Here is a 230,686-nt window from a genome sequence, read left to right as displayed (position 1 = left end):
CACGGTGGAGACTCTGCGGGTACCCGCTGACCGGCGCCCCATGAGGAGCGGGCAGGCGGGACACGTCCGCGTGGCCCAGGTGCCCCCCAGCGGCAACGACCGCGGCGGCAGGGCTTCTTCGCTGGTCAAGCGGCTGTCGTGACCGTCCGTCGGCGCGCACTCGTCGGCGGCAATACGCCCGAAACCACCCGGAGACGGTCATCGAGCTTGCGTTCGAGGGTGGTTCGCATGGTGGGATGCTGCGATGCGACCCCCCACACGCATGACCGCTCACCCCGACCGTCCCCATGACCGCACCACCACCGGCCTCCCCCGCAACCCCTACGAGGAGCTGGCCCGCCTCGCTCCTCCCGAGCCGGATTACGCGGCCCACGAGCCCGACGAGCGCCTGCTCGGCCTCGGTCTGCCGTCGGACGACGACGAGGACGACGACCCGTGGAAGCCGCCCAACCACCGGGGCCGCAGCCGCTTCGGCGCGATACCCGTGGTGTTCAAGGTGGCGGTCGCGCTGGTGGTGGTGTGCGCGTTCCTGCTGCTCGGCGACCGGTTCGCGGTGATGTACGCCCAGGACAGGGCCGAGGAGAAGCTGAAGGAAGCGATGCACCTGGCGTCGGCGCCGGAGGTGAACATCCACGGCTTCCCCTTCCTCACCCAGGTCTTCGACAAGCGCCTGGAGAAGGTGGACGTCGCGGTCCCCGACGTGGCCGCCGACCGGGTGTCGATCGCCCAGGTGCGCGCCACCGCGCACGACATCGACATCGTGGGCTCGCTGCCCTCCGCCGTCCAGGGTGCGGTCATCGGCAGCGTGGACGGCGACGTCCTGCTGTCCTTCGACGACCTCAACCGTGAACTCGGCTCGTCCCAGGCCAGGTTCAGGAAGGACGGCGAGAACCGCATCAAGGTCAGCGGCGAGCTCCCGGTCGCCGGGACCAAGGTCCTGCTCGGCGCGGAGGCGCACATCCAGCGCGACGGCGACCGGGCGGTGTCGACCACCATCAGCGACATGCGGGTCGACATTCCGGGCCTGCTCACCTACCGCCCGGGCAAGGACCGCGCCACCTCGGGGCTGCGGCTGCACCCGCAGGCCGCGGCACGGCTCGCCAAGGAGGGCGCGAAGATCAAGTCGCTGCTCGCGGTGCCCGCCGTGGTGCACCGGCTGGGCGTGCCGCAGGAGTGGGTCAGCAAGGCACTGCGCAGCGAGGAGGAGCTGCACCGGCTGACCGGTTCGCCCACCTTCGTACGGCAGTTGATGAAGCTGAACCTGGTGGACCTGGTGGTCGACCACCCGTGGCTGCTGAAGAAGGTGGGGATCGACCCGAAGACGATCTCCTCGCTGCTGGCGATGCGCCCGCCGGAGCTGTCGGAGAAGCTGTCGCTGTCGTTCCGGCTGCCGAAGACGCCGGGCGAGCTGCGGCTGCGGGACATCAAGGTCGAGCCGGAGGGCATCCGGGCGGACCTGAACGGGACGGGGCTGACGTTCGGGGACGTGGCGGTCAAGTAGCCGACCCCGTACGGGGCCGGGCGCGCACGGCGTCCGGCCCCGCGTGCGTTCCTGGCGCACCCGGAGCCTGCCCCGGCAGGGGCCCTCGCAGCCCACAGCCCACTCCGGGTGCGGCAGGCACCGGCACCCCGCGGCGACCGCCGGCGCTCGCAGCACCGCAGCACCGCAGCACCGCAGCACGCAGTGCAATTTCACATATCACTCCTTGACCTCCGCACCCCGCGCCGGAGACGATCTCCCCATGCCCCTGGACCCCCTGAGCGACCCCTTCCTCACCCTCTCCGCCCGCACCGGACGCTTCTCCTACGGCGCCCCGCGCGCCGCCTCCTTCGCCGAAGGAGGCGGGCGGCTCTTCTTCCTGCGTTCCGCCGGACCCACCGATCCGTACGACGACCTCTGGGTCCTGGACACCGCCACCGGCGAGGAACGGCAGCTCACCGACTGCCGCGCACTCGCCCCCAAGGGAGGCGAACCCCCGCTCGTGGAGCGGCAGTTGCGGGAACGCGTCCGTCTCGTCGCGGCCGGGATCGGCTCGTACGCCCTCTCCGGTGACGGCCGCTTCGCCGTCTTCGCCCTGTACGGCCGCCTGTTCCGCGTCGCCACCTCGCCGGACGGCACGCCGCAGCCGCAGGAAATCCCCGCCCCCGGACCGGTCTTCGACCCGCGCCCCAATGCCGACGGCTCGCGGATCGCGTACGTCAGCGAGGACCGGCTGTACGTCATGGACTGCGACCGGGGCGTCACCGCGCAGGTCTCCCCCGAGGACGGCGCCCGCTGGGGCGTCGCGGAGTTCGCGGCGGCCGAGGAACTGGGCCGCTCGCGCGGGCACTGGTGGGCGCCGGACGGCCGGACCCTGCTGGCCGCCCGGGTGGACGAGTCGGCGCTGCCCCGGCACGACTACGGCGGCGGGTTCGCCTATCCGCAGGCCGGCGGCCCGAACGCGGACGTGCGGCTGTGGGTGCTGGGCGAGGGCGGCCACGTACGTCTGGAGTGGGACACGGCGGCGCATCCGTACGTCACGGACGCCGCCTGGGAGTCGGACACCGAGATCCGGTTCGCGGTGCAGGACCGGCTCCAGCGCGAGCTGCTGTGGCTGGCGGCGGACCCGGCGTCGGGGATCACCCGGGTGCTGTCCCGGACGGCGCACGCCCTGTGGGTCGAGCAAGTCCCCGGCACACCAGCCCAGTTGGCGGACGGCCAGATTCTGTCATCGGGTGAGACCGTGGACGGCGCTACGCAGACGCTGCTGGTGGACGGGCGGCCTTTCACCGCGCCCGAACTCAACGTGCGGTCCTTCGCAGGAGAGTTCGAGGGGTCGCTCGTGGTCGAGGCGGCCTTCGACGAGCCGGCCGACCAGCACGTGGTGCTGGTGGACCCGGCGAGTGGCACGGCGCGTCCGCTGACCGAGGGGCCGGGGGTGCATGCCGCCGTGGCCTCGGCCGGGGCGCTGCTGATCGTGTCCGCCGTGCCGGGTGCGCAGGTGCGGCGCACCGTGCGCGTCCCGGGCGGGCGGGAGCGGGAGCTGCGCAGCCTCGCCGAGCCGCTGCCGTACGCGGTCGCGCCGCGCTTCGCCCGCGTCATCGAGCACCGTCTTCCGGCCCAGGTGGTGCTGCCGCGCGGACACGCCGCCGGGGAGCGGCTGCCCGTGCTCCTGGACGTGTACGGCGGTCCGGGCGCGCAGGCGGTGACCAGCGACCCGCGGGCGCAACAGCACCGGCAGTGGTGGGCCGACCAGGGATTCGCCGTGGTGACGGTCGACAACCGGGGCACCGCGAACGTATCGCCCGCGTTCGCCCACGCCATGTACCGGGACTTCTCCCGCGTCACTCTGGACGACCAGGTCGCGGCCCTGCGCGAACTGGGTTCGCTGCACCCGGAGCTGGACCTGTCCCGCGTCGCGGTGCGCGGGTGGTCGTACGGCGGCTACCTGGCGGCGCTCGCGGTGCTGCGGCGGCCTGACGTGTTCCACGCGGCGGTGGCGGGGGCGCCGCCCACCGACTTCCGGGAGTACGACACGGCGTACACGGAACGCTATCTGGGCCTGCCCGAGGAGAACCCGGAGGTCTACGACGCGGACTCGTTGCGCGGTGACGCCGCCGGGTTGAGCCGCCCCCTGCTGCTGGTGCACGGACTCGCCGACGACAACGTGCACCCGACGCACACTTTCCGGCTCTCGGAGGCGCTGACCGAGGCAGGCCGGCAGCACGAGCTGCTGACGCTCCCCGGTGTCTCGCACATGACGCCGGGCGGAGTGCGGGAGCAGTTGATGGCGCACGACCTCGGTTTCCTGAAGCGGGTGCTGTAGGGCGGGCAGGAAGCCCCGGGGCCGTGGAGGTCCCGGGGCTTCCTCAGCCCGTCGCCCGTGCAAGGGGCGGGGCGGGGGGTGCTAGCGGCGCAGCGGGCCCTCGCAGACGTAGTCGGCGCTGCCGGCCTGGCCGTTGCTCCAGATGTCGACCTTGCCGAAGGAGCAGTTCATGTCGGCGAAGTTGTTCGCGGCGGGCTCGGAGCGGTCGAGGAGGTAGTAGTCGACGGTCTCGGAGACGTCCTTGAAGACCTTGCCGGGGTCGGTGGACTGGGAGAGGTTGGCGGTGATGCGGCCGGTGCAGGTGAACCGGCCGAGTTCCTTGCCGCCGTCGTCCTTGCAGGAGGCCGGGTCCAGGTACGTGGCGGCCTTGAAGGCGACCTTCACGTCGGCGGCGGAGGCGAACTTCAGCGTGGCCGGGGGCGTGTACTGGGTGTTGGGCACGAAGAGCCGGTCGACGACGGCGATCTGCTGGTCGAGGAAGGCGTCGTAGCCGCGCTGGAGTGCGGCGTCGGCGCCCTGCCGCTTGCGCCAGGCGTCGAAGGCGGCGACGTCGTTGGCGCGCAGGTGCCTGTACATCTCCTGGAGCCTGCCGGGGTGGTCGCGCCACAGGTACTCGAAGAAGGTTCCGGCGTACGAGTAGAAGCGGAAGCCGTCGCCGTCGTAGGTGGCGTGCAGGAGCTGCTGGACCGTCATCCGCGGCCCGCCGCCCGCCGTGTCGCTGATGATGCTCTTGACCAGGGACTTGCGGACCGCGATGCCGTCGTCGCGGGTGGCGCCGTCGAAGAACTCGCCGGTGCCCTCGTCCATCGCGGTGGTGCGGTCGCCCTGGTACCAGGGGCCCTCGCCGAAGGAACCGTGCACGGCGAAGCGGCCGTTGAGGTAGTGGACGTATTCGTGCCGGAAGAGCTCCTCGAGGGTGAGTGAGGAGTCCTGCGGGACGCGCCGCTGGTAGGTGTAGAAGGTGGCGCCGCGCTCGATGTAGACGCCGCCGTTGTCGGTGTCCATGCCGGTGAGCAGCGGGTGGTAGTTCTCGTAGTCGGCCCGCGAGCCGTACAGGACGATGTTGAGGGTGGTGTTGGTGTCGCCCGCGAGCGGCTCCGTGCTGCCGACCACCCGGTGGAACTGCGCCTTGACCTGCTTGGACGCGTAGTAGAGCTGGTTGACGGTGGCGCGGTCGAGGCCGGTGCGGACCTTGATGGCGCCGTTGTCGTAGACGTAGGTGTACGGGAAGATCTTCTTCTCGATGTCGTCCTTGCAGACCCCGTACGGTGCGCACGCGTCGTACGCGTTCAGCCAGGAGGCGATCTTGGCCCAGGGCTGGCTGCCCTCGCCGAAGTTCTGCGCGACGGTGGTCAGGAGGGTGCCGAGGTCGGCGGTGATCTGGTCCTTGAGCCCGTCGATCTGGCCGAAGCGGCCGTACTCGCTGAGCGCGTCGCGCACCACCCACTCGTTGGGCGTGCCCTTGAGGTGGGTGTAGCCGGCGAACTTCTTGAACGACTCGCGGTAGGCGGCGTTCTGCTTGACCACGGTGTGGAAGGCGGTGTCCCGGTTGCCGGGGTAGACGCCGAGGTAGTTCGTGGAGAGCGCGGCGAGCGCGGCGCCGCCCCAGGCGGGGTCCGCGTACTGGGTGTTGTGGTACGGGTCCATGGTCGCCAGCACCTTGCGGATCAGGCCCAGTTGGGACTGGCGCAGGCCGGGCCCCGCGGCGTAGAGCGCTTCGCGCAGGGTGTTGGCGTTGGTCTTCGTGACGTCGAAGGTGCGGGCCGCGGTGCCGAAGTCGTTGATGGCGCGGCGCACGGTCTCCACCGTGGGGATGTCGGTGGTGTCGATCTCGTCGCGCGAGAAGTCGTGGTAGGCCACCGCGTGCAGGTACGTGAACATCTCGTACAGGTGGGTGGAGTTCTTGCCGTCGTGACCGGCGGCGAGGCTCGATATGCGGCGGGCGACGGCCTGCACGTGGGCGTCGGACATGACGGGGGCGAGCCGGGCGTCCCAGGTCCAGATGAGGTCGCGCAGGCAGCCGTCGGCGGTGACGGCCGGGTCCGCGAGGAAGTCCGCGAACTGTTCGGGGCCGAGGCCCGTGACGCCGTCGAGGGTGCAGGGGACGCCCGCCGCTCTCAGGGATCTCTGCGCGGCGGACCGCTCGGCGGCCGGCCGGGCCGGGGTCTGCGCGCCGGGGGTGCGGCCCTCCCTGGTGACGGCGCGGGGTGCGGGGACGGCGTTCTTCGGCTTCGGCGCCGTGGCGAGGCGTTCGACCTCGTCGAAGGGGTTGGCACCCGGCTCGGCCGCACGGGGCTGCGGCTGGCGGGCGGCGTCCGAGGAGGCGTTCGGCGCGGGCGGCGGGGGCGCGGCCTGGGCGGACTGGACGACCGGGAGGACGAGGGCGGCGGAGAGAGTCGCGGCCAGCAGGGTCCTGCGCGGCATACGCGGGTGTGACACCTGGATCTCCGGATCTGTGTGGGGAGTTGAGGGGGCGGTCCGGACGGTCGCCGTGGGCTTCCGTCGGCTTCCGCACCCCGAGGTGTGACCCGTAACATAGTAATGTGAAATTGCACTGACAAGGCTTCGGTCGACTCTCCTGCCCCTGGAGGCGAAAAACGTGACCTTGCTCCCCGAGCGGACCGCCCAACTCCGCACCGTCAGCCACGATTTGCCCGTCTCGCCCGCGCTGGACGCGTACATGGGAGAGCGGTGGGCGCCTTCGCCGCTGCCCCCGGAGACGCGAGTACCGGGCTTCGAGCACTTCGCGGGGCGAAGGGCACGGCTGGCCGCGCTCTTCCCCGGGGAACAACTGGTGTTCCCGGCAGGCGAGTTGCAGGTCCGATCCAACGACTGCGACTACCGCTTCCGCCCGTACAGCGCGTACGTGTGGCTGACCGGGCTGACGACCGAGGACCAGCCCGGCCACGCCCTGGTGATCCAGCCGGACGGGGAGGCGGTGCTGTACGTACGGCCGCGCTCGCCGCGTGCGGACGGGCGGGGCGAGTTCTACCGCGACCGCAGGTACGGGGAGTTCTGGGTGGGGCGGCGACCCGACCTGGACGAGGCGGAGCACCTGACGGGCGTCCGGTGCGCGCACCTGGACGGCCTGAAGGCCGGCCCGCGAGCGCGGGTCGCGGGCGTCGACCCCGAACTGACGTCCGTGCTGGCCGAGTTGCGGCTCGTCAAGGACGCCTGGGAGGTGGGCGAGATCCAGCGGGCGGTCGACCACACGGTGGCCGGCTTCGAGGACGTCGTACGGTCACTGCCGACGGCCCTGGCGCACCCGCGCGGCGAGCGGTGGATCGAGGGCGTCTTCAACCTGCGGGCCCGCGCGGACGGCAACGGGACCGGGTACGACACCATCGCCGCGTCCGGCGCGCACGCCTGCGTCCTGCACTGGATACGCAACGACGGCGCCCTGAACCGGGACGAACTGCTGCTGCTGGACGCGGGGGTGGAGGTCGACAGCCTCTACACCTCCGACATCACGCGCACGTTCCCCCTGTCCGGGCGCTTCTCACCGGTGCAGCGGCAGGTGTACGAGCTGGTGCTGGCCGCGCAGAACGCGGGGATCGCGGCGCTGAAGCCGGGGGCGGGCTTCCGGGACTTCCACCGGGCGTGCTCGCGGGTGCTGGCGGAGGGGCTGCACGAGTGGGGCGTGCTGCGGGTCCCGCCGGAGGAGTCGCTGCGGGCCGACAGCGGGCTGCACCGGAGGTACTCGCTGTGTAGTTCGGGGCACATGCTGGGACTCGACGTGCACGACTGCGCGCATGCGAGGGCCACGCGGTACCTGGACGGGGTCCTGGAGGAGGGACAGGTCCTCACGGTGGAGCCCGGGCTCTACCTCCAGCCGGACGACGAGACGTTGCCGGTGGAGCTGAGGGGGGTCGGCGTGCGGATCGAGGACGATGTGGTCATCACGGCGGAGGGGGCGCGGGTGATGTCGTCGGCTCTGCCGCGGGAGCCGGACGCGGTGGAGGAATGGATGTCCTCGCTCCTGCCCTGACGCTTCCTTGTTCGGGGGGGGGAACGGGGGCGCCCCCTTTTCCCCCACCCCCTCTTCTCCCGGTGGGCGCAGCCCCCCCCACCCCGTCGGCTAGCGCTCCCCGAGTGGGGACGGGGCCTCCTGGACGACCCACCCGTTCCCGTCCGGGTCGCGGAAGTAGGCCCAGGAGTTCCACGTCTCCCCCTTCCCCTCCTCCCATCCCCTCTCCCCGTAGTGCATCACCGGGCTGATGTCCACGCCCCGCCCCGCCAGCTCCTCCCGCCCCGCCTCCACATCCGCCACGCACAACTGCATCCCCTGGAGCGAACCGGGCTCCGCCTCCGTCGCCCACTCCGCCGGCGGCGCCATTCCCTCCGTCAGGACGATCGAACACCGCGACCCCGCCGGTGTGAGCTGCACGACCCGTGCCGTCTCACTGAACTTCATGTCGAGGTCGACCTTGAATCCGCACCTGTCGGCGTAGAAGTCCTTCGCCCGGTCGACGTCCGTCACCGGAACCATGACCACTTCGAGGGTCCACTCCACGGGAATCTCCTCCGCTGCGCGGGCCGCCGCCCGCCACGGACGGGGCGGCGTACCAGGATGGACCTCCCATCCTGGTACGCCGCCCCTCCCCCCGCCACCAGAACCGCGCTAGCGCACCCCGAGCTTCCGCGCCGCCGGCTGCCTCGGCTCCACGGGTTCGTCCCTGGCCTGCGCCCACAGCGACCGCACGTGCCCCAGGTGCCTCGCCATGCACGCCTCCGCGGCCTCGGCGTCGCCGGTCAGCATCAGGTCCAGCAGCTCCACGTGCTCCTCGGCCGAGGGCAGCAGTTCATTGCGCTCGTCGAGCCGGGTCAGGCCGTACAGACGCGACCGCTTCCGCAGGTCCCCCACTGTCTCCACCAGCCTCTCGTTCCCCGCGAGCCCCAGAAGCGTCAGGTGGAAGCGCCGGTCGGCCTCCAGGTAGCCGATCAGGTCGTGCTTGCGGGCCGAGGCCACGATCTCCTCGGCGACCGGACGCAGCGCCTCCAGTTCCTCCCGGGCGGCGGTCCTGGTGACCTTGCCGACCACCGGCACCTCGATCAGCGCGCGGATCTCGGTGTACTGGTCGAGGTCGCGCTCGCTCACCTCGGTGATCCGGAAGCCCTTGTTGCGCACGGGCTCCACCAGCCCCTCGCGCGCCAGGTCGAGCATGGCCTCGCGCACCGGCGTTGCGGAGACGCCGAAGTCGGCGGCGAGACCCGGCGCCGAGTACACGGAGCCCGGCCGCAGTTCGCCCGCTATCAGGGCTGCGCGCAGGGCGTTCGCCACCTGGTCGCGGAGTCGTTCCTGTGCGGTGATCAGGTGGCGCTGCTGCTTGAGTTCACCCATGGCGGTCCTCCGTGTTGCTGCGGACCGCCAGCGTACAATGTCACGTTGCGCGGTCGGCGGTCCGGTCGACGGGGTGCGCCGGGTGGTGGGAGTCGGCGCACGAGTGGCCGAGGGCGCCCGTCACAGGAGGAACCCGCCGGGGAACGGGTCCGTCGGGTCGAGGAAGTACTGCGCGGTGCCGGTGATCCAGGCCCGTCCGGTGACGGTGGGCACGACCGCGGGCAGGCCGCCGACGGTGGCCGTTCCGATGAGGCGGCCGGTGAACTCCGTACCGATGAAGGACTCGTTGACGAAGTCGCGGCCGACCGGGAGTTCGCCGCGGGCGTGGAGCTGGGCCATGCGGGCGGAGGTGCCGGTGCCGCAGGGCGAGCGGTCGAACCAGCCCGGGTGGATGGCCATCGCGTGCCGGGAGCGGGTGGCGTCGGAGCCGGGGGCGGCGAAGTAGACGTGCTTGAGGCCGGCGATGCGGTCGTCCTCCGGATGGACGGGGCGGTGGTCCGCGTCGGCGTTGACGGCGTCCATCAGGGCGAGGCCCGCGGCGAGGATGTCGTCCTTGCGGGCCCGGTCGAAGGGGAGGCCGACCGCGTCGAGCTGGACGAAGGCGTAGAAGTTCCCGCCGTACGCCATGTCGTAGGTGACGGTGCCCAGTCGGGGGACCTCGATCTTGCGGTCGAGGGCGACGCAGAAGGCGGGGACGTTGGTGAGGGTGACGCCTTTCGCCGCCCCGTCCTCGACCTGGACGTCGACGGTGACGAGGCCCGCCGGGGTGTCGAGGCGGACCGTGGTGACGGGCTCCCGGACCTCGATCATGCCGGTCTCGACGAGGACGGTGGCCACGCCGATGGTGCCGTGGCCGCACATCGGGAGGTAGCCGGAGACCTCGATGAACAGGACGCCGAAGTCCGCGTCGGGGCGGGTCGGCGGCTGGAGGACGGCGCCGCTCATGGAGGCGTGGCCGCGCGGCTCGTACATCAGGAGCGTGCGGACGGCGTCGCGGTGCTCGGCGAAGTACAGCCGGCGCTCGGCCATGGTGGCGCCGGGGAGGGTGCCGACGCCGCCGGTGATGACGCGGGTGGGCATGCCCTCGGTGTGGGAGTCGACGGCGTGGAAGACGTGGCGGGTGCGCAACTGGGCCTCCTGGTCGGCGTGTTGTGGGACGCGGGCTCAGCGGTGGCCGTCGGCGAGGAGCTTCTCGGTGACGGAGCGCACGACCGACGCCTGCTCCTCGGGGAGCGCGAAGCGCGGCGGGCGGGTGGGGCCGCCGCGCTCGCCCGCGAGGTCCATGGAGAGCTTGATGGACTGGACGAACTCGGTCTTGGAGTCGAGCCGCAGCAGTGGGTGCAGGGCGCGGTAGAGGGGCAGCGCGGTCTCCAGGTCCTGGGCGACGGCGGCCCGGTAGAGGGCGACGGAGGCGTCGGGGAGGGCGTTGGGGTAGCCGGCGATCCAGCCGACGGCGCCGGCCAGGGCGAGTTCCAGCAGCACGTCGTCCGCACCGACCAACAGGTCCAGTTCGGGGGCTAGTTCGGCTGTCTCGTAGGCACGGCGCACGTCGCCGCTGAACTCCTTGACGGCGACGATGCTGCCGTCGGCGTGCAGGTCGGCCAGGAGCTGCGGGGTCAGGTCGACCTTGGTGTCGTACGGGTTGTTGTACGCGACGACGGGCACGCCCGCGCGGGCGACCTCGGCGTAGTGGGCGCGTACGGCGCTCTCCTCGGCGCGGAAGGCGTTGGGCGGCAGGAGGAGGACGGAGCCGCAGCCCAGTCCGGCGGCCTGCTCGGCCCAGCGCAGGGCTTCGGCGCTGCCGTACGCGGCGACGCCGGGCATGACGCGGTCGCCGCCCGCGACCTCGACGGCGGTCTTGACGACGCGGGCGCGCTCCTCGTCGGTGAGGGTCTGGTACTCGCCGAGGGAGCCGTTGGGCACCACGCCGTCGCAGCCGGCCGCCAGGAGGCGGGCGACCTGGGCGGCGTAGGTGTCGTAGTCGACGGTGAGGTCGTCGTGGAAGGGGAGGGTGGTGGCGACCATGATGCCGCGCCAGGGGCGGCGGGCCTCAGCGGTCTCGTTCGTGTCGCTCATGCGGGGTCTCCCTAGTGCGAGGTGTGACATTTTATTGAGATGCGGATGGATCCGGCAAGAGGGCCCGGGCGCGAACTGGCCCGCGACGATGCCGCGTTGCCCCGGTCAGCCTTCCGCCAGTCGTTCCAGCGTGACGGGGCAGGCGAGCGGGCGGCGCGGGGCGGCGCCGCCCGCGCCGCCCGTCAGGCAGTCGACGGCGGGGCCGCACATCCGGCCCTGGCACCAGCCCATTCCGGCGCGGGTGAGGAGTTTGACGGTACGGGCGTCCCGTGCCCCGAGTTCCCCGACGGCCTCCCGCACCTCGCCCGCGGTGACTTCCTCGCAGCGGCAGACGTCGGTGTCGTCGCCGAGCCAGGCGGTCCAGCCGGGGCGGGGGGCGTGCGCCACGGCCATGGCGTCGGCGAAGCGGCGCAGCCGGTCGCGGCGCCGGGCGCGGGACTCCCGTCCGGGTCCCTGCCTGCCGGCGATGTCGAGGGCGGCCAACTCACCTTCCAAAATCGCCAGTTCGGCCCCGCCGACTCCTCCGGTCTCACCCGCCGTCCAGATGCCGGGGACGGTGGTGCGCTGCCGCTCGTCGACGACCAGGGCGTGGGTGCCGTCGGGCGTCAGGCGGGTGGCGCAGCCGATTCCGGTGGCGGGTTCGAGCTGCGGGACGAGGCCGTGCCCGACGGCGAGGGCGTCGCAGGCAATCTGCTTCCCGGTGCCGGGGACGGGCCGCCAGTCGCGGTCGAGGCGCATGACGGTGACGGCCTCGACGCGGTCCTTGCCGTGCACTTCGGTGACGGCGGCACGTGTGCGCACGGGGATGCGGTGCCGGAGGAGTCCGATGCCGTGCACCGCCCCTTCGGCGAGCTTGCCGGGGTTGGCGGCGAGGGCTCCGGGACGGCGGGCGTACCCGACGTAACCGCTCGCCTCGACGACCGCCGGCACCTCCGCCCCGGCGGCGGCGAGCGAACCGGCCACGGCGAGCAGCAGCGGCCCGCTCCCGGCGACGACGATCCGGCGTCCGGGCAGGACGAGCCCGGCCTTGAGCACGGCCTGCGCGCCACCGGCTCCGACGACGCCGGGCAGGGTCCAGCCGGGGAAGGGGAGCTGGCGTTCGTGGGCCCCGGTGGCGAGCAGGAGTTTGGCGGCCCGTACGGTACGGCGTTCCCCTGCCCCGTCGGGGCCGAGGGCGGTGTGCACCGACCACTCCCCCACCGCGCCGGTGACGGCCCAGACGTGGTGTTCGGCGAGGTGGGCGACGCGTCCTGCGGCGATGAGCGCCGCCAGCCGCCGTGCCCGGCCGGCGTACGCCTGCCAGGCGTGGTGCAGGGCCTGGGGGCGGCGGGCGTTCAGGCCGGGGGCGGGATGCCGGTAGAACTGGCCGCCGGTGCGGGCGGCGGAGTCCAGCAGGGCCACCCGCAGGCCGAGCCGCCCCGCGGCGACGGCGGCCGCCAGCCCGGCGGGGCCGGCCCCGACGACGGCGAGATCGTACGGGGTACCGGTGTACGGGGAGCTGTCGCGCGAAGCGCTGTCGTACGGGGCGCCGCTGTGCGGAGCACCGGCGGACGGGTCGTCGGCGCGCGGGGCGGCTGGGACGGCGTCGTCAGACGGCGAGGTCGGCACGTCCGGTTCCTTCCTGGGTGGTGACGGCGTCTCCCGGGCGGGCCGGGACGAGACAAGCGCGTTGGTTGGGGCGGGAGTTGACGGTGGCGAGGCAGTCGTAGCAGGAGCCGATTCCGCAGAAGGCCCCGCGGGGCCGCCCGTCGCGGCGGGTGGTGCGCCAGGACAGGATCCCGGCGGCCCAGAGGGCTGCGGCGACGCTCTGCCCGGGGAGGGCGGGAAGGGGGCGGCCGTCGAGGGTGATCTCGAAGGCGGGCCCGGGGGCCGCGTCGGCGAGGCCGAGAGGGGTGCGGTGCGTGCTGCGGGGGCGGTGGTCGCGGGTGGTCATGTCCAGCCTTTCGGTCGGCGGGGGACGGCGGGCGAAGCGCCGGGGGCGGGGCGGTGAGGGCGGGACGCGGTGGGTGCAGCGGGGCATCCGGAGCGGCGCGGACCCTGACCGCCGGCCGCCCACCCCCGCCGTCGCCCCACCCGCGACCGTCACCCCACACCCGCCGTCACTCCGCCCCCGCGTTCGCGCCCGCACCGGCCCCCGCTCCCACCCCGAACCTCTCCGGCCGGAAGGCCCGCGCCAGTTCCGGTGTCTCGCCCGCGAGCGCCCGCGCCACGAACAGCCCGGTCGCGGGCGCCAGCCCGACCCCCGCGCCCTCGTGCCCGCACGCCTGGAAGAGGCCGGGTACGCGCGCGTCCGCGCCGATCGCCGGGAGGTGGTCCGGCAGGTACGGCCGGAACCCGTGATACGTCCGCATCACCCGCACCCCCTTCAGCACCGGGAACAGCTCCCCCGCCTGCCGCGCCAGCCTGCGCAGCACTTCCACCGACAGCGAGCGGTCGAACCCGACCCGCTCCCGGCTCGCCCCGATGAGCACGGGACCGGCGGCGGTGCCCTCCACCACGGCCGAGGTCTGGAGCGCGGCGGACCCGCTGGCCACGTCGGCGACGTAGTCGGCCGCGTACACCTTGCGCCGTACGACACGTGGCAGCGGCTCGGTGACCAGGACGAAGCCCCGCCGGGGCAGCACCGGCAGCTCGGCCCCGGCGAGGGCGGCGATCCGGCCGCCCCAGGTCCCGGCGGCGTTGACGACGGCCGGGGCGAGGATCTCCCCGCGCGGGGTGCGCACACCGCGTACCGCACCGTCGGGGCCGCGCAGGACGGCCGTGACCTCCTCGCCCAGCCTGAGCTGTGCCCCGGAGGCCCTGAGCAGGTGGGCGGCGGCGAGCGCGGGCTGGACCTGGGCGTCCTGCGGGTAGTGCGCGCCACCGGCGAGGCCGGGGGCGAGATGGGGTTCGAGGTCGTGCAGGGAGCCGACGTCCTCGCAGGTCACACCGCTTTCGCGCTGGGCGGTGGCGAAGGTGCGCAGGGCGGCGAGCCCCGGTTGTGTGACGGCGACGACGAGGCCGCCCTTGGGCTCGTACTCGATCCGCCCGGGGAATTCCTCGGCCAGCTCGCGCCACAGTCTTGTGGACAGCAGCGCGAGGTCGAGTTCGGGTCCCGGCTCCTTGTCGGAGACGAGCAGGTTGCCCTCGCCCGCGCCGGTCGTGCCGCCCGCGACGGGGCCGCTGTCGACGACGACGACGCTCAGGCCGGAGCGGGCGGCGTAGAAGGCGCAGGCCGCGCCGACCACTCCGGCTCCGACGACGACAACATCAAAGGGGCGTCTCGTGAACACGTCAGTAATATGTCACACAACACCGAGGGTGCCAAGGGCCCTTGTGCCCCCTGGCGCCCGACTCCCCCTCAGACCGCGCGGGTTCCCTCGGCCCCCTCGGCGCCGGGCAGCACGGCGATGCCGTCCAGCTCCACGAGCGCTTGTGCGTCCCACAGCCGCACCGCGCCGATCACGGCCATGGCGGGATAGTCGCGTCCGGCCAACCGCCGCCAGACGCGCCCGAGTTCGGGGGCGTGCTCCCGGTAGTCGGCGACATCGGTGGCGTAGACGGTCACCCGGACCAGGTCGGCGGGGGCGCCCCCGGCGTCGGCGAGGGCGGTCAGCAGATTGGTGAGGGCCGTCTCGAACTGGTCGACCAGTGTCTCGCCGACCACCGTGCCCGCCCCGTCGAGGGCGGTCTGCCCGGCGAGGAACACCAGCCGGGAACCGGTGGCGGCGACGCTGACGGCGTGCGAGAAGCCGTGGGGCGGGGAGAGTTCGGCGGGGTTGTGTCGCCTGAGATGCCCGGCGGAGGGGCCGGAGGGGTGCGTCATGCGTACAGCTCCTTCGCGATGATGGTGCGCTGAACCTCGGTGGCGCCCTCGTAGATGCGGGGTGCGCGCACCTCCCGGTAGAGGTGTTCCAGCAGGTGGCCGCGCTGGAGGGCGCGCGCGCCGTGCAGTTGGACGGCGGCGTCCACGACGTACTGGGCGGTCTCGGTGGCGAAGAGTTTCGCCATGGCGGAACTCCTGGGCACGCCCGGTTCGTTCCTGTCGTACGCGGCGGCGGCCGCGTAGACGAGCAGCCGGGCGGCCTCGGTGCGGGTGGCCATCTCGGCGACCTGGTGGGCGACGGACTGGAGGTGCTTCAGGGGCCCGCCGAAGGCGGTGCGGGTGGCGGTGTGCGCGAGCGTGGCGTCGAGCGCGGCCTGCGCCATGCCGACCGCGAACGCGCCCACGCTGGGGCGGAAGAGGTTCAGGGTGTCCATGGCGACCCGGAATCCCTTGTCCGGCACGCCGATGACGTCCTCGGGCGTCACGTGCACGCGATCGAGGGCGAGCGCGCCGATGGGGTGCGGGGAGAGCATGTCGAGCGCGGTGCCGGTGAGTCCGGGGCGGTCGGCGGGCACCAGGAACGCGGTGATGCCGCGCGCGCCCGCACCCGGTGTCGTACGGGCGAAGACGGTGTAGAAGTCGGCGTGGGGGGCGTTGGAGATCCAGCACTTCTCGCCGGTCAGGAGCCAGCCGCCGCCCTTCCCCTCGGCACCGGCCGCCGGCTCGGCCCGCAGGTCCAGGGCCGCCGCGTCCGAGCCGGCGCCCGGCTCGCTCAGCGCGAATCCGGCGACGATGCGGCCCTCCCGCACCCCCGGCAGCCAGCGTTCGCGCTGTGCGTCGGTGCCCGCGCGGGCGACCGGGGAGGCGCCGAGCCCCTGGAGCGCGAGGGCCGTCTCCGCCTCCGTGCAGCCGTGGGCGAGGGACTCCCGCATGAGGCAGAGGTCGAGCGCGCCGGCGGAGAACAGTCGCTCCAGCAGGCCGAGTTCGCCGAGGGCGGCGATCAGCGGGCGGTTCAGGCGGCCCGGCTCGCCCTTCTCGGCGAGCGGGCGCAGGCGGTCCGTGGCGAGCGCGCGCAGTTCCTCGCACCACTCGTACTGCTGCGGTTCCAGGGCGAATCCGGGCATCTGCGGCCCCTCTCAGCTCGCGCACACCGCGTTTATCGCGGACCGTTGACTGTCGTCACGGTCACGATACGCTCGGGAGGGCCCGTACCACAGGCGACCGCCCGCACCCGTGCGCCACCGGCACGCTCACCCCGCACCGCGCCACCGGCATTCCGTCTCCCGCACTCCGCACCGTGCCACCGGCATTCCGCCACTCCGCCTCTCGCACCGCGCCACCGGCATTCCGCACCGAGCGCCTCGCACCCCGCCTCGTTCCACCCGGCGAAACACCGCCCCACCGCATCCGTACCACCGCACGGCAGGACCACCCACCCGTCAGACCGTCAGCCGCAACCCGGACTGCTCGCTGCAAGGGGGCCAACCCGTCATGGCCATGGAGCTGCACCCCTCGGCCCACACCGACACCTTTCCGCGCGACCATCTGCCGCCCGTCGAGCAGTGGCCGGAGCTCCTCTTCGAGCTGCCGGAACTCCAGTACCCCGCACGGCTCAACTGCGGCGCCGAGCTGGTCGACCGCCCGCTGGAGGAGTTCCGGTCGGACCGGCCCGCCCTGCGCACCCTCGACGGCGAGGTCTGGTCGTACGGCGAACTGCGCGAGCACACCGACCAGATCGCGCACGTGCTCACCGACGACCTGGGGATCGTGCCGGGCAACCGTGTCCTGCTGCGCGGCCCGAGCACGCCCTGGCTGGTGGCCTGCTGGCTCGCCGTGATGAAGGCGGGTGCGGTGGCGGTCACCGTACTGGCACAGCAGCGGGCCCCCGAGCTGGCCACGATCTGCGAGATGGTGCAGGTCAGCCATGCCCTGTGCGACGTACGGGCGATGGACGACCTGACGAAGGCACAGGTGCCGGGGCTGCGGATCACGGCGTTCGCCGGGGACGCGCCGGACGATCTGGTGCGGCAGGCGGCGATCAAACCGGCACGGTACGAGGCGGTCGCCACGTCGGCGGACGACGTGGCGCTGATCGCGTTCACCTCGGGAACGACGGGCCGCCCCAAGGGGTGCATGCACTTCCACCGCGACGTGCTGGCGATCGCGGACACCTTCGCGCGGTACGTACTGCGCCCGGAGCCGGACGACGTGTTCGCGGGGAGCCCGCCGCTCGGCTTCACCTTCGGGCTCGGCGGTCTGGTGGTCTTCCCCCTGCGGGTGGGCGCCTCCACTCTGCTGCTGGAACAGGCCGGGCCGCGCGAGCTGCTGCCGGCGCTGGCCGAGCACCGGGTGTCGGTGCTGTTCACCGCGCCGACCGCGTACCGGATCATGCTGGACGCGCTGGCGGACCCGAAGGCCAAGCACGATCTGAGCGCGCTGCGCCGGTGCGTGTCGGCGGGCGAGAACCTTCCGTCGGCGACCTGGCAGGGCTGGTACGAGCGGACGGGCGTGCGCATCATCAACGGCATCGGCGCGACCGAACTCCTGCACATCTTCATCTCCGCGGCGGACGACGACATCCGTCCCGGCACCACCGGGAAGCCGGTGCCGGGCTGGCAGGCACGCGTGCTGGACGCGGACGGGCACGAGGTGCCGGACGGCGAACCCGGGCTGCTCGCGGTGCGCGGCCCGGTGGGCTGCCGCTATCTCGCGGACGAGCGCCAGCGGGTGTACGTACGGCACGGCTGGAACCTCACCGGCGACACCTACGTGCGCGACGCGGAGGGCTACTTCCGCTATGTGGCACGCGCGGACGACATGATCGTCTCCGCCGGGTGCAACATCGCGGGCCCCGAGGTCGAGGACGCGCTGCTGCGCCACCCCGACGTCCTGGAGGCGGCGGTGGTCGGCCGGGCCGACGAACTGCGCGGGCAGGTGGTCGTCGCGTACGCGGTGCTGCGGGCGGGAACGGCGCGCGGCGAGGAGACGGCGGCGCGGCTGCGGGACTTCGTGCAGGGGGAGCTGGTGCCGTACAAGTGCCCGCGCGAGTTCGTCTTCCTGGACGTGCTGCCGCGCACCCCCACGGGCAAGCTCCAGCGCTTCCGGCTGCGGGACGCGGTCGGGGCCGCACCCGTCGCCGCCGTGCCGTGGGCCGGACCTCCGGAGGACCCGGGCGCCGGGCTTCCGGGCGACCCCGGGACCGTACAGTGATCGCGTGGCTGACCCGCACGCTCCTCGCTCACTGATCATCACGCTGTACGGCGCCTACGGGCGTGACGGCGCCGGGCCCGGCTCCGGTGACGGGCCGCTGCCCGTCGCGGCGCTGATCCGGCTGCTCGCGGCGGTGGGGGTGGACGCGCCGTCCGTGCGGTCGGCGGTCTCGCGCCTGAAGAGGCGCGGGCTGCTGGAGGCGGCGCGCACGCCCGAGGGCGCGGCTGGATACGCGCTGTCCGGCGACGCCCGCCAACTGCTGGACGACGGGGACCGCCGCATTTACGCCGGTACGCGGCCCCGCCTGGCGGACGGGTGGGTGCTGGCGGTGTTCTCCGTGCCGGAGGCCGAGCGCGCCAAGCGGCACGTACTGCGTTCGCGGCTGGCACGGCTGGGTTTCGGGACGGCGGCGCCGGGGGTGTGGATCGCGCCCGGCGGCCTGTACGAGGAGACGCGGCACACGCTGCGGCGGCTGCAGCTCGCCGAGTACGTGGAGCTGTTCCGGGGCGATCACCTGGGGTTCGCGGCGACGCGGGACTCGGTGGCGCGGTGGTGGGACCTGCCGGAGATCGCCGGCCTGCACCATGCGTTCCTGGAGCGGCACGAGCCGGTGCTGCGCAGGTGGGAGGCGGGGGCGGCCTCGGACGTGCCCGAACCGGAGCGGGCCTACCGGGACTACCTGTTGGCGCTCGACTCCTGGCGGCGGCTGCCCTACACGGACCCCGGTCTGCCGGCCGAACTGCTGCCGCAGGACTGGCCCGGGGGACGGTCGGCGCAGGTGTTCGCGGAGCTGCATGCCCGGTTGCGGGACACCGGGGCGCGGTTCGTGCGGGGAGTGCGGGACCCCACGGAACCGAAAGCCCCCTTTGTATGACAAACGTCGACGCCTGTGGACATCCACGCGCACGCTTCTCGACGGCCTGCGCATGATGAGGCATGACCTGGACTTTCACGGAAGACCTCAAGGAGTTCCTCGACGCGGCGCATGAGTCGCTGGCGTCCCGGCCGGTGCGTGACACGCTGCTGCTGACGGTGTCGGCGACGCTGGTCCGGCGGGGAATGGACGCCTACGGCGAGGAGCCGCCGCTCTTCGGCTGGTGGCGGCGTCCGGCCGACGGAGTCGTGGACGGGGCGCTGATATGGACCCCGCCGGAGCCGGTGCTGCTGAGTGCCGTGCCCCGGGACGCGGTCCGCCCGCTGGTACGGGCGCTGGGCGACGGCGCGGCCCCGGGCGGCCGCGATGTCACCGGCCTGCACGTGGAGAGCGAGGCTGCGGCGGAAGCGGCCGCGGCCTGGACGGAGTCGGCCGGTGCGGGGTCCGGTGGCCTGCGGCGCGGGGTCGAGCACCGGCTGTACCGGCTGGCCGAGTTGGTGCCGCCGCCCCGGCTGCCCGCGGGGCGGGCCCGGCGCGCGACCCGGGAGGACCGCGAGGTCCTGGTGGAGTGGGTGCGGGCGTTCGCCGCGGACACGGGGCAGCCCGGGAACCGCGCGGAGGCCGTCGTCGACGAGCGGGTGCGGCACGGGGGCCTGCGCGTGTGGGAGGACCCCGGGGGCACACCGGTGTCGATGGCCGGCGTCACGCTCCCCGCCGAGGGCACGGTGCGGCTGTCCCTGGTCTACACCCCGCCCGCGCTGCGCGGGAACGGCTACGCGGCGGCAGTCACGGCGGACCTGAGCGCGGCCGCCGTGGCGGCCGGGGCCGAGGAGGTGCTGCTGTTCGCGGACACGGCGAACCCCGTCAGCAACCGGATGTATCAGCGGCTCGGCTTCGAGGAGGTGTCGACGCGGGTGGTCCTCACGGTGCCGGACGGGCCCGCCGCGGACTGGGCGGCCCCGGGGGTGCGTGCAGGCTGAGGCGGGGTTTGGGGCCGTCGGTGCGGCCGGTCGGCGGCTTGCGGCTGCCGGCCCGGTAGGGCGGGGGCCAGGGGGCGCCGGGGCCGGAGTAGTCCTGTTCGGCGGCGGCGTGCAGGGTCCAGTGGGGGTCGTAGAGGTGGGGCCGGGCGAGGGCGCAGAGGTCGGCGCGGCCCGCGAGGAGGAGGGAGTTGACGTCGTCCCAGGAGGAGATCGCGCCGACGGCGATCACCGGTACACCGAGGGCGTTGCGGATGCGGTCGGCGTAGGGCGTCTGGTAGGAGCGGCCGAACTCGGGGGCCTCGTCGGGGACGACCTGGCCGGTGGAGACGTCGATGGCGTCGGCGCCGTGCTCGGCGAAGGCGCGGGCGATCTCGACGGCCTCCTCCTCGGTGGTGCCGCCCTCGGCCCAGTCGGTGGCGGAGATGCGGACGGTCATGGGTTTGCCGTCGGGCCAGACGCCCCGGACGGCGTCGAAGACTTCGAGGGGGAAGCGGAGGCGGCGGGCGAGGCTTCCGCCGTAGGCATCGGTGCGCCGGTTGGTGAGAGGGGAGAGGAAACCGGAGAGCAGGTAGCCGTGGGCGCAGTGGAGTTCGAGGAGGTCGAAGCCGCAACGGACGGCGCGCCGGGCGGAGGCGGCGAACTGTTCGCGGATGTCGATGAGGCCGGAGCGGTCGAGCTGGGCCGGGACCTGGTTGACGCCGGGCCGGTAGGGCAGCGGGGAGGGCGCGACCAGGGGCCAGTTGGTCTCGGTGTCGGTGGCGTCGAGCGGCTGGTCGATGCCGTCCCACATCAGCTTGGTGGAGCCCTTGCGCCCGGAGTGGCCGAGCTGGACGCCGATGGCGGTGCCGGGGCTCTGCCGGTGCACGAAGTCGGTGATCCGCCGCCAGGCGGTGGCCTGTTCGGGGGTGTAGAGCCCGGTGCAGCCGGGGGTGATGCGGCCCTCGGGGCTGACGCAGACCATCTCGGTCATGACGAGTCCGGCGCCGCCGAGGGCGCGGGAGCCGAGGTGGACGAGGTGGAAGTCGCCGGGGACGCCGTTCTCGGCGGAGTACATGTCCATGGGTGAGACGACGACACGGTTGCGCAGGGTCAGTTCGCGGAGCCGGAAGGGGGTGAACATCGGTGGGGTACCGGGCGAGGGACAGCCGAAGTCCGCCGCGACGGCCTCGGTGAAGGCGCTGTCGCGCAGACGCAGGTTGTCGTGGGTGACCCGACGGCTGCGGGTGAGGAGGTTGAACGCGAACTGCCGGGGCGGCTGGTGGACGTATCCGGACAGGTCCTCGAACCAGCGCAGGCTGGCGGCCGCCGCCCGCTGCGTCGAGGTGACGACGGGCCGGCGCTCGGCCTCGTAGGCGGCGAGCGCGGTCGGCAGGTCGGGCTGTTCCTCGATGCAGGCGGCGAGGGCGAGGGCGTCCTCGACGGCGAGCTTGGTGCCGGAGCCGATGGAGAAGTGGGCGGTGTGGGCGGCGTCGCCGAGCAGAACGGTGTTGCCGTACGACCACCGGTCGTTGACGACCGTGCGGAAAGCGATCCAGGAGGAGTTGTTGCCCCTGAGGGGACGGCCGCCGAGGGCGTCGGCGAAAAGCTTGGCGCAGCGTTCGACGGACGCGGCCTCGTCACAGGTGTCGAGCCCGGCGGCCCGCCAGACCTCCTCGCGCATCTCGACGATGACGGTCGAGGCGTCCTTCGCATAGGGGTAGCCGTGCAGTTGCATCACCCCGTGCTCGGTCTCCGCGATCTCGAAACGGAACGCGTCGAAGGCGAAGTCGGCGGCGAGCCAGATGTACCGGCAGCGGTGGGAGGTGATGCGGGGTCCGAACACGTCGGCGTGGGCCTGCCGGGTGAGGCTGTGCACCCCGTCGGCGGCGATCACCAGGTCGTACGCGGTGGCCAGTTCGGCGGCGGGCGGGGCCTCGGTACGGATGCGGAGCTCGACGCCGAGCGAACGGCAGCGGGCGTGCAGGACCTCCAGCAGCCTGCGCCGGCCGAGAGCGGCGAAGCCGTGCCCGCCGGAGGTGAGGCGGCGGCCGCGGTGCACGACGTCGATGTCGTCCCACCGGACGAACTCGGCGGTGAGCGCCCGGTACACCTCGGGGTCGGCGTGCTCGATGCCGCCGAGCGTCTCGTCGGACAGGACGACGCCGAACCCGAAGGTGTCGTCGGGAGCGCCCCGCTCCCAGACGGTGACCGCACGGGCCGGATCGAGCCGCTTGAGCAGCGCGGCGGCGTAGAGCCCGCCGGGCCCGCCGCCGATGACGGCGACACGGAGCGGGGGGTGGGGGGTGGGGGCGGGGGCTGGGGTGGGTGGGAGGGCGGAGGGGGTGGGGGGGCGGGGGGAGGGGGGGAGGGGGCCCCCGGAGGAAGTGGTCACCGTCAGCGCCCCCGCCACTTCGGCGCCCGCTTCTCCGTGAACGCGGCGTGGAACTCGGCGTAGTCCTCCCCGTTCATCAGCAGCGCCTGGGTGGCGGCGTCCAGCTCGACGGCGGCGGCGAGCGGCATGTCGAGTTCGGCGGTGAGCAGGGCCTTGGTCTGGGCGTGCGCGAGGGCGGGACCGTCGGCGAGCCGCCTGGCCAGTGCGGCGGCGCGGCGGTCGGCCTGTCCCTCCTCGGTCAGCTCGCTGAGCAGCCCGATCCGCTCGGCCTCCGGCGCACGCACCGGTTCACCGAGCATCAGCAGCCGGGTGGCGTGGCCGAGTCCGACGACCCGCGGCAGCAGATAGGCGGCGCCCATGTCGCCGCCGGACAGCCCGACCTTGGTGAAGAGGAAGGCGAACTTGGCCGTCGGGTCGGCGATCCGGAAGTCCGCCGCGAGCGCGAGGACCGCTCCCGCGCCGGCCGCCACCCCGTGCACGGCGGCGATCACCGGGAATGGGCATTCCCGCAGGGCCCGTACGACCTGCCCCGTCATCCGGTTGAAGTCGAGGAGCTGCCCGGTGTCCATGGACAGCGTCGCCCCGATGATCTCGTCCACGTCACCGCCCGAGCAGAACCCGCGCCCCTCCCCCGCCAGCACCAGTGCGCGCACGGAACGTTCCCGGGCGAGTTCGGCGAGGAGGTCGCGCAGGTCGGCGTACGCGCCGAAGGTCAGCGCGTTCAGCTTGTCCGGGCGGGCGAGGGTGACGGTCGCGACTCCTTCGTCGAGGGCCAGCCGCAGGTGGCGCCACTTCTCGGTGCGCTGGGCGGAGCTGAGGAACGGGCTCATGGGCGCAGCCTCCCGGTGCCGGTGCCAGTTCTTCGAAGCTATCACCGGCCTGTGACTCCCGTCACGAGTACGCGATAAAGCCGTACTGGGCAGCACTCCCGAACACCTGCGAGACGGTTGCATAGACCGGCTCACCCCCATGGTCCCGAAGGACTGTGGCGCAGGTCCCAACCATTGACGGCGAGCGGCCCTACTGGAACAGCCTTTCGCTTCGTACCGTTGAACGCAGGAAATCTGCTTCCCGAACGGACGACGCCTTGCCCCCTGCCTCTGGTCCTCCCTCCGGCTCCGCGCCCGGCCGCCCCACCTCCTGGCGCATCGAGCTGCCGCACTCACCGGCCGCGGTGCCGATGGCCCGTGCCCTGATCCGTACGGCGTTGGCGGAATTGGAGGCTCCGGCCGCGGACAGCGACACGGCCGAGCTGCTGACCGCCGAACTCGTGGCGAACGCCGTCGAGCACACCAGCGGCTCCGCCCCGATCGAGCTGGTGGTGGAGCTGCTGCCGACGGGGTGCCAGGTCGAGGTGCACGACGGCGACCCGGGGCCGCCGGGCAACCTGGAGTCCTCCGAGGCCGATCAGTGCCCCGACCCCTGGCAGGAGCACGGTCGCGGTCTGCTGTTGATCCGTACGCTCAGCTCGGACTGCGGACACCGGCGTACGGATTCGGGCAAGGCGGTCTGGTTCCGTCTCCCCGCGCCGCACTGACCCCCGAAGCCCGCCCCGTGAACGCCCCCGCTAGGTCCGCTCCCCCACCGCGCCCCGGTCCTGCGCCGCCCCGAGCCGCGAGTGCCGGCGCCCGTAGAGGGCGTACACCAGCGACCCGACGAGCAGGAACGCGCCGAACTGGAGCCATGTCCGCCAGCCCGTTCCGTAGATCAGGTAGAGGCAGAACAGCACGCCCAGCACAGGCAGGGCGGGGAAGAGCGGCACCCGGAAGGATCGCTGGAGGTCCGGGTTGCGGCGGCGCAGTGCGATGACCGCGATGTTGACGACGGCCATGACGGCGAGGGTGCCGATGGTCGTGAGGTTCATGACGACGTCGAGCGGGACGACCGCCGCCGGGACGGCGAACACGGCGGTGGCGATCCAGGTGTTGGCGACCGGTGTCGAGGTCTTCGGCGAGATGCGTTCGAAAATCCGCGGAATGAGGCCGTCGCGGGACATCGACATCAGGATGCGGGTCTGGCCGTACAGCACGGCGAGCACGACGGAGGCGATGGCGACGACCGCGCCGAAGGCGATGATGCCGCCGCCGAGGGTGGAGCCGGTGACGTTGTCGACGATCAGGGAGAGCGCGGCGGGCCGGGAGGCGACGTCGGCGGCGGACATGGCGCCGATGGCGGCGATCGCGACCAGGCAGTAGAGCAGGGTGGCCACGCCGATGCAGATCATGATCGCGAGCGGGATGTTCCGGCGCGGGTTCTTGACCTCTTCACCGGCCGTGGTGATCGCGTCGAAGCCGATGTACGAGAAGAACGCGACGGAGGCTCCGGAGGTGACGCCCATCAGTCCGTGCGCGGCGAACGGCGAGAGGTTCTCGGAGCTGAACGCGGTGAAGGCGATCGCGCAGAACAGGATGAGCACGGCGATCTTCACGACGGCCATCACGGCGGTGGCGCGGGCGCTCTCGCGGACACCGCGCACCAGCAGCAGTGCGGCGAGCAGCATGACGACGACGGCGGGGATGTTGACGACGCCGCCGTCGCCGGGCGGGTTGGAGAGCGCGGCGGGGAGCTGCCGGCCGATGAGGCCGTCGAGGAGTTCGTTGAGGTACTGGCCCCAGCCGACGGCGACGGCCGAGACGGAGATGCCGTACTCCAGCAGCAGGCACCAGCCGGTCAGGAAGGCGATGCGCTCGCCGAGGGTGGCGTACGCGAAGGAGTAGGAGCTGCCGGAGACGGGGATCGCGCTGCCGAGTTCGGCGAACGAGAACGCGGTGAAGACGCAGGTGATCGCGGCGAGCACGAAGGAGACGACGACGGCGGGGCCGGCTTCGGCGACGCTGTCGGAGAGGCCGACGAAGATGCCGGTGCCGACGATGGCGCCGACGCCGAAGCACACGAGCTGGAAGAGTCCCATGGTGCGCCTCAGGCCGTGGCCCTCCAGGTCGGCGCCGGATTCGGCGACGAGGAGGTCGGGTGACTTGATGCGTCGCATGGGGTGGTTCTTCTTTCTGGTGCCCGGGTGACAGAGCAGATGGGGTCCGGGCAGGTGCGCCCGAACCCCATCAAGCAATGCAATGGTAGTCATTGCATCGCATATTCACCCAATCGGGCGTATCGCTATTCAGTTGTGGCGTCGGCCATGGTCGCGACCAGCACTGCCTTGATGGTGTGCAGGCGGTTCTCGGCCTCGTCGAAGACGACGGAGTGCGCGGATTCGAAGACCTCGTCGGTGACTTCGAGTGAGGTCAGGCCGTACTGCTCGTGGATCTCGCGGCCGACCTTGGTGCCGAGGTCGTGGAAGGCCGGCAGGCAGTGCAGGAACTTCACGTCCGGGTTGCCGGTGGCGCGCAGGACGTCCATGGTCACGGCGTACGGGGCGAGGGCTTCGATGCGCTCGGCCCAGACCTCCTTGGGCTCGCCCATGGACACCCAGACGTCGGTGACGACGAAGTCGGAGCCGTGCACGCCCTCGTCGATCTCCTCGGTGAGGGTGATGCGGGCGCCGGATTCCTCGGCGAGCTTGCGGGCCTGCGCGACGATCTCCTCGGCGGGCCAGTAGGCGCGCGGGGCGACGATGCGCACGTCCATGCCGAGGAGGGCGCCGGTGACGAGGTAGGAGTTGCCCATGTTGAAGCGGGCGTCGCCGAGGTAGGCGAAGGCGATGCGCTCCAGGGGCTTGTCGCTGTGCTCGGTCATGGTGAGCACGTCGGCGAGCATCTGGGTGGGGTGCCAGTCGTCGGTGAGGCCGTTGAAGACCGGCACCCCGGCGTGCGCGGCCAGTTCCTCGACGGTCGCCTGGGCGTCGCCCCGGTACTCGATGCCGTCGAACATCCGGCCCAGTACGCGTGCGGTGTCCTTCGCCGACTCCTTGTGCCCGAGCTGCGAGCCCGCGGGGTCGAGGTAGGTGGTCGACGCGCCCTGGTCGGCGGCGGCGACCTCGAAGGCGCAGCGGGTGCGGGTGGACGTCTTCTCGAAGATCAGCGCGATGTTGCGGCCGCGCAGCCACTGCACTTCGGTGCCGTTCTTCCGGGCCGCCTTGAGTTCGGCGGCGAGGTCGACCAGTCCGCGGAACTCCGCGGCGCTGAAATCGGCCTCCTTGAGGAAGTGACGGCCCTTCAGGGAGTGGCGGCCTTCGAGAAATGACGTCATGGGGACGCTCCAGGGGGCGACGGGCGGACTGTACGAGCACGAGGAGTCGCGCGAACAGTGAAACCATATACGAGGAAGCGCATCACTATACGGCCTCACGTTCGATCGGGCAGCTCATGCACCGCGGTCCGCCACGCCCCCTGCCCAGCTCGCTGCCCCGGATCTCGATCACCTCGATGCCTTGTTTCCGCAGGTGGGTGTTGGTGGTCACATTCCTTTCGTATGCCACGACCACGCCCGGCTCCACCGCGAGGACGTTGCAGCCGTCGTCCCACTGTTCCCGCTCGGCCGCATGCACATCCTGTGTGGCGGTCAGGACGCGGACGGAGTCCAGGCCGAGGGCGGCGGCGATCGCGCGGTGCATGTGCTCCGCCGGGTGGTCGGTGACCTTGAGCTCGTGTTCGCCGACACCGGGTTCGATGGTGTACGAGCGGAGCATGCCGAGCCCCGCGTACTGGGTGAAGGTGTCGCCGTCGACCATCGTCATGACGGTGTCGAGGTGCATGAAGGCCCGGCGCTTGGGCATGTCGAGGGCCACGATCGTCTGCGCCGACCCGGCGGCGAACAGTCCTCGGGCCAGCATCTCCACGGCCTGCGGGGTGGTCCGCTCGCTCATCCCGATGAGTACGGCGCCGTTGCCGATGACCAGGACGTCGCCGCCCTCGATGGTGGAGGGGTAGTCGCTCTGCCCCTGCGACCAGGTGTGGAAGGCGCCCGCGGCCGGTCCGGTGAACAGGGGGTGGTGCTTGTAGATCGCCTCGAAGTGCACGGTCTCGCGCTGCCGGGCGGGCCAGCGCATCGCGTTGATGGACACCCCGTCGTAGATCCAGGCGGAGGTGTCGCGGGTGAAGAGGTGGTTGGGCAGCGGGCGCAGGAGGAAGTCGTCCAGGTCCATGACGTGGAAGCGCACCGACGTCGGTTCCGGGTGCCGCTCCAGGTACTCCCGCTTGGTCATTCCGCCGACGAGTGCCTCGCAGAGCTCGGTGTCGGGCAGTTCGTCGAACGCGGCCCGCAGGTGGTCGGTGGCGAGCGGCCCGTACTCCTTCTCGTCGAAGACCCGGTCCAGCACGAGCCGTCTCGCCTCGGGCAGCTCCAGCGCCTCGGTGAGGAGGTCGCCGAAGAGGTGCACCTCCACTCCCCGGTCGCGCAGCACGTCCGCGAACCCGTCGTGCTCCTGCCGGGCCCGACGCACCCAGAGCACGTCGTCGAAGAGGAGTGCGTCCTTGTTGCTGGGGGTCAGGCGCTTCAGTTCGAGGTCGGGGCGGTGGAGGATGACGCGGCGCAGCCGCCCGGTCTCGGAGTCGACGTGGAATCCCATGGCTCAATCCTGACCGTCCGAACCCCGCTTCACCCGTCGAACACCGCTCCGGCCTCGAACATGTTCCTCCCCGTACCTCACCCCACCAGGTCCCGGGCCGGTGTGCGCAGGCTCCGCTGCCACACCTCGCAGGCGACCACCGAGGTCAGCGCCCCGGCGAACCGCTGACGGCACCACGGGTCGGCCAGTCCCGGAAGGTGCTGCGCGATCAACGCCTCCAGCAGCTCCTGGAGGCGCGGCTGGTCGAGTTTGAGGTAGCGGCCGGTACGCCCCGCGGGCGCCTTGTCGAAGTCCGCCGCGCACAGTGCCCGCAGTTCCTCCCCGACCGAGGCCAGCAGTCCGCCGGCCCGCTCGGTGGTCAAGCCGCCCACCGGGCAGGGGCCGGCGGGGCTCTCGTCGCCTCCCGCCGGGTGCGCGGTGTTCGCGCACCGGGTGGCGAGGGTCTGGGCCAGCACCCGTGCCGGGTCGGTGTCGAGTGCGGTGCGCACCGCCACCGCGAACGGCTCCCCCACGCCCGCGTGGACGAACGGCTCGACGTGCTGGAGCAGTTCCTGGAACGCGAGCAGCATGTCCCCGGCGCCTTCCGCGAGCCGCCGCACCTGCTCGGCCAGCAGTGCCGTGGCCCATTCCCGCAGCGGCGCGCACGCGGCCAGCCGCACGGCCGCCTCGGGAAAGAGCACCAGTTCGTGCCGTGCGCCGGCGAAGTGGAGGTCCTCGCGGGCCCGCAGCGTCAGCTCGTTCAGGATCCGCTCGCGGAGGACGGGGGCGTCGAGGAGGGCGACCACCTCGTCCGTGCCGTGGGCGGCCATCCACTCCACGAGGTGCATGCGGCGCCACCCGGTCCCGGGCGGCTCGGCCAGCGGCATGCCCGCCCTGACCATCAGCACCGCCAGGTCCAGCCGCAGCCCGACACGGCCGACGGCCGAGCCGCGCCGCCGGGCCCCCTCCCAGGGGTCGCGCGTGCGGCCCGCGTCGCGGGTCCGTCCGGCGATCGCGGCGAGGACTGCGTCCAGTCCGGCCACCGGCAGCTCCATGCCCGCGTACCGGTGCAGGAACAGGGTCAGCCATCGGTGGGCGTCGTCGAGCGGCAGGGACTCATCGCCCACTCCGGTGAGCCGGTGCAGGACGCCCACGTCCTCCAGGTACGTCAGCCAGGACGCGGCCGTCCGGGACACCGCGGCGGCGGTCTTGCCGCGCGGTGCGGACACGGTCTTCAGCAGGGCGGGCACCGCGGTCTCCGGGTCCTCGGCCAGCAGCCTGCGCAGCACGGGCCGCCACGCGTCCCAGACGGCGGGGGCGCACGTGTCCATGGCCCCGCCGCGCAGCAGGGCGGCGAGGATCTCCGTGTGCTCGTCGTCGGCGGGCAGTGTCCGGCCGGCGCCCCGGGCCAGCTCGGCGGCGAAGGTGTCGGAGAGGTCCCGGCCGGTCCGGCACCAGGTGCGCACCAGGCTGCGGTACCCGGCGACGGCCCGCTCGGCGGACGTGCGGGCGGCGACTTCCCGGCGGTGGGCGGTCAGCTCCTTGACGGTGACGGCGCCCAGCGACACGAACTCCGCCAGCAGGGCCTGCCGGGCTTCCTCGTCCACGGGTGCGCCCAGTTTCCGCTCGGCCGCCCGCGCCGCCGTGAACAGGGGCCGGGCCGTCGTCGCGCTGCCCGCGCCCGCGACGATCCGGGCGGCCTCGTCCAGGGCGTGGGGCAGGAGAGCGGGGCAGTGCGCGGTGGCCTTCACGGCCGTTCTGGCGAACTGGTCGCCGGCCCGGCCCGGTTTGGCGGGTGCCAGTGCGGCGCACGCGCGCAGCGGGGTGAGCAGTGCCATCGCGTCGCGGGCCAGGGCGGGGTGGGCGACGCAGACGCGGGCGAGGAAGCCGAGGGGCTCCTTGCGCACCCGGCCCACCGGCGTGCCCTCGCCGCCTTCGGGGGTCAGCCCGAGGGCGCGTGCGACCACGTCCTCGGCGTGCCCCGCGCGGGCGGGGACGAGCCGCACGAGCCGGTGTCCTTCGTCGAACGGTTCGCCGTCGTGACAGCGCGCCGTCAACGGCTCCTGGCCGTCGTCGGGGGCGTCCTTCGCGGGCAGGACGGCGCCCTGGCGGAGCAGGGCTTCGTCGGGCGCGGGCCCGACGGGCCGGGCGGCCGGTTCGGCGGGTTCCGGCCCGGTCGCCGCGTAGGCGGCGCAGGCCACCAGGAACTCCTGATAGGCGGCCGTGGCGTCGGCGGGCAGCGGGGTGCGGGCGTGCGGACCGTTGTAGGGGTCGTCGTGCTGGTCGTAGACGTCGGCGAGCATCCGGATGCCTTCGGACCAGGCCACCCTGGGCACCGTGTCGTACGCGCCGAGGCCGGTGCGCTCGCGGGCGTCGTCCCAGAAGCAGTGGTTGACGGAGACGGGGGACTCGGGCCCCTGGTAGCGCAGGTCGAGCCGCATGTCGTAGGTGTGTCCGGCGACGGGGACGCGGAAGTGGGCGGTCTCGCCGCTGATGCGCCCGCCGTGCGGGGTGATGACGCGTTCGAAGCGGGCGCCGTTGGAGTAGTCGCCGTTGCGGAAGGCGGCGATGCCGTGGCGCCGGGGCTCGCGGTGCCCCGGGGTGGCGTCGGGACGGACCCACACCGTGCGGTGGAGCTGTTCGATGTGCTGCTCGCCGCCGAAGGTGTCGAGCAGGTCGAGCCACCGGTCGAGCCGTCCGGTGCCGCGCGGGTCCAGCAGTACCGGGTGCGGGAAGGTCAGGACCGTGTCGGTGAGGGTGAACTCGCCCTCCGGGGAGGCCACGCACAGAGTGTGGTCGGGTCCGATGCCGGTGAGCAGGCCCGCGCGGCTCACCTCGCCCGCGCGGTACGGGGCCACGACCGCGTACCGCAGGGCACGTTGCCAGTACGGGTCGCTCCACACGGCGCGGATCAGCGCGGCGGGCACGGGCAGGGAACGGACCATCCAGGTCTCGACCCGGGTGCGGGCGTCGGCCGCGTGGTCGGCCAGCCAGTCGCCGAGCGCGGCCAGTTCGAGGACCGCGGCCTGCTTCTTCAGGGCGGGCGGCAGTTCCTTCAGTTCGCGCCCCGCCGCGTTGCGGCAGCGGATCCGCGGGACGGGTTCCGCGTACACGTCGAGCGTGACCTCGTAACCGCCGACCGGTGTCCAGCTCCTCTGGTCCCCCATGACCTGCGCCCCCGTGCGTCGTCGTGCTTCCCCGAGCGGTCCCGCACGGAACCACAGGAGGTGTGACCACCCGCCCGGTTCGAGCGAGTGATCACACCTTACGAGGCAGCACTGACAACGCCCCGACCACGGCCTGTTTCCGCAGGTGGGAGCCCTTCGAGGGGGAGCCCTTCACGGGCGCGGCGGTCCCGGCTCAGAGCCTCGGGTCGACCGGCTCCGACTCCAGCGCCAGCACCGCGAACACCGCCTCGTGGACCCGCCGGAGCGGCTCGCCGTCGGCCAGCCTCGCCAGCGCTTCGAGGCCGAGCGCGTACTCGCGCAGCACCAGCGACCGCTTGTGCCCGAGGAACCGTTCCCGCAGCTTGGCGAGCTGTTCGGGCCGCGTGTACTCGGGACCGTAGATGATCCGCAGGTACTCGCGTCCGCGCACCTTGACGCCCGGCTGCACGAGCCGTCCCTTGCCGTCCCTCACCAGTGCGTCGAGCGGCTTGACGACCATGCCCTCGCCGCCGCGCCCGGTCATCTCCAGCCACCAGTCGGTGCCGGCCTGCACGGACGCCTCGTCGCCGGTCTCGACGACCAGGCGCCGGGTGGTGTGCAGCAGCCCGGACGGGTCGTGCTCCACCAGCCGGTCCAGCCAGGCCAGCTGGCGATCGTGCGGCTCCCCCGCCAGGGACCGCCCCTGCACGGCGAGCACCTGGAACGGAGCGAGCCGTACCCCCTCCAGCCCCTGCGTCGGCCAGCAGTACCGCCGGTAGGCCTCGGTGAACAGGCTCGCGTCGGCGGCCCGTTCCCGCTGCTTGACCAGCAGTTCGTCCGCCCCCTCGACACCGCGCGCCGCCGCGGCCTCCAGGGCGGCGACCGCCCCGGGGAACACCGCGCCGGCCGCCGCGCCGACGGCGGCGTACTGCTGGCGCAGCAGCCCGGACGCCTTCAGCGACCACGGCATCAGCTCGGCGTCGAGCAGCAGCCAGTCGGTGTCGAGTTCCTCCCACAGGCCCGCTTCCCCCACGGCGGTCCGCAGCCGGGCGAGCACGAGTTCACCCACGGACTCGTCGTCGAAGAACGGCCGGCCGGTCCGGGTGTGCACGACTCCCGTGGGGCCGTCCACGCCGAACCGGGCCCGCGCCACGTCCGCGTCGCGGCACACCAGGACCACGGCCCGCGACCCCATGTGCTTCTCCTCGCACACGACCTTCGCGACGCCGTCCGCCCGGTACTGCGCGAACGCCTCGGCGGGGTGCTCCAGGTAACCGTCCACCCGGGACGTGCCGGTGGGGGCCATCGTCGGCGGCAGGTAGAGCAGCAGTTGCGGGTCGACGGCGAAGCGGCTCATGACTTCGAGCGCCGCCGCCGCGTTCTCCTCACGGACCGCGACCCGGGCGAGCTCGCGGGTCTCCACGACCCGCCGTCCGGCGACGTCGGCGAGGTCGAGCGGGCGCCCGCCGTGTCCGCCGGGCGCCTCGGTGAGCAGCGGCTTGACCGGCTCGTACCAGACCTTCTCGGCGGGTACGTCGACGAGTTCGCGCTCGGGCCAGCGCAGCGCGGTCATCCTGCCGCCGAACACCGCGCCGGTGTCCAGGCAGATGGTGTTGTTGATCCAGGAGGTGTGGGGGACGGGCGTGTGCCCGTACACGACGGCGGCACGGCCCCGGTAGTCCTCGGCCCACGGGTAGCGCACCGGCAGCCCGAACTCGTCGGTCTCGCCGGTGGTGTCCCCGTACAGCGCGTGGGAGCGCACCCGTCCGGAGGTGCGCCCGTGGTACTTCTCGGGCAGTCCGGCGTGGCAGACGACGAGGTCGCCACCGTCGAGGACGTAGTGGCTGACGAGGCCGTCGATGAAGGCCCTGACCTCTTCCTTGAAGCTGTCGTCCTCCTTCTCCAGCTGTTCGACGGTTTCGGCGAGTCCGTGGGTGTGCTGGACCTTCCTTCCCCTGAGCCAACGGCCGAGCTTGTTCTCGTGGTTCCCGGGAACGCACAGGGCGTTTCCGGAAGCCACCATCCCCATGACGCGGCGCAGTACGCCGGGGCTGTCCGGGCCCCGGTCGACGAGGTCGCCGACGAAGACGGCGGTGCGCCCTTCGGGGTGCGTTCCGTCCTCGTACCCCAGCTTCGCCAGCAGGGTCTCCAGTTCGGAGCGGCAGCCGTGGATGTCACCGATGATGTCGAAGGGGCCGGTGAGGTGCGTGAGGTCGTTGTAGCGCTTCTCCAGGACGATCTCGGCGGCGTCGACCTCCGCGACGCCGCGCAGGACGTGCACCTTGCGGAAGCCCTCGCGCTCCAGCCCGCGCAGCGAGCGGCGCAGTTCGCGCTGGTGGCGCCGGATGACGTGGCGGGGCATGCCGGCCCGGTCGGGGCGTTCGGCGTTGCGGGCGGCGCAGATCTCTTCGGGCAGGTCGAGGACGATGGCGATCGGCAGGACGTCGTGCTGCCGGGCGAGCTGCACGAGCTGCTTGCGGCTCTCGGACTGCACGCTGGTGGCGTCGACGACGGTCAGCCGTCCGGCCGCCAGGCGCTTGCCCGCGATGTAGTGCAGCACGTCGAAGGCGTCGCGGCTGGCGCTCTGGTCGTTCTCGTCGTCGGCGACCAGGCCGCGGCAGAAGTCCGAGGAGATGACCTCGGTGGGTTTGAAGTGCTTGCGCGCGAAGGTCGACTTCCCGGAACCGGTGGCTCCGATCAGTACGACGAGGGACAGGTCGGTGACCGGGAGCCTGCGCGGTGCGGTGCCCGGTGCTGCTTCGGCGGTGGTGCTCATGCGGCCTTCGCCTCCTTCGCGTTCTCCACGCTGCTCCTGTCCTTGCCGTCCGGTGCGACCGTCGTGAAGACGGCCATCTGCGTGGGCGGCCCCACCTCCGGGTCGTCCGGCCCGACGGGCAGGAACGCGACTTCGTACCCGTGCCGCTCGGCGACCCGGTGCGCCCAGGCGCGGAACTGCTCCCGCGTCCACTCGAAGCGGTGGTCGCCGTGCCGCACCTGTCCGGCCGGCAGGGTCTCCCAGCGGACGTTGTACTCCACGTTCGGCGTCGTCACGACGACGGTGCGCGGGCGTGCGGACCCGAACACCGCGTACTCCAGCGCGGGCAGCCGCGGCAGGTCGAGGTGCTCGACGACCTCACTGAGCACGGCGGCGTCGTACCCGGCCAGCCGCTTGTCGGTGTACGTCAGCGAGCCCTGCAGCAGCGAGACGCGCTGGGCCTGCCGCTCGCCCATCCGGTCCAGCTTGAGCCGCCGGGAGGCGATGGCGAGCGCGCGCACCGACACGTCGACGCCGACGATCTCGGTGAACCGCACGTCCTTGAGCAGCGCCTGCACCAACTGGCCCTGCCCGCACCCGAGATCGAGCACCCGCCCGGCTCCGGCCGCCCGCAGTGCGCCGAGGATCGCCTCGCGGCGCTGCTCGGCGAGCGGTGCCGGGCGTTCGTCGGCCTCGGCGGGCCCGGTCTCCTCCGCCACCGCGTTGTCGATCTCCTCGACCGCGATGTCGTCGGCGTCCGCGAGCCTCGCCAGTTCCAGCCGCCGCGTGGCCTGCTGGGTGAGTCCCCAACGCCGCGACAGGTAGCGGGTGGTGATCAGCTTCTGCTCGGGGTGCGCCGCCAGCCAGCCCTCACCGGCCCGCAGCAGCTTGTCGACCTCGTCGGGCGAGACCCAGTAGTGCTTGGAGTCGTCGAGCACCGGCAGCAGTACGTACAGGTGCCGCAGCGCGTCGGCGAGCCGCAGCTCCCCCTCCAGCGTCAGCCGTACGTAGCGGGAGTCGCCCCATTCCGGGAACTGTGCGTCCAGCGGCACGGGCACCGCATCGACAGTGCTCCAGCCCAGCGGCGCGAACAGCTTGCGCACCAGTTCCGCACCGCCGCGCGCGGGCAGCGCGGGCACCTCGACGCGCAGCGGCATCGGCTGCTCGGCACGCTCGGGGCGGGCGGTGCACACCCCGTGCAGGGCGCTCTTGAAGACGCCGCTCAATGCCACCGCGAGCAGCGACGACGCGGCGTAGGGGCGGTCGTTGACGTACTGCGCGAGCGCCAGGTCCGGTGAGCCGCCGCGGCCCCTGCCCTTGCCGCGCCGGACCAGCGCCACCGGATCGACCTCCAGGAGCAGCGCGGCCGTGCAGCGCTCGGCGCTCGCCTCGGGGTAGAGGACGTGCGCCGTACCGTGAGCGGTGCGGAACGACTGCTTCCGGTCGGGATGCTTGTGCAGCAGAAAACCGAGGTCGGTCGCGGGGCGTTCCGGGGTTCCGGTGGTGCTGATCGTCATGAACACACGCTCGAGTATTGCCCGGTCCACCCGCTTCGACCACGGGTTTTACGCGTCCGCGGCACAGCTCCACGAACCCGCTCCCGCAGGGTCCGGCCCTGCTCTCCCGCTCGGTCTCCCCCGCTCAGTCCCGCGTGCCCACCCCCGCCGCCAGCCCGGCGATCTGCTGCGGTCCGACCCGGCAGCACCCGCCGACCAGACGCGCCCCGGCGTCCTGCCAGCTCCGTACCCGGCCGGGGTCGAAGGTGCCGTCGCCCCGCCAGCCGCGCCCGGCCGCGTCCCACCGCTCACCGCTGTTGGGGTAGGCCACGACCGGCTTGCCGGTCTCCCGGGCGGCGCTCCGCACCGCCCGCTCCACGTCGCCCGGCTCGCAGCAGTTCACGCCGACCGCGACCACCTGGTCGTTCCCCGCCGCCAGGGCGAAGGCCTCCCCCAGCGGCTGCCCGGCGTGTGTCCGGTCCCCTGCGATGCTGTACGTCAGCCAGACCGGCACTCCGCACCCTTCCGCCGCGCGCAGCAGGGCCTCCGCCTCGTCGGCGTCCGGCACGGTCTCCAGGGCCAGGACGTCGGGCCCCGCCTGGGCCAGCGCCTCGATCCGCGGCCGGTGGAACCGCTCCAGCTCCCCCACGGACAGCCCGTACCGCCCCCGGTACTCGCTGCCGTCGGCGAGCATCGCCCCGTACGGCCCGACCGACGCCGCCACCCATACCGGGTGCTCCGCGCCCTGCGCCGCCGCACGGGCCAGTGCCACGCTGCGCCGCAGCAGCCCCGACGCCTCGTCCCGGCCGACGTTCCGCCGGGCGAAGCCCTCGTAGGTCGCCTGGTAGCTGGAGGTGATCAGCACCCGAGCCCCCGCCCGCACGTACGCCGCGTGCGCCGCCTCGATCTGCTCGGGGGCGTCCGCGAGCAGCCGGGCCGACCAGAGCGCGTCGGAGAGGTCGCAGCCCTGCGCCTCCAACTGGTTGGAGAGCCCGCCGTCGAGGACGAGGGTCTCGTCGGCGAGCGCGGCGGCGAGCGTGCGGGTGGGCTTCACGGTGACTCCTGGACGGGGAACGGCGGACTGGGGCGGTGCCTGCCGGGCCGGGCGGGCCGGTGCCTGCCGGGCCGGGCGGGCCGGTGCCCGTCAGTTCAACTGGGACAGCACCTGCGAGGAGATCAGATCCAGGTGGTCGAGGTCGTCCAGGTCCAGCATCTGGAGGTACACCCGTGACGAGCCGACCTCCGCGAACCGGCCGATCCGGTCCACCACCTCGGCGGGCGAGCCCGCGAGTCCGTTGGCCTTGAGTTCCTCCACCTCCCGTCCGATGGCCGCCGCCCGGCGTGCCACCTGCGCGTCGTCCCTGCCCACGCACGCCACCAGCGCGTTGGAGTACACCAGGTCGCCCGACTTCCGTCCGGCCTCCTCCGCCGCCGCCCTGACCCGGCCGAACTGCCGGGCGGTGTCGTCGAGCGAGGCGAACGGGATGTTGAACTCGTCGGCGTACTGCGCGGCCAGCCGCGGCGTCCGCACCGCCCCGTGCCCCCCGATCAGCACCGGCACCTTGGCCTGGGCCGGCTTGGGAAGCGCGGGCGAGTCGGTGAGCCGGTAGTACGTGCCGTCATAGGTGAACGTCCTGCCGGGCTCCGTCTGCCACAGCCCCGTCACGATGGCCAGTTGCTCCTCCAGCCTGCCGAACTTCTCCTTGGGGAAGGGAATGCCGTACGCCTTGTGCTCCTCCTCGAACCACCCGGCGCCCAGGCCCAGTTCGACGCGTCCGCCCGACATCTGGTCGACCTGCGCGACCTGGATCGCCAGCACTCCCGGGAGCCGGAACGTGCCTGCGGTCATGAGCGTCCCGAGCCGGATCCGGCTGGTCTCGCGGGCCAGCCCGGCCAGGGTGATCCAGGCGTCCGTGGGTCCGGGGAGGCCGTCGGCGGAACCCATGGCCAGATAGTGGTCGGAGCGGAAGAAGGCGTCGAACCCGAGGTCCTCGGTGGCCTTGGCGACCGTCAGCAGTTTCTCGTAGCTCGCCCCCTGCTGGGGCTCGGTGAAGATGCGGAGATCCATGACTTCATCCTGCACCTTCGAACTGACGTCAACCCCGTCGGCCCCGGGTGTCCCCCATCTGCCCGGTCGGGTGAAAACTCGTCCTCGTGCGGGTCCCCGCGCCGTCGTGTCAGTGACCGGCGGTCCCAGCACTCGTTTGCCGGGGCGGAGCCGGACAGCCCGGCCCGCGCGCCGACGACCGCTGCCGGGGCGTTGACAGCGACACCGCCCTCCCCCGGCGGGAGGGCCTGGGCCGAGGAGGCCGCCATGTCCCAGGAAGCCGTGCCCGAACGGGCCGCGTCCGCGCATCCGGTACCGCAGTCCGTACCGGGCCGACAAGCCGCCCCGAAGGGCCTGTTGCAGCAGATGGAGGAACTGATGGCGGCGCTCACCGCCGATCTCTCGCAGCTCGACGCCGATCTGCAGGGCACCGGGGACCGCCCGCCGGCCGGCGCAGCCACCGCGTCGTCCGTGGACAGCCGCCGGGAGGAGCACGAATCCGGCCGCCACCGCACGAGCCGCCGTGACGAGGGCCGCCACCACGAGGACCCCCACGGCGAGTCCCGCTCCGGCGGCCCCGGCCGGTCCCGCTGACCGGACCGGGGTCATGACGGTCCCGCCGCCGAGTCATGGGCCGCGCCCTGCAGCCTGCCGTGCTCCCACACTGTGAGCCGGCGGAGCAGTCCGCGCACCCGGTCGTTCGACTCGTCGGCGGCGTCGATCGCTTCTATCGTCTGCCAGTAGAACCCGCCCTCGTCGGCGGCGCAGGCGACCCCGACCAACGCGATTCCCACCTCGCCCAGCAGGCCGCCCAGTTCCTCCAACGCGCCCCGCGCATCGGGCACTTCCGTCAGACGCGCGGCCCGGGGCCCGGGATCGGGAGGTTGTCCGCCGGTCGAGCCGGACCGCTCCGCCGCAGCGGCGCTCAACGCCGGCCAGTTGATCGGCCCGCAGCCCCGCCCGCCCGCCTCGCTGAGACCCCGCGCCTCACCCCGGAGCTCCCACGGCCCCTTCACGGCCAGCATCCCGCCGATCGCCTGAGTCAGCGCCTGTGTCTGCCACGCCTCCGTCAGGATCTCCAGCGCCGTCCGGCTCTGCGCCAGTGCGTGTCTGCTGACCCTGACGAGTCTCACCGCGTCCATCAGCCACCCCCGTTACCGTCCCGCTGCTCCGCCACCCGCTCCTCTGTTCACTACCCAGCGTGAGGGGAAAGAGCCCGGAACGCCAGAGCTATGCGGAAATCTGTGGACACTCCGAGGATTGTGGACATCATCATCACTCCGAAGAGTGACGAACATCGGTTTCCGGAGCGGGAAATCGTGCCTCGTTGCGCTCGATCTTGGCGGCGAGCGCCGCCAGCGGGTCGATCCCCAGCACCTCGCAGAACTGCAGCAGATAGGCCAGCACGTCCGCGACCTCGTCGGCGACGCGGTGCGCGGATTCCGGCTGCTCCATCACGCGGGCGGACTGCTCGGGCGTCAACCACTGGAAGATCTCGACGAGTTCCGACGCCTCGACGCTCAGCGCGGCGGCCAGGTTCTTGGGCGTGTGGTAGGGCCCCCAGTCCCGGGCCGCGGCGAACGCGACGAGCCGCCGCTGCAACGCGGCCACATCGAGCACCGCCCCGTCGGCGCCGCCGCCCGTCCCCGTACCGCTCACATCCGCCCCGCTCTCCTCGGCCGCCGCGCCGTCCACACCCGCCACCGTCCGCACCTCGTCGTTCACGCCCCCAGGTCTACCACCACCGCCCCGTCCACCCCGCGTACCACCCCACCGTCGGCCACCGTGCCGACGAGTCCGATGTGCCCCCGCGCGCACATCCGCCCGGCCAGCTCCCCCAGCGCCCGCGCCTGCCGCGCGTCCAGCCCCCGGTCGAAGCCGTCGGCCAGCACCGCGAGCGCCTGGAACGCGTCCGGCACCTCGACCACCTGCGCCATGTCCAGCACCTGGGGCCCGGTCAGCAGCACGAGGGCGAACGCCAGGTACCGCAGCTCGCCGTCGCCGAGCCTGCCGACGGGCGTCACCCCGCGCTCGCCCCGGTCGAGCACCGCGCGCACCGTCCGCCCCGCCAGTTCCTCCGTCGTCAGCCCCACCACCGGGCCCGCGCACCCCTCCCTGGCCGCCGCGACGAGCGCCCCGTACCGGATCGCGCACTCCTGGCCGGTACGGCGCAGCACGGCCGCCAGGTTGTCGCAGCCGCGGCGCAGCAGAGCCTCCTCCACCGGTACCGGCGCCCGCATCCGCCGGGGCTGCGGATCGCACACGTACACCGAGCGCAGTGCCACGAGCACCTGCTCGGCGGCGGCCAGCACCTGCCGCTCGCCCTCGGTGCGTCCGGCCACCCGCAGCGGCAGCAGTGCCGTCGCCAGCCGGTCGTCGGGCAGCGGTGCCCGCGTCACCGACACCGCGCCCCCCGTGTACCAGCCCGCCTGGACCGTGCGCCGGCGCGGATCGCGCAGCACGGTCGCCAGGAGGTCCCGTCCGTCGCACGTCAGACGTTCGCTGACGATGCGCAGTTCCGGCTCCGCCTGGACGGCGAGATCGAGCCGTACGGGTCCGGCCGGGCCGTCGACGGTGCAGCCGATCCGGAAGCCACGCCTCCCCTGTCCGTCGGCCACGGCGCTCTCCGGTACGCGGTGGGACGGGTCGGGGAAGACCTCGTCGAGGACGTCGCCCGCGCCCAGCCGGGCCAGCGCGTCGTACATGTCCAGGACGGTCGTCTTGCCGCTGCCGCTCGGTCCCGCGAAGAAGGTCAGCGGGCCGAGCGGGAAGACCGCGCCGCGGTGCGGGCCGAAGGCGGAGAGCCTGAGTTCGGTGACCGTGGGGCGGTGCGGGCGGACGGGGGCGGGGGCGGGTGGGCGTAAGGGCGAAGGCGCAGTCATGATGCGGACGCTATGCATCCGCATCGGTGACGAACCGTTACGCCTGTCCGGTCTTCCTACGAACGGGGGACAGCGGCCGCCTCGACGCCCTCGACCTCCATGCCGACGGGGGCGAGCAGGAAGACGTTGCGGTCCACCCGGTGCATGCCGCTGCCGAGCCCGAAGACCACGCCGCTGCTGAAGTCCAGGATCCGCTTGGCCACGTCGCTCTCCGCGCTGGTCAGGTCGAGGAGCACCGGAATCTGGGCGATCAGGTACTCGGCGACCTCCCGGGCGTCCGAGAACACCTGCACCCGCAGCACGACCATGCGCCGCTGCTCGGCCTCGTACCCCTGCGGCACCGCGCGGTGGTCGGTTCTGGACGGCCATTCGTTGCGGCTGCGCAGCGGCACGACCTGGGCGAGCCCTTCCCACTGCTCGTCGGTGACGTCATACCTGCTCACCGGACCACCCCACCCGCGCGCTGAATCTGCATCCGGCAATTCTGACCCCCCTCACCCGTACGGCCTACCAGCGACACGGCACGGAACGGGATCGGTCGCACATTTCCGGGGGAGCACGACAGCACAGTGGTCCGGCACCGTGACGCTCGGTGCCGGACCACTGGTCTCACGCCTCTGTACGTCTACGCGTCCGCGCGTCTACGTGGGCGAGGCGGTCATGCCCGCTCCCACAGGGCCGGCGCGTTCGGGGGCTCCCATCCCGACTGCGCCTGGTGCCCCTGGAGGCAGCGGTAGGTGGCTCCGCCGTACGTCACCTGGGCGCCGGTGGCGTAGACGGTGCCCGCGGCCCAGGTCCCGCCCGGAGGCTCACCCGGGCCGGGGCCGGGACCCGGACCGGGGTCCGTGGTGGTCTTGAGGGTCAGGCCGTACCCCTGGAGCAGCGGGTTGATCGGCTGGTAGAAGGTGGTACCGCCGCTGCGGCAGTTGCCGGAGCCGCCGGAGGTGACGCCCTGCGCCTGGCTGCCGGAGATGAAGGAGCCGCCGGAGTCGCCGGGCTCGGCGCACACCGACGTGCGCGTCACCCCGGTGATGGTGCCCTCGGGGTAGGTGACGCTGGTGTTGTGCTGCTGGATGGTGCCGCAGTGCCAGCCGGTGGTGGAGCCCGAGCGGCAGACGGAGGCCCCCACGGCGGCCTGCGTGGAGCCGGCCACCTGCACGCTGCTGCCCGCGACGTTGGGCGTCGCGGTCCAGTTGGCGTTGGTGGCGACCCACGCGGTGTCGCGGCCGGGGAAGGTGGATGCCTGGAAGGAGCCCTGGGCGACCCGGTTGAAGCCGGTGGTGGTGGTTCCGGCGCGGCCGCAGTGGCCGGCCGTGGCGAAGCCCTGCTGCGTGCCCCGGGTGATGGCGAAACCGACGGAGCAGCGGCCGCTGCCGTTCATGTAGTACGCGTCGCCGCCGCGTATGTCGTACAGCGGGCGCGGCTGTTGTGCGGACTTCTCGATCCGTACGGCGGACGCGTCCACGCCCGCGGCGGCCACCAGGGCCTTCGCGTCGCTCTGCCGCACCGCCTGGAGCGTCACCTTGTTCGCCCGGACGTCGACGAAGCGTACGGGCACGGCCGTCGCGGCCTTCCCGGCAGCAGCTTTGTCGATCTTCGCGAGGGCGGCGTCGAGCTGCTTCAGGGTGTGCGGTACGACGAGGGCGCGGGCGCCCTGGGCCCTGATGGCGGTGACGTCGGCGGCGTCGGCGGTAGCGACGGTCAGCGTCCGGGAGTCGGCGCCCTGCACCCAGGCGCCGGCGAAGTCCCGGCCGAGCGCGTTCTGCAGCCGGCCCGCGACGGCGCCGGCCTCGGCCTCGTTGGCGAGCCGCGCCGTGGCCTGTCCGGCGGTGACGCCGAGGTCGCGCTGCATGGCACGCAGCAGCTCGGGGGACGCCTGGCCGATGCCCGCGGTGTCCGCCGCCGTGGGGGGAGCGGCGTTCGCGGAACCCGGCAGTCCGGCCAGTACGAGCGCACCGACCGCGGCGAAGGCGGCACAGGCCGCCTTGGCGTGTCTGTGGAGCATGGGGGGGTCTCCTCGGTCTCAGGTGGGTACGGAGACCATAGGTCTGGACAACTGGCGGGCGGGAGCTGCCAGTTACCCCCTCGGTCGATGTTATGGGGCGGGAACGCGCCATGTGCCGGTCCCCGGGCCCGCCGGCGTGCGTCAGAGCCGTCGGACGTACGCAGCCCCCGCACGCCGTCGGGCGTGCGGGGGCTGCGGAGCCGACTGCCGGTACTTGTCCGGCCTCAGACGGGAACGGGGGTGCCGAGCATCGCGGAAGCCCGCTCGAAGGACTGGACCGGGCCGAGGGCGCGTTCGGGCACGGCCACCGGAGCGGTGCGGCAGGTGAAGCCGAGATGGGCCATGGCCCGCAGGACTTCGGCGGCGGTGAAGTCGCGGCGGTCCTGACGGGTGACGACCTGGCCGACCTGCTTGGCCGGGTAGTGGCGGCGGCCGATGATCACCGATTCGCCGGTGGCCGGTTCGGGCTTGACGCCCTTCATCGTCTCCAGCACGCCGCTCTTGGTGAGCTCGAAGGGGAAACGGGCGATGACGCAGCGCATGGGACCTCACAGGGAGAGGGGAGCGAGCGGGTCCGGTCCGGGAGTGCCGGGCCGGGATCTGCGGGGCGGGGCCGGCGGGCCGGGATCCGCAGGGGGTACTAGGCCGCCGCGCCGGACACGGGGCGGCTCTCGGGTGCGCGCCGTGTCGTCGACGTGGGCCGGCGGCGGCCCCGCGCCGCGGTGCCGCGCCGCGGCCGCTCGGCCTCCGGGGCGGTGATGACGACCGGCACGCCGGACGGTGCCTGGGCCCCGGTGATCCGGTTCAGTGCCGCGTCGCCCGAGCGGACCTGGGTGGTCTGCGGCCGGATTCCGGCGTCCGCCATGAGGCGGTCCATGCCGCGGCGCTGCCCCGGGGTGACGAGGGTGACGACACGGCCGGACTCTCCCGCGCGGGCGGTGCGGCCGCCGCGGTGCAGGTAGTCCTTGTGGTCGGTGGGCGGGTCGACGTTGACGACGAGGTCGAGGTTGTCGACGTGGATGCCGCGCGCCGCGACGTTGGTCGCCACCAGCACGCTGATGTGCCCCGTCTTGAACTGGGCGAGGGTGCGGGTGCGTTGCGGCTGCGACTTGCCGCCGTGCAGGGCCGCCGCGCGCACCCCGCTGTCGAGCAGGTTCTGGGTGAGCCGGTCGACCGCGTGCTTGGTGTCCAGGAACATGAGCACCCGGCCGTCGCGGGCCGCGATCTCGGTCGTGGCGGCGTGCTTGTCGGCGCCGTGGACGTGCAGCACGTGGTGCTCCATCGTCGTGACGGCCCCGGCCGACGGGTCGACCGAGTGCACGACGGGATCGGTCAGGTAGCGGCGCACCAGCAGGTCGACGTTGCGGTCGAGCGTGGCGGAGAACAGCATCCGCTGCCCCTCCGGACGCACCTGGTCGAGCAGGGCGGTGACCTGCGGCATGAAGCCCATGTCGGCCATCTGGTCGGCCTCGTCCAGTACGCAGACGTCCACCTGGTTCAGCCGGCAGTCGCCCCGGTCGATGAGGTCCTTCAGCCGGCCCGGGGTCGCGACGACGATCTCGGCGCCGCCGCGCAGCGCCCCGGCCTGCTTGCCGATCGACATGCCGCCCACCACCGTGGCGAGGCGCAGCTTCACGGCCCTGGCGTACGGCACGAGCGCGTCGGTGACCTGCTGTGCCAGCTCCCGCGTGGGTACGAGGATCAGCCCCAGCGGTTGGCGGGGCTCGGCCCGCCGTCCGGCGGTGCGGGCGAGCAGGGCGAGCCCGAAGGCGAGGGTCTTGCCGGAACCGGTGCGCCCGCGGCCCAGGACGTCCCGGCCCGCCAGGGAGTTCGGCAGCGTCGCGCCCTGGATCGGGAACGGCACCGCCACCCCCTGCCTGCCGAGCTCGGCCAGCAGTTGCTCGGGCATGTCGAGCGCGGCGAAGCTCTCGACGGCGGGCAGCGCGGGGGTGATCGTCTCCGGGAGCGCGAACTCCCCCTGCACCGCGGCGGGCCGACGCCCGTACCCGCCGGAACGGGCCGGTCCTGCGGAGCGGCGCGGGGCCTGCGCGCCGAAGCGGTTGCCGCCGCTGCGCCCGGTGTCGCCACCGCTGCGCCCGGCCGGGGCGAATCGGTCGTTGGTGCGGGCACGGCTCGTACGTGTGCGGTTCATGCGGAACCTTCCTTGATGCGGCGCATATCAAGGAATTCCCGCAGCAGAGTGCCGCTCGGGGAATTACAAGTATGGACCGTGGGAAAAACGTGAATCCGGCCGGTGTCGTTCCACCCGGCCACGGACACGGAAAAATAGGGGACGCCGGCGGTGCGCAGTCCTGAAACCCGGACGCGGCACGGCGGAGATGCTCCGGATACGCATACAGCTGGGGCCCGCACCCCGAAGGATGCGGGCCCCAGCTGGGAAAAACGCGTCAGCGTCAGGCGGGAACGATGTTCTCGGCCGTCGGGCCCTTCTGGCCCTGCGCGATGTCGAAGGTGACCTTCTGGCCCTCCTGGAGCTCGCGGAAGCCCTGGGCGGCGATGTTCGAGTAGTGGGCGAAGACGTCGGGGCCGCCGCCGTCCTGCTCGATGAAGCCGAAGCCCTTTTCCGCGTTGAACCACTTCACGGTACCAGCAGCCATGTCAATCTCCTTTGGGGCAGTACGACGGAATGCGCACCGTGCGCATTCCGTGTCGCCGCGATGATGCCCCGCCCGGAAATGACCGGAAGTACAGCAAGTCCGCATCCGGCCGGAACCGGCCGGAGGGAACTTGACGTTTTGGGAACCACAACTGCAACTGAGAATGACAGTAGCACGGCATGGCACCCGGTGTCGGGCCGCGCAATTCGCCGCGCGTTTTCCGGTGGAAATTCTCCCCGGACGGTTCGCCAAACTCTCTCGCGGCGGGAACAGAAAATAATTACCGGGCACGTCAGGTGTGGCGGCGCACCCCGCCGCACGCCCGGAACCCGGGCGCCCCGGGCGCGGTCGGGTGCCCGGACCCGACCCCTCCCGAGTTGCGTCAGCACCTCGGCGAGTCGGTGTACGCCCTCCTCGGTCTCCGCCTTCCGGCGCCCGCCGAAGGACATCCGCAAAGCGGCCGGGTCGGGGGCTCCGGCGAAGAACGGCGCGGCCGAGTCCGGAGGAAGGCCCTGCTCAGCGACGGGGTGACCGTAACCGCGCGGTTCCCCCGGCGGTGCGTCGAGGAGCGGGCAGGCCCTCCGGGAGCGGGGCGGCCGTCCGGGCGGGGGTGAGCAGCTCCGTCAGTTTCCGGGCCGACGCGTCCCAGGACCAGGCCTTCTCCACCCACCGCCGTCCGGCGGCGCCCATCGCCGCCCGGTCGGGTGAGCGCAGGATCAGGGCGACGGCCTCGGCGACCTCGCGCACGTCGCGGCCGTCGACCACCGCGCCGCACTCGCCGTCGAGCACGGCGTCGGGTGCGCCGCCGGAGTTCCCGGCGACCACCGGCAGTCGGCTGGCCGCCGCTTCCAGGAAGACGATGCCGAGCCCTTCCGCCTCCAGGCCGGCCCTGCGGGTGCGGCACGGCATCGCGAAGACGTCGGCCGCGGCGTAGTACCGCGCGGTCCCGGCATGGGTGAGTCCGCCTGCGAAGGCCACGGCATCCGGGGCGTGCTTGCGGGCCAGTGCGCGCAGCCGCTTCTCGGCGGGCCCTCTGCCCACGATCAGCAGGGCCGCGTCGGGGACCGCCCGTCGGATCAGCGGCAGGGCCCGGATCAGGGTGTCCTGTCCCTTGCGGGTCACCAGCCGGGAGACGCACACGATGACCTTCTTCCCGCCCAGTCCGTGCCGGTCGAGGACGTCGCGGTCACCGCTGTCGACGGCGTCGGGGCGGAAGACCTCGGTGTCCACGCCCGGCACCAGCCGGCTCAGCTCGGCCCGGGGGCCCAGGGCCGGGGCGATCCGTGCGCGGGTGTAGTCGCCGAGGTACGTCACCACGTCGACGCTTTCGCCGATTCTGCGCAGGACCTGACGGGCTCCGGGCAGCCGGGCCCACCAGATCTCGTGGCCGTGGGTGGTGGCGACGATGCACCGTATTCCGCCGCGCCGCAACGCGGGCGCCATGGCGGCGAGCGGCGCGGCGGCACCGAACCAGACCCGGTCGCAGCCGTGTTCGCGCGCGATGCGGACGGCCCGCCGGGTGACCCGGGCGGTGGGGAGCAGGGTGTGGCGCGGGTCGCGGATCACCGGGAAGGGGAGGGTCGCGTCGTACGCGGCATCGCCCTGTTCGGACGACGTGTAGACGACGACGTCGTTGCCCGGCACCCGGGTCGCCATGGCGTGCACGAAGGTCTCGATCCCGCCCTGCCGGGGCGGGAAGTCATTGGTGATGATCAGTGTGGTGCTCATGGTGATGACGTCGCTGCTTTCGTCGGAAGACGGTCCGGGAGGCCGGGCGGGACGACGTCTCCCGTGGGGTGTCTCAGGGGGCGCTTCTGGGGTTTCTCAGGCGGTGAAGAGATGGTTGCGGCAGTCGTCGACGACGTCCGGCACCCTGCTCCAGCCGTGCAAGTGGTATGCGTGGCAGGCGAGTTGGCGTATGACGTTCGAGGGACTGCTGCCGTACTTCTCCAGGCCCGCTCGGGCGACCAGTTGGTCCGGGGTGCGCACGGTGGTGCGGACCGGCCTCGACGTACGGGACTCGGCGTTGGGTCCGGGGCCCGCCGCGCCTTCGGTGAGGTGGGCGCGCCCGCGCACGGGGGTGCCGTGGCGCCGGGGCGGGCTCGGCGCGCCATGTCCTGTCCGGGAGCTGAGCGAGGTGCGGTGCACCGCCACGGCGGCGCGGCCCAGGGCGCGGGCGGTGTGCCGGAGCCGGCGTGCGGGCCCGGGCAGCGGCTCGACACCGCATCCCTGCTCGTACGGCCCGGCCAGGGCGGACAACGCCCAGGTGTGCAGGCCGTGTTCGGCACCGATGTCCGAACATACGTCGCCGGGTCCGACGAACCCCGCGAGCCCGGCCACCTCGTCCTCCACGAAGTCCAGGCGTGGTGCGGCCCACTGCGGTGCGGCGGCCACGCCGAGGGCGCGCCGGGTCGTCCGCGGGTTGCTCCGCTTCATCGGACCCCCTCGGGGCCCGGCACCGCGGAGGGGCGTCGCGGGGCGGTGGTCGGGTGGGGAACGCGGCGTCGAACGCCCGTCGTACGGGGTTCGGGTCGGGGTCCGGCGGGTGCCGGGGCCGCTGCGGGGCCGCTCCGGTTCCCGTCGGCGAGCCGCACCCAGAGCACCAGGACGAGCGGCAGGGCGAAGTAGCCGAACCTGCCCGCGGGAGCGAGCAGGAGGGCCAGCGAGAGGCCGAGGGCGAGCCGGTCAACGGCGGCCACCAGGGTGATGGGCGGGCGCACCACCAGCGAGACCGCGACCGCGAGTCCCCCGCAGAGCAACAGGCCGACCGCCGTGTACCAGCCCCACGGACCCAGCTCGGCCAGGAGGTGCCCCGGCAACGGGCTGGCGGCCGGGGTGGCCACCGCGCCCCTTCCGGCCGGGAAGGCCAGCACCTGTTCGGCCATCGGGCCCGGTGCCAGGAGCGCGCTCGGCAGTACCAGGGCGAGTGTGGCGACCAGGGCGGCCCCCGCGCAGCGCAAGGCCGGGCGGGCGCCGTGGACGCCCGCCACCAGTGCCGCCGCGACCACGGCGGCGGGCCACGCGGTCCACTTCATGGCGCACGCCGCGGCCAGCACCAGACCCGCCGCCACGGGCCTGTCGCGGGTGGCCAGCGCGAAACCGAGACCGCACAGTCCGATCAGCGGCAGGTCCACCCCGCTCACGCAGAGCGGCAGCGCAACGAGCGGCGAGGCGAGGAGCACCGCCGGGCCGGTGCCGGGTGCCTGGCGCCGGGCGACGGCAGACGCATGGGCGGCAGACACGTGGGCGGCACCGGTGGGACGGCGCAGCACCCGGCTGCCGGCCCACAGGCAGAGCAGCGCGACCGCCGCACACCAGATCCGGGCGTCGCCGAACAGGCGCAGGGCCCAGCCCCCGTCGCCCAGCAGCGCCCGGGGCAGCCCCAGCAACGCCATGGCGGGCAGATAAGGGGTGTAGTCGGTGACCGCCCGGGGGTCTGTCAGGTACGGGCTTGCCTGCTGGACGAGGAGGGCTCCCGACCGCTCGATGACGTCGACCTCGCTCTGTGCCCAGCCCGCCAGGACCAGCAGCAGCAGGGGCACGAGAACCGCCCCGGCCAGGGCTGACATCACCGGGAACAGGCGACCGCGGCGACCGTCCGCGACGGCCGCGACGAGTGCGGCGACCAGGTATCCGGCCGCCGCGCTCGTCCCCCAGACATGGTGGGTATGCAGGGTCGAGAACAGCGGGAACGACACCGCCCAGAGCGCCGCCGCCAGCCACAGCGCGGAGCGCACCCACCGCTGGTCCGCCCGGCGCAGCAGCCGCTGCGCCCGGGGCAGGTCATGCGGTGATCCGGCCGCCGGTCGGGAGGTCGGGGCCGGTCGGGAGGCCGGGGCCGGTCGGGAGGTCGGGGCCGGTCGGGAGGCCGGGGCCGGTCGGGAGAGGGAGGTCGAGGCCGGTCGCGCGGTCCGGGTCGCTTCGGGCCGGGAGGGTCGAGAGGCTGTCGGGGAAAAGGGCTGGGTCGCTGCTCGTCGCATCAGCACACGGTCGATTCCACCCTCCGCAGAGGGGCGCGGTCATGACAGGCAGGTCGAGACTTGCCGGTCGGGTTTCCCCCACCAACGCCTCCCCGCGCGGCCGTCCGACGGCCCGCTGCCGTTCGCCGGCGCCCGGACCGGCCGGTCGTCCGAGGTCCGTGTTGACGTGCAGGTCGGACATGGCGACGAGGACGCACCGGTCCCCGTGGAAGGCGTTGCGGGGCACCCCTTCGGGTCCGTACTCGCCGATCAACCCGGACTCGGCGTGCCGGGCGGGCAGTAGGTCTGAGGGGAGTCTCATGGGTGGGTTTTCCCTACCGACGGGCACGGATCGCGCCACTAGGGTTGGGCGCGGACCGCACCGTTGAGGCACCGGGAAGCAGGCCGTTCCCGGCCCCGAGGAGGAACGAAACATGTCAGCGCAGCCGGACGGGGAAGACAGGGCGCCCGGACGGCACGGACCGCCGGGCACCATCGCGGACATGCCGTCCACGGCCTCGGAGCGGCCCGCTCCCCCGGAGCCGTCCGCGGCTCCCCTTACGCCCGCTGCCCCGACTCCGGTCCCGCCTCCGGAGAAACCGGGCGGGGCCGTGGGGGCGGCCCGGGTGCCGGTGCCCGCCGACGACCGGAGCGGGCCCGCCGTCGCCGTGTGGGAGATGATGCGGCAGCATCCGCTGGGATTCCTCATATCCGTTTGGCCGCTGCGCAGTTGGGCCTACCTGCTGAGCGGCGCCCTGTTCGGGCTGGCCGTCACGGTGAGTCTGGCCGTACTGGTCGCGCTGGGGGTGGTGCTCTCGGTGGTCGGGGTGGGGCTCGTGCTGCTGACCGCGGTGGTACTGATCGGGCTTCCAGTGGCCGCCGTGGAGCGGCGACGGCTGCGCGTGATCGAGCCCGCACCGCTGCCCGACCCGCACGGCCCGCCGACCGGGGCCGGACTCAAGAGCCGGCTGCGGGGCCGGCTGCGGGAGCGGGCCACCTGGCGCGAACTGGGATACACCGCGCTGCTCTCGCTGGTCTTCACCGGTGCCGGCCTGGGCGCGATCGTCCTGCTGATGTTCTCCGGCATCGTGACGGCGACCCCCTTCATCGTGTGGGCCAACGGGAACGAAACGGTCATGATCATCCCGGGGCGGGCGATCGCCGATCCGCTGTCGGCGCTGCCGTTCAGCCTGCTGGGCGTCCTCGGGCTCGCTCTCTCCGCGTACCTGGCGGGGCTGCTGGCCGGCGCCCAGGTGAAGACCGCGTGGTTCCTGCTGGCACCGCGCGACGACCAGGCCACCGACCGGGTCATCGAGCTCACCCGCTCCCGGGTGCGGCTCGCCGACGCCTTCGAGGCCGAGCGGCGCCGTATCGAACGCGATCTGCACGACGGCGCCCAGCAGCAACTGGTCGCGCTCACCATGACCTTGGGCCTCGCCGAGATGGAACTCAACAACGGCACCCCCGGCGCGGCCGAATTGGTGACCCGGGGGCGGGGAGAGGCCCGCCGCGCGCTCGACCAACTGCGCGACCTGGTGCGCGGCATCCACCCCCAGGTCCTGACCGACCACGGGCTGGCCGCCGCGGTCGCGGAGGTCGCCCTGCGCAATCCGGTCCCGGTCACCGTCGACATCGACCTGCCCGGCCGGCTGCCGGGGCCGGTGGAGACGATGGCGTACTTCACCGTCACCGAGGCCCTCACCAACGTGAACAAGCACAGTGGCGCCACCGAGGTCTCCATCGTGGGAAGGTTCCGGAACGACCGCCTTATTCTGGTGATCACCGACAACGGCCGTGGCGGGGCCGATCCTTCCGGCGGAACCGGTCTGTCCGGGCTCGCGGACCGCATGGCCGTCCTCAAGGGCCGACTGATGGTGTCCAGCCCCGCCGGCGGCCCGACCCGACTCAGAGTGGAGGTCCCGTGCTCCGCGTAGTCCTTGCCGAGGACGCCGTACTGCTCCGTGCAGGACTCGTCGAACTGCTCTCCCGCGGCGGCCACGAAGTGGCCGCCGCGGTCGGTGACGCGCAGGAACTGGCCCGTGCGGTGGCCGAGGAGCGCCCGGACATCGTGATCACCGATGTCCGGATGCCGCCCGGCTTCCGGGACGAGGGCCTCAAGGCGGCTCTCGAACTCCGGGCCACCGAGCCGCAGTTGCCCGTCCTGGTCCTCTCCCAGTACGTCGCCACCGCCTACGCCACCCAACTGCTGAGCGGTGGCGGTCCGGGCACGGCGGGACTCGGCTATCTGCTCAAGGACCGGGTCGGGGAGGTCTCGGAGTTCCTGAACACCCTGAGCCGCGTGGCCGGAGGGCAGACCGTGATCGACCCCGAGGTGGTGCGGGTGCTGCTGGTCCAGCAGACCGCGGACAAGCCGCTGCGCCGGCTCACCCCCCGGGAGCGGGAGGTGCTGGGACTGATGGCGGAGGGCCTCAACAACCAGTCCATCGCCGGCCGCCTCTCCGTCACCGAGGCCTCGGTGGTCAAGCACTCCAGCAACATCTTCATGAAACTGGACCTCGACCCGACGGAGGGCAACCGCCGGGTGCTCGCCGTGCTCGCGCACCTGCGGGGGGAGTCCGCCTGATCCGCGCCCGGTGTCGGTGGGTCCGGGATCGGACGACTAGGCACTGTCCGGCGGATCATGGGCAGTGCTCTCCAGGAACCGACTTTCGGTCGTGGCATGATCGCGCCATGGAGCACTTCATACGTCCCAACGGTTCACCGCCTGTCAACGGATACAGCCACGCGGTCGCGTTCACCGGAGCGATGGTCGCCGTCTCGGGTCAGGTTCCTGTGGACGGCGACGGGAATCTGGTTGGTAAAGAGGACGCAGAGGCGCAGGTCCGGCAGGTCTACGCGAATCTGACCACTGCCTTGAAGGCAGCGGGCTCCGGCCTGGAACACATAGTCAAACTGACGGTCTATCTCACCGATCTGAACGATCTGGGCGCGTTCCGCAAAGTACGCGACGAGTATCAGGACGCAGAGAACCCGCCCGCGTGCTCCTTGGTGAGGGTTGCTGGGCTTGTTCACCCAGACTTCCGGGTCGAGGTGGACGCGTTGGCCGCGGCACCGAGCGCGGAGTATTGATGAGGCGCTGCCCAGCAGATCATGGTCGGAGCCACAAGCGGATCGCCGCTGCGGTGACCGTGCCATAGAAGACGTAGGCCCGCTTGTCGTAACGGGTGGCGACCGCCCGAGAGTTCTTGAGCCGGTTGATGGTCCGCTCGACCTCGTTGCGGCGCCGGTAATGCTCCTGATCGAACCCGGCGGGCCTGCCGCCCGCACTGCCTCTGCGCCGGCGGTTGGCTTGTTGGTCCCTCGGCTCCGGGATCGTGTGCTTGATCTGGCGTCGTCGCAGGTAGCGCCGGTTGCGGCGAGAACTGTAGGCCTTGTCACCACTGACGTGACCGGGCCGGGTCCGGGGCCGCCCGCCCAGCGGGCGGGGCACGCGGATCCGGTCCAGGACCTTGACCATCTGCGGTGCGTCGCCCCACTGGCCCGGCGTAACCAGAAAGGCCAGAGGGCGACAGCCGCCCTCACCGGCAAGGTGGATTTTGCAGGTCAGTCCACCTCGGGACCGTCCGAGTCCTTCATCGGGTCGGTGGCGCCAGGGCGTAATTCCTTTTTTCGGGACCCGCGGCCTGGCCTTGCGGGCGCCTGCCGCGTGCTGGTGGGCACGGCAGGACGTCGAGTCGACCCCGACCATCGACCAGTCGACGCGGCCGGCGAGATCGGCGTCAGCCTGGACCGCCTGCAGGATCCGGTCCCAGGTCCCGTCCGCCGACCAGCGGCGATGCCGCTCATAGACGGTCTTCCAGGACCCGTAGCGTTCTGGCAGATCACGCCACGGCACCCCGGTCCGGACCCGGAACAGGATCCCGTTCACCACCATGCGGTGATCACTCCACCGGCCACCGCGACGACCCCGCGGCGGGAGATGCGGCTCCAGAAGCGGCCACTCGTGATTCGTGAGATCCCCCCGACCCATACCCGAACCAACGAGCGACCCATCGGAAAATCACATGATTCGCCGGATAGTGCCTAGTCGCGGAGGTATTACCTGACGGGCCATCACCGAGCGCCGCACTTCGGCGGCCGTGCCTACGGTGGTGGCGTGAGCAGTGGTCGCCGCAGGGTCTCGGACTATCACGCACCCGGCGCCAGCACCGCGTGTGGAGCGTCAGGAATTCACGGCCGACGTCAGGTCAAGTCGTAGACCGTGTTGGGCACCCCGCGCCGGGTCAACTGCTCCATGATGAGCGGCTCGGCCCGTTCCCATCAGTCACCGGCAAGACCGCAACCGATTCGCGGCATGCGCACCGAGGCCTGAAGGTGCAGCGCACGGTCGGCGACCGCAGCAAGTCGGCGGCGCGACGGGTGTCCGCCCAACAGAGCGAAGTCGATCCGAGGATCTGTCCGAGTGGACGCTGACCCAGATAGCTGATGCGGCTCGCGTGTTCGCCAGTCGGAGCGAACGGGAGTAGGCGCGGCTTCCGGGTCATCATGAGGTGTCGAGCCCTTGATCGCCGCAATGGAAGACCTCACCTGCCAGATCAACATCGTGGACCCCGACCGGCCTGAACCAGCTCGCCGCCGTGTCACCACCCGCTCCCGGCAAGCATCCGGGCCTGCTTCGGCACTTGGCCGCAGCCCCCACCTCCGCCGGTCTGCCAGCTCTCGCCATCCCTCAGCCTTCGTCTGACATGGACCGTGTGTGCCGTTGCGCTTCATGCCCGTCAGGAGGGTTGCACCGGGGCACGATTCGGCGGGAACGCCTCGTTCGTGACGGCGACCTGCTCCACGCCAGTGGTAAATCTCCCCGCACACGCGGGGCATTGGCGTGAACCGTTCACCCGTCAATTATGGATTGCGAAATCCAGAACCTGATAGTGTCCCCACATGGCCAGACCACGCGCCTTTGACGAGAAGACGGTCCTTGAGGCGGCGGCGGCTCAGTTCCGCGTCCACGGCTACGCCGACACGTCGACCGAGCAGCTGTGTGAGGCTGCCGGCCTTCGCCGCAGCAGCCTGTACAACGCCTTCACGTCCAAGGACGAGCTGTTCGTACAGGCCCTGGAGCACTACGCGGACACCATGTACGGCCATCAGGCGGCGATCCTGACGGACACTTCCCTCACCGGCGCCGAACGGATCAAGAAGCTGATCGGTGCCATCGTCGATGAGGAGCGAGTGGCTCGCAGCGAAGGGCATGCCGCTGGTTGCATGGGCGTGCACGCTCTGATGAATCCCGACTTGAGGGCGCGCGACGAACGTATCGCGCGCATCCTCGATCGAGACCTGCGGAAGCGCCTCGACCTGCTGGAAGACGCCATCCGGGCCGGCCGTATCGACGGGAGCGTCCCCGAGGGGACTGACGCCGCCGAGGGCGCGCTCCTCGTCAACACCCTCATTGCGGGCCTCCGTGTGACGGCGCAGAGCGGAGTCACTCCTGAGACGCTGCACCGGATCGCGCTCGACGGGATTCGTTCACTGCTGGCCTGAGTGAACATGCGGGGTGCTTGCGTGGTTTCGCTTGCCCAAATTTTGTATTCCAAAGTACAGAAAGAGCTTCTCCCATGAACAGACGACCTATCTACTGGCTCATGCTGACCCTGCTCCTCGTCGCGATGAGCGAGCTGCAGACGATGGGCATGCTGCCCGACATGGCCCGCAGCCTCGGTGCTTCGACCGCCGCCATCGGCGCCTTCATCTCGATCTACTCCTTCGGCATGGCTCTCGGCGGCCCGCTCATCGCCTGGGCCCTGCGCAAGGTCCCGCCGAAAACCGCGCTCCTGGGCGTCGGCACCGCCTACGTGGTACTGGAAGCCGCCGTGCCGCTGATCCACAACTACTGGTGGGTCGCAGCCCTCCGACTGCTGACCGGAACCCTCGGCGGTGCCGTGTTCGGTCTCACCCTCACCATGGCCGCAAGGCTCGCCCCCACCCCCGACCGCATCGCGTCCTCGATCTCCATCGTGCTCAACGGACTCATGCTCGGCGCCGTCCTGGGCCTGCCCATCAGCCACGCCATCGCGACCGCGTGGAATTGGCAGACCAGCTTCGTCATCCTCGGTGCCGCGGGTCTGCTCATCGTCCTGCTCGACGTTCGCACCCTCCCCGTCCTGCCTGCGGCCTCCGCGCAGACGACCGCCGACGAACTCCAGCAACTTCGCTCGCCCCGCCTGTGGAGCCGCTTCCTCGTCAGCCTGCTCACCATCGGCGCGACCTACGGCGCCTTCTCCTACTTCACTCCTCTGCTGGAACAGGACGCGGGCTTCTCCTCCAACGCGACCACCGCGATCCTCTTCGGTTACGGCCTGTGCACCGTCATCGGCAACAACCTGGTGGGCCGCCACGCGGACCGCCACGCGGTCACCCTGCTGCGCATCGGCCACCTCGTCCTGGCCGCTTCGCTGGTGCTTCTCGCGGTCTTCGCCCATCTGCCGTGGGCCGCTCTGCCCGGTGTGCTCCTGGTGGGCCTCGTCGGCGTCACGATGAACCCCGCACTCGTCGTCCGGGTCGTGGAAGTGTCCGGAGCCGGAAACCTGGTCAACACCGTGCACACATCCGTCATCACCCTGGGTGTCGTAGCCGGCAGCGCCATCGGCGGAGCTGCCATCAGCGGGACGGGCGACAGCAGCTCAGCTCCCGCCATGTGGACCGGCGCCGTCCTCGCCGTCCTCGCAACCGGTGCCCTGGGCGCGCAGACCCTCGGAGCCAAGCGACGCCACACGATCCTGCAGCCCGCGCAGAACTGACGCGGCATTCCGCCTCGCCGGCGCCGCCCCCTGCCGCAGAAGCACGCGGCACGTGCGGGAAGGACTGCCCCACCACGTCAGCAGTACGACGGGGAGGGGCCGCCGTCCCTCCCCGTCCTCCGTCCCTGGCAACGGCCGACCAGCGCGCCTGCGCCCTATGCCTTCAACCCCGGCGCCCCCCTTCTCAGCTGAGAGAGGGGCAACGCCGGGGTCGGGGAAGCATCCTGACGCTCAGTCGGGACGAGTGCCACATCAGCGTCAAGATGCTTCTCCGAGCGTCGTTCGAGCATCACAAATATGCCCGTGGCGTGCACATCATGCACTGGAAAAACCGCAGGTCATGCACCCTTCGCCGCAGGCTCCAGAATCGCCACGCACTCCACGTGATGCGTCATCGGAAACAGATCGAACACCCGCAGCGTCCGCACCTTGTAACCGCCCTCGGCGAAGTACGCCAGGTCGCGGGCCAGGGCGGCCGGGTCGCAGGCGACGTAGGCGATCCTCCTCGCCCCCAGCGTCGAGAGGTGCTTCACCGTCTGCTTGCCGGCGCCCGCGCGGGGCGGGTCCAGGACGATCAGGTCGGTTTCGGTGATGCCCGTGCGCGGGAGGACCGATTCGACCTTGCCCTGTTCGATGCGGACGTTCGGCATCGAGGCGAGGTTGTGGCGGGCGTCCTCCACCGCGCGCTTGCCCGATTCGATGCCCAGGACCGCGCCCTGGTCGCCGACGCGTTCGGCGACCGAGCCCGCGAAGAGGCCCACGCCGCAGTAGAGGTCGAGGGCGGTCTCGCCCTTGCGGGGCATCAGGCCCTGCATGACCGCGCGCATCAGGGTGTCGGCGGCCTGCGGGTGGATCTGCCAGAAGCCGCCCATGCCGACGCGGTAGGTGCGGCCGTCGGCGCGCTCGCGGACGAAGGCGCGGCCGTGGACCTTGTGGACGCTGCCGTCCTTCTCGTGGACGCGGAGCACCGAGACCGGCTTGTCGAGTTCGACGAGGGGGAGGCGGCCGCCGGGGGCGGGGGTGAGGATCACCTGGCGGTCGTTCGAGCCGGTGGCGGCGACGGCCTCGACGGAGGCCATGCCGGGCCACTGCCGCTTCTCGATGCCGAGTTCGGAGACCCCGGCGGAAGCGATCATGCAGTGGTCCACCGGCTGGATGTCATGGGAGCGGTGCTTGCGCAGGCCGACCGTTCCCTCGGCGTCGATCGCGTACTGGACGCGGGTGCGCCACTGCGGGACCTCGCCGGCCGGCAGCTTGTCGCCCTCGGCGGGCATGACCGTGCCGTCCCAGCCCGCGTCCTCGGGGGTGAGGCCCGCGAGGCGCAGGAGCTGCTCGGCGACGACGTCGCCCTTCAGGCGGCGCTGGGCGCCCGGCTTGGCGTGCTGCCAGTCGCAGCCGCCGCACTTGCCGGGGCCGGAGAAGGGGCAGGGGGCCTCGATGCGGTCCTTGGACGGGTCGAGGACCGTCACGGCGTCGGCGCGCAGGAAGCGGGCGCCCTCCTCGCCGTCGGTGACGCGGGCGATCACCTTCTCGCCGGGGAGGGTGTGGCGTACGAAGAGGACCTGGCCCTCCGCGGTACGGGCGATGCAGTGGCCGCCGTGCGCGACGGGGCCGATCTCGACCTCGTACTCCGTACCGACGAGGGAGGCGCGGGGAGTCTGCGTCGGGGCATCGGCGCCCTTTGATGCCTTGGATTCGGACTGCATGGCGGGGTGGCTCCAGAGGATCAAAGGGGTGGGACGCGGGCCGGTTACGGAAAGCGGCCGGACAACAGCCCACCAGTCTACGTGGGTGTCGTCCGGCCGCACGACCAAGGCGGACCTCAGTACGGGGAGCGGGTTCAGCTCTTGCTGGATTCCCTGGGGCGCCGGTCCACCGGCCCGCGGCGCACCGCGCCCGGCGCGTTCCAGTTCGCCCGCTTCTTGGCGCGCCGCTTGGCCGCCTCGGAGGATTCGAGCTGGTAGGGGACGGAGGTCACCATGACGCCGGGGGTGAAGAGCAGGCGGCCCTTCAGGCGCAGGGCGGACTGGTTGTGGAGCAGGTGCTCGTACCAGTGGCCGACGACGTACTCCGGGATGTAGACGGAGACCACGTCGCGCGGGCTCTCCCGGCGCAGGCCCTTCACGTACTCGATGATCGGACGCGTGATCTCGCGGTACGGGGAGTCGAGGATCTTGAGCGGGACGTTGATGTTGCGGCGTTCCCACTCCTCGCGCAGGGCCTTCGTCTCCGCCGGGTCCACGCTGATGGACAGGGCTTCCAGGCGGTCGCTGCGCATGAGCTTGGCGTAGGCGAGGGCGCGCAGGGTCGGCTTGTGGACCTTGGAGACCAGGACGATGGAGTGGACGCGGGAGGGGCGCAGGCTGTCGTCGGAGGGGCCGTCGGCGGCGGCGATCTCCTCGGCGACCCGGTCGTAGTGCTTGCGGATCGCGGTCATCGTTCCGTAGAAGATCACCATGCCGAGCAGGGCGACCCAGGCGCCGTGGGTGAACTTGGTGGCGAGGACGACGACCAGGACAAGGCCCGTGAAGGACGCGCCGAAGGCGTTGATCGCGCGGGAGCGGATCATGCGGCGGCGCTCGGCGGGCTTGCGCTCCGTCTTCAGGTGGCGGTTCCAGTGCCGGACCATGCCGATCTGGCTCAGCGTGAAGGAGACGAAGACGCCGACGATGTAGAGCTGGATCAGCTTGGTGGAGTCCGCGCCGTAGATCACGACCAGGAGGATCGCCGCGCCCGCGAGGAGCACGATGCCGTTGGAGAACGCGAGGCGGTCGCCGCGGGTGTGGAGCTGGCGGGGCAGCCAGCGGTCCTGGGCGAGGATCGAGCCGAGGAGCGGGAAGCCGTTGTACGCCGTGTTGGCGGCCAGGAAGAGGACCAGCGCGGTGGCGGCGGCCAGCAGGACGAAGAAGAAGGTGCCCTGCCCGAAGACCGCGGCGGCGACCTGGGAGATCACCGGGTTCTGGACATAGGAGTCGCCGACCGGAACGCCGTCGCGCACCAGGTCCACGGCCGGGTTCTCGGCCATGCGGACGCCGGATTCCATGGCGAGCGCGATGATGCCACAGAACATGACGACGGCCAGGCCGCCCATCAGGGCGAGCGTGGTGGCGGCGTTCTTCGACTTGGGCTTGCGAAAGGCGGGGACGCCGTTGGAGATCGCCTCGACGCCGGTGAGGGCGGCGCAGCCGGAGGAGAAGGCGCGCAGGAGGAGGAAGACCAGGGCGAAGCCGGCCAGGCCCGGGTGTTCGGGCTTGATCTGGAGGTCGGCGGTGGGGGCGTTCAGGTCGTCGCCGGTGACGGCGCGGTAGGCGCCCCAGGCCAGCATGATGAAGACGCCGACCACGAAGACGTACGTCGGGATCGCGAAGAGCTTCCCGGACTCCTTCATTCCGCGCAGGTTGAGCACGGTCAGCAGGACGATGACCGCGACCGCGCAGAGCACCTTGTGCTCGACGACGAACGGGACGGCCGAGCCGAGGTTCTCGATGCCCGAGGAGATCGACACCGCGACGGTCAGCACGTAGTCGACCAGCAGCGCGCTGGCGACGGTCAGGCCGGCCTTGGGGCCGAGGTTGGTGTTGGCGACCTCGTAGTCGCCGCCGCCGCTCGGGTACGCGTGCACGTTCTGCCGGTAGGAGGCGACGACCGTGAACATCAGGACGACGACCGCGAGTGCGATCCACGGGCTGAAGTGGTACGCCGAGACACCCGCGATGGAGAGCACGAGCAGGACTTCCCCGGGCGCGTAGGCCACGGAGGAGAGGGGGTCTGAGGCGAAGACGGGAAGTGCGATGCGCTTGGGGAGGAGCGTTTCTCCCAGCTTGTCGCTGCGCAGGGCCCGGCCGATCAGGATCCGTTTGGGCACGTCGGTCAGTTTGGACACGTCGAGGATCGTAAGGGGTCGAACGGACGTGGCCCACCCGCCATCGCCGGGCCCCCCGGAATCTCCCAAAGCTCCTTTACCGGACCTTGAACATCGGCGACCCGGCTCTGACCGGGGGTCCCCGCGGCACACCGCGCGTGTGTAGCTTTGGCGGCTGTCTGCGACTCTTGTGAGCCGGACGAAAAACACACGAAACAATTGATGGACTCTTAACGGGCGGAAGGACGGACGTGCACGTCGTCATCATGGGCTGCGGGCGAGTGGGAGCCGCTCTCGCGCAGACTCTGGAGCAGCAGGGGCACACGGTCGCCGTGATCGACCAGGACCCCACGGCCTTCCGCCGTCTGGGTTCCGGGTTCGGCGGCCGCCGGGTCACCGGGGTCGGTTTCGACCAGGACACCCTCCGCGAGGCGGGCATCGAGGACGCCGGCGCGTTCGCGGCCGTCAGCAGCGGCGACAACTCGAACATCATCGCGGCGCGGGTCGCCCGCGAGATGTTCGCCATCGAGAACGTCGCGGCCCGCATCTACGACCCGCGCCGGGCCGAGGTCTACCAGCGGCTGGGCATCCCGACGGTCGCCACGGTCCGGTGGACCGCCGACCAGATGCTGCGCAGGCTGCTGCCCTCGGGCGCGGAGCCGCTGTGGCGGGACCCGAGCGGCGGTGTGCAGCTCGCCGAGGTGCACACCTCCCCCGCCTGGATCGGGCACAAGATCAGCAAGTTGCAGGAGGAGACCGGCGTGCGCGTCGCGTTCCTCACCCGGCTGGGCGAAGCGGTGCTGCCCACTTCCCAGACGGTGTTGCAGGAGGGCGACCTCGTGCACGTGATGATGCGCACGGACGAGATCGAGAAGGTCGAGGCGGCCTGCTCGCTCGGCCCCGAGGAAGGTCACTGATGAGGGTCGCGATTGCCGGGGCCGGCGCGGTGGGGCGTTCCATCGCGGGCGAGCTGCTGGAGAACGGGCACGAGGTGCTGCTCGTCGACAAGGCGCCCACCGCCATCTCGGTGGAGCGGGTGCCGATGGCGGAGTGGCTGCTGGCCGACGCCTGTGAGATCACCTCACTGGACGAGGCGGCGCTCCAGCGCTGCAACGTCGTCATCGCGGCGACCGGCGACGACAAGGTCAACCTGGTCGTCTCCCTGCTCGCCAAGACCGAGTACGGGGTGCCGCGGGTGGTGGCCCGGGTGAACAACCCGAAGAACGAGTGGCTGTTCAACGAGTCCTGGGGCGTGGACGTGGCCGTGTCCACGCCCCGTCTGATGTCGGCCCTGGTCGAGGAGGCGGTGAGCGTCGGCGATCTCGTACGGCTGATGCGCTTCAGCCACGGCGACGCCAACCTGGTCGAGCTGACGCTGCCGCCGGAGTCGGCGCTGGCGGGCACCCAGATCTCCGAGGTGGAGTGGCCGGTGGACACCTCGCTGGTGACGATCATCCGCGGCACGCGGGTGCTCACGCCGACGCCGGAGGAGACCCTGGAGCCGGGTGACGAGCTGCTCTTCGTGGCGGCCCAGGCACGCGAGGAGCAGTTGGAGGACCTGCTCTCGGTGCGCCGGGAGGGCGCGCCGAAGGGCTGAGGGCCGGTCGTACCCCGCGCTCTTCGCGTCCAGGGCGCGACCGAGGGGCCGGGGGCCGGTCCCGTACGTCGCGTTCTCGGCGTACGCCGAAGGGGGCGCCCCGCACCCACCGGTGCGCGGCGCCCCCTTCGGGGTGTCCCGGGGCCTCAGGCCTCGCGGCGCTGGGCCGTGGCGGCCGCCTTCCGGGCCTCCTCGGCCTTCTCCTCGGCCTCCATCTCCGCGAACACGTCGATGGGCGCCGGGGCCTTCGCCAGGAAGATCCAGGTCAGCCAGACCGCCAGCAGGAACGGCGGGATCTTCAGCGCGATGGCCACCCAGCCGAACTTGGTGGTGTCGGCCCACCAGTACAGCGGGAAGAGGATCGCGCACTTGGTGAGCAGGATGACGCCCCAGGCGTAACTGGCCTTGGTGTACGCCTTCTTGCGACCGGGGTTGCGGGTGCGCCAGGAGAGGTTCTCCTTGAAGACCGGGCCCAGCATCAGGCCGATCAGGGGGAAGCCCGCCGCGGCCGAGATCAGGTACGCCAGCGAGAGGCCCAGCGTGTAGAGCATGCCGGGCAGCATGAAGTCCTTGGCGTTGCCCGTGATCAGCGCGAAGGCGATGCCGAAGGCGACTCCGAAGACGCCGCTGAAGGCGTGCTTCACGGTGTCCTTGCGGACCAGCCGGACGACGACCAGCAGCAGCGAGACCGCGGCGGCCGCGATCGCCGAGACCTGGAGGTTCTTGTTGATCGTGAAGATGGTCACGAACAACAGGCCGGGCAGGACCGTCTCCACCATGCCGCGCACGCCGCCGAAGGCGTCGAAGAGGGCCGCCTCGGTGACGGCCCGGTCCGCGGGCTCCTGCCGGGGCGCGTCCTCGGGGACCACGTACGGCTGTGCGGCGGGGTCGGGATGGCGGGGTGCGGTCGGCTTGTCGAAGGACGTCACCGGCTACTCCTGTCCGAGCGGTCGGAGTTCGTATTTGGGGTTGAAGAGCACGCGGCGGCCATGGCTCATGGAGATCCGGCCGGAGGCGATGAGCTTGCGGCCGGGCTCTATGCCCGCGATGGAGCGGCGGCCCAGCCAGACCACGTCCAGGGGCGCGGTGCCGTCGAACAGCTCCGCCTCCAGGGCGGGCACACCGGCGCGCGGACGCAGGGTGACCGTGCGCAGCGTACCGGTCACCTTGACGACCTGCCGGTCGTCGCAGGCCGATATGGGGGTGCAGCCGACGGCGTGGGTGTCCTCCTGGAGCTCCGTGCAGTGCAGGTCCTCCTGGGAGCTGGACAGCCGGTCGAGCATCCTGCGGAACCGCCCGGTCTGCTTCTCGGGACGAGGTACGGCACTCATACCGGAAGCGTACCGGGGTCGGGGCCCGCGGGGTCACCCGCCGTAGTCACGATCTTCCCCGGGCCGCCGGTCCCGGTCGCGCCGGGCACGAGGTCCCGTGGCTACCGCTCGAAGCGGTACCCCATCCCCGGTTCGGTGATGAAGTGCCGCGGATGCGCCGGGTCCGCCTCCAGCTTGCGGCGGAGCTGGGCCATGTAGACCCGCAGGTAGTTGGTCTCGGTGCCGTACGAGGGACCCCAGACCTCCTGGAGGAGCTGCTTCTGGCTGACCAGCCGGCCGGTGTTGCGCACCAGTACTTCCAGGAGGTGCCACTCGGTGGGCGTGAGGCGTACGTCGCGGCCCTCCCGGTGCACCTTCTTCGCGGCGAGGTCGACGGTGAAGCCCTCCGTCTCGATGATGACGTCGCCCTCCTCGGCGGCGCCGACGGGTTCCGCCCTGCGGACGGCGGCGCGCAGGCGGGCCAGCAGCTCGTCCATGCCGAAGGGCTTGGTGACGTAGTCGTCGGCGCCCGCGTCGAGGGCCTCGACCTTCTCGTCGGAGGTGTGCCGGGCGGAGAGCACCAGGATCGGCACCCGGGTCCAGCCGCGCAGCCCCTTGATGACGTCGACGCCGTCCATGTCGGGCAGGCCGAGGTCGAGCACCACCACGTCGGGGTGGCGGGCGGCGGCGAGCTGGAGGGCGGCGGCCCCGTCGGCGGCCGCGTCGACCTCGTACTTGCGCGCCTTCAGGTTGATCACGAGCGCGCGGACGATCTGCGGCTCGTCGTCGACCACGAGCACCCGGGTCATGGGTTCTTCCTCACTGCTGTCGGGTCATTCGGGGAGTGGTGCGGGGTTGCGGTCATGACAGGACCTGCGCCGGGAAGTCCGGGCGGACCGGGGCCTGGCCGGGCGCGACCTTGAGGGTGAGCACCATGGTCATGCCGCCGCCGGGGGTGTCCTCGGCGGTGAGGGTGCCGCCCATGGCCTCGACGAAGCCCCGGGCGACCGCGAGGCCGAGGCCGACTCCGGCGCCGCGGGGGGCGTCCCCGTACCGCTGGAAGGGTTCGAAGATGCGGCCCTTGCTGTCGTCGGGGACGCCGGGGCCGCGGTCGGTGACGCGGACCTCGACGCGGTCGCCGAGCGCGCTGGCGGCGACGGCGACGGGGACGCCCGGCGGGCTGTACTTGACGGCGTTCTCGACGATGTTCGCGGCGGCCCGCTCCAGGAGGCCCCGGTCGACGGCGACCATCGGGAGGGTTTCGGGGATGTCGAGCTGGACGCTGTCGTCGGGGACGCCGACCAGCGCCATGGGGATGACCTCGTCCAGGTCGGTGACGCGGATGAGCGGGGTGACGGTGCCGGTCTGGAGGCGGGACATGTCCAGGAGGTTGCCGACGAGGTGGTCGAGCCGGTCGGCGCCCTCCTCGATGCCGGCGAGGAGTTCCGCCTCGTCGTCGTCGGACCAGGACACGTCGTCGCTGCGCAGGGAGGTGACGGCGGCCTTGATGGAGGCGAGGGGGGTACGCAGGTCGTGGCTGACGGCGGCGAGGAGGGCGGTGCGTATCCGGTTGCCCTCGGCCAGCCGGCGGGCCTCCTCGGCCTCGCCGACCAGGCGCTGGCGGTCCAGTACGACGGCGGCCTGGGCGGCGAACGCGGCGAGAACGCGGCGGTCCTCGGCGGGCAGCGGGCGCCCCGACAGGGCGAGCGCCATGTGGTCGCCGACCGGCATGTCCACGTCGGCGTCCTCGGGGCGTTCGGCCGGATTCGGGCCCAGGCTGCCCGCGCAGGTCCACGGCTCGACGTCGCCGGCCCGCTCCAGCAGGGCCACGGACTCCATCGCGAAGGTCTCCCGGACCCGCTCCAGGAGGGCGTCGAGGGTGGTCTCGCCGCGCAGGACGCTGCCCGCGAGGAAGGACAGGATCTCCGACTCGGCGCGCAGCCGGGCGGCCTGGTGGGTGCGGCGCGCCGCCAGGTCGACGACGGAGGCCACGGAGACGCCGACCGCGAAGAAGATGATGATGGCGACGATGTTCTTGGGGTCGTCGATGGTGAGGGTGCGGGTGGGCGGGGTGAAGAAGTAGTTCAGGAGCAGGGAGCCGGCGGCGGCCGCGGCGAGGGCGGGCAGCAGGCCGCCGAGGAGGGCGGCGACGACGGTGAGGAAGAGGTAGAGCAGGACGTCGTTGGCGAGGCCGGGGGCGTTGCTGATGCTGTTGAGCAGGAAGGTCATCAGGACCGGGCCGATCACGCCGACCAGCCAGCCTGCGAGGATGCGGGTGCCGCCGAGCCGGGCGCCGCGGGCGACGGGCAGGCCGCGGCCCTTGGCGGCCTCCTCGTGGGTGACGATGTGGACGTCGAGGTCGGGGCCGGACTCGCGGGCGACGGTCTGGCCGACGCCGGGGCCCAGGATGTACTGCCAGGTCTTGCGGCGGGAGGAGCCGAGCACGATCTGGGTGGCGTTGACGCCCCGGGCGAACTCCAGCAGGGAGCTGGGTATGTCGTCGCCTATGACGTGGTGGAAGCTGCCGCCCAGGTCCTCGACGAGGGTGCGCTGGACGGCCAGCTCCTTGGGGGAGGCGGCGGTGAGGCCGTCGCTGCGGGCGACGTAGACGGCGAGGATCTCGCTGCCGGAGCCCTTGGCGGCCATCCGGGACGCCCGGCGTATGAGGGTGCGGCCCTCGGGGCCGCCGGTGAGGCCGACGACGATGCGTTCGCGGGCCTGCCAGGTGGAGCGGATGTTGTGCTCGCCCCGGTACTGCTGGAGGTACTCGTCGACCCGGTCGGCGACCCACAGGAGGGCCAGCTCGCGCAGGGCGGTGAGGTTGCCGGGGCGGAAGTAGTTGGAGAGGGAGGCGTCGATCTTGTCGGACTGGTAGATGTTGCCGTGCGCCATGCGGCGGCGCAGGGCCTGCGGCGACATGTCGACCAGTTCGATCTGGTCGGCCCGGCGGACCACCTCGTCGGGGACGGTCTCGCGCTGGCGCACGCCGGTTATCGACTCCACGACGTCGCCCAGCGACTCCAGATGCTGGATGTTGACGGTCGATATGACGTCGATGCCGGCCTGCAGGAGGACTTCGACGTCCTGCCAGCGCTTGGCGTGGCGGGAGCCGGGGACGTTGGTGTGCGGCAGTTCGTCGACGAGGGCGACGGCGGGGTCGCGTGCCAGGACGGCGTCGACGTCCATCTCGGTGAAGCGGGCGCCGCGGTACTCGATCGTGCGGCGGGGCACCTCTTCGAGGCCGTGCAGCATGACCTCGGTGCGGGGGCGGCCGTGGTGCTCGACGAAGGCGACGACGCAGTCGGTGCCGCGCTCCACGCGTCGGTGGGCCTCGGAGAGCATGGCGTAGGTCTTGCCGACGCCCGGTGCCGCACCGAGGTAGATCCGGAGTGTCCCGCGTCCCATGGCCTCATTGTCTTCCGAAAGCAGCGGTGCGCGCTGGGGCGAGCGGCTCGGTGAACCCCGTCGCGGCTGCGTGCGCTGCTGTCGACCTTAAGGCCAGCGAAGGGGGCGTTTCGGACAGGGTGCAGGCGGGAGGGGTGCTTTGACGGGATTCTGATGCGGGGGCGCTGGGGGGCGGGGTGGGAGGGTGCGGGGGCGCGGGCGGGGGCTGGGAGCCGACCCGGCCGACCCGGCCGACCCGGGAGGCGGGACGACGACTACGGGAGCGGGCCCGCCGAAGGCCGGATCAGGGGCCCGGCGGCCAGCAGGGGAAAACCCGGTGCACACCGAGGGGCGGGACCGGCGGACGCGTAAGTCCGGGACCGGCGGCCATCCGGGGGGGAAGCGGGACCGGTGGCCGTCAAGCCCCGGGGCCGGCTGCCATCGAGGAACCGGTGGCCGTCAAGACCCAGGACCGGCTGCCGCCGAGGGGGCGGGGCCCGGAACGCCGAAGCCTGGGACCGGCGACCGCCGAAGAGGCGGGACCGGCGGCTGCCAGGGCCCGGGACCGGCGGCCACCGGAAGGAGCATGACCGGCCGCCACCGGGGGGCGGCACCGGGGACGTCAAAGCCCGGGCCGGTGGTTGCCCGGACACGGGGGCCGGTGGTGCGCTCGGGGTCCACCGTGAGCGCGGGCCCGCGACACGGCGAAGCAGCCGCGGGGACCGTCCCTGAGAGCGCCCGTGACGTGGCGGAAGTGCCTCGGGGCCCGCCGTGAAGAGGGCCCGCGACGCGGCACAGCCCGTTCCGTTCAGTTCCGTTCAGTCGGTCTCGATCATGCGGCCGTCACGCAGCTCCAGCACCCGGTCCGCGAAGCCGAGCAGCTGGGCGTCGTGGGTGGCCACCAGCGCCGTCACCCTCTCGCTGCGGACCACCGCCCGCAGGAGCTCCATGACCGCGAGGCCGGTCTCCGCGTCGAGCTGGCCGGTGGGCTCGTCGGCGATCAGCAGGGCGGGCCGGTTGGCGAGCGCGCGGGCGATGGCGACGCGCTGCTGCTGGCCGCCGGAGAGCTCGGTGGGGCGCTGCGCGGCGTGGTCGGCGAGCCCGACCAGGGAGAGCAGCAGCGCCACCCGCTCCTCGCGCTCCTTGGGGTCGGTCTTGCGCAGCCGCAGCGGCACCCCGACGTTCTCGGCGGCGCTGAGGATGGGGATCAGGCCGAAGGACTGGAAGACGAAGCCGACGCGGTCGCGGCGCATCTCCAGGAGGCCGTTCTCGCCGAGGGAGCCGATGTCGGTGCCGTCGACGACGATGCTGCCGCCGTCCGCCTTGTCGAGGCCGCCGACGAGGTTGAGCAGGGTGGTCTTGCCGGAGCCCGACCGGCCCTTGAGCGCGACCAGTTCACCGCGCGGGACGTCGAAGGAGACGCCGCGCAGGGCGTGCACGGCGGCGGCTCCGGAGCCGAAGGACCGGTGCAGGTCCCGCACGCGGACCATGGGGTCCTCCGCCAGTGCCGTGCCCGCCCCCGTACCGGTCGTGGTCTGTGTGCTGTCGGTCATCGTCCGCGTCCCCCGCTCGTACCTACCGCTGACACTCGTACTGCTGTCCGTGCGCCCATTGTCGCCCATGGGTCCGACAGCGGCCCCGCCGCCGCTCAACCTCCTTGATCGGAAGGTGGTTTCGTGCGGCCCGCCCACACCCCGACGTGGTCGGTCTCGGAGCTCAGGCGCACCCGGCCGCGCAGCCCGTACCGCTCGATGTGCTCGCGCGGCAGTTGCAGGCGCCCCACCCGGTCGAGCACGGCGAACAGCTCACCGGGCGTACCGGTCACGTCTGTTCTCCCAGTCGCAGTACGGCACCCAGCTTGCGGCGTCCGGCGAGCGCGGTCTCCACGGCCACGGCCGCCGCCACCAGCAGCAGGAACCCGCCGCCCAGGACGGCGGTGGCCGCGTGGTCGATGCGCGGTACGGGGTCGAGCAGGCCGCCGGTGAAGCCCCGCAGGTCCAGGGCGTCGCCGAGCAGCCGGGGCAGCAGGAGCCCGGGCGCGCCGCCGCCGATCATGGCGGCTGAACGGCCGGTGGCCCGCACCCCTTGCGGGAATGCGGGCCACCGGCCGTACGGACGAAAGGAAGGCTCAGCGCACCTCGGTGATCTCCGGCCCCCGCTGCAACTGCCCCATGCCGCCGGAGAAGCGGGACTCCGCCTGCTCCTCCTGCTGGACGCCCTCGGCGACCATCTGCGCGTCGTCGGGCAGCTTCAGGACGATCGGGTCGCGGGGAGCCATCGGCCCCTCGCCCCGGACGACCACGGTGTCCAGGAAGATCTGCTCCAGCACGCCCGCGGCCTCGGGCTGCACCGCGCCCTGCCCGGAGATCACTCCGCGCAGGAACCAGCGGGGCCCGTCGACGCCGACGAAACGCACCAACTGCACACCGCTGTTGCCGTCCGGGAGCTGGACGGGGACCTGCGCGCGCAGCTCCCAGCCGAGCGGGCCCTCGACCTCGTCGATGTGGCCGCCCTGGGAGGTGATGCCGGTGGCGATCTCCTCGCGGACCTCGCCCCAGATGCCCTCCTTCTTGGGCGCGGCGAAGGCCTGCAACTGCACGGCGCTGTCGCGCAGGACGACGGTCGCGGCCACGATCGCGTCGCCCGCGACCTCGACGCGCAGTTCCATGCCCTCGACGCCGGGCACGAAGATGCCGCCCAGGTCGACCCGGCCCTCGCCGGGCGAGGAGACCTCGGAGACGTCCCAGGGGCCGTCGGGACGGGGGGCCGGCGGCAGGTTGACGCGCCGCCCCTCGCCCGCCCCGTCCTCTTCGGCCTCGACCTCTTCGGCGACCTGCTCGGTCACGCCCGCCTCGTCCTCGGCGGATTCGCTCTTCTTGCGACGTCCGAACACGTCACTGTCCTTCCCGGTCGGCAACGACCGAAGCGTAGGAGTTCCCGTCCATGGAGGCACCCGTGTCACCCGTGCCGCTCGCCGGGCCGCCCGTCCGGGCGCCCACCGCGGCGTGACCGCCGGTGGACCCGAAGCCCCCTTCGGCCCGCGCCGAGCCGGGGAGTTCCGCGACCTCGTGGAAGCGGACCTTCTCGACCTGCTGGACGACCAGTTGGGCGATCCGGTCGAAACGCTCGAACCGCACGCTCTCGCGCGGGTCCAGGTTGACCACGATCACCTTGATCTCCCCACGGTACCCGGCGTCCACCGTCCCCGGGGCATTCACGAGCGCCAGACCGCAGCGGGCGGCGAGCCCGGAGCGGGGGTGCACGAACGCGGCGTACCCGTCGGGCAGCGCGACGGAGACACCGGTGGGCAGCACGGCCCGCTCGCCGGGGGCCAGGTCACAGGCCTCGGTGGTGACCAGGTCGGCCCCGGCGTCGCCGGGGTGTCCGTATTCCGGAAGGGGAACTTCCGGGTCCACGCGCCGGATCAGCACGTCCACGGGGTTACGGCTCACGGGTTCACCTCGAAGGCGCGGGCGCGCCTGATCTGATCGGGGTCGGCCATGGCCGCCCGGATCTCCTCCGGACGGCCGTTGTCGATGAAGTGGTCGACCTTGACTTCGATGAAGAGGGCGTCCGCGCGGACCGCGACGGGCCCGTCCGGGCCGCCGATCCGTCCGGTCGCCGTGGAGTAGATCTTGCGGCCGTGCACGGCGGTCACCTCGGCGTCCAGGTGCAGGACCGTGCCGACCGGTACGGGACGTACGAAATCGGTCTCCAGCCGTCCCGTCACCGCGATGACCCGCAGCAGCCACTGCAACGACCCGAGCGTCTCGTCCAGCGCGGTGGCCAGTACGCCGCCGTGCGCGAGGCCGGGGGCGCCCTGGTGGGCGGGCTTGACGGTGAATTCCGCGCTGACCCGCACGCCGGGACCCTCGCCCGCGCGCGCCGCCAGGTGCAGCCCGTGCGGCTGGCCCTCGCCGCACCCGAAGCAGTGCCCGTAGTGCGCGCCGAGCAGCTCGCCGGGGGCCGGGGCGTCGGGGTGGCGGAGGGGGGCCGTGGCGTCGGCCGGGGGCGTCAGGGCCGGGGAGGCGGCCGGGCGTCCGGGAGCGGCCTCCCGGGGGTTGTCAGTACTCACAGGCGCAGACCTTACCCGCGTACGGATACGCAGGTCGCGCCGTGCCAAGCTAAGCGGTATGCAGTCCTACGAAGAACGCCTGACCGCGCCCCGCTCCTGGTGGTTCATCACCGTGCTGGTGGGCATCGCGTGCGGGCTGATGCTGCTGCCGCTGGGCACGTTGCCGATGCTGGGCGCGGTGGTCGCCGGCATCCTGCTGACGGGCGCCCTGGTCAGCAGTTACGGATCGGTGCGGATCAGGGTGGTGGCGGGCTCGCTGGTGGCGGGCGACGCCCGGATCCCGGTGTCCGCGCTGGGCGACGCCGAGGTCCTGGACGCCGAGGAGGCGCGCGCCTGGCGCACGCACAAGGCGGACCTGCGCGCCTTCATGCTGCTGCGCAGCTACATTCCGACGGCGGTACGGATTCCGGTCACCGATCCGGACGATCCGACTCCGTACGCCTACCTCTCCACCCGTCACCCGCAGGCCCTGGCGGACGTGCTGGCGGCCGCCCGCACCGCGGGCTAGTCCTCCGGCTCCTTGCGGTCCGCCTCCAGCTCCCGCAGCTCGCGCGCGTGGTCCAGGGGCGGCAGCTCGGGCAGCGCGTCCCAGGGGACCTGGCGGGTGCGCAGGTCCTTGCGGATGTGCTCGGCGAGCTTCTTGGTGTCGCGGCGGTTCATGACCGCTCCGACGGCGGCGCCGACCATGAACGGCATCAGGTTCGGCAGGTTGCGCACCATGCGCTTCATGATCTGCTGGCGCAGCTCGCGCTTCATCTGTCCGCCGAGCGCCGCGTTCAGCGTGGTGGGCTTGGTGACGTCGACGCCGCGCTCCTCGGCCCAGGAGCCCAGGTAGGCGATGGTGCGCTGCTTGAGGTTGCCGGGCGGGCGCTGTCCGTAGACCTCGTGGAGTTCCGCGATGAGCTTGAGCTCGATCGCGGCGACGCCGGTGATCTCGGCGGCCAGCTCCGCCGGCATGGCGGGCGGCACGGGCATCATGGCGGCCGCGCCGACGCCCGCGCCCACGGTGGAGGTGCCGTTGGCGGCGCCCGCGACGAGCTTGTCGGCGAGCTGCTCGGGGGTGAGCCCCGGGAACTGCTTGCGCAGGGTCGCGAGGTCGCGCACGGGCACGCGCGGGGCGCTGTCGATGACGCGGTCGGTGAGGTGGGCGAGGGCGGCCTTCGCGCCTTCGCCGCCCTTGCGGACGCCCTGCCGGAGGGCGGGGACGCCCTTCTTGAGCGTGGGAACGCCCTTTTTGAGAGCCGCCAGGCGCCGGGTCCCGGTCACGGACCCCTTCGAACCGCCGGGCGGGACCGCGAGGTCCTGCCCGCCGCTCTGTACGCCGGCGGCTTCTCCGGGTGCGCCGTCCGCGTCGGGGGATTCCCCGGCGGAGGACGGCACGAGGGCGGAGGACTCGGCGGACGCCTGCGTGGCGTCCGTCGGGCCGGTGCCGCCCGGTTGTGCCTCCGACGCCTTCTTGCGCCGGAAAGGCCGCTTCCTGAACGGTGTCGCGCCAGTCACGGCCGGCCCCGTCCTAGTCGCAGTCGCGGCAGATCGGCTGGCCGTTCTTCTCGCGGGCCAGCTGACTGCGGTGGTGGACCAGGAAGCAGCTCATGCAGGTGAACTCGTCGGCCTGACGGGGCAGCACGCGGACGGACAGTTCCTCGTTGGAAAGGTCCGCGCCGGGCAGCTCCAGGCCTTCAGCCTGCTCGAACTCGTCGACGTCGACGGTCGTGTTCGACTTGTCGTTCCGCCGCGCCTTGAGTTCTTCGATGCTGTCCTCGTTGAGGTCGTCATCGGTCTTACGTGGGGTGTCGTAATCCGTTGCCATGTCGCTCTCCCCCTCTGGGTGGTTGCGGTGTCTCCAGCGCGGTAACGCGTGAGAGGCCGGACTTGTGCCCGACCTGAGGCGGAGATTTTGCCTCACATCAAGGTCTGTTACTCAATCGACACCTCTGACGCACTCCGTGGAGTGATCGTCCGGGATGGCGATCGGGACCGTACACGGTCCGCATGTCGCACCGCCCGTGTGCCATCTCGTGTACTTCCCGTGATCCCACCCCCCGGAAACCCGGGCTTTTCCCGGTTTACGAAGGGGCTGTTGATCACGGAGAGTGAGTGGCGGGAAAGTGCGACCTGTGATCGATCACACACGGAACCCCCGGGTTTCCATCCCGAAAATTCCGCTTAAAGCGAACACATTGACGGCTTCACCAGACGTCGCGTCCCCCGTGCCCGAAGGAACTCAGACCGGAAGTGTCACGCGCATGACGAGGCCGCCGCCCTCGCGAGGCTCCGCGATGATACGGCCTCCGTGGGCCCTCGCGACGCTGCGCGCGATGGACAGCCCCAGGCCTACGCCCTTGTCGCTGCCCGTGCGCTCCGTGCGCAGCCTCCTGAACGGCTCGAAGAGGTTGTCGATCTCGTACGCGGGAACCACTGGACCCGTGTTCGACACCACCAGCACCGCCTGTCCGTGCTGGACATCCGTCGTCACCTCGACCCAGCCATTGTCGGCCACGTTGTAGCGCACCGCGTTCTGGACGAGGTTCAGCGCGATCCGCTCCAGCAGCACACCGTTGCCCTGGACCACCGCGGGCATGCGCTCCCCGCGCAGTTCCACGCCCTTGTCCTGGGCCTCGCCGCGGGCCTGGTCGAGGGCCCGGGCGGCGACCTCGGCGATGTCGACGGGCTTGCGCTCGACGATCTGGTTGTCGCTGCGGGCCAGCAGCAGCAGGCCCTCCACCAACTGCTCGCTGCGCTCGTTGGTGGCCAGCAGGGTCTTGCCGAGCTGCTGGAGCTCCACCGGGGCCCCGGGGTCCGAGAGGTGGACCTCCAGGAGGGTCCGGTTGATCGCGAGGGGCGTGCGCAGCTCGTGGGAGGCGTTGGCGACGAAGCGCTGCTGGGCGGTGAAGGCGCGCTCCAGCCGGTCCAGCATCTCGTCGAAGGTGTCCGCCAGCTCCTTCAGCTCGTCGTCCGGGCCGTCCATCTCGATCCGCCGGGTCAGGTCCGTACCGGCCACACGGCGGGCGGTGCGGGTGATGCGGCCCAGCGGCGACAGCACGCGGCCGGCCATCGCGTACCCGAAGGCGAAGGCGATGACGCTGAGGCCGACCAGGGCGAGCAGGGAGCGGTTGAGGAGGTCGTTGAGCGCGTTCTGCCGCTGGTTGCTCATGCAGTCCCGCAGCAGCGTGTTCAGTTGGTCGTTGTTCTGCGCCCGCTCGATGGACGGGCACTGGTGGCTGGTGAGGTCGGCCGGACCCGAGATCTGGAAGTCGGGGTAGGCCGTGCCGTCCCGCAGCGCCTGCGCGGTCAGCAGGTAGATGATCGACAGCAGCAGGATGCCCGCGATCAGGAACATGCCGCCGTAGAGCAGCGTGAGCCGTATGCGGATCGTGGAGCGGATCCACGGGAAGGCGGGTTCGGGCTGGCGGGGGTCCCAGGAGGGTTTGGGCGGTGCTGCTGGTGGGGCGGGCGTGGTCTTCACCGCCGCCTCAGATCCGGTAGCCCGAGCCGGGCACCGTGACGATGACGGGGGGCTCGCCGAGCTTGCGGCGCAGGGTCATGACGGTGACCCGTACGACGTTGGTGAAGGGGTCGGTGTTCTCGTCCCACGCCTTCTCCAGGAGCTGCTCCGCGGAGACCACCGCGCCCTCGCTGCGCATCAGCACCTCGAGGACCGCGAACTCCTTGGGCGCGAGCTGGATCTCCCGGCCGTCGCGGAAGACCTCGCGCCGGTTGGGGTCGAGCTTGATGCCGGAGCGCTCCAGCACGGGCGGCAGCGCGACGGTGGTACGACGCCCCAGGGCGCGCACGCGGGCGGTCAGCTCGGTGAACGCGAAGGGCTTGGGCAGGTAGTCGTCGGCGCCGATCTCCAGGCCCTCCACGCGGTCGCTGACGTCGCCGGAGGCGGTGAGCATCAGGACGCGGGTGGGCATGCCCAGTTCGACGATCTTGCGGCAGACGTCGTCGCCGTGCACGAGCGGGAGGTCGCGGTCCAGGACCACGACGTCGTAGTCGTTGACGCCGATCCGCTCCAGGGCGGCGGCGCCGTCGTACACGACGTCGACGGCCATGGCCTCCCGGCGCAGTCCGGTGGCCACCGCATCGGCGAGCAGCTGCTCGTCCTCGACGACGAGTACGCGCACGTCGGGTCCTTCCTGTGGTGCCCGCGGATACGTCCCGCGGGCAGGGGTGTGTGGACCCCCATCCTGCCCGTTTCGGCCGTAAACCGGCTGTAAGACGGCTTGCGGGGGACTCCCGGCACGGTGGCGGACGCCCCGGCGCGGCCGCGATGTCCATGATTCCCGGGGAAGTTGAGGTTTCTCCTCCACCGGCTCTGGGGAGGACGTCTAAACACCCGCGATCACGCCCCGTATGTGGCGCGCCACAGCCCGCTCAGTCCCCCGGGACGGTCCAGAGGGGATGCGCCGATGCCGACGGGGGTGCGTGTGATCGAACCACCCTCGGCACACCCCCGTGCCACCGACCCATGACGAGGGGGCGCACCCATGGACGCTTTCACCACCAGTCTTCTGAAGCGGATAAAGGACACCGAGTCGGACCTCTTCCGGGCCCGGGAGGCCGGCGACGACTTCCTCGTGGACGTCGAGCAGGAAGAGCTCAACGACCTGCACCAGCTCGCCGCCGAACACGGCGTGGAGATCGACATGGCCGCGTAGGCGGTACGCCCATGGACGGAGGGGCCCGTTCCGGTACGTCACCGGGACGGGCCCCTCCGTCATGCCGGGCGGCGCGTCAGTCGTGCCAGGCGCCCAGGTCCTCCAGCAGGGCCCGGAGCGGGGCGAAGACGCCCGGGGACGCGGCGACCGTCAGTTCCGGGGAGGCCGGGACGCCGGGGCGGCCGCCGGTCAGGGCGCCCGCCTCCCGGGCGATCAGGTCACCGGCCGCGTAGTCCCAGGGGTTGAGCCCGCGCTCGTAGTAGCCGTCGAGGCGTCCGGCGGCGACGTCGCACAGGTCGACGGCCGCGGACCCGCCGCGCCGGATGTCCCGGAAGCCCGGGATCAGCCGCCCGGCGATCTCCGCCTGCCGCTTGCGGCGCTCGGCGAGGTAGCCGAAGCCGGTGCCGATCAGCGCCTGACCGAGGGCGGGGGAAGGGCGGACGGAGAGCTTCCGCTCCGCTCCGGCGGGCCCGTCGCAGTACGCGCCGCCGCCGAGCACCGCCCGGTACGTCTCCCGGCGCATCGGCGCCTCGACGACGCCGACCAGGGTCTCGCCCCGGTACTCGGCGGCGACGGAGACGGCCCAGGTGGGCAGCCCGTACAGGTAGTTGACGGTGCCGTCGAGCGGGTCGACGACCCACCGCACCCCGCTGCTGCCCTCGGTCGCGGCGCCCTCCTCCCCCAGCACGCCGTCCTCGGGCCGCCGCTCGGCGAGCAGCCCGGTGATCAGTTTCTCGGCGGCGAGGTCCATCTCGGTGACGACGTCCACGGAGCTGGACTTGGTCGCCGCCACCCCGAGGTCGTCCGGCCGCCCGTCGCGCAGCAGCTCCCCGGCCCGCCGGGCCACCTCCAGGGCGACCCCGAGAAGTTCGGTCTTCAAGGTCTCGTCGTTCACGTCTCTCCCAGGGGACGGTCCGCGCCCCGTCAGGGGCGCGGGGCTGTGTCGATGTGCGGCTCCGCCGCGTGGGCGCGGCCGGCCGCCGCGAACCCGCACGGAACCGGCGGCCGCGCGGCGAGCGCCTGCGGGAGGGGCCGGGGCGGGGAGGGGACCCCGCCCCGGCCCCCGTCACGCGAAGGGGCTGTCCGCCCCGGCAGCCGCGGGCTTCGGCGACCGTGCCGGGCAGCATCCGACCGGGCACAGGTCATGGCTCGGCCCCAGCGCGCCGAGCGCGCAGGGCCGGACGGCGGCCCCCCGCTCGGCGGCCGCCCGCTCCAGCAGGAGCTCCCGCACCGCCGCCGCGAACCGCGGGTCCGCACCGACCGTCGCCGACCTGGCGACCGGCAGCCCCAGCTCCGCCGCCTTCGCCGTCGCCTCCGTGTCCAGGTCGTACAGGACCTCCATGTGGTCCGAGACGAACCCGATCGGCACCATCACCACCGCGGGCGCCCCCGCCCCGTGCAGCGCCTCCAGGTGGTCGCAGATGTCCGGCTCCAGCCACGGGATGTGCGGGGCGCCGGACCGCGACTGGTAGACCAGCTCCCAGGGCCGGTCGTCCACCCCGGTCGCCTCCCGCACCGCGTCCGCGATCAGCCGCGCCACGTCCAGGTGCTGGGCGACGTACGCGCCGCCCTCCCCGTGCGCCTCCACCGGGCCGGAGGTGTCGGCCGCCGCGGTCGGGATGGAGTGCGTGGTGAAGGCCAGGTGGGCGCCCCGGCGCAGCTCCTGCGGCAGCTCGGCCAGGGACTTCAGCACGCCGTCGACCATCGGCCGTACGAAACCGGGGTGGTTGAAGTAGTGCCGGAGCTTGTCGACCCGGGGCGGCTCCAGGCCCTCCGCCCGCAGCGCCTCGATCGACTCCGCGAGGTTCTCGCGGTACTGGCGGCAGCCCGAGTACGAGGCGTACGCGCTGGTCGCCAGGACCGCGACGCGGCGGTGCCCGGCGCGGGTGATCTCGCGCAGGGCGTCCGTCAGGTACGGGGCCCAGTTGCGGTTGCCCCAGTAGACCGGGAGGTCCGCCGGGCCGTGCTCGGCGAAGTCCTCGCGCAGGGCGTCCAGGAGGTGACGGTTCTGCTCGTTGATCGGGCTGATGCCGTCGAAGAGGAAGTAGTGCTGCCCCACCTCCTTGAGGCGCTCCTCGGGGATGCCGCGGCCACGCGTCACGTTCTGCAGGAACGGGACCACGTCGTCGGGACCCTCGGGACCGCCGAAGGAGAGCAGCAGCAGGGCGTCGTAGGGGGTCGCGTCGGACGCTGCGAGGAGCGTGCCGGTGGGGACCGCATCGGGCTGATCAGGCATACGTCGATCCTGCCACCCGCCTCCGACAGCGCCGCACCCGACACAGATCACAGTGCCGGTGCGGGCCTTCGGTACGTAACCTGTACGAAAACCTGTACGAGACATCTACATGTGTGAGCGGCGCCTGCCCCCAGCGCGCGCCTGATCGGCGGAACCTCAAGTTGTCCAGTCCCTATCGCGCCATCTTCGCCGCCCCCGGTACCAGGAGCTTCTCGGTGGCGGGGCTCCTCGGCCGGATGCCGCTGTCCATGATGGGCATCGGCATCGTCACCATGATCTCCCAGCTCACCGGCCGTTACGGCCTGGCGGGCGCCCTCTCCGCCACCCTCGCGATGTCGGCGGCCGTCTTCGGTCCGCAGATCTCCCGGCTGGTCGACCGGCACGGCCAGAGCCGGGTGCTGCGCCCGGCGGCCCTAGTGGCCGTCGTCGCCGTGGCGGGTCTGCTGGTCTGCGCCCAGCAGGGCACCCCCGACTGGACGCTGTTCGTGTTCGCGGCGGGCGCGGGCACGGTGCCCAGCGTCGGATCGATGGTCCGGGCCCGCTGGGCGGCGATCTACCGCGACTCCCCGCGCGAGCTGCACACCGCGTACTCCTGGGAGTCCATCGCGGACGAGATCTGCTTCATCTTCGGGCCGATCGCCTCGATCGGTCTGTCCACCGCCTGGTTCCCGGAGGCGGGTCCGCTGATCGCGGGCGTGTTCCTGCTGGTGGGCGTCTTCTGGCTGACCGCGCAGCGCGCCACCGAGCCGGTGCCGCATCCGCGCGAGCCGGGTGGGAGGGGCGGCTCGGCGCTCAGGTCCCGGGGGCTTCAGGTGCTGGTGGCCACGTTCGTCGCCACCGGCGCCGTCTTCGGCTCGATCGACGTGGTCACCGTGGCCTTCGCCGAGGAGCAGGGGCACAAGGCCGCGGCCAGCCTGGTGCTGGCGGCGTACGCGCTGGGATCGTGCCTGGCGGGAGCAGTGTTCGGGCTGCTGCACCTCAAGGGCTCCCCCACCAGGAGGTGGCTGCTGGGTGTGTGTGCGATGGCCGTGAGTATGATCCCCCTCCAACTGGCCGGGAACCTTCCGTTTCTGGCCGTGGCGCTCTTTGTCGCGGGCCTGGCCGTCGCACCGACGATGGTGACCACGATGGCCCTGGTCGAACAGCACGTACCCCGCACCAAGCTGACCGAGGGCATGACCTGGACCAGTACCGGGCTCGCCGTCGGCGTCTCGCTCGGCTCGTCCGCCGCAGGGTGGGCCGTCGACGGGATGGGCGCGGACGCGGCGTACGCGGTGTCCGTCGCGTCGGGGGCTCTCGCGGCCGCGGTGGCGTTCCTGGGGTACCGCCGGCTGGGCAGGCCGGCACCGAATCGGGGAGGGCACGGCGCCGATGAGCGACACCACGAAGACGAGCACCGCCTGGCGTAACTGGTCGGGCACCGTCACCGCCCGCCCCGCGCGGGCGGTGACGCCCTCGTCGGTCGAGGAGCTGGCCGACGCGGTGCGCACCGCGGCCGCCGAGGGCCTGCGGGTCAAGCCGGTCGGCACCGGCCACTCGTTCACCGCCATAGGGGCCACCGACGGGGTGCACGTCCGTCCCGACCTGCTGACCGGCATCCGCGGCATCGACCGCGAGGCGGGCACGGTCACCGTGGAGGCGGGCACCCCGCTCAAGCGCCTCAACGTGGCACTGGCCCGCGAGGGCCTGTCGCTCACGAACATGGGCGACATCATGGAGCAGACGGTCGCGGGCGCCACCAGCACCGGAACCCACGGCACCGGCCGCGATTCCGCCTCGCTGGCCGCCCAGATCAGGGCACTCGAGCTGATCACCGCAGACGGGCAGGTCCTCACCTGCTCCGAGCAGGAGAACCGGGAGGTCTTCTCCGCCGCCCGGATCGGCCTGGGCGCGCTCGGCGTCATCACCGCCGTCACCTTCGCCGTGGAGCCGGTCTTCCACCTGACGGCGCGCGAGGAGCCGATGGGCTTCGACCGGGTCACCGCGGACTTCGACGCCCTGGTGGCCGAGAACGAGCACTTCGAGTTCTACTGGTTCCCGCACACCAGCAACTGCAACACCAAGCGCAACAACCGCACCCTGGGGCCCATCGCCCCGCCCGGCCGGATCGCGGGCTGGATCGAGGACGAGTTCATGTCCAACGGCCTCTTCCAGGTGGTCTGCTCGCTCGGCAGGGCCGTGCCGCGCACCATCCCGGTCATCGCCAAGGTCTCCAGCCGCGCCCTGTCCGCGCGGACCTACACCGACATTCCGTACAAGGTCTACACGAGCCCGCGCCGGGTGCGTTTCGTGGAGATGGAGTACGCCGTTCCGCGTGAGGCCACCGTGGAGGTGCTGCGCGAGGTGCGCGCGATGGTCGAGCGCTCGCCGCTGCGGATCAGCTTCCCGGTGGAGGTGCGCACGGCCCCGGCCGACGACATCGCGCTCTCCACCGCCTCCGGCCGGGACACCTCGTACATCGCCGTGCACATGTACCGGGGCACTCCGTACCAGGGGTACTTCACCGCCGTCGAGCGCATCATGACCGCGCACGGCGGCCGCCCGCACTGGGGCAAGATGCACACCCGCGACGCCGAGTACCTGGCGGCGGCCTACCCGCGCTTCGGCGAGTTCACCGCACTGCGCGACCGCCTCGACCCGGACCGCCTCTTCGGCAACGACTACCTGCGGCGCGTGCTGGGCGACTGAGCCGGGTCCCGGGGCGGGTCCGGAACCCGGCCCGGGACCGGCCCCGGGCCGGGGAAGCCCCGGCGAGGGCCTGCGGGAAGTCCGCGCAGGGGGCGCGGAAGGCCCGCACAAGCCCCGGGAAAGGCACGCGCAGGACCGCCAAGGGCCCGCGACCGGCCCCCGCGAGCGGGGGCCGGCGGGCCCCCGCCCCGGGATGCGGCGCCCCTCAGGGAGCCTCCGTGTCCGCCTCGCCCCCCGCGGGCGGCGGCGGGGGCTGCTGCCGGCCCTCGGCGCCCGCGGCGGTACCCGGAGCCTTGTCCTGCTCGCCCTTGTCGGCCTCGCCGCCGGGGTCCTGCGTGGGCGGCGCGGTCTGGCCGCCGGTGGCGGTGCCGTCGTCCGTGGTGCCGCCGTCGCCGGTGCTGGGGCCGGGCGTCGGGGTGACGCCCGGGTCCGGGCTCTGCTTGCCGCCGGTGCCGGGGTCGGGCGACTGCTTGTCGCCGGAGTCCTGGTCGGGAGCGGCAGTCCGGCCGGTGCCGCCGGTGGTGCCGGGGTCCGGGTCCTGGGAGGCCGGAGGCTGTTCGGCGGGCGGGGTCCGCTTCTGCTGATTGCCCGTGAACACGCTCTCGAGCGCGGGCCTGTCGTTGCCGCTGAGGGGCGAGGCGACCAGTTCGTAGACCGTGATCCCGCCCATCGCGACCGCGAACACCACCGCGGCCCCGATCGCCGACCGCTTCCAGCCCCGCACCCGGGTGCCGTGCACGGACGCCTCGGTGAACTCGCCGTCCCCGGGGAGCTGCCCCTCCTCCAGGCCCGTCGGCACCTCCACCTGGCGCAGCACCCGGGTCCGGTCGTCCACGTGCGGTTGCCGGCTCTTCGGCTTCGCGTGGACGGTGACCTCGCGGAGCTGCTCCCCGGTACGTTTGAAGACATGCTGGAAAATCGTTCCGCCACTGGTGGCGACGACACTGACCACGCCCGCGCCGATGACCGTTCCGTAGACGCCGAGCTGGGACGCCAGTACGGCCGCGATCACCGCCGCCACGGCGCTGCCCGCCACCTGCGCCACGCTCAGATCGATGCGGCGTTTCGCCGGTTCTGCACTGTTTTCCAGCTTCTTGTCCATCCCCAACCTCTGTTTGTCCTTCCGTTGCACCTTGCTACAGGAAGAGACATTTGGGCGAAGTCAAAAGTTCCGCTTCTGGTCTTTCTGTGAATCAGGACACCAAGGGGCGTCAGTTCGCCCTTCACGGGGCAGGAGCGCGCTCACAAGAGTTGACGGGGAACGACCCGCGCGGAGGTGTGACAACTCCCGTGGCCGGGGAGAACTTCGACGGCGCGCCGGTCCACCCATGTGGCCCAAATGGAGTAGTGTTGCGAGCCCTGGATCCGGTCTCCCCCTGGGGTGTCCGGACCCTTCGGGAGGGGGCCGAACGGCACTCGTAACCGGCGGCGCCACGGCATCGAACGGATACCTGCTACACAGGGTGACCAGTGGTCACTTTGCGTCGACAACAGGTCACCGTGCCATAACGGCGAGCGCGGGCGCAATGCCCGACACGCCGGGCAACACGGCAAGGTAGTGGCAGGCTGCACCCGGGCAGGCCACACTCGACTAGCGGAAGCAGCGACGCACGTGACGTCGGCAGGCACCACCCGGGAGGTCCCCATGCCCGAACTGCGTGTCGTGGCCGTCAGCAACGACGGCACACGGCTGGTTTTGAAGGCTGCGGACAGCACGGAGTACACGCTTCCGATCGACGAGCGACTGCGTGCCGCCGTCCGCAACGACCGCGCCCGACTCGGCCAGATCGAGATCGAGGTGGAGAGTCACCTCCGCCCTCGCGACATCCAGGCGCGGATACGAGCAGGAGCCTCCGCCGAAGAGGTCGCCCAGATGGCCGGCATCCCGGTCGACCGGGTGCGCCGCTTCGAGGGGCCCGTGCTCGCCGAGCGCGCCTTCATGGCCGAGCGCGCCCGCAAGACCCCCGTCCGCAGGCCCGGTGAGAACGCCGGACCCCAGCTCGGCGAGGCGGTGCAGGAGCGGCTGCTGCTGCGCGGTGCCGACAAGGACACCGTGCTCTGGGACTCCTGGCGCCGCGACGACGGCACCTGGGAGGTCCTGCTCGTCTACCGGGTCGCGGGCGAACCGCACTCCGCGAGCTGGACGTACGACCCGCCGCGCCGGCTGGTCGCGGCCGTGGACGACGAGGCGCGCTCGCTGATCGGCGAGAGCGACGACCTGCCCGCGGCCCCCGAGCCGAGCTTCCTGTTCGTGCCCCGGATCGCGCGGCTGCCGCGCGACCGGCCGCTGGACCGGGCCCTCGACCGTTCCCTGGAGCGGCCGCTGGACCGCGCCCTGGACCGGCAGCTGGAGCGGCCCGGGCCGCCGCCCGCGATGGAGGCGGACGACTCCGGGTCCGAGCGGGACTCGCTGACCAGCCTGCTGGAGGCGGTGCCCAGCTTCCGCGGCGACATGGTGGTGCCGGAGCGTCAGGTTCCGCCGCCGCCGGAGCCGCCGACGGTGCTCGACGCGGACGAGCCCGAGTCCGTGCCCGAGGAGCCGCCCGCGGCCGCCGGGGCCGGCGCGGCGTACGCGGACGTGCTGATGCCGAGGGCCGTGGCGGGTCACCGCGACCGGCTGGTCGGGACGACGGACCGGCAGGCGGAGGCGGACGGCGTGCGTCCGGGCCGCCGGGCCGCGGTGCCGAGCTGGGACGAGATCGTCTTCGGCACGCGCCGCAAGAAGCAGGAGTAGCAGAGGCAGCAGCGGCGGCCGGGGCGGCACGACGAGCAGGCGCCGCGGTTGCTGGACGCCGGTACGTCGTGGCGAGGAGGGGCCCGTACGTTTCGTGTACGGGCCCCTCCTCGACGGTGGGCCTACTGCGGGGCGGGACCGGTGGCGACCGGGCGGGACTCGTCCGAGGACCACTCGGACCAGGACCCCGCGTACAGCGCCGCCTCGACGCCAGCCAGCTCCAGGGCCAGTACCTGGTGCGCGCCCGACACCCCGGACCCGCAGTAGACGCCGACGGCGGGCGCGGTGCGCGCGCCGAGCCGGGTGAAGCGTTCCGCCAGTTCGGCGGCGGGCCGGAACCGGCCGTCGGCGGTGGTGTTCTCGCTGGTCGGGGCGGAGACCGCGCCCGGGATGTGGCCGCCGACGCGGTCGATGGGCTCGACGTCGCCCCGGTAGCGTTCGGCGGCGCGGGCGTCCAGGAGCAGCCCCTCGCGGGCCAGCGCGGCGGCGCCGTCCGCGTCCAGCAGGCCGATGCCGCCGGGCTTCGGCTGGAAATCGCCCTCGGCGGGGTCCGGGACCTCGGTCGTCAGCTCCCCCTCCCAGGCGGCCAAACCGCCGTCCAGGACCCGTACGTCACGGTGACCCGCCCAGCGCAGCAGCCACCAGGCGCGGGCCGCGGCCCAGCCGAGCCCGCCGTCGTACACGACGACCGGGGTGTCCGCCGAGACGCCCGCGCGGCGCATGACCGCGCCGAAGGCCTCCGGGTCCGGCAGCGGATGGCGGCCGCCGGAGCCGGGCGGCCCGGCGAGTTCGGCGTCGAGGTCGACGTAGACCGCGCCGGGCAGGTGCCCGGCGGCGTACTCGGAGCGCAGGTTCGGGCCGCCGAGCTGCCAGCGGACGTCGAGGAGGACGGGCGGGCGGGGTCCCGCCGACTCGCTCGCGAGGGCGGCTGCGGAGATGATGGCGTTCATGGGGCCATCCTCGCGCAGTGCCGCACCCGGCCGTCACTTCCGTCGCGGAGCCCCGTCGTAACGAGGCGGAAACGAGCCGCGCGGCGCGGCCGGGGCGCGCTCCGCGCCGGGTGGTGCAAGCATCTGCACGGGGCCACGGTCCGTACCGCGCGACGGCGTGCCCGCCCCGATCCTGTAACGGCCACCACGAATGGTCCGAGGAGACGTGAATGACCGAGGCTGCCGCACGGCACACGCCCGGCACCCCCTGCTGGGTGAGTCTGATGGTGCACCAACTGCCCACCACCCAGCAGTTCTACGGCGCCCTGTTCGGCTGGGAGTTCCGGCCGGGCCCCCAGGAGCTCGGCCCCTATGTGCGGGCCCTGCTGGACGGACGCGACATCGCGGGCCTCGGCCGGCTGCCACCGGACCGGCACCTGACGACCGCGTGGACGCCGTACCTGGCGACCGACGACGCGACGGCGAGCGCGCAGGCCGTCAGCAGCAGCGGCGGCACGGTCGCGGTCGGCCCGCTGCAGGCGGGCGAGGCGGGCCGGCTGGCGATCGTCGCGGACCCGGCGGGCGCGGTGTTCGGCCTCTGGCAGGCGGCGGAACACCTGGGCACGGGGCTCGCCGGGGTGCCGGGGACGCCGGTCTGGAACGAGCTGGTGACGCGGGAGACGGCCGGCATCGTGAAGTTCTACCAGGCGGTGTTCGGGTACGGCGCGGAGGCGGTCGTCTCGGCCGACTTCGACTTCACGACGCTGCTGCTCGACGGGAAGCCGGTGGCCTCGCTGCACGGGGTGGGCCATGCGCTGCCGCGTGAGCGGGGGGCGCACTGGATGACGTACTTCGAGGTCGAGGACACCGACGAGGCCGCCGCGCTGGTGCGCGACCTCGGCGGGCACGTCCTCCAGCCGCCCAGGGAGAGCACGACCGGCCGGACCGCCGTGGTCGCGGACCCGGAGGGCGCCGTTTTCACGGTCGTACGGTCGCACCGCTGACGGTGGTGGTGATGGCGGGGGGGGGCTGCGCGTCGTGGCCCCGGTCGCACGCCCGATGTCCTCGCGGGCCCGGGGCGGCCCGTCCTCGCTCCCCCGCCGACGTCAGTGACATGCTCCGGAAGTCGGTGTAGCGGCCGCCGCGCGGGAGCAGCTCGTCATAGGTGCCCTGTTCGGCGACGGTGCCGTGCTCCAGGAAGACGACCTGGCCGGCGCGGCGCACGGTGTGCATCCGGTGCGCGACCCTCACGACGGTCCGGCTCGCCATGAGGCGTTCGACGCCTTCCTGGACGGCCGCCTCGTTGACCGGGTCCAGGGCCGACGTCACCTCGTCGGGACGGGCGGCCTCCGCTGCTCGCCGTACCTGCGTGTCGGTGGCGTCGGGGCGGCCGAGGCGGACGTTCTCCTCGATGGTGCCGTCAAAGAGGTGGACGTCCTGGAAGACGATGGCGCACTGCGTCATGAGGACGTCCGGGTCGATCGCGCGTACGTCGACGCCGCCCACCCGGACGGCTCCCGCCTCGACGTCGTGGAAGCGGGCGAGGAGCTGGAGCAGGGTGGACTTGCCCGCACCGGAGGGGCCGACGACCGCCAGACGTTGCCCTTGGGGAACGGTGAGCGTGAGCCCGTCGAGCACGGTGCGTTCGCCGTGCCGGAAGCAGACGCCGTCGAACTTCAGGGCGTGGCCCACCGGTTCGACCGAGTCCGGAGGAGACGGGCAGCGGCTCGGCGCACAGCAGGGCGTCCAGCTTGGTCAGCACGGTGCGGGCAGCGCGGAGCCGGCCGCCGATGTCGGCGAGGGAGAGGAGCGGGTCGGCGCAGCGGACGGCGAGCACCAGGACCGACAGGACCTCGGCGACGCCGACGCTGCCGCCGAGCGCCAGGTAGGAGCCCAGGGTGAGCAGGCCCGATGAGGGCGAGCTGCACGGTGACGGCCGGATCCACGGCGCCGGGCAGGGCGACGGGTGGCGCGCTGGACTCGTGCAAGGGAGTCGTCGAGCAGGGCAAAGCGTTCGGCGGTGCGGCCGCTGGCCCGCAGGACGGGTTGGCCCTGAGGTATTCGACGACCCGGTCGGTGGTCTTCACGTCGGTGTCGGTGGAGGCGCGTGCCGTCCAGGTCTGGACGGCCGCGACGAGCGGTACGGCGGCCAGGGCGGCCAGCCCCATCTGCCAGTTGAACGCGAGCATCACGACGACGACGGTCAGCGGAGTCACGCTCGCCGCGACGAGCGGCGCCAGCAGGTGGGCGACGACGGACATCGCCGTCAGGACACCCCGGCCCGCCAGCACCGGCACCTCGCCGACGCGCCCGGCAGCTCCCGAGGCTCGCCTCCTTCGAGCCCCGGTGGGACGACGTGACCTCGGCGGACGACCACCGGCGCGCCCTGGAGGTCCTGGCCGACGGCCTGCCGGCACGACACGGCGGGGACACGGGCAGCGCGGGGCGGGGGTGGCCCGGCCCGGCCCGCCGACGAACGGACACGCGTTCGCCGACAGGCCGGGTCAGGGGCGGAGTCAGTGGCGGCGAGGCAGGGCAGAGGCCACCGCGACGATCACCACCAGGACGTATCCCAGGGTGCGCACCTCTCCCGACGTCCAGTCGTTGCCGACGGCGGCGAGCAGAACGGTGAGTACGACGTACGGCCACCCCGGCCAGGAAGGTTGAAAGGACTCGGCACGTGCGGGACGGGCAGGCATCATGGTCTCCTTGGGTCAGCCCGAGAGGGCCCGACTGATGGACAACGAGCCTGCCGCGCCGCCGGGTTGGCCGCATTTGTCCGGGGGTAGTCCGGGAGCTTCCGTACGTTGTCCAGGGATACGGGCAGGGGCGAGAGGGGGGCGGCGTGGTCTCGGAGTCAAGAGGCGGGCGCCCGAGGGGGGACGTGCGCGCCGCGTCGGACGAGGCCCGGGAACTCGCGCTCCACCTGCGCGAACGCGTGGACCTGAGTGGCAAGACGTACCGCGAGCTGGCCGTGGAGCTCTTCGTGTCGCGTACGCAGATCTCGGAATGCCTCGGCGGCAGGATCCCCCGTGCGGACTTCGTCCGCGCCCTGGTGCGGGCCACCGCCTCGGACCCCGATGTGTGCGAGCGGGACGAGAAGCGGGCACTGGCCCTGCTGAACCGGGCCCTGCGCTCGCTGCGCAAGGACTCGCTGACCTTGCCCATCGGAATGGCCGCGTCCCCGCCGGCACCCGCGGAACCGGCACAGGTCCCTGCCCCCTGGGCCGAGGGCCCCGACCTCCAGCACCTCCTGCGACGCCGCGTCGAGCTGGAGAGGGAAGTCGCCGAGTTGAAGAGCGAGCGGCGGCGGCTCAAGCGGGAGAAACGCCACACCCGTGAACTGAACCAGGTCCACGAGGCCCTTCGGCACGTCGAGGCCGAGCGGGACCGGGCGGTGGAGGAGGCGCGTGCGGCTCTCGCCGGGCAACGGGCGGCCGAGCGGGCGGCCGCCCAGGAACGCGGCCGGGCGCTGCGGCTCACCCAGCAACTGAACCTGCTGGGGTTGTCCGACGTTGTCCCGGACAACCCCAGCGGTCCCGAGGACAGCACGGACAATCCGGCTGAGCGCGGCATCGGGCCGGACGGGCCGACGAAGGGCTGCGCGGGGCCCGAGGGCGACGGCAGACACCGGACCGACGGCGGCGGACACGCCGGAGACGGTGACGACAGCGGCGGGCACGTCGGAGACGGTGAGGACAGGGCTGGTTCCCTGAATTCGGGCGCGGGACCGCACACCGTGGTGGGCGACCAGTCGGTCTCGCCCTTCTCCTCGTCCTTACCCACGCGTCCGTCGAGCTTCCCCGGCCCCTTCTCCGGTGCGCCCGTCCCCGCGTGCGGGTCCCCGCACCCCCCGTCTCCACCCCCGGCCGCCCCCGGCCCGTCCGCCCCGGGACCGGACGAGCTGGCGGACATGTGGACCGAGGCCACGGCGGCTGCCGAAGCATTCCGTACCGCCGACGCCGTTCGCCTCTACGCCGAACTCGTCGTGGCGCAACACCGGCACTGCGGTCCCGACCACCCGGACACCCTGACCGCACAGCACGACCTGGCCGCCTGGCGCGGCGAGGCGGGAGACCCGGCGGGGGCCGTCGCCGCGTTGCGCTCCCTGCTCCCGCACCGGGAATCCGTGCTGGGCGCCGATCACCACGAAGTCCTGGCCACGCGCCACAACCTCGCCCACTGGCAGGGCATGGCAGGCCGGCCTCACGGCGCGGTGGCGGAGTTCGCGGCCCTGCTGCCGGACGCCCTGCGGATCCTGGGCACGGATCATCCCGACACCCTGGCCGTACGAAGAGGACTGGCGGTGTGGCGGGGCGAGGCCGGAGACGCGTCGGGAGCCGTGGCCGCCCTGCGCGAACTGCTCGACCTCCAGCGGACCGCCCTCGGCGGCAGTCACCCGGACACCCTCGCCACGCGCAGCGACCTGGCGCAGTGGCAGGGGGTGTCGGGAGACGTCGCAGGGGCCGTGGCCGGATACACGGCGCTGCGACGGGACGCCGTGGAGGCGCTGGGGCACGATCACCTGTACACCTTGGTCGTCCGGCACAATCTGGCCGCCTGGCAGGGAGTTGCGGGCAGAACGACGGACGCCGCGGCGCAGTTGTCCGCCCTCCTTGCGGACACGCTGCGGGCACTGGGCCGCCGCCACCCCCATACCCAGGCCATACGGCGCAATCTCGCCTTCTGGCAGGAAAGGGCCCAGCCATGAGCCAGAGCACCGAAGAGGGCCGGCCCCGTCAACTCGTCGGAGGGCGCTACCGGCTGCTGGGCCTGCTCGGCCGGGGCGGCATGGGCCAGGTGTGGCGCGCGCTCGACGAGGCGCTGCACCGCGAGGTCGCGGTCAAGGAGGTGACACTGCCGTCCGGGCACGACGACGAGCACCACCGGAACGCCTACGAGCGCGCTCGCAGGGAGGCACAGACAGCAGCCCGCATCACCCATCCCGCCGTGGTGAACATCCATGACGTCGCCGACGGGAACAACCGGCTGTGGATCGTGATGGAACTCGTCACGGGCCGCTCCCTCGACTCGGCGGTGCGAACGGACGGGGCCCTGTCAGTCCGGGAAACCGCGCGGATCGGCCTGGAGCTGGCCGCGGCGCTGGAGGTGGTCCACAGGGCGGGAGTCGTGCACCGCGACGTCAAGCCGGCCAACGTACAGCTCGAACCGGAGGGGCGCGTCGTACTGATGGACTTCGGCATCGCGGCGCTGGAGGACCCGGACACCACGCTGACGCAGACGGGCGTCGTGATCGGGACGCCGGGATACATGGGCCCCGAGCGGATCAGGGGCAATCCCCCGCACCCGGCTTCCGACATGTGGTCCTTGGGAGCGACGTTGCTGTTCGCCCTGACGGGCCGTGCGCCGTTCGAACGCGACAATCCGATCGCGGTCATGCACGCCGTGCTCTACGTCGACCCGGAGATCCCCGAAGGACCGCTGCGACCGCTGGTGAGCGCCCTGCTCGCCAAGGCCCCGGAGGCGCGCCCCACGGCATCCGAAGCACGCGCGGCGCTGGCCGGGCTGGTACTGCCGCCCGACCCGGTCGACCCGCCGGACCCGGTCGGCCCGCCGGTCCCGGCCGAGCCGCAGGACCCGGCATCCCGGACCGTCGCCTTCTCGTCCTCGCCCGGCGGAAAACCGCGCTCGCCGCACGACGCGCCGGTGCAGGACGCCGTGCCCGAGGTGCCACTCACCGCACCGGAGGAGACCACCGGCCCGGTGCCGTCCCCACTCGACACGGGCAAGCCTTCCGGCACCGCACCTCCCGTCGCCCGCAGTTACATCCCCCGCAAGCCGATCACCGCGTTCGGAAGGCCCCCGAACGGGCCGCGAGACCACGAGGAACCATGACCGGGGACTCCCGGCCCCTTCCTCATCCGGCGCTGACCGGCAGCACGTCCGGCGACAGGGCGCCCGCATGCGCCGACGCGCTCGTCATGTGCCTGCGGTGGTGGCGGCGGCACAGCACCTCGTAACCGACGTCCTCGGCAGGCCGGTTCACGTCGCCGACCACGACCTGCTCGCCCTCGACGACCATCGCACCGCCCACCGTGCGGGCGTTGTGCGTGGCCCGTGCCCCGCACCAGCACATCGCCTCGACCTGCAGGGTCTCCAGCCGGTCCGCCAGCTCGATCAACCGCTGCGAACCCGGGAACAGCCGCGTCCGGAAGTCCGTCATGATCCCGAACGCGAACACGTCCAGGTCCAGGTCGTCCACGATCCGCGCCAGTTGGTCGACCTGCTCCGGCGCGAGGAACTGCGCCTCGTCCACGATCACGTAGTCGACCTTGCCGCCGCGCGACACCTGGTCCACCACATACCCGTACAAATCCCTCCCGGGCCCGGCCTCCACGGCCTCCGTCACCAGCCCCAGCCGCGACGACAGCTTGCCCTCGCCCGCCCGGTCGTCCCGCGTGAAGATGACGCCCTGGAGGCCCCGGGCGGAGCGGTTGTGGCCGATCTGGAGTGCCAGGGTGCTCTTCCCGCAATCCATGGTTCCAGAGAAGAACACCAGCTCGGACATGAGGAGTTGAGCCTTTCGGGCCGTCATGAGGGGGGAAGGGGGGAGGGTTACGGGCGCACTTCGAGGAGCGGGACGTGCTGTTCCGCCGGGGTCATCGAGCCGTGCATGCCGACCATCGAGGACTCACCGGGCTCCTTGCGGGAGGCGGTGATCACCACGTCGTCGTGGGCCGCGGCGACCACGTCGCCGATCCGGCCGTGGACGCGCTCGTCGACGTACGGTCCGAACCAGCCGAGGTCGATCGCCTCGTCGCGGCTCGCCACCCAGAACTGCTCGCCGAGCACCTCGCGCCAGACCGCCAGGACGTCCGAGGTGGCGCCGGGGACCGCGTACACGTGGCGGGCGCGGCCCTCGCCGCCGAGCAGGGCGACGCCCGCGCCCAGTTCCCAGTCCTCGTCGAAGTCGATCCGCGACTGCTCGTCGAAGGGGACGTCGATCATGCCGTGGTCGGCGGTGACGTACAGGGCGCTGCGCGGCGGGAGCTGCTCGGCCAGGCGCTGGGCGAGGCGGTCGACGTGCATCAACTGGCCGCGCCAGGCGTCGGAGTCGACGCCGAAGCGGTGGCCCGCGCCGTCGACCTCGCTGTAGTACGTGTAGACCAGCGACCGGTCCCCCGCCGCCAGGTGGCGCGCGGCGAGGTCCATCCGGTCCTCGCCGGTCAGCCGGCCCTGGAAGGTGCCGCCGCTCAGCGCGATCTTGGTCAGCGGGGTGTGCTGGAAGTCCGGGGAGGAGACCTGCGCGGTGTGCACGCCCGCCGCGTCCGCGAGCTGGAAGACCGTGGGGTGCGGCTGCCAGACGTGCGGGTCGGTCCAGGGCCGCCAGCGGAGCTGGTTCATCAGGGCGTTCGTGGCCGGGTCGCGGACCGTGTAGCCCGCCAGGCCGTGCACGCCGGGGGTCAGGCCCGTGCCGACGGAGGCGAGCGAGGTCGCGGTGGTGGCGGGGAAACCGGCCGTGATCGGGCGGCCGGTGCCGCCGCGCGAGGTCGGGAGGAGGGAGTGCAGGTAGGGGGCCTCGTCCGGGTGGGCCTTGATCTGCTCCCAGCCGAGACCGTCGATCAGGAAGACGCAGTTGCGGTCGGCGGGGGTCAGCCCGTCGAGGGACGCGGTCGTTCCGGGTACGTCCATGCCGGCCGCCAGCGTCGGCAGCAGGTCCGCGAGGGAGCCGGAGCCGTACTGCGGGACCGGTGCGGTGTCGAGCGCGAGGGGGACGGGGTCCTGCCAGGCGGCGGGCAGCGCCATCAGCGGGCGGAGGAGCCGGTCGCGGCCGTCGCCTCGGACAGGGCCTGCGCGAAGACGAGGGTCTGCCTGACCGTGTCCGGGCCGTCCCCGGCCTCGCTGACGCGCAGGCTCAGGTCGTCGGCGGTGGAGCTGCCGGTGTAGCCGTGGTCGGCGTCGCAGCCCGGGTCGGCGCAGCCGGCGGGCTCCAGGTCGATGCGGGAGACCGCGCCCCAGCCGATGGTGAGGACGACCTCGCGGGGCAGCGTCCCCGGAACGTACTTCTCCGGGTTGGCCACGACGCGGCTGACCACCACCGAGGAGATCCGGCCGATCTTCACGGACTCGGTGGAGGTGGTGGCGTACGGCGTCGGGGAGCTGGTGTCGGCGTTCTGCTCGTCGGTGTGGCTGACGATGAAGCGGGTGCCGGTGAGGACCAGGACGGTCACGTGACGGCGGACCTCGTTCGAGTCGAACGTGGTCTCCTGGTGCACGAGGTACGACGAGATGGGCTCCGCGCCGACGGCGGCCTCCACCGCCTCGGCCACCAGAGCCGGGTAGTAGCCGCTGCGCTCGATCGCTGCCCGCAGCCCCTGGGTCGTCGTACCGGTCTTCGCCATGCCTTCCATCCTACGGGGCCCGGGAGGGCGGATGTCCCTTGCGCCGGGGCGGGACCCGGGGGTCCGGTGGGGCTCAGTAGCTCGGGAGGCGGCGCGGGCCGAGGTCGTCCCGTACCGCCGGAGGAGCCAGTCGCACGGTCGCGCCCAGCACGGAGAGTCCGTCCGGGGCCACGACCACGGGTTCGAGGCCGACGCCGACCACCTCGGGGTGGTCGTCGACCAGCCGCGACAGACGCAGCAGCAGTTCCTCCAGGGCCGCGGTGTCCACGGGCGCGGAGCCCCGCCAGCCGAAGAGGAGCGGTGCGGTCCTGATGGACCGGATCAGCTCGGCGGCATCGCGGTCGGTGACGGGGACGAGCCGGTGGGCGGTGTCGCCGAGCAACTCGGACGCGGCTCCGGCGAGGCCGAAGGAGAGCACCGCGCCGACCGCCGGGTCGATGGCGGCCCGCACCACGGTGTCCACGCCGCGCGGGGCCATGGCCTGCACGACCGGCAGCAGCTCGGCGGGCTTGCCGAGGGCGTCGGTCAGCTCCGCGTACGCCCGTCGCAGGTCGTCCTCGTCCGCCAGGTCGAGCCGTACGCCGCCGAGGTCGGGGCGGTGGCGCAGGTGCGGGGCGGTGGTCTTGAGGGCGACGGGGTAGCCGAGCCGCTCCGCCGCCGCCACGGCCGCACCGGGGTCGGGCGCGGGCAGGGCCTCGCGCACCCGGATGCCGTAGCGCCCGAGCAACTCCCGGGCGGCGTCGGGCCGGAGGGGCAGGCCGCGCGGGTCGCCGTCGGCGGCGAGCAGGGCGTCGATCCGGGTGCCGGCTCCGGCCTCGTCGATGTCGTCGTACTCGGGCACCTTGCCGGGCTCGGCCGCGTCACGCCGCCACTGGGCGTACCGCACGGCCTCGGCGAGGGCCCGCACGGCGCGCTCCGCGGCGGGATAGGCGGGAATGCGCCGGGGCACGGGGGTCCAGCCGGGCGGCGGAACGGGGGCGGCCGCGGGGACCGGGGCCGGGGGGTTGGGTGCCGGGGTTCCGGCGGTGGTGGTGGGCGAGGTCCCGGCCGGGGAGGAGGGTGCGCCAAGAGCCGGGGAGGAGGGCGAGCCGGGGGCCGGGTGGCCCGGGTTCGGGCCCGCACCGGTGTCCGCGGCCGGTGCGCCCGTCGGCCGGACCGGTGCGGGGGCCGGCTCCCCCGGGGCGGGAGGCGGCCCGGGGCGCGCGCCCGCTCCGCTCCTGCCCGGGGCCGTGCTCGTCGCCGCCGCGAGGGCCTCGGCGAGTTCGCCCATTTCCACGTGGACCACCGCGACCGGTTTGGCCGGTGCCGTGGCCGCCGCCTCGTGCAGGGCCGCGGCCAGGACCTCGCCGTCGCCGGACTCCGTGGTTCCGCCCTCCCCCACCCAGGGGATGGCCGTGACGACGACCGCGTCGCAGCCCGGGTCCGCGAGGGCGGCGGCCAGGGCCTCGCGGAAGTCGGCCGGGGTGGCGCCGGTGGTCAGGTCGTGCGGAGCGAGCGGACGCAGCCCTTCCGCGAGGCAGGCGTCGTACGTCAGGAGCCCGAGGGACTCGGAGTTGCCGAGGATGGCGGTGCGCGGGCCGCGCGGCAGGGGCTGGCCGGTCAGCATCAGGCCCGCGTCGACGAGTTCGGTGACGGTGTCGACCCGTACGACGCCCGCCTGGCGGAAGAGCGCCGAGACCGTGGCGTCCGGAATGCGCGCCACCGGTACCGCGTGCCCGGGTGGCGTACTCCCGCTGTGACGCGCCCCCTTGACCACGACGACCGGCTTGGTGGCTGCCGTACGGCGGGCCAGACGGGTGAACTTGCGCGGGTTCCCGATGGATTCGAGGTAGAGCAGGACGGCGTCGGTGTCGGGGTCCTCGTGGCAGTACTGGAGGAAGTCGTTGCCGGAGACGTCGGCGCGGTTGCCCGCCGAGATGAAGGCGGAGACGCCCGCCCCGCGCCGGTGCAGCCCGGACAGCAGCGCGATGCCGATCGCCCCGGACTGGGCGAACAGGCCGATCCGTCCCCGGTCGGGCGAGCGGGGCGCGAGGGAGGCGTTCAGACGTACGGCGTCGGAGGTGTTGATGATGCCGAAGGCGTTGGGGCCGATGATGCGCATTCCGTACGAACGGGCCTGCCGCACCAGTTCCCGCTGCCGCTCCCGCCCCTCGGCCCCGCTCTCGGCGTATCCGGCGGCCAGGACGACCAGCCCCTGCACCCCGCTCTCGCCGCAGTCGGCGACCGCTTGCGGAACCTTCTCCGCCGGTACGACGAGGACCGCGAGGTCCACCGGGGCGCCGATCCCGGCGACGGAGCGGTACGCGGGGACGCCTTCGAGCTCCGTGATCTCCTCCGGCAGGGCGGCGTTGACCGCGTACGCACGGCCCGTGAAGCCCGCCCCGACGAGGTTGCGCAGCACCGTGCGGCCCACGGAGCGCGGGGAGCGGCCCGCGCCGACGACCACGACGGAGCCGGGTGCGAGGAGCCGCTGCACGGACCGGGCCTCGGCGCGGTGCTCGCGGGCGCGCTGCACGGCCAGGGAGCGGTCGGTGGGCTCCAGGTCGAATTCGAGGTGGACGACGCCGTCCTCGAAGGAGCGCTTCTGCTGGTAGCCGGCGTCCGTGAAGACCTTGATCATCTTGGTGTTGGCGGGCAGCACCTCGGCGACGAAGCGCCGGATGCCGCGCTCACGGGCCACGGCCCCGATGTGTTCGAGGACGGCGGAGGCGACCCCCCGGCCCTGGTGGGCGTCCTGGACCAGGAAGGCGACCTCGGCCTGGTCGGCGTCGGGCCCCGAGGCGGGCAGGCCGTCGGCGTCGATGCGGTCGTAGCGGACGGTGGCGATGAACTCGCCGCCCACGGTGACGGCCAGGCCCACCCGGTCGACGTAGTCGTGGTGGGTGAAACGGTGGACGTCCTTGGCGGACAGCCGGGGGTAGGGCGCGAAGAAGCGGTAGTACTTCGACTCGTCCGAGACCTGTTCGTAGAAGCTGACCAGCCGGTCGGCGTCCTGGGTGGTGATGGGCCGGATGCGCGCCGTTCCGCCGTCGCGCAGTACGACGTCCGCCTCCCAGTGGTCGGGGTACGCGTGCTCCGACTGGTCGGAACGCGCCCGCTCCGGCGCCCCGCCCACCTGATCCGCATCGTCCGCAGCCTTGGCCATGGTGTGCAGCCTACGACTCGCGGGGGTCCGGAGGGCGGGGCAGTCTGGTCCTGTTCGGCCGGTCCTCCCCGGGACTTTCGCCGGGCAGAGCAGCCCGCACCACATGAGAGACTGGTCTAGACAACCAATAAGCACATGAAGGGCAACACCATGGTTGAGCGCCGCGTCACCGTCGGCTGGGCCGAGGGCCTGCACGCCCGCCCCGCCTCCATCTTCGTCCGCGCCGTCACGGCCACCGGCGTCCCCGTCACCATCGCCAAGGCGGGCGGCACCCCGGTCAACGCCGCGTCGATGCTGGCGCTGCTGGGCCTGGGCGCGCAGGGCGGCGAGGAGATCGTGCTGGCGTCCGAGGCCGAGGGCGCGGACGCCGCCCTGGACCGTCTCGCGAAGCTGGTCGCCGAGGGCCTGGACGAGCTCCCCGAGACCGTCTGAGACCCCCGCGGCCACGTGAGGCCGCGCCCGTACGGGCGAAATTCCCGCGCACGAGCCGCGGCATCCCGGATTCCGGGGGCCGCGGCTCGTGCCGTTCCCGGGAATTCCGGGAGCGGGCCGCGGCGTCCGGCGGGACCGGAGCGGGCCGCGGCGTCCGGTGGAACGCGAAAGGGCCCCGGCTCATGGGGAGCCGGGGCCCTTCCTTGTGGAGTTCGCGGTCAGACGCTGACGCCGTGCGCGCGCAGGTACGCGACGGGGTCGATGTCCGAGCCGTACTCGGGCGAGGTGCGGGCCTCGAAGTGCAGGTGCGGGCCGGTGGAGTTGCCGGTCGAGCCGGCCAGGCCTATCTGGTCGCCGGAGCCGACGCTCTGGCCGACCGAGACGCCGATCGAGGAGAGGTGGCCGTACTGGGTGTACGAGCCGTCGTTCATCCTGATCACGATGTTGTTGCCGTACGCGCCGCCCCAGCCGGCCTCGACGACCGTGCCGGCGCCGACGGCGACCACGGAGGTGCCGGAGGCGGCGTGGAAGTCGACGCCGGAGTGGCTGCCGGAGGACCACAGGGCGCCGCCGGACTTGTAGCTGGTGGAGACGTACGAACCGGCCACCGGCAGCCGGAAGGTGTTGAGGCGCTTGCGCTCGGCCTCGCGGGCGGCGCGCTCGCGGTCCTCGCGCTCCTTCTTGGCCCTCGCCTCGGCCTTGCGCTTGGCCTCGGCCTTGCGCTCGGCCTCCGCCTTGCGGGCGGCCTCGGCCTCGTCCAGCACCTTCTGCTGCGCCTGGGCCTGCTCCTCGATCCGCTCGGCCACGACCTCGGCGGAGTGGTCCAGGGCGACGGCGCGGATGGTGCCGGTGTCCTCCGCGGCCAGGTCCTGCTCGGCGGCGAAGGCCTGCGGGGCCAGGGTTCCGATGACACCGGTCGTGGTGAGTGCGGCGACTCCGGCGATGTTGGCGCTCTTGCGCGACAGCACGGAGGGACGCCGGTGCTTCCCGGCGGCACGGGTGAACGCCATGGAGTGGCTGTTTCCTTTCCTTCCTTCTCGCCTACCGGGTTAGCTGACGGGTTCGGAGCAGGAAGGTCTCCTACGGACCCCACCCGCCCGTGCGGGCGATGGCGTCCGATTCACCCCAGGGACTCAAGTGGGTCCCCGGCTCCCCAGGCTCGCGCCTGACGGGGACTCGGCGATGACTGCCCGGTGCCGCGGTTGCGGCGCACTCTGACGGGCAGCCGGGTCGACGCTAAGCGGCACTTCTTTCAATCTCCAAACACACGGCCGCTTTTGTGAAGGAGCCCACACGGCAGACAGGCAACCTCCGCAACAAATCGGGCATACGGGAGGACCCCGACGACCGGGAAGCCGTCGGGGTCCTTTTCGTCCTGCTTTCCACCGGCCGCCCGGATGACCTTTGATCGGTCAAGCGGCCGGTGAACCGGTCGGCGGGCCGGTCAGCTCACGACCGTGACCTCGCCGATGTCCAACGCGCGCACCGGCTCCACGATCCGGGACGCGTCGCCGACCAGGACCGTGACCAGCCTGTCCACCGGGAAGGCGTTCACCACCGCGGCGGTGGCCTCCACGGTGCCGGTCGCGGCCAGCCGCGCGTACAGCTGGGCCTGGAAGTCGTCGGGCAGGTGCTGCTCGACCTGGTCGGCCAGCGTGCCCGCGACCGCCGAGGCCGTCTCGTACTTGAGCGGGGCGACCCCGACCAGGTTCTGCACGGCGACGTCGCGCTCGGCGTCGGTGAGTCCCTCGGCCGCGAGCGTCCGCAGGACCTTCCACAGGTCCTCCAGGGCGGGCCCGGTCGACTCGGTGTCCACGGAGCCGCTGATGGCCAGCATGGCGGCGCCCGTGCCGTCCTCGGCGGAGCGCAGCACCTGGCCGAAGGCGCGCACGCCGTAGGTGTAGCCCTTCTCCTCGCGCAGGACGCGGTCCAGGCGGGAGGTGAGGGTGCCGCCGAGGCAGTACGTGCCGAGCACCTGGGCGGGCCAGACGCGGTCGTGCCGGTCGGCGCCGATGCGGCCGATCAGGAGCTGCGTCTGGACCGCGCCGGGGCGGTCCACGACGACCACGCGGCCCGTGTCGTCGGCGGTGATCGCCGGAACGGGGCGCGCGGCCGCCGTGTCGCCCGTCCAAGCGCCCAGGGTCTCGGCCAGGACCGCGTCCAGGTCGATGCCGGTGAGGTCGCCGACGACGACCGCCGTGGCGGTGGCCGGGCGGACGTGCGCCTCGTAGAAGGCGCGCACGGCCGCGGAGTCGATGTTCTTGACCGTCTCCTCGGTACCCTGGCGGGGGCGCGACATGCGCAGGTCCGCCGGGAACAGCTCGTGGGAGAGCTGCTTGGCGGCCCGACGGGACGGGTTGGCCGCCTCGTGCGGGAGCTCGTCGAGCCGGTTGCGTACGAGACGCTCGATCTCGCCGTCCGCGAACGCCGGTGCGCGCAGGGCGTCGGCGAGCAGTCCGAGCGCCTTGGGCAGCCGGGAGACCGGGACTTCGAGGGAGACCCGCACGCCCGGGTGGTCGGCGAACGCGTCGAGGGTGGCGCCGCAGCGCTCCAGCTCGGCGGCGAACTCCTCGGCGGAGTGCTTGTCGGTGCCCTCGGTGAAGGCGCGCGACATGATCGTGGCGACGCCGTCCAGGCCCTTCGGCTCGGCCTCCAGGGGCGCGGCGAGGAAGACCTCGACGGCCACCAGCTTCTGGCCGGGGCGGTCGCAGCGCAGCACGGTCAGGCCGTTGGGCAGCGCGCCGCGCTCGGGGGCGGGGAAGGCCCACGGGGTGGCGGGCCCGGGCTGCGGCTGCGGGTGGAACTGCATCGCGCTGGTCACGGCCGCGCTCCCGCCGGTGGTGGCTGCGGTCTCCGTCACTGGTCCGCCCCTTCCTGCTCGTCGTTCTCCTGCGCGCCTTCCCGCACGTCCGCGGCTGCGACTGCGTCCGCGGCTGCATCGTCGGAGGCGGCCGTCGGTTCGTACACCAGGACCGCGCGGTTGTCCGGGCGCAGCCGGGCCTTGGCCACGGCCTGGACCTCCTCGGCGGTGACCTCCAGGACGCGCCCGACGGCGCTCAGGGCGAGCTGCGGGTCGCCGAACAGGACGGCGTACCGGCACAGTTCGTCGGCGCGGCCGGCGACCGTGCCCAGCCGGTCCAGCCACTCGCGCTCCAACTGGGCCTGGGCGCGCTCCATCTCCTCGGCCGTGGGGCCCTCCGCGGCGAACCGGGCGAGCTCCTCGTCGACGGCGGCCTCGATGGCCGGGACCTCCACACCGCCGGAGGTCTTGACGTCCAGCCAGCCCAGCGAGGGGGCCCCGGCCAGGCGCAGCAGGCCGAAGCCCGCGGCGACGGCCGTCTGGTCGCGCCGTACGAGACGGTTGTGCAGCCGGGAGGACTCGCCGCCGCCGAGGACGGTGAGCGCCAGGTCGGCGGCGTCCGCCTCGCGGGTGCCGTCGCTGGGCAGCCGGTAGGCGGCCATCAGCGCGCGCGCCGGGACCTCCTCCTCGACGACCTCGCGCAGCTCGCCGCCGATGACGTCGGGCAGCGAGCCGTCGCGGGGCGGCTGCTTGCCGTCGTGCGAGGGGATCGAGCCGAAGTACTTCTCCACCCAGGCGAGCGTCTGCTCGGGGTCGATGTCGCCGACGATCGACAGCACCGCGTTGTTGGGCGCGTAGTACGTGCGGAAGAAGGCGCGGGCGTCTTCGAGCGTGGCCGCGTCCAGGTCGGCCATGGAGCCGATCGGGGTGTGGTGGTAGGGGTGGCCCTCGGGGTACATCAGGGCGGTGAGCTTCTCGAACGCGGTGCCGTAGGGCACGTTGTCGTACCGCTGGCGGCGCTCGTTCTTGACGACGTCGCGCTGGTTCTCCATGGACTCGTCGTCGAGCGCGGTGAGCAGCGAGCCCATCCGGTCGGCTTCCAGCCACAGCGCCAGCTCCAGCTGGTGCGCGGGCATGGTCTCGAAGTAGTTGGTGCGCTCGAAGCTCGTGGTGCCGTTGAGCGAGCCGCCGGCGCCCTGCACCAGCTCGAAGTGTCCGTTGCCCTTGACCTGGGCGGAGCCCTGGAACATGAGGTGCTCGAAGAGGTGCGCCAGGCCGGTGCGGCCCTTGACCTCGTGGCGCGAGCCGACGTCGTACCAGAGGCAGACCGCGGCGACCGGGGTCAGGTGGTCCTCGGAGAGGATCACCCTCAGACCGTTCGCAAGCCGGTGCTCGGTCGCTGTCAGGCCGCCGGAGCCGGCCTGCGCTGTGGCCGTGTGACCCATGGGCATGTACGTCCCTTCGATCGCGTATGAGACAAGTCCTGCTGTTAAGTCCTGCCACTGTATGCAAGCGCAGTGACAGTCCGCGAAGTTCCCGGATCCCCGACTCTTCGTTCCCGTCTTTTCGACGCGCTGTTCCCCCGCCGACGGCGCGCGTCCCGGACGGCTCCACGACCGCTACGGACGGGTCGAGGTCGGCGTTGTCAGTGCGGCGGTCCACAATGGTCCGCGTCAGGAACCCCCGTGTCCGCACGATCAGTCCAGCCACCGACCGTTGAACAGTGAGAAGGAGCCGCAGCCGCGATGGCCCGCCGCAGCACGAAGACCCCGCAGCCTGACGAGGCGTTCGAGGAGAAGATCCTCGACGTCGACGTCGTCGACGAGATGCAGGGCTCCTTCCTCGAGTACGCCTACTCGGTGATCTACTCGCGCGCCCTGCCGGACGCGCGGGACGGCCTCAAGCCCGTGCACCGCCGCATCGTCTACCAGATGAACGAGATGGGCCTGCGCCCCGACCGGGGGTACGTGAAGTGCGCCCGCGTGGTCGGCGAGGTGATGGGAAAGCTGCACCCGCACGGCGACGCGTCCATCTACGACGCGCTGGTGCGCATGGCGCAGCCGTTCTCCATGCGGCTGCCGCTGGTCGACGGGCACGGCAACTTCGGCTCGCTGGGCAACGACGACCCGCCGGCCGCGATGCGGTACACCGAGTGCAGGATGGCCGACGCGACGTCGCTGATGACGGAGTCGATCGACGAGGACACGGTCGACTTCAGCCCGAACTACGACGGCAAGGAGCGCGAGCCCGTCGCGCTGCCGGCCGCATATCCGAACCTGCTGGTCAACGGCACCACCGGCATCGCGGTCGGCATGGCCACCAACATGCCGCCGCACAACCTGGGCGAGGTCGTGGCCGCGGCCCGCCACCTGATCAAGCACCCGGGCGCCGACCTGGAGACGCTGATGCGCTTCGTGCCCGGGCCCGACCTGCCGACCGGCGGCCGGATCGTCGGTCTCACGGGCATCAAGGACGCGTACGAGAAGGGCCGCGGCACCTTCAAGATCCGCGCCACGGCCGCCGTGGAGAACGTGACGGCCCGCCGCAAGGGCCTGGTCGTCACCGAACTGCCCTTCACGGTCGGCCCGGAGAAGGTCATCGCCAAGATCAAGGACCTGGTCGGGGCGAAGAAGATCCAGGGCATCGCGGACGTCAAGGACCTCACCGACCGCTCGCACGGCCTGCGCCTGGTCATCGAGATCAAGAACGGCTTCGTCCCGGAGGCCGTCCTCGAACAGCTCTACAAGCTGACGCCGATGGAGGAGTCCTTCGGCATCAACAACGTCGCCCTGGTCGACGGCCAGCCGCTCACGCTGGGCCTCAAGGAGCTGCTGGAGGTCTACCTGGACCACCGCTTCGAGGTGGTCCGCCGGCGCAGCGAGTTCCGCCGCACCAAGCGCCGGGACCGGCTGCACCTGGTCGAGGGCCTGCTCGTCGCGCTCATCGACATCGACGAGGTCATCCGCCTCATCCGCTCCAGCGAGAACTCCGCGCAGGCCAAGGAGTGCCTGATCGAGCGCTTCGGGCTCTCCGAGATCCAGACCCAGTACATCCTGGACACCCCGCTGCGCCGTCTGACCAAGTTCGACCGGATCGAGCTGGAGTCGGAGCGCGACCGCCTCAACGGCGAGATCGACGAACTGACCGGAATCCTGGAGTCCGACGCGGAGCTGCGCAAGCTGGTCTCGGCGGAACTGGCCGCGGTCGCCAAGAAGTTCGGCACCGAGCGCCGTACGGTCCTGCTGGAGTCGGGCGCCTCGGCCGTCGCCACGGTGCCGCTGGAGGTCCCGGACGACCCCTGCCGCGTCCTGCTCTCCTCCACCGGTCTCCTGGCCCGTACGCCCAACGGCGAGCCCCTCGCCCTGGACGACGCGCGCCGCACCAAGCACGACGTGATCGTCTCGGCCGTCCCCGCGACGGCGCGCGGCACCGTCGGCGCGGTGACCTCGGCGGGCCGGCTGCTGCGACTGGCCGTGATCGACCTCCCCCAGCTCCCCGGCACGGCGTCCGCGCCCAACCTCTCGGGCGGGGCCCCGGTCGCGGAGTTCCTCTCCCTGGAGGGCGACGAGACCCTGATCTGCCTGACCACCCTGGACGAGTCCTCCCCCGGCCTCGCGATCGGCACGGAACAGGGCGTCGTGAAGCGGGTCGTCCCCGACTACCCCGCCCACAAGGACGAGCTGGAGGTCATCACGCTCAAGGACGGCGACCGCATCGTCGGCGGGCGGGAGCTGCGCACGGGCGAGGAGGATCTGGTCTTCATCACCGACGACGCCCAGCTCCTGCGCTACCAGGCCTCGCAGGTGCGCCCGCAGGGCCGCCCGGCCGGCGGCATGGCAGGCATCAAGCTGGCCGCGGGCGCCAAGGTCATCTCCTTCACGGCCGTCGACCCGGCGGCCGACGCGGTGGTCTTCACCGTCGCCGGTTCGAAGGGCACTCTCATGGGCGACGCGGAGTCCTCCGCCAAGCTCACCCCGTTCGACCAGTACCCGCGCAAGGGCCGCGCCACGGGCGGCGTCCGCTGCCAGCGCTTCCTGCGCGGGGAGGACGCCCTGCTGCTGGCGTGGGCGGGCGCGGCCCCGGCCCGGGCCGCCCAGAAGAACGGCACCCCGGCCGAGCTGCCGGAGCTCGACCCGCGTCGCGACGGCTCGGGCACTCCGCTGCCGAAGCCGGTGGCGGCTCTGGCGGGGGCGGTGTAGGGGCTCCGCCGCACGGGGCGGGCCGTTTGCCGGGGAGATCACTCCTCGCGGGCGGGCCGCCTCCGGGAGGATCACTCCTCGCGGACGGGCCGTCCCCCCGGGGAGATCACTCCTCGGGGGGCGGCCCCTCCGTCTCCGCCGTCTGTACGTAACGCAGGACGCCCCACATGGCGCGCTCGGCGGGAGTGTCCTCGCCCGGTGGCACGTCCCGGGCGTCCGGCTCCCCCACGCACCCGGCGAGCCGCTCCCGCAGCGCCCGGCCGTCCGTGCCCGTCCCGATCAGCACGAGCTGCGTGAGCCGTTCCTCCTGCGCTCCCCAGGGCTCCGGACGGAACCGCAGGAACCGCCCCACCGCGTGCACCGCGTACCGGTTGCGCGCGTCGGCGGCACCGAAGTCGACGTATCCCTTGATCCGGTACAGCCCCTCGGGCCGCGCGTCGAGGAAGGCCATGAGCCGCCCCGGGTCCATGGGGACGTCCGACACGAACTCCACGCTCTCGTACGCGGCATGCAGATGCCCGGAGCAAGCGGGGCACTCGCCGCGCCCGGCGTGCCCGGAGCACGGCCCCTCCTCACCGCCGTCGCCCTCGGCCTCGGCCCGCAGGTCCTCGAAGCTCAGCTGCCAGCCGTCCTCCTGGTGCTGCGCGGCGGTCCGCCGGTCGAAGAGCACCTCCGGATCGATCCGCCCGTACGCGGAGCAGATCACCGCACCGCTCCCGAGGCCGGCCAGTTCCTCGCGCAGCGCGGCGAGCTCCTCCTCGCCCACCCGGTCGGTCTTGTTGAGCACGACCAGGTCAGCGACGGCCGCATGCCGCACGATCTCCGGATGCCGCAGCCTGGTCGCCCCGAACTCGGCCGCGTCCACGACCTCCACGAGCCCCCCGTACACGGCATACGGGTTCTCACTGGCCAGCAGCATCCGCACCAGCTCCTGGGGCTCCGCCAGCCCGCTGGCCTCGATGACGATGACGTCCATCCCGGCCGCCGGATCCGTCAGCTTCGCCAGGTACGCATCGAGCTCACTCGCGTCCACCGCACAGCACAGACACCCGTCCCCGAGCGAAACCGTCGAGTCCCCCAACTGTCCCGCCACGGCCATCGCGTCGATCTCGATCGCCCCGAAGTCATTGACGATCGCCCCGATCCGGGTACCACGACTCCGCTTGAGCAGATGATTGAGCAGGGTCGTCTTCCCCGATCCCAGAAATCCGGCGAGGACGACGACGGGGATGTGTGGCCTGGACATGGTCCCGATCGTAAACGCACCGGCTGTCGCGGCTGCCGCACTCCGGCCGCTCCCGAAATCGGGGGCCGCCCCTTTTCGGACGCGGCAGGCGGTGAACGGTTGTCGGTGGCACCCAACGGGCACATATGCGAGTAGGGCGCACGTTGCCACGACACGTCTTCGCACGTCTCTGACTCCGTGCGCCTCTGCTCCGCCTTCCGCCGACCGGAACCGCTCGGCACTCTGGAGGCGGGACACGCAGTCAACGACCGCCGGCCGGCCCGTACTCCACGTCCGCCCACCCGGTGCTCAGTGCGGTCGCCTGTGATTTTCGGGGGTTGGGATGGCTAAGCACGGACAGCAGCGGGGGGTCGTGGTGGGGCTCGTCCTGGGGACGACTGCCTTCACCGCCATGCTCATCCAGCAACAGCGGATCCACCGGCGCATCGCACTGACCGCCCAGCGGCAACTGCAGCTCCAGCTCCAGTGCAAAGCGATGGCCGATCCACAGCTCGCCGCTGTGCTGGACACCTACGAGGAGGAAGTGCCCGCAGACCGGCAACGGCAGTTCCTCTTCGCCAACGCCCTCTACGGCAACATCCTGCACGACTGTCGCGTCGGCACGATGAGCCTCGAAGAAGCGCTCGGCCATCTCAGAATCACCTGCCAGAGCAAGGTCTTCCGGGAGTACTGGGACGCCACCGGTCACCACCGGGCCAGCCTGCCTTCGGACTCGGCGGAAGCGGCCATGGGCAGGCTGGTGGACGAGATCGTCGCCCGGGCCAGCGACGAGGGCGATCAGTGGTGGATCGCGTGAGAAGGCCGCTTCACAGCGCCGGATCCCGTCACGCATGACCGTCGTGCGCCCATGCGCCCCTGCACGCGCCGGTGTGTGCCGGAGGAGGTCCGAGGGGAGAAAAGCGGCTCACGAGGCCGTGCCGCCCCGCGCGCCCCGGAGTGCACGCGGGTGATCTATCTCACGTCCGGTACATTACGTGCGCAGAGGCCCCGGCCTGCACGCACACCACAGATCGCGCGCATGCACCTCCGCCCTTGAGTGCGCACAAGGTGCGTGCAAGCCACACATGAACTGGAACAGTGGACTCCCGTTGAAGAACCTACAGATCGTCCGCAGGATCGGCGCTTCCCCCCAGGCACGAGGCAGTGCGACGGGCCAGACGTGCCCCGACATCTTCGAGTTGAGCGACGGGAACTTCGCGGTCATCGGGACGGAGTCGACCGCAGTCCTGGACCACGAGCTCCCGGCGGACGCGGGACGTGCCGACTACGAACGCATCGTGGTCATCAGCCGCGAGACCCTGATCCGGGCGAAGGCCGACATCCCCGACGCGTAGACACCGGCCGGCCGCTCGCAGCAGGGCCGGCCGGGCGCGCGGCCGCCGTCCGGCAGCCAGGACCAGATGGGCCCCTTCGCCTGCACGGCGTTGCAGGGCCCATTCCCCTGTGGCCCCTTCCCGCGGACGCCCGGCGCGGTCCCGGCGGCACGTCCCCTACCGTTCCTGTCCATGCGCATCACCTGGCCCCAGCGCGTCGTCTCCCAGTTCCTGCTGCTGCAACTGGCGGTGGCCACCGGCATCACCGTCCTCGCCACCGGGCTCTTCCTCGCGCCCCTCGGGGCCCAGCTCGACGACCAGGCGATGCGGCGGGCCCTGGCCATCGCGCAGACCACTGCTTCGCCGCAGGTCGCGCGGACGCTGCTCGACTCCCCCGCCGCGCCCGGCGGGCCCGTGCAGGCCGAGGCCGAGCGGATCAGGCGGGCGACCGGAGCCGAGTACGTGGTGATCATGGACCGGCGCGGGGTCCGCTGGTCGCACACCGCGACCGCCCGGATCGGGCAGGTCGTCTCGACCGACCCCAGCGGCGCCCTGGCCGGGCGCGAGGTCATGGAGATCGACAGCGGCACCCTCGGCCCGTCCGCCCGCGGGAAGGTCCCGCTGCGGGACGCACGCGACCGCATCGTCGGCGCGGTCTCGGTCGGCATCGAGTACGACAGCGTGCGCGCCCGGCTCCTCGCCGCGATCCCGGGGCTCCTCGCGTACGCGGGCGGGGCGCTCGCCGTCGGGGCCCTGGCCGCGTACCTCATCTCGCGCAGGCTCCAGCGGCAGGTGCACGACCTGGCCTTCTCCGACATCGCGGCGCTGCTCGCGGAACGCGAGGCCATGCTGCACGGCATCCGGGAGGGGGTCGTGGCCCTCGACCCGGCCGGCCGGGTGCGGCTGGTCAACGACGAGGCCCGGCGGCTGCTGGGCATCGGCGACGAGGCCACGGGCCGCCCGCTGGACGAGGTGCTGGGGCAGGGGCGTACCGCGGACGTGCTCGCGGGCCGGGTGTCGGGCGAGGACCTGTTGACCGTACGAGGTCCCAGGGTGCTGGTCGCCAACCGCATGCCCACCGACGACGGCGGGGCCGTGGCCACCCTGCGCGACCGCACCGAGCTGGAGCAACTGGGCCGCGAGCTGGACTCCACCCGGGGCCTGATCGACGCCCTGCGCGCCCAGGACCACGAGCACGCCAACCGGATGCACACCCTGCTGGGTCTCCTCGAACTCGGCATGCACGAGGAGGCGATGGACTTCGTGACGGAAGTGGCGGGAGTGCACCGGGCGACGGCGGAGGAGTTCACCGACCGCGTCCACGACCCGCTTCTCGCCGCTCTGCTGGTCGGCAAGGCGACGGTCGCGGCCGAGCGGGCGGTGGTGCTGCGCCCGGCGGCCGAGACGATGCTGCCGGACCGCCTGGTGGACCCGCGCGGGCTGGTCACGGTGGTCGGCAACCTGGTGGACAACGCCCTGGACGCGGCGGCCGGCTCGCCTGCGGCCTTCGTGGAGGTGGCGCTGTACGCACGGGGCCGGGAAGTGGTGCTACGGGTGACGGACAGCGGCCCCGGGGTGCCGGACGCCGAACGCGAGTCGATCTTCACCGAGGGCTGGACGACGAAGGCGCTCCCGTCGCACGGCAAGCGCGGTCTCGGTCTCGCTCTCGTACGGCGTCTGGCCGAGCGGCACGGCGGCAGCGCCCGGGTGGCGCAGGCGCCGGGCGGTGGCGCGGAGTTCACGGTGGTCCTCCCGGAGGCGCTGACCGCGCCCGGCTGAGCCGCGCCTCACACCGCCCCCGCCCCCGTCAGCGACCGCACCTCCGTCTCCGCGTGCTTCGCGGCGTCCGGCTCCTCGCGCGAGGTGACCGTCCCCAGCCAGCCCGCCAGGAACCCCAGCGGAATCGACACCAGCCCCGGGTTCTGCAACGGGAAGTACTGGAGGTCGGCACCGGGGAACAGCGACTCCGGGCTGCCCGAGACCACCGGTGAAACGATCACCAGCAGCACCGCGGGCACGAGCCCCCCGTACACCGACCAGACCGCCCCGCGCGTGGTGAACCCCCGCCAGAACAGCGAGAAGAGCAGCACCGGCAGGTTCGCGGACGCGGCCACCGCGAACGCGAGACCGACCAGGAACGCCACGTTCAGGTCCTTCGCCAGCAGTCCCAGCCCGATGGCCACCACCCCGATCCCGCCCGCCGCCACCCGGGCGACCGCGACCTCGCTGTACGGCTTGCCGCGCCTGCTGCGGCTGCGCAGCGACGCGTACAGGTCGTGCGCGACGGAGGCGGAGGAGGCCAGGGTGATGCCGGCGACGACGGCGAGGATCGTGGCGAAGGCGATGGCGGCGACGACCGCGAACAGAACCGTTCCTCCAGCGGAACCCTCACCGCCGCCCAGTACGTTGGCGAGCAGTGGGACCGCGGTGTTGCCGGCCGCGTTGGACGCCCGCACCTTGTCGGTGCCGAGCAGTGCCGCGGCGCCGAAGCCCAGGACGATCGTCATCAGGTAGAAACTGCCGATGAGCCCGATCGACCAGACCACCGAACGGCGCGCGGCCCGCGCGGTGGGCACGGTGTAGAAGCGGGAGAGGATGTGCGGCAGCCCCGCCGTGCCCAGCACGAGGGCCAGCCCCAGGCTGATGAAGTCGAGGCGCGCGGTCCAGTCCCCGCCGTAGCGCAGGCCGGGCGCGAGGAAGTCCAGTCCGTGCCCGCTGCGCGCGGCGGCGGTGGTCAGCAACTGGTTGAAGTCGCCCCCGAAGCGCACCAGGACGAGCACGGTGAGCGCCAGCGCGCCCGCCATCAGCAGGACGGCCTTGACGATCTGGATCCAGGTCGTGGCCCGCATCCCGCCGAGCGTCACGTAGACGACCATCAGCGCGCCGACCCCGACGACCGTCCACGTCTGCGCGGCCCCGCTGCTGCCGCCGAGCAGCAGCCCGACGAGGCTGCCGGCGCCGACCATCTGGGCCACCAGGTACAGCACGGACACGGTGACCGAGGAGGTGCCCGCCGCGATCCGCACGGGCCGCTCCCGCATCCGGGAGACCACGACGTCGGCGAGGGTGAACCGGCCGCAGTTGCGCACCAGTTCGGCGACCAGGAACAGCACCACCAGCCAGGCCACCAGGAATCCGACGGAGTAGAGCATCCCGTCGTAGCCGTAGAGGGCGATGAGGCCGGAGATGCCGAGGAAGGAGGCGGCGGACATGTAGTCGCCCGCGATGGCGAAACCGTTCTCCATGGGGCTGAAGAGGCGTCCGCCGACGTAGAACTCCTCCGCCGAGCCTTGCCGGTGGCGGCTCACCCAGGTGGTGATGGCGAGCGTCGTCGCGACGAAGGCGCTGAACAGCAGCAGTGCCAGGGTCTCGTGGCCATGGTTCACCGGCCGGCTCCCCGGGCTTCGGTCAGCCGGGTCAGTTCCTGGGTGTCCCAGCGCAGTTCGAGCGCGGCCCGGTCCCTGCGCAGCCTGGCGTGCCGGGCGTACGCCCAGGTCAGCAGGAAGGTGGAGAGGAACTGGCCAAGACCCGCGACCAGCGCGACGTTGACCGCGCCGGCCACCGGCCTGGCCATCAGGCCGGGTGCGGCGGTGGCGGCGACGACGTAGGCGACGTACCAGGCGAGGAAGGCGAGGGTCGCGGGGACGACGAACCGCCGGTAGCGGCGGCGCACTTCCTGGAAGGCGGGGCTGCGCTGCACCTCCAGGTAGATCTCGGCGGCGCCGGGGCCCGGCCCGGGCGCGGTGGGCTGCTGCGGCACCGCGGGCGGCCGGGCTCCCGGGCCGCCGGTTTCCCCCCAGCCGGAGGCGAGGGCGTCATACCACGGGTCGTCGAACCGCATCGCCGCGGCGTCGCGCCCTTCGTGCTTGTCCACCGAACAACACTCCTTGTCCGCGGCCGGACTGGTCCGCGCGCCCCAGGATGGGCAGACAAGCAAGTCCCCCGGTTCGGCAATGCCCTCTCTTCACCCCATCAGGTGACGTCCGCACCCGGCGGACCCGTGCGCGGCGGCCTGGCGAGGCCTTGCCGGTAGGCGTAGCGGACGGCCTGTGCGCGGTCGCGCACGCCGGTCTTCGCGAAGAGGTTGTTGATGTGGGTCTTCACCGTGGCGGACCCGATCCGCAGCCGGCGGGCGATCTCCGCGTTGGTCAGCCCCTCGGCGATCAGCTCCAGCACCTCGGCCTCGCGCGGGGTGAGCCCGTCGGGCAGGTCCCCGGAGCCCGGCGCGCCGTACACCAGGGGCTCGGGGGCGGTGACGCGCTCCAGAAGCCTGCGCTGCACCTCGGGCGAGAGCCGGGCCTGCCCGGACATCACGTCCCGCACCGCCCGGACGATCTCCTCGCCGTCCGCGTCCTTGGTGAGGTACCCGCGCGCACCGGCCCGCAGCGCGGGGAACAACCAGTCGTCGTCGGCGTACGTGGTGAGCACGACCACCTGGGTCGCGGGGTGCGCGGCCCGGATCCGCCGGGTCGCCTCCACGCCGTCGCAGCGCGGCATCCGCAGGTCCATCAGCACCACGTCCGGCGCGTGCCGGCCGACCAGTTCGACGGCCTCCTCGCCGTCCCCCGCCGAACCGGTCACCTCGATGCCGGGCAGCAGCCCCAGCAGCAGGACGATGCCCTCGCGCACCATCGCCTGGTCGTCGACGACCAGCACCCGGACGGTGCCCGCCTCGGCGTCGTCCCGGCTCATACCGGCATCCGCAGTCTCACCACGAATCCCTCCCCCTCGGGCCCCGCCTCCAGCGTGCCCCCGAGCAGTTCCGCCCGTTCCCGCATTCCGAGCAGACCGTACCCGCCTCCGGTCGCGGCCAGCTCCCTTCGCATGTCCGCGTTCCGCGGCTCGGTCGCCTCAGTCGGCCGTGCCGTCGTCACGGACCCGGCGTCCCCGGCCGGTCCGGTCGCCGGTCCCGCCGCCGCCCCCGGCCCCGGCCCCGCCGCCTGTCCGTCCCGGCGGCCCGAGTCCCGTATCTCCAGGGTCACCTCGTCGCTCCCGTACGCCAGCAGGATCCGTACCGCCGCTCCCGGCGCGTGCTTGCGCACGTTGGTGAGGGCCTCCTGGGTCACCCTGCGCAGCGCCTGGGAGGCGTCGGCGGGCAGCCCCCGCCGCGCGCCGGCCACCTGGACGTCGGCCCGGTCCATGGCCGCCATCTCCCGCAGGTAGTCCTCGACGGGCGCCATGTCCCCGCGCAGCGCCGACAGCGCCTGCCGGGTCTCCGCCAGCCCTTCGCGGGCCATCCTGCGGGCGGCGACCACCCGTTCCAGCAGCCCGTCCCGGAACGGGCCCCGCGGCTCCCTCTCGACCAGCAGGCGGGCCGCCTCCAGGTGCACCACCTGCGCGGAGAGGCTGTGCGCGAGGACGTCGTGCATCTCCCGGGCGATCCGGGCCCGCTCGGCGAGCGCGGCGCTCTCCGCCTCCGCCGCCCGGGCCGCCCGCTCCTGCGCCAGCAGCAGGAACCCGGAGCCCCGCGCCTGCGCGTCCAGCCGCAGCATGTACCCGGTGACCAGGACACCGAAGCTGACCACCAACTGCTCCCGCAGGCTGACGTCCCCCAGCCACGACATGCCGGTCACCAGCACCGCGCCCACCGGTGTGCCGGCCGCCAACGGCAGCCGCACCATGGCCTGCACCACGCAGACCACCAGCAGGATCGCCCCGGACGCCTGCGCGTCCACCGCGTACGCTCCGCCGGCCAGGAGCGCGACCGCCCCGAGCACCGCCAGCGAGGGCAGCAGCCGGTGCCGCAGGGTCAGCCGGTCGTACAGCTCGGCCGCCCCCGTGACCGCGACCAGGGCGAGCGGCGGCACCACGACGGCGAGACCGTCGAAGGCCCGCGCCGCGTACGCCTCCAGAAGGATCCAGGCGCCGATGCCGAGCCACATGGCGACGTCGATGACCCTCCGCACCCGGGGCACCCCGATGCGCGTCAGGGCCTCCCGGGAGGGCCAGGCGGTGAATCCGCCGCCCCACCGCGTCGACTGCGCCGGCATTGCCGTCTGCGTGTTCATGCTTCGACGTTACGGAGCGGGAAGCCCCCGCGAATCGGAGCGTGGGTGGAGCTTTCGGCTCCACCCACGGGTTGACTCCGCCACCGCACGCGCGGATCGCACCGCATACGCGGATCAGGCGTCGATGCGCGACCTGTCCAGCGTCGCCGCCGCGCTGGTGATGAACTCCTTGCGCGGCGCCACCTCGTTGCCCATGAGCAGGTCGAAGACGCCCTCGGCCGACTCCAGGTCACCGATGTTGATCCGGCGCAGCGTACGGAACCGCGGGTCCAGCGTGGTCTCCGCGAGCTGGTCGGCGTCCATCTCGCCGAGGCCCTTGTAGCGCTGGATGTCGTCCTTGTACCGGATGTTCTTGCGCTGGTACTCCAACAGGGTCTGGCGCAGTTCGTTGTCCGAGTACGTGTAGACGTACTTGTCCTGGCCCTTCTTGGGCTGCACCAGCTCGATCCGGTGCAGCGGCGGGACCGCCGCGAACACGCGCCCCGCCTCCACCATCGGGCGCATGTACCGCTGGAAGAGCGTCAGCAGCAGGATGCGGATGTGCGCACCGTCGACGTCGGCGTCGACGAGGAGCACGATCTTGCCGTAGCGGGCGGCGTCGATGTCGAAGGTCCGGCCGGACCCCGCTCCTATGACCTGGATGATCGCGCCGCACTCGGCGTTCTTCAGCATGTCCGAGACGGACGCCTTCTGAACGTTGAGGATCTTGCCGCGGATCGGCAGGAGTGCCTGGAACTCGGAGTTCCGGGCAAGCTTGGCCGTGCCGAGCGCGGAGTCCCCCTCGACGATGAAGAGCTCGCTGCGCTCCACGTCGTCACTGCGGCAGTCCGCGAGCTTCGCCGGCAGCGACGAGGACTCCAGGGCGGTCTTCCGGCGCTGGGCGTCCTTGTGCTGGCGGGCCGCGATACGGGTCCTGGCGGCCGCGACGACCTTGTCCATCACCGAGCGGGCCTGCGCCTTGGCGTCGCGCTTGGTGGAGGTCAGGAAGCCCTTGAGCTCCTTGGCGACGACGTTGGCGACGATGCGGTTGGCGGCGGAGGTGCCCAGCACCTCCTTGGTCTGGCCCTCGAACTGCGGCTCGGCCAGCCGTACGGTGACGACCGCCGTGAGGCCCTCCATGGCGTCGTCCTTGACGACGTCGTCCTCGGCGACGCGCAGCAGCTTGGCGGAGCGGAGCGTCTCGTTCACCGTCTTGGTGAGGGAGCGCTCGAAGCCGGAGACGTGGGTGCCGCCCTTGGGGGTGGCGATGATGTTGACGAAGGACTTGACCGTGGTGTCGTACCCGGTGCCCCAGCGCAGCGCGATGTCCACGGACAGCTCGCGGGTGACCTCGGTGGGCGTCATGTGGCCGCGGTCGTCGAGGACCGGGACGGTCTCCTTGAAGGTGCCCTGGCCGGTGAGCCGCAGGACGTCGCAGATCGCCTTGTCCTGCGCGAGGTACTCGCAGAACTCGCTGATGCCGCCGTCGAAGCGAAACGTCTCCTCGCTCTTGCCGACGCCCTCCAGGTCCCGCTCGTCGCGCACGACGATGGTCAGTCCCGGCACCAGGAAGGCCGTCTGCCGGGCGCGCTGGTAGAGCGTGTCCAGGGAGAGCTTGGCGTCCTTGAGGAAGATCTGCCGGTCCGCCCAGTAGCGCACCCGGGTGCCGGTGCGGCCCTTGGGAACGCGCTTGCCCCTGCGGAGCCCGTTGCCGGGGTCGAAGGGGGCGTCGGGGCCCTCTCCGGTGAAGGCGCCGGGGACGCCGCGGCGGAAGCTGATCGAGTGCGTGACGCTGCGGTCCACCTCGATGTCCAGGCGGGCGGAGAGCGCGTTCACCACGGAGGCGCCCACGCCGTGCAGACCGCCGGAGGCGGCGTAGGAGCCGCCGCCGAACTTGCCGCCGGCGTGCAGCTTGGTCATGACGACCTCGACGCCGGACAGGCCCGTCTTGGGCTCGACGTCGACGGGGATGCCGCGGCCGTTGTCCTGGACCTCGACGGAGCCGTCCTCGTGGAGGATGACCTCGATGCGGTCGCAGTAGCCGCCGAGGGCCTCGTCGACGGAGTTGTCGATGATCTCCCAGAGGCAGTGCATCAGGCCGCGGCTGTCGGTGGACCCGATGTACATGCCGGGGCGCTTGCGGACCGCCTCAAGACCTTCGAGGACGAGCAGGTGCCGCGCGGTGTAGTTGGAACCGTCACGGTCCGCGCCGCTCAGCAGTGCGGTGGACGGGACGGTCGTATCGGCGGTCACGCGGTTCGCTCCTCGCTGAATTTCAAATGGGCCCCGATGGGGTACGGGGTCGGCGTCTGTCGCCGCTCAGAGGGTAACGGGGCCTGGTAGAGCGGGTGTAACGCCACCCTCGGGAAAACTCATGCTAGTCCAGTGGCGTACACATGTTCGATCCCTCGATGGAGTGAAGCACATGTCACGTTCCCTTCCGGGCATGAACCATTTAGGCTCCGGGCACGTCCTCATCAACAACCCGGCAATCCGGCCGGGGGGACGCCCCACCAAGACAAGCCAGCAACGCGAAACCGTAAAGCGACGCAATACGGCTCATTCGCCGCCAACCGGCAACAGACAACCACTCCGGAAGACCTTCGGAAGAAGTTTCAAGAAAAAGCCACGAGCGGGAACGTTTTCGGCCTGGTTGGATGTTGACCCTGGTACGACAGCTCGTCGAGCTAGAGAAGAGGCGACGTGACTACTGTTCTGACCCCCGCGAGCCCCCTGACGGCCGCTGACCGATGCGACCGCTGCGGCGCCCAGGCATACCTGCGCGTTCTCCTGGCCAGCGGCGGCGAACTGCTCTTCTGCGCCCACCACGGTCGCAAGTTCGAGCCCGAGCTCAAGAAGATCGCCGCGGAAATACAGGATGAGACGGACCGGCTGACGGTCACGCCTTCGTCCGTCGAGGACGACGAACACTGACGCCCTGAGAGCGTCCACGAGACGCCTGAGAGCGTCGACGACGAGCCGAGGACCGCATACGGACGGTCGACGGGCGGCTTCCCCCGGGTGTGCGGGGGAAGCCGCCCGTTCTCGTGCGCGGGCGCGGGCGCGGCGGACTGTCGCCGGGTACGTGATGGGCCGGTACGGCCCCGGAACGCGCGGGAAGGGGCCGGGGGCCGGAAGCGGGGGGCGGAGCCCGGAAACAAGGCCGGAGGCAGGGCCCCGGAGCCGAGGGCCGGAATCCTGGGTCGGGCGAGCGCACCGCGGCAGGCCCGCCAGGGCCGTCCCCCGACCGGCATCACGCCAGTGCCCTCAGCCCCTCCCCGGAGCCCTGGACCCGCCCCCGGAGCAGCCGCCACCGGGCGGAGCGGTCCAGCGGCAGCCACCAGAGGGGCCGCTCCCCGGGCGCAGTGCCGGCCCCGCCGACGGGTACGCAGGTGGGGCCGCGCCCGGTTGCCCGTGCACGGCCCCTGCCCCGCCCCGAAAGCCCCTGTCCCCTCCGAAAGCCCCCGGGTCCGCCCCGGAGGCCTGTCCCCGCCCCGAAGGCCCCGGCGTCGTCATGCGCCCGGGCCGCCCCTCCGCACGGACGGCGGCCGTCCCCCGCTTGGGCGAGGGGCCGCCCGTTCAGCCCCGCGCGCGAGGGTCAGATCTGCTCCGCCAGCACCTCCGACAGCGCCGGGATCCGCGTGTACACCCCCGGGTTCTCCGCCTGCCCGCACCCGCTCCCCCACGACACCAGCCCGATCAGCCGCCCCCGCGCCACCAGCGGCCCCCCGCTGTCGCCCTGACAGGCGTCATGACCGCCCTCGGGATCCCCCGCGCACAGCATCGTCGCCGGCAGATACGCTCCGTCGAGGTTGCCGGGGTACGCCCGGGCGCACGCCTCGTCCGGCAGTACCTGCACCTCGGTGGAGCGCAGGGAGGACGCGTACGTCCCGTGGCCCGTGGTGTCGCCCCAGCCGTAGACCGACGCGACGGTCCCCGGGTCGGTCAGGCGGCTGTTCGCCGGGGCCGTGCGGATCACGGACTCCGCGGGCAGCGCCTCCTCCAGGGTCAGCACCGCCAGGTCGCCGGAGTTCGACCGCGGATCGTAGGACGGGTTCACCCAGGCACTGCGCACGGCGATCTCCCGACCGTCGGCGCCGCCCAGTTCCTCGCGCCCGGCGATGACCTTCAGGTCCCGCACCTCGCTCAGCCGCACGCCGAGCACGTCCCTGTCCAGGCAGTGCGCGGCCGTGAGCACCTTGGTCGGCGCCACCACCACTCCGCCGCAGAACTGCCCCGCCCGCATACCGCCGAACCGGTCACGGCTGGCCACCGCCACCACCCACGGACTGTCCGCCACCTTCACGGCCTGGCCCCCTATGATCACGCCGTCGGCGGCGGCCGTGCCGGCCGCCGCCAGGGGCGGCCCGGCCACTGCGGCAATGAGGGCGAGGGCCCCCGTGAGCGATCTGGTGATGGGGCGACGCATAGGTCCTCCTGACTCAGGGGTGTGATGTGCACACCCAGAGTCATCCAGTGCCGTACCGGCCGCACCCGCACGGCACGCCGCGAGCCCAGGTCCCGTACGACACGGACGAGCGTGCGAACGGACGGAACCCGGGCCCGGTGGCCGACTCGAACAGCCCAGTCGAACTCGAACAGCTCAGTCGAGGTAGTCGCGCAGCACCTGCGAGCGCGACGGGTGACGCAGCTTGGACATCGTCTTGGACTCGATCTGGCGGATGCGCTCACGCGTCACGCCGTAGACCTTGCCGATCTCGTCCAGCGTCTTGGGCTGGCCGTCGGTGAGGCCGAAGCGCATGGACACGACACCGGCCTCGCGCTCGGAAAGCGTGTCCAGGACGGAGTGCAGTTGCTCCTGGAGAAGCGTGAAACTCACCGCGTCGGCCGGAACCACGGCCTCCGAGTCCTCGATGAGGTCGCCGAACTCGCTGTCGCCGTCCTCGCCCAGCGGCGTGTGCAGCGAGATGGGCTCGCGGCCGTACTTCTGGACCTCGACGACCTTCTCGGGGGTCATGTCGAGTTCCTTGGCCAGCTCCTCCGGGGTGGGCTCGCGGCCCAGGTCCTGGAGCATCTGGCGCTGGACGCGGGCCAGCTTGTTGATGACCTCGACCATGTGCACCGGGATGCGGATGGTGCGGGCCTGGTCGGCCATCGCGCGGGTGATCGCCTGCCGGATCCACCAGGTGGCGTACGTCGAGAACTTGTAGCCCTTGGTGTAGTCGAACTTCTCGACCGCGCGGATCAGGCCCAGGTTGCCCTCCTGGATGAGGTCCAGGAAGAGCATGCCGCGGCCGGTGTAGCGCTTGGCGAGGGAGACGACGAGGCGGAGGTTGGCCTCCAGGAGGTGGTTCTTGGCGCGGCCGCCGTCCTGGGCGATGATCTCCAGCTCGCGCTTGAGCTTGGGGGCGAGCTTGTCGGAGTTGGCGAGCTTGTCCTCGGCAAAGAGACCCGCCTCGATGCGCTTGGCGAGCTCCACCTCCTGCTCGGCGTTGAGCAGGGGGACCTTGCCGATCTGCTTGAGGTAGTCCTTGACCGGGTCGGCGGTGGCGCCCGCGACCGCGACCTGCTGCGCCGGCGCGTCGTCCTCGTCGTCGTCGGAGAGGACGAAGCCCTTCGATTCACCGGACTCACCGGACTCGGCGCTCTCCTCGCCGTCGCCCGTCCCGGCCTTGGTCTCCTCAACCGGCTCGTCGCCGTCCGCGGTCCCGGCCTGCTGCGCGGCGGTCTTCTTCGCCGCAGTCTTCCGGGTGATGGTCTTCTTCGCCACGGCCTTCTTGGCGGTGGTCCTCTTCGTTGCGGTTTTCTTCGCGGGGGCGGCAGCGGCAGTCTCGTCGGCGGGCGCTTCCCCGGGGCCCGTGACGGAAGCCGCGGCGGCAACTGCCTTGGGCGTGACGGTACTTGCCGCGAAGGTCCGGGGCACGGTCCGCTGGACGGGACTCCTGGGGGCCGGGCTCTTCTCCGCAACGGTCTTGCGGGCACGCTTGGGCGGCTCCGCGGCGGCAACCATCAGCATCACACCCTCTTCCTCAAGGATCTGGTTGAGGCTGCGCAGGACGTTCTTCCACTGGGTCGGCGGAATCCGGTCAGCCTCGAAGGCCCGACGCACGTCGTCGCCGGCGATCTGCCCATCAGCCTTTCCCCGCTCGATGAGCGCCAACACAGACTCGGACTCGGCGATCTCCGGCGGGAGCGTACGGGATGTGCTGGCCGACACGAACAACCTCTCGAAAGCGATGGAAATGGCGTCCGGCCCCGAGCCCGCTGGAGGGCCTGAGCCGACGACCACCGGCTGGGGATGGTGCACCGGCGGACCGGGCGAGAACCTGGGACCGTCTGCGATGCCGCGAGCGGCCTCCGCATTCCCTCCTCGGCTGTCACCTCTTAGGTCATCGCGGGATCCGACGGAGTGTTACGCCTCAATCTTCGCGGTCCGGGTCGGTGGCACGGGCGAAGGGACCGAGTCACGGGAGGCGTGCGGCGCGCGGCGCGCGGGCGATGTGCGGCACGGCGGCGGGCCGCGGCGCACAGTTGCCCGCGATGAACTCCCGCCCGGGGAGGGGCCCCCACAGTCGTGTCGCCGAACCCTGGGGGTCCGGCGACACGGAGGGGGTACGGCCGCGCGGGACACGGCGTGGGGAACCGCTGACGGTGTACGGGGCGAGGAGCGGCCGGGGACGAAGGGGGTCAGTGCTCGCGCGGAGCCGGAACGACGCGCTCCACCTCCGGGTGGACGGTGAGGAGTTGACGCATCGCGACCTCGGCCCCCGAGCCGTCGCCCGCGGCGAGCGCGTCGGCGATCCGGGCGTGGTGGGAGAGGGAGACATCAGTGGGACGGTCGCAGCCGACGATGGGCCCGCCGGAGACCTGAAGGGCGGCGGAGACGATACCGGAGAGGTGCTCCAGCATGCGGTTGCCGGCGAGGTGGATGAGCAGGGAGTGGAATTCGGCATCGGCCCGGGAGAAGGTCAGGGAGTCGCCCTGGGCGAGGGCGTGCCTCATGATGTCGACCATGTCGCCCAGGCGCTGCTGCACGTCGTCGCGCCCGTGGCCGGCAGCCAGCCGGGCGGCGAGGGGCTCGATGGTCCAGCGCAGTTCGGTCAGTTCACGACGCTGGTCGTCGCGCTGGGGTCCGAAGGCGCGCCATTCGATGATGTCAGGGTCGAGCAGGTTCCAGTCACTGACCGGCCGGACCCGGGTTCCCACGTTGGGGCGGGCGCTGACCAGCCCCTTGGCCTCCAGAACGCGCAACGACTCGCGGACGACGGTGCGGGACACCTCGAAGCGCTGCCCGATCTCCTCCGGCACCAGCGGGCGGTCGGCGCCGAGGTCGCCCGAGACGATCATCTGGCCGAGCTGCTGGACGAGTTGGCCGTGCAGGCCGCGGCCGCGGTTGCCCGCCGCGCGGCGGCCGATCCGGCCCAGGTCGGATTCGGGACTGTCCCAGCCGATGGGTCCGACCCGGTCGGCGGCGGACACCTCTGCGAAGGGGTAACGGTCGAGGTCGCCGGGGCCGGCGAGACCTGTGTCGACGGAGCGGGCGGCGGTCATCATGGTGTGCGCAAGGGTACTCACGGAAGAGTTGTCGGCGTCCTGCTCGTGCCCCTTGAGGTCTTTGGTGAAAAGCACACGAAAGGGTGATCACCGTCCTCTCCCCCATTGACGCCTTGCCGGGCAGAAGCGTGTGCTCCAGGGGGAGTTGTGGGCGAATCGATGTCTCGACGTCAGAATGCGATCACCAACGGGCCTTGCGGCGAAGGTCCGTGATCAGATATGTGCACAGGAGTACAGGAAGCGACAACGCCAGTGCGGTGCCGACGGGTTGGGCGACGATCCGCATCGCGGCCAGCAGCCACTGGTCCGCCTCCGCCGGAATCCGGATCCACGTCAGCTCCCGCAGCCTGCCCGGGAGTCCGACCGTCGAACGTGCTGCCGGTCCGCTCAGCAGGTGCTGGACGACGGGAGCGACGGCCACCGGCACCGCGAGCACGGCCGCAAGCCCCGCCGTGGCGACCCGGAACACCCCGGCGCCCAACACCCCCGCCCAGGCGCACCCGACGCTGAGCGCGGCCCAGCTCGCCGCCTTGCCGGGCAGGCCGGAAGCGGGAAGCGGCGTCGCCCCGGCCCCGTACAACAGGCGTACGAGGAGCAGGTTCACCCCGACCGTCAGGGCGGCGAGAAGCAGCGCGAGGCCGGCCGATACCGCGAGTTTGGCGAGGAGGAGCCCGAGGTGGCGGGGCGAGGTGCCGCGCGAGGCGGCGAGTGCCGGGTAGCGGAACTCGTCGCCGAAGGAGAGCGCGCCGAGCAGGCCGGCCGCGAAGGCGGCGGGCGGCAGGGGCAGCAGGGCGGGCCACGCGGCGAGAGCGACGGGCAGGGAGCCGCCGCTGCCGCCGGCGTGCACGGCGAGGACGCACAGGACGGCGGAGGCGACGAGGGAGGTGAGGGCGACGAGGAAGGTGCTGCGGGTGCTGAAGGTGCGGAGCACTTCGTAGCGGAAGGGGCGCAGGGGGCCGCGGAGGGGGCGGAGGGGGGTGCTGTCGCGGTGGCTCACCGCAACGGGGCTCGTCGCAGGAGGAGTTGCGAAGTCCCCTGCGAGTGGGGCGCGGCCCTCACCGGTCAGCGGAATGCGGCCCCCGTCTACGGACGGTGCACGGTCCGCACCTGTCGACGGCGCGCGGTTCTCGCCTGCGAGCGGTGCACGGCCCGCACTTGTCAGCGACGCCCGGCTCCCGTCTGCGAGCGGTGCACGGTCCCCGCCGGTCAACGGTGCGCGGCGGGCGTCTGCGAGCCGTGCGCGGCTCGCGTCGCGGGGTGTGACGGGCGTCTGCTGCGCGGGGGTGCGCCCCGGGCCCATGTCTCCGGTCTCGTCCGCGAGTTGGTGCACGGGAACGCCGTGCCGGAAGGCGGTGTCCCCGACCTCCGCGCAGGTGCTGCCGTACACGGACAGACGGTTGCCCTCCTCGGGGACCACTTCCACCGAGCGCCGCGCGACGCGGGCCTCCTTGCTGAGGAGCGCGCCGAGCCGGACGGCCTGCGGGGTGCGGACGGCGACGCGGGGGCGCAGCCGGGTGCGGGCGAAGTCGGCGGCGGCCTGGTCGGCGACGAGGCGGCCCTCGTCCAGGCTGACGACGCGGTCGGCGGTGCGGGCGGCCTCCTTGGCGTCGTCGGTGGTGTACAGCACGGTGCCGCCGTGCGCGGCGTGGGAGCGCAGGAGTCCGTGCAGCCAACTGCTGTCCCGGGGGGAGAGCCCGGCCGCGGGTTCGTCGAGGAGGAGGGTGTGCGGGTCGGCGAGCAGGGCGGAGGCGAGGCCCAGACGGCGGTCCATGCCCAGGGAGAGGTTGCCCAGGCGCTGACCGCCGAGTCCGGTGAGGCCGACGACGTCCAGGAGGGAGTCGGCGCGCGCGGCGGGCACTCCGGCGGCGGCGCAGAGCATCCGGAGCTGCGCGCGGGCCGTGCGCGAGGGGTTGCCGGGGACGTCACCGAGGAGGGCGCCCACTTCGCGGGCCGGGTGGGCGACACGGTGCAGGGGGCGGCCGCGGAAGTACGTGACGCCTCGGCCCCGTTCGAGTCCGAGCATGAGGCGCAGGACGGTGGTCTTCCCGGAGCCGGGGGCCCCGAGGAGGGCGGTGACGGTGCCGGGACGGGCCTCGAAGGTCAGGTCGTCCACGGCGGGCGGGCGGGCCCGTCGCGGCGTGCTGGTGAGTCCGATGGCCTGGAGCATCGCTTCCCTCGCGTCTCGTGCGGCTCCCGCGACGTCCACGGCTCCCCGCGGTGGAGGGAACGCTCGGCGGCCGAGGCGGGTACCGCAGCAAGATAACGCGACATTTAGGACTTTTTGCGGAGGCCCCGGCCCGGGAGGTCCGGGCCGGGGCGGGAACGGGGTCCGCGACGTGGCCTCCGGTCAGACTTCGGGACGCAGCATCGGCGGATTGAGTACGGTCGCGCCGCCCGCCCTGAACAGCTGCGCGGGGCGTCCTCCCTGACGGGTCGTCGTCCCGCCCGACGGGACGAGGAACCCGGGGGTGCCCGTCACCTTGCGATGGAAGTTGCGCGGGTCGAGGGCCACGCCCCACACCGCTTCGTAGACCCGGCGCAGCTCGCCGACGGTGAATTCGGGCGGGCAGAAGGCCGTGGCGAGTGAGGAGTACTCGATCTTCGAGCGGGCCCGTTCGACGCCGTCGGCGAGGATCTGCGCGTGGTCGAAGGCGAGCGGGGCCGCCTCCTCGTCGCCGCCGAACGCGTCCTCGTGGCCGAGCAGCGCCTCCACCGGGGCCCAGCGGGCGCTGTGCGCGTCGCCCCCCGCCCGGGGCGCGGGGAGGTCGGGGGCGAGTGCGAGGTGGGCGACGCTGACGACCCGCATCCGGGGGTCGCGCGCGGGGTCGCCGTAGGTGGCGAGCTGTTCCAGGTGGGCGCCCTTGCCGAGGGCGGCCGGGGGCGCCGGGGCGGGAGGCGCCGTCGGGGCGGCCGCGGACGGTGCGGCGGCCCCGGTCGTCGTGGCGGGGTGCGCGGCGGGGGCGGAGGGAGCCGTGCGGGTGGACAGGGCGATCAGGCCGGTCTCCTCGGCCAGTTCACGGGCCGCCGCCGTCGCGAGGTCCTCGTCCCTCCGGACGAAGCCGCCGGGCAGCGCCCACCGCCCCTGGAACGGCGGCTCTCCACGGCGTACGACCAGTGCGCAGAGCGCGTGCCGACGCACCGTGAGCACGGCCAGATCCACGGTGACGGCGAAGGGCGGAAAGGCCGACGGATCGTAGGGCGACATGCGGCGATCATAGTCGTCTGCCTGACGATAAACAGTCTCTTCGCGGGCCGGCCCGTCCGCCGCGCCCCGGGCCGTCGCCCTCCCCGTGCCGGTCACGCGTCACACCCCGAGCTGGAGGCCGTCGGCGGCCTCCTCGACCATGCCGAGGCCGAGCCGGCTGACCCGGGCGGCGAACGGTTCGCCGGCGACCCGCAGCCCGGAGAGCTGGAGGGCCCCCAGCGGGGCGCTGTTGAGCGGCGTCAGACGGACCGTCCCGGCGGGGGCGTCGGGACGGATGCCCACGAGGGTGGCGCACAGGTGGACCACGGCCGCCGCGGACACCGCCGCCGGACGGCAGGCCGCCGGATGCGGCAGCGGGGAGCTGTCGGCGGTGCGCTGCTCCCCCGCGTACATCTCCGGCAGCCGGTGGCCGAAGGCCTGCGCGGCGTCCAGCAGCCCGCGCAGCAGCGAGCCCGCCTCCCTCTCGTATCCCGCCGCGGCCAGTCCGGAGACCGCGACGGCCGTCTCGTGCACCCGCACCGCACCGCTGCGGTGACCGAAGGGGTTGTGCCCGGCCTCCTTGGCGCCGAAGCCGCGCAACCCCCAGCCCGTGTCCATGGACGGGCCGCCCAGCAGACGGGCCAACTGCTCGGTCTGGACCTTGTCGAGCAGCCCGGGGGCCGCGCGGCCGGCACCCAGGAGCCCGGTGTCCAGGAGGTGTGCGGTGGAGCTGCCGAGGTGCGGGACGGGGCGTCCGTCGGCGGCCAGGGCGGCACAGGGGCGGCCGCCCGCGCGGTCCTCGATCCAGAAGTCCTCCCGGAAGGCGCGGCGCAGGTCGGCGGCCCGGTCCCGCCAGTGGGCGGCTCCCGGCCGGCCGCAGGACTCCAGGAGGTCCGCGCCGAGCAGCGCGGCCCGGTGGGCGTGGGCCTGGGTCTCGGCGCGGCGCAGCCCGACGGGGCCGGGGTCGCGCAGGTAGACACCGTCGCCCAGCGCGGTGCGCAGCCAGTCGAGACAGCGTTCGGCGGCGGGCAGCAGTTCCGCGAGGTCGCTTTCGGGCAGACCCCAGCGGCGGGCCTCCGCGAGCACCACGGGGAAGGCGAGCGTGGCCTCCAGGCCCGTGCAGCCCGGCGGCAGGTGCGGGCCCGCGTCGCGGAACGGGCCGGGGATGCGGCCGTCGCCCCCGGCCTGGGTGCGGGCGAGGGTGCGCAGCGTGGCCGCCGCGAGCCGGGTGCCCAGGGGGAGCGCCATGCGCACCGCCCAGAGGGCGTCCGCCGGGGCGAGGCCGCAGCGCCAGGGGATGCCGGCGGCCGGGTAGACGTCGGAGGGGTGAGCGGGGTCGCGCATCAGGAGCGAGCGGAGGTCCTCGACGGCGGTGCGCAGCAGGTCCCGTACCCGGGGATCGTCTCCTTCGGCGCTCACCTCGGGCAGCGGGCAGCCGCCGGTCCTGCCCGCGGAGCGCACGGGCCGGTCGGTGCGTACGCGCAGTTCGACGGTGCGGGAGCCGCCGGGCGGCAGGTCCATCTCCCAGCGCAGCAGTCCGGCGGAGGCGAGCGCGTCGCCCGGCGGCGGGTCGGCCGTCACCACGCAGTGCGCGGGGCCCGCGGCCCACCGCATGCCGGAGTCGTGGACGCTGGCGGGCAGTTCGGGGCCGGGGCGGCCGGCTCCGATGGCGCCCAGGTCGGCGAGGTCGGTGCCGAGGGTGATCTCGACCGGGACGCGCAGGGGGCGCGGGGCGGAGCTGCGCAGGGTGATCCGCTCCACGCCGTCGGCGGTCCGTACCCGCTCGACCATGATCCCGGGGTCGGGGCCGCCGTCGCCCTGGGTGCGGACCACGCCGACGAACCGGGCCCGGTCGGCCGTGAGTGAGCGGCCCTGGACGGCGATGGGTTCGCGGCCCGCGACGCGCAGTACGCAGCGGGAGAGCAGCCTGCGGCCCGACTGGTAGAAGCCGTCGAACCCGTGCCCGGTGAGCTGCCCGTGGTCCGCGGAGAGCGCCAGGGACGGCAGGTCCGCGCAGATGATCATCCCGTGCGTGGCGGGCAGGGCGGCGGCCCGGCCGACGGGTCCGCCGACGGGTGCCGGAGCGGTGCGCCGGGGCGTGGGCGGCGCGCCGCGGCCTGCGGAGGACTGCGGGACGGTGAGGGCCATGCGGTGCCTTCTCTGCGCTCCGGAGGGTGGCGACGGATGTGGCGACGCGGTGCGAGCGGTGCCGCCACTCAGGTGAACGGCGCGGTGGGCGGCGGGGTCACGGCCGAGCGGGCACCGGGCCTTCATCGTCCGCTCCGGGTGCCGCGTCGCGGGCGGTGCGGCACCTCGCGCCGCCCGGCTCCGGTTCCCCGGGCCGGGCGGCCCCGGGCCCCCGCGACCTGGCGGTCCTTGGTGCGGGCGCCCGGCGGCCGGGTCGTGGTACGCGCGCTTCCCGCACGGAGGGTCCGTCGCGCGTTCGCCAGGGACGTACGGCCGGGGCCGGATGCACGGCTCGCGACGGAGGTACGGCCCCCGCGCCCGCCCGGGCCGCTCCGGGCGCCCTTCAAGGAGTGCGGCACCGGCCCCTCGGCGCGTCCGGCGCGTTCACGGCGCAGGCAGGCGCGGAGCTTCTCCGGGTCCAGGCCGTCGTTGCAGGCCTGGTGGAGGAGTTGGGCGAAGGTGTAGTCGCGGTCGGCCTCCAGGGCGAGGCCGAGGGCGACGCGGCCCTCGGGTTCGTCGCCGGTGGACCAGGCGACCCAGCCCGCGAGAGTGAGGGGCGGGGCCGCGTAGGTGGCGTAGGGGCCGACACACCTGCGGGCGAGCAGTCGCCACAGCCTGAGCGCGGGGGCGGCCTCGGGGCCCTCCATCCACTCCGCCAGCCGGTCGCGGGTCTCCCGGTCCTGGAGGCCGTGCAGGACGGCGCCCGCTTCGACGTCGTCGATCAGGGCGTCGTCGGCGCTGTCGGCGTCCTGCCAGGACCCGCGCGGCGGCGCGGCGCTTCCCAGGCGGCGCAGCAGGGTCCTGGCCAGGGCCAGGGTCTCGCGGCCCACCTGTTCGCGGCCGGCCCGGGTGAGCAGACGGGGCATCACCGCGCTGCCCGCGTCGTCGAGGGCGCTCACCGTCGTGCGGAGGTGTTCGGGGACGTGGGTGCGGGGAGCGAATCTGGCCTCCATCTCCCGCAGCGTTCCGCGGACCTGGATTCCCGCGTAGGCCGCGGCCGCCGCCATCACCGACGTACCGGGCAGGGCGAGGCCCGTTCCCTCGGGCGGGCAGCAGCGGCGGTCGGGGCAGCAGTACGACCAGAAGCGGCCGTCGGAAATGCAGAGGGCTTCGAGCACGGGCACGTCCAGGACCCCGCACGCGGTGCGCAGGCGTTGCGCGAAGGCGCGCAGCCGCTCCATGACCTGCCGGCCGCTCTCCCCCTCCGCCGGGTCCTGGCAGAGGAAGACGACGACGCCGTCGGGGCGGCGGCCGTGCCGCTCGCTGTTGGCCAGCAGGCATTCGGCGAGGTGGGCGGCGACCGGGGCCCATTCCTGGGGCGACTTCGGAATGCCGACGCGGAGCCTGCCGCCGAACCTGCCGCGGCGGCCGTGCAAGGCCACCAGGACCACCGAGTCGGAGGGATGGAACCCCATCAAGTACGGGAGGCAGTCGGCGAGTTGGGCGGGTCCGCGAAGTGTGACCTGCTGTTCTTCGACTCCGTCTGCGGCGGTGACGGCCGGGACGGAGCCCTTCGCCACGCCTGCGGACAGGTCGGCGGTGGGGCCGTGGGAGAGATCGCGATTTCCGCTTGCGTCACTGTTCGTGTTCATGACGCTACTTTCCGACGTGCCACCCGATCTCCAAAACCCCTGTGGATAACTCTGTCCACAGCCCGGGGCGGAGCGTTCGCGCTTTGTCGGTCCCACCGGGTTGCATGGGGGCATGGCCCACCCCCAGCGGCCCGGCCCGGCTGCGGGAGGACCGGTGGCGGGCCGTCGAGGCACTCGTCGCGGACGAACGCCGGGCGCCGGTGGTGCAGCGGACCGGCCGGGGCAAGTCCGCGGTGCACTTCGTGGCGGCCTCGCTGCCGCGCGCGCGGGACAGCGGGCCGACCGTGGCCGTCTCCCCGCTGCCGGCCCTGCTGCGCGACCAGGCCGAGGCCGCCGCCCGTGCGGGCGTGCGCCCGTGCGGGCGCGCACGGTCAACTCCTCCGACCCCGAGGAGTGGGACACCGTCCGGGCCGAGGTCGCCGACGGCACCGTCGCCGTTCTCCTGGTGAGCCCGGTGGGACAGCCGTCGGCGCACCGTCCCCGGGTGCGGTGTCCGTCTCGCCTTCGAGGACGACGCACCGCTGCCCGTCGCCGGCCTCGCTCCGGCCCTCGATCTGCCCCCTGCCGTTCCCGGCGGTGAGGTGGCCGGAGCCCGCGGGGGTCAGATGGACTTGGTGACCCGCAGGATCTGCCAGATCGCGGGGAGGGACGCCCGGCCGTGGAAGGCCAGGTATTCCGGTACCACCAGGTCCGGGCCCCACTTCTCCTTGTACGCCAGTTGGCTCGCCGACGGGTACACCTTGTCACCGCGCTCTGCGAGCAGGCGCATGAAGCGGCTCGTGAGCCGACTGGCGCCGGTGACCTCGTGTTCGTGCGAGAGCCCGACGAACGGGGTGAAACCGAAGTGCAGCCACTCGGCGCCCTCCGCCCGGAAGGCGTCCATCGCGTGCAGGTTCATCGCCTCCATCACGCCGGGCGGCGCGCTCGCCCGGCGGCGGCTCAGGTCGTGCAGCCAGCCCGGGTGCGTCCCGTAGGCGGGGGCGTACGAGATGTAGCCGATCGGGGCGCCCTCCAAGCGGCCGAGCAGCAGCCGGCGAGCGGACTGCGCCGGGCCGCCGCACTCGCCGACCAGGAACTCGATCTCCTTGACGTGCCGCCCCTTCGACCTGAGCCACTCCGCGTCGATCGCGGCGATCTCGGCCCTGTGCTCCTCGTAATCGACCTCGGACACCTCCAGGCCGCTCCGGCGCGCCTTGGAGATCTTGTTGCGCAGCTTCATGAACTTCGTGCCGCGCAGCGTGTGTCCGGGCAGCCGGACGGCGTAGGAGGAGCCGACCTGGTTCACCGTGAAGCCGCTGGAGGCGTACAGCCGGGCGTCGTGCGGCTGGAGCTGGACGGCCACCACGGTGCGCCGACGGGTGCGGGCGAAGTCAAGGAAGGCGCGCAGCAGCGCGGGGCGGCCGGCCTCGGGGGCGAACGGGCCGCCGAACTGGATCAGGTACCGGCCCGCCTCCCGGTAGGCGACGAGGCCGGGTGAACCCGGGTCGGTGAAGAAGCCGTTGCCCGAGTTCAGGGCGAGGAAGGCGCTGGGGTTGTCCGCGTGCTCACCGAGCACCCTCGCCGCTTCGGCGTGGTCCGTCTTCCGGTTGGCCGTGGTCATCCGTCACCTCTGGTCCCTCGTGGACAGCCTGCGGAAAGTGCTGGGCCGTCATGCTCCGCGAAGGGGCTTTCATCAGGCTGAGGCCGCCGTCTCAGAGGTATCTCCGCCGATTCTCAGGCGGGGCTGTGACAGTCGGTGCGAGGGCATCACCTAGGACATTCTTCCCGTCTCCGTGACCGGAAACGGGTGAGCGGAGGAACTGCGTGAGCAGGGCCCGTACGGCGCCCCCGGCGCCGCACCACACTGACGGATCAGAACTGCTGAGCTACGCCTCGCTGATCGACGGCAAGAGCGTGCCGGGCGACCGGTGGGTCTACGTGGTCGACTCGGACGCGTTGCTGCAGGACGCCTTCGCCAGCCTGACGCTCAAGCGGAAGCTGGAGAGCGGCAGGCTGGCCCCCGAGGACCTGCCGGGCGGCAGCATCGTGGGCCGGGTGGCGAGGGCGGACCGCGAGGCGGTCGAGCAGGCCGTGCGGGCCGCGGCCGGCGCGACCGCCGAGTGGAACGCGTTTCCCCTGGACGTGCGCCTGAACCAGTTCGGCGAACTGCTGCACAGGCGGCTGACCGAGACGGCCGAGCGCACCATCGACATCCTGCTGCGCGAGGGCCACCCCCTGGCGCTGGCACGCTGGCAGGTCTCCGGCGCCCTGGAGTGCTTCTCGCCCCAGTCGCTGGACTTCTACCGCAGCCAGATGCTGCACGAGACGACCCAGGGTCCGCGCCGCACGTCGGTGCGCCGCCGCCCCGACGGCGTGGTCTGCCTCAATCCGCCGCAGAACGCCCCGCTGTCGAGCGCGCTGCTCGGCGTGACGTCGATGATGGCGGGCAACTCGCTGGTCGTACGGGCTCCGCGGAGCGCCCCGCTCGGGGTGATGTACGTCCTGCACGAGGTCGTCGCCCCGGTGCTCGAGGAACTGGGCGCACCGCGCGGCACCCTCAACGCGGTCTGCGGCGACCCGGCTCCGGTGCTCAACAGCTGGCTGGAGAGCCCGCTGGTCGACGACATCATGTACTTCGGCAGCAGCGAGGCCGGCATCCGCTTCCAGGACCGGTGCGTGGCCGCGGGCAAGAAGCCGATCCTGGAACTGGCCGGCAACGACGCCGTGGTGGTCTGGAAGGACGCCGACCTGGAGTACGCCGCCGAGGCGCTGACCGAGAGCTTCTTCGGCTCCGGACAACTGTGCATGATCCCCAACCAGGTGCTGGCCCACCCGGACGCCGCCGACGAGCTGGTGGCGCTGCTGGCCCGCAAGGCCGGGGAGATCAAGGCCGGTTCGGTGCGCGACGAGGACGTCCTGCTGACGCCCGTGCTGCGCAACGAGAAGTTCTTCGAGTGCCTGCAGGACGCCCTGGACGGCGGCGCCGAACTGGTGTGCGGCGGTCACGCCATGCAGGCCGACGGCACCCGGGACACCGCGGGCATCTTCCTGGAGCCCACCGTGGTCCTGGTCCGGGGCATGGAGGCGGCACGGCGCATCCAGGCGGTGCGGCACGAGACGTTCTTCCCGCTGCTGCCGGTGATCGCGGCGGAGCCCGCCCCGGAGTCCGTACTGCTCGAACGTTTCACGGACTTCGTCAACAGCAACCCGTACGGGCTGCGCAACTCGGTGTGGGCCAAGGACCCGGAGGCCGTCGAGCACTTCGTCACCCGGATCACCAAGGGCGGACTGCTCAAGGTGAACGACTCGCACATCGGCTTCCTGCCCGGCCTGCCGACGCACGGCGGCACCGGACTGACCGGCGGAGTGCACGGCGAGGCCAACTACCCGATCCTGCGCACCTCCCACATCCAGGGCGTGAGCGTCAGCGACGGATCGGTGCGGCCGAGGGACGCCGTGTTCGGCGCCTGGCAGTCCCTGCGGGAGGCGGCCCCGGCGGCGGAGTCCGCGCGCCCGTGATCCGTACGCCGACGGCGTGACCCGAGAGCAGACAGCAGCCCACGTACCGAAAGAGAGCAATGCGCCCACTCGACGCGGCCCGCGCCACCTGTGAGACCTTCCTGCCCGGCCTGCTCGACCGCCTCGCCGGCCACACCCTGACCGAACTGGAGGTCCCGCAGAGCCCGGCCCTGCGGCACTTCCGCGAATGCGGCGGCCCCGCACTCGTCATCCCGAAGGAGTACGGCGGGCTCGGCGCCGACCCCCTCCAGGCACTGGCCGTCACCCGGGCCATCGCCTCCCGCGCTCCGTCGCTCGCGGTCGCGACGACCATGCACCACTTCTCCGTGGCCACCCTCTTCAGCCTCGCGGCGAGCGTGCGCAGCAGCGGCATGGAGTGGGCACTGCTCCAAGGGGTGGCCGAACAGCGCCTCCTGGTCGCCTCCGGATTCGCCGAGGGGCGGCCCGGCCGGGGCATCCTGTCGCCGACCGTGTCCGCCGTGAAGGCGGAGGGCGGCTACCTGATCAACGGCTCCAAGAAGCCGTGCAGCCTCTCCCACTCGATGGACCTGCTCACCGCCAGCGTGGCGCTGCCCGCCGACGACGGCGGCAGCAGGATGGCCGTACTGCTGGTCCCCCGGGAAACCCCCGGTCTCACCACGCACCCGTTCTGGGCCAGTCAGGCGCTGGCGGGCGCGGAGAGCGACGAGGTCCGGCTGACGGACGTCTTCGTGGACGAACAACTGCTGATGCCCAACGACGCCGAGCCGGGCGAGCTCGACGAGCTGCAGACCGTCGGACTGATCTGGTTCGAACTGCTCATCTCCGGCTGCTACCTGGGCATGGTCAGCGGCCTGGTCGAGCGCGCCGTCGACACGGGCAGGGGCAGCGAGTCGGACCGGCTGCGGGCCCTGGTGTCGCTGGAGACCGCCGCCCAGCTCCTGGAGGGCGTGGCCCGCCGGGTGCGCGACGGCGAGCGGGGCAACGAGCACCTCGCGCAGGCGCTGGTCGCCCGGTACGCCGCGCAGGACGCGCTGGCCGCCGCCCGCGACCAGGCCGTCGAACTGCTCGGCGGCACCGCGTACATGAGCGCGTCCGACGTGGCGATCGTCGCCGCGGCTTCCCACGGGCTCGGTTTCCACCCGCCGTCCCGTTCCGCCTTCACCGGCCCCTACCTGGCACACGTGGCGGGCGAACCGCTGCGTCTGGCCTGAGGAGCACCCCATGACGACCACACCCCTCACTCATTCCCCCGGGCCCGCCGCCCCTGACGCCCCCGGCCGCCGCATCCCCGGCCGGGAGGAGCTGGGACGCCTCTACCGGGAGCACATGAACCGCGGGCGGGCCACCCTCGGCGAGATGTTCGGCGGCCACGTCGAGGTGTCCTCCCAGGGCGCGTGGGTCACCACCGCCGAGGGCGAGCGGTTCCTGAACTGCGGCGGCTACGGCGTCTTCCTGATGGGAGCGCGCCACCCCACGGTGGTACGGCACGTCTCCGAGCAGCTGCACTCGCACCCGATCTCCACCCGGCTCTTCCTGGAGCCGCAGGCGGCGCTCGCCGCCGAGGCCCTCACCGCCGTCACCCCGGCGGGCCTGTCCCGGGTCCACTTCGCCGGATCGGGCGCCGAGGCGACGGAGACCGCGCTCAAGCTCGCCCGCACCAAGGGCCGCCGCCGTCTGGTGGCCACCGTCAACGGCTACCACGGCAAGACCGTCGGCGCGCTCAGCCTGACCGGCAACGACGTCTTCCGCACCCCCTTCGAGCCCCTGCTCCAGGACACCGCGCACGTGCCGTTCGGCGACGCGCGGGCCCTGGAGGACGTCCTGGCCACGATGCCGGGCGAGGCGTGCGTCTTCGTGGAGCCGGTGCAGGGCGAGGCCGGGGTGGTCCTGCCGCCGGACGGCTACCTGCGCGCGGTGCGCGAGGCCTGCGACCGGCACGGCGCGCTCCTGGTGCTGGACGAGATCCAGACCGGCCTCGGCCGGCTGGGCACCTGGTGGGGAGCGGACCGCGAGGGCGTGAGCCCCGACATCCTGCTCGTCGGCAAGGGGCTCAGCGGCGGAGTCGTCCCGGTGTCGGCGGTGGTGGCCACCCGGGAGGTGTTCTCGGTCTTCGACCGCGACCCCTACCTGCACACCTCGACCTTCTCCGGCGCCCCGCTCGCGATGGCCGCCGCCCGTGGCGCCCTCGCCGCGATCCAGGAGGACGACCTGGTCGAACGGTCCCGGGCGCTCGGCGAGGAGATGCTCCCGCAACTGCGGCGGATCGCGCTGTCGCACTACGGCGACGCGGTCCGCGAGGTCCGCGGGCGCGGGCTGCTGATGGGCATCGAGTTCGCCGAACCGGGTCCGGCCGGCGACCTGCTCATCGAGCTCATCGCCCACGGGATCATCGCCAACCACTCCCTCAACTCGCACCTCGTACTGCGTCTGACACCGCCCGCGATCCTGGAGCGCGGCGAACTGGACCACCTGTACGAGGCGTTCGACCGGGCCTGCCGCGCGCAGGCGCGCCGCTACGCCCCCGCGTCCGCCGTGCCCGACGCCCCCACCCGCTCCGCCGAGCCCTCCGCAGGAAGCAGCCGACACCATGCGTAACGCATCCGTACTCCTCCGCGTCGAAGGCACCGCCCCCGAGGCCGCCTTCGACCGCGTCCACGACTTCGCGCGGTACCCGGAGTTCACCGAGGTGGTCCGCAGCGTGACCGTCCACGAGCTCTCCGCCGCGGAGGAGACCAGTGAGTGGGAGGTCTACTTCCGCAACGGCATCCTGCGGTGGACGGAGGCCGACCGCTTCGACCGGGAGACGCTGGTGATCTCCTTCGAGCAGATCGACGGCGACTTCGCCGAGTTCTCCGGCACCTGGCGGGTCAGCGCCGACGGCCCCGACACCCTGATCGCCTTCTCCGCCGACTTCGACTTCGGCATCCCGAGCCTGGCCGGCATCCTGGACCCGGTGGCCCAGCGGGTCTTCAAGGAGACCATCGCCCGGGTCGTCGTCGGCCTCTTCGGCAGCGCGCGGGTGGAGGGCGACGAGGCCGTGGCGCGTGCCGTCGCGGAGGCGGGGAGCACGGCGCAGGCCGCCCCGGTACTCGGCTGATGGACGGCCGGAACCTCTTCGACACGCCCACCACCTACCGGCTGATCCGGCTGGAGTACGGGCTGGGTCTCGTGGTCTCGGCGGTCCTGTTCTTCGCCCACCTCGACGAGGTCCGCTGGCTGCCGGCGATCGGGCTCTTCCTCTACATCGACCTGATCGGCTACCTGCCGGGGGCCCTCGCCCACCACCGCAGCCCCGACAAGCGGATCCCCAAGGTCTACTACGTCCTCTACAACGTGATGCACAGCCTGGTCACCCAGGGGCTGGTCGTACTGGCCTGGATCTGGCTGTTCGGCGCCGAGTGGGCCCTGCTGGTCGTGCCGATCCACCTGTTCGGCGACCGTGCCCTGTTCGGCAACTTCCTCAAGCCGTTCGCGCCGCGCTTCGAGCCCGAGGCCCACCCCGCGTACACCGCCTTCCGCGCGCGCTACGAGAGCGGCGGGCACTCCGGCGGGCACGACGGCGCGGACGTGACCGCGGGCGCCGCCACGGGCACCGCCGCGGCCGGCGGCACAGCGGCGGTCCACTGAGCGGCGTTTCCGTCCCGCCCTCCTCGTCCTTCGCGTCTTCCTCTCCGCGCGGGCCCGGCCGGGCCCGCGCCACCACACCGGGAGCACCCATGAGCAACGTCTACGACCGTCTGACCAAGCTGCTGGCCGAGGGGTTCGGCCTGGAGCCGCACGAGTTGAGCCCCTCCGACACCTTCTCCCACCTGGAGATGGACTCACTGGCCATGGTCGAGCTGACCGTGGCGGCCGAGGAGGAGTTCGGGGTGAAGCTCTCCGAGAAGGAGGTCGGCCCCGACTCGACCCTGGCCGACGCGGCCCGGGTGCTGGAGCAGAAGGCGGAAGCCGCCTGATGCGCCCGCGCAGCGACGCGGCGGGACGGCCCGCCCGGTTCGACGCGGCGATCACCGGGCTCGGCATGATGACGCCCGCCGGAGTCGGCACCGGCCCCTCCTGGGCGCGCATCCGCGAGGGGGCCGCGACCGAGGCCGTCACGGTGCCCGAACTCGCCGGTGTGACGACCGACTTCGCCTGCCGGGTGCCGGGCTTCGACCCGGCGGCCGTACTCGGCCGCCGCAGGGTCCTGCAGCTCGACCGCTCCAGCCAACTGGTGCTGGCCGCCGCGCTGGAGGCGGTGGCCGACTCCGGGCTCGACCCGCAGGACTGGGACGGCGCCCGCGTCGGCGTGGTGCTGGGCAACGGCATCGGCGGCGCGCAGACCTGGGAGACCCAGCACCGGCGGCTCCTCGAATCGGGAGCGCGCCGGGTCTCGCCCCGGCTCATCCCGATGCTGTCGGCGAACATGACGGCGGGGTACGTCTCGATGGAGTTCGGCGCGCGGGGCCCCTCGCTGGTCACCGCGACGGCCTGCGCCTCGGGCACGACCGCCGTCGGGACCGCGCGGGACCTGCTGCGCTCGGGCGCCTGCGACGTGGTCCTCACCGGTGGCGCGGAGGCTCCGCTGACGCCCTCGCTGGTCGCGGGCTTCAGCCAGATGGGCGCCCTGTCCCGGCGCGGTCACGACATCCGCTCCGCCTCCCGCCCCTTCGACGCGGACCGGGACGGCTTCGTGGCCGCGGAGGGCGCCGCGGTCCTGGTGCTGGAGCGGGCCGAGGACGCGCGGGCCCGCGGCGCGCGCGTGCGGGCGATGGTCAGCGGGTACGGAGCCTCCGCCGACGCCTTCCACGCGACCGCCCCCGACCCGGAGTGCACGGGTGCCGCGCTCGCCCTGCGGGCGGCGCTGCGCGACGCCGGGATCGGGCCCGACGAGGTGGACCACGTCAACGCCCACGGCACCGCCACCGCCATCAACGACGCCACCGAGGCGCGGCTGATCAGGGAGGTGCTCGGGCAGCGGCCCTCGGTCACCTCGGTCAAGGGCGTGACGGGGCACTCGCTGTCGGCGGCGGGGGCGATCGAGGCGGCGGTGTCCGCGCTCACCCTGGAGGAGGGGTTCGTCCCGCCCACCGCGAACCTGGAGAGCCTCGATCCCGAGATCGACCTCGACGTGGTGGCCAAGGCCGGCCGGGAGGGCCCGGTGGAGGTGGTCGTCAGCAACTCCTTCGGGTTCGGCGGGCAGAACGCGGTACTGTTGCTCACCCGAGCCTGACGAGTACATGACCTTTTGGGCCCGAGAAGGAGCAGCAGGATGAACCCGACGGAACGCCGCTGGAGCGTGGAGGAGAGCGTCTTCGTCAAGGCGCCCGCCGACCGGGTCTACGCGGCGGTGGCGGACGTCCGGTCGATGGCCCGCTGGAGCCCGGAGTGCGTCGCGGTCCGCGGCGTCGCGGCCGGTCCCGCCCGGACCGGCGCACGCTTCGTCGGCTTCAACCGCAAGGGGCCGTTCTTCTGGTTCACCGGCTGCCGGGTGACCCGCGCCGAACCGGGCGTCGACTTCGCGTTCCGGGTCAGCTCCTTCGGGCTGCCGGTGGCCCTGTGGGGCTACCGCCTCGCCCCGGAGGCCGACGGCACCCGCGTCACCGAGTACTGGCGCGACCTGCGCACCGGCCGGTACGGCAAGGTGACCCAGGCGATGGGCCGGATCTTCACCGGCACCCGCCCCGAGGTGCGCCACCTCGCCAACGAGGCGGGGATGCGGGCCACGCTGGAGCGGCTGAGGCGGGAACTGGAGAGCAGGTAGACGGCCGGCGGCCGGTCGTGACCGCCGGCCCGCAGAGCACAGCCGCACCGCAGGGGGCGGGCACGTCGATCCGTGCCCGCCCCCTGCGCGTTCCCCCAGGACGGCGACCCGCGTCGGGCCCCTCAGCGTCCAGCCGCCGCCCCGGCCGGGTCCGCGCCGTCCTCCACGGGCGCCGGCCGGCGTCTGGCCGATGAGTGCAGGCCCGAAGCCAGGGCCCGTACCACCGCGGACGCGAGACGGGCGTGCCCGCGCGCGTTGGGCGTGGGGCCGTTCCGCTCCCAGACCCCGGCGACGGCGGGGGCCGGCAGACCCGCCAGGGACACGTGCAGCGCGCCGTGGAACTGGGCGACGGTGCGGGTGCGTTCGGCCTGGGCGCGCTGCAGGGCCCCCACCTCCTCCGCGTCCCGCCCGCGCGCCTCGGGTGAGCGGGCCAGGCTGAACGGCTCGACCAGCACGACGTCGAGGCCGCGCTCGCGCAACGGGCTGATCACCCGCACCAGTTCCGTGCGGTGCACGCCCGGGTCGAAGGAGGGGTGCAGCAGGTCCTGGCCGGACAACTGGACCACTGCCAGGTCCCCGCCGAAGACCAGCGCGTCCGCGAGCTGGCCGGACCGCACCGCGGCCGACCGGCGGGGCTTGCCGCCCAGCAGGTTCAGGCAGGCCAGCCCCGGCTCCCGCCCCCGCAGGGCGTCCGTGACCCGGTCGTACCAGAGACCGCCGCCGTACCCCTCGACCCGCTCGACGCGCCGCTGCGCCCCGCCCTCGCCCAGTACGATCATCCGCCGCCAGCGCGCCCCGGCCAGCAGTCGGCCGGTCTCCGCCGCATCCAGGCAGTGCGGATCGCCGTGTTCGTCCGGCGCGAGACCCTCCGTCGTGCGGGGCCTGGACAGTCGGGGCACGTGCTCACTCCTTCGGTTCGGCGTCCCGGGTTCGGGACGGCCGGTTGCGGCTGTCTACCCCAGCCTGCGCGGAGTGACCTGTTCCGTCGGTGAGGCGCTCGTCTCAGAGCCGTCTAAGCCGAATCTCAGGAGGGTCCGGCAGGATCTGAACCACCGGCGGACGGGGCGTCACCGCCCCGCGAAGCCGAGGGAGAGGTACCCGAAGCGGCCCAACGGGGTTCCGGGGAAACCCGGATCGGGTGCAAGCCCGCGCAGGTTCGAATCCTGCCCTCTCCGCGTCCGCCTCCCGGAGGTCCCGTCCGTACCGGGACCGGCTCCGGGAGGCCGTCGCCCGGCCCGGCCCAGTGCCCCTGCCGGTCGCGGAACCGGCCGGACCGCGCGACGCGCCGGTCCGCGGGGCCACGACCGCCGCCGGCCACAGGACCGCCGCGGACGCGCGTCCCACCCGGCCGTGCGCTCCGCACAGCCGCGAAACCCGCACAGCCGCGAAGGGAACCCCGGATGATCGGCACGCTGCTCAAAAAGCCCCTCGAAGTGGTGGAGACGAATTTCCGGCAGCCAAGCGGCCCCGCCGGGCAGCTCGTCGGGCACCTGATGACCCTCCAGCACCGGTCGCTGACCGTCTGGGCCATCGAGCACATGGACGTACGCCGCTCCCAGCGGGTCCTGGACGTCGGCTGCGGCGGCGGCATGGCGGTCAAGCTGCTCGCCGAGCGGACCCCGCGGGGCTTCGTCGCGGGCGTCGACTACTCGATGGACATGGTCACCCAGGCCGTCCGCCGCAACGCCGACGCCATCGCGCGCCGCCGGGTCGAGATCCGGCACGGCGACAGCGCCGAACTCCCCTACGAGGACGCCTCCTTCGACCACGTCAGCGCCATCGAGACGTTCTACTTCTGGCCCGACCCGATGCGCGGCCTCGCCGAGGCCCACCGGGTGCTGCGCCCCGGCGGCCAGGTGGCCATCACCCTGGAGATGAGCCGGGAGGCCGCCGCCGACCCCTCGCTGGTCCAGCGGTACTTCGGCAAGCACTTCACCGAGCGCTCCGAGCGCGACGGGCTGCACATCCTGTCCGGGGCCGAACTGACCGGGATGCTCTCCGAGGCGGGCTTCCACGACGTCCGCTTCGTCTGCGAACCCCGCCGCTCCCTCGGCTGGGTGTGCGCGCTGGGCCGCAAATGACCACGGCCCGCGAGACACCGAGGCCGGCGCCCGCCGGGGCCGCCCCGCACGTCGCCCCCGCCGCAGGCGGGCCCGCCCCCGCACCGGAGGCCGACGGGGTGCCGCTGCTGGGCAACATCGTGGAGTTCCGCAAGGACATCCTGGGCGTCATGCACCGGGGCTGGCAGGAGCACGGCGGACTCGTCCGCTACCGGCTCGGGCCGGTGGTGGTGCACGGCGTCTCCAGCTCCGAACTGGCGGGCGAGGTGCTGACCGACAGCGCCACGTACGGCAAGCTCGGACCGGACAACCCGCTGCGGCTCATCCTCGGTGAGGGGCTGCTCACCAGCGACGACCACGAGAGCTGGATGCGCAACCGGCGCATGATGCAGCCCATCTACGCCAAGCAGGCGCTCGCCGGGATGTACCGGGCGATGGCCGACTCCACCGCCGACCAGCTCGCCCACATGGAGCGGGTCTACGCGCCCGGCGCCGAGGTGGACGTGCACGGCGAGATGATGCGGGTGACCCTCGACATCGTCAGCCGCTGCATGTTCAGCACGGACGTCAGCCGCACCCGCGACAGCCTGAGTCCGGAAGCGGTGGACGTGGCGGTCAACTTCGCCTTCGACCGGCTGCAGAACCCGTTCAGCCCGCCCACCGGCTGGCCCACCCCGCGCAACCGCCGCTTCCGCCGGGTGATGGACGGCCTCGACTCGATGATGTACGGCATCATCGAGGAGCGGCGGGCCGCCGGGCCCCCCGAGGGCGGCGCCAAGGACCTCCTGGACATGCTGCTGGCCGCCCGGGACGCCGACACCGGCGAGGGGATGACCGACCGCGAACTGCGGGACGAGATCATCACCACCTTCGCCGCCGGGCACGAGACCACCGCGGTCACCCTCACCTGGGCCTTCTACCTGCTCTCCCGCAACCGGCAGGTGCTGCGCCGGGCACAGGAGGAGGTGGACCGCGAACTGGGCGACGCCCTGCCCACGGCCGCCGACCTCGCCCGGATGCCGTACCTCCTGCAGATCTTCGAGGAGGCGCTGCGCCTGTATCCGTCGGCGCCGATCGTGCCCCGGCTGACCCTCAAGGACACGATGCTGGGCGGCCACCGCGTACCGGCCGGCTCACGCGTCCTGGTCAACCTGTTCAACATCCACCGCGACGAGCGGCACTGGGACGACCCCGAACGTTTCGACCCGGACCGCTTCGCCGCCGCGCGCAAGAAGGGACGCCACCGGTTCGCGTACCTGCCCTTCGGCGCGGGCCCGCACCTGTGCATCGGCAAGCACTTCGCGCTCATGGAGGCGCACCTGCTGCTCGCCGCGCTGATCCGGCGCTACGAGTTCCGGCACGTGCCCTCCCACCGAGTCGTCAACCACGCGACCATCACCCTGCGCCCCAAGTACGGCATGGAGATGACCCTGCACGAGCGCCGGCCTTCCAGGGCCCGCCGACCGCTGGGCGAGGACCCCGCCGCCGACTGACCGTCAGGGGCGCGGAACCCGCCACTGACCGACCGCCAGTTCACGGTCCCGCAGACACCGACCGCCCCCGCGGCCCGCCGGGGCGACCACCGCACGCCGGCCGACCGGAGGAGACGCACCCGTGCACACCGACTACACCACCGCCGACGCCCTCACCCTCAACCGGACGCGGTACCGGCCGGGCCAGACCGAGGGCCACTACGAGAGCTTCTACCAGCGCGGCAACCACCCCACCGAACCGAGGGCGTTCTGGATCCGCTACACGATCTTCAGCCCGGCGGGGATGCCCGACGCGGCCATCGGCGAGCTGTGGGCGGTCTATTTCGACGGCGTGACCGGCGAACACGTGGTCGCCAAGGAGGAGTACCCGATCGCGGAGTGCGCCTTCGACCGCGACACCTTCGGCGCGCGCGTCGGCGACCGCGTGCTGGAACCCGGCGCGCTGCGCGGCGAGTCGGTGGGCACGAACGGCTCGATCGCCTGGGACCTGACGTACAAGGGCGACGAGCCTCCGCTGCTCCTGCTGCCGCCGGGCATGTACGAAGGGGGCTTCCCCAAGGCGAAGAGCCTGGTCGGCGTGCCGCTCGCGGTGTACGACGGCACGCTGACCGTGGACGGCAGAACCGTGGACGTGGACGGCTGGACCGGCAGCCAGAACCACAACTGGGGCAGCCGCCACACCGACTACTACGCCTTCGGCCAGGTCGCCGGATTCGACGACGCGCCGGACAGCTTCCTGGAGATCGTGACCGGCCGCACCCGGCTGGCCGGACCGGTCACCACCCCCATGGTGACCTTCCTGGTGCTGCGGCACGAGGACCGCGAATACTCCCTGGTGGCCCCGCGCCGGGCGCTCACCGCCAAGGCCGACTTCGGCTACTTCTACTGGGACTTCGCGGGCGGCGACGACACGGTGGACATCCGCGGCCGCTTCGACGCCAGGCCGGAGCACTTCGTGGGACTGAACTACTACAACCCGCCGGGCGGCATCAAGCACTGCCTCAACACCAAGATCGCCGCGTGCGAGGTGGAGATCACCAACAAGATCACCGGCCGCACCGCGCGGATGCACACGGCCAACCGGGCGCTGATGGAGATCCTGACCGACGACCGCGACCACGGAATCACGATCCGCGCATGACCGAACAGACCACCCGGGTCGCCGCCGGACCCCCGGCCGGCCGCGACCCGGGTCCGCGCGAGGCCCTGAGCGCGGCGTCCCGGGCGGCCGACGCCACCGCCCGGTTCACCCGCCGCAGACGTCGGCCGCTGCTGGCCGCCTGGCTGCTGCTCCTGGTGGTGGCGGGCTTCGGCGCCACCCGGCTCGCCGACGCGCTCAGCGGCGGCGGCTGGTTCGTGGCGGGCTCCGACTCCGCCGCCGCCGCCCAGCGGGTGACGCAGGGCTTCCTGGGACGCGGCGCCACCTCACTGACCCTCGTCGTCGAGGACACCCGCCACCACCAGGGCGAAAGCGCCTTCGACAGCCGGGTGCGGGACGCGGTGAACCGGGTCTCCCGGGACCCCGGCCTGAAGATCTCCGGAACCCACGGCTACACCACGCTCAGCACGGAGCAGGCCCGCGCCGCCTTCCTCGGCGAGGACCGCCGCACCGCGCTCGTCCGCATGGGCTCCGCACTCGACGACGGCACCGCCCGCCGCGTACTGCCCGCCATCCAGGCCCAGTTGAGCGACGCGTACGAACCCCAGGGCCTGCGGGTCTCCCTGGTCAGCCAGGCCGCCCTGTGGGGCGAGGTCAACCACCTCAGCGAACGCGGCCTGCTCCGGGCCGAGTTGATCACCCTGCCGATCATCGCGCTGGTCCTGCTGCTGCTCTTCCGCAGCGTGGCCGCCGCGCTCGTCTCCCTGCTGGTCGGCGTCACCTCGGTCGCCTTCACGCTCGGGCTGCTCGCCGTGCTCGCCCGGCACACGGAACTCTCCGTCTTCGTCCAGAACGCCGCCACCATGCTGGGCCTGGGCGTCGGCGTGGACTACTCGCTCTTCGTCATCATGCGCTTCAAGGACGAGCTGCGCGCCGCGGGCCCCCGCCCGGACGCCGACGCGGTGGAACACGCCGTCGCCCGTACCCTGCGCACCTCCGGCGAGACGGTGGTCGCCTCCGGGATCACCATCGTCGCCGCCATGTCCACGCTCTTCCTGGTGGACCTGAACGTCATCTGGTCGATGGCGCTGGGCGCCGTCGTCGTGGTGGCCTTCTCCATCCTGGCGAGCGTCCTGCTGCTGCCGGTCCTGCTCCACCTGCTGGGCCCCCGCATCGAGTGGGGGGCGCTGGGCCGGCGCGGACCGGCGCGCACGACGGCCGCCCGGCCGAGCCGCTGGGCGACGGTCAGCCACGCGGTGATGCGCAGGCCGCTGCTGTTCCTCGCGGTCAGCCTGACCGCGCTGGGCGTGCTGGCAGTGCCCTCGCTGAAGCTGGAGACCTTCACCCCCGACGCCCGGGTGGTGCCCACCGGGGCGGCCGTCCGCGAGGGGTACGACACCGCCAAGGACCAGTTCGGCGTCGGCAGCGCCGCCCCCATCCAGGTGGTGGTGGAGTCGGACGTGCCGCTGTGGGAACGCGACGCCCCCGCCGCCGCCCGGCTGGTCGCCTTCCACGACGCCCTGGCACGGCTGCCCGGAGCCCAACGGGTCGATTCGGTGGTCACCCCGCTGCGGCAGGTGAGCCCCGAGCGGCCCTTCGCCGCCCTCGCACCGGCGGCGGCCACCGCGCTCCCCGCCGACCTGCGGTCGTCCGTACGGCACTTCGCGACCGGCGACGGACGCGCCCTCGTACTGGAGGTGGTGGGCGAGGACACCGCGTCCTCCGAATCGGTGCGCGGCCTTCTGGAGTCGGTGCGCACGACGGCGGACGCCTTCGCCGCCGGGGACGGCTGGCGGGTGCACACCGGCGGGGAGACGGCCGAGGGCGTGGACGCCAATGAGGTGATCTCCGACAGCCTGCTGCCGGTCGTCGCCACCATGCTCGCCGTCATCTACCTGCTGCTGCTCATCACCTTCCGGTCGGTGTTCCTGCCGCTGTCGGCGATCCTGATGAACCTGGTCTCGATGGCCGCCACCTACGGAGTGCTGGTCCTCGTCTTCCAGGAGGGCTGGGGCAGCGGCGTCCTCGGCTTCGACACCAGCGGATACCTCACCAACTTCGTGCCGGTGCTCCTGGTGACCCTGCTGTTCAGCCTGAGCACCGACTACGAGGTGTTCCTGCTCAGCCGCATCCGCGAGGACTACGTGGCGACCGGCGACGGCACCGGGAGCGTGGCCCGCGGCATGGCCGCCACCGCGCCGCTGATCTCGGGGGCCGCCGTACTGATGGTGGCGGTCTTCACGGCGTTCGCCTTCACCGGCATCCTTCCCATCCAGCAGATAGGCATCGGCATGGCCGTGGCCATCGCGGTCGACGCGACCGTCATCCGGCTGCTGCTGGTGCCGGCCTCCATGCGGCTGATGAACCGGTGGAACTGGTGGATGCCCGGCCGCAAGGACGTCGGCCGCGGCGCTTCCCGCCGGCCCACGGCGGACCAGCCCGCGACGGACCAGCCCGCGATGTCAAAGGAGTGACATGCAGAGCGACCTGACGACTGAACCGAGAGTGGCCGAACGGCTGACCGTGGCAGTGCCCGCGCACACGGTGTGGGCGGCGGTCAGCGACGTGCGGCGGATGGGGGAATGGAGCCCGGAGTGCAGGGGCGCCTGGGTGCCGGGCCGGGCGGGCGCGCTGCGCCCCGGCAGCCGGTTCCTGGGGCGCAACCGGGCGGCCTGGCTGCCCTGGGTGACCGTGTGCCGGGTGGTGGAGTCCGTACCGGGGAAGCTGTTCGCGTTCGACGTCAGCTTCTTCGGCGTCCCGCTCTCCCGCTGGGTGTACCGCTTCACGGAGACGCCCGGCGGCTGCGAGGTCACCGAGGAGTGGCACGACCGGCGCCGCGGACTGCCCGGCAAGCTGCTCACCGCCACCGCACCGCTGCTCACCGGGGTGGTCCGGCGCCCGGCCCGCAACCGCCGCACAGTGCGGACCACGCTGATCGCCTTGCGCGACACGCTCGAAGGGCGGCGGTGAGAAGGGAGCCGCCCGGCTCGCACGGGCGGCGGTGAGAGTGCCGCCGCCCGGCCTCACGCCTGCAGTTCGACCAATCGCCCGGCCCTCACGCCTTCGGCCCGGTCCCGTACCCAGCCCCCGAATCCTGCCGGCCAGTCGGGGGCGCCCCGCGCCGCCCCTCCGGCGCCCGCCCGCACGCCGTCCGTCCCCGCCCCTCCCGTACCGCACTTCCCTTCACGAAGGAGCCCTGTGATGCGCCAGGTCACCGTCGGGGCCACCCCCGGCGAGCACGCAGCCGCCGGACCGCCCCAGGGGCCCGCCGCGCCCGGGGACGCGGGCCCGCCCGAGAAGGAGGCCGCCCCGTCGGACACCGGTCCGTCGTCGGTCACGGCCCCGGAGCTGGACTGCCGTGCCTTCTACGCGCGGATGGCGGGCGGTGTCACGGTGGTCACCGCCCAGGGGCCCGCCGGGCCCGCGGGCAGCACCGTCTCGGCGGTCACCTCGCTCTCCGCCGACCCCCCGCTGCTCCTGATCTGCCTGGGCAACGCGTCCCGGACCCTGGCGGTGGTCGAGGCGAGCGGCCGGTTCGCGGTCAACCTGCTCGCGGAGTCCCAGCGGGCCCGGGCCGAACTCTTCGCCGACCCCGCGGTGGGCGCCGCGGAACGGTTCGCCGCCACCGGCCACCGGCGTGAACTGGCCGTCCCCGTCCTCGCGGACACCCTGGGCTGGGCCGTCTGCCTGGTCGAGGACGTCCGCCGCTACGGGGACCACAGCCTCGTCGTCGGCCGGATCGCCGCCGCCCACACCGCCGTCGGCCGCCCGCTGCTCTGGCACGACCGCGCCTTCGCCTCCCTCGGCGGCGCGCCCGTCGCCGCCCCCTCTCTCGACGGTGCGCCCGTCGCCGCCATCCGCCCCGTGAGGGAGTCCTCATGACCCGACCTTCCGCAGGCCGCCCCCTCTGGGACGCCGTGTCCGCGAGCCCGGCGGCGGAACCCCCCGCCACGCCCGCGGCACCGGCCCGGGTACGCGGAGTGCTGGACGCGGACGTGACCGTGGTCGGCGCCGGACTCGCCGGACTGTCCACCGCCTACCACCTGGCCGCGCACGACCCGGGACGGTCCGTCCTGGTCGTCGACGCCGAAGGACCGGCCGCCGGAGCCAGCGGACGCGGCACCGGGCTGCTGGGGCCGAGGGTGGGGCCTTCGGTGGACCGGGCCGTGCGCCGGTTCGGACCGGACACGGCCCGCCGGATGTACGCCGCGAGCACGGCGGCGGTGGAGCGCGTACGGGAGCTGTCGGCCGAACTCGGCGTGGGCACCGGTCCCCGGGACGCCGCCCAGGTGGTGGCCACCCGCACCGCGGCGGGCCTCGCGTCGCTCGCCCGGCAGGCCGCCGCGTACCGGGAACTCGGCCTGGACGTGCCCGTGCTGTCGGCGGCGGAGATCGGAGCCCTCGTGGAAGTGCCCCGCCACGCGGGCCTGCGCTACCGCGCGGCCACGCTCGACCCCGCGGAGCTCAGCCGCGCGCTGGCCGCCGCCTGCGCCGCCAAGGGCGTCCGCTTCCTCGGCAACAGCCCGCTGCGCGCGGTCCGCGCGGAGACCTCCGGCGGGGTACGGCTCGTGTTCCCCGGCGGTACGGTCCGCTCCCGGAAGGCGGTGCTCGCGGTGAACGCGGCCGCGGGCTCCCTCGGCCTGCCGGTCGGCACGGTCCTTCCGCTGTCGGTGCACGCCGTGGCGACCGCCCCGCTGCCCGCCGACGTCCAGCGCGCGCTGGGCGGCGACACGCGCTGCGCGCTCATCGACGCGCACCCGCTCGGCGACTACTTCCGGCTCACCCCCGACGGCCGGCTGGTGTTCGGCGGCGGGCGGCCCGTACTGGCGCCGGTGTCGGACGACTCCGCCGCGACGGCGGTGTGGGCGGGGCTGGAGCAGCGGTTGCGCCGGTTGCACCCCGCGCTGGCCCGGGCCGAGGTCACCCACCGCTGGGCGGGCCGGATCGGCATGACCGGCGACGACCTGCCGGTGGTCGGCCCGCTGGCCGGGCTCCCGGACGTCTGGTACATCGGCGGTTGCTGTGGTCACGGTCTGGCCATGTCGGTGGCCCACGGCGCCCATGTGGCGGAGGTGCTCTGCGGCGGTTCCCCGGAGCTCCTGCCCTGGCACCGCTCGCGGGCCCCGAAGCTGCCGCTGCCCGCCCCGGTTCGGCCCCTGCTGCGGGCGGGCCTGTCCCGGATGGCGCGGGCCGCCCGCCGCGAGGCGTGAACAGCTCCCGTGGCCGGGACGGCGTCCGCCCCGGCCACGGGAGTTCAGGCGTTCTTCCGCCAGAGCAGTACCGCGGCGACGGCGAGCAGCGCGATCGCCGCGATGTCGATCCTGGCCACGCGCATGGTGGCGCTGTTGAGGGCGGGCGTGGCGTACGCGAAGAGCAGGAACGTGCCCATGCTGACACCGCCCGCGACCATGGCGGGAACCCGCAACTGCGGGAGGAAGGCGGCACAGAGCAGACCGATGCCGACCAGACCGAGCAGGACGGCGCGATGCCTCAGCAGCACCGTCAGGTCGGCGGAGCCCGCTCCGTCCCCGATCGTTACGCCGTAGGCGGTGCTGATCTGGGACGGTGCCACGGCGACGAAGCCGGGCAACAGGTTCACCGCCCCGACGATGACCAGCAGGGCAGTGAGGGCACGCTCGATCCACATGGTGTCGTCTGTCCGTTCGCAGGGAGCCGGGGCGGGAAGTCGGTTGCGGGAGAAGGAGGGCCGGGCGGTCCGTGGCCGGCGCGGGAATGCGCCCGCCGGGTGTGGAGGGCGGACAGCACGAAGGGAGGCCCGCCCGCGGCGCGGGGCACGCGGGGAGGAACCCCGGCCGGGATGGGCGGAACAGTGATTAGCATGACCGCATGGGACCTGCGCTGCTTTCAGAAACGTGTTGTGACCAGGCGGCGTTGTGGTTGTGGCCGGGCCAAGCCCTTTATCTCGGGCCCTCGTTGAACCTCGGCTTCCACGCGGGCGCGGTGAGCTGTCTGGCGGTCGGGGTGGACGCCGGGTTCACGCTGGAGCTGGAGGACGGCGCCCGCCTCAAGGCGCGCACGGCTCTGGTCGGCGCCCGGGTCAGGCACCGGATCGTGGCGGACGGCGCCCGGATGGCCTTCTGCTACCTGGACCCGGCCTCCACCAGGGAGCGGGCCTGCCACTCCCTGATGGCCGAGGACCACGGCGAGGTGGCCCTGGGGCACCGTCACGAGGCCGAGTTGACCGCGGTCGCCACGGGGCTGGCCCCCGGCGCACCGCCGGCCGACTTGCGCCCCTGGCTCGACCTGGCCGGTCCCGACCGGCTCTCCGGACGCAGGGACCCGCGCATCCGGCGGGCTGCCGACCGGCTGGCCGATCCCGCCGAACCGCACCTCTCGGCCGCGGAGTTGGCGGCGGACGTCGGGCTCTCCGTCTCGGCCTTCCTCCGGCTCTTCCGGGCCCAGACCGGCACGACGTTCCGGCGTTACCGGCTCTGGGCGCGGATGCTGCGGGTGGCCGTCCTGCTGGAGACCTGGCCGGATCTGAGCACGGCCGCCGTGGAGGCGGGCTTCGCGAGTCCGTCACATTTCAGCAGCACGTTCCACGGCATGTTCGGGCTGCGGCCGAGCGCACTGTTCTCCCAGCGTGTGGCGGTTTCGTGGGCCGAGAAGCCGGGACAAGTAACCGCACAGTAGGGGTCAAGTTACCGATAGTAAGCGACTCGGGTCCCGGAAAAAGCAAGCGGACGACAAGAAACGTGCGTAAGGATGCCCATCGCTGAGACCGCGGACCACTGCCGGGAGGCAACCCGACCACGACGCGCCTCGCGTGCCCCGGGCGCACGTTCCACTGCGGACGACCTGCCGCAGTGCGACCCCGACGCCCGCCCGGAAGCCGGTGCCAATTTCTCGCCCTTTCACCTTTCCGACCCCTTTGCGTGATGCACTGCAGTGCGACCCGAACATCTGAGTCCCTCACGGAGTCTCCACATGAGAATCAGCATCCTCGGCCCTCTCCAAGTGCGCGACGAAACAATGGAAATCCGAATACCCGGAGAAAAGTTGAGGGCCATTCTCGCCGTTCTCGCGCTGTCCCCGGGACACCCTGTGTCACGCAACAGCCTGATCGACGAATTATGGGGGGAGGAGCCGCCCAGCAATGCCGAGAATTCCCTCCACGGTCACATAGCCAGGCTCCGCCGGGTGCTTTCGGCCCACAGCGGGAAGCCCGACATGCGCGAGATCATCGAGACCTCACCGGCCGGCTACGCCCTCACCGGCTCCCGCGTCGAGGTGGACGCGGCCCGGTTCGAGGCGCTGGTCAAACAGGCCGAACTCTGCCCGGAAAGCGAACTGGAGGTGGCGGCCGGCCTCCTCACGGAGGCGACGGAGATGTGGCGGGGGGCGGCCCTCGTCGACACCGGGCAGGGCGTGATCTGCCGCATGGCCTACACCCGGCTCCAGCAGACCCGGATCACCGCCTGCGAAAAGCTCTTCGACGTCAAACTGAAAATGAACCACCACCGTGCGATGATTTCCGACCTGGAACAAATGCATTCCATGTACCCCTTCCACGAGCGGTTCTGCGCCCAACTGATCACGGCGCTGTGCCGGTCGGGCCGACAGGCGGACGCACTCGACGCGTACAGCCGCATGTGCGACCGTCTTTCGCACAGCCTGGGGCTTGACCCGGGTCAGGAACTGAAGAGCAAATTCTACGGAATTCTGCGCCAAGACCCGGCCGTCGTGTGACGAAGGAGCGGTGGATTCAGATGAAGACCTCGTACGCGTCGGCCCCCGTGAGCGGCAGCCTCCGACCCGCTTTCTCCTTCGACCTGCTGGGTCCGCTGGTCGTCCGCAGCTACGGCACGGCCCTCGACGTCGGCCCGCCCAAACGGCGCGTCCTGCTGATCCGGCTCCTGCTGGAACAGGGACAGGCCGTACCGCTGGACGTGCTCTGCGAGGACCTCTGGACGACCCGGCCTCCCCGCGGCGCGGTCTCCTCGGTGCACGCGCACATCAGCCGGTTGCGCGACGTGCTCGAACCCGAGCGCGACCGGGCCCGGCGCGGCCACGGCGGCATCCTGGTGCGGGAATCCCTGGGATACGCCCTGCGGGTGCCGGGCGAGACCCAGGACGCCGTGCGCTTCGAGCAGGCACTGAGCCGGGCCCGCCGCCTGCTCGACCAGCGACGCACCGGACAGGCGCGCCAGGAACTCGACGCGGCGCTGGCCCTCTGGCGGGGAACCGCGCTGGCAGACGCGGTGAACCACCCCTTCGCCGCCCATGTAAGCACGCGGCTGGAGGAGGCCCGGCTGATGGCCTGGGAGCTGCGCGTGACGATCCTGGTACGGGAGGGGAACCTGGAGGAAGCAGTCCTGGCCGCCGAGGAACTGATCACTCGCAATCCGCTGCGCGAGGTCACCTGGGAACTGCTCATCCAGGCCCTCTACCTGTCGGGACGCCCGGCCGAGGCCCTTCAGCGCTTCGCCCGGCTACGCGGCCTGCTGTCGGAGGAACTGGGCATGGACCCGGGCCGTCGGCTGAGCCGGCTCCAGACGGCGATCCTGCGCCAGGACGACACCTGGCTCCGGAACCTGGGCAGCCGGACCCCGGCGCACGTCGACTGAGGGGCTTTGTGCGCCGGAAGTACGCCGGGTGCTTGCGCCACGGCCGTCCGCCCGGCCCGACGGCCGTGGCGCGTGGCGGCGTACTGCTTCGTCGGCTCGCCGCCGGGGGCCGACGAGGCCCTGAGCGCGGGCGCGGAACGCCGCCCGGCGGTCCCGCCGCTCCGGTGCCGGAGCCCTCGTCCCGCCCGGCCCGCGCCGTACCAGCGAGGAGTCGCTACGGCTTGCGGCCCACGCCGCCGTAGGCGTCCACGGTGGGCGACGCGTCGGACGGGGACGCGGGGTCGGGCCGCCACCGCGTGACCTCCACGACGCCCGGTTCGAGGAGGTCCAGCCCGTCGAAGAAGCTCGTGATCTCCTCGACGGCGCGCACGTGGTAGGGCACCGCCCCGCTCCTGTTGTACGCCTCCGACGCCGCGATCATGCCCGCACTGGTGGACGTGCTGTCGCTGATCACGAGGTGGCTGCCGGACGGCAGGCCCGCCATCAGCCGGGACACCAGCGTGCGCGCCTGGTCGGGGTCGGCGACGTGGCCCAGGGTGTTGAGGATGACGAGGGCGACCGGCCGGGAGAGGTCCAGCGTCGCTCCCGCGACCCGGAGGATGGCCTCCGGCTCGTACAGGTCGGCGTCGATGTAGGCCGTCTCTCCCTGCGGGGTGCTCGTGAGCAGAGCGCGGGCGTGGGCGAGGACGAGGGGGTCGTTGTCGACGTACACGATCTTCGAATCCGGCGCGGTGCGCTGAGCGACCTCGTGCGTGTTGTCGGCGGTCGGCAGGCCGGTGCCGATGTCGAGGAACTGCCGGATGCCCTGCTCGGCGGCCAGGTGGCGGACCGTACGGCCCAGGAACTGGCGGCTCGTGCGCGCCACGTCGGCCAGACCGGGGAAGATGTCCCTGATGTGGTCGCCGAGTTCGCGGTCCACCTCGTAGTTGTCCTTGCCGCCCACGAAGTAGTTCCAGAAGCGTGCGGAGTGCGGTGTGGCCGTATCGATCCGCTCGTTCAGTTCGGCGGCCGAGACAACTGCGGGCTTACGGTCGGACACGGGGCGCCTCCTGCGGGGCGTTCTCGGATGATCGACTCCAACCTAGACGCACACCTGAACGGAACACACACCGCCTCCGTCCCAACTCCGCCCTCGTCGGCAGACGTTGGACGGGAGCCGCCGGGAGGCGGGTCGCGGACGTGGCGATGCCCGCCTCGGGACACATCGCGCCCACGAGGGTTGCGAGCAAGAAGGCAGAAGCCGACGCCCCCTCCGCAACAGCGGCTTCGAAACCCCCGTAGCGGCTATCCGGCGAGCGCCAGGACGAGCGGCAGTACTTGGTCTGCGCCGGCCTGGCGGAGGAGGCGTGCGCCCACCGCGAGGGTCCAGCCGGAGTCGGTGTAGTCATCGACGAGCAGGACCGGGCCCGGAGTCGCGGCCAAGGCGGTGGCGAGTTCGTCGGGCACGGTGAACGAGTCTGCCAGTGCGCGTAGCCGTTGGGCGGAGTTGCTGCGGTGTGCGGTGTGTTCGTCGGCGTGTGGGGTGTGGGCGAGGCTGCCCAGGAGGGGGAGCCGGCCGACCTTGGCCACTCCCTCGGCCAGGGAGCCGACCAGCTGGGGGCGTGTGCGGGACGGCATGGCGACGACGCCGACGGGCCGGGCCACCGCGTCAGGAGTGCCGCTGGCCCAGCCGCCCGGTGAACGGGCCCAGTCCGCCAGCACCTTCACCACGGCGTTCAGCACGTCGTCCGGCACCGGCCCGTCCGTTGCCTGCGCCGACAGGAGTGGGCGCAGCCGGTTGCCCCAGCCGATGTCCGACAGCCTCCCCAACGCCCGCCCGGTCACCGCCTGCTGACCCTCGGGGATGCGGCCCTTGAGGTCCATGCCGACCGCGGCGAGGCCGGTCGGCCACATCTTGCGGGGCTCGACCTCGACGCCCGGCCGGTCCAGCTCGCCCGTCGCCGCCGCGAGAGCCCCGGACGACACAGCGGGATCCAGCCAGGGGCCGGCGCAGTTGTCGCAGCGACCGCACGGAACCGCCTTCTCGTCATCGAGCTGCCGCTGCAGGAACTCCATGCGGCAGCCGGTGGTCGCCACGTAGTCCCGCATGGCCTGCTGCTCCGCGGCCCGCTGCTTCGCGACCCAGGCGTACCGCTCCGCGTCGTACGCCCACGGCCGCCCTGTGGCGGTCCAGCCGCCCTTCACCCGCTTGACCGCCCCGTCCACGTCCAGCACCTTCAGCATCGACTCCAGACGCGAACGCCGAAGATCCACCAACGGCTCCAGCGCCGGCAGCGACAACGGACGCCCTGCGTCCTCCAGCACATCCAGAGTGCGCCGCACCTGCTCCTCGGGCGGGAAACCCACCGAAGCGAAGTACGCCCAGATCGCCTCGTCCTCCCGTCCCGGCAGCAGCAAGACATCCGCATGGTCCACACCACGCCCCGCGCGCCCCACCTGCTGGTAATAGGCGATCGGAGACGAAGGGGACCCCAGATGCACCACGAAGCCCAGGTCCGGCTTGTCAAAACCCATTCCCAGCGCGGACGTGGCGACCAGGGCCTTGACCCGGTTCGCCAGCAGGTCCTCCTCCGCCTGCAACCGGTCAGCGTTCTCCGTCTTCCCCGTATAGGAAGCCACCGCGTATCCGCACTGCCGCAGGAACGCCGCAACCTCTTCCGCCGCCGCCACCGTCAGCGTGTAAACGATCCCCGAACCCTGCAGATCCCCAAGCCGCTCCCCCAGCCACGCGAGCCGGTGCGCCGCGTTCGGCAACTCCAGCACCCCCAAGCGCAGACTTTCCCGGTCCAGCGGCCCCCGCAACACCAACGCGTCCTTGCCGCCGGTACCCAACTGCTCCGCCACATCCGCAGTCACCCGTGCGTTGGCGGTGGCCGTCGTGGCCAACACGGGAACTCCCTCCGGAAGCTCCGCCAGCATGGTGCGCAGCCGCCGGTAGTCAGGCCGGAAGTCATGCCCCCAGTCGGAAATGCAGTGCGCCTCGTCGACCACCAGAAGCCCGGTCGTCGCCGCGAGCTTCGGCAGCACCTGATCACGAAAATCCACGGAGTTGAGACGCTCCGGACTCACGAGGAGAACGTCGGTCTCCCCGCGCTCCACCTCACCGTAGATCGTCTCCCACTCCTCCGGATTGGCCGAGTTGATCGTGCGCGCCTGAATCCCCGCGCGCGCCGCTGCCTCGACCTGGTTGCGCATCAACGCCAACAGCGGCGAAATGATCACCGTCGGGCCGGCACCACGCCGCCGCAGCAGAGCAGTGGCCACGAAATAGACCGCCGACTTTCCCCACCCGGTGCGCTGCACCACCAGCGCCCGACGGCGCTCTTCGACCAAGGCGGCCACGGCCTGCCACTGGTCCTCCCGCAGCCGTGCAGACCCCGCGGGGGCACCGACCAGCTCAGCGAGGACGGTATCGGCTTCAGTGCGCAGTTCCAGGGTGTTCATGCCCCCATGCAACCCGATGGCACTGACAATCGACGACTCCGCCTCGTGTCACCACCCGCTCACAAGCAGTCCCCAGGCCCACACCAACCGAGGACGGACGAGACCGGCCCTCCTGCCACGACCACCCCGAACAGCACATTTATGCAGGTCAGGGCTCCACATCCGCCTGGAATCCGAATGTACTCCCCGTGCCGCAGCCCCGAGCGCCTGAACAGTCCCGATTTCCGGGACCACGTACTGTCCGGGCTGTCCGCCGCCACCGGTCTCCTCGTGGTCGACGCCGGCACCGGCACCGGCACCGGGTGGACGCTCGCCGTGGCGGCGCGGATGCTGCGCCGGTCCGGAGCCGAGGGGGTGTTTCCGCTGGTCCTCGCCGTTCAGGGGTGACCGAGGAGTCGGGAGCGGCCGTACTGGGCAGGGATATCAGTGTCATATCCATAGAATCCGGTCGGCCGCCCCAATTGCTCGTTGCCGCATTCCCTCGCGCCAGGAAGAATTGGAAGCGCTCCCGCACGGCTTCGATGTGGTCCGCAAGGGCCGTGCCGTGGTGCGCCCCCACCCGCCCTTGCCCGCAGTCGTGGGCGCGTACGCGAAGGGAGGACCGTGACCTTCGGATTCGCTCCGTCCCCGAGTTCGCTCAGCCCGTCGTCCGCCGATCCGCCCGGTCGCCTGGGCCGCACGCTGGAGCCGGCCGAGTGGGCCTCGGCGGGAATTCCCCTGCTGCGCAATCCCCGTGAGGTCGTGAGCGGCCTGCACGCCCGCCACCTCCCCGAACCCTCCACCGCCGTCGTGGCCGTGCTGGACACGGAGGAACGCCTCATCGCCAGCGCCTCGTTCGCCCGCCGCCCCGCCCCGGCGGACGGCTGGGAACTGCGCAACGCGCTGCTCGCCCACCTGCGCCGGATCGTCCCGCACGACCTGCGCCGTCGCACCCCGGTCCGTACGGCCGTGCTGCTCTACTGCCGTGACGGCGACCAGCGGTGGACGGAGGAGGACGGGGCCTGGATGTGGGGGCTGCGGGACGCCTGCACCCTGCACGGGCTGCGCTGCGGGGCGTACATCACGCTGACCCGCGGCGGCTGGCAGGTGCTGGGCGAGGGACGCGGCGGCCGACGGCCGTACGCGGGGTCCCGGCCCTCGGGGCTGGCGGAGGCGCTGGCCGAGTCCGACCCGGCGCCGGTGAGCACCGGTGGCGGGGCGGCAGCGGCCCTGGGCCGGGCCGCGGCCCGCTGAGCGTCACGCCGCACGACGGAAAGGTCCCGCCCGGCCGCGTACGGGGCAGGACTTCCCGTACACGGCCGACGCGGGACCAGACCACGTGCCGGCGCAGGACCACGCGCCGGAACGGGATCGCGTACCGGCACGGAATCACGTACCGGTCCGCGACCCTCGCACCCGTCAGACCCCCGCGCCCAGCGCGGAGTTGACGCGCTGCGGGTCGCCGCAGACGATCAGCAGCGTGTCCGCGCGCTCGCGGGCCACCGCCAGCACGGGGCCGAGATCGTCGCCGGACGCGTCGTTGACGGCCACGACGACCACCGGACGCCGGGCGGCCCGTTCGGCCGCCTTGGCGTCGGCGTAGAAGACGTCGTCCCGGGCGTCGTGCTGCGCCCAGTAGGACGCCTCACCGAAGGACAACTCGTGGGCCGCCCAGGGGTGTTGGTCACCGGTGGTGAGCACCAGCACGTCACCCGGCGCGCGGCCGGAGTCGAGCAGCAGGTCCACCGCCTCCTCCGCGGCGTCGAGCGCGCCGTTCGCGGGGGCCGGGATCAGCTGGATCTGGGTTGCGGCGTCGGCCCGCGGAGCGGCGGGCCGGGCCGGGGGCCGGGGGGTGTGCGTCCGCTGCGCCGGGGGGCCGGGGCGGACGGCGGGACCGGGGCGCGGCACCGCCGCGGGACGCGGGCCGGGTACGGGGCGAGGGGTCGGCGCGGTACGGCTGACAGCCGGGGTGACGCGAGGACCCTGGGCGCTCTCGTGAATCTGGGACTCCTGGTGGATGAGAGGCATGAGTGGGACATCTTTCAAACGCCGGTGCGACAAGGCGTCGGCGGATAGCGCATCAGTGCGACGCGCGGGGCGGGCGGCGGCTGACGGCTGCCTGCCCGGCGGCGCAGGCAATTCAGAAGTCGAAGCCGAGTTGGCCCCCGCTTTCCAGTGCTGCGGCCTCTGCCGAGGGCCGGTGCTTCTTGAGGTGCCGCCACTGCGGGAGTCCGTCGAGATAGGACCAGGAGAGGCGGTGGTGTGCGGTCGGTCCGTGTTCGGCCAGGGCCGCCTGGTGCACGGGCGAGGGATAGCCCGCGTTGGCGGCGAAGGCGTACGGCGCGCAGCCGTCGGCCGACGATTCCAGCTCGGCCATCATGGCGTCGCGGCTGACCTTGGCGATCACGGAGGCCGCCGCCACCGCGATGCAGGACTGGTCGCCCTTGATCACCGTACGAACCTTCCAGGGAGCCCCGAGGTAGTCGTGTTTCCCGTCGAGGATGACCGCATCGGGCCGTACCGGCAAGGCATTTAGCGCACGTTCGGCGGCGAGCCGCAGGGCTGCCGTCATGCCGAGGGCGTCGATCTCCTCGGGCGTCGAGTGGCCGAGGCCGTAGGCGGTCACCCAGTCCTGGAGCACCGGCAGGAGTTCGTCACGGCGTTTGGCGGTGAGGAGCTTGGAGTCGGTGAGCCCGGCGGGCGGACGGCGCAGGCCGGTGACGGCGGCGCAGACGGTGACCGGTCCGGCCCACGCTCCGCGCCCGACCTCGTCGACTCCGGCGACGGTCCTGGCACCGGTGGTGGCGCGCAGCGAGCGCTCGACGGTGTGTGTGGGTGGTTCGTACGGCATGGCGCCAGCCAGAGTACGCCGCCGGGCCCCGGCCGCGACACCCCGGTCTCCCCCTCCACGGAACCCCGGGCCGCCGCACCCGCGGCAGACACGGCCCGCCCGCCCGTCACACCCCGGCCTCCCCCTCGCACGACATCCCGGGCCGCCGCATCCCCGATGCCACGGCCGGCCCGCCCTCGACGCGCCGGCCGCTTCACCCGCGGCCTCCCCGGCCCGGCGCACCGCGGGCCGACGCACCCCGGCCCGGCGCACCGCGGGCCGACGCACACGGCGGAGGGGGGACACCCCCGTCGGCACACCGGCCCACGCCTTCCCGATTCGCTGACGCACACTTCCCGGAAGCGTCAGCGGTAGCCGTCGCCGCTGTCGCCCGACGGCAGGTCGCGGCACTCGGCGGCCCGTTCGTCGATCGGGCGCCGCTTCAGCAGGTCGAGCGCGCGCTGCTCGCCTCGGCTGGTGGCGTACCAGGGGTCGTCCTCGTCCAGCCCCTTCCTGATCGCGTCCAGCGCGCAGCTGCGCAGGGGTTCGGGCAGCGTGTCCAGGGCCGGCACGGCATCCGCCGACAGGTCCTGGAGGTACTCGACGTCGATGGTCCGGTGCTTCTCGTACCGGGCGACGTTCCGCTCCGCGACCAGCGCGTCCGGCGAGGCGAGACCGAAGGCGAGCACCGCCGCCCCCGCGCTCGCCGCCACCGCGCGGGGCAGCCAGCGCGCCCCGAAGACACCGGCGGCCATGATCAGGACGAGCACCACGCCGAGCCACAGCTCCATCGCGGCCACCGAGACGCGCAGGCGGGTGAGCCCGTAGGCGTCGACGTACATGTTCATCCGGCTCAGCGCGGACGCGACGACCACCAGCGTCAGCAGACACAGCGCACCGAGCACGGAACGCACCAGCAGGTGATCGCGCGCACCGCCGCGCGGGGCCCACCGCTTCGCGAAGGCAATCACGACGATCGTCAGCAGGGTGGCCCAGAGGAGCTGCCAGAAGCCCTGCCGGGCGTACTCGGCGCGGGACTGGTCCATCACGGCTTCGTAGCCCCGCAGGAGCACCGCGAGCTGCACCCCGTTGAAGGCGGCGAACAGCAGGTTGAGCACGATCAGCGGAAGGGCCCATTCCAGACGCTTGCGGGCCCGTCCGGGCCTGATCGTGGCCTTGTCCCACTGGTGCGGCGCGGCAGCCGTGCGGGCGGCGGCGAGCGCGCCGACCAGCCCGAGGAGGAAGAGCAGGAACCGCCACGGCCCGTCGCCGACGGAGACCTCCGGCACCAGCTTGCCGAGGAGTTCGGCGAAGGCGGCGTCGGCGCTGACGAACAGGGCCCCGAAGACCACCAGCAGGCCGACGGCGATCGCCGCGGTGCGGAGCACGGGCGCCCAGCGGTCCCGGGAGCCGTTCGCCCGCTCGCGCATCCCCCGCCAGCCCCAGCGCACGCCCGGGACCAGCGAGCCGACGATGCTGACGGAGCCGATCAGCACCCCGGCCCAGGAGCGGCTGCCGTGCAGCGCCAGCGAGCCGAGCGCGAGCGCGGAGAGGACCGCCAGGAAGGTCGGCCAGCCCGCGTCCCGCAGCGCGGGCACCGCGAGGAGCGCCAGTCCGCCGAGCCCCCACACCAGCGTCCAGGGACGCGGCCTGCGCCCGGCGGCCTGTGCGGCGAAGTACGCGGCGAGGGCCGCGGGCACGGCGACGACCAGGAGATTCAGGCCGAGCCCGGCACCGAGGAACAGGGCGCTCAGCAGCCCGGTGGCCAGCACCGTCCACAGGGAGGCGGTCTGTATCCGGGCCGGGGGCGCGGGGCGCACTCCCGCACGCCATGCGGGCGGCTCGGCGGCCTTCTTCTGCCGCTGCTGCTCCCAGTGCTGGTGCGCCTGCCACTGCTGCCACTGCTGGTACTGCCGCAGTGGGAGAGCGGACTGCTGCTGCGCTGCGGCGGGGGCCGGCGGTTGCGCGGCGGCGGTCGGCGGCTGCCGCTGCCCATGTCCCGGAGCGACGGGAGGCTGTGGTACGGCGTCCTGCGGACCGGCGTCGGGTTCCGTGCCCGCGCGGGCGCGCGACGCGGCGGCCTCCCCCTCGGGCGGCGCGGGCACTGCGGACGGCGACGGTGCTGCGGACGGTGACGGTATCGACGGTTGTGCGTCGTCAGGCACGGGACCCCCTCCCGACCGGCTGCGTTCCGCGTCGCGCAGTACGCGAGGAACCGCACCCGGTGTCTCTGTGAGCGCGCGCCGGTGATGATCAACGCGGCGGCGTGGCCGTCAGCGTAGCCCGGGGCCCGCACGCCGGCTCCGGCGGCCGCACGGACCCGGACGAAACCGTGACAGGGCCCGGCCGCGCGGAAGGGGCCGCGCCGGCACAGCCCCGCGCGACCCCGCCCCGTACGGGACGAACGCTCAGACGGCCCGCGCCGCCAGCCACCGCGGCAGTGCCTCGGTCCGCTCCAGCCACTGGCGCGGCGGAGCACCGGCGGCGGCGCCCGCGAGCACCCCGCCGACGATGGCGCAGTTCGTGTCGACGTCGCCGCCGACCTGCGCGGTCCGCCAGAAGGCGCCCTCGAAGTCGCCCAGCCCCTTCGCCGCGGCCCACAGCGCGAACGGCACGGTGTCGTGCGCGCTGGTGCGCCTGCCGCAGCCCAGGACCGCCGCGACGGTGCTCGCGTCGTCGTAGTCGAGCATGTCGCGCGCCCTGCGCAGCCCCGCCCCGACGGCGCTGCGCGGGACGAGCCCGATCACCCCGTCGAGCAGGGCCTCCGGCGTCGGCGGTCCGGCCGCACCGGCCGCGAAGGCGGCAGCGGCGGCGACCGCCATGGCGCCCATGACCGCTTCCCGGTGCTGGTGGGTGACGTACGCGGAGATCTCGGCCTGATGGGTGGCCTGCTCCGGGTCGTCGGCGTACCAGGCGCCCAGCGGCGCGATCCGCATCGCGGCGCCGTTGCCCCAGGAGCCGCGCCCGTCGAACAGCGCGGCGGCCAGCTCCCGCCAGTCGCCGCCCTCGCGCACCAGCCGCAGCATGCGGTTGACCGCGGGCCCGTAGCCGCGGTCGAAGTCGTGGTGGTCGGCGAAGGAGCGCGCGAGGGCGTCCTGGTCGATCCGTCCGTGCCCGGCGAGCACGGCCACCACGGAGGCGGCCATCTCGGTGTCGTCGGTCCACTGCCACGGTCCTTCGGGCAGCTCCCGGCGCTTGAGCAGGGGGTAGTGGGCGGGTACGAAGAACTGGGAGCCCAGTGCGTCTCCCACGGACAGCCCGCGCAGGCTGTCGAGCGCGCGCGTGAGGCGCGGGCCGGAATCGGAGTCAGCGGTCATCGCTGTGCACTCTAACCGGTGGCACCGTACGACTCCGGGGTGCACCAGTGCTCGAACGGCCGGTCCAGGACGTACCTTCCGTCGTCGCCCAGCTCCAGCACCCGCATCTCGGCGTTGTCCGGATTGGACAACGACTCGAATTCGGCGACCGACCAGTGGAACCAGCGCATGCAGAACAGCCGCATGGTCAGGCCGTGCGTGACGATCAGGACGTTCTCGGGGTGGTCCTCGGCCTCGAAGCTGCGGTAGAGGCTCTCCAGGAAGGCGCCGACCCGGTCGTAGACGTCGGCTCCGGACTCCCCCTGGGCGAAGCGGTAGAAGAAGTGCCCGTAGGCGTCCCGGTAGGCCTTCTGGAGGCGTACGTCGTCGCGGTCCTGCCAATTTCCCCAGTCCTGCTCGCGCAGCCTCGGCTCCTCGCGCACCCGCACCCGCGCGGGGTCGAGGTCGAAGGCGCGGAAGGTCTCGTGGGTGCGCCGGTAGGGCGAGACGTACGCGCTGATCCGCTCGTCGCCGAAGAGCGCGCGCAGCCGCTCACCCGCCGTGCGGGCCTGCTGCCAGCCGGTGTCGGTGAGTCGCAGGGCGTGGTCGGGTTCGCGCTCGTAGACGGTGTCGTCGGCGTTGCCCTCGGACTCGCCGTGCCGGACGAGGACGATGCGTCGCGGTCGTGCCATGCCGAAACCCTAGTTCGAAGGCGCGGGCCGGGCTCGACCGGGCTGCCCCAGCGCCCCCATCCGGCGTACGGGACCCGCCGCGGAACGGTCGCACCGGCCTTGACCGCACCGCCCGGTCGCACCGGCCCGGTCACACCGTCCAGTACGGGTCCAGGTCCACCACGTCGCCCGTCAGGGCCGCCACGTCCGCCTCGGTCTGCGCCTGGAGCGACAGCCGCTCCACCCGGTCCGCCCGGTACTTGCCGCGTTCGGCGGCCCGCTGCCACATCGACAGCACCAGGAACTCGTTGCCGGGGGCCTCCCCGAACACCCCGCGCAGCATGCCGGGCGAGCCCGCCATCGCCGGGTTCCACACCTTGCGCTGCATCAGCGCGAAGTGCTCGACCCGGTCCTCCCGCACCGTGCAGTGCGCGACGCGCACCACGTCGGCGTCGGTGAAGTGCGGCTCGAAGCCCGTCTTCACGTCGAAGCGGTACTCGAACAGCTTGACCTGACTGTCCTTGTACGTTCCCGACTGTCCGGCGGCGAGCCGCTCGTGCGAGCGGGCCATGAAGGAGTCGTAGAAGGCACGGCTCTCCCAGAAGGCGAAGACGTGGGCCACCCCGTCCCGCCCTCTGCTCCAGCCGCCGCCCTGCCCCCGGAAACCGGGTTCGCCGAGCAGCCCCGCCCATTTCCGCTGCCCCTGTTCGAACCCTCGACGGTCCACGGCAGTGCAGCGAATCCACTTGACCAGCACCGCGCCATCGTACGGCCAGGAGGGTGGCGGAGGTCACCCCGCGACAGGGCGCGCTCGCCAACTGGGCCTCCCCGTTGGCCTGTTCCTTTCCCCCCTGTTCCGTCAGCCCCCATGTGCGCCGCGCCCAGGCCGACTTGTCGCGCCCGGTGCACCCTGTGAGGATCGGCGGACGACTGGAAGCGGGAGGGACAACACCGTGAGCAGCTTCAACAAGGGCATCCGGAAGGCCGAGGTCACCCTCAAGTGGGACCCCAGCCCGCGCGGCGCGCCCGCCGCCGACCTCGACATCGTCGCCGCCGTGTACCGGGCGGACGACCCGTACGACAACCCGGTGTACCTGGTGCACTTCGGCAGCCGCTCCCCCGACGGGACGATCACCCTGCACCGGGACAGCAAGACGGGTCAGGGGTTCGGCACGGACGAACAGATGACGATCGAGCTGGAGCGCCTGTCGCAGGAGTACGGACGGGTGGTGCTCGGAGTGGCGATCCAACAGCGCGAGGGCCGCTTGGAGTTCGGTGACATACAGGGCACCTCGATGCGGGTGGCCGAGGGCTACACCGAACTCCTGAGCAGCGAGTTCGGCACTGTCGCGCGAGCCACGTCGGCCACTGTCGCGGAGTTCGTGCGCGAGGCCGACGGGACGTGGGACATGCATGAGACGGTGCGCGGCTTCGACGCCGAACCGGAGGAGTTCACCGGGCTGATGGGCGTACGGCAGCGCTGACCCGCGGGACCCGCGGACGGGTGCCGGTGTGCCGCGCACCGGCACCGGCGTGCGCGCACGGCAGTGGGCGGCGGCTCCTCACGGAGTCGCCGCCCACTGCCGTGTCACCCCTTCACCGGGGCGTCAGCCGTATCAGCTGCAACCGCTGGTCGAGCCGCAGCCCTCGCAGATGTAGCAGGAGCCGGCGCGCTGCATCTTCGTACCGCAGGAGAAGCACAGCGGGGCGTCGGCGTTGATGCCGAGCTGCATCTCGACCAGTTCGGCCGAGGTGTGCGGGGCGTTCTGCTTCGGGGCCGGAGCCGGGGCCTCCACCTTGGGGGCGACGGCGACCGAAGCCAGCGGGGCGGACTGCGAAAGCCCCTCCACCTCGAGCTCCTGCTCCTCCAGCGTCGGCTCGTACGAACCGGTGTCGAGGTGGCGCTGACGCTCCTCGGCGGAGTGGATGCCGAGCGCGGAACGCGTCTCGAAGGGCAGGAAGTCCAGCGCCAGGCGGCGGAAGATGTAGTCGACGATCGACTGCGCCATCCGCACGTCCGGGTCGTCCGTCATGCCGGCCGGCTCGAAGCGCATGTTGACGAACTTCGAGACGTACGTCTCCAGCGGCACGCCGTACTGGAGGCCGACGGAGACCGCGATGGAGAAGGCGTCCATCATGCCCGCGAGGGTCGAGCCCTGCTTGGACATCTTCAGGAAGACCTCGCCGAGACCGTCGTCCGGGTAGGAGTTCGCGGTCATGTAGCCCTCGGCGCCGCCCACGGTGAACGAGGTGGTGATGCCCGGGCGGCCCTTGGGGAGGCGCTTGCGGACGGGGCGGTACTCGATGACCTTCTCGACGGCCGTGCGGATGGTGTCCTCGGCCTTGGCCGTGACGGCCTCCTTCTCCTTCTCCTTGGTCTTGGCGGAGAGGGGCTGGCCGACCTTGCAGTTGTCGCGGTAGATGGCGAGCGCCTTGACGCCCATCTTCCACGCCTCGAAGTAGACCTCCTCGACGTCCTCGACGGTGGCCGTCTCGGGGAGGTTGACCGTCTTGGACAGGGCGCCGGAGATCCAGGGCTGGATGGCGGCCATCATGCGGACGTGGCCCATCGCGGAGATGGAGCGCTCGCCCATGGCGCAGTCGAAGACCTCGTAGTGCTCGGTCTTCAGGCCCGGGGCGTCGATCACGTTGCCGTTCTCGGCGATGTGATCGACGATCGCCTCGATCTGCTCCTCCTGGTAGCCCAGGCGGCGCAGGGCCTGCGGGACGGTGCCGTTGACGATCTGCATCGAGCCGCCGCCGACGAGCTTCTTGAACTTCACCAGCGCGAGGTCGGGCTCGAGACCGGTGGTGTCGCAGGACATCGCGAGACCGATGGTGCCGGTGGGGGCGATGACCGAGGCCTGCGAGTTGCGGAAGCCGTTCTTCGCGCCGAGGCGCAGGACGTCCTGCCAGGCCTCCGTGGCGGCGGCCCAGATCGGGTTGTCCAGGTCGTCGACGTGCACGGCCGCGGCGTTGGCGTCGGCGTGCTGCTTCATGACGGCCTGGTGCGGCTGCGCGTTGCGGGCGTAGCCGTCGTACGGGCCGACGACCGCGGCCAGCTCGGCGCTGCGCTTGTACGAGGTGCCGGTCATCAGCGAGGTGATGGCGCCGGCGAGGGCGCGGCCGCCGTCGGAGTCGTAGGCGTGGCCGGTCGCCATGAGCAGGGCGCCCAGGTTGGCGTAGCCGATGCCCAGCTGGCGGAAGGCGCGGGTGTTCTCGCCGATCTTCTCGGTGGGGAAGTCCGCGAAGCAGATGGAGATGTCCATCGCGGTGATGACCAGCTCGACGACCTTGGCGAAGCGCTCGGACTCGAAGGACTGGTTGCCCTTGCCGTCGTCCTTGAGGAACTTCATCAGGTTCAGGGAGGCGAGGTTGCACGAGGTGTTGTCCAGGTGCATGTACTCGCTGCACGGGTTCGAGCCGTTGATGCGGCCGGACTCCGGGCAGGTGTGCCACTTGTTGATGGTGTCGTCGTACTGGATGCCCGGGTCGGCGCAGGCCCAGGCGGCCTCGGCCATCTTGCGGAAGAGGGACTTGGCCTCGACCTCTTCGATGACGTCGCCGGTCATGCGGGCGCGCAGGCCGAACTTGCCGCCGGACTCGACGGCCTTCATGAACTCGTCGTTCACCCGGACCGAGTTGTTGGCGTTCTGGTACTGGACGGACGTGATGTCGTCGCCGCCCAGGTCCATGTCGAAGCCCGCGTCGCGCAGGGCGCGGATCTTCTCCTCCTCCTTCACCTTGGTCTCGATGAAGTTCTCGATGTCGGGGTGGTCGACGTCGAGGATGACCATCTTGGCCGCGCGGCGGGTGGCGCCGCCGGACTTGATGGTTCCGGCGGAGGCGTCGGCGCCGCGCATGAAGGAGACCGGGCCGGAGGCGTTGCCGCCGGAGGACAGGAGCTCCTTGGAGGAGCGGATGCGGGAGAGGTTCAGGCCGGCTCCGGAGCCGCCCTTGAAGATCATTCCCTCTTCCTTGTACCAGTCGAGGATCGACTCCATGGAGTCGTCGACGGCCAGGATGAAGCAGGCGGAGACCTGCTGCGGCTGCGGGGTGCCGACGTTGAACCAGACCGGGCTGTTGAAGCTGAAGATCTGGTGCAGGAGGGCGTACGCCAGCTCGTGCTCGAAGATCTCGGCGTCCGCCGGGGAGGCGAAGTAGCCGTAGTCCTCGCCGGCCTTGCGGTACGTCTTGACGATCCGGTCGATGAGCTGCTTGAGACCGGTCTCGCGCTGCGGGGTGCCGACCGCGCCGCGGAAGTACTTGCTGGTGACGATGTTGACCGCGTTCACCGACCAGAAGTCGGGGAACTCGACGCCACGCTGCTCGAAGTTGACCGAGCCGTCGCGCCAGTTGGTCATGACGACGTCGCGATGCTCCCAGACCACCTCGTCGTACGGGTGCACGCCCGGCGTGGTGTGGATGCGCTCGATACGCAGACCCTTGCCGCCCTTGGAACCCTTGCTGCGGGAACCTCGTGCCGGGCCGCTCGTCGTCTCGGTCATGCCGCCTCCCATATCGGGCTAAAACGCCCAGAAGTGCCCAGTTCTTCCCGGGGCACGGTGTGTGTCGTGGCGTCCCGGCCGTCGCAACGGCGTCCGGGACAGGTCGTGAAGTTCTTGGAGCGCCGGCTCCTCGACTCGTCGTCGAGAGGCGCCGGCGGGGGCCGAGCTAGTCGGCCGCCGCCGCGGGCACGGGAACCGGCGGATTTCCGTCCGGTCCGGCCTGCTGGGCGGAAGTCTGCTGGTCACGGAGTTCCGTGATGGCGGTCTCGAAGTCCTCCAGCGAGTCGAACGCCCGGTAGACGGACGCGAAGCGCAGGTAGGCGACGACGTCGAGTTCCTGCAGCGGGCCGAGGATGGCCAGACCCACGTCGTGGGTGGTCAGCTCGGCGCTGCCGGTGGACCGGACCGCCTCTTCGACCCGCTGGCCCAGCTTGGCGAGGGCGTCCTCGGTGACCGGACGGCCCTGGCAGGCCTTGCGCACACCGGAGATGACCTTCGTACGGCTGAAGGGCTCGGTCACACCACTGCGCTTGACCACCATCAGCGAGGCCGTCTCCACCGTGGTGAAACGGCGGGAGCAGTCGGGGCACTGACGGCGCCTGCGGATCGACGTCCCGTCGTCCGTGGTGCGACTGTCGACCACTCGGCTGTCGGGGTGCCTGCAGAAGGGGCAGTGCATGGTTCCAAGGCCTCCTTCGCGGCACGTCTGAAGAGCTTCGGCAGGTCGCGTGGCGGACCCTGGAAGCAGCTCCCAGCATAGTCGATTCCGAGCCACAGAAGGACCACGGACCACAACTGGTGGGCAGCCGGAACGATCCAACCACTAGATGTGGGGTTTCGGCGACTCTTCACCCCTATGCGCGTGTCGCACCGCAAAGCCGCGGAAAACCGGGGGGAAGACACCCACGAGCCGTCGAACCGGGGAAGCCGACGGGAAGCCGGGAGCCCGACCGCCCACGAGAGTACGGGACGCGCCGCACCCGACGGGATCCCCCTCCCCCGGACGGCTCAGCGGAGAGCCGCGGGACACCCGGCGGCGCCTCGCGGCGCGGTGTTCGACCGGACGGGACCCGACGGAGAAGGCTACCGCAATGAGCCGAATTGCCGTTCGGGCCGAAGGGCGCGAACCTGTGACCCTCCCCCCGTAGATCACTGCGGAACGCTCGTTCCATACACCCATCCGTACGAATAGGGCAGCCATTCTGCGGTTTTTCACTCGAACGTGTGTTTGGCGCAACCTTTCGAAAGCTACTACCGTTGTCCGGTCAGGGAGACCATTCGAGAGGGGCCGACCATGACCACCACCGCGGACAGCGCAACGATCGCCGCCCAGGACCGCTCCCAGGGCCGACTTGAGCCGGTGCATGCCATGAACGACGCGACCACGAACGCCGAGGGCGGCAAGCCCGCCCGCTCGCTGCCCGGCCGACCTCCGGGCATCAGGGCGGACAGCTCGGGCCTCACGGACCGGCAGCGACGGGTGATCGAGGTGATCCGGGACTCGGTGCAGCGCCGGGGCTACCCGCCGTCCATGCGCGAGATCGGGCAGGCGGTCGGGCTCTCCAGCACGTCCTCCGTCGCCCACCAGCTCATGGCTCTCGAACGGAAGGGCTTCCTGCGCCGCGACCCGCACCGCCCCCGCGCCTACGAGGTGCGCGGCTCCGACCAGCCGAGCACCCAGCCCACCGACACGGCCGGAAAGCCCGCCGCGTCGTACGTGCCGCTGGTCGGCCGGATCGCGGCGGGCGGTCCGATCCTCGCCGAGGAGTCGGTCGAGGACGTCTTCCCGCTCCCCCGCCAGTTGGTGGGCGACGGCGAGCTCTTCGTCCTCAAGGTCGTCGGTGACTCCATGGTCGAGGCCGCGATCTGTGACGGCGACTGGGTGACCGTGCGCCGCCAGCCGGTCGCGGAGAACGGCGACATCGTGGCCGCGATGCTGGACGGCGAGGCGACGGTGAAGCGCTTCAAGCGCGAGGACAACCACATCTGGCTGCTTCCGCACAACGCCGCGTACCAGCCGATCCCCGGCGACGACGCGACCATTCTGGGCAAGGTCGTCGCAGTGCTGCGGCGTGTCTGACGCCCGCCGCGGTGATGTGAGAGGGCCCCGGGACCACTGAGGTGGACGCGCCGGGGCCCTCTCACGTCAGGAGCGGGTGCCCCGGCCCTGCTCAGGCGCCCTCGGCCTTCGCCGCCGCGTCGATCGCGGCCAGCGACCGGCGCACCTGGTTGCGGTCCACGGTGTACCAGAAGTCCGGCATCGACGCCTTGAGGTAGCTGCCGTACCGGGCGGTGGCCAGGCGCTGGTCCAGGACCGCCACGACGCCCTTGTCGCCCGTGGCCCGGACGAGCCGGCCCGCGCCCTGTGCCATGAGCAGCGCCGCGTGGGTCGCGGCGACCGCCATGAAGCCGTTGCCGCCGTTGTCCTCGACCGCCTTCTGGCGGGCGCTCATCAGCGGGTCGTCGGGGCGCGGGAACGGGATCTTGTCCATCACCACGAGCTGACAGCTCGGCCCGGGCACGTCCACGCCCTGCCACAGCGACAGCGTGCCGAACAGGCAGGTCCGCGGGTCCGCGGCGAACCCCTTGATCAGCTCGCCGAGGGTGTCCTCGCCCTGGAGCAGAATCGGCAGGTCGAGCCGCTCGCGCAGCGCCTCCGCAGCCGTCTGGGCGGCCTTCATCGAGGAGAAGAGGCCGAGCGTGCGCCCGCCCGCCGCCTCGATCAGCTCGGCCAGTTCGTCGAGCATGTCCTCGCGCCCGGAGTCCCGGGTGGGACGGGCCAGGTGCTTGGCGACGTACAGGATGCCCTGCTTGGGGTAGTCGAAGGGCGAGCCCACGTCGAGGCCCTTCCACTCCGGGAAGTCCTCGCCGTGCCGGCCCTCGGGGGCCAGGCCCAGGGAGGCGCCGACGCCGTTGAAGTCGCCGCCCAGCTTGAGGGTGGCGGAGGTGAGGATCACCGAGCGCTCGGTGAAGAGCTTCTCGCGCAGCAGCCCGGACACGGAGAGCGGCGCGACGCGCAGCGAGGCGGTCCCGTAGCGCTCGTTGCGCTCGAACCAGACCACGTCGTACTCGGAGCCGTTCGCGATGCGCTCCGCGACCCCGTGGATGTTCTCGACCATGGCGAGGGCCTGCTTGCGGACGGCGTCCTCGTCGGTGACGGACCGGTCCTTGGTGGAGCCGAGCGCCGAGATCACCGTGCGGGCGGCGTCGCGCAGCGCCATCAGCGCGTACCCCAGGTCCTCCGGGATCTCCTCCAGGCGGCCGGGCAGGGCCAGCTCCATGACCCGCTCGAAGCTGTCGGAGGCGGTCAGCAGGGCGTCCGCCGCCTTCTCGTTGACGATCTTCGAGGCGCGCTTGACGGCCCGGGTGACCTGGGACGGGGTCAGCTCGCCGGTGGCGACGCCGGTGACCCGGGAGACCAGTTCGTGCGCCTCGTCGACGATCAGCACCTCGTGCTGCGGCAGGACCGGAGCGCCCTCGATGGCGTCGATGGCGAGCAGGGCGTGGTTGGTGACGACGACGTCCGCGAGCTTGGACCGCTCGCGGGCGGCTTCGGCGAAGCACTCCGCGCCGTACGCGCACTTGCTGGCGCCCAGGCACTCGCGGGAGGAGACGGAGACCTGGCCCCACGCCTTGTCGGAGACGCCCGGGGTGAGGTCGTCGCGGTCGCCCGTCTCGGTCTCGTCGGCCCAGTCCCGCATGCGCAGCAGGTCCTTGCCGAGCTTGCTGCTGGGCCCGGAGGACTCGTAGCTCTCGATCGGGTTGAAGAGGCCGTCCTCCTCGTCCTGCGGGGCGCCCTCGTGCAGGCGGTGCAGGCAGAGGTAGTTCGACCGGCCCTTGAGCATGGCGAACTGCGGGGTGCGGCGCAGCAGCGGCTTGAGCGCCTCCACGGTGCGCGGCAGGTCCCGCTCCACGAGCTGGCGCTGGAGGGCCAGCGTGGCCGTGGCGACCACGACGCGCTCGCCGTGCGCGAGGGCCGGCACCAGATAGCCCAGGGACTTTCCGGTGCCGGTGCCCGCCTGGACGAGCAGGTGGGAGTTGTCGTCGACCGCGTCGGCGACGGCCTGGGCCATGGTGACCTGGCCTGGCCGTTCCACGCCGCCGACGGAGGCGACGGCGGCGTGGAGGAGCTCGGGGAGTGAGGGCTTCGTCATAGCCCGACCACCCTACGACGCGGCACTGACAACGACGGTCACAGCCGGTTTCCGGCCGCTGCCCGCGAGGCCGTCACGGCCGGTGCAGCGGGTTGGGCACGGTGCCGTGCACGGTGGCGTGCGGGCGGTGCGGGCGGTCGCGGTAGCCGTCGGTGTGCAGCCGGTTGCGGTTGAGGCAGAGCCGCTCCAGCCGGGGCGCGAGCAGGTCGAACATCTCGAAGCGTTCCTTGAGTTCCGGGAAGCGCGCCTGGTACTTCAGGATCTCGGCCCGTACGAGTGACCAGAACTCGGCCTCGGGCACGCCCAGTTGCTCCTCGCACAGCGGCGCGAGGTACCGGTACACACCGATGAAGAGACCGGACTGGATGAACTGCGGCAGGAAGGCGGCCGGTTCGGTGAGCAGGGTGGCGCGGACGTCGTCGGGCATGGTGTCGCGTTCCGGCAGCGGTTCCTCGCTGACGTTGACGTCGTCGACGAAGTCCTTGATGGCGAGCCGGACCGGCACGTCGTGCGCATCGTGGACGACGATGGCGTTCTCGCCGTGCGGGGAGAACACCGTGCCGTACCGGTAGAGGAAGTGCAGCAGCGGCGGCAGGGTCGCCGCGAACAGGTGGCGCAGCCAGCTCTCGGCGGCGAGCCCGGAGCGGTCGACGAGCTCGGCGACGAACGCCCGCCCCTCGGGGTCGGTGTGCAGCAGCGCGGCCAGGGTGCGGGCCCGCTCACCGGGGTCGAGGCGGCCTTCGAGGGGTTCGCGCCAGATCGCGCCGAGGAGTTCCTTGTACTGGTACGGGGCCTCCGGCAGGTGGTCGTACACGGGGTGTTCGACGGCGACGGAGGCGACTTCGCCGAGCAGCACGACCCGGCACTCCTCCTTGAGGTACGCGTCCGTGTCGTACAGCCCCTGCATCCACGCGGTGACGGCGGGCGCGGCGACGGTGCGTTCGGTGGGCAGGCCGCGCCAGACGAGGGTGTTGAGGACCGACAGCGGCAGCTTGACGGTGTGCCGCTCGGGACGGCTGACGTTGAGGAAGGTGCGGATGGACTGCTGCGGCAGTCTGAGGTCGTCGTCGGCGGGCAGCGGGACGATCTCGCCCCGGGCCACGGCCGGTGCGAAGAGCGGCAGGATCGCCTCGTCCCACTGCCAGGGGTGCACGGGCAGCCAGAGGTACCCCGCCGGGTCCAGGCCCCTGTCGCGGAGCGCGGCGGCGAAACGCGCGCGGGTGGCGGCGTCGAGCTCCTGGTCGTACAGCCGTTCGGGATCAGCGAGCGGGGGGATGCCCTGGTAGCGGGCGAGGGCGGTGCTGACGGCGATCCACGGGAGCCGGACCGGGGTGCGGCCCTCCGGGGCCCAGGCGTCGGCGTCCTCGGCGGAGAAGCCGACGCGGCCCTTGTTGAGGACGAGCCAGGGGTGGCCGGTCTGGTGGCCCTCCAGTTCGGCGTAGGAGAGCTCGGCGAGGCGGGCGGAGCTGACGGCCGTGTGGTCGAGGCGGGCGTCGGCGGCGAGCGTGGCGGTCAGCTCGCGGATCAGGTGGCCGAGGGTGGCGCCGTCGAGGCCGAGCAGGCGGCGGGCGAGCACCAGGAAGCGCACGGGGTCGTGGAAGGGGCGGCGCTCGGGGTGGTCGTGGTCCTGGAGCTCGATGGAGTCCTGGTCGACGCGCCAGCCGCCGTAGGAACCGCGGCGGGCGCGGAAGGAAAGTATCTCGCCGTTGTCGAGGCGGAGCGTGTGGGGTGTCGCCCCGGCGGCCGGCGCCGCCGCGTCCGGGACCGGGCCGGGGGCCGGGACCGGTTCGATGATCTCCTCGTACGCGAATTCCGCGAGCGTCTTGGCGAGCAGCCGGCCCGCCGCGCGCTCCCAGAGGGCTCCGGTCAGTTCGGGCGGGGCGAACAGGGCCGGTGCCGCGGGAGCAGCGGCTCGGGGGCCGGGCGCGGATATGGTCTGCGCCGGGACGGGGACGGGCGTCGGGACGGGCTTCGGCACGGTGACTCCTCGGGGTGGGAGCGATGCGGGACGGGTGGTGCGGCGAAAGCGTCGGGCCGGCAGGCGACCGGGACGGCGGGGCCGCCGCGGACGGGGTTACGTCTGTGCTGGGTGGGCGCGGTCACGGATCATGAGCGCGGCCCTCTTGTCGGGGAGGTCGACCTCCCCGGCGAGCCGGAAGCCCGCGCGGAGGAAGGCCCGGACGGACGCGGTGTTGCGCACGTCGGGTTCGGCGACGACGCGCGAGCACGCCGGGCGGTGGTCCAGGACGAGATCGGCGACGGCCCGCAGGAGCGCGGCGCCCAGGCCCCGCCCGCGGTCCGCCGCGTCGCCGAGGAGCAGGTGGACGCCGGTGTCGTGCGGGCGGGCGGGGTAGTGGCGGGCCAGCGGGTCGAGGTCGGCCCGGTAGATCTCCCAGTAGCTCATCGGGACCCCGTCGAGGACCCCCAGGCAGGGCACGCTGCGTCCGTCGCCCTCCCGTTGGGGGCGCAGGTGGGCGGCGGTGGTCTCTTCGGGCCCGGCGAGTTCCCAGAAGGCGGCGACGGCGGGGTCGTTCATCCACCGGGTGAGGAGCGGCAGGTCGGAATCCGGCCGCACGGGGCGCAGCCGGAACGTGCCCACGGGGGTGGCGGCCGCCGGCCAGTCCGCGACGGAGTCCAGGAGGTCGCCCTCCCCGGCCGGCCCGGAGCGGGCCACGAACCCGTCGGGCAGCCGGAGTTCCAGGGTGTCCTCGGTGTCCGGCCCTGCCGGGGGGCCGGTGCCGGCCCGGGAGGTGCTGCGGGGGACCGGGTCGGCTCCGACGTCGGTGCTCGCATCGGTGGTGGGCACGGCGGCGCGCTCCTCTCAGCGGGCCGGAGGGAGGCGGTCCCGCGGCTGAAACGGGTACGAAGTGGGGGAACTTTCCGGTGGGGGCGGGGCGTCGGGCGGGTCAGGAGTGGAGGGGGTTGGCGAGGGTGACGTAGACGGACTGGGTGTCGACGGGGCCCACGAGTTCGTCCAGGCCGTGCAGCCGGGTGAGCAGGTTGGCCTTGCAGCGGATGGTGGGCCGCTCCAGGAGCTGGGCGGGGAGTGCGGACCCGAGCCCGGTGGACTTGCCGAGGAACTGGCGCAGTGCGGCGATCAGGACGCGCTCGTCGGCGAGACGCTGGGCGCCGAACGCGCCGATCAGGCCGAGGATGTTGTTGATGCCGAGGTAGTAGGCGAAGCGCTCGTCGGTGACCGCGTCGCTGACGAAGGTGTCGCTGTGCTCCCCGATGCCGGGCAGCCGGGCTTCGAGAGCAGCGCGGTGGGACTCCCGGAAGTAGTAGCCCTGGTTGTCGCGGTAGCGTCCACCGGCCGGCCAGCCGTCCCGGTCGAGCAGGACCAGGGTGTTCTGCTGGTGGGCCTCCAGGGCGATGCCGGCCTGTCCGTCGAGCCAGAGCACGGGCCGTACGACCTGGTCGAGGTAGCGCAGGAACCACTCGGCGGACACCGCTCCCGCGGGCTTTCCGGTACGGGCGGCCAGTCGCGCGACGCAGTCCGCGAGCCGGGAGTGCATGCCGGCCCGGCCCGGCCAGGGGCGGGGTGCGGTGAGGCCCGCGACGCAGACGGCGTCGTCGTCGGGCCCGAAGGGGTTGTGCCGGAACACCACGTCGAGCCCGGTGACGGGTGCACCGTCGGGGGTGTCGACGGCGAGCCAGGCCGGGTCGCGGACGATGTCGAACCCGGGGTGGGCGGCGTGCCACCGCTCGGCGAGGCCGCCGCGCAGCAGCCGGTGCACCTCGACGCCCCGGTGGAGTTCCTTGCGGAGGTTCTCCCGGCGGGAGTTGGTGATGCGTACCCCGAGGGAGAGCTTGAGCATGGCGGTGGCGCCCGGCCGGTGCACGGTGCGTACGGAGGAGGTCGGGTGCCAGACGTCGCCCGAGGGCCCCAGGTCGTGCAGCAGCCCCTTGTGGAACAGGGCCGCGACGGCGGGACGCAGCGCCACCTCGCGGGCCTGCCAGGGGTGCAGCGGGAGCGGCGCCGTCCCCTCCGGCAGGCGCGGGTCACCGGCCAGCCGGGTGGCGAGCTGTTCGGCCTTGAGGGTGCGGCCGCGTTCCGTCCAGGCGGAGTCCTGGGCCAGTACGGAGCGGTCGACGGCCAGCCAGTGCAGGGGGAAGGAGCCCCGCAACTCCGGTGAGTAGCGGCGCGCTTCGGTCTCGGAGAGCCCTTCGCGGCTCTTGGGCGTGGGGTGCGTGGGGTGCCCGAGCAGCAGGGACTGCTCGGCGGTGAGGAAGAGGTCCGCCCCGGCTGCGGGCCCGGGGTCGGCGCGCCGGTCGGCGAGGAACTCGGCGGTCCTGCGCACCGAGTCGGCGACCCGGCCGGCCAGGTCGGCGCCGTCCGGGGAGTGGGTGCCCGCGGAGTCCTCGGGCGCCGTCTCCCGCCCCAGCAGTGCCGCGAGAGTCACCGCGTCGACGGTCGGGGCGTGCCCGGGGCCGCTCGCCAGCATCGGCATCCCGAAGCGGTGCCATCCGGCGGCGGACCAGTAGCGGACCGGGACCAGGAGCGAGGTGCCGGTGTTCGGGAGCGGGATCCGCAGGGTGTCGCCCCGGGGGCGGGCCAGGCCGGTCTCCCGTACCCAGCAGCGCAGGAGGTTCTCCACGGCCGCCGCGTCCGCCGCCGTGCGCGGGTCGGGGTGGTCGAGGAGGTCGGGGCGCGGCCCCAGCGGGCCGGGCCGCGGCCCGCTCGCCTTGGAGAGCTGCCGGGGAACGGTCACGGGCTCGACCGGCGAGTCCTGGGCTGACCCGGCGGGACCGGCCGTCGCTGACGCGGGCGAGCCGGCTGTCGCTGAACCGGTCGGGTCGGCCGTCGCTGAGCCGGTCTGGTCGGCCGTCGCTGACGCGGTCGTGCCGGACGAGCCCGGGCCGGCCGTCCCGGCCCCGTGGCCTGCCTCGGCTTCGACTGCGGTGTCCTCATCGGTGTCGGGTGCGGGAGTGGGGTTCACGGAGGGCTTCCTTGTGAGGTTGTTCCGGCGTGGGCCGGTGTCAGCGCGATGTGCCGGTGGGTTCCTGGCGGTGCTGCTCCTGGCGGTACGGTCCCGGGCCGTGCGGCCCCGCGCGGTGCGGGGCACGCACGACGGCGGCGGCGAGGGCGTCGGCGAACCGGTCCAGTACGGCGACGGCCTGTTCGTCGGTGAGGGTGAGCGGCGGCAGCAGCCGTACGACCGCCGAGTGCCGGCCGCCGACCTCGACGATCAGCCCGCGCCGCAGGCACTCCTGCTGCACGGCGGCGGCGAGCGCGGGTGCTGCGGGCGCGGGATCGCGCTCCGCCCCGCCGTCGGCCGGGTCCGTCGCGGGGGCGTCCCCGGCGGGGGCGGCCGACTGGCCCTCGGGGTCGACCAGTTCGACGCCGATCATCAGCCCGCGGCCCCTGACGTCGCCGATCACCGGATACTCCGCGGCCAGGGCGCGCAGTCGGGCGAGCATGCGCTCGCCGAGGGACCCGGCCCGCTCCGCGAGCCCGTTCTCCCGTACGTACCGCAGGGTGGCGGCGCCCGCGGCCATGGCGAGCTGGTTGCCCCGGAAGGTGCCCGCGTGCGCGCCGGGCCGCCAGGTGTCGAGCTCGGCCCGGTACACGATGACGGCGAGCGGCAGGCTGCCGCCGATGGCCTTGGACATCACCATGACGTCCGGCACGATCCCGCTGTGCTCGACCGCCCAGAACGCGCCGGTCCTGCCCACCCCGGTCTGCACCTCGTCCGCGATCAGCGGGATCTGCCGGGCCGCGGTGATCTCCCGCATCCTGCGCAGCCAGTCGTCCGGCGCCGGGATCACACCGCCCTCGCCCTGCACCGGTTCGAGGATCATCCCGGCGGGCCGCGGCACCCCGCCCTTGGGGTCGTCCAGCAGGCTCCGCGTCCAGCGCGCGGCGAGCGCGGCCCCCCGCGCGCCGCCGGTCCCGAACGGGCAGCGGTAGTCGTACGGGTAGGGCAGCCGCGTCACGCGCACGTCCTGCGCGCCTCCCGACGCGTCGAGCGCCCCGGCGGTCATGCCGTGGTAGGCCCCGGTGAACGTCAGCAGTCCGCTGCGGCCCGTGGCGGTGCGCACCAGCTTCAGCGCGGCCTCCACGGCGTCGGTCCCGGCCGGGCCGCAGAACTGCACCCGCGCGTCGGCGGCGAGTCCGGGCGGCAGGGTCGCGAACAGCTCGGTGGTGAAGGCGTCCTTGACGGGGGTGGCGAGGTCCAGGACGTGCAGCGGGGCTCCGGAGTCGATGACCTTCTTGATCGCTTCGAGGACCACCGGGTGGTTGTGCCCGAGCGCCAGGGTCCCGGCCCCGGAGAGGCAGTCGAGGTACCGCCGCCCGTCCGCCCCCTCGATGGTCAGCCCGCGCGCGCGTACGGGAACGATCGGCAGTGAGCGCGCGTACGTCCGGGCGGCGGACTCGCGCAGGGACTGCCGCCGCAGGATGCCCTCGTGCGCGACGGTCGGGCGGTCCGGCACGGCCGGGCGGTCGACGGTGGCCCGGTCGGGCCCGTCGGGCGGCGGGGCGGCACCCGGTTGCGCGACGAGCGCCGGAGCAGGTTCGGTCACGGCCACGACTGCTGGTCCTCCCCCAAGCTGTGCCTTTTGTCCGGTTCGGCACACTTCGCCCCGCAGGGTTGAACGCCGACCGGGTGTCCCTCGTACGTATCAACGACAGTGACCCCGAAGGATCACGGGCAATCAGAAGATCCTTCCGGCGGGGGAACCGCCGCCCTGCCGTTGGCCGTCCCCTCCGGCACCGGCATAGTGGTGGCCGGTCTCCGGCGCCGGCGGCACCGCGCCGGTGGCGCCGCCCGAGCCGTACCGCCTCGCCCGTCATGTTCGAAGTCCCAGGGGGATTCCAGAGATGCGACCCATACGCCCGACCCGCGCCGCTCGTCAGGGGAGGAGCGCACGTCGCGCCAGTGCGCCCTTGATGTCCGCCGCGGGACTCGCCGCCGCGCTCGCCCTGACCGTCACTGCCTGCGGGCCGACCGACGACGGCGCCGCCGGTGCGCCGGCCGCCCCGGCCACCGGCTCGGCGGCTGCGGCGGGCGGTTCGGGCGACGACAAGATCCAGATCCCGGACGACCTCAAGGACCGGCTCAAGGAGCACGGGATCGACCTGGACAAGTGGAAGAACGGCGAGTGGAAGAACTGGAACAAGGACGACTGGCTGCGCGAGGCCGAGGACTTCGTCAATCCGATCATCGCGGGGCTGTGGAACCCGGACCGCATGAAGGAGGCCGAGAAGCCTCCGAAGCAGCCCGTCGCCAATGACATCTCGGGGGACGCGGGCGTCACCGACCCGGTCCCCGCCCGCCTCCCGGCGAAGGCCGCCAAGGCCCCGTACCACTCCGCCGCCCCGGAGTCGGGCCGGCTGCTCTTCGACGGCCCCGAGGGGTCCATGTCCTGCTCCGCCACGGTCGTGCGGGACCCGGCGCACCCGGGCAGGTCCAACCTGGTGTGGACCGCGGGCCACTGCGTGCACGCGGGCGCGAAGGGCGGCTGGTACCGCAACGTCGCCTTCGTTCCCTCGTACAACGACGGGGCCCGCGCCGTCTCCAAGGAGACGACCCGCGAGCAGGTCGCGCCGTACGGCGTGTGGTGGGCCAAGCGGGCCTACACCTCCGCCCAGTGGATCTCCCAGGGCGGCCCGACGGGCGGCAACGGCGCTCCGTACGACTTCGCGGTGCTGAGCGTGACCTCGGAGAAGGGCGCGGGCAAATCCCTGGAGGAGACGGTCGGTTCGGCGCTCCCGGTCGATTTCGACGCTCCGGCCGTGCCGAAGATCGCGAGCATGGAGGCGACCGGCTACCCGGCGGCGCCGCCCTTCGACGGCGAGCGCATGTACCAGTGCGAGGACAAGCCCGGCCGGCTCGCGATCAAGCCCGCCCAGCCCACGATGTACCGCATCGGCTGCAGCATGACCGGCGGCTCGTCCGGCGGCGGCTGGGTGGCGCGGGGCCAGGACGGCAAGCCCGCGCTGGTCTCCAACACCTCGATCGGCCCGGTCACCGCGGGTTGGCTGGCCGGCCCGCGGCTCGGCCCCGAGGCCAAGGCCATCTACGAGAAGGCCGGCTCTCGCTGAGCCCCTCCGTGCGGGCGCGCCGCTCCGGTGCGCCCGCACGGGCATCCGGCCTGTGACCTGCAACGGGTCCCGTCCGCCGCCCTTCCGTACGACAGTTGCGCACGTTCCGCGCCCACGCATGACACGCGCATGACACCTCGGCGCGTCCGGTACCTCCAGGGGGAAACGTCTCCATGCCATCCATACGTCCGCTGCTGGCCGCCACCGGCCTCGTCGCGGCGCTCGCGCTGACGGCCACGGCCTGCGGCCCCACCGAGAACAAGGCCGGCGGCGACAAGCCGTCCTCCCCGGCCGCCTCGGCTCCCGCCCCCGCGGGCGACGGTGACCACGCCCTGCCCAAGGACCTCGCCGACAAGCTCAGGGAACACGGCGTCGACCCCGAGAAGTGGAAGAACGGGGAGTGGCGGAACTGGAACAAGGACACCTGGCTGCGCGAGGCCAAGGACTTCGTCAACCCGGTCATCGAGGGGCTGTGGAAACCGGAGCGGATGCGCACCGCCAAGGACCCGGCGAAGACGATGACCGCCAGTGACCTCTCCAGCGGTCAGGGCGTGAGCGATCCGACGCCGCGTCCGGTGCGGGCGCAGCCCGAGAAGACCCCGTACACCCGGCACGGCGCTCCGGTGGGGAAGCTCTTCTTCGACTCCCCGCAGGGCTCCATGGTCTGCTCCGGAACCGTCGTCAAGGACGTGAACAACCCCGGGAGGTCCAACCTCGTCTGGACGGCCGGGCACTGCGTGCACGCGGGCGGCACGGGCGGCTGGTACCGCAACATCGTCTTCGTCCCGGCGTACAACAACAACGCCCTGGCGCCCGGCGCGCTCCAAGCGGCCCCGCCGCGGGAGGAGGCCCCCTACGGCGCCTACTGGGCGGACTGGGTGACGACCTCCGGCGAGTGGATCCGGGGCGGCGGCCCGACCGGCGGCAGCGGCGCTCCGTACGACTACGCGGTCATGCACGTGAAGCCGCAGAAGGGCGGCAGGTCGCTGGAGGAGACCGTCGGCACCGCGGTGGCGGTCGACTTCCGGGCTCCCGACACCCGCCGGATCAGCGCGATGGGCGCCTGGGGCTATCCGGCGGGCGCGCCGTACAACGGCTACGTCATGCACAAGTGCGTGGACCGGCCGGGCAGGCTGTCGCTGAGCCCGACCACGCCGACGATGCACCGCATCGGCTGCACCATGACCGGCGGTTCGTCCGGCGGCGGCTGGTTCGTCAACGACGGGACCGGCGGGCTGAAGCTGGTCTCCAACACCTCGATCAAGCCGGTCACCGGCGGCTGGCTGGCCGGCCCGCGGCTGGGCAGGGGGGCGGAGCAGGTCTACACGACGGTGAGCAGGCGGTTCGGCAGGAGCTGAGGCGGCCCGCACGCGAAAGGCCGGTGGCCCGCACCCTCATGATGAGGGTGCGGGCCACCGGCCTTCGTTCACCGTACGACGCGGGGCCGCACGCGGCTCACCGCGCGACGCCGGGCCGCACGCGCCTGCCGTCGCTCAGGAGGCGGCCGGCAGGAACGTGGCGAACTCCGCCGCCAGTTCCTCGTGCACCCGGGCCTTGAGCAGCGTGCCCTCCTCGGTGTGCTCCTCGGAGATCACCTCGCCCTCGGCGTGCGCCCGCGAGACCAGGGCGCCCTGGATGTACGGCACGAGCACCTCGACCTCGACCGAGGGGCGCGGCAGTTCGCGGTCGATGAGCTCCAGGAGCTCCTCGATGCCCTGACCCGAGCGGGCCGAGACCGCGATGGCGCGCTTCTCGATGCGCAGCAGCCGCTGGAGGACGACCGGGTCGGCCGCGTCCGCCTTGTTGATGACGACGATCTCCGGGACGTCGAGCGCGCCGACGTCACGGATCACCTCGCGCACGGCGGCCAGCTGCTCCTCCGGCGCCGGGTGCGAGCCGTCCACCACGTGCAGGATGAGGTCGGAGTCGCCGACCTCCTCCATGGTGGAGCGGAACGCCTCGACGATGTGGTGCGGCAGGTGCCGGACGAATCCGACGGTGTCCGCCAGCGTGTAGAGCCGCCCGCTGGGCGTCTCGGCCCGGCGCACGGTCGGGTCGAGGGTGGCGAACAGCGCGTTCTCCACCAGCACGCCCGCGCCCGTGAGGCGGTTGAGCAGCGAGGACTTGCCCGCGTTGGTGTATCCGGCGATGGCGACCGAGGGCACCTTGTTGCGCCTGCGTTCCTGGCGCTTGAGGTCGCGGCCGGTCTTCATCTCCGCGATCTCCCGGCGCATCTTCGCCATCTTCTCGCGGATCCGCCGCCGGTCGGTCTCGATCTTGGTCTCACCGGGACCACGCGTGGCCATGCCGCCACCGCCGCCGCCGCCCATCTGACGGGAGAGCGACTGGCCCCAGCCCCGGAGCCTGGGCAGCATGTACTGCATCTGCGCCAGGGCGACCTGCGCCTTGCCCTCGCGGGACTTGGCGTGCTGGGCGAAGATGTCCAGGATCAGGGCGGTGCGGTCGACCACCTTGACCTTGACGACGTCTTCGAGGTGGATGAGCTGGCCGGGGCTCAGCTCACCGTCGCAGACCACGGTGTCGGCGCCGGTCTCCAGGACGATGTCCCGCAGTTCCTGCGCCTTGCCCGAGCCGATGTACGTCGCCGGGTCGGGCTTGTCGCGCCGCTGCACGACACCGTCGAGCACGAGGGCTCCGGCGGTCTCGGCGAGCGCCGCCAGCTCCGCGAGGGAGTTGTCCGCGTCCTGCGCGGTCCCCGAGGTCCACACACCGACCAGCACGACGCGCTCCAGGCGCAGCTGCCGGTACTCGACTTCGGTGACGTCCTCGAGCTCGGTGGAGAGGCCGGCCACGCGGCGCAGCGCGGCGCGCTCGGAGCGGTCGAACTGGTCGCCGTCCCGCTCTCCGTCGATCTCGTGGCTCCAGGCGACGTCCTCTTCCATCAGGGCATCGGCCCGCAGGCTGTCTGTGATGTTGTCGTTCGTGGAAGGGGAAGAAGTGGAGGGGGTCATTGGGTCCTAACGTCGTAGTGCGATCGGGGAAGGGGCCGCGGACCCCCCTCACGGGGAGACCGGTGGGTCCCGTCGACAGTCACAACGCGTGACGGTCCCGGATGATTCCCGGGGGACGCCGGTGTTTTCCGCCCGTTTCCCGGAATCGGTTCTTCCACCCGGCCGTGCCGTCGACCCGTCGATGGTCGCACGGCACGGCCCTGTCGTCACACGGGTTTACGGCCCACCGCACACGGGCTGCGGCCCGCCGCGCCGGCCGCCCCGGCCGTTCGCGGCCGTCCTCAGCGCTGCTTCCCCGGGCCCTCGGGCGCGGCGCTCCGCCAGTCGGGGTGGCCGGGCATCGGCGGGGTGGTCGGTCCGTACAGCCAGCTCCGGAAGAACCCGGAGAGATCCCGTCCGGCGACCTCCGAGGAGAGCTCCACGAAGTCGGACGTGGCGGCCACCGCGTCGCGGTGCTCGCGCACCCAGCGCCGTTCGACCGTCTCGAAGGCCTCCGCCCCGATCTCCTGGCGCAGCGCGTACAGCACGAGCGCGCTGCCCTCGTACACGACCGGCCGGAAGATGCTGATCTTCTGGCCGGGCTGCGAGGGCTTCGGTGCGGCCGGCGGTCCGCCCGCGCGGCGCCAGGCGTCGGAGTTGGCGTACGCCGCCTTCATGCGCTGCTCAAGGGGGCGCTCCTGGTCCGCGTACAGCGCCTCGTACCAGGTGGCGTGCCCCTCGTTGAGCCACAGGTCCGACCAGGAGCGCGGTGAGACGCTGTTGCCGAACCAGTGGTGGGCCAGCTCGTGCACCATGATCGATTCGACGTACCACTCCGGGCGTCCGGTACCGGTGAACAGGGAGCGCTCGAAGAGCGACAGCGTCTGCGTCTCCAGCTCGAAGCCGGTGTCGGCCGCCGCGACCAGCACTCCGTACGTCTCGAACGGATAGCGCCCGACGCGCTTCTCCATCCACTCCAGGTGTGCCGGGGTCTTCTTCAGCCACGGCTCCAGCGTCTTCGCGTCGGCGGCCGGGACCACGTCCCGCACGGGCAGCCCGTGCGGCCCCTCGCGGTGCAGGACGGCGGACGTGCCGATCGACACCTGGGCGAGTTCGGTGGCCATGGGGTGGCTGGTGCGGTACGACCAGACCACGGCCCCCTCGGCACCCTTCGCCGCGCGGGGCTTCGCGGCGGGCAGTCCGTTGGTGACGACGGTGCGGCCCTTGGGCGCGGTCACCCGGAAGGTGAAGTACGCCTTGTCGGAGGGGTGGTCGTTGCAGGGGAACACCCGGTGCGCGGCGTCCGCCTGGTTGGCCATGGCGAGTCCGTCACCGGTGCGCACCCAGCCGCCGTCGGAGGCGTCGCCGACGGGGTCGCTGGTGTGCTGGACGGTGATGACGGTGCGGGTTCCCCGGCGCACGGGCTTCGCCGGGGTGATCACCAGGTCCTCGCCGGTCGTGGCGAACGCCGCGTGCGCGCCGTTCACCTCGACGGACCGCACGGTGCCGCGCGCGAAGTCGAGATTGACCTGCTCCAGCGTCTGGGCCGCCCGCGCCTCGATCCGGGTCACCGCCTCCAGCGGCTCGCTGTTGTCACCGCCGTAGGTGAGTCCGATGTCGTACGAGAGGACGTCGTAGCCGGGATTGCCCAGGTGCGGGAAGAGGGGGTCGCCGATCCCCAGGGGGACGGGTGCGGGCAGGGCGGCGCCGACGAGGGACGCGGAGGCGACGGCCAGCAGGGCGGCGCGCAGGCGCCGGGAGGTGAGCAGCATGCACCACCGCTATCAGCGTCGAAGTCCGGGAGCGGGGACGGCACGCACCGCACCACTCGAACGGGGTCGGCCGGGCTGGCCCGCCCACTCCCCCGGAGCGGCGTCAGGCCGTCGCCGGGTGCTGCGCGCGGCTGACGTCGTACACGCCGGCGACCTCCCGCATGGCGCGCATCAGCGCCGGGAGTCCGGCGGCGTCGGAGAGCTGCAGGGTGTACGTGTGCCGCACCCGCTGCTCCGACGGCGGCTCCACGGTGGCGGAGACCACCTCGGCGCCGGCCGTGGCGATCGCCTCGGTGAGGTCGGCCAGCAGGTGCGGCCGGCCGAAGGACTCGGCGACCAGGGTGACGCGCAGCTCCGCGGTGCCCTCCTGCCAGCGCACCCCGACCGGTTCGCGGCCCAGGGCCCGCATCCGGGCGACGGCGGCGCAGCCCTCCCGGTGCACGGTGACGACACCGCCCCGGACGACGAAGCCGAGCACCTGGTCGGGCGGTACGGGCGTACAACACCCGGCGAGCCGCACGCCGGCGTCCGGCAGGTCCGCCACGGCGTTGTCCACGACGGGCCGTGAGTCGCCCTCGGCGGCCGCCGGGGCACACGGCAGGGCGGGCGCGGCCCCGGTCGCCCTGACGGTCTCCGCGCCCGGCTGCGCGCCCTTCGGCGGTCCCGCGTCGTGCGCGCTGTCCGCGTCGGCGAGCCAGCCCTCGATGGCGATGCGGGCGGCCGGGGTCCGGGCGTGCTCCAGCCAGTCGGGCGAGGGGCCGGAGGCGGCGTCGTGCGCGAGCAGCAGCTCCACGCTGTCGCCGTCGCGCAGCACGGTGCTGAGGGTGGCCAGGCGGCCGTTGACGCGGGCGCCGATGCAGGCGTGCGCGGCCTCTCCGTACTGCGCGTACGCGGCGTCCACGCAGCTTGCCCCGGCGGGCAGTCCCAGGGTGCCGCCGTCGGAGCGGAACACGGTGATCTCGCGGTCCTGCGCGAGGTCGGCGCGCAGCGAGGACCAGAAGGCGTCGGGGTCGGGGGTGGACTCCTGCCACTCCAGCAGCCGCGACAGCCAGCCGGGCCTGGTGGGGTCGGCCCGCTCGCCGTCGGCGGCGGCGTCGCTGCCGTCGGGCTGCGCGTAGGGGTTGCCGAGGGCGACGACGCCGGCCTCCGCCACCTTGTGCATCTGATGCGTACGGATGAGGATCTCGGCGACCGCCCCGTCGGCGCCCGCGACGGCGGTGTGCAGCGACTGGTACAGGTTGAACTTGGGCGAGGCGATGAAGTCCTTGAACTCGGAGATCACCGGCGTGAAGCAGGTGTGCAGTTCGCCGAGGACCGCGTAGCAGTCGGCGTCCTCGCCGACCAGGACCAGCAGGCGGCCGAAGTCCGTGCCGCGCAGTTCGCCGCGCTTGCGCGAGACCCGGTGCACGGAGACCGAGTGCCGGGGCCGGACGAGGACCTCGGCGGTGATGCCCGCCTCCTTGAGGACGCCGCGCACGTTCTCGGCGATGGGGGCGAGCGGGTCGCCCCCGGCGGCGTTGCCGTCGATGAGGGCGCGGGTGCGGGCGTAGTCGTCGGGCTGGAGGATCGCGAAGACGAGGTCTTCGAGTTCGGTCTTGAGCGCCTGGACGCCGAGCCGTTCGGCGAGCGGGATGAGGACGTCGTGGGTGACCTTGGCGATGCGCGCCTGTTTCTCGGGGCGCATCACACCGAGCGTGCGCATGTTGTGCAGCCGGTCGGCGAGTTTGATCGACATCACGCGTACGTCGTTGCCGGTGGCGACGAGCATCTTGCGGAAGGTCTCGGGCTCGGCGGCGGCCCCGTAGTCGACCTTCTCCAGCTTGGTGACGCCGTCGACGAGGAAGCAGACCTCGTTGCCGAACTGTTCGCGCACCTGGTCGAGCGTCACCTCGGTGTCCTCCACGGTGTCGTGGAGGAGGGAGGCGGTCAGGGTGGTGGTCTCGGCGCCCAGTTCGGCCAGGATCAGGGTGACGGCCAGCGGGTGCGTGATGTACGGCTCGCCGCTCTTGCGCATCTGGCCGCGGTGCGAGGACTCGGCGAGCACGTAGGCGCGGCTGAGGATCGACAGGTCGGCGTCCGGATGGTGGGCGCGGTGGGCCTCGGCCACATGGGCGATGGCGTCCGGGGTCCGGCCGCGCGTGGTGGGACCGAGCAGCGCGGCCCGGCCCAGCCGCCGCAGATCGATCCTGGGACGGCCGCGCCTGCGGCCCTGGGCGGTCTTCGGGAGGGCCGCCGGCTGGGTCAGCGGGCGGAACTCCGGGGACACACCGTTGGGATTGGTGGCCTCTGCACTCATGGGCACCTCCGGCAGCCTCGACCGGCGGCGGGCGGGTGGTGGCTCCCCCTGCCTTCGTCGGGAGTGTCCCGTCCGGGCCGGTGCTTGATGCTACCGAGCCCACCATGCGGTGCTGACCGGGTCCTGCCCGGCGTGAATCGGATCACCCATTCGAGCGAACGTTCAGGCGTGGCCGTTTTGCACCCCTTCGATCCAGGAGGGGTCGATCTGCCCCTCGGCGACGATCACCGCCGGGCCGGTCATCTCGACGGAGCCGTCCGGTCGTTCGGTGATCACCAGACGTCCGCCGAGCACGTCCACGGTGTACGTCACGGGGGCGCCGGTGACGGCCGGGTCGGCCCCGTCGCGCCGGGCGGCGGCCACCGCGACGGCGCACGCGCCGGTGCCGCAGGAGCGGGTCTCGGCGGCCCCGCGCTCGTGCACGCGCATCGCGACGTGGCGCGGGCCCCGGTCGACGACGAACTCGACGTTGACCCCGTGGGGGTAGGCGCTCGCGGGGCTGAACGGCGGAGGGTCGTGGAGGGTCCCGGCGTGGGCGAGGTCCTCGACGAAGGCGACCGCGTGCGGGTTGCCCATGTTCACGTGGGTGGCGGGCCACTGGCGGCCGTCGACGGAGACGGTGACGTCGCCCGCGGGGAGGACCGCGCGGCCCATGGAGACGGTGACGTCGCCGTTCTTGTCGAGGTGGACGTGCTTGACGCCGTCCCGGGTCGCGACGGCGAGGTCGCCGCTGCCGACGGTTCCGGCGTGCTGGAGGTACCGGGCGAAGACGCGTACGCCGTTGCCGCACATCTCGGCGACGGAGCCGTCGGCGTTGCGGTAGTCCATGAACCACTCGGCCTCGCCGGCCATCGCCCGCGCGTCCGGGTGCGCCGCGCAGCGCACGACGTGCAGCAGTCCGTCGCCGCCGATTCCGGCCCGGCGGTCGCACAGCCCGGCGACCACGGCCGGCGGCAGGTCCAGGGCGTTGTCCGGGTCCGGAACGATCACGAAGTCGTTCTCGGTTCCATGGCCCTTGAGGAAGGCGATCGGCGCGGGGGCGGCGGGTGCGGTGGTCACGCGGTCCATCGTACGGGGCGGCCCGGACAACGGATCTTCCACGGCCCACCGGGACGGGGATCAGCCCGCCGCGAAGGGAGTCCCGGCCGCGACGGGGCCGCCCGCTGCGGCAGGGCTCAGCGGAGCCGGGCCACGCGCCAGACCGCCAGGGCGACGAGTGCCACGCACACCGCCGCGTACAGGAGCGCGACGCGCCAGTTCGCGCGGCCGCCGGTCCCCTTGGCGGGCAGTCCGGGCCAGGTGTAGCCGACCCGGCGGGCGGCCATCATGCCCCAGCCCGCCGCGCAGCAACTGATCAGCAGTCCGAGCATGGCGACGACCGCGCCGCCGTCGCCGATCTCGAAGGCGAGCGGGAAGGCGAACATCAGCGAGCCGACCGCCGCGAGCCCGACGATGGGGGCGAGCTGCCAGATCCGCAGGCGCCGCTGCGGGCGCAGCTCGACCTCGACCTCCGCCTCGGGGGCGGGCAGCCCGGGCCCCTCCGACAGCTCTGTCAGCTCCGGCACCTGGGAGTGCTCGCCCGGCAGCCGGGGCCGGTCGTCGGGTCCGTCAGGACTCAGCTCTTCGGGCCCGTCAGGACTCAACCGCTCCGGTTCTTCCTGTGCTCTGTCGCGAGGGCCGGCCTCCATCGCCACGCGCCCTCCCACTCGGACTCCAACAGTCGATCGAAGCTCGATGATGGCACGCGCGCGGGCGCCCCATTGACGGGAGAAGCGTCCCGATGCCATCACGTGATCAGGCTGTGACCGCTCGTTCGAGCAACGCCAGCGCCAGGTGCGGGAGTTCCGCGCGGTGCTCGGCCGCGCCGCTCAGCCAGTGGACCCGCGGATCGCGCCGGAACCAGGAGTCCTGACGGCGGGCGAACCGCTTGGTGGCGCGCACGGTCTCGGCCCGCGCCTCCTCCTCGGTGCACTCCCCCGCGAGGGCGGCGAGCACCTGTTGGTACCCCAGGGCGCGCGAGGCGGTGACGCCCTCGCGCAGCCCCTGTGCCTCCAGGGCGCGCACCTCCGCCACCAGGCCCGCCTCCCACATGCGGTCCACGCGGGTGGCGATGCGCTCGTCGAGTTCGGGGCGGGCCACGTCGACGCCGATCTGCACGGTGTCGTACACCGACTCGTGACCGGGGAGGTTGGCGGTGAAGGGGCGCCCGGTGATCTCGATCACTTCGAGGGCGCGGACGATGCGGCGGCCGTTGCTGGGAAGGATCGCGCGGGCGGCGTCGGGGTCGGCGGCGGCGAGCCTCAGGTGGAGCGCCCCGGGGCCCTCGGCGGCGAGTTCCGCCTCCAGGCGGGCGCGCACCCCGGGGTCGGTGCCCGGGAACTCCATGGCGTCGATGGCACCCTTCACGTACAGGCCGGAGCCGCCGACGAGGACGGGGGTGCGGCCCTCGGCGAGGAGGCGGTCGATCTCCCTGCGGGCGAGTCGCTGGTACTCGGCGACGTTCGCCGTGACGGTGACGTCCCAGATGTCGAGGAGGTGGTGCGGGATGCCGCCGCGCTCCTCGGGCGTCAGCTTCGCGGTGCCGATGTCCATCCCCCGGTAGAGCTGCATGGAGTCGGCGTTGACGACCTCGCCGCCGAAATGCCGGGCGAGGGCGACGCCCAGATCGGACTTGCCGGCCGCGGTGGGGCCGACGACGGCGATGACCCGCGGTGCGGGAGCTGCTGTTCTCACCGCCCCAGTCTCGCAAACACCGGGGAGTGTCCCCGAACGAGCGACGTGACGGCACACCTGCGGGTTCGTTGCCTGTTGCGAGGTTCCGCACGCCGGTTTCACGCACCGGTTTCTCCGGGCGGCGCAATGGGACGCCCCGGAAAGCGCGGTATTTCGCCCACACGAGTACGTTATGGAGTAGTTATGGGCGTTTTTGCAATGTTCCGCCGCAAGTCCAAGAATCCTGAGAACGCCGCAGCGGCGTCGGCCGAGGCGGAGCAGACCGCCGCTCCGTCGGCCGACGCCCCCGCCGCGGCCGCTTCCGCGGAGAAGGCCGACGAGGCGCAGTCCGGGGCGAAGGCTCCGGAGAGCGCCGCGGCGGACGTCCGGGCCGAGGCCGCCAAGGACGCTCCGGAGGCCGCGGAGGCGGCGGCCGGTGCGGACGACACGGAGGGGACGGAGATCCCCAAGCAGCAGTCCGCGGACGAGGCCGCGGACAATGAGGTCGGCGAAAGCGCCCGCAAGTAGCCCGGATCGGCTCCGCCCTCACGGACCGGCCCGGACGTGAAACCGAACGATTCCCACGAGGGAAGGTGAACCCATGGGCTTCCTGGACAATTTGAAGGCCAAGCTGGCTCCGGCCAAGGAGAAGGCCGCGGACCTCGCGCAGCAGCACGGGGGCAAGATCGAGCAGGGCCTCGACAAGGCGGCTCAGGCGGTCGACTCCAAGACCAAGGGCAAGTACAGCAACCAGATCCAGTCGGGCACGGGCAAGGCGAAGGACGCCCTGGACCGTCTCTCGGCCAAGGACGACGGCGGCACTCCGCCGCCTCCGCCGCCGGCTTCCTGACGGTCCGGCGCGCGCACGGGAACGGCCGCGGAACCCTTTCGGTTCCGCGGCCGTTCCCGTGCCACGAAGCACACCTCGGCGGCTCCACCGGGCAGCGGGCGACCGGTCCAGGTCAGGACCAGGCCGCCACGAAGTAGCCCACCCCGTAGGGAGCCTCCGCGTACAGCAGGCGCCCGCCCAGGTCCGTCCCCGCCGCGGCGCCTGCGAGCACCTGCCAGGGGGCCCGGCCGGACACCTTCAGGGCCCGCGCCAGGCCGGCGTCCAGCGCCAGCAGCGCGGCGGTGTCGGCGTCGCCCAGCGCGCGGGCGGCCCCGGCGTCGAAGTCCTCGGCGCGCTCGTCCAGGTAGCCGGGGGCCTTGAGCGTGCGGCAGGCGCTGCCGTCGCCCATCACCAGGAGCGCCACCCGGTCCGCCCGCCGGGCCAGCTCCCGGCCGGCGTCGGCGCAGCGGGCGGCCTCCAGGGACTCCCCGACGCCCAGGCCCTCGACGGGAGCGCCGTTCCACCCCGTACGGCCGAGGAGCCAGGCGCCCACCGCGAGCGAGTCCGGCAGGGGCCCGGCCGCGGCCCCCTCGGGGGTGTCCTCGCCGAGGCGCACCTCCAGGCCCACGCCGAAGCCCCCGAAGCTCCCCCGGGCGCCCCCGGGGTGCGGGCCGCGCCGGTCCTGCCCGGCGGGTCCGGCCACGACGAGCAGGTCGGGCCGGGAGGCGGCGAGCACTCCCAGGGCGTCCGCGCAGGCGTTCCGGGCGGTGTCCAGTTCCGGTGCGGCACCGGCGGCGACCTCGGGGACGAGCAGCGGCGGACAGGGGCATACGGCAGCGGCTACGAGCATGAGCGGCAGCCTAACGCGGCAGCCCGCGCGGGCCCGGGGCGGACCTGCGGGGCCGAGGGGCCGTGGACCCGCGGCCTCACAAACCTGCGGGCCCGGCGGCCCCGCAGGACCCCGCCGGTGACCGTCAGGCGATGCTGCACCCGCCGGTCGCCGCCGGCAGGGGTTCCGGCACGCCGATCTTCGGCAGGCCCAGCATGACGCCGGGGCCCTGCTGCGGCTCGGCGTTGCGCTTCTCCCAGGCGTCGCCGGCGCGGGTGCGGCGCACGGCCTTGGCCTCGCCCTCGGCGAGCAGGTGGTGCGGGGCGGCGTAGGTGATCCCGACGGTCACCACGTCGCCGGGGCGCACGTCCTGGTCGGGCTTGGTGAAGTGCACCAGGCGGTTGTCCGGGGCACGGCCCGACAGGCGCAGCGTCGCACCGTCCTTGCGGCCCTCGCCCTCGGCGACCATGACCTCCAGGGTGCGGCCGACCTGCTTCTTGTTCTCCTCCCAGGAGATCTCCTCCTGGAGGGCGACCAGCCGCAGGTAGCGCTCCTGGACGACCTCCTTGGGGATCTGGCCGTCCATGGTGGCCGCGGGGGTGCCGGGGCGGATGGAGTACTGGAAGGTGAAGGCGTTGGTGAAGCGGGCCTCGCGGACCGTGTGCAGCGTCTGCTGGAAGTCCTCCTCGGTCTCGCCGGGGAAGCCCACGATGATGTCGGTGGAGATGGCGGCGTCCGGCATCGCGGCGCGCACCCGCTCGATGATCCCGAGGAAGCGCTCCTGGCGGTACGAGCGGCGCATCGCCTTGAGGATCGTGTCCGAGCCGGACTGCAGCGGCATGTGCAGCTGCGGCATGACGTTCGGCGTCTCCGCCATGGCGGCGATGACGTCGTCGGTGAAGTCGCGCGGGTGCGGCGAGGTGAAGCGGACGCGCTCCAGGCCCTCGATCTTCCCGCAGGCGCGCAGCAGCTTGCTGAAGGCCTCGCGGTCGCCGATGTCGGAGCCGTACGCGTTCACGTTCTGGCCGAGCAGCGTGATCTCGGAGACGCCCTCGGCGACCAGGGCCTCGATCTCGGCGAGGATGTCGCCGGTCCTGCGGTCCTTCTCCTTGCCGCGCAGGGCGGGCACGATGCAGAAGGTGCAGGTGTTGTTGCAGCCGACCGAGATGGAGACCCAGGCGGCGTAGGCGCTCTCGCGGCGCGTGGGCAGCGTCGAGGGGAACGCCTCCAGCGACTCGGCGATCTCGACCTGCGCCTCCTCCTGGACGCGGGCGCGCTCCAGCAGCACCGGCAGCTTGCCGATGTTGTGCGTGCCGAAGACGACGTCCACCCAGGGGGCCCGCTGCGTGATGGTGTCGCGGTCCTTCTGCGCCAGGCAGCCGCCGACGGCGATCTGCATGCCGGGCCGCTTGGTCTTCATCGGCGCGAGCCGCCCGAGATTGCCGTACAGCTTGTTGTCGGCGTTCTCCCGGACCGCGCACGTGTTGAAGACCACGACGTCGGCGTCACCGTCGGCCCCTTCGGGCGCACGGACGTATCCCGCGCCCTCCAGGAGGCCCGACAGGCGCTCGGAGTCGTGGACGTTCATCTGGCACCCGTAAGTGCGCACCTCGTATGTCTTCTCGCTCATCTCGCCCACCAGGGTACGGGGCGCGCCGGGTGCGGGGTGTCGCGCGGGGGCCTCCGCGGAGGGCCGGTGCGGGTTCCCTCTGGCCGGGCGGGGAGTCGAGCTGGCAGGATCGCGCGCATGCTCCCCTCGTTGCCCCGCATCGGTCGTCGTCGTGCCCTCCAGGGGGCGGCGGCGCTGCTCGCCGTGTGCGGGCTGCTGCTGTGGTGGCTGCTGCCGTCCCGCACGCCGTCGCCGGAGGGGCGGATCACCTTCAGCACGGGGGTGCCCACCGGGGTCTACCAGCGGTACGGGACGCTCCTGGAGGAGGCGCTGCGGCAGCACCTGCCGAAGGTCGGGGTGACGCTGCGCACCAGCGAGGGCTCGCAGCAGAACCTGCGGAGGGTGGCGCGCGGCGAGGCCGACTTCACGGTGGCGACCGCGGACGCCGTCGCCAAGTACCAGCGCGACGGCAGCGAGGGCGCCGGGGGGCTGCGCGGGTGCGCGCGGCTGTACGACGACTACGTACAGCTCGTGGTGCCGACGAACTCCGCGATCCGCGCCGTCGGCGACCTGCGGGACAAGCGGGTGGCCGTCGGGCAGGAGGGCTCCGGGGTGCGGCTGGTGTCGAACCGGCTGCTGGCCGCCGCCGGGCTCGACCCCGAGCGGGACGTGAAACCGGTGTCGATAGGGATCGACACGATGCCGGGGCGGCTGGAGGAGGGCGGCATCGACGCCTTCTTCTGGTCGGGCGGGCTGCCCACCAGCGCGGTGCGCGACCTGTCGCGACGGATGCCGGTACGTCTGGTTCCGCTCGGCCCCGAGCTGGTGGAGGCGCTGCAGAAGCCCGGGGACACCACCCGCTACTACCGCTCCGCAGTGATGCCCGCCGACGCGTACGCGCACGTCAGCAACAAGGCGGCGGTGCCGACGGTGGCGGTGGCGAACCTGCTGGTGACGCGGGACCGCACGGACGCGGTGCTGACCGAGCGGTTCACGCAGACGGTGATCGCCAGCCGGGACCGGATCGGGCGGCAGGTGCACGCGGCGCAGTTGGTGGACCTGCGGACGGCCATCTACACGGACCCGCTGCCGCTGCACGAGGGCGCGGCCCGCTACTACCGGTCCGTGAAGCCGTAGCTCCTCGCCGCGCCGGCGCGCAAGGGCTCGGAGCCCGGGGCGGTCACCGGCACGCGGTGCTCACGGCTCGGTGCGCGGGACGGTCACCGTCACGCGCAGGCCCCGGGGTTCGTTGGCGTCGTACGTGATCGTGCCGCGGCCCGCGAGGAGCAGTGCGCGGGAGATCGAGAGGCCGAGGCCGGAGCCCTTGACGTTCTGGTGGCGGTTGCTGCGCCAGAACCGGTCGCCGACCCGGGCGAGCTCGTCCTCGGTGAGGCCCGGCCCGCCGTCCGCGACGACGACGGTGCAGGTGTGACCGCCCGGGGCGACGGTGACCGTGACCTCCTCGCCGGGCGGCGTGAACTTCAGCGCGTTGTCGATCACCGCGTCGAGCGCGCTGGAGAGGGCCACCGGGTCCGCCCACGCGGTGACGGCCTCGGGGCCGTCGCGCAGCAGACGCACCCCCTTGTCGTCGGCGAGCGGCCCCCAGGCGGCGACGCGTTCGGTGGCGAGTTCGCCGAGGTCGACCAGGCGGAGGTCGGCGGGGGCGTGCTCGGCCTGGGCGAGGTCGAGGAGGTCGTCCAGGACGCGGGCCAGGCGCTTGCCCTCGGTGCGCACGGAGGCGATCTCCTCGTTGCCCTCGGGGAGTTCGAGGGCGAGCAGTTCGATGCGCAGGAGGAGGGCGGAGAGGGGGTTGCGCAGTTGGTGGGAGGCGTCGGCGACGAAGGCGCGCTGCTGTTCCAGGACGTCCTCGACGTTGTCGGCCATCTCGTTGAACGAGCGGGCGAGGCGGCGCAGTTCCGGCGGGCCGCCCGCCGGCGCGACCCGGGAGTTCATGCGTCCGGTGGCGATGTCGTGCGTGGCCGCGTCCAGGACCCGTACCGGACGCAGGACCCAGCCGGTGAGCCGGAAGGCCGCCCCGATCGCCACGAACAGGGCGGCGGACTCGCCCGCCAGGATCAGCAGCCAGTCGTGCAGGATGCGCGACCGCAGGTGCCCGGTGGGCGACTCGGTGACCACCACCGCCGTCACGTCGCCGTCCCGCACCACCGGCGACGCCACCACCAGCGTGTGGTCCTGCCAGGGCCAGACCTGCGGCGGGTCGTGGCTGCGGCGTCCGGCGAGGGCCTCCTGGAAGGCGTCCTTGCCGAGCCTGCCCGCCGCCTGCACTGTCCAGCCGGGCGGGGCGGCGGCCATGGCGTCGCCGCCGCGGTGAAAGACCCCGACCCGGATTCCGTACACCTCGTGGTACCGGCCGAGTTCGGTCTCCAGGGTGGTGCGGCGCTCGTCCTCGGCGGCGGCGCTCTCGCCTGCCGTCGGCGGGCGGTCGGTGACGAACTGGGCGAGGGCGGCGAAGCGCGCGGTGTCGTCGATGCGGTCGACGACCACCTGCTGCTGCTGTGCGGCCGCCATCCGTACGGCGAGCGGAAAGCCGAAGGCGATCAGCATGCCCGCGAGCAGCACGATCAGCAGTGGGAGGAGGCGGGTGCGCACGAGGAGTTACGCGTTCCGGGGCGCACCGGCGTCGCCCGGGGCGTCGGGACGGCCGGTGTCGGGACGGCCGGCGCCGTCCGGGGCGCCCGGACCGGCGGACGCCTGGGGGTCCGCACCGGCGGACGCCTGGGGGTCCGCACCGGCGGACGCCTGGGCGCCGCTCGGCGCGACCAGCCGGTAGCCGACGCCGCGCACGGTCTCGATGAGGGCGGGCATCCGCAGCTTGGAGCGGAGCGAGGCGACGTGGACCTCCAGGGTGCGCCCGGTGCCCTCCCAACTGGTGCGCCACACCTCGCTGATGATCTGCTCCCGGCGGAAGACCACCCCGGGCCGCTGGGCGAGCAGCGCCAGCAGGTCGAACTCCTTGCGGGTCAGTTGGACGGCCGTACCGTCGACGCTGACGCGCCGGGTGGGCAGTTCGATGTCCACGGGGCCGAGGCGGACGGTCGCGGCGGAGGCCGCGGCGGGCGCGTCCCCGGTGGTGTTGCGCCTGCTCACCGCGTGGATACGGGCGAGGAGTTCCCCGGTGTCGTACGGCTTGGTGACGTAGTCGTCGGCCCCGAGGTTGAGGCCGTGGATCCGGGAGCGCACGTCGGCGCGCGCGGTCACCATGATCACCGGGGTGCCGGTGCGCTTGCGGATCTTGCCGCAGACCTCGTACCCGTCCTGGTCGGGCAGGCCGAGGTCGAGCAGGACGACGCCGAAGGGCTCCTGCCCCTGGAGGCCGCGGTCGTCGGGGAGGAAGGCCTGGAGGGCCTCCTCGCCGTTGCGGGCGTGGACGACCTGGAAGCCGTGCCGGGTCAGGACGGCGGACAGTGCGGCGGCGACGTGGTTGTCGTCCTCGACGAGCAGCAGTCTCATGGTCCTCGCCCTCCCCCCGCGTCCCTGTTCTGGTGTGTGTTCCGGCGCGTGCCCACAGCGTTTCCGATGGACGGCCCCAGGGCATCCACGCCGATCCGGCCACGCTGCGTCAAGGCCCTTCCCGTCACGGGCTTGTTCCGTTATGGAGCCGGTATCCCCACCTCGTGCCCCGTTCACGCAGAGTGTCCGGTTGCGGCCGGATCGTTATGCTCAATTTCCGCTCAGATGTAATGACGCTGGTAGCACTGGGTGACTAGGGTCCTCCCAACCGAGGAGGACGGAGCAAAAGCCGATGAGCGGAGTTTCAGTGACCAAGGGCGTCGAGGACGCGGTACCCGCGTCGGGCGATCTGGTCGTGCTGAGCAACGTCAACAAGCACTTCGGCGCGCTGCATGTGCTCCAGGACATCGACCTGACCATCGCCCGTGGCGAGGTCGTCGTCGTCATCGGACCCTCCGGGTCCGGGAAGTCCACGCTGTGCCGCACGATCAACCGCCTGGAGACGATCGACTCAGGAGACATCAGGATCGACGGAAAGCCCCTGCCCCAGGAGGGCAAGGAGCTGGCGCGGCTGCGCTCCGACGTCGGCATGGTGTTCCAGTCGTTCAACCTCTTCGCCCACAAGACGATCCTGGAGAACGTCACGCTGGGCCAGATCAAGGTCCGCAAGACGGACAAGAAGACCGCGGAGGACAAGGCCCGCGCCCTGCTGGACCGGGTGGGCGTCGGCGCACAGGCGGACAAGTACCCGGCACAGCTCTCCGGCGGTCAGCAACAACGCGTCGCCATCGCGCGGGCGTTGGCCATGGAGCCGAAGGTCATGCTCTTCGACGAGCCCACGTCGGCGCTCGACCCGGAAATGATCAACGAGGTCCTGGAAGTCATGCAGCAACTGGCGCGGGACGGGATGACCATGGTCGTCGTCACGCACGAGATGGGCTTCGCCCGCTCGGCCGCGAACCGGGTCGTTTTCATGGCCGACGGAAAGATCGTCGAAGAGGCCACGCCGGACCAGTTCTTCAGCAACCCTCGCAGTGACCGGGCCAAGGACTTCCTGTCGAAGATCCTGCACCACTGACGACTGCCTTCACCGTACGACCGTTGCCAGGCGGGATACGGCTCCGACGACCAACGCTCCAACGACGTAAGGGATGTTCACGATGAAGCTCCGCAAGGTCAGCACCGCCGTCGTGGCGGTCGCCTCGCTCTCGCTCGTCCTCTCGGCCTGTGGCGGCGAGAAGGGCGGCAAGGGCAAGGACGGCGACAAGATCGTCATCGGTATCAAGTACGACCAGCCCGGCATGGGTCTGAAGACGCAGGACGGCAAGTTCACGGGCTTCGACGTGGACGTGGCCCGTTACGTCGCCAAGGAGCTCGGCTACACCGAGGACAAGATCGAGTTCAAGCAGGCGCCCAGCGCCGAGCGCGAGAACCTGATCAGCAACGGTGACGTGAAGTTCGTCGCCGGTACGTACACGATCAACGACAAGCGCAAGGCGAAGGTCGACTTCGCGGGCCCGTACTTCATGGCCCACCAGGACCTGCTGGTCCGCGCGGACGACAACACGATCACCAAGGTCGAGGACCTCAACTCCAAGAAGCTCTGCTCGGTCACCGGCTCCACCTCCGCGCAGAACGTCAAGGAGAAGCTGGCCCCCAAGGCCAACCTCCAGACGCTCGGCGGTTACTCGGAGTGCCTCAACGGCCTGGAGAACAAGGCCGTCGACGCCCTGACGACCGACGGCACCATCCTGGCGGGTTACGCCGCGCAGAAGGAGAACCAGGGCAAGTTCAAGCTCGTCGGCCTCAAGCTGAGCGACGAGCCCTATGGCATCGGTCTCAAGAAGGGCGACAAGGACCTTCAGAGCAAGATCAACGCCGCGCTGGAGAAGATGCAGAAGGACGGCTCGTGGCAGAAGGCCGTGGAGGCCAACCTCGGCCCGGCCAACTACAAGGCCGACCCCGCCCCGGCCATCACCGAAAAGGGCTGAGCCAGCAGTGACTGACGCGCCGCCGGCTCCGGCCGGCGGCGCGCGCCACGATCCAACAAGGAGAGATCGCGGGGCATCGTGTTCGATTTTCTTAGTTCCGGGCAGTACGACCTGCTCGGTGCCTTCTGGGTGACGGTTCAGCTCACCCTCTACTCGGCCGTCGGCTCCCTCGTCTGGGGAACCCTGCTGGCCGGGATGCGGGTCAGCCCCGTGCCTCTCATGCGGGGCTTCGGCACCGCGTACGTGAACCTGGTCCGCAACACGCCACTGACGATCATCATGGTGGGCGCGCTCCTCGGCCTGAGCCAGACGCTCAACTTCCAGCTCGGGGCGGAACGCTTCGAGGACATCGGCTTCCGGCTGGCGGTCCTCGCGATGGTCGCGTACACCGGGACCTTCGTCTGTGAGGCACTGCGCTCGGGCATCAACACCGTCCCGGTCGGCCAGGCCGAGGCGGCCCGCGCGCTGGGCCTCGGTTTCACCCAGGTGCTGACCCTGATCATCCTTCCGCAGGCGTTCCGGTCGGTCGTGGCTCCGCTGGCCAACGTGCTGATCGCCTTGACGAAGAACACGACGGTGGCCTCGGCGATCGGTGTGGCCGAAGCGTCCTTCCTGATGAAGAACATGGTCGAGAACGAGACTGACGCGCTCTTCGCCGTCTTCGGCGTGATCGCCCTCGGATTCATCGTCCTCACCCTGCCCACGGGTCTGCTGCTCGGCTGGGTGTCCAAGCGAGTGGCGGTGAAACGATGACTTCCGTTCTGTACGACGTACCCGGCCCCAACGCCAAGCGGCGCAACATCGTCTACACGATCGTCTTCGTCGTCGTCTTCGCCCTCGCGGCGTGGTGGCTGCTGGACGCCATGGCGGCGAAGAAGCAACTGGACGCGGAGAAGTGGAGCCCGTTCGTCACGGACGGCAAGGTGTGGACCACCTTCCTGCTGCCCGGCCTGGTGGAAACCCTCAAGGCCGCGGCGCTGTCGCTGGTGATCGCGCTGCCCCTCGGCGCGCTGCTGGGCATCGGCCGCCTCTCGGACCACGCCTGGGTCCGGGTCCCCGTGGGCATCGTGGTCGAGTTCTTCCGGGCCATCCCGGTCCTGATCATGATGGTGTTCGCCAGCGCCCTGTTCATCACCTTCACCAGCATGGACTCCGAGGTCCGCCCCCTGTGGTCCGTGGTGACGGGCCTGGTGCTCTACAACGCCTCGGTCATCGCCGAGATCGTCCGGTCGGGCATCCAGTCGCTGCCCGCCGGCCAGACGGACGCGGCGAAGGCGATCGGTATGCGCAAGGGCCAGATGATGGTCTTCGTGCTGGTGCCGCAGGCGGTCACCGCGATGCTGCCCGCGCTGGTCAGCCAGCTCGTGGTCATCGTGAAGGACACCGCGCTGGGCGGCGCGGTACTCGGGTTCGGCGAACTCCTCTTCCAGGTGCGTACGATCACGGCGAACTACGGCGCCAACACCATCGCCGCGCTCACCGTGGTCGCCCTCCTGTTCATCGCGCTGAACTTCGCCCTCACCTCCTTCGCGGGATGGCTGGAACGCCGCCTGCGCCGCACCAAGAAGAGCGGCGGGGCAGCGGTCGACCTGAATGTGATCGAAGCGGGCGGCGGCGGTGGCGCCGGCGGCGCGCTCTGATCCCGACACCGTCCCAGCCAGGGGCCGGCCTCTCCCCGGAGGCCGGCCCCTCGCTCATTCCCGAGGACAATTCACCAACGGAACGCCCCACTCCCGAAGGACTCGCCTCCGTCACTTGACGCAAGCACCTGCAGTGGGTTGCATACGTTCTGTGATCGAGCACCGTCTTCCCACTGCCTCTCGCGCAGCGTCCCGCTGGACCGTACGGAGCGGAGGCGTCGCCCCGTGGACCCGGTGATCGTCGTCGGCGCCGGACCGGTCGGGCTCGCGCTCGCCCTGTCCCTCGCCGCACAGCAAGTCCCCTCCGTCGTCCTGGACGAGGGCGACGGCGCGCAGGAGGAACGCACCGCCCGGACCGTCGTCCTGCGCCCCGACACAGCCGCCCTCGTCGAGCGGCTCGGCTGCGCCGACGCCCCGGCCGAGGGGGCCGTCTGGGCCGGGTGGCGGTCGATGCGGCGCAAGCAGCTCGTACGGGAACTAACGCTCGGTGACCAGGAGGAGTTCCCGGCCCCCCTGCACCTTCCGCAACACGTCCTCACCCGCGGCCTGTACGCCGCCGCCGAGGCGCACCCCCTGGTCGAGCTGGCGATCCGCGCGCGCGTGGACACCGTCGAGCAGGACGCCAAGGGCGTCACCGTGCACACCCGCGAGCCGGGTTACCTGTACTGGCGCGGCAGTTACCTCGTCGGCTGCGACGGCGCCCGCTCCACCGTCCGCAAGCTGCTCGGCATCCGCTTCGCCGGCCGCACCGCCGTCGAGCGGCACGCCGTCGCCGCCCTGCGCGTCGAACTCCCCTGGCCGGAGACCGCCCTGCTGCACCGTCAGCCGCCGTGGCGCGGCGGCGGCCCCGAGGTGACGGCGCGTCCGCTGCCGGACGACGTGTGGCGGCTGGACTGGCTGCTGCCGCCGCGCGGTGACCTGGTGACGCCGGACGCCCTGGTGGCCCGGATCCGCGACACCCTCGCCGGGTGGTGCGGCACGACCCCTCCGTACGAGCTGATCGACACCGGCGTCTACACCCTGCACCACCGGCTCGCCCAGCGCTGGCGCGAGGGACGGTCGTTCCTGGCGGGCGACGCGGCGCACCTGCTGGGCGCGCTCGGCACGCAGGGCGTCGACGAGGGCCTGCGGGACGTCGAGAACCTGGCGTGGAAGCTGACGCACGCCTTCCACCACGAGGCCTCCGAGGAACTCCTGGACAGTTACGAGGCCGAGCGCCGCACGTGTGTCGCCGCCCGGCTGCGCGCCGCCGACCAGGTGCTGCCGATACTGCGGGGCGGCGGGCTGCGCGCGGTCCTGCCGGGGGCGGGCAGGAGCCACGACAACCTGCTCGCCGACGGCCACCTCGGCAACGGCGCGCTGGGCGCCCTCCCGGCGTACCCGCACTCCCCCCTCGCTCCCCCGCCGCCGTCCCCGGAGGCGAGGGCCGACGTGGACACCCCTGTCGGTGCTCCGGTGGTGGACGTCACGGTGACCGCTCCCGACGGCACGGCCGTGCGCCTGTGGGAGCGGCTCGGCCAGGGGCATCTGCTGGTGGTGCTCGTGGCGCCCGGCACCGGGGTGTGGGACCGCCGGCACTGGATGCAGGCCGGGGTGATGCCTCGGCTGGCGACCGCGGTGACCGCGCTGCCGGTGCCGGCGGAGCTGCTCGTCGCCGAGGGCTACCCGGGAGCGACGGCGCACACCGTCCTTCTCGTACGCCCGGACGGGCATTTGGTGGCCGCCTTCGACGGGGTGCATCCGGCGGAGCTGTACGCGGCGGCGGACGCGGCGCGCGGCGGCGCTCGCCGGGAACCGGAGGCGCTCGACGAGGCTCCGGACGCCCCCGTGCACACCGATCGGACCGCGGACGTCAATTGACCGGCCCGGGCTCGCATGGTGTACTCCCGATCATGAGCGACACCGATGTGAGCCTGTGGCGGAGGGTCCATATGGACCTGGTCCGTTACGCGGGCTGTGTCTGTCGCCCGTCCTGCTGATTCGCCCCTCCTCACGCGCGGTGCGCCCTCTCCCGGCCGTCGACCCACGGGTCCGGCCGGTGAGACGCCCGTGCGTCCTCGCGAACTCCCCCAGGACGGTCTCTCCATGACGTTTTCCGCATCCCCGCACTCCCCTGCCGCCGTGTCGGCCGGGCCCTCCTCCGCCCAGCTCCTCGACTTCGCACGGGGCGTCGCCTCCGACGCCGAGCTGGTGGCGTCCCTGCCGCTCGACCCCGAAGGACGCACCTGGGCGCGCCTCGACGGGCCGGGCGGCAGCGAGGCCTGGCTGATCGGCTGGCCGCCGGGCACCGGCACCGGCTGGCACGACCACGGCGGCTCGCGCGGCGCGTTCGCCACGGCGTCGGGCGGCCTGACCGAACAGTCACTGGCCGTGCGGCTGCCCACCGAGGGGTGGAAGACCCTGGAACTGGCCGAAGGCGTCGACCGGCAGCGGCAGTTGCGGCCGGGTCAGGGGCGCGCCTTCGGGGAACACCATGTGCACCAGGTGCTCAACGAGTCCGCCGACGCGCACGCCGTCTCGGTGCACGCGTACTACCCGCCGCTGCCGCTGATGCGGCGCTACAGCCGCACGGGCGCGGTGCTGCGCCTGGAGCAGGTGGAGATTCCGGAGGAGTGGCAGTGACGCACGTCGAAGAGCCGCAGGGTCCGGTGGGGATCGACGCCCTGCTGGAGCGGGTACGGGCCGGGTTCGACCGGGTCGGCCCCGGGGAGGCGTACGCGGCTGCGGAGGCCGGGGCGCTGCTGGTGGACATCCGGTACGCGGCCCTGCGCGAGCGGGACGGGCTGATTCCGGGCGCGCTGGTGGTGGAGCGCAACGAACTGGAGTGGCGGCTCGATCCTCGGGGCAGTCACCGGGCGGCGGAGGCCACCGGGCACGACCTGCGCGTCGTGGTGATCTGCAACGAGGGGTACGCGTCCAGCCTCGCCGCGGCTTCGCTGCACCAGCTCGGCCTGCACCGGGCGACGGACCTGGACGGCGGCTTCCAGGCCTGGCGCGCGGCAGGCCTGCCGGTGCTGCCCGGGAAGGGCTGACGCCGAGAGCGGCCGCGCCCGTCCCGCGGACCCCCTGGAGCTCAGGGGGTCCGGCGGCGGAGCCCGATGTCTGGGAGGCGGGACGCCCATGGGTGTACGGGGGCGCTGGGACACGGGAGGTCTCGCGAGGGGCACAGGGCGCCGGGGCACGGAGGGCGTCGCGGGAGGCACAGGTGCGCCGGAGCGCGGGGGCACCCGGGCCATGGGGACGCCAGGTGCGCAGGGGCGGGCGGGCACGCGAGCACGCGGACGCCCAGGAGCACAGGAGTCAGAACGGCTCGTAGTCGAGACCGTCCGTGTCCTCGCCCTCCTCCTCCAGCGCCCGCCTGACCACCCGGATGGCCAGGCCTTCCGGATAGCCCTTGCGGGCCAGCATCCCCGCCAGCCGGCGCAGCCGCTTGTCGCGCTCCAGCCCGCGGGTGGAACGCAGCTTGCGGGCGACGAGCTCGCGGGCGGTCGCCTCCTCCTGGTCGGAGTCGAGCTGCCCGACGGCCTCGTCGATCAGCGCCGGGTCGACGCCCTTGGTGCGCAGCTCGCGGGCGAGCGCCCGGCGGGCCAGGCCCTTGCCGTGGTGGCGGGACTCGACCCAGGCGCCCGCGAACGCCGCGTCGTCGATCAGGCCCACTTCCTCGAAGCGGGACAGCACCTCGTCGCTGACCTCCTGGGGGATCTCCCGTTTGTGCAGGGCGTCCGCCAGTTGCTTGCGGGTGCGCGGGGTGCCGGTGAGCAGACGCAGGCAGATGTTCCGCGCCTGCTCCGCCGGGTCCTGCGGGGGCTTCGATGCGGCTTCCCGGCCCTCCCCTGCGGCACCGGAGCCCCGCGAGGAACGGGAACCCCGGGCGTCCCTGCGGCCCCTCCCGGACTCCCCGAACCCCTTGGGCCCTCCGGTCCCCCCGGCTTCCCGGGAGGACCAGGGAAGCCGGGGAGAACCGTCGGCCTCCCCCGGGCCTCCGTCGTGCGCGGGGGTGCCGCCGTACCCGGCGGGGGTGTCGTGCCCGCCGGGCTCCCCGGTGCTGCCCGACCAGTCCGTCCTGCGGGTCACGGGCTAGCTCTTGGCCGCCGCGGCCTTGGCCGTCTTGGCCTTGACCGCCGGAGCCGGTACGGACTTCGCGTCGGCTGCCGCAGCCGCACCCGCACCCGCCGCGTCCGCGCCGGGCTCGCCCTCGGGGGCGTCCGTCTTGGGCTTGACGCCGACGCCCAGCTTCTCCTTGATCTTCTTCTCGATCTCGTCGGCGAGGTCGGGGTTGTCCTTCAGGAAGTTGCGGGCGTTCTCCTTGCCCTGGCCGAGCTGGTCGCCTTCGTACGTGTACCAGGCGCCCGCCTTGCGGACGAAGCCGTGCTCGACGCCCATGTCGATCAGGCCGCCCTCGCGGCTGATGCCCTGCCCGTAGAGGATGTCGAACTCGGCCTGCTTGAAGGGCGGCGCGACCTTGTTCTTGACGACCTTGACGCGGGTGCGGTTGCCGACCGCGTCCGTGCCGTCCTTGAGGGTCTCGATGCGACGGATGTCGAGGCGCACCGAGGCGTAGAACTTGAGCGCGCGGCCACCGGTCGTGGTCTCCGGCGAGCCGAACATCACACCGATCTTCTCGCGGAGCTGGTTGATGAAGATCGCGGTGGTCTTGGACTGGTTGAGCGCGCTGGTGATCTTGCGGAGCGCCTGGCTCATCAGCCGGGCCTGGAGGCCGACGTGCGAGTCGCCCATCTCGCCCTCGATCTCCGCACGCGGCACGAGCGCCGCCACGGAGTCGATGACGATCAGGTCGAGCGCGCCGGAGCGGACCAGCATGTCCACGATCTCCAGCGCCTGCTCGCCGGTGTCCGGCTGGGAGAGGATCAGGTTGTCCGTGTCGACGCCCAGCGCCTTGGCGTACTCCGGGTCGAGCGCGTGCTCGGCGTCCACGAAGGCGACGGTGCCGCCGGCCTTCTGCGCGTTCGCCACGGCGTGCAGCGTCAGCGTCGTCTTTCCGGAGGACTCCGGGCCGTAGACCTCCACCACACGGCCGCGGGGGAGCCCGCCGACGCCGAGTGCAATGTCCAGGGCGGTCGACCCGGTGGGGATGATCTCGATGGGGTCGTTCGGCCGGTCGCCGAGCCGCATCACGGCACCCTTGCCGAATTGTCGTTCAATCTGCGCGAGAGCGGCGTCCAGCGCCTTCTCGCGGTCGGTGCCTGCTGCCATGGGTTCCACCCGATTTGCTTGAGTCGATCGCTTCACGTCAATGACGCTAACGCCTGCCACTGACAATCGGCCTCGGCGTCGCTCTGACCTGTGGACAACCCGGTCGGGAACCCCGAGGTCACAAGGCCGCAACACCAATAAGAATGGATGTTCGATTTTTGTGTCAAGCGAGCCACGCGGCACCCGCCGGGCGGCTCGGGCCGACTGCGCACGCCGAACGGAACGGCACCTCAAGACGGCCCGACACCGCCGACGGCACCACGAAAGGACCGGGCCGGAAAGCCGTGCCGCTCAGGCGTCGTCCCCCGCCCCGGGCGGCGGCGTCCGGTTCCGGTCGTGCCGCAGCGCGGCGCGCAGCCGCGCCAGGACGGACGCCCGGCGGTCCCGGTGGCCGTGCACCCGGGGGTCGTCGGTCACGTCGTAGCGCTTGACGTACGCCCCGAGGAACGCCTGGAGCGTGGCGACGGCCGGGATCGCGATGAGCGCGCCGACGGCGCCCATCAGCGCCGTCCCCGCGACGACCGAGCCGAAGGCTACGGCGGGGTGGATGTCGACCGTCTTCTCGGTCAGCTTCGGCTGGAGGATGTAGTTCTCGAACTGCTGGTAGACCACGACGAAGCAGAGCACCCACAGCGCGTACCAGGGGTCCACCGTGAACGCGATCAGCATCGGCAGGGCACCCGCGAGGTAGGTGCCGAGGGTGGGGATGAACTGGGAGATCAGGCCCACCCACACGGCCAGCGCCGGTGCGTACGGCACGTCCAGGACCACCAGCAGGACGTAGTGCGCGATGCCGGAGACGAGTGCCATCAGGCCGCGCGAGTAGAGGTAGCCGCCGGTCTTGTCGACGGCGATCTCCCAGGCGCGCAGCACCTCCGCCTGCCGGGCCGGCGGCAGCACCGAGCACAGCGCGCGGCGCAGCCGGGGGCCGTCGGCCGCGAAGTAGAACGAGAACAGGAAGATCGTCAGGAGCTTGAACAGGCCGCCCAGCACGGTCGTCGAGACGTCCAGGACGCCGCTCGCGCTATTCTGCACGTACTTCTGCAGCCAGTCGGAGCGCAGCAGGCTGTCCTGCACCTCCACCCTGGAGAGTTCGGTGTTGAAGGTGTGGTTGACCCAGCTGATCACCGAGTCCAGGTACTTGGGGAACTCGTCGACCATGGTCAGGATCTGACCCGCCAGCATCGACCCGAGCATCACCACGAAGCCGATGCCCGCCAGCATCACGCCGAAGAACACCAGGAAGGTGGCGAGGCCCCGGCGCATCCCGCGCGCGGCCATCCGGCTCACGGCGGGCTCCACCGCGAGCGCCAGGAAGAAGGCGATCACGATGTTCAGCAGCAGGGTGATCAGTTGGTGGAACGCCCACTCACCCAGTTGGTAACAGGCGAACAGGGCCAGTGCGAGCACCATCGCGCGCGGCAGCCAGCGGGGCATGCGGGCCGGCCCCGCGGGAGCCACGGGCGGCGTGGGCGGCGCGGTGCCCGGCGGGGCGGCCGGCCCGTCGTCGTGCTGGGCTTTCGCCTGGTCCTGGGCGGTCTCATCAGTCGGTGGCACGGGGCCAAGTGTCACCCATGAGTGCGTCGACCACACGCCCCTGCCGCCGCACGGGGCGCGTCCGTCCCCGGCGCCTCCCCAGGGGCAGATCCGTGCCTTTCCTGGAGAGGGACAGGGAAACGGTCAGCGCCTGTCGTACGGAACGTCCATCGCCCGGCACACGACCTGCCACACGCTCTTCGCGTCCCAGCCCGCGTCCAGCGCCTCGTGCACCGTACGACCGCCGAGCTCGGACATCACGTGGTCGCGCGCGAAGGAGTCCGCATAGGCCTCGCCGAAGTGCGCCGCCATGCGCTCCCAGAAAATCGTCAACCGCATGACACCAGTATCGCGCCCCTGAGAGTGCAGCCCGGTCCGCACCCTTGCGGGGAGCGCCGCGCACCCGCACCGTCGGCACATGGCTGGAAATGGAGCATCACCCCCCGGGGCCGCCCCGCGCGCGGCCTCTCCCGGCGCGGCGTCCCCGCTCGGCCGCGCCGCGCACTTCGTCTGGCTGACGGCCCGGGTCCTGGAGCAGCGCCGGTTCGCGTACCACTTCCTCGGCGGCGGCGCCGATCCCGTCGAGGCCGCGCTCCACGCGTACCTCGGCGAGGACGGCGGATTCGGGCACGCCCTGGAGCCCGATCTGCGGGGGCCGGTGAGCCAGCCCCCGCACACCGCCCACGCCCTGCGGGTGCTGGAGTCCATCGGCAGGTGCGGCGGCACGCGCGTGGAGCGCGTCTGCCGCTATCTGACCGGGGTCTCCACCAAGGAGGGCGCACTGCCCGCGGTGCACCCCTCGCAGCGGGGGTACCCCGCCGCACCCTTCGTGCCCGTCGTGGACGATCCGCCCGGCGAACTGCTGGCGACGGGCCCGGTGGTGGGCACGCTGCACCGCAACAAGGTCTGGCACGCCTGGCTGTTTCGCGCCACGGACTTCTGCTGGGCGGCCGTCGAGACGCTGGAGGAGTCGCATCCGTACGAGATCCAGGCCGCCGTCGCCTTCCTGGACGGCGTGCCGGACCGCTCCCGGGCCCGGGCGGCGGCGGACCGGCTGGGGCGTCTCACGCGGGCGCGGGGGCTGGTCCTGCTCGATCCCGCGCAACGGGACGAGATCCCGGTGGCACCCGGGTACGCCCCGGGTGAGCACCACTTCGCCCACGACTACGCGCGCGTGCCCGAGTCGCTGGCGCGCGGCTGGTTCACGGACGGGGAGATGGCGCGCGCCCTGGACTTCCTGGCCGCCGAGCAGCAGGAGGACGGCGGCTGGCCGGTGCGCCGGCGGTCGTGGGCCCCGGGGAACGTGCTGGAGGCGCGCCCCCTGGTCACCATCGACGCCCTGCTGACACTGCGGGCGTACGGCAGGGAGATCGGCTGAGCCGGCCGCCGTGCCCTCAGCCGCCCAGCGCGCGCACCCCCGCGGTGACCGCCACGGCGGCGCCGACGACCACCAGGAACGGTGCTCGCAGCACCAGCGCGACAGCCGCCGCCGCGAGACCCGCGCCCCGTGCGTCCAGTACGAGCGTCTGTCCCGTGGCGAAGGTCTGCTGCGCGGTGAGCGCCGCCAGCAGGGCGACGGGCAGCAGGGCGGAGAGGTCGCGCACCAGCGGACGTTCCAGGGCGTTCGCGGGGACGAGGAGCCCGAGCAGTTTGACGAGGTAGCAGCCCACCGCCGTGGCGATGATCGCGATCCAGACGCTCACTGTGCCGCTCCCGTGCCGCTGCCACTATGACGACTGCCGTTGCCGTTGCCATCGCCATCGCCGCTGCCGGGGCTGCCGCTGTCACGACGCCCGGTGCGCCCCTTGGCGAAGAGCACCAGCGGGGCCGCGAGCGCTGCCACCAGCACCGGCGCTCCGCCCGGCAGCACGGGCAGCAGCCCGAGCATCACCAGGACCGCGACACCGGCGACGGCGCGCTCCGTGGTGGAGCGCAGCATGGGGGCGAGCAGCGCCAGGAAGACCGCGGGACCTGCCGCGTCCAGGCCCCAGGCCTTGGTGTCGCCGATCGCTTCGGCGCCCAGTGCCCCGAGCAGGGTGGTGAGGTTCCACAGTACGTACAGGGTGACGGCGGTGACGGTGAAGCCGATGCGGGCGCCGCGCCGGGTCGACTGGGCCAGCGCCACCGCGGCCGTCTCGTCGATCACCCCCTGTGCCGCGAACGGGCGCACCGGCCCCGGCAGCGCGAGCAGTTGCGACAGGCGCAGCCCGTAGAAGGTGTTGCGCACGCCCAGGAAGAAGGCGCCCGCCGCCGCGGTGAGCGGATTGCCCCCGGCCGCGAGCGCTCCGACGAGGGCGAACTGCGAGGCGCCGGTGAACACCAGCAGGCTGAGCGCGCAGGTCTGCGCGACGGTGAGCCCGGCGCCGGCGGAGGTGACGCCGAAGGCGAAGCCGGAGAGGCCCACCGCGACGCCGACGCCGAGCGCGTCCCGTACGACGGCGGCGTCGGGCCTGGACATGCCGTCCGGAACGGCACGCACTGGTGTGCGTATGCCCGCCGTCGTGCGCGTGTCTGCTACGCGTGTGTCCGTCGTCGTGCACCCGTCTACAGCGCGTGTGTCGGCCGTCGTGCACCTGTCCGCTGCGTGTCTGTCGGCCGTCGTGCACCTGTCCGCTGCGCGTCTGTCCGCGGATGCCGCGGACGCTGTCTGTTCTGCCACGCCCGGGACGCTACGAGGGGACCGTGCCCGCGGTCTTGTACGTTCTTGCGCGCTCGCGCCGGTAGGCCCCCGGCGGCACCCCGACGATGCGGGTGAAGTGGCGGTTGAGGTGCGGCTGGTCGGTGAAGCCGACCATGACGGCGGCGTCGGCGGGGGCGGTCCCGGTGTTCAGCAGGTGCTGGGCGCGGCGGACGCGGGCGTTGGTGAGCCAGGTGTGCGGGGGCATCCCGTAGGCCGTCTTGAAGGCGCGCAGCAGCGCGAAGGGGCTGGTGCCGAGTTCGTGGGCCAGACGCTCCAGGGACGGCGGGTCCGTCATCCGGTCGGCCAGGATCTCCCGGGCGAGCGCCGCGGTGCGGGCGGCCGCCGGGAGCGGGCCCCGGGCGGGCAGGGAGCGGCCGTGGCGGCGCAGCATCCGGGCGATGGCGAGGCGGAAGGCGGTGTCGGCGGCGAGCGCGTTGCCCGCCTCGGCGGCGAGATGCACCTCGTGCACGAGCCGCGCGGTGTCGGGGTCGTGGACGATCGTCTCGGCGAACCCCACCGTGCCGCGCAGCGTGGTGATCTCGGCGGCGACGTCGGCGACCAGTTCCCGCGACGGATAGAGGGTGCCGTACGACCAGCCCTCGGGAACTCCGGCGTGCGCGGAGTGCGGCACCTCCGGGTTGATCATGACGACGCTGCCGGGCAGCACGCTGACGGTCCCGTCCGGCATGCGCAGGTCCTCGATGCCGCGCCGCACGGCGGCGAGCACGAACCCCTCGTGGCTGTGGCGCGGGAAGGTGTGCCGGACGTAACGGGCGCGCAGCAGGTCGAGGCCCGGCACCCCGGCGTAACTCCAGTGCCGCGCCCACTCCCCGTCGCGCCCGGTGGGCGTCGAACCCCTCGCCATCAGGCCATTCTGCGCCCCGGCCCCACGCCGCTGACCTGCGTGTCCACAGTCCGGACCGGGAATTGTCAGTGCCAAGGTGCACGATGGGGCCATGGTGAGGACCGCGCTCGACTCGTTCTCCCCCGCGACCAGGGGCTGGTTCACGGGGGCCTTCCGTACGCCCACGGCCGCGCAGGAGGGGGCGTGGCGGGCCATCGGCGAGGGCTCCGACGTGCTGGTCGTCGCCCCGACCGGCTCGGGCAAGACGCTCGCCGCGTTCCTCGCCTCGCTGGACTCCCTGGCCTCCACTCCCCCGCCCGCGGAGGCCAAGAAGCGCTGCCGGGTGCTGTACATCTCCCCGCTGAAGGCCCTGGCGGTCGACGTCGAGCGCAACCTCCGCAGTCCGCTGACGGGCATCCGCCAGGAGTCCGTCCGCCTCGGCCTGCCCGAGCCGGACATCAAGGTCGGCATCCGCTCCGGGGACACCTCCCCGGCCGACCGCCGCGCGATCGCGAACAAGCCGCCGGACATCCTCATCACGACCCCCGAGTCGCTGTTCCTGATGCTCACCTCGTCCGCGCGCGACGCCCTGGAGGGCGTGGAGACGGTGATCCTGGACGAGGTGCACGCCGTCGCGGGCACCAAGCGCGGCGCGCACCTCGCCCTGTCCCTGGAGCGGCTGGACGCGCTGCTGCCCCGGCCGGCCCGCCGGATCGGCCTGTCCGCGACCGTCCGGCCGGTCGACGAGGTGGCCCGCTTCCTGTCCCCGCAGCGCCGGGTCGAGATCGTCCAGCCGCCCTCGGGCAAGGTCTTCGACCTGTCGGTGGTCGTGCCGGTCGAGGACATGGGCGAGCTGGGCGGCTCCCCCGCCAAGGACGACGACCAGGGCGACAAGCCCTCCATCTGGCCGCAGGTGGAGGAGAAGATCGCCGACCTCGTCCAGGCGCACCGCTCGACGATCGTCTTCGTCAACTCCCGCCGCCTCGCCGAGCGCCTGTGCAACCGGCTGAACGAGATCGCGTACGAGAGGGCCACCGGCGAGGCCCTTCCCGAGGGCGGCTCCCCGGCCGAGCTGATGGGGCAGGCCGGGGCCGCCCAGGGAGCCCCGCCGCTCCTGGCCCGCGCGCACCACGGCTCGGTCTCCAAGGAGCAGCGCGCCCTCGTGGAGGAGGACCTCAAGGCGGGCCGCCTGCCCGCCGTGGTCGCCACCTCCAGCCTCGAACTGGGCATCGACATGGGCGCGGTGGACCTGGTGATCCAGGTCGAGTCCCCGCCGTCCGTGGCCTCCGGCCTCCAGCGCGTGGGCCGGGCCGGCCACCAGGTGGGCGCGGTGTCGACGGGCGTGGTGTTCCCCAAGTACCGCGGCGACCTCGTGCAGGCGGCCGTGGTCACCGAGCGCATGCGGTCCGGGTCCATCGAGTCGCTCCGCGTCCCGGCCAACCCCCTCGACGTGCTCGCCCAGCAGCTCGTCGCGATGGTCGCGCTGGACTCCTGGCAGGTGGACGACCTCCTCGCCCTCACCCGCCGCGCCGCGCCCTTCGCCGCTCTCCCCGATTCGGCCTTCACCGCCGTCCTCGACATGCTCGCCGGGCGCTACCCCTCGGACGCCTTCGCCGAGTTGCGCCCGCGCGTCGTCTGGGACCGCGTCGCGGGCACGGTCACCGGCCGCCCGGGGGCGCAGCGCCTGGCCGTCACCTCCGGCGGCACCATTCCCGACCGCGGACTGTTCGGCGTCTTCCTCGCCGGGTCCGACCCGAAGAAGGGCGGCGGCCGGGTCGGCGAGCTGGACGAGGAGATGGTGTACGAGTCCCGCGCGGGCGACGTCTTCACCCTCGGCACGACGTCCTGGCGCATCGAGGACATCACCCGCGACCGCGTGCTGGTCTCCCCCGCCCCGGGCGTCCCCGGCCGGCTCCCGTTCTGGAAGGGCGACCAACTGGGCCGCCCCCTCGAACTGGGCCGGGCGCTCGGCGCGTTCCTCCGCGAGATCGGCAACCTGAAGCCCGACAAGGCCCGCGCCCGCCTCCAGGAGGCGGGCCTGGACGACTGGGCGGCCGACAACGTCCTGTCGTACCTCGACGAGCAGCGCCGCGCCGCGGGGCACGTGCCGGACGACCGCACGATCGTCGTCGAGCGGTTCCGCGACGAGCTCGGCGACTGGCGGGTGGTCGTGCACTCCCCGTTCGGCGCCCAGGTGCACGCCCCGTGGGCGCTGGCGCTCGGGGCCCGCCTCGCCGAGAAGTACGGCATGGACGCCCAGGTGATGCACGCCGACGACGGCATCGTGCTGCGGCTGCCGGACGCGGACCTGATGGGCCTCGACCTCATGGGGCTGGACCCGCTCGACGCCCCGGCGAAACCCCTGGGCGCCGAGTACGACGACAGCCAGGCCCCGATCAGTGCCGCCGACACCCTCTTCGACGCGGGCGAGGTCGCGCAGATCGTCACCGACCAGGTCGGCGGCTCCGCCCTGTTCGCCGCCCGCTTCCGCGAGTGCGCCGCCCGCGCGCTGCTGCTGCCCCGGCGCAGCCCCGGCAAGCGCACCCCGCTGTGGCAGCAGCGCCAGCGCGCCTCGCAGCTCCTCCAGGTGGCTTCCGAGTTCGGTTCCTTCCCGATCGTGCTGGAAGCGGTCCGCGAGTGCCTCCAGGACGTCTTCGACGTACCCGGCCTGACCGAGCTGATGGGCGACATCGAGGCCCGCCGGGTGCGCCTGGTCGAGGTCACCACCACCGAGCCGTCCCCCTTCGCCCGCTCCCTCCTCTTCGGCTACGTCGCCCAGTTCCTGTACGAGGGGGACTCCCCCCTCGCCGAACGGCGCGCGGCGGCACTCTCCCTGGACTCCCGTCTGCTCGCCGAGCTCCTCGGCCAGGCGGAGCTGCGCGAACTGCTCGACGCCGACGTCCTGACCCAGTTGGAGCAGGAACTCCAGTGGCTCACCGAGGACCGCCGGATCAAGGACGTGGAGGGCGTCGCCGACCTGCTGCGGATGCTCGGCCCGCTCACCACCGCCGAGCTGACCGCCCGCGGCGCGGACGCCCGGTGGCCGCGCGACCTCGCCGACGCACGCCGCGCGATCCAGGTCCGTATCGCGGGAGAGGACCACTGGGCCGCCGTCGAGGACGCCGGGCGTCTGCGCGACGCGCTGGGCACCGCGCTCCCGGTGGGCGTCCCCGAGTCCTTCACCGAGCCGGTCAAGGACCCCCTGGGCGACCTCCTCGCCCGCTTCGCGCGCACCCACGGCCCGTTTACCTCCGCCACCGCCGCCGCCCGCTTCGGCCTCGGCGCGGCCGTCACCGACGGGGCACTGCACCGGCTCGCCGCGAGCGGCCGCGTCGTCCAGGGCGAGTTCCACCCGGCCGGCATCGGCCAGGAGTGGTGCGACGCGACGGTCCTGCGCCGCCTGCGCCGGCGTTCCCTGGCCGCGCTGCGCCAGGAGCTGGAGCCGGTCGACCCGGCCGCCCTCGCCACGTTCCTCCCCCAATGGCAGGGCTACGGGAGCGGCGGTCTGCGCGGCATCGACGGGCTGGTGCGCGCCGTCGAGCAGTTGCAGGGCGCACCGGTCCCCGCGTCCGCCCTGGAGAAGCTCGTCCTGCCGCACCGCGTCTCCGGCTACACCCCCGCCCTCCTCGACGAGCTCACCACCACCGGCGAGGTCGTCTGGGCGGGCGCGGGCGCACTCCCGGGCAAGGACGGCTGGGTCTCCCTCTACCTCGCCGACGCCGCCCCCCTGCTCCTCCCCGCGCCGCACCCCCTGGAACTCTCGGCGCTCCACGAGTCGATCCTGACCGCCCTCTCCGGCGGTTACGGACTCTTCTTCCGCCAGATCGCCGACCAGGTCCGCGCCACCACCCACCCCGACGCCTCCGACCCGCAGTTGGCCGACGCGCTGTGGGACCTGGCCTGGTCGGGCCGCCTCACCAACGACACGCTCGCCCCGCTGCGCGCCGTCCTCGGCTCGGGCCGCACCGCCGGGGCCACGGCGCACCGCGCGAAACGCTCGGTCCCCCGCGGCCGTTACGGCTCCCTCACCGGCGCCGCCCGCGCCGTGTCCCGTACGGGACCGCCCACGGTCTCCGGCCGCTGGTCCCGGCTGCCCGCCCCGGAGCCCGACCCCACCCACCGCGCCCACGCCCTGGCCCGTACCCTCCTGGACCGGCACGGCGTCGTCACGCGCGGCGCGGTGGCCGCCGAGGGCGTCGCGGGCGGCTTCTCCGCGGTCTACCGCGTCCTCGCCGCGTTCGAGGACAGCGGGCAGGCCCGCCGGGGTTACGTGGTCGAGGGGCTCGGCGCGGCCCAGTTCGCCATGGACGGCGCGGTCGACCGCCTGCGCGCCGCGGCGACCGCCCGCGACCGCACCGAGGGCGACGCCCCGAACCGGGCCGTCGTCCTGGCCGCCGCCGATCCCGCCAACGCGTACGGGGCGGCCCTGCCCTGGCCCGAACCGCCCGCCGGCGTCACCCACAAGCCGGGCCGCAAGGCGGGCTCCCTGGTCGTCCTGGTCGACGGCGAACTCACCCTCTACATGGAACGCGGCGGCAAGACCCTCCTGGCCTGGCCCGCCCAGCCGGCCCCCTCCGCCGCCGACCCGGCGGCAGCCGCCCCCGCCCCCGACGAAACCCCCGACGACCGCGTCCGGGCCGCCACCGAGGCCCTCACCGCCTCCGCCCGCGCGGGCGCCCTCGGCACCGTCACCGTCGAACGCATCAACAACGGCCCCGCCCTGACCTCCCCCCTGAGCCGCACCCTGGAAGCGGCGGGCTTCCACGCCACCCCGAAGGGCCTGCGCATCCGCATCTGACCCCCACGAGGGGGTCGCCCACCTCCGCACAAAGGCCCCCGACGTGTCCCGCACCGCAAAGGCGACCCACCGCCCCCCATCCCCACCCCGCCCCCACAGGCCCGACCGGCCCCCGCACGGGCGACCGAGTGCGGGGCCCCGCGCCCCTCCACACCCCGACGCGACATCCCCGCAGCAGGGGCGCGCCCCACGGCGCAGCTCTCCGCATACCGCCCCAGCGCCCCGCAGCGGAAGCCCGCCCCCACGTCACGACCTGCCGCACTCCCGACGCGGCACCCCGGGCGGAGCCCACCCCACAGCACGCCTCCCCGGGCCCCGCCTCAGCGCCCTCGCCCCCCACAACACGCCTCCCCACACCCTCGACGCCGCACCCCGCACCCCGAGCGCACCCCCGCACACCCCCCTCTCCCGCATCATGGACACATGCCCGAAGGAGACACCGTCTGGCACGCCGCCGCCCGTCTGCACGCGGCCCTCGCCGGACGCACCCTCACCCACGCCGACCTCCGCGTCCCCCGCTTCGCCACCTCCGACCTGACCGGCCGCGAGGTGCTCGACGTCACCTCGAACGGAAAACACCTGCTCACCCGCATCGAGGGCGGCCTCACCCTGCACTCGCACCTCCGCATGGACGGCACCTGGCGGATCTTCGCCCCCGGCGCCCCCTGGCGCGGCGGCCCCGAGCACCAGATCCGCGCGGTCCTCCAGAACACGGACGCCACCGCCGTCGGCTACCGCCTCCCCATCCTGGAACTCCTGCCCACCGCCGAAGAACACACCGTCATCGGCCACCTCGGCCCGGACCTCCTCTCCCCCACCTGGCCCGACGACCCCGATGCCCCCGACTCCCTCCCCGCCCGCGCCGTACACAATCTCCTCGCGGACCCCGACCGCCCCCTCGGCGAAGCCCTCCTGGACCAGCGCAATCTCGCGGGCATCGGCAACGTCTACAAGTCCGAGCTCTGCTTCCTCGCCCGTGTCACCCCCTGGCTCCCGGTCGGCGAACTGGCCCCCGACGTCCCCGCCCGCCTCGTCGCCACCGCCCACCGCCTGCTGGACTTCAACAAGGACCACCCCGACCGCCGCACCACCACCGTCGCCCGCACCTCACCCGCCACCCGCACCGTCACCTCCCCCGAACTCCTCTACGTCTACGGCCGCCGGTCCCGCCCCTGCCTGCGCTGCCGCACCCCCGTCCGCAAGGCCGACCAGGGCGACGGCTCCCGCGACCGCCCCACCTACTGGTGCCCGAAGTGCCAGGCGGGCCCCGCTGGTTGACGGTTCGTCAGGTCGAGTCGTACGGTCGCCGGCATGCCCCTTGCGGTACGCGTCCTCGCGTACGACCTGACCGGCCGCACCGCCTTCGTCACCGGCGCGGCCGGCGGCATCGGCCGCGCCACCGCCGTGCTCCTCGCCGGAGCCGGGGCCACCGTGCACTGTGCGGACCGCGACGCGGCGGGCCTCGCCGAGACGGCCGCCCTCATCACCGAGTCCACCGACGGCACGCCCCGCACCCACACGCTCGACGTGACGTCCCGCGCCGGACTCAAGACCGCGATGGAGAACGCCGAGCGTCTCGACATCCTGGTCGCCGCGGCCGGAATCATGCACGTCAGCAGCGTCCTGGACACCGGCGACGCAGACCTCGACCGCGTCCTGGCGGTCAATTTCAAGGGAGTCCTGTACGCCTGCCAGGAAGCGGCCCGCCTCATGCTCCGGGCCCGGAGCCCGGGCAGCATCGTGACCGTCGCCTCCGGAGCCGTGGACGCCGCCAACGCCGGGCTCTTCGCCTACAGCACCAGCAAGGCCGCAGTCGTACAGCTCACGAAAACCCTCGCCACCGAACTGGGCCCGCACGGCATCCGCGTCAACGCGGTCGCCCCGGGCTGGATCCGCACCCCCATGACGGACAGACACGACACCACGCTCCAGGAGAGCACCGAGGCGAGAATGGTCCGCATCACCCCGCTCGGCCGCGTCGGCCAACCCGAGGACGTCGCCCAGACGGTGCTCCACCTGGCCTGCGACGCCTCCGCCTTCACGACGGGCCAGATCCTCCGCCCGAACGGCGGCGTCGCCATGCCCTGGTAGCCCGCGACCCGGCAATCCGCGCCCCGGCCGAAACGGACCCCACCCGCACCCGGCCCGCCCGCACCCGATCCACCCGGTCCCGCCCCGCCACATGCACCGGCAGCAGGCTCAGGCCCCATCCCCCGGCCGCGACCGCCCCCTCCACCGGCCCGGCCTCCTGCGGCACCAGCGCGAGCCGCAGCACCGCCCACCACCACAGCACCCCGAACAGCAGCACCAGCGTCCCCAGGACGACCCTGCGCCCCGGGCACCGGCCCTCCAGCGGTCGCTCCATCGCTGCCTCCTCGGACCGACGCTAGCGGCGGTCGTCCACGCCCGGGAGGGCGCACCGGAAGCACAGGAAGCTTCCGGCGCACCCCACCCGCACGCCCCGGGCCTTCAGCAGCCCGGCGTCCCGGGCGTCAGCCCTCAGGCACTCTCCGCCTGGAACATCCACGCGTGCTTCTCCAGGTCCGCCGTGAGCCCGATGATCAGGTCCTGCGTGACGGGGTCCGGGTCACCGGTCGACTCGATCCGCTCACGCATCCGGACGATCACCGCACCGAGCGCGTCGACCAGGATGCGCACCGCGTCGCTGTCCTTGATCCACCCGGTGGGCGTCTCCCCGATCGCCGAGGACCCGGCGACCGTCGCGGCCCGGCCGTCGGGGTTCACACCGAGCGCGGAGGCCCGCTCGGCCACGGAGTCGGAGTGCAGCCGGGCCGAGGTCACGACGTCGTCGAGCTGAAGGTGCACGGAGCGGAAGCGCGGACCCACCACGTTCCAGTGGACCTGCTTGGCGACCAGCGACAGGTCGACCAGGTCCACCAGCGCGCCCTGCAGCGCCTCGCCGACGGCCTTGAGATCGGCCTCGGGCAGCGTGCTCTTCACGACTGACATGGAGCGTCCTCCTCAGGAATACCGAAAAACCGGATCAGCACCATCAACCCTGCCACAACTGATCCATTTCGGTCATCCAGGGTTCGGGCATAGAGAAGCGACCGCAGAGCGGCGTCGCAACGGCCCCGAACAGCCATGGCGCGCCCACCGCACAGCCCCGAAACGCAAAAACCGGCACCCGGGCCGACCCCACAGGGGTCGACCGGAGCACCGGTCCCGCATCTTTCCTTCGCTAGGCAGCGACGACGTCCACCGCTTCCGCAGGTGCCTTGATCGTCACTCGCTCGGTCGGCACGCCGGACACACCGGCCACCGACGTCACGGAGACCGAATTGAGCATCGGTCGTACCGGCTGGCGCACCGGCGTCTCGCCGGCCGCAGCCGACGCCGCCAGTTCGGCCAGGGAGAGTTCGTCGCTCACTTCCCGCATGAGCTCGGACATCCGTACATCAAGCGCGTCGCAGATAGCGGAAAGCAGCTCGGAGGATGCCTCCTTCTGCCCCCGCTCCACCTCGGAGAGATAGCCGAGCGAAACCCGGGCGGACGAGGAGACTTCGCGCAGAGTACGGCCCTGGCGCTGGCGCTGCCGACGCAGCACGTCACCCAACAGGCGACGGAGCAGAATCATCGGTGGCTCCCTCCTCGGACCGCGTAGCCGCATCCTTCACGCCCCACCGTACCGCCTCGCGGTGCAGCCGTGCGGGGAGCTATGTCGTGTTCACTCAGGGCTGCAAACATCAGATCCCCCCGTTGTGTTCCGTATCCTGTGCCCGCGCATTCTCGACCAGTTCACCGGAGAGCAGCTCGAAAGCGGCCCGTACGCTCTCTCTACGGATGTCCGATCGGCTGCCGTTCAACCCAAGCGCGGCCACTTTCCGGTTGCCGTCCGGTCCCGCGACGGCCACGAAGACGGTGCCCACAGCTTGCCCGTCCTGGGGATCGGGGCCCGCGACACCGGTCGTGGAGACACCCCAGTCGGCCCCCAGCACCCGCCGCGCCCCTGCCGCCATCTGCCGCGCGACCTCGGCGTCCACCGCCCCGCGCTCGCGCAGGAGATCACCGGAGACCCCCAGGACGTCCCGCTTCAGCTCCGTCGCGTACGCCGTCACGGAGCCCCGGAAGACCCGGGAGGCCCCCGGCACCCCGGTCAGCTCCGCGGCGACCAGGCCCCCGGTCAGCGACTCGGCCACCGCTAGGGTCTCCCCCCGCGCGGCGAGCGCCGCCAGCACCCCTGCGGCCGTGGAACTCACCCGGACCGCTCCGCCGCCAGCCCCGCCCGCCGCAGCACGATCGCCTGCCGTACGTAGTCGAGGCCCGTCACCACGGTGAGCACCACGGCCACCGCCATCACCCACCACCGGAACGTCGCCAGCGGCCCGGTCAGCGCCAGCACGTACATGCCGACCGCCGTGCCCTGCGCGAGGGTCTTCATCTTGCCGCCGCGACTGGCCGGAATCACCCCGTGCCGGATCACCCAGAACCGCATGAGCGTGATCCCGAGCTCCCGGAAGAGAATGACCCCGGTCACCCACCACGGCAGGTCCCCGAGCCCGGACAGGCAGATCAGCCCGGCCGCCATGATCGCCTTGTCGGCGATCGGGTCGGCGATCTTCCCGAAGTCCGTGACCAGGTTGTACGCCCGCGCCAGATGGCCGTCGAAGACGTCCGTGATCATGGCGACGGCGAACGCCGCCCACGCCCACGCCCGCCAGATCGGGTCGTACCCGCCGTCGGCGAGCAGCAGCAGCACGAAGCCCGGCACCAGCACGAGCCGGACCATCGTGAGGATGTTCGCGATGTTCCACAGACTGGCCTGATTCACCGCCACGGCACCCAGCTTCCCACCGGCCACCGGCCCGCCGGGCACCGACGCGGCCCTGCCGGTACCGCCCGCCGCGGACGCCGGGATTCCGCTCATCTGGCCGCCTCCTTGGGAACCTCGTCACTGGCACTGGGCAGGGGCTCGGCGACGAGGTCCACGCCCTCGGTGCCGACCACCTTCGCCATGACCATACGACCGGGCGTCAACCCGTGGCCGGTGGTGAACACCACCTGGCCGTCCGTCTCCGGTGCCTGGTGGGCGGCACGGCCGGTCGCGGGCTCGTCCTCGGCGTCGTCGGAGTCCGCCGGGCGCACGGACTCGACCAGCACCTCCAGCGTCTCCCCGATGCGCTCCTCCGCCCGCTGGGCGGTGAGCTCCTCGGCGAGCCGGGAGATGTGCGCGAGCCGCGCGGCGATGGTGTCGTCGTCCAGCTTGTCCTCGTACGTCAGGGCCTCCGTGCCCTCCTCGTCGGAGTAGCCGAAGACGCCGATGGCGTCCAGCCGCGCCCCGGTGAGGAAGCGTTCCAGCTCCGCGAAGTCCTCCTCGGTCTCGCCGGGGAAGCCCACGATGAAGTTGGAGCGCACACCGGCCTGCGGGGCCTTGCCGCGGATGGTCTCCAGCAGGCCCCAGAACTGCTCGGTGGACCCGAAGCGGCGCATCGCGCGCAGCACCTTGGGCGCCGAGTGCTGGAAGGACAGGTCGAAGTACGGGGCGACCTTCGGCGTCGAGGTGAGGACGTCGATCAGGCCGGGCCGCATCTCGGCGGGCTGGAGGTAGCTGACCCGCACCCGCTCGATGCCGTCGACCTCCGCCAGCTCGGGCAGCAGGGTCTCCAGCAGGCGGATGTCGCCCAGGTCCTTGCCGTACGAGGTGTTGTTCTCGGAGACCAGCATGACCTCCTTGACGCCCTGCTCGGCCAGCCAGCGCGTCTCGCCCAGCACGTCGCTGGGGCGGCGCGAGATGAAGGAGCCGCGGAACGACGGAATGGCGCAGAAGGAGCACCGCCGGTCGCAGCCGGAGGCCAGCTTCACCGAGGCGACCGGGCTCGTGCCCAGCCGGCGGCGCAGCGGCGCGCGCGGCCCGGAGACCGGGGCGACGCCTTCCGGCAGGTCCTCGGGCACGGGGGCGGCCTCCTGCGCGTGCCCCGGCAGCGACACGTCGGCGGCCTGCCGCTCGGCCGGGCTGATCGGCAGCAGCTTGCGCCGGTCGCGCGGGGTGTGCGCCTCGACGGAACCACCGGCGAGGATGGTCTGGAGGCGGTTGGAGATGTCGGCGTAGTCGTCGAAGCCGAGGACGCCGTCGGCCTCCGGCAGGGCCTCGGCGAGGTCCTTGCCGTACCGCTCGGCCATGCAGCCCACGGCGACCACTGCCTGGGTGCGGCCGTGGTCCTTCAGGTCGTTGGCTTCGAGTAGGGCGTCGACGGAGTCCTTCTTGGCGGCCTCGACGAATCCGCAGGTGTTGACGACGGCGACATCCGCGTCCGAGGCGTCCTCGACGAGGTCCCAGCCGTCCGCTGCCAAGCGGCCTGCCAGCTCCTCCGAGTCCACCTCGTTACGGGCGCAGCCAAGAGTGACAAGGGCGACGGTGCGGCGTTCGGGCATGGACTCAAGCCTACTTCGTTCCGGCGCACGCCCGGGCCGCGAGGGGGCCGTGCGCCGCTCCTCGACGGATGTACCCCTTCCGACCTGCGACGACGTACCGACCGTGTCCGTGATCGGATCGCCGCAGGTGGAAGCGGGCAGAAGCGGTGGAAGCAGGGGGCGGGGCCGGCGCGCGCCCCCGTGTGCGCCCGGCGTCTCAGCCGACCTCGGGGTCGCCCTTGGTGTAGGTGAGCCGCTCGACCTGGCCGGGGCTGAAGTCGTCCTCGACCTCCTTGCCGTTCACGAAGAGCTGGACGGCGTCGGCGTCGCCGAGCACCAGGTCGAGCTTCTTCGGGTCGGTGAAGGTCTTGGAGTCGCCCTTGTTCAGGAAGCCGTCGAAGAGGATCCGGTTGTTGGACGCCCGCGCCGAGACCCAGCTCTTGGTGCCGGTCGCGACCATCTTGACGGTGACCCGGTCCTTGGGGGCGGCCGCGATGGCGCTGTCCGCCGGGCCGGGCGTCACGTCGGTCTTGGGCAGGGCGGGCTTGATGGTCCTGTCCGGCTTGGGCCTGGGGGCGGGCGCAGTGGCGGTGGCCCCCTCGGCGACGCTGCGCGTCCCGCCGGGCTCGTCGCCCCCGCTGAACATCGTGAACCCGACGAATCCGATCACCGCGACGATCGCGGCGACCATGGCGGCGGTCCAGTTGGGCCGGCGCGGCTCGGGACGGATCCGCTCCGCCTCGAACAGCGGGGCGGCGGGGGTCGGCGCGGGCCGTCCGCCGTGCTCGCCGTCGTACTGCGCCACGAGCGCCGAGGCGTCGAGGCCGACGGCGGCGGCGAGCGTACGGATGTGCCCGCGGGCGTAGACGTCGCCGCCGCAGCGGGTGAAGTCGTCGGCCTCGATGGCGTGCACGATCGGAATGCGCACCCGGGTCGACGTGCTGACTTCGTCGACCGTCAGACCTGCGGCGATCCGGGCCTGCTGGAGGGCACGGCCGATGGTGGGCCGGTCGTCTTCGGGGGAGTTGCCGGGGGAGTCCGGGACGTTGCCGTCCGGGGAGTTGCCGATGGACACGGGGGCGCCTTTCGAGCGTGAGCCACCTGCTGGAGGTTCAGTCTAGGGGGGTGACGAAAGGGTGGGGCAAGCGGGAGAGCTGTCTTTGTACGCCATCGGAACGGCGTTTTCGTACGCCGTCGCACCAGCCCGGCACCCCGGAGGCACCACGGCGCCGTCCACGGTCCCACCGCTGACGGTCCATGACGCCTCCCTCCCCTCAACTGGACGTGTCCGCAGGGGAAACGGTTGCCTCCGAACCCGTACGAGTGATGATCACTGGGCCACTCGCACGCACCCGGGAAACCGCGCACGCCCTACGAAGGAGACTCTCCCCGGATCACGGCCAGCACGCCATCCAATTCGTCGGGCTTCACGAGGACGTCACGCGCCTTGGATCCCTCGGTCGGCCCCACGATGTTCCGCGACTCCATCAGGTCCATCAGTCGGCCCGCCTTGGCGAAGCCCACCCGCAGCTTGCGCTGGAGCATCGACGTCGACCCGAACTGGGTGGAGACGACCAGCTCGGTGGCCTGGCACAGCAGGTCCAGGTCGTCGCCGATCTCCTCGTCGATCTCCTTCTTCTGCTTGGTGCCGACCACGACGTCGTCCCGGAAGACCGGCGCCATCTGGTCCTTGCAGTGCTGGACGACCGCCGCGACCTCGTCCTCGGTGACGAAGGCGCCCTGCATGCGGGTCGGCTTGTTGGCCCCCATCGGCAGGAAGAGCCCGTCGCCCTTGCCGATCAGCTTCTCGGCGCCCGGCTGGTCGAGGATGACCCGGCTGTCGGCGAGCGAGGAGGTGGCGAAGGCGAGCCGGGAGGGCACGTTCGCCTTGATCAGACCGGTGACGACGTCCACCGATGGCCGCTGCGTGGCGAGCACCAGGTGGATGCCGGCGGCGCGGGCCAACTGGGTGATGCGGACGATCGAGTCCTCCACGTCCCGCGGCGCGACCATCATCAGGTCCGCCAGCTCGTCCACGATCACCAGCAGGTACGGATACGCCTGGAGCTCCCGCTCGCTGCCCTCCGGCGTCTTGAGCTTCCCCGAGCGCACGGCCGCGTTGAAGTCGTCGATGTGCCGGTACCCGAACGCGGCGAGGTCGTCGTACCGCAGGTCCATTTCCCGTACGACCCACTGGAGCGCCTCGGCGGCCCGCTTGGGGTTGGTGATGATCGGGGTGATCAGGTGCGGGATGCCCTCGTAGACGGTCAGCTCGACGCGCTTGGGGTCCACGAGGACCATCCGTACGTCCTCGGGCGTGGCCCGGACCATGATCGAGGTGATCAGGCAGTTGATGCAGGACGACTTGCCGGAACCGGTGGCTCCGGCGACCAGGACGTGCGGCATCTTCGCGAGGTTGGCCATCTCGTAGCCGCCCTCGACGTTCTTGCCGAGCGCCACCAGCATCGGGTGGTCGTCCTCCGCCGCGTCCGCCAGGCGCAGGACGTCGCCGAGGTTGACCATCTCGCGGTCGCTGTTGGGGATCTCGATGCCGACCGCGGACTTGCCGGGGATCGGCGAGATGATCCGCACGTCCGGGGAGGCCACCGCGTACGCGATGTTCTTGGTCAGCGCGGTGATCTTCTCGACCTTGACGGCGGGGCCGAGCTCGACCTCGTACCGGGTGACCGTCGGACCGCGCGTGAAGCCGGTGACGGCCGCGTCGACCTTGAACTCGGAGAAGACGTTCTGCAGCGACTCCACGACCGCGTCGTTGGCCGCGCTGCGCGTCTTGCCGGGCCCGCCGCGCTCCAGGAGGTCCAGGGAGGGCAGCGCGTACGTGATGTCGCCGGACAGCCGGAGCTGCTCGGCACGCGCCGGGAGCACCGAGGGCTCCTTCGGCGGCTCCTTGGTGAGGTCCGCGACCTTGGGCGGCGCGACCCCGGCGGGACGGCCGGGTGCCGGAGCGGCGCCGGCCGGGCGGCCCGGTTCCGGCGCGGCGGGCAGCGCGGGTTTCACCGGCGGCGCCTGCACCGCCTCCCGCGCCGACGGCACGGACGAGGTGCGCTCGGGCTCCTGCGAGACGCCCTGGGTGAGGTCCGCGACGATCGGCGACGGCGGCAGCCCGTTCATCACCGCGCCGTCCAGCGCGGCCGCCGCGGCCGCCGCGACGTCCACCGCGTCCTGCGGCCGGGCGTACGGGGACGACGGCTGCACGGACGGAGCCCTGCGCGGCCTCCTGCGCCGTCCCGGCGCCTCCTGCTCCACCGCGTCGGCGTCGTACTCCCCCGCCTCGCTCCGGCGCGCGGAGGCGCCGCGTGCGCCGGCGGGAAGCGCCTCACGCCACTGCTCGTCGTACCGCTCGTCGTCCTCCGCGACGTAGGCGGCGAGCTCCTCCGGCCGCGGCTCGACGACCCCGAGGCGGATGCCGAGCTGGCGCAGCCGCCGCGGAATCGCGTTGACCGGTGTCGCCGTCACCACCAGCAGCCCGAAGACGGTCAGGAGCAGCAGCAGCGGTACGGCCAGCACCTCGCCCATCGTGAAGGTCAGCGGCACCGACGCCGCCCAGCCGATCAGCCCTCCCGCGTCCTGCATCGCCTCGGTGCCGTCGCCGCGCCCCGGCGACCCGCACGCGATGTGCACCTGTCCGAGCACGCCGACGACCAGAGCGGAGAGCCCGATGACGATGCGCCCGTTGGCCTCCGGCCGCTCCGGGTGCATGATCAGCCGGATTCCCATCGCGCCCAGCAGCAGCGGCACCAGCAGGTCGAGCCGCCCGAAGGAACCGGTGACCAGCATCTTGACCAGGTCCCCGACCGGCCCGCGCAGATGCGCCCAGGTGCCGGCCGCGACGATTAGCGCGAGGCCGAGCAGCAGCAGCGCGAGGCCGTCCTTGCGGTGCGCCGGGTCGAGCCCCTTCGCGCCCCGCCCTATGCCGCGGAACATCGCGCCGACACCGTGCGCGAGACCCAGGTAGGCGCCGCGCGCCAGCCGGTACACGCCCCCGGTGGGGGACGGGGCGGGCCGGGGCGCGGGGCGGACCGCCTTCTTGGCGGGCGCCTTCTTCGCCGGGGCCTTCCTGGCGGCGGTCTTCTTCGCGGGCGGTCTCGCCACGGCCTTCGCGGGCGCCGCCTTCTTCGCAGCGCCCGGCGTACGACCGGCGCGCGGCTTGGCGGTGCCCGTCGTGCCCTGGGAACCCTTGCCGGACGTACGTGAGGCCATGGGGCAAGAGGTTACCTGGGGAGACGCCTGCGGACAGGAGCGCCTACGGGTTCACCCGACCGTGTCGCCCTTCGCAGACAGCGAAATTGACGCCCCGTCGACCGCACCCGGTCGCACGAAAGCCCCATACCTGACACAACACCAGGTATGGGGCTCACGCTCCCTCACATTCCTTCACACGCCCGACGAACGGTCACGTGCACGGCCAACGCCCACCCACGCGTCGAGCACTCCGTCAGTTCTGCGAGGGCAGCGTCCCCGCGCCCCCGCCGGTCCCCGGCTCCAGCGCGTCGAGCGCCCGGCGCAGTCCCGTGAGCTTGCGCTCCAGATGCGCCGCCGTGGCGACCGCCGCCGCGTCCGCGGACTCGTCGTCGAGCTGCTTGGAGAGCGCCTCCGCCTGCTCCTCGACCGCCGCGAGCCGCGCGGACAGCTCGGCGAGCAGCCCCGCGGGCTCCTTCACCGCTCCCGCGTCCGCCCGGTTCGTACCCTCCAACTGGAGGCGCAGCAGTGCCGCCTGCTCCCGCAGTTGGCAGTTCTTCATGTACAGCTCGACGAAGACCGACACCTTGGCGCGCAGCACCCAGGGGTCGAACGGCTTCGAGATGTAGTCCACCGCGCCGGCCGCATAACCCCGGAAGGTGTGATGCGGACCGTGGTTGATCGCGGTGAGGAAGATGATCGGGATGTCCCTCGTCCGCTCCCGCCGCTTGATGTGCGCGGCGGTCTCGAACCCGTCCATGCCCGGCATCTGCACGTCCAGCAGGATGACCGCGAAGTCATCGGTAAGCAGTGCTTTGAGCGCTTCCTCCCCTGACGATGCCCGCACCAGTGTCTGATCGAGCGCGGAGAGAATGGCCTCCAGCGCCAACAGATTCTCCGGCCGGTCATCGACCAGGAGGATCTTGGCCTTCTGCACCATGGCCCGTCCTCCTCGCCCCGGCAGTGCACCGGGCGCCGCCCCGGAGGACGACTCCCTTGCGTCGCCCGTCCTTGTGCCGGTCATGGTAGCCGTACCCTGCCGGTCGCCACACCCTGTCACCGCGATGTCACTGTGCACGTAGCAAAAACGCATCGGGAGACCGATAGGTTCCCCGATTCCCGTGCTCTCACACGCCGTCGGCCACAGTCAGTCAGCACGTCCCGGCAACCCGGCCCGTCAGCACGACCGCCCGCGGCACGCACCGCCGCACGGTCCGGTGCACACACCACCGTACGGTCAGGCGCGCGCCCACGGAGCGCCGGGGCTCTACTCCTCCCCGCGCATCCACCGTTCCATCACACCGAGCAGATGGTCCGGGTCCACCGGCTTCGTCACGTAGTCCGAGGCGCCCGAGTCGATCGCCTTCTCCCGGTCGCCCTTCATCGCCTTCGCGGTGAGCGCGATGATCGGCAGCCCGGCGAACTGCGGCATCCGGCGGATCGCCGTCGTCGTCGCGTAGCCGTCCATCTCCGGCATCATGATGTCCATCAGCACGACCGTCACGTCGTCGTGCTGCTCCAGGACCTCGATGCCCTCGCGTCCGTTCTCCGCGTACAGCACCGCGAGCCCGTGCTGCTCCAGAACGCTCGTCAGGGCGAAGACGTTGCGGATGTCGTCGTCGACGATGAGCACCTTCTCACCGGAGAACCCGAACGTCCGCCGCTCCTCGGGCGCACTCTCCTGCCCGCCCTGCTGCTGTCCGGCCCACGGCTCCTGCGGCGTGCTGCCGGCCGCTGCCGGGGCGGCGGTCCTACCGGGCAGCGCGGGCCGCTCCTCGGCCTGCCCGATCGCCTTGCGCCGCCGCCGGAAGAGCCCGGCCGAACCCGTCTGGGGTTCGTTGCGTACGACACCCAGGTGGTACGGAGGGGACGCCGCGTCCGGTGCCGTCGGGGCCTCCTGCTGCTGCGCCCGGCGCGGCAGTTCGAGCCCGCCGGGGCTGACCTGCGGATAGCCCTGCGGGGGCAGCTCACTGGGGTGCAGCGGCAGGTACAGGGTGAACGTCGAGCCGCGGCCCGGCTCGCTCGCCGCGTGGATCTCGCCGCCGAGCAGGCGGGCAATCTCCCGGCTGATGGACAGGCCCAGGCCCGTACCGCCGTACTTCCTGCTGGTCGTCCCGTCGGCCTGCTTGAACGCCTCGAAGATGACCCGCATCTTGCTGGCGGCGATGCCGATGCCGGTGTCGGTGACCGAGAAGGCGATCAGGTCCCCGTCGGAGTCCCGCAGCGACCCCGCCTCCAGCAGTTGCTCGCGGATCTCGTGCGGTACGTCCGCGTTGGCGGGCCGGATCACCAGCTCGACGGCTCCGGTGTCGGTGAACTTCACCGCGTTGGACAGCAGGTTGCGCAGCACCTGGAGGAGGCGCTGCTCGTCGGTGTGCAGGGTGGCGGGCAGCTCCGGGGAGACCCGTACCGAGAAGTCGAGTCCCTTCTCCGCGGTGAGCGGCCGGAAGGTGGCCTCCACGTAGTCGACGAGCTGGACCAGCGCGATCCGGGTCGGCGAGACGTCCATCTTGCCCGCCTCGACCTTGGACAGGTCGAGGATGTCGTTGATGAGCTGGAGCAGGTCGGAACCGGCCCCGTGGATGGTCTCGGCGAACTCCACCTGCTTCGGGGAGAGGTTCCCGTCGGCGTTGTCGGCGAGCAGCTTGGCCAGGATCAGCAGCGAGTTGAGCGGGGTGCGCAGCTCGTGCGACATGTTCGCCAGGAACTCCGACTTGTACCGCATGGAGACGGCGAGCTGTTCGGCCCGCTCCTCCAGGACCTGCCGGGCCTCCTCGATCTCGGTGTTCTTCACCTCGATGTCGCGGTTCTGCCGGGCCAGCAGCTCGGCCTTCTCCTCCAGTTCGGCGTTGGACTCCTGGAGGGCCTTCTGCCGGTTCTCCAACTCCTCGCTGCGTTCGCGCAGTTGCTCGGTCAGCTCCTGTGACTGCTCCAGCAGCACCTCGGTCTTCGTGTTGACGCTGATGGTGTTGACGCTGGTCGCGATCAGGTCGGCGATCTGGTTCAGGAAGTCCCGCTGGATCTGCGTGAACGGCTGGAACGACGCCAGCTCGATCACGCCCAGCACCTGCCCCTCGAAGAGCACCGGCAGCACGATCACGTGCGCCGGCGGTGCCTCCCCGAGCCCCGAGGAGATCTTGAGATACCCCTCGGGCGCCTTGAACTGCATGGTCCGCTTCTCCTCGGCGGCGGTCCCGATCAGGGTCTCCCCCGGCCGGAAGACCGTCGGCATCGAACCCGCCGAGTACCCGTAACTCCCGCGCATCCGCAGTTGGTACGAGCGCTCCGCGTCCGCGCCGACCTCCGCGCCCTTGGCCGCGGACGACCCCGACGGCATCGCCAGGAAGAACGCGCCCTGCTGCGCCGAGACGACCGGCGTCAGCTCGCTCATGATCAGCGAGGCGACGTCGTCCAGGTCGCGGCGGCCCTGCATCAGGCCCGAGATGCGGGCCAGGTTGCCCTTGAGCCAGTCCTGCTCCTCGTTGGCGAGGGTGGTGTCGCGCAGGTTGGAGATCATCGTGTTGATGTTGTCCTGGAGCTCCTGGATCTCCCCGGCGGCGTCCACGTCGATCTTCAGGTTGAGATCGCCCCTGGTCACCGCGGTGGCGACCTTCGCGATGGCCCGCACCTGACGGGTCAGGTTGCCGGCCATCTCGTTCACCGACTCGGTGAGGTCGCGCCAGGTGCCGTCGACGTCCCGCACCCGCGCCTGGCCGCCCAACTGCCCGTCGGTGCCCACTTCGCGGGCCACCCGCGTCACCTGCTCGGCGAACGACGACAGCTGGTCGACCATCGTGTTGATGGTGTCCTTCAGGTCCTGGATCTCGCCCCGCGCGTCGATGTCGATCTTCTTCGTCAGGTCGCCCTTCGCGATGGCCGTCGTGACGGTCGCGATCTGCCGCACCTGACCGGTCAGGTTGGACGCCATCGAGTTCACCGACTCGGTGAGGTCCTTCCACGTACCCGCGACTCCGGGCACCCGGGCCTGGCCGCCCAGTTGGCCCTGCGTGCCCACCTCGCGGGCCACCCGGGTGACCTCGTCGGCGAACGACGACAGGGTCGTCACCATGGTGTTCACCGTGTCGGCCAGCTCGGCGACCTCGCCGCGCGCCTCGACGGTGACCTTCTTCGTCAGGTCGCCGTTGGCGACGGCGGAGGACACCCGGGCGATGTTCCGCACCTGCGAGGTCAGGTTGTTGGCCATCGTGTTGACGTTGTCGCTGAGGTCCTTCCAGATGCCGGTGACCCCGCGCACCCTGGCCTGACCGCCGAGGATGCCTTCGGTGCCCACCTCGCGGGCGACCCTGGTGACCTCGTCGGCGAAGTTGGAGAGCTGGTCCACCATCGTGTTCACGGTCGTGACGAGGTCGAGGATCTCGCCCTTCGCGTCCACGGTGATCTTCTTCGACAGGTCGCCCTTGGCCACCGCCGTCGTCACCTCGGCGATGTTCCGTACCTGGGAGGTCAGGTTGTTCGCCATGAAGTTCACGGACTGAGTGAGGTCCTTCCAGGTCCCGCTCACTCCCTGCACCTCGGCCTGGCCGCCGAGCATGCCCTCGGTGCCCACCTCCCGGGCCACCCGGGTCACCTGCTCCGCGAAGTTCGACAGCTGGTCGACCATCGTGTTGAGGGTGTTCTTCAGCTCCAGGATCTCGCCGCGCGCGTCCACGTCGATCTTCTGCGACAGGTCGCCCCGCGCCACCGCCGTGGCGACCTGCGCGATGTTGCGCACCTGGGCGGTGAGGTTCCCGGCCATGCCGTTCACCGAGTCGGTCAGATCACGCCACACACCGGCGACGCCCGGCACCTGCGCCTGACCGCCGAGCCGCCCTTCCGTACCCACTTCCCGCGCGACCCGCGTCACCTGGTCCGCGAAGGCCGAGAGCTGGTCGACCATCGTGTTGATGGTGTTCTTCAGCTCCAGGATCTCGCCGCGCGCGTCCACGTCGATCTTCTGCGACAGGTCACCCCGCGCCACCGCCGTCGTCACCTGGGCGATCTGGCGCACCTGCGAAGTCAGGTTCCCCGCCATGAAGTTGACGGAGTCGGTGAGTTCCTTCCACGTACCGCTGACCCCGTCGACGCGCGCCTGCCCGCCGAGCCGCCCCTCCGTACCCACGTCCCTGGCCATCCGCGTGACCTGATCGGCGAACGCGGACAGCTGGTCGACCATCGTGTTGACGGTGACCTTGAGCTCCAGCATCTCGCCGGACACGTCGACGGTGACCTTCTGCGACAGGTCGCCGTTGGCCACCGCCGTCGTCACCTGCGCGATGTTGCGCACCTGCCCGGTGAGGTTGCGGAAAGCCGTGTTGACCGAATCGGTCAGGTCCTTCCAGGTCCCGGCCGCCCCCGGCACCTGCGCCTGCCCGCCCAACTGCCCCTCGACGCCGACCTCGCGGGCCACCCGCGTCACTTCGGAACCGAAGGACTGGAGCTGGTCCACCATCGTGTTGACGGTGTTCTTCAGCTCCAGCATCTCGCCGGCCACGTCGACGGTGACCTTCTGCGACAGGTCGCCGTTGGCGACCGCCGTCGTCACCTGCGCGATGTTGCGCACCTGGTCGGTGAGGTTGCGGAAGGCGGTGTTCACGGAATCCGTGAGGTCCTTCCAGGTCCCCGCCGCCCCCGGCACCTGCGCCTGCCCGCCGAGCAGTCCTTCCCCGCCGACCTCGCTCGCGACCCGCGTGACCTCGTCGGCGAACGTCCGCAGCGTCTCGGTCATCTGGTTGATCGTCTCGGCGAGCTGCGCGACCTCGCCGCGCGCGTTGACCGTGACCTTCCGCGACAGGTCGCCGCTCGCCACCGCCGTGGTGACCTCCGCGATGCCCCGCACCTGCGAGGTGAGGTTCCCCGCCATCAGGTTCACGGAGTCCGTGAGGTCCTTCCACACCCCCGCCACCCCGGGCACCTGCGCCTGCCCGCCGAGCTCGCCCTCGGTGCCGACCTCCCGCGCGACCCGCGTCACCTCGGAGGAGAACGACGAGAGCTGGTCCACCATCGTGTTCACGGTGTTCTTCAGCTGGAGCATCTCACCGGCCACGTGCACCGTGACCTTGCGCGACAGATCGCCCTTGGCCACCGCCGTCGTCACGAGCGCGATGTCGCGCACCTGAGCCGTCAGCCGGTACGCCATCGTGTTGACGGAGTCCGTGAGGTCCTTCCACGACCCGGACATCCCGCGCACCTGCGCCTGCCCGCCGAGCTTGCCCTCGGTGCCGACCTCCAGCGCGACCCGCGTCACCTCGTCCGTGAACGCCGACAACTGGTCGACGAGGTTGTTGACCGTCCGCCCGACCTTGAGGAACTCACCGCGCAACGGATGCCCGGCGCCCTCCTCGCGCGCCTGCGACCGCAGCTCCATCCGCTGCTCCAGGTCGCCCTCCGCCACCGCCGACAGCACCCGCCCGACCTCGGACACCGGTCGTACGAGGTCCTCCACCAGCGCGTTCGACGCGTCGATCGCCGCCGCCCAGGACCCCTCGCAGGCCCCGGTCTCCAGCCGCTCCGCGAGCTTGCCCTCCCGGCCGACCATGCGCCGTACCCGTGCCAGCTCACCCGTCAGATGGAGGTTCCGGTCGGCGACCTCGTTGAACACGGCGGCGATCTCGGCCATCACCCCGTCGCCGGAGACCGTCAGCCGCTTCCTGAAGTTCCCGTCCCGCATCGACACCAAGGCCGCCAGCATGCGGTTCAGCGCAGCCGTGTCCACCTCGGTCGTCCCACTGTTCCGGGACCGTCCGCCCTTTGTGCGCGTGCTCCTGCCCCGCGCCGCCACGCCAGACTCCACCGTGTCCCTCCCGCAGGGATCGACCGTACTTCCCAGGTCTTCGCTGGAAGCTTTCCCAGTCTTCCACCTTGCCGCACCGCCGTGTTCGGCAGGCGACGCGTGACGCCTCCGGCGTCAAATCGTTGAAGCATACAGTCACCGGGTCGGCCCGCCCCGTCGCCCGGCCCTTCCCCGTACGTTCTCGGGACGCAGTGGCACAACGCGTCGGGCGACCGTCTAGCCTGGCAAAGGCGAATCGAAGCCGCGAGAAACGGGCACAGGACTCGGGGAAGCGACGAACACCACATGGGGAGTGCTGTGATCACGGCGCGGGCGGCGGCCACTTTCGACCCGGTCGGACGGTCGGTGGCGACTGCCCGGGCCTTCGTACGCGACACGCTCCAGGGCTGGGGGCATTCCGAGCTGGTCGACGACGCGGTCGTCCTCACCAGCGAACTCGTCACCAACGCGGTCGTCCACGCGGGCACCCAGGCGGACGTCCTGTGCCTGCGCACCGAGGAAGGCATCCGCGTCGAGGTCGGCGACCGCTATCCCGAGCGCGAGGTCCCCCTCCAGGGCGCCGGCTTCAATCTGGGCGGCCCCGACCGGGAGGGCGGCCGCGGCCTCCTCCTGTGCGCCGCCCTCGCCTCCAAGTGGGGAGTCGAGTACACCCCGACCCAGAAGCACGTCTGGTTCCAACTCGACCTCCCCCAGCGCCCGGTCGGCACCCGCGTCGCGGGCCCGGTCCTCCCCGACCGGCTGCTCCCGGTCGCCGACGGCCGCATCCGCGTCGCCGTCGTGCAGATAGACCGCGGCGGGTCCATCGCCTCCTGGAACGAGGACGCGCAGGACCTCTTCGGTTACGCCGCCGAGCAGGTCACCGGCAAGCCCCTCACCGACCTCACCGCCTGGCCGCAGACCCCCGGCATCGGCACGGGCATCGCCGAGGCCCTCCAGATGTCCCGCTGGGAGGGCAGTTACGGCATCCGCGGCGCGGACGGCCGCGTCATCCCCGTGTACGCCTCCCACCTGCGCGTCCGCGACAACGAGGGCGAGCCGTCCACCATCTGCCTCCTGGTGCGGGAAGTGGAGCGCGCCGTCCTGCAGACCCCCCAGCGCACCGCGGCGGCCGACCCGGCGGGCGGTTCCCTCACCGAGGGCCGCACCACCGACCCCTTCGAGGTCTTCATCGGCTCCCCCGCCCCCGACGACCTGGACGGCCTCCTCCAGCGCACCGTCGAGCGCGCCCGCGACATGCTCGACGCCGACTCCGCCTTCCTCCTCCTGGCCACCGACGACGAAACCGAGCTGGAGGTACGGGCCACCACCGGCCTGCCCTCCGCCCGCCAGCGCTTCGCCCGCGTCCCCGTCGAGGCCGGCACCGGCAGGTACGGCTCCGCCCGCATGCCCGCCGTCCACGAGGACCTGATCGCCGTCCCCGGCGCGGTGCCCCTCCTGGGCGGCACCGGGATGCGTTCCGTCGTGACCGTCCCGCTGAAGGTCGAGGGCCGCCTCACCGGCTCGCTCGGTGTCGCCGCCGAAGCCCCCGGCCGGTACACCAACGACGAGGCGCTGCGCCTGCAGTTCGCCGCCGACCGCATCGCGCTCGCCGTCGAGTCCGCCCGCCTCGGCGAACTCGAACGCCTCCGCCGCGGCTCCCTCTCCTTCCTCGTCGAGGCCTCCGACCTGCTGGCCGGCACCCTCGACCGCGACCAGACCCTCGCCCTGATGGCGCAGATGACGGTCCCCACCCTGGCCACCTGGTGCGCGGTCTACACGATCGCCGACCCGGCGTCCGACCCCTACCTCTCCTACGTCCTCCACGAGGACGAGGAACGCATCGACGGCCTCAAGGCCCTCCTGTCCCGCGTCAGCCCGCCCGACCCGGTCCCCACCCCCGGCGCCCGCATCTGGAACGTCCCCGGCGAGGCCGCCCACCAGGCAGCTCTCCGCACCTCCATGCGCAGCCTCGGCCTGGGCTCGACCCCCCAGCTGGGCTCCGGAATCGGCACCACCCTCGCGACGGCCGCAGCCGTCGGCGGCGAGACCGTCGTCCTCCCGCTGGTGGCCCGCAACCGCGTCATCGGCATGCTGACCCTCGGCAAGCCCACCGACGACCACTTCCGCCAAGAGATCCTCGAACTCGCCGAGGACCTCTCCCGCCGCGCCGCCCTGGCCCTGGACAACGCCCGCCTCTACTCCGAGCGCATGGCCATCAGCCAGTCCCTCCAGCGCAGCCTGCTCCCCCCGGAGCGGCCGAACGTGCCGGGCATGGAGGTCGAGGTCATCTACCGCGCGGCCGGCGAGGGCAACGAGGTCGGCGGCGACTTCTACGACATCTTCCCGATCCGCGACGGGGTCTACGGCTTCGCCATCGGCGACGTCTGCGGCACGGGCCCCCAGGCCGCCGCCGTCACGGGCCTCGCCCGGCACGCCCTGCGCCTCCTGGCCCGCGAGGGCTTCGGCGGCCCAGCCGTCCTGGAACGCCTCAACGCCGCCATCCTCGACGAGGGCGAGCGCAGCCGCTTCCTGACCCTCCTGTACGGAGAGCTGTGGCCCCAGGAGGACGGCAGCTCCATCCTCAAACTGGTCTGCGCGGGCCACCCCCTCCCGCTCCGCCTCCGCCAGGACGGCACGGTCACGCCCGCCGCCGAACCCCAGCCCCTCCTGGGCGTCATGGACGACCTGGAGCTCTACGAGGAGACCCTGACCCTCTACCCCGGCGACGTCCTCCTCTGCGTCACGGACGGCATCACCGAGCGCCGCGAGGGCACCCGCATGCTCGGCGACGACGGCCTGGCCGAAGTCCTCTCCGGCTGTACGGGCCTGACCGCCGGCGCCATCGCCGCCCGCGTCCTGCGCACCGTGGAACGCTTCGCCGCAGAACCCGCCTCCGACGACATGGCCATCCTCGCCATGCGCGTCCCGGAGCCCCTCCAGAACTGACTGCCGCGCTCACCGCGGCCCGCGGCCTCTCCCCCGACTCCCAACACGAAGAAGGCCCCTCGCCTGGTGGCGGGGGGCCTTCTTCCTTCTACTGAGCCCCCATGCGGAATCGAACCGCAGACCTTCTCCTTACCATGGAGACGCTCTACCGACTGAGCTATAGGGGCCTCGTTGCGCCTTGCTGTTCTGCTCGGCTTCAACGAGATAGATCATACCCATAAAAAGTCAGAACTCCGAACCACATCTCCTGACCCCCTCGCACCCACCTCTGTCGCCATGCACACATACGGCCAAACCCTGACAAGGCCCTTGCCGTACGGCCGGCGAACCCACTGCCCGTGCCCACCATGCCTCCCCCCAAGCGACGCCGAACGCAGAAAAGCCCCGTACCGGTTTCCCGGTACGGGGCTTTTCCACAATGATTGTTCGGCGGCGTCCTACTCTCCCACAGGGTCCCCCCTGCAGTACCATCGGCGCTGAAAGGCTTAGCTTCCGGGTTCGGAATGTAACCGGGCGTTTCCCTAACGCTATGACCACCGAAACACTATGAAAATATGAACACCTGGCTGTTCTCACAGGACTGTTCGTTATTTCAGAACTAACACAGTGGACGCGAGCAACTGAGGACAAGCCCTCGGCCTATTAGTACCAGTCAGCTCCACCCGTTACCGGGCTTCCACATCTGGCCTATCAACCCAGTCGTCTACTGGGAGCCTTAACCCCTCAAAGGGGGTGGGAATACTCATCTCGAAGCAGGCTTCCCGCTTAGATGCTTTCAGCGGTTATCCTTTCCGAACGTAGCCAACCAGCCATGCCCTTGG

General features: G+C 72.5%; 186 protein-coding genes, 2 tRNA genes, 2 rRNA genes, 4 pseudogenes and 1 riboswitch. Of the genes and pseudogenes, 71 read left to right on the top strand and 123 right to left on the bottom strand.

The genetic code is table 11. The features are described from left to right. Positions 1-262 precede the first annotated feature (262 nt). Positions 263-1,501, top strand: coding sequence for an LmeA family phospholipid-binding protein (locus ACZ56L_RS00970; RefSeq protein ID WP_471060137.1), 1,239 nt, complete (start codon positions 263-265; stop codon positions 1,499-1,501). 241 nt (positions 1,502-1,742) lie between these two features. Further along, positions 1,743-3,806, top strand: coding sequence for a S9 family peptidase (locus tag ACZ56L_RS00965; RefSeq protein WP_471060134.1), 2,064 nt, complete (start codon positions 1,743-1,745; stop codon positions 3,804-3,806). Between the two features lie 81 nt (positions 3,807-3,887). Here ACZ56L_RS00965 and ACZ56L_RS00960 read toward each other — a convergent pair whose 3' ends face one another. Further along, entirely contained in the window at positions 3,888-6,230 is a 2,343-nt protein-coding gene (locus ACZ56L_RS00960; protein WP_471060131.1) for a collagenase, read from the bottom strand. A gap of 181 nt (positions 6,231-6,411) precedes the next feature. Here ACZ56L_RS00960 and ACZ56L_RS00955 point away from each other — a divergent pair, with 181 nt between their 5' ends. Beyond that, a complete protein-coding gene (locus ACZ56L_RS00955; protein ID WP_471061621.1) occupies positions 6,412-7,794 on the top strand; it encodes an aminopeptidase P family protein in 1,383 nt (460 codons plus the stop codon). 90 nt (positions 7,795-7,884) lie between these two features. On the opposite strand, the gene ACZ56L_RS00950 is transcribed toward ACZ56L_RS00955, so the two are convergent. The 9 genes from ACZ56L_RS00950 to ACZ56L_RS00910 form a co-directional block, all read right to left on the bottom strand. Then, the gene (locus tag ACZ56L_RS00950; protein WP_345217569.1) at positions 7,885-8,319 is read right to left on the bottom strand and encodes a VOC family protein; all 435 of its coding nucleotides are present in this window, start codon (positions 8,317-8,319) and stop codon (positions 7,885-7,887) included. A 108-nt stretch (positions 8,320-8,427) separates the two neighbouring features. Then, a complete protein-coding gene (locus ACZ56L_RS00945) occupies positions 8,428-9,147 on the bottom strand; it encodes a GntR family transcriptional regulator (protein WP_345217567.1) in 720 nt (239 codons plus the stop codon). 120 nt (positions 9,148-9,267) lie between these two features. Next, positions 9,268-10,275 carry a proline racemase family protein gene (locus tag ACZ56L_RS00940; protein WP_471060127.1) on the bottom strand — a complete coding sequence of 336 codons (1,008 nt, stop codon included), beginning with the start codon at positions 10,273-10,275 and terminating at the stop codon, positions 9,268-9,270. A gap of 36 nt (positions 10,276-10,311) precedes the next feature. Next, a complete protein-coding gene (locus ACZ56L_RS00935) occupies positions 10,312-11,223 on the bottom strand; it encodes a dihydrodipicolinate synthase family protein (RefSeq protein WP_345217563.1) in 912 nt (303 codons plus the stop codon). A gap of 105 nt (positions 11,224-11,328) precedes the next feature. Beyond that, positions 11,329-12,831: an FAD/NAD(P)-dependent oxidoreductase gene (locus ACZ56L_RS00930; protein WP_471060122.1), complete on the bottom strand. Its 1,503-nt coding sequence runs from the start codon at positions 12,829-12,831 to the stop codon at positions 11,329-11,331. Then, positions 12,812-13,156, bottom strand: a complete 345-nt coding sequence (locus tag ACZ56L_RS00925; RefSeq protein WP_345217559.1) for a (2Fe-2S)-binding protein — start codon at positions 13,154-13,156, stop codon at positions 12,812-12,814. Before ACZ56L_RS00925 ends, ACZ56L_RS00930 begins: the two co-directional genes overlap by 20 nt. A gap of 166 nt (positions 13,157-13,322) precedes the next feature. Further along, positions 13,323-14,495 (bottom strand): NAD(P)/FAD-dependent oxidoreductase, encoded by a 1,173-nt coding sequence (locus ACZ56L_RS00920; RefSeq protein WP_471060119.1) that lies wholly within the window; start codon positions 14,493-14,495, stop codon positions 13,323-13,325. A 68-nt stretch (positions 14,496-14,563) separates the two neighbouring features. Beyond that, positions 14,564-15,028 carry a RidA family protein gene (locus ACZ56L_RS00915; RefSeq protein WP_471060116.1) on the bottom strand — a complete coding sequence of 155 codons (465 nt, stop codon included), beginning with the start codon at positions 15,026-15,028 and terminating at the stop codon, positions 14,564-14,566. After that, a complete protein-coding gene (locus ACZ56L_RS00910) occupies positions 15,025-16,152 on the bottom strand; it encodes an acyl-CoA dehydrogenase family protein (protein ID WP_471060113.1) in 1,128 nt (375 codons plus the stop codon). Before ACZ56L_RS00910 ends, ACZ56L_RS00915 begins: the two co-directional genes overlap by 4 nt. 373 nt (positions 16,153-16,525) lie before the next feature. Here ACZ56L_RS00910 and ACZ56L_RS00905 point away from each other — a divergent pair, with 373 nt between their 5' ends. The 3 genes from ACZ56L_RS00905 (at position 16,526) to ACZ56L_RS00895 (ending at position 20,092) form a co-directional block, all read left to right on the top strand. Continuing rightward, entirely contained in the window at positions 16,526-18,238 is a 1,713-nt protein-coding gene (locus ACZ56L_RS00905; RefSeq protein ID WP_471061618.1) for an AMP-binding protein, read from the top strand. Positions 18,239-18,242: 4 nt separating this feature from the next. Next, positions 18,243-19,112: a PaaX family transcriptional regulator gene (locus tag ACZ56L_RS00900; protein WP_468683404.1), complete on the top strand. Its 870-nt coding sequence runs from the start codon at positions 18,243-18,245 to the stop codon at positions 19,110-19,112. A gap of 62 nt (positions 19,113-19,174) precedes the next feature. Next, a complete protein-coding gene (locus ACZ56L_RS00895) occupies positions 19,175-20,092 on the top strand; it encodes a GNAT family N-acetyltransferase (RefSeq protein WP_345217549.1) in 918 nt (305 codons plus the stop codon). Here ACZ56L_RS00895 and ACZ56L_RS00890 read toward each other — a convergent pair. Beyond that, complete coding sequence (locus ACZ56L_RS00890) at positions 20,034-22,463, bottom strand: bifunctional salicylyl-CoA 5-hydroxylase/oxidoreductase (RefSeq protein WP_471060109.1); 2,430 nt, start codon at positions 22,461-22,463, stop codon at positions 20,034-20,036. The genes ACZ56L_RS00895 and ACZ56L_RS00890 overlap by 59 nt on opposite strands. A 2-nt stretch (positions 22,464-22,465) precedes the next feature. Next, positions 22,466-23,293, bottom strand: coding sequence for an enoyl-CoA hydratase family protein (locus ACZ56L_RS00885; RefSeq protein ID WP_345217547.1), 828 nt, complete (start codon positions 23,291-23,293; stop codon positions 22,466-22,468). Positions 23,294-23,550: 257 nt separating this feature from the next. On the opposite strand from ACZ56L_RS00885, the gene ACZ56L_RS00880 reads away from it, so the two are divergent. Further along, entirely contained in the window at positions 23,551-24,000 is a 450-nt protein-coding gene (locus ACZ56L_RS00880) for an ATP-binding protein (protein ID WP_401758280.1), read from the top strand. A gap of 30 nt (positions 24,001-24,030) precedes the next feature. Here ACZ56L_RS00880 and ACZ56L_RS00875 read toward each other — a convergent pair whose 3' ends face one another. The 8 genes from ACZ56L_RS00875 to ACZ56L_RS00840 form a co-directional block, all read right to left on the bottom strand. Further along, on the bottom strand, positions 24,031-25,452 hold the full coding sequence (locus ACZ56L_RS00875) for an amino acid permease (protein WP_471060104.1): 1,422 nt from the start codon (positions 25,450-25,452) through the stop codon (positions 24,031-24,033). Between the two features lie 125 nt (positions 25,453-25,577). Then, complete coding sequence (argF, locus tag ACZ56L_RS00870) at positions 25,578-26,609, bottom strand: ornithine carbamoyltransferase (RefSeq protein ID WP_468683416.1); 1,032 nt, start codon at positions 26,607-26,609, stop codon at positions 25,578-25,580. An 85-nt stretch (positions 26,610-26,694) separates the two neighbouring features. After that, a complete protein-coding gene (locus ACZ56L_RS00865; protein WP_345217540.1) occupies positions 26,695-27,927 on the bottom strand; it encodes an arginine deiminase in 1,233 nt (410 codons plus the stop codon). 77 nt (positions 27,928-28,004) lie between these two features. Beyond that, entirely contained in the window at positions 28,005-31,073 is a 3,069-nt protein-coding gene (locus ACZ56L_RS00860) for a DUF4132 domain-containing protein (protein ID WP_471060100.1), read from the bottom strand. A 193-nt stretch (positions 31,074-31,266) separates the two neighbouring features. Further along, the gene (locus ACZ56L_RS00855) at positions 31,267-33,828 is read right to left on the bottom strand and encodes a polynucleotide kinase-phosphatase (RefSeq protein WP_471060097.1); all 2,562 of its coding nucleotides are present in this window, start codon (positions 33,826-33,828) and stop codon (positions 31,267-31,269) included. Continuing rightward, a complete protein-coding gene (locus ACZ56L_RS00850) occupies positions 33,825-35,330 on the bottom strand; it encodes a 3' terminal RNA ribose 2'-O-methyltransferase Hen1 (RefSeq protein ID WP_471060094.1) in 1,506 nt (501 codons plus the stop codon). The genes ACZ56L_RS00855 and ACZ56L_RS00850 overlap by 4 nt, the downstream gene beginning before the upstream one ends. Positions 35,331-35,448: 118 nt before the next feature. Beyond that, a complete protein-coding gene (mmuM, locus tag ACZ56L_RS00845) occupies positions 35,449-36,357 on the bottom strand; it encodes a homocysteine S-methyltransferase (protein ID WP_471060091.1) in 909 nt (302 codons plus the stop codon). Between the two features lie 90 nt (positions 36,358-36,447). Beyond that, a complete protein-coding gene (locus ACZ56L_RS00840; protein ID WP_468683426.1) occupies positions 36,448-37,371 on the bottom strand; it encodes an LLM class F420-dependent oxidoreductase in 924 nt (307 codons plus the stop codon). 246 nt (positions 37,372-37,617) lie between these two features. Here ACZ56L_RS00840 and ACZ56L_RS00835 point away from each other — a divergent pair. Next, a pseudogene (locus tag ACZ56L_RS00835) lies at positions 37,618-37,800 on the top strand (hypothetical protein); the annotation flags it as partial. 155 nt (positions 37,801-37,955) lie between these two features. Here the strand turns inward: ACZ56L_RS00835 and ACZ56L_RS00830 are convergent. From ACZ56L_RS00830 to ACZ56L_RS00780, 11 genes are all read right to left on the bottom strand, one after another. Further along, complete coding sequence (locus ACZ56L_RS00830) at positions 37,956-38,492, bottom strand: DUF6099 family protein (protein WP_471060088.1); 537 nt, start codon at positions 38,490-38,492, stop codon at positions 37,956-37,958. Positions 38,493-38,625: 133 nt separating this feature from the next. Beyond that, complete coding sequence (locus tag ACZ56L_RS00825) at positions 38,626-38,961, bottom strand: nucleotide pyrophosphohydrolase (RefSeq protein WP_345219022.1); 336 nt, start codon at positions 38,959-38,961, stop codon at positions 38,626-38,628. Between the two features lie 110 nt (positions 38,962-39,071). Then, positions 39,072-40,232, bottom strand: coding sequence for an AAA family ATPase (locus ACZ56L_RS00820; RefSeq protein WP_471060085.1), 1,161 nt, complete (start codon positions 40,230-40,232; stop codon positions 39,072-39,074). A 56-nt stretch (positions 40,233-40,288) separates the two neighbouring features. Next, entirely contained in the window at positions 40,289-40,675 is a 387-nt protein-coding gene (locus ACZ56L_RS00815) for a cell division protein SepF (RefSeq protein WP_345217526.1), read from the bottom strand. Between the two features lie 215 nt (positions 40,676-40,890). Next, complete coding sequence (locus tag ACZ56L_RS00810) at positions 40,891-42,237, bottom strand: carbohydrate-binding protein (protein WP_345217524.1); 1,347 nt, start codon at positions 42,235-42,237, stop codon at positions 40,891-40,893. Positions 42,238-42,461: 224 nt separating this feature from the next. Continuing rightward, positions 42,462-42,779, bottom strand: coding sequence for an SCO5918 family protein (locus ACZ56L_RS00805; RefSeq protein WP_345217522.1), 318 nt, complete (start codon positions 42,777-42,779; stop codon positions 42,462-42,464). A 98-nt stretch (positions 42,780-42,877) separates the two neighbouring features. Further along, positions 42,878-44,389 carry a DEAD/DEAH box helicase gene (locus ACZ56L_RS00800; protein WP_468683440.1) on the bottom strand — a complete coding sequence of 504 codons (1,512 nt, stop codon included), beginning with the start codon at positions 44,387-44,389 and terminating at the stop codon, positions 42,878-42,880. Positions 44,390-44,651: 262 nt separating this feature from the next. After that, positions 44,652-44,855, bottom strand: coding sequence for a cold-shock protein (locus ACZ56L_RS00795; RefSeq protein ID WP_020133169.1), 204 nt, complete (start codon positions 44,853-44,855; stop codon positions 44,652-44,654). Between the two features lie 516 nt (positions 44,856-45,371). Beyond that, positions 45,372-46,583, bottom strand: coding sequence for a glycosyltransferase family 4 protein (locus tag ACZ56L_RS00790; RefSeq protein ID WP_471060077.1), 1,212 nt, complete (start codon positions 46,581-46,583; stop codon positions 45,372-45,374). Positions 46,584-46,679: 96 nt separating this feature from the next. Continuing rightward, positions 46,680-47,291 (bottom strand): FkbM family methyltransferase, encoded by a 612-nt coding sequence (locus tag ACZ56L_RS00785; RefSeq protein ID WP_471060075.1) that lies wholly within the window; start codon positions 47,289-47,291, stop codon positions 46,680-46,682. Then, entirely contained in the window at positions 47,288-48,592 is a 1,305-nt protein-coding gene (locus ACZ56L_RS00780) for a hypothetical protein (protein ID WP_471060072.1), read from the bottom strand. The genes ACZ56L_RS00785 and ACZ56L_RS00780 overlap by 4 nt, the downstream gene beginning before the upstream one ends. Positions 48,593-49,491: 899 nt before the next feature. Here ACZ56L_RS00780 and ACZ56L_RS00775 point away from each other — a divergent pair. From ACZ56L_RS00775 to ACZ56L_RS00765, 3 genes are all read left to right on the top strand, one after another. Next, complete coding sequence (locus ACZ56L_RS00775; RefSeq protein WP_471061614.1) at positions 49,492-50,748, top strand: sensor histidine kinase; 1,257 nt, start codon at positions 49,492-49,494, stop codon at positions 50,746-50,748. Then, positions 50,736-51,398 carry a response regulator gene (locus ACZ56L_RS00770; protein ID WP_471060069.1) on the top strand — a complete coding sequence of 221 codons (663 nt, stop codon included), beginning with the start codon at positions 50,736-50,738 and terminating at the stop codon, positions 51,396-51,398. Before ACZ56L_RS00775 ends, ACZ56L_RS00770 begins: the two co-directional genes overlap by 13 nt. A 107-nt stretch (positions 51,399-51,505) precedes the next feature. Then, positions 51,506-51,904 carry a RidA family protein gene (locus ACZ56L_RS00765; protein ID WP_471060066.1) on the top strand — a complete coding sequence of 133 codons (399 nt, stop codon included), beginning with the start codon at positions 51,506-51,508 and terminating at the stop codon, positions 51,902-51,904. 19 nt (positions 51,905-51,923) lie between these two features. On the opposite strand, the gene ACZ56L_RS00760 is transcribed toward ACZ56L_RS00765, so the two are convergent. Beyond that, entirely contained in the window at positions 51,924-52,805 is an 882-nt protein-coding gene (locus tag ACZ56L_RS00760) for an IS5 family transposase (protein ID WP_471060063.1), read from the bottom strand. A 212-nt stretch (positions 52,806-53,017) separates the two neighbouring features. Further along, positions 53,018-53,179, bottom strand: a pseudogene (locus tag ACZ56L_RS00755) (Appr-1-p processing protein); the annotation flags it as partial. Between the two features lie 537 nt (positions 53,180-53,716). On the opposite strand from ACZ56L_RS00755, the gene ACZ56L_RS00750 reads away from it, so the two are divergent. Both ACZ56L_RS00750 and ACZ56L_RS00745 read left to right on the top strand, forming a co-directional pair. Continuing rightward, a complete protein-coding gene (locus tag ACZ56L_RS00750; protein WP_471060060.1) occupies positions 53,717-54,319 on the top strand; it encodes a TetR/AcrR family transcriptional regulator in 603 nt (200 codons plus the stop codon). Between the two features lie 74 nt (positions 54,320-54,393). After that, entirely contained in the window at positions 54,394-55,575 is a 1,182-nt protein-coding gene (locus ACZ56L_RS00745) for an MFS transporter (protein ID WP_471060058.1), read from the top strand. A gap of 338 nt (positions 55,576-55,913) precedes the next feature. Here ACZ56L_RS00745 and ACZ56L_RS00740 read toward each other — a convergent pair whose 3' ends face one another. Together ACZ56L_RS00740 and ACZ56L_RS00735 are read right to left on the bottom strand one after the other, a co-directional pair. Continuing rightward, entirely contained in the window at positions 55,914-57,281 is a 1,368-nt protein-coding gene (locus tag ACZ56L_RS00740) for a class I SAM-dependent RNA methyltransferase (protein WP_471060055.1), read from the bottom strand. Positions 57,282-57,415: 134 nt separating this feature from the next. Next, positions 57,416-59,458 (bottom strand): APC family permease, encoded by a 2,043-nt coding sequence (locus tag ACZ56L_RS00735; RefSeq protein ID WP_345217500.1) that lies wholly within the window; start codon positions 59,456-59,458, stop codon positions 57,416-57,418. Between the two features lie 230 nt (positions 59,459-59,688). On the opposite strand from ACZ56L_RS00735, the gene ACZ56L_RS00730 reads away from it, so the two are divergent. Then, on the top strand, positions 59,689-60,354 hold the full coding sequence (locus ACZ56L_RS00730; RefSeq protein ID WP_401758170.1) for a potassium channel family protein: 666 nt from the start codon (positions 59,689-59,691) through the stop codon (positions 60,352-60,354). Next, positions 60,354-61,034, top strand: a complete 681-nt coding sequence (locus ACZ56L_RS00725) for a potassium channel family protein (protein ID WP_345217497.1) — start codon at positions 60,354-60,356, stop codon at positions 61,032-61,034. Before ACZ56L_RS00730 ends, ACZ56L_RS00725 begins: the two co-directional genes overlap by 1 nt. A gap of 146 nt (positions 61,035-61,180) precedes the next feature. Here the strand turns inward: ACZ56L_RS00725 and ACZ56L_RS00720 are convergent, their stop codons facing one another. The 10 genes from ACZ56L_RS00720 to ACZ56L_RS00675 form a co-directional block, all read right to left on the bottom strand. After that, on the bottom strand, positions 61,181-61,903 hold the full coding sequence (locus ACZ56L_RS00720; RefSeq protein WP_471061611.1) for a DUF3159 domain-containing protein: 723 nt from the start codon (positions 61,901-61,903) through the stop codon (positions 61,181-61,183). A 63-nt stretch (positions 61,904-61,966) separates the two neighbouring features. Next, positions 61,967-62,365: an OB-fold nucleic acid binding domain-containing protein gene (locus ACZ56L_RS00715; RefSeq protein ID WP_345217495.1), complete on the bottom strand. Its 399-nt coding sequence runs from the start codon at positions 62,363-62,365 to the stop codon at positions 61,967-61,969. 101 nt (positions 62,366-62,466) lie between these two features. Next, on the bottom strand, positions 62,467-63,153 hold the full coding sequence (locus ACZ56L_RS00710; RefSeq protein ID WP_345217493.1) for a response regulator: 687 nt from the start codon (positions 63,151-63,153) through the stop codon (positions 62,467-62,469). A 52-nt stretch (positions 63,154-63,205) separates the two neighbouring features. After that, positions 63,206-65,749 (bottom strand): DUF4118 domain-containing protein, encoded by a 2,544-nt coding sequence (locus ACZ56L_RS00705; RefSeq protein WP_401758165.1) that lies wholly within the window; start codon positions 65,747-65,749, stop codon positions 63,206-63,208. 797 nt (positions 65,750-66,546) lie between these two features. After that, positions 66,547-67,281 (bottom strand): ABC transporter ATP-binding protein, encoded by a 735-nt coding sequence (locus ACZ56L_RS00700; RefSeq protein ID WP_345217490.1) that lies wholly within the window; start codon positions 67,279-67,281, stop codon positions 66,547-66,549. A 95-nt stretch (positions 67,282-67,376) separates the two neighbouring features. Continuing rightward, a complete protein-coding gene (locus tag ACZ56L_RS00695; RefSeq protein ID WP_471060047.1) occupies positions 67,377-67,553 on the bottom strand; it encodes a hypothetical protein in 177 nt (58 codons plus the stop codon). Further along, entirely contained in the window at positions 67,550-67,783 is a 234-nt protein-coding gene (locus ACZ56L_RS00690; RefSeq protein ID WP_471060045.1) for a hypothetical protein, read from the bottom strand. The genes ACZ56L_RS00695 and ACZ56L_RS00690 overlap by 4 nt, the downstream gene beginning before the upstream one ends. Before the next feature lie 73 nt (positions 67,784-67,856). Then, positions 67,857-68,621: a DUF3710 domain-containing protein gene (locus ACZ56L_RS00685; RefSeq protein WP_345217484.1), complete on the bottom strand. Its 765-nt coding sequence runs from the start codon at positions 68,619-68,621 to the stop codon at positions 67,857-67,859. Between the two features lies 1 nt (position 68,622). Further along, positions 68,623-69,180 carry a dUTP diphosphatase gene (gene dut, locus ACZ56L_RS00680; protein WP_471060041.1) on the bottom strand — a complete coding sequence of 186 codons (558 nt, stop codon included), beginning with the start codon at positions 69,178-69,180 and terminating at the stop codon, positions 68,623-68,625. After that, the gene (locus ACZ56L_RS00675; RefSeq protein WP_345217480.1) at positions 69,177-69,803 is read right to left on the bottom strand and encodes a PaaI family thioesterase; all 627 of its coding nucleotides are present in this window, start codon (positions 69,801-69,803) and stop codon (positions 69,177-69,179) included. The genes dut and ACZ56L_RS00675 overlap by 4 nt, the downstream gene beginning before the upstream one ends. A gap of 58 nt (positions 69,804-69,861) precedes the next feature. Here ACZ56L_RS00675 and ACZ56L_RS00670 point away from each other — a divergent pair, with 58 nt between their 5' ends. Further along, positions 69,862-70,311 carry a DUF3093 domain-containing protein gene (locus ACZ56L_RS00670; RefSeq protein WP_345217477.1) on the top strand — a complete coding sequence of 150 codons (450 nt, stop codon included), beginning with the start codon at positions 69,862-69,864 and terminating at the stop codon, positions 70,309-70,311. Here ACZ56L_RS00670 and ACZ56L_RS00665 read toward each other — a convergent pair. From ACZ56L_RS00665 to ACZ56L_RS00650, 4 genes are all read right to left on the bottom strand, one after another. Continuing rightward, positions 70,308-71,303 (bottom strand): hypothetical protein, encoded by a 996-nt coding sequence (locus tag ACZ56L_RS00665; protein ID WP_345217475.1) that lies wholly within the window; start codon positions 71,301-71,303, stop codon positions 70,308-70,310. The genes ACZ56L_RS00670 and ACZ56L_RS00665 overlap by 4 nt on opposite strands. A gap of 13 nt (positions 71,304-71,316) precedes the next feature. Continuing rightward, positions 71,317-71,613 carry a DUF4193 domain-containing protein gene (locus ACZ56L_RS00660; protein ID WP_185026814.1) on the bottom strand — a complete coding sequence of 99 codons (297 nt, stop codon included), beginning with the start codon at positions 71,611-71,613 and terminating at the stop codon, positions 71,317-71,319. Between the two features lie 414 nt (positions 71,614-72,027). Then, a complete protein-coding gene (locus ACZ56L_RS00655; RefSeq protein ID WP_345217473.1) occupies positions 72,028-73,269 on the bottom strand; it encodes a sensor histidine kinase in 1,242 nt (413 codons plus the stop codon). Positions 73,270-73,276: 7 nt separating this feature from the next. Next, entirely contained in the window at positions 73,277-73,930 is a 654-nt protein-coding gene (locus ACZ56L_RS00650) for a response regulator transcription factor (RefSeq protein WP_185026810.1), read from the bottom strand. A 363-nt stretch (positions 73,931-74,293) separates the two neighbouring features. Here ACZ56L_RS00650 and ACZ56L_RS00645 point away from each other — a divergent pair, with 363 nt between their 5' ends. Then, complete coding sequence (locus tag ACZ56L_RS00645; RefSeq protein WP_345217470.1) at positions 74,294-74,464, top strand: hypothetical protein; 171 nt, start codon at positions 74,294-74,296, stop codon at positions 74,462-74,464. A 76-nt stretch (positions 74,465-74,540) separates the two neighbouring features. Here the strand turns inward: ACZ56L_RS00645 and ACZ56L_RS00640 are convergent, their stop codons facing one another. Together ACZ56L_RS00640 and ACZ56L_RS00635 are read right to left on the bottom strand one after the other, a co-directional pair. Continuing rightward, on the bottom strand, positions 74,541-75,359 hold the full coding sequence (locus ACZ56L_RS00640; protein ID WP_345217469.1) for an inositol monophosphatase family protein: 819 nt from the start codon (positions 75,357-75,359) through the stop codon (positions 74,541-74,543). Positions 75,360-75,530: 171 nt separating this feature from the next. Continuing rightward, complete coding sequence (locus tag ACZ56L_RS00635; RefSeq protein ID WP_468683493.1) at positions 75,531-76,700, bottom strand: ferrochelatase; 1,170 nt, start codon at positions 76,698-76,700, stop codon at positions 75,531-75,533. Positions 76,701-76,861: 161 nt separating this feature from the next. Between ACZ56L_RS00635 and ACZ56L_RS00630 the strand changes: the two genes are divergently transcribed. Then, complete coding sequence (locus tag ACZ56L_RS00630) at positions 76,862-78,109, top strand: MFS transporter (protein WP_345217465.1); 1,248 nt, start codon at positions 76,862-76,864, stop codon at positions 78,107-78,109. After that, positions 78,072-79,388, top strand: coding sequence for a D-arabinono-1,4-lactone oxidase (locus ACZ56L_RS00625; protein WP_471060030.1), 1,317 nt, complete (start codon positions 78,072-78,074; stop codon positions 79,386-79,388). The genes ACZ56L_RS00630 and ACZ56L_RS00625 overlap by 38 nt, the downstream gene beginning before the upstream one ends. 205 nt (positions 79,389-79,593) lie before the next feature. On the opposite strand, the gene ACZ56L_RS00620 is transcribed toward ACZ56L_RS00625, so the two are convergent. Beyond that, a complete protein-coding gene (locus tag ACZ56L_RS00620; RefSeq protein WP_471060027.1) occupies positions 79,594-80,490 on the bottom strand; it encodes a hypothetical protein in 897 nt (298 codons plus the stop codon). A gap of 543 nt (positions 80,491-81,033) precedes the next feature. Between ACZ56L_RS00620 and sepH the strand changes: the two genes are divergently transcribed. Next, positions 81,034-82,122 carry a septation protein SepH gene (sepH, locus tag ACZ56L_RS00615; RefSeq protein ID WP_471060024.1) on the top strand — a complete coding sequence of 363 codons (1,089 nt, stop codon included), beginning with the start codon at positions 81,034-81,036 and terminating at the stop codon, positions 82,120-82,122. 122 nt (positions 82,123-82,244) lie between these two features. Here the strand turns inward: sepH and ACZ56L_RS00610 are convergent, their stop codons facing one another. Then, on the bottom strand, positions 82,245-83,072 hold the full coding sequence (locus ACZ56L_RS00610) for a sulfurtransferase (RefSeq protein WP_345217456.1): 828 nt from the start codon (positions 83,070-83,072) through the stop codon (positions 82,245-82,247). A gap of 209 nt (positions 83,073-83,281) precedes the next feature. On the opposite strand from ACZ56L_RS00610, the gene ACZ56L_RS00605 reads away from it, so the two are divergent. Continuing rightward, positions 83,282-84,055: a VOC family protein gene (locus tag ACZ56L_RS00605; protein ID WP_471060020.1), complete on the top strand. Its 774-nt coding sequence runs from the start codon at positions 83,282-83,284 to the stop codon at positions 84,053-84,055. Here ACZ56L_RS00605 and ACZ56L_RS00600 read toward each other — a convergent pair. Both ACZ56L_RS00600 and ACZ56L_RS00595 read right to left on the bottom strand, forming a co-directional pair. Continuing rightward, a complete protein-coding gene (locus ACZ56L_RS00600) occupies positions 84,030-84,743 on the bottom strand; it encodes an ATP-binding cassette domain-containing protein (RefSeq protein WP_471060017.1) in 714 nt (237 codons plus the stop codon). The two genes, ACZ56L_RS00605 and ACZ56L_RS00600, sit on opposite strands and share 26 nt — an antisense overlap. Before the next feature lie 824 nt (positions 84,744-85,567). Further along, a complete protein-coding gene (locus ACZ56L_RS00595; RefSeq protein ID WP_345217450.1) occupies positions 85,568-85,750 on the bottom strand; it encodes a hypothetical protein in 183 nt (60 codons plus the stop codon). Between the two features lie 185 nt (positions 85,751-85,935). Here ACZ56L_RS00595 and ACZ56L_RS00590 point away from each other — a divergent pair, with 185 nt between their 5' ends. Next, the gene (locus ACZ56L_RS00590; protein ID WP_471060013.1) at positions 85,936-87,762 is read left to right on the top strand and encodes a helix-turn-helix domain-containing protein; all 1,827 of its coding nucleotides are present in this window, start codon (positions 85,936-85,938) and stop codon (positions 87,760-87,762) included. Next, positions 87,759-88,907, top strand: coding sequence for a serine/threonine-protein kinase (locus tag ACZ56L_RS00585; RefSeq protein WP_471060010.1), 1,149 nt, complete (start codon positions 87,759-87,761; stop codon positions 88,905-88,907). Before ACZ56L_RS00590 ends, ACZ56L_RS00585 begins: the two co-directional genes overlap by 4 nt. Before the next feature lie 22 nt (positions 88,908-88,929). Here the strand turns inward: ACZ56L_RS00585 and ACZ56L_RS00580 are convergent, their stop codons facing one another. The 4 genes from ACZ56L_RS00580 to ACZ56L_RS00565 all read right to left on the bottom strand — a co-directional run bounded on the left by ACZ56L_RS00580 (position 88,930) and on the right by ACZ56L_RS00565 (position 94,559). After that, positions 88,930-89,580 carry a thymidine kinase gene (locus tag ACZ56L_RS00580; RefSeq protein WP_471060007.1) on the bottom strand — a complete coding sequence of 217 codons (651 nt, stop codon included), beginning with the start codon at positions 89,578-89,580 and terminating at the stop codon, positions 88,930-88,932. Positions 89,581-89,627: 47 nt separating this feature from the next. Further along, positions 89,628-90,818, bottom strand: coding sequence for an alkaline phosphatase family protein (locus tag ACZ56L_RS00575; RefSeq protein ID WP_471060004.1), 1,191 nt, complete (start codon positions 90,816-90,818; stop codon positions 89,628-89,630). Beyond that, positions 90,818-91,414 carry a DUF5998 family protein gene (locus tag ACZ56L_RS00570; protein WP_345217441.1) on the bottom strand — a complete coding sequence of 199 codons (597 nt, stop codon included), beginning with the start codon at positions 91,412-91,414 and terminating at the stop codon, positions 90,818-90,820. Before ACZ56L_RS00570 ends, ACZ56L_RS00575 begins: the two co-directional genes overlap by 1 nt. Before the next feature lie 73 nt (positions 91,415-91,487). After that, positions 91,488-94,559 (bottom strand): bifunctional acetate--CoA ligase family protein/GNAT family N-acetyltransferase, encoded by a 3,072-nt coding sequence (locus tag ACZ56L_RS00565; RefSeq protein WP_471060000.1) that lies wholly within the window; start codon positions 94,557-94,559, stop codon positions 91,488-91,490. A gap of 150 nt (positions 94,560-94,709) precedes the next feature. Between ACZ56L_RS00565 and ACZ56L_RS00560 the strand changes: the two genes are divergently transcribed. Continuing rightward, the gene (locus ACZ56L_RS00560) at positions 94,710-94,991 is read left to right on the top strand and encodes an HPr family phosphocarrier protein (protein ID WP_345217436.1); all 282 of its coding nucleotides are present in this window, start codon (positions 94,710-94,712) and stop codon (positions 94,989-94,991) included. 218 nt (positions 94,992-95,209) lie between these two features. Here the strand turns inward: ACZ56L_RS00560 and ACZ56L_RS00555 are convergent, their stop codons facing one another. From ACZ56L_RS00555 to ACZ56L_RS00545, 3 genes are all read right to left on the bottom strand, one after another. Continuing rightward, positions 95,210-96,001: a M23 family metallopeptidase gene (locus ACZ56L_RS00555; protein ID WP_471059997.1), complete on the bottom strand. Its 792-nt coding sequence runs from the start codon at positions 95,999-96,001 to the stop codon at positions 95,210-95,212. A gap of 14 nt (positions 96,002-96,015) precedes the next feature. Next, positions 96,016-96,183: riboswitch (cyclic di-AMP (ydaO/yuaA leader) on the bottom strand. A gap of 252 nt (positions 96,184-96,435) precedes the next feature. Continuing rightward, positions 96,436-97,800, bottom strand: a complete 1,365-nt coding sequence (locus tag ACZ56L_RS00550) for a M16 family metallopeptidase (RefSeq protein ID WP_468683722.1) — start codon at positions 97,798-97,800, stop codon at positions 96,436-96,438. Positions 97,801-97,847: 47 nt separating this feature from the next. Further along, positions 97,848-99,236: a M16 family metallopeptidase gene (locus tag ACZ56L_RS00545; RefSeq protein ID WP_345217432.1), complete on the bottom strand. Its 1,389-nt coding sequence runs from the start codon at positions 99,234-99,236 to the stop codon at positions 97,848-97,850. Positions 99,237-99,536: 300 nt separating this feature from the next. Between ACZ56L_RS00545 and ACZ56L_RS00540 the strand changes: the two genes are divergently transcribed. After that, a complete protein-coding gene (locus tag ACZ56L_RS00540) occupies positions 99,537-101,990 on the top strand; it encodes a DNA gyrase/topoisomerase IV subunit A (RefSeq protein WP_471059994.1) in 2,454 nt (817 codons plus the stop codon). A 106-nt stretch (positions 101,991-102,096) separates the two neighbouring features. Here the strand turns inward: ACZ56L_RS00540 and ACZ56L_RS00535 are convergent, their stop codons facing one another. Beyond that, complete coding sequence (locus tag ACZ56L_RS00535; protein WP_471059991.1) at positions 102,097-103,236, bottom strand: CobW family GTP-binding protein; 1,140 nt, start codon at positions 103,234-103,236, stop codon at positions 102,097-102,099. Positions 103,237-103,558: 322 nt separating this feature from the next. Between ACZ56L_RS00535 and ACZ56L_RS00530 the strand changes: the two genes are divergently transcribed. From ACZ56L_RS00530 to ACZ56L_RS00520, 3 genes are all read left to right on the top strand, one after another. Then, on the top strand, positions 103,559-104,032 hold the full coding sequence (locus ACZ56L_RS00530) for a DUF6082 family protein (RefSeq protein ID WP_345217425.1): 474 nt from the start codon (positions 103,559-103,561) through the stop codon (positions 104,030-104,032). Positions 104,033-104,300: 268 nt separating this feature from the next. Beyond that, the gene (locus ACZ56L_RS00525) at positions 104,301-104,570 is read left to right on the top strand and encodes a hypothetical protein (protein ID WP_345217423.1); all 270 of its coding nucleotides are present in this window, start codon (positions 104,301-104,303) and stop codon (positions 104,568-104,570) included. A gap of 171 nt (positions 104,571-104,741) precedes the next feature. Continuing rightward, positions 104,742-106,328: a sensor histidine kinase gene (locus ACZ56L_RS00520; protein WP_471059986.1), complete on the top strand. Its 1,587-nt coding sequence runs from the start codon at positions 104,742-104,744 to the stop codon at positions 106,326-106,328. 8 nt (positions 106,329-106,336) lie between these two features. On the opposite strand, the gene ACZ56L_RS00515 is transcribed toward ACZ56L_RS00520, so the two are convergent. The 5 genes from ACZ56L_RS00515 to ACZ56L_RS00495 form a co-directional block, all read right to left on the bottom strand. Beyond that, complete coding sequence (locus ACZ56L_RS00515; protein ID WP_345217419.1) at positions 106,337-107,935, bottom strand: solute symporter family protein; 1,599 nt, start codon at positions 107,933-107,935, stop codon at positions 106,337-106,339. Next, a complete protein-coding gene (locus ACZ56L_RS00510; RefSeq protein WP_345219018.1) occupies positions 107,932-108,390 on the bottom strand; it encodes a DUF485 domain-containing protein in 459 nt (152 codons plus the stop codon). The genes ACZ56L_RS00515 and ACZ56L_RS00510 overlap by 4 nt, the downstream gene beginning before the upstream one ends. A 131-nt stretch (positions 108,391-108,521) precedes the next feature. Then, the gene (locus ACZ56L_RS00505; RefSeq protein WP_471059981.1) at positions 108,522-109,241 is read right to left on the bottom strand and encodes a response regulator; all 720 of its coding nucleotides are present in this window, start codon (positions 109,239-109,241) and stop codon (positions 108,522-108,524) included. Next, on the bottom strand, positions 109,238-110,557 hold the full coding sequence (locus tag ACZ56L_RS00500) for a sensor histidine kinase (protein WP_471059978.1): 1,320 nt from the start codon (positions 110,555-110,557) through the stop codon (positions 109,238-109,240). The genes ACZ56L_RS00505 and ACZ56L_RS00500 overlap by 4 nt, the downstream gene beginning before the upstream one ends. A gap of 114 nt (positions 110,558-110,671) precedes the next feature. Beyond that, on the bottom strand, positions 110,672-112,789 hold the full coding sequence (locus tag ACZ56L_RS00495) for a DNA gyrase/topoisomerase IV subunit B (RefSeq protein WP_345217412.1): 2,118 nt from the start codon (positions 112,787-112,789) through the stop codon (positions 110,672-110,674). Positions 112,790-113,239: 450 nt separating this feature from the next. Here ACZ56L_RS00495 and ACZ56L_RS00490 point away from each other — a divergent pair, with 450 nt between their 5' ends. Beyond that, entirely contained in the window at positions 113,240-113,470 is a 231-nt protein-coding gene (locus ACZ56L_RS00490) for a DUF7455 domain-containing protein (protein ID WP_345217410.1), read from the top strand. 664 nt (positions 113,471-114,134) lie between these two features. On the opposite strand, the gene ACZ56L_RS00485 is transcribed toward ACZ56L_RS00490, so the two are convergent. The 7 genes from ACZ56L_RS00485 to ACZ56L_RS00455 all read right to left on the bottom strand — a co-directional run bounded on the left by ACZ56L_RS00485 (position 114,135) and on the right by ACZ56L_RS00455 (position 125,014). After that, a complete protein-coding gene (locus tag ACZ56L_RS00485) occupies positions 114,135-114,965 on the bottom strand; it encodes a S1 family peptidase (protein ID WP_345217407.1) in 831 nt (276 codons plus the stop codon). A gap of 174 nt (positions 114,966-115,139) precedes the next feature. After that, positions 115,140-116,714: an RNA polymerase sigma factor gene (locus tag ACZ56L_RS00480; protein WP_471059973.1), complete on the bottom strand. Its 1,575-nt coding sequence runs from the start codon at positions 116,712-116,714 to the stop codon at positions 115,140-115,142. 470 nt (positions 116,715-117,184) lie between these two features. After that, positions 117,185-118,072 carry a FadR/GntR family transcriptional regulator gene (locus tag ACZ56L_RS00475; RefSeq protein ID WP_345217402.1) on the bottom strand — a complete coding sequence of 296 codons (888 nt, stop codon included), beginning with the start codon at positions 118,070-118,072 and terminating at the stop codon, positions 117,185-117,187. 160 nt (positions 118,073-118,232) lie between these two features. Next, positions 118,233-120,218, bottom strand: coding sequence for an ATP-binding cassette domain-containing protein (locus ACZ56L_RS00470; RefSeq protein WP_471059970.1), 1,986 nt, complete (start codon positions 120,216-120,218; stop codon positions 118,233-118,235). A 180-nt stretch (positions 120,219-120,398) separates the two neighbouring features. Then, on the bottom strand, positions 120,399-121,256 hold the full coding sequence (locus ACZ56L_RS00465) for an NUDIX hydrolase (RefSeq protein ID WP_471059967.1): 858 nt from the start codon (positions 121,254-121,256) through the stop codon (positions 120,399-120,401). A 99-nt stretch (positions 121,257-121,355) separates the two neighbouring features. Next, positions 121,356-123,383: a glycogen debranching N-terminal domain-containing protein gene (locus ACZ56L_RS00460; RefSeq protein ID WP_471059964.1), complete on the bottom strand. Its 2,028-nt coding sequence runs from the start codon at positions 123,381-123,383 to the stop codon at positions 121,356-121,358. A gap of 122 nt (positions 123,384-123,505) precedes the next feature. Then, the gene (locus tag ACZ56L_RS00455) at positions 123,506-125,014 is read right to left on the bottom strand and encodes a DUF4192 domain-containing protein (RefSeq protein WP_471059962.1); all 1,509 of its coding nucleotides are present in this window, start codon (positions 125,012-125,014) and stop codon (positions 123,506-123,508) included. Between the two features lie 104 nt (positions 125,015-125,118). On the opposite strand from ACZ56L_RS00455, the pseudogene ACZ56L_RS00450 reads away from it, so the two are divergent. Then, positions 125,119-125,468, top strand: a pseudogene (locus ACZ56L_RS00450) (recombinase RecQ); the annotation flags it as partial. 147 nt (positions 125,469-125,615) lie between these two features. Here ACZ56L_RS00450 and ACZ56L_RS00445 read toward each other — a convergent pair. Beyond that, complete coding sequence (locus ACZ56L_RS00445) at positions 125,616-126,614, bottom strand: bifunctional lysylphosphatidylglycerol flippase/synthetase MprF (protein WP_471059959.1); 999 nt, start codon at positions 126,612-126,614, stop codon at positions 125,616-125,618. 203 nt (positions 126,615-126,817) lie between these two features. Here ACZ56L_RS00445 and ACZ56L_RS00440 point away from each other — a divergent pair, with 203 nt between their 5' ends. The 8 genes from ACZ56L_RS00440 to ACZ56L_RS00405 all read left to right on the top strand — a co-directional run bounded on the left by ACZ56L_RS00440 (position 126,818) and on the right by ACZ56L_RS00405 (position 134,237). Next, complete coding sequence (locus ACZ56L_RS00440) at positions 126,818-128,512, top strand: aldehyde dehydrogenase family protein (protein WP_471059956.1); 1,695 nt, start codon at positions 126,818-126,820, stop codon at positions 128,510-128,512. Positions 128,513-128,571: 59 nt separating this feature from the next. After that, positions 128,572-129,705 carry an acyl-CoA dehydrogenase family protein gene (locus ACZ56L_RS00435; protein ID WP_468683552.1) on the top strand — a complete coding sequence of 378 codons (1,134 nt, stop codon included), beginning with the start codon at positions 128,572-128,574 and terminating at the stop codon, positions 129,703-129,705. Between the two features lie 10 nt (positions 129,706-129,715). Next, positions 129,716-131,089, top strand: coding sequence for an aspartate aminotransferase family protein (locus ACZ56L_RS00430; protein ID WP_471059951.1), 1,374 nt, complete (start codon positions 129,716-129,718; stop codon positions 131,087-131,089). Continuing rightward, the gene (locus ACZ56L_RS00425) at positions 131,082-131,591 is read left to right on the top strand and encodes a type II toxin-antitoxin system RatA family toxin (RefSeq protein WP_345217383.1); all 510 of its coding nucleotides are present in this window, start codon (positions 131,082-131,084) and stop codon (positions 131,589-131,591) included. The genes ACZ56L_RS00430 and ACZ56L_RS00425 overlap by 8 nt, the downstream gene beginning before the upstream one ends. Continuing rightward, entirely contained in the window at positions 131,591-132,121 is a 531-nt protein-coding gene (locus ACZ56L_RS00420; RefSeq protein WP_468683557.1) for a hypothetical protein, read from the top strand. The genes ACZ56L_RS00425 and ACZ56L_RS00420 overlap by 1 nt, the downstream gene beginning before the upstream one ends. A gap of 89 nt (positions 132,122-132,210) precedes the next feature. Continuing rightward, on the top strand, positions 132,211-132,450 hold the full coding sequence (locus tag ACZ56L_RS00415; RefSeq protein WP_345217379.1) for an acyl carrier protein: 240 nt from the start codon (positions 132,211-132,213) through the stop codon (positions 132,448-132,450). Then, positions 132,450-133,706 (top strand): beta-ketoacyl-[acyl-carrier-protein] synthase family protein, encoded by a 1,257-nt coding sequence (locus ACZ56L_RS00410; RefSeq protein WP_468683558.1) that lies wholly within the window; start codon positions 132,450-132,452, stop codon positions 133,704-133,706. The genes ACZ56L_RS00415 and ACZ56L_RS00410 overlap by 1 nt, the downstream gene beginning before the upstream one ends. 39 nt (positions 133,707-133,745) lie before the next feature. Then, positions 133,746-134,237 (top strand): SRPBCC family protein, encoded by a 492-nt coding sequence (locus ACZ56L_RS00405; RefSeq protein WP_345217377.1) that lies wholly within the window; start codon positions 133,746-133,748, stop codon positions 134,235-134,237. A 122-nt stretch (positions 134,238-134,359) separates the two neighbouring features. Here the strand turns inward: ACZ56L_RS00405 and ACZ56L_RS00400 are convergent, their stop codons facing one another. Beyond that, the gene (locus ACZ56L_RS00400) at positions 134,360-135,136 is read right to left on the bottom strand and encodes an SGNH/GDSL hydrolase family protein (RefSeq protein WP_401758065.1); all 777 of its coding nucleotides are present in this window, start codon (positions 135,134-135,136) and stop codon (positions 134,360-134,362) included. A 189-nt stretch (positions 135,137-135,325) separates the two neighbouring features. On the opposite strand from ACZ56L_RS00400, the gene ACZ56L_RS00395 reads away from it, so the two are divergent. From ACZ56L_RS00395 to ACZ56L_RS00360, 8 genes are all read left to right on the top strand, one after another. Continuing rightward, positions 135,326-135,412, top strand: a tRNA-Phe gene (locus tag ACZ56L_RS00395). 225 nt (positions 135,413-135,637) lie between these two features. After that, positions 135,638-136,318 carry a class I SAM-dependent methyltransferase gene (locus tag ACZ56L_RS00390; protein WP_345217375.1) on the top strand — a complete coding sequence of 227 codons (681 nt, stop codon included), beginning with the start codon at positions 135,638-135,640 and terminating at the stop codon, positions 136,316-136,318. Next, complete coding sequence (locus ACZ56L_RS00385) at positions 136,315-137,790, top strand: cytochrome P450 (RefSeq protein WP_471059941.1); 1,476 nt, start codon at positions 136,315-136,317, stop codon at positions 137,788-137,790. The genes ACZ56L_RS00390 and ACZ56L_RS00385 overlap by 4 nt, the downstream gene beginning before the upstream one ends. Positions 137,791-137,911: 121 nt before the next feature. Further along, a complete protein-coding gene (locus ACZ56L_RS00380) occupies positions 137,912-138,931 on the top strand; it encodes a hypothetical protein (RefSeq protein ID WP_345217373.1) in 1,020 nt (339 codons plus the stop codon). Further along, entirely contained in the window at positions 138,928-141,363 is a 2,436-nt protein-coding gene (locus ACZ56L_RS00375) for an MMPL family transporter (protein WP_471059935.1), read from the top strand. The genes ACZ56L_RS00380 and ACZ56L_RS00375 overlap by 4 nt, the downstream gene beginning before the upstream one ends. Position 141,364: 1 nt before the next feature. Then, on the top strand, positions 141,365-141,859 hold the full coding sequence (locus ACZ56L_RS00370) for an SRPBCC family protein (RefSeq protein WP_468683561.1): 495 nt from the start codon (positions 141,365-141,367) through the stop codon (positions 141,857-141,859). Between the two features lie 231 nt (positions 141,860-142,090). Then, positions 142,091-142,771: a flavin reductase family protein gene (locus ACZ56L_RS00365; RefSeq protein WP_471059931.1), complete on the top strand. Its 681-nt coding sequence runs from the start codon at positions 142,091-142,093 to the stop codon at positions 142,769-142,771. Further along, positions 142,768-144,099: an NAD(P)/FAD-dependent oxidoreductase gene (locus tag ACZ56L_RS00360; RefSeq protein WP_471059928.1), complete on the top strand. Its 1,332-nt coding sequence runs from the start codon at positions 142,768-142,770 to the stop codon at positions 144,097-144,099. The genes ACZ56L_RS00365 and ACZ56L_RS00360 overlap by 4 nt, the downstream gene beginning before the upstream one ends. Before the next feature lie 44 nt (positions 144,100-144,143). Here the strand turns inward: ACZ56L_RS00360 and ACZ56L_RS00355 are convergent, their stop codons facing one another. After that, positions 144,144-144,536: a hypothetical protein gene (locus ACZ56L_RS00355; RefSeq protein WP_345217368.1), complete on the bottom strand. Its 393-nt coding sequence runs from the start codon at positions 144,534-144,536 to the stop codon at positions 144,144-144,146. A gap of 287 nt (positions 144,537-144,823) precedes the next feature. Here ACZ56L_RS00355 and ACZ56L_RS00350 point away from each other — a divergent pair, with 287 nt between their 5' ends. The 3 genes from ACZ56L_RS00350 to ACZ56L_RS00340 all read left to right on the top strand — a co-directional run bounded on the left by ACZ56L_RS00350 (position 144,824) and on the right by ACZ56L_RS00340 (position 147,477). Further along, positions 144,824-145,543: a helix-turn-helix transcriptional regulator gene (locus ACZ56L_RS00350; protein WP_471059924.1), complete on the top strand. Its 720-nt coding sequence runs from the start codon at positions 144,824-144,826 to the stop codon at positions 145,541-145,543. A 294-nt stretch (positions 145,544-145,837) separates the two neighbouring features. Then, the gene (locus tag ACZ56L_RS00345; protein ID WP_401758045.1) at positions 145,838-146,599 is read left to right on the top strand and encodes an AfsR/SARP family transcriptional regulator; all 762 of its coding nucleotides are present in this window, start codon (positions 145,838-145,840) and stop codon (positions 146,597-146,599) included. Positions 146,600-146,619: 20 nt separating this feature from the next. After that, positions 146,620-147,477, top strand: a complete 858-nt coding sequence (locus ACZ56L_RS00340) for an AfsR/SARP family transcriptional regulator (RefSeq protein ID WP_471059920.1) — start codon at positions 146,620-146,622, stop codon at positions 147,475-147,477. A 214-nt stretch (positions 147,478-147,691) separates the two neighbouring features. Here the strand turns inward: ACZ56L_RS00340 and ACZ56L_RS00335 are convergent, their stop codons facing one another. Both ACZ56L_RS00335 and ACZ56L_RS00330 read right to left on the bottom strand, forming a co-directional pair. Continuing rightward, complete coding sequence (locus ACZ56L_RS00335) at positions 147,692-148,516, bottom strand: SAM-dependent methyltransferase (RefSeq protein WP_471059917.1); 825 nt, start codon at positions 148,514-148,516, stop codon at positions 147,692-147,694. A gap of 245 nt (positions 148,517-148,761) precedes the next feature. After that, positions 148,762-150,921: a RecQ family ATP-dependent DNA helicase gene (locus ACZ56L_RS00330; RefSeq protein WP_471059914.1), complete on the bottom strand. Its 2,160-nt coding sequence runs from the start codon at positions 150,919-150,921 to the stop codon at positions 148,762-148,764. Between the two features lie 177 nt (positions 150,922-151,098). Here ACZ56L_RS00330 and ACZ56L_RS00325 point away from each other — a divergent pair, with 177 nt between their 5' ends. Both ACZ56L_RS00325 and ACZ56L_RS00320 read left to right on the top strand, forming a co-directional pair. Further along, on the top strand, positions 151,099-151,308 hold the full coding sequence (locus ACZ56L_RS00325) for a hypothetical protein (RefSeq protein ID WP_471061719.1): 210 nt from the start codon (positions 151,099-151,101) through the stop codon (positions 151,306-151,308). A gap of 216 nt (positions 151,309-151,524) precedes the next feature. Beyond that, positions 151,525-152,154 (top strand): hypothetical protein, encoded by a 630-nt coding sequence (locus ACZ56L_RS00320; protein WP_345217362.1) that lies wholly within the window; start codon positions 151,525-151,527, stop codon positions 152,152-152,154. 165 nt (positions 152,155-152,319) lie between these two features. On the opposite strand, the gene ACZ56L_RS00315 is transcribed toward ACZ56L_RS00320, so the two are convergent. The 6 genes from ACZ56L_RS00315 to ACZ56L_RS00290 all read right to left on the bottom strand — a co-directional run bounded on the left by ACZ56L_RS00315 (position 152,320) and on the right by ACZ56L_RS00290 (position 158,454). After that, complete coding sequence (locus ACZ56L_RS00315; protein ID WP_345217361.1) at positions 152,320-152,928, bottom strand: hypothetical protein; 609 nt, start codon at positions 152,926-152,928, stop codon at positions 152,320-152,322. A 112-nt stretch (positions 152,929-153,040) separates the two neighbouring features. Then, positions 153,041-153,751: a ribonuclease HII gene (locus tag ACZ56L_RS00310; RefSeq protein WP_401758035.1), complete on the bottom strand. Its 711-nt coding sequence runs from the start codon at positions 153,749-153,751 to the stop codon at positions 153,041-153,043. 344 nt (positions 153,752-154,095) lie between these two features. Further along, on the bottom strand, positions 154,096-155,895 hold the full coding sequence (locus ACZ56L_RS00305) for a DUF4153 domain-containing protein (RefSeq protein ID WP_471059909.1): 1,800 nt from the start codon (positions 155,893-155,895) through the stop codon (positions 154,096-154,098). Between the two features lie 243 nt (positions 155,896-156,138). Continuing rightward, positions 156,139-157,047, bottom strand: coding sequence for an ADP-ribosylglycohydrolase family protein (locus tag ACZ56L_RS00300; RefSeq protein WP_345217358.1), 909 nt, complete (start codon positions 157,045-157,047; stop codon positions 156,139-156,141). 11 nt (positions 157,048-157,058) lie between these two features. Continuing rightward, positions 157,059-157,718: a histidine phosphatase family protein gene (locus ACZ56L_RS00295; RefSeq protein ID WP_345217357.1), complete on the bottom strand. Its 660-nt coding sequence runs from the start codon at positions 157,716-157,718 to the stop codon at positions 157,059-157,061. Positions 157,719-157,848: 130 nt separating this feature from the next. After that, entirely contained in the window at positions 157,849-158,454 is a 606-nt protein-coding gene (locus tag ACZ56L_RS00290; protein ID WP_401758030.1) for a YdbC family protein, read from the bottom strand. A gap of 196 nt (positions 158,455-158,650) precedes the next feature. Between ACZ56L_RS00290 and ACZ56L_RS00285 the strand changes: the two genes are divergently transcribed. Continuing rightward, complete coding sequence (locus tag ACZ56L_RS00285; RefSeq protein ID WP_345217355.1) at positions 158,651-159,181, top strand: TerD family protein; 531 nt, start codon at positions 158,651-158,653, stop codon at positions 159,179-159,181. Between the two features lie 132 nt (positions 159,182-159,313). Here ACZ56L_RS00285 and ACZ56L_RS00280 read toward each other — a convergent pair whose 3' ends face one another. Both ACZ56L_RS00280 and nrdR read right to left on the bottom strand, forming a co-directional pair. Continuing rightward, on the bottom strand, positions 159,314-162,205 hold the full coding sequence (locus ACZ56L_RS00280) for a vitamin B12-dependent ribonucleotide reductase (RefSeq protein ID WP_471059903.1): 2,892 nt from the start codon (positions 162,203-162,205) through the stop codon (positions 159,314-159,316). 166 nt (positions 162,206-162,371) lie between these two features. Then, positions 162,372-162,884, bottom strand: a complete 513-nt coding sequence (nrdR, locus tag ACZ56L_RS00275; protein WP_345217353.1) for a transcriptional regulator NrdR — start codon at positions 162,882-162,884, stop codon at positions 162,372-162,374. Positions 162,885-163,499: 615 nt separating this feature from the next. Between nrdR and lexA the strand changes: the two genes are divergently transcribed. After that, a complete protein-coding gene (gene lexA / locus ACZ56L_RS00270; protein WP_468683587.1) occupies positions 163,500-164,285 on the top strand; it encodes a transcriptional repressor LexA in 786 nt (261 codons plus the stop codon). A gap of 91 nt (positions 164,286-164,376) precedes the next feature. Here the strand turns inward: lexA and ACZ56L_RS00265 are convergent, their stop codons facing one another. The 5 genes from ACZ56L_RS00265 to ACZ56L_RS00245 form a co-directional block, all read right to left on the bottom strand. Continuing rightward, positions 164,377-166,359 (bottom strand): ATP-dependent DNA helicase, encoded by a 1,983-nt coding sequence (locus ACZ56L_RS00265; RefSeq protein WP_345217351.1) that lies wholly within the window; start codon positions 166,357-166,359, stop codon positions 164,377-164,379. Between the two features lie 73 nt (positions 166,360-166,432). Beyond that, positions 166,433-168,292, bottom strand: coding sequence for an IucA/IucC family protein (locus ACZ56L_RS00260; protein ID WP_471061605.1), 1,860 nt, complete (start codon positions 168,290-168,292; stop codon positions 166,433-166,435). 141 nt (positions 168,293-168,433) lie between these two features. Continuing rightward, positions 168,434-169,165, bottom strand: a complete 732-nt coding sequence (locus ACZ56L_RS00255) for a GNAT family N-acetyltransferase (protein ID WP_468683591.1) — start codon at positions 169,163-169,165, stop codon at positions 168,434-168,436. Positions 169,166-169,265: 100 nt separating this feature from the next. Beyond that, positions 169,266-171,071, bottom strand: a complete 1,806-nt coding sequence (locus ACZ56L_RS00250; RefSeq protein ID WP_471059897.1) for an IucA/IucC family protein — start codon at positions 171,069-171,071, stop codon at positions 169,266-169,268. 268 nt (positions 171,072-171,339) lie between these two features. After that, the gene (locus ACZ56L_RS00245; RefSeq protein WP_471061602.1) at positions 171,340-172,794 is read right to left on the bottom strand and encodes a diaminobutyrate--2-oxoglutarate transaminase family protein; all 1,455 of its coding nucleotides are present in this window, start codon (positions 172,792-172,794) and stop codon (positions 171,340-171,342) included. A 388-nt stretch (positions 172,795-173,182) separates the two neighbouring features. On the opposite strand from ACZ56L_RS00245, the gene ACZ56L_RS00240 reads away from it, so the two are divergent. Beyond that, positions 173,183-174,406 carry a trypsin-like serine peptidase gene (locus ACZ56L_RS00240; RefSeq protein WP_471059894.1) on the top strand — a complete coding sequence of 408 codons (1,224 nt, stop codon included), beginning with the start codon at positions 173,183-173,185 and terminating at the stop codon, positions 174,404-174,406. Positions 174,407-174,579: 173 nt separating this feature from the next. Beyond that, complete coding sequence (locus ACZ56L_RS00235) at positions 174,580-175,764, top strand: trypsin-like serine peptidase (protein ID WP_471059891.1); 1,185 nt, start codon at positions 174,580-174,582, stop codon at positions 175,762-175,764. 135 nt (positions 175,765-175,899) lie between these two features. Here ACZ56L_RS00235 and hflX read toward each other — a convergent pair whose 3' ends face one another. The 6 genes from hflX to miaA form a co-directional block, all read right to left on the bottom strand. Further along, positions 175,900-177,378: a GTPase HflX gene (hflX, locus tag ACZ56L_RS00230; protein WP_345217347.1), complete on the bottom strand. Its 1,479-nt coding sequence runs from the start codon at positions 177,376-177,378 to the stop codon at positions 175,900-175,902. A gap of 281 nt (positions 177,379-177,659) precedes the next feature. Further along, entirely contained in the window at positions 177,660-179,129 is a 1,470-nt protein-coding gene (locus ACZ56L_RS00225) for a M1 family metallopeptidase (protein ID WP_471059888.1), read from the bottom strand. A 103-nt stretch (positions 179,130-179,232) separates the two neighbouring features. Further along, the gene (locus tag ACZ56L_RS00220; RefSeq protein ID WP_471059885.1) at positions 179,233-181,425 is read right to left on the bottom strand and encodes a RelA/SpoT family protein; all 2,193 of its coding nucleotides are present in this window, start codon (positions 181,423-181,425) and stop codon (positions 179,233-179,235) included. Positions 181,426-181,587: 162 nt separating this feature from the next. After that, the gene (dapF, locus tag ACZ56L_RS00215; RefSeq protein ID WP_471061599.1) at positions 181,588-182,493 is read right to left on the bottom strand and encodes a diaminopimelate epimerase; all 906 of its coding nucleotides are present in this window, start codon (positions 182,491-182,493) and stop codon (positions 181,588-181,590) included. A 107-nt stretch (positions 182,494-182,600) separates the two neighbouring features. Then, positions 182,601-183,113: a hypothetical protein gene (locus tag ACZ56L_RS00210; protein WP_401758815.1), complete on the bottom strand. Its 513-nt coding sequence runs from the start codon at positions 183,111-183,113 to the stop codon at positions 182,601-182,603. 106 nt (positions 183,114-183,219) lie between these two features. Continuing rightward, the gene (gene miaA, locus ACZ56L_RS00205) at positions 183,220-184,158 is read right to left on the bottom strand and encodes a tRNA (adenosine(37)-N6)-dimethylallyltransferase MiaA (RefSeq protein WP_468683609.1); all 939 of its coding nucleotides are present in this window, start codon (positions 184,156-184,158) and stop codon (positions 183,220-183,222) included. Positions 184,159-184,341: 183 nt separating this feature from the next. On the opposite strand from miaA, the gene ACZ56L_RS00200 reads away from it, so the two are divergent. Together ACZ56L_RS00200 and ACZ56L_RS00195 are read left to right on the top strand one after the other, a co-directional pair. Continuing rightward, positions 184,342-184,665 (top strand): hypothetical protein, encoded by a 324-nt coding sequence (locus ACZ56L_RS00200; RefSeq protein WP_345217341.1) that lies wholly within the window; start codon positions 184,342-184,344, stop codon positions 184,663-184,665. Between the two features lie 73 nt (positions 184,666-184,738). Continuing rightward, positions 184,739-184,987 (top strand): antitoxin, encoded by a 249-nt coding sequence (locus ACZ56L_RS00195; RefSeq protein ID WP_345217340.1) that lies wholly within the window; start codon positions 184,739-184,741, stop codon positions 184,985-184,987. Positions 184,988-185,099: 112 nt separating this feature from the next. Here the strand turns inward: ACZ56L_RS00195 and ACZ56L_RS00190 are convergent, their stop codons facing one another. Further along, on the bottom strand, positions 185,100-185,816 hold the full coding sequence (locus ACZ56L_RS00190) for a class III extradiol dioxygenase subunit B-like domain-containing protein (RefSeq protein WP_471059880.1): 717 nt from the start codon (positions 185,814-185,816) through the stop codon (positions 185,100-185,102). A 124-nt stretch (positions 185,817-185,940) separates the two neighbouring features. Continuing rightward, entirely contained in the window at positions 185,941-187,425 is a 1,485-nt protein-coding gene (gene miaB, locus ACZ56L_RS00185; protein WP_345217338.1) for a tRNA (N6-isopentenyl adenosine(37)-C2)-methylthiotransferase MiaB, read from the bottom strand. 117 nt (positions 187,426-187,542) lie between these two features. On the opposite strand from miaB, the gene ACZ56L_RS00180 reads away from it, so the two are divergent. Next, positions 187,543-188,541 carry a TAXI family TRAP transporter solute-binding subunit gene (locus ACZ56L_RS00180; RefSeq protein ID WP_468683618.1) on the top strand — a complete coding sequence of 333 codons (999 nt, stop codon included), beginning with the start codon at positions 187,543-187,545 and terminating at the stop codon, positions 188,539-188,541. Positions 188,542-188,601: 60 nt separating this feature from the next. Here ACZ56L_RS00180 and ACZ56L_RS00175 read toward each other — a convergent pair whose 3' ends face one another. Both ACZ56L_RS00175 and ACZ56L_RS00170 read right to left on the bottom strand, forming a co-directional pair. Then, positions 188,602-190,014 (bottom strand): sensor histidine kinase, encoded by a 1,413-nt coding sequence (locus ACZ56L_RS00175; RefSeq protein WP_401758003.1) that lies wholly within the window; start codon positions 190,012-190,014, stop codon positions 188,602-188,604. 159 nt (positions 190,015-190,173) lie between these two features. Beyond that, positions 190,174-190,875 (bottom strand): annotated as a pseudogene (locus ACZ56L_RS00170) (response regulator transcription factor); the annotation flags it as partial. Between the two features lie 292 nt (positions 190,876-191,167). Here ACZ56L_RS00170 and ACZ56L_RS00165 point away from each other — a divergent pair. From ACZ56L_RS00165 to ACZ56L_RS00130, 8 genes are all read left to right on the top strand, one after another. After that, positions 191,168-191,953, top strand: a complete 786-nt coding sequence (locus ACZ56L_RS00165) for an amino acid ABC transporter ATP-binding protein (protein WP_345217335.1) — start codon at positions 191,168-191,170, stop codon at positions 191,951-191,953. A gap of 82 nt (positions 191,954-192,035) precedes the next feature. Then, positions 192,036-192,866 carry a glutamate ABC transporter substrate-binding protein gene (locus ACZ56L_RS00160; RefSeq protein ID WP_471059875.1) on the top strand — a complete coding sequence of 277 codons (831 nt, stop codon included), beginning with the start codon at positions 192,036-192,038 and terminating at the stop codon, positions 192,864-192,866. Positions 192,867-192,944: 78 nt separating this feature from the next. Continuing rightward, positions 192,945-193,619: an amino acid ABC transporter permease gene (locus tag ACZ56L_RS00155; protein WP_345217333.1), complete on the top strand. Its 675-nt coding sequence runs from the start codon at positions 192,945-192,947 to the stop codon at positions 193,617-193,619. Beyond that, complete coding sequence (locus ACZ56L_RS00150) at positions 193,616-194,506, top strand: amino acid ABC transporter permease (protein ID WP_471059871.1); 891 nt, start codon at positions 193,616-193,618, stop codon at positions 194,504-194,506. Before ACZ56L_RS00155 ends, ACZ56L_RS00150 begins: the two co-directional genes overlap by 4 nt. Positions 194,507-194,731: 225 nt before the next feature. After that, positions 194,732-196,366 (top strand): FAD-dependent monooxygenase, encoded by a 1,635-nt coding sequence (locus ACZ56L_RS00145; RefSeq protein ID WP_471059869.1) that lies wholly within the window; start codon positions 194,732-194,734, stop codon positions 196,364-196,366. Positions 196,367-196,398: 32 nt separating this feature from the next. Beyond that, entirely contained in the window at positions 196,399-196,485 is an 87-nt protein-coding gene (locus ACZ56L_RS00140; RefSeq protein ID WP_380836616.1) for a putative leader peptide, read from the top strand. A 106-nt stretch (positions 196,486-196,591) separates the two neighbouring features. Continuing rightward, positions 196,592-197,128, top strand: coding sequence for a cupin domain-containing protein (locus tag ACZ56L_RS00135; RefSeq protein WP_345217330.1), 537 nt, complete (start codon positions 196,592-196,594; stop codon positions 197,126-197,128). Next, the gene (locus tag ACZ56L_RS00130) at positions 197,125-197,538 is read left to right on the top strand and encodes a rhodanese-like domain-containing protein (RefSeq protein WP_345217329.1); all 414 of its coding nucleotides are present in this window, start codon (positions 197,125-197,127) and stop codon (positions 197,536-197,538) included. Before ACZ56L_RS00135 ends, ACZ56L_RS00130 begins: the two co-directional genes overlap by 4 nt. A gap of 268 nt (positions 197,539-197,806) precedes the next feature. Here ACZ56L_RS00130 and recX read toward each other — a convergent pair whose 3' ends face one another. The 4 genes from recX to ACZ56L_RS00110 form a co-directional block, all read right to left on the bottom strand. Further along, positions 197,807-198,580 (bottom strand): recombination regulator RecX, encoded by a 774-nt coding sequence (gene recX, locus ACZ56L_RS00125; protein WP_471059865.1) that lies wholly within the window; start codon positions 198,578-198,580, stop codon positions 197,807-197,809. Positions 198,581-198,583: 3 nt separating this feature from the next. After that, positions 198,584-199,720, bottom strand: coding sequence for a recombinase RecA (gene recA, locus ACZ56L_RS00120; RefSeq protein ID WP_345217327.1), 1,137 nt, complete (start codon positions 199,718-199,720; stop codon positions 198,584-198,586). A gap of 291 nt (positions 199,721-200,011) precedes the next feature. Beyond that, a complete protein-coding gene (locus tag ACZ56L_RS00115) occupies positions 200,012-201,157 on the bottom strand; it encodes an AI-2E family transporter (RefSeq protein ID WP_471061594.1) in 1,146 nt (381 codons plus the stop codon). 243 nt (positions 201,158-201,400) lie between these two features. Next, positions 201,401-201,595 carry a DUF3046 domain-containing protein gene (locus ACZ56L_RS00110; protein WP_345217326.1) on the bottom strand — a complete coding sequence of 65 codons (195 nt, stop codon included), beginning with the start codon at positions 201,593-201,595 and terminating at the stop codon, positions 201,401-201,403. Between the two features lie 79 nt (positions 201,596-201,674). On the opposite strand from ACZ56L_RS00110, the gene ACZ56L_RS00105 reads away from it, so the two are divergent. Further along, positions 201,675-202,634: a hypothetical protein gene (locus tag ACZ56L_RS00105; protein ID WP_471059861.1), complete on the top strand. Its 960-nt coding sequence runs from the start codon at positions 201,675-201,677 to the stop codon at positions 202,632-202,634. Positions 202,635-202,650: 16 nt separating this feature from the next. On the opposite strand, the gene ACZ56L_RS00100 is transcribed toward ACZ56L_RS00105, so the two are convergent. The 3 genes from ACZ56L_RS00100 to ACZ56L_RS00090 form a co-directional block, all read right to left on the bottom strand. Continuing rightward, on the bottom strand, positions 202,651-202,959 hold the full coding sequence (locus ACZ56L_RS00100; protein WP_468683634.1) for an AzlD domain-containing protein: 309 nt from the start codon (positions 202,957-202,959) through the stop codon (positions 202,651-202,653). Continuing rightward, a complete protein-coding gene (locus tag ACZ56L_RS00095; protein WP_471059858.1) occupies positions 202,956-203,714 on the bottom strand; it encodes an AzlC family ABC transporter permease in 759 nt (252 codons plus the stop codon). Before ACZ56L_RS00095 ends, ACZ56L_RS00100 begins: the two co-directional genes overlap by 4 nt. A gap of 211 nt (positions 203,715-203,925) precedes the next feature. Then, entirely contained in the window at positions 203,926-204,801 is an 876-nt protein-coding gene (locus ACZ56L_RS00090; protein ID WP_471059856.1) for a helix-turn-helix transcriptional regulator, read from the bottom strand. A 91-nt stretch (positions 204,802-204,892) separates the two neighbouring features. Between ACZ56L_RS00090 and ACZ56L_RS00085 the strand changes: the two genes are divergently transcribed. The 3 genes from ACZ56L_RS00085 (at position 204,893) to ACZ56L_RS00075 (ending at position 211,669) form a co-directional block, all read left to right on the top strand. Next, positions 204,893-209,578 carry an Lhr family helicase gene (locus tag ACZ56L_RS00085; protein ID WP_471059853.1) on the top strand — a complete coding sequence of 1,562 codons (4,686 nt, stop codon included), beginning with the start codon at positions 204,893-204,895 and terminating at the stop codon, positions 209,576-209,578. 423 nt (positions 209,579-210,001) lie between these two features. Then, positions 210,002-210,856 carry an Fpg/Nei family DNA glycosylase gene (locus tag ACZ56L_RS00080; protein WP_471059850.1) on the top strand — a complete coding sequence of 285 codons (855 nt, stop codon included), beginning with the start codon at positions 210,002-210,004 and terminating at the stop codon, positions 210,854-210,856. Positions 210,857-210,889: 33 nt separating this feature from the next. Further along, positions 210,890-211,669 carry an SDR family NAD(P)-dependent oxidoreductase gene (locus tag ACZ56L_RS00075; protein WP_471059846.1) on the top strand — a complete coding sequence of 260 codons (780 nt, stop codon included), beginning with the start codon at positions 210,890-210,892 and terminating at the stop codon, positions 211,667-211,669. Here the strand turns inward: ACZ56L_RS00075 and ACZ56L_RS00070 are convergent. From ACZ56L_RS00070 to ACZ56L_RS00025, 10 genes are all read right to left on the bottom strand, one after another. After that, entirely contained in the window at positions 211,617-211,943 is a 327-nt protein-coding gene (locus ACZ56L_RS00070; protein WP_471059843.1) for a hypothetical protein, read from the bottom strand. The genes ACZ56L_RS00075 and ACZ56L_RS00070 overlap by 53 nt on opposite strands. Positions 211,944-212,077: 134 nt before the next feature. Further along, the gene (locus ACZ56L_RS00065; RefSeq protein ID WP_345217318.1) at positions 212,078-212,548 is read right to left on the bottom strand and encodes a Dps family protein; all 471 of its coding nucleotides are present in this window, start codon (positions 212,546-212,548) and stop codon (positions 212,078-212,080) included. A 232-nt stretch (positions 212,549-212,780) separates the two neighbouring features. Next, positions 212,781-213,176, bottom strand: a complete 396-nt coding sequence (locus ACZ56L_RS00060) for a helix-turn-helix domain-containing protein (RefSeq protein WP_345217317.1) — start codon at positions 213,174-213,176, stop codon at positions 212,781-212,783. Positions 213,177-213,285: 109 nt separating this feature from the next. Continuing rightward, entirely contained in the window at positions 213,286-213,798 is a 513-nt protein-coding gene (locus tag ACZ56L_RS00055) for a CinA family protein (protein ID WP_380836529.1), read from the bottom strand. Beyond that, positions 213,795-214,466, bottom strand: a complete 672-nt coding sequence (gene pgsA / locus ACZ56L_RS00050; RefSeq protein ID WP_345217316.1) for a CDP-diacylglycerol--glycerol-3-phosphate 3-phosphatidyltransferase — start codon at positions 214,464-214,466, stop codon at positions 213,795-213,797. Before pgsA ends, ACZ56L_RS00055 begins: the two co-directional genes overlap by 4 nt. After that, on the bottom strand, positions 214,463-215,971 hold the full coding sequence (gene rimO / locus ACZ56L_RS00045; RefSeq protein WP_401757973.1) for a 30S ribosomal protein S12 methylthiotransferase RimO: 1,509 nt from the start codon (positions 215,969-215,971) through the stop codon (positions 214,463-214,465). Before rimO ends, pgsA begins: the two co-directional genes overlap by 4 nt. A 196-nt stretch (positions 215,972-216,167) precedes the next feature. Continuing rightward, entirely contained in the window at positions 216,168-217,025 is an 858-nt protein-coding gene (locus tag ACZ56L_RS00040) for a helix-turn-helix domain-containing protein (RefSeq protein WP_345217314.1), read from the bottom strand. A 296-nt stretch (positions 217,026-217,321) separates the two neighbouring features. Then, positions 217,322-220,171 (bottom strand): DNA translocase FtsK, encoded by a 2,850-nt coding sequence (locus ACZ56L_RS00035; protein ID WP_471059834.1) that lies wholly within the window; start codon positions 220,169-220,171, stop codon positions 217,322-217,324. A gap of 235 nt (positions 220,172-220,406) precedes the next feature. Then, positions 220,407-221,090, bottom strand: coding sequence for a response regulator (locus ACZ56L_RS00030; protein WP_345217312.1), 684 nt, complete (start codon positions 221,088-221,090; stop codon positions 220,407-220,409). A gap of 327 nt (positions 221,091-221,417) precedes the next feature. Further along, on the bottom strand, positions 221,418-226,838 hold the full coding sequence (locus ACZ56L_RS00025; RefSeq protein ID WP_471059830.1) for a HAMP domain-containing protein: 5,421 nt from the start codon (positions 226,836-226,838) through the stop codon (positions 221,418-221,420). Positions 226,839-227,225: 387 nt separating this feature from the next. Between ACZ56L_RS00025 and ACZ56L_RS00020 the strand changes: the two genes are divergently transcribed. Then, positions 227,226-229,865 (top strand): SpoIIE family protein phosphatase, encoded by a 2,640-nt coding sequence (locus ACZ56L_RS00020; RefSeq protein ID WP_468683671.1) that lies wholly within the window; start codon positions 227,226-227,228, stop codon positions 229,863-229,865. A 94-nt stretch (positions 229,866-229,959) separates the two neighbouring features. On the opposite strand, the gene ACZ56L_RS00015 is transcribed toward ACZ56L_RS00020, so the two are convergent. From ACZ56L_RS00015 to ACZ56L_RS00005, 3 genes are all read right to left on the bottom strand, one after another. Further along, positions 229,960-230,032, bottom strand: a tRNA-Thr gene (locus tag ACZ56L_RS00015). 257 nt (positions 230,033-230,289) lie between these two features. Further along, positions 230,290-230,406 (bottom strand): 5S ribosomal RNA (gene rrf, locus ACZ56L_RS00010). Between the two features lie 81 nt (positions 230,407-230,487). Beyond that, positions 230,488-230,686: ribosomal RNA gene (locus ACZ56L_RS00005) — 23S ribosomal RNA — on the bottom strand; the annotation flags it as partial.

The sequence above is a fragment of the Streptomyces sp. NPDC039736 genome (genome assembly GCF_055596485.1).
This window is presented reverse-complemented; position numbering and strand designations above follow the sequence as displayed.

Bases quoted from the DNA above. Each gene is read 5' to 3' on its own strand.
- ACZ56L_RS00970 (WP_471060137.1), top strand. From the start codon at position 263: ATGACCGCTCACCCCGACCGTCCCCATGACCGCACCACCACCGGCCTC.
- ACZ56L_RS00965 (WP_471060134.1), top strand. From the start codon at position 1,743: ATGCCCCTGGACCCCCTGAGCGACCCCTTCCTCACCCTCTCCGCCCGC.
- ACZ56L_RS00960 (WP_471060131.1), bottom strand. From the start codon at position 6,230: ATGCCGCGCAGGACCCTGCTGGCCGCGACTCTCTCCGCCGCCCTCGTC.
- ACZ56L_RS00945 (WP_345217567.1), bottom strand. From the start codon at position 9,147: ATGGGTGAACTCAAGCAGCAGCGCCACCTGATCACCGCACAGGAACGA.
- ACZ56L_RS00935 (WP_345217563.1), bottom strand. From the start codon at position 11,223: ATGAGCGACACGAACGAGACCGCTGAGGCCCGCCGCCCCTGGCGCGGC.
- ACZ56L_RS00925 (WP_345217559.1), bottom strand. From the start codon at position 13,156: ATGACCACCCGCGACCACCGCCCCCGCAGCACGCACCGCACCCCTCTC.
- ACZ56L_RS00915 (WP_471060116.1), bottom strand. From the start codon at position 15,028: ATGACGCACCCCTCCGGCCCCTCCGCCGGGCATCTCAGGCGACACAAC.
- ACZ56L_RS00910 (WP_471060113.1), bottom strand. From the start codon at position 16,152: ATGCCCGGATTCGCCCTGGAACCGCAGCAGTACGAGTGGTGCGAGGAA.
- ACZ56L_RS00905 (WP_471061618.1), top strand. From the start codon at position 16,526: ATGGAGCTGCACCCCTCGGCCCACACCGACACCTTTCCGCGCGACCAT.
- ACZ56L_RS00895 (WP_345217549.1), top strand. From the start codon at position 19,175: ATGACCTGGACTTTCACGGAAGACCTCAAGGAGTTCCTCGACGCGGCG.
- ACZ56L_RS00885 (WP_345217547.1), bottom strand. From the start codon at position 23,293: ATGAGCCCGTTCCTCAGCTCCGCCCAGCGCACCGAGAAGTGGCGCCAC.
- ACZ56L_RS00875 (WP_471060104.1), bottom strand. From the start codon at position 25,452: ATGCGACGCATCAAGTCACCCGACCTCCTCGTCGCCGAATCCGGCGCC.
- argF (WP_468683416.1), bottom strand. From the start codon at position 26,609: ATGACGTCATTTCTCGAAGGCCGCCACTCCCTGAAGGGCCGTCACTTC.
- ACZ56L_RS00865 (WP_345217540.1), bottom strand. From the start codon at position 27,927: ATGGGATTCCACGTCGACTCCGAGACCGGGCGGCTGCGCCGCGTCATC.
- ACZ56L_RS00860 (WP_471060100.1), bottom strand. From the start codon at position 31,073: ATGGGGGACCAGAGGAGCTGGACACCGGTCGGCGGTTACGAGGTCACG.
- ACZ56L_RS00855 (WP_471060097.1), bottom strand. From the start codon at position 33,828: ATGAGCACCACCGCCGAAGCAGCACCGGGCACCGCACCGCGCAGGCTC.
- ACZ56L_RS00840 (WP_468683426.1), bottom strand. From the start codon at position 37,371: ATGGATCTCCGCATCTTCACCGAGCCCCAGCAGGGGGCGAGCTACGAG.
- ACZ56L_RS00830 (WP_471060088.1), bottom strand. From the start codon at position 38,492: ATGGACGCGGTGAGACTCGTCAGGGTCAGCAGACACGCACTGGCGCAG.
- ACZ56L_RS00820 (WP_471060085.1), bottom strand. From the start codon at position 40,232: ATGACTGCGCCTTCGCCCTTACGCCCACCCGCCCCCGCCCCCGTCCGC.
- ACZ56L_RS00810 (WP_345217524.1), bottom strand. From the start codon at position 42,237: ATGCTCCACAGACACGCCAAGGCGGCCTGTGCCGCCTTCGCCGCGGTC.
- ACZ56L_RS00805 (WP_345217522.1), bottom strand. From the start codon at position 42,779: ATGCGCTGCGTCATCGCCCGTTTCCCCTTCGAGCTCACCAAGAGCGGC.
- ACZ56L_RS00800 (WP_468683440.1), bottom strand. From the start codon at position 44,389: ATGAACCGCACACGTACGAGCCGTGCCCGCACCAACGACCGATTCGCC.
- ACZ56L_RS00795 (WP_020133169.1), bottom strand. From the start codon at position 44,855: ATGGCTGCTGGTACCGTGAAGTGGTTCAACGCGGAAAAGGGCTTCGGC.
- ACZ56L_RS00790 (WP_471060077.1), bottom strand. From the start codon at position 46,583: ATGAGCACCACACTGATCATCACCAATGACTTCCCGCCCCGGCAGGGC.
- ACZ56L_RS00785 (WP_471060075.1), bottom strand. From the start codon at position 47,291: ATGAAGCGGAGCAACCCGCGGACGACCCGGCGCGCCCTCGGCGTGGCC.
- ACZ56L_RS00775 (WP_471061614.1), top strand. From the start codon at position 49,492: ATGATGCGGCAGCATCCGCTGGGATTCCTCATATCCGTTTGGCCGCTG.
- ACZ56L_RS00765 (WP_471060066.1), top strand. From the start codon at position 51,506: ATGGAGCACTTCATACGTCCCAACGGTTCACCGCCTGTCAACGGATAC.
- ACZ56L_RS00760 (WP_471060063.1), bottom strand. From the start codon at position 52,805: ATGGGTCGGGGGGATCTCACGAATCACGAGTGGCCGCTTCTGGAGCCG.
- ACZ56L_RS00750 (WP_471060060.1), top strand. From the start codon at position 53,717: ATGGCCAGACCACGCGCCTTTGACGAGAAGACGGTCCTTGAGGCGGCG.
- ACZ56L_RS00745 (WP_471060058.1), top strand. From the start codon at position 54,394: ATGAACAGACGACCTATCTACTGGCTCATGCTGACCCTGCTCCTCGTC.
- ACZ56L_RS00740 (WP_471060055.1), bottom strand. From the start codon at position 57,281: ATGCAGTCCGAATCCAAGGCATCAAAGGGCGCCGATGCCCCGACGCAG.
- ACZ56L_RS00725 (WP_345217497.1), top strand. From the start codon at position 60,354: ATGAGGGTCGCGATTGCCGGGGCCGGCGCGGTGGGGCGTTCCATCGCG.
- ACZ56L_RS00715 (WP_345217495.1), bottom strand. From the start codon at position 62,365: ATGAGTGCCGTACCTCGTCCCGAGAAGCAGACCGGGCGGTTCCGCAGG.
- ACZ56L_RS00710 (WP_345217493.1), bottom strand. From the start codon at position 63,153: ATGACCCGGGTGCTCGTGGTCGACGACGAGCCGCAGATCGTCCGCGCG.
- ACZ56L_RS00705 (WP_401758165.1), bottom strand. From the start codon at position 65,749: ATGGGACGCGGGACACTCCGGATCTACCTCGGTGCGGCACCGGGCGTC.
- ACZ56L_RS00700 (WP_345217490.1), bottom strand. From the start codon at position 67,281: ATGACCGACAGCACACAGACCACGACCGGTACGGGGGCGGGCACGGCA.
- ACZ56L_RS00690 (WP_471060045.1), bottom strand. From the start codon at position 67,783: ATGATCGGCGGCGGCGCGCCCGGGCTCCTGCTGCCCCGGCTGCTCGGC.
- ACZ56L_RS00670 (WP_345217477.1), top strand. From the start codon at position 69,862: ATGCAGTCCTACGAAGAACGCCTGACCGCGCCCCGCTCCTGGTGGTTC.
- ACZ56L_RS00660 (WP_185026814.1), bottom strand. From the start codon at position 71,613: ATGGCAACGGATTACGACACCCCACGTAAGACCGATGACGACCTCAAC.
- ACZ56L_RS00645 (WP_345217470.1), top strand. From the start codon at position 74,294: ATGGACGCTTTCACCACCAGTCTTCTGAAGCGGATAAAGGACACCGAG.
- ACZ56L_RS00635 (WP_468683493.1), bottom strand. From the start codon at position 76,700: ATGCCTGATCAGCCCGATGCGGTCCCCACCGGCACGCTCCTCGCAGCG.
- ACZ56L_RS00625 (WP_471060030.1), top strand. From the start codon at position 78,072: ATGAGCGACACCACGAAGACGAGCACCGCCTGGCGTAACTGGTCGGGC.
- ACZ56L_RS00620 (WP_471060027.1), bottom strand. From the start codon at position 80,490: ATGGACAAGAAGCTGGAAAACAGTGCAGAACCGGCGAAACGCCGCATC.
- sepH (WP_471060024.1), top strand. From the start codon at position 81,034: ATGCCCGAACTGCGTGTCGTGGCCGTCAGCAACGACGGCACACGGCTG.
- ACZ56L_RS00610 (WP_345217456.1), bottom strand. From the start codon at position 83,072: ATGAACGCCATCATCTCCGCAGCCGCCCTCGCGAGCGAGTCGGCGGGA.
- ACZ56L_RS00605 (WP_471060020.1), top strand. From the start codon at position 83,282: ATGACCGAGGCTGCCGCACGGCACACGCCCGGCACCCCCTGCTGGGTG.
- ACZ56L_RS00595 (WP_345217450.1), bottom strand. From the start codon at position 85,750: ATGCCTGCCCGTCCCGCACGTGCCGAGTCCTTTCAACCTTCCTGGCCG.
- ACZ56L_RS00585 (WP_471060010.1), top strand. From the start codon at position 87,759: ATGAGCCAGAGCACCGAAGAGGGCCGGCCCCGTCAACTCGTCGGAGGG.
- ACZ56L_RS00580 (WP_471060007.1), bottom strand. From the start codon at position 89,580: ATGTCCGAGCTGGTGTTCTTCTCTGGAACCATGGATTGCGGGAAGAGC.
- ACZ56L_RS00575 (WP_471060004.1), bottom strand. From the start codon at position 90,818: ATGGCGCTGCCCGCCGCCTGGCAGGACCCCGTCCCCCTCGCGCTCGAC.
- ACZ56L_RS00570 (WP_345217441.1), bottom strand. From the start codon at position 91,414: ATGGCGAAGACCGGTACGACGACCCAGGGGCTGCGGGCAGCGATCGAG.
- ACZ56L_RS00565 (WP_471060000.1), bottom strand. From the start codon at position 94,559: ATGGCCAAGGCTGCGGACGATGCGGATCAGGTGGGCGGGGCGCCGGAG.
- ACZ56L_RS00560 (WP_345217436.1), top strand. From the start codon at position 94,710: ATGGTTGAGCGCCGCGTCACCGTCGGCTGGGCCGAGGGCCTGCACGCC.
- ACZ56L_RS00555 (WP_471059997.1), bottom strand. From the start codon at position 96,001: ATGGCGTTCACCCGTGCCGCCGGGAAGCACCGGCGTCCCTCCGTGCTG.
- ACZ56L_RS00550 (WP_468683722.1), bottom strand. From the start codon at position 97,800: ATGCAGTTCCACCCGCAGCCGCAGCCCGGGCCCGCCACCCCGTGGGCC.
- ACZ56L_RS00545 (WP_345217432.1), bottom strand. From the start codon at position 99,236: ATGGGTCACACGGCCACAGCGCAGGCCGGCTCCGGCGGCCTGACAGCG.
- ACZ56L_RS00540 (WP_471059994.1), top strand. From the start codon at position 99,537: ATGGCCCGCCGCAGCACGAAGACCCCGCAGCCTGACGAGGCGTTCGAG.
- ACZ56L_RS00535 (WP_471059991.1), bottom strand. From the start codon at position 103,236: ATGTCCAGGCCACACATCCCCGTCGTCGTCCTCGCCGGATTTCTGGGA.
- ACZ56L_RS00530 (WP_345217425.1), top strand. From the start codon at position 103,559: ATGGCTAAGCACGGACAGCAGCGGGGGGTCGTGGTGGGGCTCGTCCTG.
- ACZ56L_RS00525 (WP_345217423.1), top strand. From the start codon at position 104,301: ATGAACTGGAACAGTGGACTCCCGTTGAAGAACCTACAGATCGTCCGC.
- ACZ56L_RS00520 (WP_471059986.1), top strand. From the start codon at position 104,742: ATGCGCATCACCTGGCCCCAGCGCGTCGTCTCCCAGTTCCTGCTGCTG.
- ACZ56L_RS00510 (WP_345219018.1), bottom strand. From the start codon at position 108,390: ATGCGGTTCGACGACCCGTGGTATGACGCCCTCGCCTCCGGCTGGGGG.
- ACZ56L_RS00505 (WP_471059981.1), bottom strand. From the start codon at position 109,241: ATGAGCCGGGACGACGCCGAGGCGGGCACCGTCCGGGTGCTGGTCGTC.
- ACZ56L_RS00500 (WP_471059978.1), bottom strand. From the start codon at position 110,557: ATGAACACGCAGACGGCAATGCCGGCGCAGTCGACGCGGTGGGGCGGC.
- ACZ56L_RS00485 (WP_345217407.1), bottom strand. From the start codon at position 114,965: ATGCGTCGCCCCATCACCAGATCGCTCACGGGGGCCCTCGCCCTCATT.
- ACZ56L_RS00470 (WP_471059970.1), bottom strand. From the start codon at position 120,218: ATGCTCCAGGCCATCGGACTCACCAGCACGCCGCGACGGGCCCGCCCG.
- ACZ56L_RS00465 (WP_471059967.1), bottom strand. From the start codon at position 121,256: ATGTCGCCCTACGATCCGTCGGCCTTTCCGCCCTTCGCCGTCACCGTG.
- ACZ56L_RS00460 (WP_471059964.1), bottom strand. From the start codon at position 123,383: ATGGCCCTCACCGTCCCGCAGTCCTCCGCAGGCCGCGGCGCGCCGCCC.
- ACZ56L_RS00455 (WP_471059962.1), bottom strand. From the start codon at position 125,014: ATGAACACGAACAGTGACGCAAGCGGAAATCGCGATCTCTCCCACGGC.
- ACZ56L_RS00445 (WP_471059959.1), bottom strand. From the start codon at position 126,614: ATGACCACGGCCAACCGGAAGACGGACCACGCCGAAGCGGCGAGGGTG.
- ACZ56L_RS00435 (WP_468683552.1), top strand. From the start codon at position 128,572: ATGCGCCCACTCGACGCGGCCCGCGCCACCTGTGAGACCTTCCTGCCC.
- ACZ56L_RS00430 (WP_471059951.1), top strand. From the start codon at position 129,716: ATGACGACCACACCCCTCACTCATTCCCCCGGGCCCGCCGCCCCTGAC.
- ACZ56L_RS00425 (WP_345217383.1), top strand. From the start codon at position 131,082: ATGCGTAACGCATCCGTACTCCTCCGCGTCGAAGGCACCGCCCCCGAG.
- ACZ56L_RS00420 (WP_468683557.1), top strand. From the start codon at position 131,591: ATGGACGGCCGGAACCTCTTCGACACGCCCACCACCTACCGGCTGATC.
- ACZ56L_RS00415 (WP_345217379.1), top strand. From the start codon at position 132,211: ATGAGCAACGTCTACGACCGTCTGACCAAGCTGCTGGCCGAGGGGTTC.
- ACZ56L_RS00410 (WP_468683558.1), top strand. From the start codon at position 132,450: ATGCGCCCGCGCAGCGACGCGGCGGGACGGCCCGCCCGGTTCGACGCG.
- ACZ56L_RS00405 (WP_345217377.1), top strand. From the start codon at position 133,746: ATGAACCCGACGGAACGCCGCTGGAGCGTGGAGGAGAGCGTCTTCGTC.
- ACZ56L_RS00390 (WP_345217375.1), top strand. From the start codon at position 135,638: ATGATCGGCACGCTGCTCAAAAAGCCCCTCGAAGTGGTGGAGACGAAT.
- ACZ56L_RS00385 (WP_471059941.1), top strand. From the start codon at position 136,315: ATGACCACGGCCCGCGAGACACCGAGGCCGGCGCCCGCCGGGGCCGCC.
- ACZ56L_RS00375 (WP_471059935.1), top strand. From the start codon at position 138,928: ATGACCGAACAGACCACCCGGGTCGCCGCCGGACCCCCGGCCGGCCGC.
- ACZ56L_RS00370 (WP_468683561.1), top strand. From the start codon at position 141,365: ATGCAGAGCGACCTGACGACTGAACCGAGAGTGGCCGAACGGCTGACC.
- ACZ56L_RS00365 (WP_471059931.1), top strand. From the start codon at position 142,091: ATGCGCCAGGTCACCGTCGGGGCCACCCCCGGCGAGCACGCAGCCGCC.
- ACZ56L_RS00360 (WP_471059928.1), top strand. From the start codon at position 142,768: ATGACCCGACCTTCCGCAGGCCGCCCCCTCTGGGACGCCGTGTCCGCG.
- ACZ56L_RS00355 (WP_345217368.1), bottom strand. From the start codon at position 144,536: ATGTGGATCGAGCGTGCCCTCACTGCCCTGCTGGTCATCGTCGGGGCG.
- ACZ56L_RS00345 (WP_401758045.1), top strand. From the start codon at position 145,838: ATGAGAATCAGCATCCTCGGCCCTCTCCAAGTGCGCGACGAAACAATG.
- ACZ56L_RS00340 (WP_471059920.1), top strand. From the start codon at position 146,620: ATGAAGACCTCGTACGCGTCGGCCCCCGTGAGCGGCAGCCTCCGACCC.
- ACZ56L_RS00330 (WP_471059914.1), bottom strand. From the start codon at position 150,921: ATGAACACCCTGGAACTGCGCACTGAAGCCGATACCGTCCTCGCTGAG.
- ACZ56L_RS00325 (WP_471061719.1), top strand. From the start codon at position 151,099: ATGTACTCCCCGTGCCGCAGCCCCGAGCGCCTGAACAGTCCCGATTTC.
- ACZ56L_RS00315 (WP_345217361.1), bottom strand. From the start codon at position 152,928: ATGCCTCTCATCCACCAGGAGTCCCAGATTCACGAGAGCGCCCAGGGT.
- ACZ56L_RS00310 (WP_401758035.1), bottom strand. From the start codon at position 153,751: ATGCCGTACGAACCACCCACACACACCGTCGAGCGCTCGCTGCGCGCC.
- ACZ56L_RS00300 (WP_345217358.1), bottom strand. From the start codon at position 157,047: ATGACCGCTGACTCCGATTCCGGCCCGCGCCTCACGCGCGCGCTCGAC.
- ACZ56L_RS00295 (WP_345217357.1), bottom strand. From the start codon at position 157,718: ATGGCACGACCGCGACGCATCGTCCTCGTCCGGCACGGCGAGTCCGAG.
- ACZ56L_RS00280 (WP_471059903.1), bottom strand. From the start codon at position 162,205: ATGACCGAGACGACGAGCGGCCCGGCACGAGGTTCCCGCAGCAAGGGT.
- nrdR (WP_345217353.1), bottom strand. From the start codon at position 162,884: ATGCACTGCCCCTTCTGCAGGCACCCCGACAGCCGAGTGGTCGACAGT.
- lexA (WP_468683587.1), top strand. From the start codon at position 163,500: ATGACCACCACCGCGGACAGCGCAACGATCGCCGCCCAGGACCGCTCC.
- ACZ56L_RS00265 (WP_345217351.1), bottom strand. From the start codon at position 166,359: ATGACGAAGCCCTCACTCCCCGAGCTCCTCCACGCCGCCGTCGCCTCC.
- ACZ56L_RS00240 (WP_471059894.1), top strand. From the start codon at position 173,183: ATGCGACCCATACGCCCGACCCGCGCCGCTCGTCAGGGGAGGAGCGCA.
- ACZ56L_RS00235 (WP_471059891.1), top strand. From the start codon at position 174,580: ATGCCATCCATACGTCCGCTGCTGGCCGCCACCGGCCTCGTCGCGGCG.
- hflX (WP_345217347.1), bottom strand. From the start codon at position 177,378: ATGACCCCCTCCACTTCTTCCCCTTCCACGAACGACAACATCACAGAC.
- ACZ56L_RS00225 (WP_471059888.1), bottom strand. From the start codon at position 179,129: ATGCTGCTCACCTCCCGGCGCCTGCGCGCCGCCCTGCTGGCCGTCGCC.
- ACZ56L_RS00220 (WP_471059885.1), bottom strand. From the start codon at position 181,425: ATGAGTGCAGAGGCCACCAATCCCAACGGTGTGTCCCCGGAGTTCCGC.
- dapF (WP_471061599.1), bottom strand. From the start codon at position 182,493: ATGGACCGCGTGACCACCGCACCCGCCGCCCCCGCGCCGATCGCCTTC.
- ACZ56L_RS00210 (WP_401758815.1), bottom strand. From the start codon at position 183,113: ATGGAGGCCGGCCCTCGCGACAGAGCACAGGAAGAACCGGAGCGGTTG.
- ACZ56L_RS00200 (WP_345217341.1), top strand. From the start codon at position 184,342: ATGGGCGTTTTTGCAATGTTCCGCCGCAAGTCCAAGAATCCTGAGAAC.
- ACZ56L_RS00195 (WP_345217340.1), top strand. From the start codon at position 184,739: ATGGGCTTCCTGGACAATTTGAAGGCCAAGCTGGCTCCGGCCAAGGAG.
- ACZ56L_RS00190 (WP_471059880.1), bottom strand. From the start codon at position 185,816: ATGCTCGTAGCCGCTGCCGTATGCCCCTGTCCGCCGCTGCTCGTCCCC.
- miaB (WP_345217338.1), bottom strand. From the start codon at position 187,425: ATGAGCGAGAAGACATACGAGGTGCGCACTTACGGGTGCCAGATGAAC.
- ACZ56L_RS00180 (WP_468683618.1), top strand. From the start codon at position 187,543: ATGCTCCCCTCGTTGCCCCGCATCGGTCGTCGTCGTGCCCTCCAGGGG.
- ACZ56L_RS00165 (WP_345217335.1), top strand. From the start codon at position 191,168: ATGAGCGGAGTTTCAGTGACCAAGGGCGTCGAGGACGCGGTACCCGCG.
- ACZ56L_RS00160 (WP_471059875.1), top strand. From the start codon at position 192,036: ATGAAGCTCCGCAAGGTCAGCACCGCCGTCGTGGCGGTCGCCTCGCTC.
- ACZ56L_RS00150 (WP_471059871.1), top strand. From the start codon at position 193,616: ATGACTTCCGTTCTGTACGACGTACCCGGCCCCAACGCCAAGCGGCGC.
- ACZ56L_RS00140 (WP_380836616.1), top strand. From the start codon at position 196,399: ATGAGCGACACCGATGTGAGCCTGTGGCGGAGGGTCCATATGGACCTG.
- ACZ56L_RS00135 (WP_345217330.1), top strand. From the start codon at position 196,592: ATGACGTTTTCCGCATCCCCGCACTCCCCTGCCGCCGTGTCGGCCGGG.
- recA (WP_345217327.1), bottom strand. From the start codon at position 199,720: ATGGCAGCAGGCACCGACCGCGAGAAGGCGCTGGACGCCGCTCTCGCG.
- ACZ56L_RS00115 (WP_471061594.1), bottom strand. From the start codon at position 201,157: ATGCCCCGCTGGCTGCCGCGCGCGATGGTGCTCGCACTGGCCCTGTTC.
- ACZ56L_RS00110 (WP_345217326.1), bottom strand. From the start codon at position 201,595: ATGCGGTTGACGATTTTCTGGGAGCGCATGGCGGCGCACTTCGGCGAG.
- ACZ56L_RS00105 (WP_471059861.1), top strand. From the start codon at position 201,675: ATGGCTGGAAATGGAGCATCACCCCCCGGGGCCGCCCCGCGCGCGGCC.
- ACZ56L_RS00095 (WP_471059858.1), bottom strand. From the start codon at position 203,714: ATGTCCAGGCCCGACGCCGCCGTCGTACGGGACGCGCTCGGCGTCGGC.
- ACZ56L_RS00090 (WP_471059856.1), bottom strand. From the start codon at position 204,801: ATGGCGAGGGGTTCGACGCCCACCGGGCGCGACGGGGAGTGGGCGCGG.
- ACZ56L_RS00085 (WP_471059853.1), top strand. From the start codon at position 204,893: ATGGTGAGGACCGCGCTCGACTCGTTCTCCCCCGCGACCAGGGGCTGG.
- ACZ56L_RS00080 (WP_471059850.1), top strand. From the start codon at position 210,002: ATGCCCGAAGGAGACACCGTCTGGCACGCCGCCGCCCGTCTGCACGCG.
- ACZ56L_RS00075 (WP_471059846.1), top strand. From the start codon at position 210,890: ATGCCCCTTGCGGTACGCGTCCTCGCGTACGACCTGACCGGCCGCACC.
- ACZ56L_RS00070 (WP_471059843.1), bottom strand. From the start codon at position 211,943: ATGGAGCGACCGCTGGAGGGCCGGTGCCCGGGGCGCAGGGTCGTCCTG.
- ACZ56L_RS00065 (WP_345217318.1), bottom strand. From the start codon at position 212,548: ATGTCAGTCGTGAAGAGCACGCTGCCCGAGGCCGATCTCAAGGCCGTC.
- ACZ56L_RS00060 (WP_345217317.1), bottom strand. From the start codon at position 213,176: ATGATTCTGCTCCGTCGCCTGTTGGGTGACGTGCTGCGTCGGCAGCGC.
- pgsA (WP_345217316.1), bottom strand. From the start codon at position 214,466: ATGAGCGGAATCCCGGCGTCCGCGGCGGGCGGTACCGGCAGGGCCGCG.
- rimO (WP_401757973.1), bottom strand. From the start codon at position 215,971: ATGCCCGAACGCCGCACCGTCGCCCTTGTCACTCTTGGCTGCGCCCGT.
- ACZ56L_RS00035 (WP_471059834.1), bottom strand. From the start codon at position 220,171: ATGGCCTCACGTACGTCCGGCAAGGGTTCCCAGGGCACGACGGGCACC.
- ACZ56L_RS00030 (WP_345217312.1), bottom strand. From the start codon at position 221,090: ATGGTGCAGAAGGCCAAGATCCTCCTGGTCGATGACCGGCCGGAGAAT.
- ACZ56L_RS00025 (WP_471059830.1), bottom strand. From the start codon at position 226,838: ATGCTGGCGGCCTTGGTGTCGATGCGGGACGGGAACTTCAGGAAGCGG.
- ACZ56L_RS00020 (WP_468683671.1), top strand. From the start codon at position 227,226: ATGGGGAGTGCTGTGATCACGGCGCGGGCGGCGGCCACTTTCGACCCG.